The 225,121-nt window shown below is 54.6% G+C and carries 222 protein-coding genes, 5 tRNA genes and 12 pseudogenes (1 of these 239 cut by a window edge); 119 read left to right on the top strand and 120 right to left on the bottom strand.

Annotation, left to right across the window (positions count from 1 at the left end; translation table 11 throughout):
- Positions 1-38 precede the first annotated feature (38 nt).
- From ACZ1HF_RS04340 to ACZ1HF_RS04315, 6 genes are all read left to right on the top strand, one after another.
- Positions 39-473, top strand: coding sequence for a CBS domain-containing protein (locus tag ACZ1HF_RS04340; protein ID WP_472656348.1), 435 nt, complete (start codon positions 39-41; stop codon positions 471-473).
- A 27-nt stretch (positions 474-500) separates the two neighbouring features.
- A complete protein-coding gene (locus ACZ1HF_RS04335) occupies positions 501-926 on the top strand; it encodes a GFA family protein (RefSeq protein ID WP_472656347.1) in 426 nt (141 codons plus the stop codon).
- 142 nt (positions 927-1,068) lie between these two features.
- Positions 1,069-1,560: a pantetheine-phosphate adenylyltransferase gene (coaD, locus tag ACZ1HF_RS04330; RefSeq protein WP_472656346.1), complete on the top strand. Its 492-nt coding sequence runs from the start codon at positions 1,069-1,071 to the stop codon at positions 1,558-1,560.
- Positions 1,561-1,622: 62 nt separating this feature from the next.
- Complete coding sequence (locus ACZ1HF_RS04325) at positions 1,623-2,129, top strand: peptidylprolyl isomerase (protein ID WP_472656345.1); 507 nt, start codon at positions 1,623-1,625, stop codon at positions 2,127-2,129.
- Entirely contained in the window at positions 2,122-2,667 is a 546-nt protein-coding gene (locus ACZ1HF_RS04320) for a peptidylprolyl isomerase (RefSeq protein WP_472656344.1), read from the top strand. The genes ACZ1HF_RS04325 and ACZ1HF_RS04320 overlap by 8 nt, the downstream gene beginning before the upstream one ends.
- An 85-nt stretch (positions 2,668-2,752) precedes the next feature.
- Positions 2,753-3,730: a DUF3179 domain-containing protein gene (locus ACZ1HF_RS04315; RefSeq protein WP_472656343.1), complete on the top strand. Its 978-nt coding sequence runs from the start codon at positions 2,753-2,755 to the stop codon at positions 3,728-3,730.
- A 63-nt stretch (positions 3,731-3,793) separates the two neighbouring features.
- On the opposite strand, the gene tyrS is transcribed toward ACZ1HF_RS04315, so the two are convergent.
- Positions 3,794-5,044 carry a tyrosine--tRNA ligase gene (tyrS, locus tag ACZ1HF_RS04310; protein WP_472656342.1) on the bottom strand — a complete coding sequence of 417 codons (1,251 nt, stop codon included), beginning with the start codon at positions 5,042-5,044 and terminating at the stop codon, positions 3,794-3,796.
- 60 nt (positions 5,045-5,104) lie between these two features.
- Here tyrS and ACZ1HF_RS04305 point away from each other — a divergent pair, with 60 nt between their 5' ends.
- Positions 5,105-6,199 carry an anhydro-N-acetylmuramic acid kinase gene (locus ACZ1HF_RS04305; RefSeq protein WP_472656341.1) on the top strand — a complete coding sequence of 365 codons (1,095 nt, stop codon included), beginning with the start codon at positions 5,105-5,107 and terminating at the stop codon, positions 6,197-6,199.
- A 33-nt stretch (positions 6,200-6,232) separates the two neighbouring features.
- On the opposite strand, the gene ACZ1HF_RS04300 is transcribed toward ACZ1HF_RS04305, so the two are convergent.
- The 3 genes from ACZ1HF_RS04300 to ACZ1HF_RS04290 all read right to left on the bottom strand — a co-directional run bounded on the left by ACZ1HF_RS04300 (position 6,233) and on the right by ACZ1HF_RS04290 (position 9,173).
- Complete coding sequence (locus tag ACZ1HF_RS04300) at positions 6,233-6,958, bottom strand: tellurite resistance TerB family protein (protein ID WP_472656340.1); 726 nt, start codon at positions 6,956-6,958, stop codon at positions 6,233-6,235.
- A 140-nt stretch (positions 6,959-7,098) separates the two neighbouring features.
- Positions 7,099-7,743, bottom strand: coding sequence for a response regulator transcription factor (locus ACZ1HF_RS04295; RefSeq protein WP_472656339.1), 645 nt, complete (start codon positions 7,741-7,743; stop codon positions 7,099-7,101).
- The gene (locus tag ACZ1HF_RS04290) at positions 7,740-9,173 is read right to left on the bottom strand and encodes a cache domain-containing protein (RefSeq protein WP_472656338.1); all 1,434 of its coding nucleotides are present in this window, start codon (positions 9,171-9,173) and stop codon (positions 7,740-7,742) included. The genes ACZ1HF_RS04295 and ACZ1HF_RS04290 overlap by 4 nt, the downstream gene beginning before the upstream one ends.
- Before the next feature lie 235 nt (positions 9,174-9,408).
- On the opposite strand from ACZ1HF_RS04290, the gene ACZ1HF_RS04285 reads away from it, so the two are divergent.
- From ACZ1HF_RS04285 to ACZ1HF_RS04275, 3 genes and pseudogenes are all read left to right on the top strand, one after another.
- A complete protein-coding gene (locus ACZ1HF_RS04285) occupies positions 9,409-10,491 on the top strand; it encodes a TRAP transporter substrate-binding protein (protein ID WP_472656337.1) in 1,083 nt (360 codons plus the stop codon).
- A 112-nt stretch (positions 10,492-10,603) separates the two neighbouring features.
- The gene (locus ACZ1HF_RS04280; RefSeq protein WP_472656336.1) at positions 10,604-11,596 is read left to right on the top strand and encodes a TRAP transporter small permease subunit; all 993 of its coding nucleotides are present in this window, start codon (positions 10,604-10,606) and stop codon (positions 11,594-11,596) included.
- A gap of 12 nt (positions 11,597-11,608) precedes the next feature.
- Positions 11,609-13,964: pseudogene (locus tag ACZ1HF_RS04275) on the top strand (TRAP transporter large permease).
- 20 nt (positions 13,965-13,984) lie between these two features.
- On the opposite strand, the gene ACZ1HF_RS04270 reads toward ACZ1HF_RS04275, so the two are convergent.
- The 9 genes from ACZ1HF_RS04270 to ACZ1HF_RS04230 form a co-directional block, all read right to left on the bottom strand.
- A protein-coding gene (locus tag ACZ1HF_RS04270; RefSeq protein ID WP_472656335.1) for an IS630 family transposase occupies positions 13,985-14,945 on the bottom strand; the annotation gives its coding sequence in 2 pieces (ribosomal slippage) (positions 13,985-14,599 and positions 14,601-14,945; 960 coding nt in all).
- 80 nt (positions 14,946-15,025) lie between these two features.
- Complete coding sequence (locus tag ACZ1HF_RS04265; RefSeq protein WP_472656334.1) at positions 15,026-15,412, bottom strand: VOC family protein; 387 nt, start codon at positions 15,410-15,412, stop codon at positions 15,026-15,028.
- Positions 15,412-16,242 (bottom strand): arginyltransferase, encoded by an 831-nt coding sequence (locus tag ACZ1HF_RS04260; RefSeq protein ID WP_472656333.1) that lies wholly within the window; start codon positions 16,240-16,242, stop codon positions 15,412-15,414. Before ACZ1HF_RS04260 ends, ACZ1HF_RS04265 begins: the two co-directional genes overlap by 1 nt.
- 117 nt (positions 16,243-16,359) lie before the next feature.
- Complete coding sequence (locus ACZ1HF_RS04255) at positions 16,360-16,821, bottom strand: RDD family protein (protein WP_472656332.1); 462 nt, start codon at positions 16,819-16,821, stop codon at positions 16,360-16,362.
- Positions 16,822-16,881: 60 nt separating this feature from the next.
- Positions 16,882-17,280: a DUF2852 domain-containing protein gene (locus ACZ1HF_RS04250; protein ID WP_472656331.1), complete on the bottom strand. Its 399-nt coding sequence runs from the start codon at positions 17,278-17,280 to the stop codon at positions 16,882-16,884.
- Positions 17,281-17,452: 172 nt separating this feature from the next.
- The gene (locus ACZ1HF_RS04245; protein WP_472656330.1) at positions 17,453-18,634 is read right to left on the bottom strand and encodes an ammonium transporter; all 1,182 of its coding nucleotides are present in this window, start codon (positions 18,632-18,634) and stop codon (positions 17,453-17,455) included.
- Between the two features lie 158 nt (positions 18,635-18,792).
- Positions 18,793-19,269 carry a CinA family protein gene (locus ACZ1HF_RS04240; RefSeq protein WP_472656329.1) on the bottom strand — a complete coding sequence of 159 codons (477 nt, stop codon included), beginning with the start codon at positions 19,267-19,269 and terminating at the stop codon, positions 18,793-18,795.
- Positions 19,259-19,741 carry a phosphatidylglycerophosphatase A family protein gene (locus ACZ1HF_RS04235; RefSeq protein WP_472656328.1) on the bottom strand — a complete coding sequence of 161 codons (483 nt, stop codon included), beginning with the start codon at positions 19,739-19,741 and terminating at the stop codon, positions 19,259-19,261. Before ACZ1HF_RS04235 ends, ACZ1HF_RS04240 begins: the two co-directional genes overlap by 11 nt.
- Positions 19,738-20,898, bottom strand: coding sequence for a bifunctional 2-C-methyl-D-erythritol 4-phosphate cytidylyltransferase/2-C-methyl-D-erythritol 2,4-cyclodiphosphate synthase (locus ACZ1HF_RS04230; protein WP_472656327.1), 1,161 nt, complete (start codon positions 20,896-20,898; stop codon positions 19,738-19,740). Before ACZ1HF_RS04230 ends, ACZ1HF_RS04235 begins: the two co-directional genes overlap by 4 nt.
- Positions 20,899-21,057: 159 nt before the next feature.
- Between ACZ1HF_RS04230 and dusB the strand changes: the two genes are divergently transcribed.
- The 11 genes from dusB to ACZ1HF_RS04175 all read left to right on the top strand — a co-directional run bounded on the left by dusB (position 21,058) and on the right by ACZ1HF_RS04175 (position 34,757).
- A complete protein-coding gene (gene dusB, locus ACZ1HF_RS04225) occupies positions 21,058-22,041 on the top strand; it encodes a tRNA dihydrouridine synthase DusB (RefSeq protein WP_472656326.1) in 984 nt (327 codons plus the stop codon).
- Complete coding sequence (locus ACZ1HF_RS04220; RefSeq protein WP_472656325.1) at positions 22,038-23,114, top strand: two-component system sensor histidine kinase NtrB; 1,077 nt, start codon at positions 22,038-22,040, stop codon at positions 23,112-23,114. Before dusB ends, ACZ1HF_RS04220 begins: the two co-directional genes overlap by 4 nt.
- A 25-nt stretch (positions 23,115-23,139) precedes the next feature.
- Entirely contained in the window at positions 23,140-24,510 is a 1,371-nt protein-coding gene (locus tag ACZ1HF_RS04215; RefSeq protein WP_472656324.1) for a response regulator, read from the top strand.
- 81 nt (positions 24,511-24,591) lie between these two features.
- Positions 24,592-26,847 (top strand): sensor histidine kinase NtrY-like, encoded by a 2,256-nt coding sequence (locus ACZ1HF_RS04210; protein ID WP_472656323.1) that lies wholly within the window; start codon positions 24,592-24,594, stop codon positions 26,845-26,847.
- A gap of 26 nt (positions 26,848-26,873) precedes the next feature.
- Positions 26,874-28,292, top strand: coding sequence for a nitrogen assimilation response regulator NtrX (gene ntrX / locus ACZ1HF_RS04205; protein WP_472656322.1), 1,419 nt, complete (start codon positions 26,874-26,876; stop codon positions 28,290-28,292).
- Positions 28,293-28,433: 141 nt separating this feature from the next.
- Positions 28,434-29,825 (top strand): Trk system potassium transporter TrkA, encoded by a 1,392-nt coding sequence (gene trkA, locus ACZ1HF_RS04200; RefSeq protein WP_472656321.1) that lies wholly within the window; start codon positions 28,434-28,436, stop codon positions 29,823-29,825.
- Positions 29,822-31,330 (top strand): TrkH family potassium uptake protein, encoded by a 1,509-nt coding sequence (locus ACZ1HF_RS04195; protein WP_472656320.1) that lies wholly within the window; start codon positions 29,822-29,824, stop codon positions 31,328-31,330. Before trkA ends, ACZ1HF_RS04195 begins: the two co-directional genes overlap by 4 nt.
- A 135-nt stretch (positions 31,331-31,465) precedes the next feature.
- Positions 31,466-31,699: an RNA chaperone Hfq gene (hfq, locus tag ACZ1HF_RS04190; protein WP_472656319.1), complete on the top strand. Its 234-nt coding sequence runs from the start codon at positions 31,466-31,468 to the stop codon at positions 31,697-31,699.
- A gap of 2 nt (positions 31,700-31,701) precedes the next feature.
- Positions 31,702-32,967 (top strand): GTPase HflX, encoded by a 1,266-nt coding sequence (gene hflX / locus ACZ1HF_RS04185; protein WP_472658977.1) that lies wholly within the window; start codon positions 31,702-31,704, stop codon positions 32,965-32,967.
- A 48-nt stretch (positions 32,968-33,015) separates the two neighbouring features.
- Positions 33,016-33,429: a DUF2177 family protein gene (locus ACZ1HF_RS04180; RefSeq protein ID WP_472656318.1), complete on the top strand. Its 414-nt coding sequence runs from the start codon at positions 33,016-33,018 to the stop codon at positions 33,427-33,429.
- 134 nt (positions 33,430-33,563) lie between these two features.
- A complete protein-coding gene (locus tag ACZ1HF_RS04175; RefSeq protein ID WP_472656317.1) occupies positions 33,564-34,757 on the top strand; it encodes an SUMF1/EgtB/PvdO family nonheme iron enzyme in 1,194 nt (397 codons plus the stop codon).
- 115 nt (positions 34,758-34,872) lie between these two features.
- Here the strand turns inward: ACZ1HF_RS04175 and ACZ1HF_RS04170 are convergent, their stop codons facing one another.
- On the bottom strand, positions 34,873-37,335 hold the full coding sequence (locus ACZ1HF_RS04170; protein ID WP_472656316.1) for a penicillin acylase family protein: 2,463 nt from the start codon (positions 37,333-37,335) through the stop codon (positions 34,873-34,875).
- A gap of 85 nt (positions 37,336-37,420) precedes the next feature.
- Between ACZ1HF_RS04170 and ACZ1HF_RS04165 the strand changes: the two are divergent.
- Both ACZ1HF_RS04165 and ACZ1HF_RS04160 read left to right on the top strand, forming a co-directional pair.
- Positions 37,421-38,292, top strand: a pseudogene (locus ACZ1HF_RS04165) (NAD(P)-dependent oxidoreductase).
- A 197-nt stretch (positions 38,293-38,489) separates the two neighbouring features.
- Positions 38,490-39,317, top strand: a complete 828-nt coding sequence (locus ACZ1HF_RS04160) for a C40 family peptidase (RefSeq protein WP_472656315.1) — start codon at positions 38,490-38,492, stop codon at positions 39,315-39,317.
- A 132-nt stretch (positions 39,318-39,449) separates the two neighbouring features.
- Here ACZ1HF_RS04160 and ACZ1HF_RS04155 read toward each other — a convergent pair whose 3' ends face one another.
- From ACZ1HF_RS04155 to hemB, 3 genes are all read right to left on the bottom strand, one after another.
- A complete protein-coding gene (locus ACZ1HF_RS04155; protein ID WP_472656314.1) occupies positions 39,450-39,878 on the bottom strand; it encodes a VOC family protein in 429 nt (142 codons plus the stop codon).
- A gap of 458 nt (positions 39,879-40,336) precedes the next feature.
- On the bottom strand, positions 40,337-40,894 hold the full coding sequence (locus tag ACZ1HF_RS04150; RefSeq protein WP_472656313.1) for a lipid-binding SYLF domain-containing protein: 558 nt from the start codon (positions 40,892-40,894) through the stop codon (positions 40,337-40,339).
- A 147-nt stretch (positions 40,895-41,041) separates the two neighbouring features.
- Positions 41,042-42,040 (bottom strand): porphobilinogen synthase, encoded by a 999-nt coding sequence (gene hemB / locus ACZ1HF_RS04145; protein WP_472656312.1) that lies wholly within the window; start codon positions 42,038-42,040, stop codon positions 41,042-41,044.
- A gap of 117 nt (positions 42,041-42,157) precedes the next feature.
- Between hemB and ACZ1HF_RS04140 the strand changes: the two genes are divergently transcribed.
- Together ACZ1HF_RS04140 and mfd are read left to right on the top strand one after the other, a co-directional pair.
- Entirely contained in the window at positions 42,158-42,679 is a 522-nt protein-coding gene (locus ACZ1HF_RS04140; protein WP_472656311.1) for a component of SufBCD complex, read from the top strand.
- A 30-nt stretch (positions 42,680-42,709) separates the two neighbouring features.
- The gene (mfd, locus tag ACZ1HF_RS04135) at positions 42,710-46,168 is read left to right on the top strand and encodes a transcription-repair coupling factor (RefSeq protein WP_472656310.1); all 3,459 of its coding nucleotides are present in this window, start codon (positions 42,710-42,712) and stop codon (positions 46,166-46,168) included.
- Between the two features lie 222 nt (positions 46,169-46,390).
- On the opposite strand, the gene ACZ1HF_RS04130 is transcribed toward mfd, so the two are convergent.
- Positions 46,391-46,480: transfer RNA gene (locus ACZ1HF_RS04130), tRNA-Ser, on the bottom strand.
- Positions 46,481-46,663: 183 nt separating this feature from the next.
- Between ACZ1HF_RS04130 and ACZ1HF_RS04125 the strand changes: the two genes are divergently transcribed.
- Together ACZ1HF_RS04125 and ACZ1HF_RS04120 are read left to right on the top strand one after the other, a co-directional pair.
- Complete coding sequence (locus tag ACZ1HF_RS04125; protein ID WP_472656309.1) at positions 46,664-47,038, top strand: hypothetical protein; 375 nt, start codon at positions 46,664-46,666, stop codon at positions 47,036-47,038.
- Positions 47,039-47,229: 191 nt separating this feature from the next.
- Positions 47,230-47,481, top strand: coding sequence for a hypothetical protein (locus ACZ1HF_RS04120; RefSeq protein ID WP_472656308.1), 252 nt, complete (start codon positions 47,230-47,232; stop codon positions 47,479-47,481).
- A gap of 3 nt (positions 47,482-47,484) precedes the next feature.
- Here ACZ1HF_RS04120 and ACZ1HF_RS04115 read toward each other — a convergent pair whose 3' ends face one another.
- Complete coding sequence (locus ACZ1HF_RS04115; protein WP_472656307.1) at positions 47,485-47,922, bottom strand: hypothetical protein; 438 nt, start codon at positions 47,920-47,922, stop codon at positions 47,485-47,487.
- Between the two features lie 291 nt (positions 47,923-48,213).
- On the opposite strand from ACZ1HF_RS04115, the gene ACZ1HF_RS04110 reads away from it, so the two are divergent.
- From ACZ1HF_RS04110 to ACZ1HF_RS04080, 7 genes are all read left to right on the top strand, one after another.
- Positions 48,214-48,957, top strand: coding sequence for a 50S ribosomal protein L21 (locus ACZ1HF_RS04110; protein ID WP_472656306.1), 744 nt, complete (start codon positions 48,214-48,216; stop codon positions 48,955-48,957).
- An 11-nt stretch (positions 48,958-48,968) separates the two neighbouring features.
- Positions 48,969-49,238 carry a 50S ribosomal protein L27 gene (rpmA, locus tag ACZ1HF_RS04105; protein ID WP_472656305.1) on the top strand — a complete coding sequence of 90 codons (270 nt, stop codon included), beginning with the start codon at positions 48,969-48,971 and terminating at the stop codon, positions 49,236-49,238.
- A 146-nt stretch (positions 49,239-49,384) separates the two neighbouring features.
- Positions 49,385-50,803 carry an RtcB family protein gene (locus tag ACZ1HF_RS04100; RefSeq protein ID WP_472656304.1) on the top strand — a complete coding sequence of 473 codons (1,419 nt, stop codon included), beginning with the start codon at positions 49,385-49,387 and terminating at the stop codon, positions 50,801-50,803.
- A 55-nt stretch (positions 50,804-50,858) separates the two neighbouring features.
- Positions 50,859-51,365 (top strand): GNAT family N-acetyltransferase, encoded by a 507-nt coding sequence (locus ACZ1HF_RS04095; protein ID WP_472656303.1) that lies wholly within the window; start codon positions 50,859-50,861, stop codon positions 51,363-51,365.
- Positions 51,362-51,964: a LysE family translocator gene (locus tag ACZ1HF_RS04090; protein WP_472656302.1), complete on the top strand. Its 603-nt coding sequence runs from the start codon at positions 51,362-51,364 to the stop codon at positions 51,962-51,964. Before ACZ1HF_RS04095 ends, ACZ1HF_RS04090 begins: the two co-directional genes overlap by 4 nt.
- Positions 51,961-52,497: a GNAT family N-acetyltransferase gene (locus tag ACZ1HF_RS04085; protein WP_472656301.1), complete on the top strand. Its 537-nt coding sequence runs from the start codon at positions 51,961-51,963 to the stop codon at positions 52,495-52,497. The genes ACZ1HF_RS04090 and ACZ1HF_RS04085 overlap by 4 nt, the downstream gene beginning before the upstream one ends.
- 231 nt (positions 52,498-52,728) lie before the next feature.
- Positions 52,729-53,283, top strand: coding sequence for an anthrone oxygenase family protein (locus ACZ1HF_RS04080; RefSeq protein WP_472656300.1), 555 nt, complete (start codon positions 52,729-52,731; stop codon positions 53,281-53,283).
- 265 nt (positions 53,284-53,548) lie between these two features.
- Here the strand turns inward: ACZ1HF_RS04080 and ACZ1HF_RS04075 are convergent.
- From ACZ1HF_RS04075 to ACZ1HF_RS04065, 3 genes and pseudogenes are all read right to left on the bottom strand, one after another.
- A pseudogene (locus ACZ1HF_RS04075) lies at positions 53,549-53,677 on the bottom strand (ISNCY-like element ISTde1 family transposase); the annotation flags it as partial.
- A 39-nt stretch (positions 53,678-53,716) separates the two neighbouring features.
- Complete coding sequence (locus ACZ1HF_RS04070; protein WP_472656299.1) at positions 53,717-54,727, bottom strand: IS30 family transposase; 1,011 nt, start codon at positions 54,725-54,727, stop codon at positions 53,717-53,719.
- Between the two features lie 153 nt (positions 54,728-54,880).
- Entirely contained in the window at positions 54,881-55,783 is a 903-nt protein-coding gene (locus tag ACZ1HF_RS04065; RefSeq protein WP_472656298.1) for a LysR family transcriptional regulator, read from the bottom strand.
- A gap of 118 nt (positions 55,784-55,901) precedes the next feature.
- On the opposite strand from ACZ1HF_RS04065, the gene ACZ1HF_RS04060 reads away from it, so the two are divergent.
- Positions 55,902-56,579, top strand: a complete 678-nt coding sequence (locus ACZ1HF_RS04060) for an NAD(P)-dependent oxidoreductase (RefSeq protein WP_472656297.1) — start codon at positions 55,902-55,904, stop codon at positions 56,577-56,579.
- Between the two features lie 224 nt (positions 56,580-56,803).
- Here ACZ1HF_RS04060 and ACZ1HF_RS04055 read toward each other — a convergent pair whose 3' ends face one another.
- The 3 genes and pseudogenes from ACZ1HF_RS04055 to ACZ1HF_RS04045 form a co-directional block, all read right to left on the bottom strand.
- The gene (locus tag ACZ1HF_RS04055) at positions 56,804-57,010 is read right to left on the bottom strand and encodes an antitoxin VbhA family protein (protein WP_472656296.1); all 207 of its coding nucleotides are present in this window, start codon (positions 57,008-57,010) and stop codon (positions 56,804-56,806) included.
- Between the two features lie 24 nt (positions 57,011-57,034).
- On the bottom strand, positions 57,035-57,616 hold the full coding sequence (locus ACZ1HF_RS04050) for a recombinase family protein (protein WP_472656295.1): 582 nt from the start codon (positions 57,614-57,616) through the stop codon (positions 57,035-57,037).
- Positions 57,617-57,966: 350 nt separating this feature from the next.
- Positions 57,967-58,133, bottom strand: a pseudogene (locus ACZ1HF_RS04045) (IS5/IS1182 family transposase); the annotation flags it as partial.
- A gap of 182 nt (positions 58,134-58,315) precedes the next feature.
- On the opposite strand from ACZ1HF_RS04045, the gene ACZ1HF_RS04040 reads away from it, so the two are divergent.
- The 4 genes from ACZ1HF_RS04040 (at position 58,316) to ACZ1HF_RS04025 (ending at position 62,168) form a co-directional block, all read left to right on the top strand.
- Positions 58,316-59,179 (top strand): mechanosensitive ion channel family protein, encoded by an 864-nt coding sequence (locus ACZ1HF_RS04040; RefSeq protein ID WP_472656294.1) that lies wholly within the window; start codon positions 58,316-58,318, stop codon positions 59,177-59,179.
- Between the two features lie 132 nt (positions 59,180-59,311).
- The gene (locus ACZ1HF_RS04035) at positions 59,312-60,538 is read left to right on the top strand and encodes a DUF2254 domain-containing protein (RefSeq protein WP_472656293.1); all 1,227 of its coding nucleotides are present in this window, start codon (positions 59,312-59,314) and stop codon (positions 60,536-60,538) included.
- Between the two features lie 75 nt (positions 60,539-60,613).
- Positions 60,614-61,000 (top strand): YidH family protein, encoded by a 387-nt coding sequence (locus ACZ1HF_RS04030; protein WP_472656292.1) that lies wholly within the window; start codon positions 60,614-60,616, stop codon positions 60,998-61,000.
- 169 nt (positions 61,001-61,169) lie between these two features.
- Positions 61,170-62,168: an endonuclease/exonuclease/phosphatase family protein gene (locus ACZ1HF_RS04025; RefSeq protein ID WP_472656291.1), complete on the top strand. Its 999-nt coding sequence runs from the start codon at positions 61,170-61,172 to the stop codon at positions 62,166-62,168.
- Here ACZ1HF_RS04025 and ACZ1HF_RS04020 read toward each other — a convergent pair.
- Genes ACZ1HF_RS04020 through ACZ1HF_RS04005 form a run of 4 tightly spaced genes read right to left on the bottom strand, consistent with a single transcriptional unit; the run spans position 62,165 to position 64,402 of the window.
- Positions 62,165-62,902, bottom strand: a complete 738-nt coding sequence (locus ACZ1HF_RS04020) for a hypothetical protein (RefSeq protein ID WP_472656290.1) — start codon at positions 62,900-62,902, stop codon at positions 62,165-62,167. The genes ACZ1HF_RS04025 and ACZ1HF_RS04020 overlap by 4 nt on opposite strands.
- Entirely contained in the window at positions 62,892-63,290 is a 399-nt protein-coding gene (locus tag ACZ1HF_RS04015; RefSeq protein ID WP_472656289.1) for a phage holin family protein, read from the bottom strand. Before ACZ1HF_RS04015 ends, ACZ1HF_RS04020 begins: the two co-directional genes overlap by 11 nt.
- Positions 63,287-63,631, bottom strand: a complete 345-nt coding sequence (locus ACZ1HF_RS04010; RefSeq protein WP_472656288.1) for a hypothetical protein — start codon at positions 63,629-63,631, stop codon at positions 63,287-63,289. The genes ACZ1HF_RS04015 and ACZ1HF_RS04010 overlap by 4 nt, the downstream gene beginning before the upstream one ends.
- A gap of 42 nt (positions 63,632-63,673) precedes the next feature.
- Positions 63,674-64,402 carry a Crp/Fnr family transcriptional regulator gene (locus ACZ1HF_RS04005; protein WP_472656287.1) on the bottom strand — a complete coding sequence of 243 codons (729 nt, stop codon included), beginning with the start codon at positions 64,400-64,402 and terminating at the stop codon, positions 63,674-63,676.
- A 325-nt stretch (positions 64,403-64,727) separates the two neighbouring features.
- Between ACZ1HF_RS04005 and ACZ1HF_RS04000 the strand changes: the two genes are divergently transcribed.
- The 7 genes from ACZ1HF_RS04000 (at position 64,728) to ACZ1HF_RS03970 (ending at position 68,909) form a co-directional block, all read left to right on the top strand.
- Positions 64,728-65,513, top strand: coding sequence for a PRC-barrel domain-containing protein (locus tag ACZ1HF_RS04000; RefSeq protein WP_472656286.1), 786 nt, complete (start codon positions 64,728-64,730; stop codon positions 65,511-65,513).
- A gap of 154 nt (positions 65,514-65,667) precedes the next feature.
- On the top strand, positions 65,668-65,922 hold the full coding sequence (locus tag ACZ1HF_RS03995; RefSeq protein ID WP_472656285.1) for a GlsB/YeaQ/YmgE family stress response membrane protein: 255 nt from the start codon (positions 65,668-65,670) through the stop codon (positions 65,920-65,922).
- 111 nt (positions 65,923-66,033) lie between these two features.
- Positions 66,034-66,231: a CsbD family protein gene (locus tag ACZ1HF_RS03990; RefSeq protein ID WP_472656284.1), complete on the top strand. Its 198-nt coding sequence runs from the start codon at positions 66,034-66,036 to the stop codon at positions 66,229-66,231.
- 208 nt (positions 66,232-66,439) lie between these two features.
- Positions 66,440-66,871, top strand: coding sequence for a CreA family protein (locus ACZ1HF_RS03985; RefSeq protein ID WP_472658976.1), 432 nt, complete (start codon positions 66,440-66,442; stop codon positions 66,869-66,871).
- A 75-nt stretch (positions 66,872-66,946) separates the two neighbouring features.
- Positions 66,947-67,561 (top strand): AI-2E family transporter, encoded by a 615-nt coding sequence (locus ACZ1HF_RS03980; RefSeq protein WP_472656283.1) that lies wholly within the window; start codon positions 66,947-66,949, stop codon positions 67,559-67,561.
- Positions 67,558-68,022: an AI-2E family transporter gene (locus ACZ1HF_RS03975; protein WP_472656282.1), complete on the top strand. Its 465-nt coding sequence runs from the start codon at positions 67,558-67,560 to the stop codon at positions 68,020-68,022. The genes ACZ1HF_RS03980 and ACZ1HF_RS03975 overlap by 4 nt, the downstream gene beginning before the upstream one ends.
- 44 nt (positions 68,023-68,066) lie before the next feature.
- Positions 68,067-68,909 carry a formate/nitrite transporter family protein gene (locus ACZ1HF_RS03970; protein WP_472656281.1) on the top strand — a complete coding sequence of 281 codons (843 nt, stop codon included), beginning with the start codon at positions 68,067-68,069 and terminating at the stop codon, positions 68,907-68,909.
- Positions 68,910-69,013: 104 nt separating this feature from the next.
- Here ACZ1HF_RS03970 and ACZ1HF_RS03965 read toward each other — a convergent pair.
- Together ACZ1HF_RS03965 and ACZ1HF_RS03960 are read right to left on the bottom strand one after the other, a co-directional pair.
- Positions 69,014-69,234 (bottom strand): annotated as a pseudogene (locus ACZ1HF_RS03965) (transposase); the annotation flags it as partial.
- 152 nt (positions 69,235-69,386) lie between these two features.
- On the bottom strand, positions 69,387-70,088 hold the full coding sequence (locus tag ACZ1HF_RS03960; protein ID WP_472656280.1) for a hypothetical protein: 702 nt from the start codon (positions 70,086-70,088) through the stop codon (positions 69,387-69,389).
- A 296-nt stretch (positions 70,089-70,384) separates the two neighbouring features.
- Here ACZ1HF_RS03960 and ACZ1HF_RS03955 point away from each other — a divergent pair, with 296 nt between their 5' ends.
- The 6 genes from ACZ1HF_RS03955 to ACZ1HF_RS03930 all read left to right on the top strand — a co-directional run bounded on the left by ACZ1HF_RS03955 (position 70,385) and on the right by ACZ1HF_RS03930 (position 75,783).
- Positions 70,385-70,606: a helix-turn-helix domain-containing protein gene (locus ACZ1HF_RS03955; protein WP_472656279.1), complete on the top strand. Its 222-nt coding sequence runs from the start codon at positions 70,385-70,387 to the stop codon at positions 70,604-70,606.
- Positions 70,607-71,204: 598 nt separating this feature from the next.
- On the top strand, positions 71,205-72,359 hold the full coding sequence (locus ACZ1HF_RS03950; RefSeq protein WP_472656278.1) for a transposase: 1,155 nt from the start codon (positions 71,205-71,207) through the stop codon (positions 72,357-72,359).
- Complete coding sequence (locus ACZ1HF_RS03945; RefSeq protein WP_472656277.1) at positions 72,349-73,224, top strand: TniB family NTP-binding protein; 876 nt, start codon at positions 72,349-72,351, stop codon at positions 73,222-73,224. Before ACZ1HF_RS03950 ends, ACZ1HF_RS03945 begins: the two co-directional genes overlap by 11 nt.
- Positions 73,181-74,293 carry a TniQ family protein gene (locus ACZ1HF_RS03940; RefSeq protein ID WP_472656276.1) on the top strand — a complete coding sequence of 371 codons (1,113 nt, stop codon included), beginning with the start codon at positions 73,181-73,183 and terminating at the stop codon, positions 74,291-74,293. The genes ACZ1HF_RS03945 and ACZ1HF_RS03940 overlap by 44 nt, the downstream gene beginning before the upstream one ends.
- 297 nt (positions 74,294-74,590) lie before the next feature.
- Positions 74,591-75,034 carry a type II 3-dehydroquinate dehydratase gene (aroQ, locus tag ACZ1HF_RS03935; RefSeq protein WP_472656275.1) on the top strand — a complete coding sequence of 148 codons (444 nt, stop codon included), beginning with the start codon at positions 74,591-74,593 and terminating at the stop codon, positions 75,032-75,034.
- Positions 75,031-75,783 carry a LuxR family transcriptional regulator gene (locus ACZ1HF_RS03930; protein WP_472656274.1) on the top strand — a complete coding sequence of 251 codons (753 nt, stop codon included), beginning with the start codon at positions 75,031-75,033 and terminating at the stop codon, positions 75,781-75,783. The genes aroQ and ACZ1HF_RS03930 overlap by 4 nt, the downstream gene beginning before the upstream one ends.
- Positions 75,784-75,844: 61 nt before the next feature.
- Here ACZ1HF_RS03930 and phoB read toward each other — a convergent pair whose 3' ends face one another.
- The 13 genes and pseudogenes from phoB to obgE form a co-directional block, all read right to left on the bottom strand.
- The gene (gene phoB, locus ACZ1HF_RS03925; protein WP_472656273.1) at positions 75,845-76,531 is read right to left on the bottom strand and encodes a phosphate regulon transcriptional regulator PhoB; all 687 of its coding nucleotides are present in this window, start codon (positions 76,529-76,531) and stop codon (positions 75,845-75,847) included.
- 1 nt (position 76,532) lies between these two features.
- Positions 76,533-77,252 (bottom strand): phosphate signaling complex protein PhoU, encoded by a 720-nt coding sequence (phoU, locus tag ACZ1HF_RS03920; RefSeq protein ID WP_472656272.1) that lies wholly within the window; start codon positions 77,250-77,252, stop codon positions 76,533-76,535.
- A gap of 11 nt (positions 77,253-77,263) precedes the next feature.
- Positions 77,264-78,057 (bottom strand): annotated as a pseudogene (gene pstB / locus ACZ1HF_RS03915) (phosphate ABC transporter ATP-binding protein PstB).
- A gap of 12 nt (positions 78,058-78,069) precedes the next feature.
- Positions 78,070-79,779, bottom strand: coding sequence for a phosphate ABC transporter permease PstA (gene pstA, locus ACZ1HF_RS03910; RefSeq protein WP_472658975.1), 1,710 nt, complete (start codon positions 79,777-79,779; stop codon positions 78,070-78,072).
- A gap of 89 nt (positions 79,780-79,868) precedes the next feature.
- Positions 79,869-80,096 (bottom strand): hypothetical protein, encoded by a 228-nt coding sequence (locus tag ACZ1HF_RS03905; protein ID WP_472656271.1) that lies wholly within the window; start codon positions 80,094-80,096, stop codon positions 79,869-79,871.
- Positions 80,093-81,244: a phosphate ABC transporter permease subunit PstC gene (gene pstC, locus ACZ1HF_RS03900; protein ID WP_472656270.1), complete on the bottom strand. Its 1,152-nt coding sequence runs from the start codon at positions 81,242-81,244 to the stop codon at positions 80,093-80,095. Before pstC ends, ACZ1HF_RS03905 begins: the two co-directional genes overlap by 4 nt.
- Before the next feature lie 79 nt (positions 81,245-81,323).
- Positions 81,324-82,307: a PstS family phosphate ABC transporter substrate-binding protein gene (locus ACZ1HF_RS03895; protein WP_472656269.1), complete on the bottom strand. Its 984-nt coding sequence runs from the start codon at positions 82,305-82,307 to the stop codon at positions 81,324-81,326.
- 166 nt (positions 82,308-82,473) lie between these two features.
- A complete protein-coding gene (locus ACZ1HF_RS03890) occupies positions 82,474-83,517 on the bottom strand; it encodes a sensor histidine kinase (protein ID WP_472656268.1) in 1,044 nt (347 codons plus the stop codon).
- 24 nt (positions 83,518-83,541) lie between these two features.
- A complete protein-coding gene (locus tag ACZ1HF_RS03885; protein ID WP_472656267.1) occupies positions 83,542-84,720 on the bottom strand; it encodes a trans-sulfuration enzyme family protein in 1,179 nt (392 codons plus the stop codon).
- Positions 84,721-84,822: 102 nt separating this feature from the next.
- Positions 84,823-85,077, bottom strand: a complete 255-nt coding sequence (locus ACZ1HF_RS03880) for a hypothetical protein (RefSeq protein WP_472656266.1) — start codon at positions 85,075-85,077, stop codon at positions 84,823-84,825.
- 120 nt (positions 85,078-85,197) lie between these two features.
- Positions 85,198-86,463 (bottom strand): glutamate-5-semialdehyde dehydrogenase, encoded by a 1,266-nt coding sequence (locus ACZ1HF_RS03875; protein WP_472656265.1) that lies wholly within the window; start codon positions 86,461-86,463, stop codon positions 85,198-85,200.
- Positions 86,464-86,584: 121 nt separating this feature from the next.
- Positions 86,585-87,691: a glutamate 5-kinase gene (gene proB / locus ACZ1HF_RS03870; protein WP_472656264.1), complete on the bottom strand. Its 1,107-nt coding sequence runs from the start codon at positions 87,689-87,691 to the stop codon at positions 86,585-86,587.
- On the bottom strand, positions 87,679-88,710 hold the full coding sequence (obgE, locus tag ACZ1HF_RS03865; protein WP_472656263.1) for a GTPase ObgE: 1,032 nt from the start codon (positions 88,708-88,710) through the stop codon (positions 87,679-87,681). The genes proB and obgE overlap by 13 nt, the downstream gene beginning before the upstream one ends.
- Positions 88,711-89,133: 423 nt before the next feature.
- Here obgE and ACZ1HF_RS03860 point away from each other — a divergent pair, with 423 nt between their 5' ends.
- The 3 genes from ACZ1HF_RS03860 to gluQRS all read left to right on the top strand — a co-directional run bounded on the left by ACZ1HF_RS03860 (position 89,134) and on the right by gluQRS (position 92,151).
- Positions 89,134-89,841 carry a hypothetical protein gene (locus tag ACZ1HF_RS03860; RefSeq protein ID WP_472656262.1) on the top strand — a complete coding sequence of 236 codons (708 nt, stop codon included), beginning with the start codon at positions 89,134-89,136 and terminating at the stop codon, positions 89,839-89,841.
- A 111-nt stretch (positions 89,842-89,952) separates the two neighbouring features.
- A complete protein-coding gene (trmFO, locus tag ACZ1HF_RS03855; RefSeq protein WP_472656261.1) occupies positions 89,953-91,305 on the top strand; it encodes a methylenetetrahydrofolate--tRNA-(uracil(54)-C(5))-methyltransferase (FADH(2)-oxidizing) TrmFO in 1,353 nt (450 codons plus the stop codon).
- 3 nt (positions 91,306-91,308) lie between these two features.
- Positions 91,309-92,151 carry a tRNA glutamyl-Q(34) synthetase GluQRS gene (gene gluQRS / locus ACZ1HF_RS03850; RefSeq protein WP_472656260.1) on the top strand — a complete coding sequence of 281 codons (843 nt, stop codon included), beginning with the start codon at positions 91,309-91,311 and terminating at the stop codon, positions 92,149-92,151.
- Between the two features lie 36 nt (positions 92,152-92,187).
- Here the strand turns inward: gluQRS and hisI are convergent, their stop codons facing one another.
- Entirely contained in the window at positions 92,188-92,547 is a 360-nt protein-coding gene (gene hisI / locus ACZ1HF_RS03845; protein ID WP_472656259.1) for a phosphoribosyl-AMP cyclohydrolase, read from the bottom strand.
- A 64-nt stretch (positions 92,548-92,611) separates the two neighbouring features.
- Between hisI and ACZ1HF_RS03840 the strand changes: the two genes are divergently transcribed.
- A complete protein-coding gene (locus tag ACZ1HF_RS03840) occupies positions 92,612-93,070 on the top strand; it encodes an iron-sulfur cluster assembly scaffold protein (protein ID WP_472658974.1) in 459 nt (152 codons plus the stop codon).
- Positions 93,071-93,239: 169 nt separating this feature from the next.
- On the opposite strand, the gene ACZ1HF_RS03835 is transcribed toward ACZ1HF_RS03840, so the two are convergent.
- The 5 genes from ACZ1HF_RS03835 to sciP form a co-directional block, all read right to left on the bottom strand.
- Positions 93,240-93,362, bottom strand: coding sequence for a hypothetical protein (locus tag ACZ1HF_RS03835; protein WP_472656258.1), 123 nt, complete (start codon positions 93,360-93,362; stop codon positions 93,240-93,242).
- Positions 93,363-93,462: 100 nt separating this feature from the next.
- Positions 93,463-95,553, bottom strand: coding sequence for an ATP-dependent DNA helicase RecG (recG, locus tag ACZ1HF_RS03830; RefSeq protein ID WP_472656257.1), 2,091 nt, complete (start codon positions 95,551-95,553; stop codon positions 93,463-93,465).
- A gap of 6 nt (positions 95,554-95,559) precedes the next feature.
- On the bottom strand, positions 95,560-97,704 hold the full coding sequence (gene ligA / locus ACZ1HF_RS03825; RefSeq protein WP_472656256.1) for an NAD-dependent DNA ligase LigA: 2,145 nt from the start codon (positions 97,702-97,704) through the stop codon (positions 95,560-95,562).
- A 146-nt stretch (positions 97,705-97,850) separates the two neighbouring features.
- On the bottom strand, positions 97,851-98,570 hold the full coding sequence (gene ctrA, locus ACZ1HF_RS03820) for a response regulator transcription factor CtrA (RefSeq protein WP_472656255.1): 720 nt from the start codon (positions 98,568-98,570) through the stop codon (positions 97,851-97,853).
- An 85-nt stretch (positions 98,571-98,655) separates the two neighbouring features.
- Positions 98,656-98,940, bottom strand: a complete 285-nt coding sequence (gene sciP / locus ACZ1HF_RS03815) for a CtrA inhibitor SciP (protein ID WP_472656254.1) — start codon at positions 98,938-98,940, stop codon at positions 98,656-98,658.
- A gap of 123 nt (positions 98,941-99,063) precedes the next feature.
- Between sciP and mnmA the strand changes: the two genes are divergently transcribed.
- Entirely contained in the window at positions 99,064-100,212 is a 1,149-nt protein-coding gene (gene mnmA, locus ACZ1HF_RS03810) for a tRNA 2-thiouridine(34) synthase MnmA (protein ID WP_472656253.1), read from the top strand.
- A gap of 27 nt (positions 100,213-100,239) precedes the next feature.
- On the opposite strand, the gene ACZ1HF_RS03805 is transcribed toward mnmA, so the two are convergent.
- Positions 100,240-100,692, bottom strand: a complete 453-nt coding sequence (locus ACZ1HF_RS03805; protein WP_472656252.1) for a type II toxin-antitoxin system RatA family toxin — start codon at positions 100,690-100,692, stop codon at positions 100,240-100,242.
- 64 nt (positions 100,693-100,756) lie between these two features.
- Here ACZ1HF_RS03805 and hpt point away from each other — a divergent pair, with 64 nt between their 5' ends.
- Together hpt and ACZ1HF_RS03795 are read left to right on the top strand one after the other, a co-directional pair.
- Positions 100,757-101,293: a hypoxanthine phosphoribosyltransferase gene (hpt, locus tag ACZ1HF_RS03800; protein WP_472656251.1), complete on the top strand. Its 537-nt coding sequence runs from the start codon at positions 100,757-100,759 to the stop codon at positions 101,291-101,293.
- Positions 101,294-101,383: 90 nt separating this feature from the next.
- The gene (locus ACZ1HF_RS03795; protein WP_472656250.1) at positions 101,384-103,042 is read left to right on the top strand and encodes a phospholipase D-like domain-containing protein; all 1,659 of its coding nucleotides are present in this window, start codon (positions 101,384-101,386) and stop codon (positions 103,040-103,042) included.
- A 144-nt stretch (positions 103,043-103,186) separates the two neighbouring features.
- On the opposite strand, the gene ACZ1HF_RS03790 is transcribed toward ACZ1HF_RS03795, so the two are convergent.
- The 4 genes from ACZ1HF_RS03790 to pth are packed head-to-tail and all read right to left on the bottom strand — an operon-like array spanning position 103,187 to position 106,452.
- On the bottom strand, positions 103,187-103,567 hold the full coding sequence (locus ACZ1HF_RS03790; RefSeq protein WP_472658973.1) for a DUF2237 family protein: 381 nt from the start codon (positions 103,565-103,567) through the stop codon (positions 103,187-103,189).
- 49 nt (positions 103,568-103,616) lie between these two features.
- Complete coding sequence (locus ACZ1HF_RS03785) at positions 103,617-104,741, bottom strand: serine hydrolase domain-containing protein (protein ID WP_472656249.1); 1,125 nt, start codon at positions 104,739-104,741, stop codon at positions 103,617-103,619.
- Positions 104,738-105,772 (bottom strand): DUF2332 domain-containing protein, encoded by a 1,035-nt coding sequence (locus ACZ1HF_RS03780; RefSeq protein ID WP_472656248.1) that lies wholly within the window; start codon positions 105,770-105,772, stop codon positions 104,738-104,740. Before ACZ1HF_RS03780 ends, ACZ1HF_RS03785 begins: the two co-directional genes overlap by 4 nt.
- Positions 105,769-106,452, bottom strand: coding sequence for an aminoacyl-tRNA hydrolase (gene pth / locus ACZ1HF_RS03775; protein WP_472656247.1), 684 nt, complete (start codon positions 106,450-106,452; stop codon positions 105,769-105,771). The genes ACZ1HF_RS03780 and pth overlap by 4 nt, the downstream gene beginning before the upstream one ends.
- A gap of 111 nt (positions 106,453-106,563) precedes the next feature.
- Between pth and ACZ1HF_RS03770 the strand changes: the two genes are divergently transcribed.
- Positions 106,564-107,238, top strand: a complete 675-nt coding sequence (locus ACZ1HF_RS03770; RefSeq protein WP_472656246.1) for an FkbM family methyltransferase — start codon at positions 106,564-106,566, stop codon at positions 107,236-107,238.
- A 15-nt stretch (positions 107,239-107,253) separates the two neighbouring features.
- Here ACZ1HF_RS03770 and ACZ1HF_RS03765 read toward each other — a convergent pair whose 3' ends face one another.
- From ACZ1HF_RS03765 to trpB, 4 genes and pseudogenes are all read right to left on the bottom strand, one after another.
- Positions 107,254-107,784, bottom strand: a complete 531-nt coding sequence (locus ACZ1HF_RS03765; protein ID WP_472656245.1) for a site-2 protease family protein — start codon at positions 107,782-107,784, stop codon at positions 107,254-107,256.
- A gap of 271 nt (positions 107,785-108,055) precedes the next feature.
- Positions 108,056-109,186: a slipin family protein gene (locus ACZ1HF_RS03760; RefSeq protein WP_472656244.1), complete on the bottom strand. Its 1,131-nt coding sequence runs from the start codon at positions 109,184-109,186 to the stop codon at positions 108,056-108,058.
- Between the two features lie 391 nt (positions 109,187-109,577).
- Positions 109,578-109,650: transfer RNA gene (locus ACZ1HF_RS03755), tRNA-Arg, on the bottom strand.
- Positions 109,651-110,002: 352 nt separating this feature from the next.
- Positions 110,003-111,233: pseudogene (trpB, locus tag ACZ1HF_RS03750) on the bottom strand (tryptophan synthase subunit beta).
- Between the two features lie 520 nt (positions 111,234-111,753).
- On the opposite strand from trpB, the gene hemP reads away from it, so the two are divergent.
- Genes hemP through ACZ1HF_RS03710 form a run of 8 tightly spaced genes read left to right on the top strand, consistent with a single transcriptional unit; the run spans position 111,754 to position 118,048 of the window.
- Positions 111,754-111,921, top strand: a complete 168-nt coding sequence (gene hemP / locus ACZ1HF_RS03745) for a hemin uptake protein HemP (protein WP_472656243.1) — start codon at positions 111,754-111,756, stop codon at positions 111,919-111,921.
- Complete coding sequence (locus ACZ1HF_RS03740) at positions 111,918-112,409, top strand: hypothetical protein (protein WP_472656242.1); 492 nt, start codon at positions 111,918-111,920, stop codon at positions 112,407-112,409. Before hemP ends, ACZ1HF_RS03740 begins: the two co-directional genes overlap by 4 nt.
- 11 nt (positions 112,410-112,420) lie before the next feature.
- Positions 112,421-113,683 carry an imelysin family protein gene (locus ACZ1HF_RS03735; protein ID WP_472656241.1) on the top strand — a complete coding sequence of 421 codons (1,263 nt, stop codon included), beginning with the start codon at positions 112,421-112,423 and terminating at the stop codon, positions 113,681-113,683.
- A 22-nt stretch (positions 113,684-113,705) separates the two neighbouring features.
- A complete protein-coding gene (locus tag ACZ1HF_RS03730; protein ID WP_472656240.1) occupies positions 113,706-113,972 on the top strand; it encodes a (2Fe-2S)-binding protein in 267 nt (88 codons plus the stop codon).
- Positions 113,947-114,432 (top strand): bacterioferritin, encoded by a 486-nt coding sequence (gene bfr, locus ACZ1HF_RS03725; protein WP_472656239.1) that lies wholly within the window; start codon positions 113,947-113,949, stop codon positions 114,430-114,432. Before ACZ1HF_RS03730 ends, bfr begins: the two co-directional genes overlap by 26 nt.
- Entirely contained in the window at positions 114,404-115,951 is a 1,548-nt protein-coding gene (locus ACZ1HF_RS03720; RefSeq protein ID WP_472658972.1) for a di-heme oxidoreductase family protein, read from the top strand. The genes bfr and ACZ1HF_RS03720 overlap by 29 nt, the downstream gene beginning before the upstream one ends.
- Positions 115,948-116,964: an imelysin family protein gene (locus tag ACZ1HF_RS03715; RefSeq protein WP_472656238.1), complete on the top strand. Its 1,017-nt coding sequence runs from the start codon at positions 115,948-115,950 to the stop codon at positions 116,962-116,964. The genes ACZ1HF_RS03720 and ACZ1HF_RS03715 overlap by 4 nt, the downstream gene beginning before the upstream one ends.
- 1 nt (position 116,965) lies before the next feature.
- Positions 116,966-118,048, top strand: coding sequence for a DUF1513 domain-containing protein (locus tag ACZ1HF_RS03710; protein WP_472656237.1), 1,083 nt, complete (start codon positions 116,966-116,968; stop codon positions 118,046-118,048).
- 478 nt (positions 118,049-118,526) lie between these two features.
- On the opposite strand, the gene tsf is transcribed toward ACZ1HF_RS03710, so the two are convergent.
- Both tsf and rpsB read right to left on the bottom strand, forming a co-directional pair.
- Positions 118,527-119,402, bottom strand: a complete 876-nt coding sequence (gene tsf / locus ACZ1HF_RS03705) for a translation elongation factor Ts (protein WP_472656236.1) — start codon at positions 119,400-119,402, stop codon at positions 118,527-118,529.
- A 90-nt stretch (positions 119,403-119,492) separates the two neighbouring features.
- Complete coding sequence (gene rpsB, locus ACZ1HF_RS03700; protein WP_472656235.1) at positions 119,493-120,326, bottom strand: 30S ribosomal protein S2; 834 nt, start codon at positions 120,324-120,326, stop codon at positions 119,493-119,495.
- A gap of 172 nt (positions 120,327-120,498) precedes the next feature.
- Between rpsB and ACZ1HF_RS03695 the strand changes: the two genes are divergently transcribed.
- From ACZ1HF_RS03695 to ACZ1HF_RS03680, 4 genes are all read left to right on the top strand, one after another.
- Positions 120,499-121,380 carry a PfkB family carbohydrate kinase gene (locus ACZ1HF_RS03695; RefSeq protein WP_472656234.1) on the top strand — a complete coding sequence of 294 codons (882 nt, stop codon included), beginning with the start codon at positions 120,499-120,501 and terminating at the stop codon, positions 121,378-121,380.
- Entirely contained in the window at positions 121,377-122,288 is a 912-nt protein-coding gene (locus ACZ1HF_RS03690; RefSeq protein WP_472656233.1) for a pseudouridine-5'-phosphate glycosidase, read from the top strand. Before ACZ1HF_RS03695 ends, ACZ1HF_RS03690 begins: the two co-directional genes overlap by 4 nt.
- An 83-nt stretch (positions 122,289-122,371) precedes the next feature.
- Positions 122,372-123,109, top strand: a complete 738-nt coding sequence (locus ACZ1HF_RS03685) for a DUF502 domain-containing protein (RefSeq protein ID WP_472656232.1) — start codon at positions 122,372-122,374, stop codon at positions 123,107-123,109.
- Between the two features lie 65 nt (positions 123,110-123,174).
- Positions 123,175-123,855 (top strand): dimethylsulfonioproprionate lyase family protein, encoded by a 681-nt coding sequence (locus ACZ1HF_RS03680; protein ID WP_472656231.1) that lies wholly within the window; start codon positions 123,175-123,177, stop codon positions 123,853-123,855.
- 201 nt (positions 123,856-124,056) lie between these two features.
- On the opposite strand, the gene ACZ1HF_RS03675 is transcribed toward ACZ1HF_RS03680, so the two are convergent.
- Positions 124,057-124,419, bottom strand: a complete 363-nt coding sequence (locus tag ACZ1HF_RS03675; protein WP_472656230.1) for an NTF2 fold immunity protein — start codon at positions 124,417-124,419, stop codon at positions 124,057-124,059.
- Between the two features lie 311 nt (positions 124,420-124,730).
- Here ACZ1HF_RS03675 and ACZ1HF_RS03670 point away from each other — a divergent pair, with 311 nt between their 5' ends.
- A complete protein-coding gene (locus ACZ1HF_RS03670; protein ID WP_472656229.1) occupies positions 124,731-126,272 on the top strand; it encodes a trimethylamine methyltransferase family protein in 1,542 nt (513 codons plus the stop codon).
- A 135-nt stretch (positions 126,273-126,407) separates the two neighbouring features.
- Here ACZ1HF_RS03670 and ACZ1HF_RS03665 read toward each other — a convergent pair whose 3' ends face one another.
- The 8 genes and pseudogenes from ACZ1HF_RS03665 to ACZ1HF_RS03630 form a co-directional block, all read right to left on the bottom strand.
- A complete protein-coding gene (locus ACZ1HF_RS03665) occupies positions 126,408-127,007 on the bottom strand; it encodes an outer membrane protein (protein ID WP_472656228.1) in 600 nt (199 codons plus the stop codon).
- Between the two features lie 269 nt (positions 127,008-127,276).
- On the bottom strand, positions 127,277-127,918 hold the full coding sequence (gene eda / locus ACZ1HF_RS03660) for a bifunctional 4-hydroxy-2-oxoglutarate aldolase/2-dehydro-3-deoxy-phosphogluconate aldolase (RefSeq protein WP_472656227.1): 642 nt from the start codon (positions 127,916-127,918) through the stop codon (positions 127,277-127,279).
- A 26-nt stretch (positions 127,919-127,944) separates the two neighbouring features.
- Complete coding sequence (gene edd / locus ACZ1HF_RS03655; RefSeq protein ID WP_472656226.1) at positions 127,945-129,750, bottom strand: phosphogluconate dehydratase; 1,806 nt, start codon at positions 129,748-129,750, stop codon at positions 127,945-127,947.
- Positions 129,751-129,822: 72 nt separating this feature from the next.
- Positions 129,823-130,920: an ABC transporter ATP-binding protein gene (locus ACZ1HF_RS03650; RefSeq protein ID WP_472656225.1), complete on the bottom strand. Its 1,098-nt coding sequence runs from the start codon at positions 130,918-130,920 to the stop codon at positions 129,823-129,825.
- A gap of 11 nt (positions 130,921-130,931) precedes the next feature.
- Positions 130,932-132,580, bottom strand: a pseudogene (bglA, locus tag ACZ1HF_RS03645) (beta-galactosidase BglA).
- Entirely contained in the window at positions 132,581-133,714 is a 1,134-nt protein-coding gene (locus ACZ1HF_RS03640; protein ID WP_472656224.1) for a carbohydrate ABC transporter permease, read from the bottom strand.
- A gap of 1 nt (position 133,715) precedes the next feature.
- The gene (locus tag ACZ1HF_RS03635) at positions 133,716-134,711 is read right to left on the bottom strand and encodes a carbohydrate ABC transporter permease (protein ID WP_472656223.1); all 996 of its coding nucleotides are present in this window, start codon (positions 134,709-134,711) and stop codon (positions 133,716-133,718) included.
- Positions 134,712-134,811: 100 nt separating this feature from the next.
- A complete protein-coding gene (locus ACZ1HF_RS03630) occupies positions 134,812-136,164 on the bottom strand; it encodes an ABC transporter substrate-binding protein (RefSeq protein WP_472656222.1) in 1,353 nt (450 codons plus the stop codon).
- 248 nt (positions 136,165-136,412) lie between these two features.
- Between ACZ1HF_RS03630 and ACZ1HF_RS03625 the strand changes: the two genes are divergently transcribed.
- From ACZ1HF_RS03625 to ACZ1HF_RS03610, 4 genes are all read left to right on the top strand, one after another.
- The gene (locus ACZ1HF_RS03625) at positions 136,413-137,441 is read left to right on the top strand and encodes a substrate-binding domain-containing protein (RefSeq protein ID WP_472656221.1); all 1,029 of its coding nucleotides are present in this window, start codon (positions 136,413-136,415) and stop codon (positions 137,439-137,441) included.
- A gap of 10 nt (positions 137,442-137,451) precedes the next feature.
- A complete protein-coding gene (locus ACZ1HF_RS03620; RefSeq protein WP_472656220.1) occupies positions 137,452-138,765 on the top strand; it encodes a GH1 family beta-glucosidase in 1,314 nt (437 codons plus the stop codon).
- Positions 138,762-139,754 (top strand): glucokinase, encoded by a 993-nt coding sequence (locus ACZ1HF_RS03615; RefSeq protein WP_472656219.1) that lies wholly within the window; start codon positions 138,762-138,764, stop codon positions 139,752-139,754. Before ACZ1HF_RS03620 ends, ACZ1HF_RS03615 begins: the two co-directional genes overlap by 4 nt.
- A gap of 135 nt (positions 139,755-139,889) precedes the next feature.
- The gene (locus ACZ1HF_RS03610; RefSeq protein WP_472656218.1) at positions 139,890-140,246 is read left to right on the top strand and encodes a hypothetical protein; all 357 of its coding nucleotides are present in this window, start codon (positions 139,890-139,892) and stop codon (positions 140,244-140,246) included.
- A 157-nt stretch (positions 140,247-140,403) separates the two neighbouring features.
- On the opposite strand, the gene ACZ1HF_RS03605 is transcribed toward ACZ1HF_RS03610, so the two are convergent.
- Complete coding sequence (locus tag ACZ1HF_RS03605; protein ID WP_472656217.1) at positions 140,404-141,591, bottom strand: FAD-dependent oxidoreductase; 1,188 nt, start codon at positions 141,589-141,591, stop codon at positions 140,404-140,406.
- On the bottom strand, positions 141,588-142,349 hold the full coding sequence (locus ACZ1HF_RS03600) for an SDR family NAD(P)-dependent oxidoreductase (RefSeq protein WP_472656216.1): 762 nt from the start codon (positions 142,347-142,349) through the stop codon (positions 141,588-141,590). The genes ACZ1HF_RS03605 and ACZ1HF_RS03600 overlap by 4 nt, the downstream gene beginning before the upstream one ends.
- 107 nt (positions 142,350-142,456) lie before the next feature.
- Between ACZ1HF_RS03600 and ACZ1HF_RS03595 the strand changes: the two genes are divergently transcribed.
- Positions 142,457-143,662 (top strand): winged helix-turn-helix domain-containing protein, encoded by a 1,206-nt coding sequence (locus ACZ1HF_RS03595; RefSeq protein ID WP_472656215.1) that lies wholly within the window; start codon positions 142,457-142,459, stop codon positions 143,660-143,662.
- On the opposite strand, the gene ACZ1HF_RS03590 is transcribed toward ACZ1HF_RS03595, so the two are convergent.
- The 8 genes from ACZ1HF_RS03590 to speB all read right to left on the bottom strand — a co-directional run bounded on the left by ACZ1HF_RS03590 (position 143,659) and on the right by speB (position 149,965).
- Positions 143,659-144,441, bottom strand: coding sequence for an enoyl-CoA hydratase-related protein (locus ACZ1HF_RS03590; RefSeq protein WP_472656214.1), 783 nt, complete (start codon positions 144,439-144,441; stop codon positions 143,659-143,661). The two genes, ACZ1HF_RS03595 and ACZ1HF_RS03590, sit on opposite strands and share 4 nt — an antisense overlap.
- Before the next feature lie 86 nt (positions 144,442-144,527).
- Positions 144,528-145,043 carry a holin family protein gene (locus ACZ1HF_RS03585; RefSeq protein WP_472656213.1) on the bottom strand — a complete coding sequence of 172 codons (516 nt, stop codon included), beginning with the start codon at positions 145,041-145,043 and terminating at the stop codon, positions 144,528-144,530.
- Positions 145,034-145,645, bottom strand: coding sequence for a holin-associated N-acetylmuramidase (locus ACZ1HF_RS03580; protein WP_472656212.1), 612 nt, complete (start codon positions 145,643-145,645; stop codon positions 145,034-145,036). The genes ACZ1HF_RS03585 and ACZ1HF_RS03580 overlap by 10 nt, the downstream gene beginning before the upstream one ends.
- Before the next feature lie 57 nt (positions 145,646-145,702).
- The gene (gene ccmE / locus ACZ1HF_RS03575) at positions 145,703-146,149 is read right to left on the bottom strand and encodes a cytochrome c maturation protein CcmE (protein WP_472656211.1); all 447 of its coding nucleotides are present in this window, start codon (positions 146,147-146,149) and stop codon (positions 145,703-145,705) included.
- Between the two features lie 10 nt (positions 146,150-146,159).
- Entirely contained in the window at positions 146,160-147,188 is a 1,029-nt protein-coding gene (gene argC / locus ACZ1HF_RS03570) for an N-acetyl-gamma-glutamyl-phosphate reductase (protein WP_472656210.1), read from the bottom strand.
- 56 nt (positions 147,189-147,244) lie between these two features.
- Positions 147,245-148,057: a glutamate racemase gene (locus tag ACZ1HF_RS03565; protein ID WP_472656209.1), complete on the bottom strand. Its 813-nt coding sequence runs from the start codon at positions 148,055-148,057 to the stop codon at positions 147,245-147,247.
- A gap of 2 nt (positions 148,058-148,059) precedes the next feature.
- Positions 148,060-148,926: a lysophospholipid acyltransferase family protein gene (locus ACZ1HF_RS03560; protein WP_472656208.1), complete on the bottom strand. Its 867-nt coding sequence runs from the start codon at positions 148,924-148,926 to the stop codon at positions 148,060-148,062.
- A gap of 64 nt (positions 148,927-148,990) precedes the next feature.
- The gene (speB, locus tag ACZ1HF_RS03555; RefSeq protein ID WP_472656207.1) at positions 148,991-149,965 is read right to left on the bottom strand and encodes an agmatinase; all 975 of its coding nucleotides are present in this window, start codon (positions 149,963-149,965) and stop codon (positions 148,991-148,993) included.
- Positions 149,966-150,100: 135 nt separating this feature from the next.
- Between speB and ACZ1HF_RS03550 the strand changes: the two genes are divergently transcribed.
- Complete coding sequence (locus ACZ1HF_RS03550; protein ID WP_472656206.1) at positions 150,101-150,583, top strand: flavin reductase family protein; 483 nt, start codon at positions 150,101-150,103, stop codon at positions 150,581-150,583.
- Here ACZ1HF_RS03550 and ACZ1HF_RS03545 read toward each other — a convergent pair.
- The 6 genes from ACZ1HF_RS03545 to purC form a co-directional block, all read right to left on the bottom strand.
- Complete coding sequence (locus ACZ1HF_RS03545; protein WP_472656205.1) at positions 150,580-151,911, bottom strand: sigma-54-dependent transcriptional regulator; 1,332 nt, start codon at positions 151,909-151,911, stop codon at positions 150,580-150,582. The genes ACZ1HF_RS03550 and ACZ1HF_RS03545 overlap by 4 nt on opposite strands.
- A 37-nt stretch (positions 151,912-151,948) precedes the next feature.
- Complete coding sequence (locus ACZ1HF_RS03540) at positions 151,949-153,739, bottom strand: sensor histidine kinase (RefSeq protein WP_472656204.1); 1,791 nt, start codon at positions 153,737-153,739, stop codon at positions 151,949-151,951.
- 55 nt (positions 153,740-153,794) lie between these two features.
- A complete protein-coding gene (gene purQ, locus ACZ1HF_RS03535) occupies positions 153,795-154,463 on the bottom strand; it encodes a phosphoribosylformylglycinamidine synthase subunit PurQ (protein WP_472656203.1) in 669 nt (222 codons plus the stop codon).
- Positions 154,464-154,475: 12 nt separating this feature from the next.
- Complete coding sequence (locus tag ACZ1HF_RS03530) at positions 154,476-155,513, bottom strand: zinc-dependent alcohol dehydrogenase family protein (RefSeq protein WP_472656202.1); 1,038 nt, start codon at positions 155,511-155,513, stop codon at positions 154,476-154,478.
- Positions 155,513-155,752 (bottom strand): phosphoribosylformylglycinamidine synthase subunit PurS, encoded by a 240-nt coding sequence (gene purS / locus ACZ1HF_RS03525; RefSeq protein WP_472658971.1) that lies wholly within the window; start codon positions 155,750-155,752, stop codon positions 155,513-155,515. Before purS ends, ACZ1HF_RS03530 begins: the two co-directional genes overlap by 1 nt.
- A 68-nt stretch (positions 155,753-155,820) precedes the next feature.
- The gene (gene purC / locus ACZ1HF_RS03520; RefSeq protein WP_472656201.1) at positions 155,821-156,582 is read right to left on the bottom strand and encodes a phosphoribosylaminoimidazolesuccinocarboxamide synthase; all 762 of its coding nucleotides are present in this window, start codon (positions 156,580-156,582) and stop codon (positions 155,821-155,823) included.
- A gap of 244 nt (positions 156,583-156,826) precedes the next feature.
- Here purC and ACZ1HF_RS03515 point away from each other — a divergent pair, with 244 nt between their 5' ends.
- The 4 genes from ACZ1HF_RS03515 to bmt all read left to right on the top strand — a co-directional run bounded on the left by ACZ1HF_RS03515 (position 156,827) and on the right by bmt (position 160,213).
- Positions 156,827-157,141, top strand: a complete 315-nt coding sequence (locus tag ACZ1HF_RS03515; RefSeq protein WP_472656200.1) for a DUF1476 domain-containing protein — start codon at positions 156,827-156,829, stop codon at positions 157,139-157,141.
- Between the two features lie 75 nt (positions 157,142-157,216).
- Positions 157,217-157,732, top strand: coding sequence for a hypothetical protein (locus ACZ1HF_RS03510; RefSeq protein WP_472656199.1), 516 nt, complete (start codon positions 157,217-157,219; stop codon positions 157,730-157,732).
- On the top strand, positions 157,666-159,150 hold the full coding sequence (locus ACZ1HF_RS03505) for a phosphatidylglycerol lysyltransferase domain-containing protein (protein WP_472656198.1): 1,485 nt from the start codon (positions 157,666-157,668) through the stop codon (positions 159,148-159,150). The genes ACZ1HF_RS03510 and ACZ1HF_RS03505 overlap by 67 nt, the downstream gene beginning before the upstream one ends.
- Positions 159,151-159,187: 37 nt before the next feature.
- Positions 159,188-160,213 carry a betaine--homocysteine S-methyltransferase gene (gene bmt, locus ACZ1HF_RS03500; protein ID WP_472656197.1) on the top strand — a complete coding sequence of 342 codons (1,026 nt, stop codon included), beginning with the start codon at positions 159,188-159,190 and terminating at the stop codon, positions 160,211-160,213.
- Between the two features lie 26 nt (positions 160,214-160,239).
- On the opposite strand, the gene ACZ1HF_RS03495 is transcribed toward bmt, so the two are convergent.
- The gene (locus tag ACZ1HF_RS03495) at positions 160,240-161,322 is read right to left on the bottom strand and encodes a PA0069 family radical SAM protein (protein ID WP_472658970.1); all 1,083 of its coding nucleotides are present in this window, start codon (positions 161,320-161,322) and stop codon (positions 160,240-160,242) included.
- 148 nt (positions 161,323-161,470) lie between these two features.
- On the opposite strand from ACZ1HF_RS03495, the gene ACZ1HF_RS03490 reads away from it, so the two are divergent.
- From ACZ1HF_RS03490 to ACZ1HF_RS03480, 3 genes are all read left to right on the top strand, one after another.
- Complete coding sequence (locus tag ACZ1HF_RS03490) at positions 161,471-162,175, top strand: corrinoid protein (RefSeq protein ID WP_472656196.1); 705 nt, start codon at positions 161,471-161,473, stop codon at positions 162,173-162,175.
- 63 nt (positions 162,176-162,238) lie between these two features.
- A complete protein-coding gene (locus ACZ1HF_RS03485) occupies positions 162,239-162,454 on the top strand; it encodes a hypothetical protein (protein WP_472656195.1) in 216 nt (71 codons plus the stop codon).
- 72 nt (positions 162,455-162,526) lie between these two features.
- A complete protein-coding gene (locus ACZ1HF_RS03480) occupies positions 162,527-163,153 on the top strand; it encodes a DUF1638 domain-containing protein (protein WP_472656194.1) in 627 nt (208 codons plus the stop codon).
- Here the strand turns inward: ACZ1HF_RS03480 and ACZ1HF_RS03475 are convergent.
- Positions 163,150-163,575: a SufE family protein gene (locus ACZ1HF_RS03475; protein WP_472656193.1), complete on the bottom strand. Its 426-nt coding sequence runs from the start codon at positions 163,573-163,575 to the stop codon at positions 163,150-163,152. The two genes, ACZ1HF_RS03480 and ACZ1HF_RS03475, sit on opposite strands and share 4 nt — an antisense overlap.
- Before the next feature lie 130 nt (positions 163,576-163,705).
- Here ACZ1HF_RS03475 and ACZ1HF_RS03470 point away from each other — a divergent pair, with 130 nt between their 5' ends.
- Positions 163,706-164,161: a hypothetical protein gene (locus ACZ1HF_RS03470; protein ID WP_472656192.1), complete on the top strand. Its 456-nt coding sequence runs from the start codon at positions 163,706-163,708 to the stop codon at positions 164,159-164,161.
- A 15-nt stretch (positions 164,162-164,176) separates the two neighbouring features.
- On the opposite strand, the gene rnd is transcribed toward ACZ1HF_RS03470, so the two are convergent.
- The 4 genes from rnd to ACZ1HF_RS03450 form a co-directional block, all read right to left on the bottom strand.
- The gene (gene rnd / locus ACZ1HF_RS03465) at positions 164,177-165,343 is read right to left on the bottom strand and encodes a ribonuclease D (protein WP_472656191.1); all 1,167 of its coding nucleotides are present in this window, start codon (positions 165,341-165,343) and stop codon (positions 164,177-164,179) included.
- 83 nt (positions 165,344-165,426) lie between these two features.
- Entirely contained in the window at positions 165,427-166,017 is a 591-nt protein-coding gene (gene purN, locus ACZ1HF_RS03460) for a phosphoribosylglycinamide formyltransferase (RefSeq protein ID WP_472656190.1), read from the bottom strand.
- Positions 166,014-167,063 carry a phosphoribosylformylglycinamidine cyclo-ligase gene (purM, locus tag ACZ1HF_RS03455; protein ID WP_472656189.1) on the bottom strand — a complete coding sequence of 350 codons (1,050 nt, stop codon included), beginning with the start codon at positions 167,061-167,063 and terminating at the stop codon, positions 166,014-166,016. Before purM ends, purN begins: the two co-directional genes overlap by 4 nt.
- 57 nt (positions 167,064-167,120) lie before the next feature.
- On the bottom strand, positions 167,121-167,564 hold the full coding sequence (locus ACZ1HF_RS03450; protein WP_472656188.1) for an ABZJ_00895 family protein: 444 nt from the start codon (positions 167,562-167,564) through the stop codon (positions 167,121-167,123).
- A gap of 118 nt (positions 167,565-167,682) precedes the next feature.
- Between ACZ1HF_RS03450 and ACZ1HF_RS03445 the strand changes: the two genes are divergently transcribed.
- Positions 167,683-167,759, top strand: a tRNA-Ile gene (locus ACZ1HF_RS03445).
- Between the two features lie 8 nt (positions 167,760-167,767).
- On the opposite strand, the gene ACZ1HF_RS03440 is transcribed toward ACZ1HF_RS03445, so the two are convergent.
- Positions 167,768-169,087 carry an ATP-binding protein gene (locus ACZ1HF_RS03440; protein ID WP_472656187.1) on the bottom strand — a complete coding sequence of 440 codons (1,320 nt, stop codon included), beginning with the start codon at positions 169,085-169,087 and terminating at the stop codon, positions 167,768-167,770.
- A gap of 41 nt (positions 169,088-169,128) precedes the next feature.
- Between ACZ1HF_RS03440 and ACZ1HF_RS03435 the strand changes: the two genes are divergently transcribed.
- The 4 genes from ACZ1HF_RS03435 (at position 169,129) to ppk2 (ending at position 172,285) form a co-directional block, all read left to right on the top strand.
- On the top strand, positions 169,129-170,040 hold the full coding sequence (locus ACZ1HF_RS03435; protein ID WP_472656186.1) for an MBL fold metallo-hydrolase: 912 nt from the start codon (positions 169,129-169,131) through the stop codon (positions 170,038-170,040).
- A gap of 59 nt (positions 170,041-170,099) precedes the next feature.
- Positions 170,100-170,174: transfer RNA gene (locus ACZ1HF_RS03430), tRNA-Asn, on the top strand.
- Positions 170,175-170,416: 242 nt separating this feature from the next.
- Complete coding sequence (locus ACZ1HF_RS03425) at positions 170,417-171,061, top strand: hypothetical protein (protein WP_472656185.1); 645 nt, start codon at positions 170,417-170,419, stop codon at positions 171,059-171,061.
- Positions 171,062-171,394: 333 nt separating this feature from the next.
- Positions 171,395-172,285, top strand: a complete 891-nt coding sequence (gene ppk2, locus ACZ1HF_RS03420; protein WP_472656184.1) for a polyphosphate kinase 2 — start codon at positions 171,395-171,397, stop codon at positions 172,283-172,285.
- Here ppk2 and aroB read toward each other — a convergent pair.
- A complete protein-coding gene (aroB, locus tag ACZ1HF_RS03415) occupies positions 172,282-173,409 on the bottom strand; it encodes a 3-dehydroquinate synthase (RefSeq protein ID WP_472656183.1) in 1,128 nt (375 codons plus the stop codon). The genes ppk2 and aroB overlap by 4 nt on opposite strands.
- Positions 173,406-173,963, bottom strand: a complete 558-nt coding sequence (locus ACZ1HF_RS03410; protein WP_472656182.1) for a shikimate kinase — start codon at positions 173,961-173,963, stop codon at positions 173,406-173,408. The genes aroB and ACZ1HF_RS03410 overlap by 4 nt, the downstream gene beginning before the upstream one ends.
- Before the next feature lie 114 nt (positions 173,964-174,077).
- On the opposite strand from ACZ1HF_RS03410, the gene ACZ1HF_RS03405 reads away from it, so the two are divergent.
- The 4 genes from ACZ1HF_RS03405 to ACZ1HF_RS03390 all read left to right on the top strand — a co-directional run bounded on the left by ACZ1HF_RS03405 (position 174,078) and on the right by ACZ1HF_RS03390 (position 176,689).
- The gene (locus ACZ1HF_RS03405) at positions 174,078-174,212 is read left to right on the top strand and encodes a hypothetical protein (RefSeq protein ID WP_472656181.1); all 135 of its coding nucleotides are present in this window, start codon (positions 174,078-174,080) and stop codon (positions 174,210-174,212) included.
- On the top strand, positions 174,202-175,524 hold the full coding sequence (locus tag ACZ1HF_RS03400) for a hypothetical protein (RefSeq protein ID WP_472656180.1): 1,323 nt from the start codon (positions 174,202-174,204) through the stop codon (positions 175,522-175,524). Before ACZ1HF_RS03405 ends, ACZ1HF_RS03400 begins: the two co-directional genes overlap by 11 nt.
- 62 nt (positions 175,525-175,586) lie before the next feature.
- Positions 175,587-175,748 carry a hypothetical protein gene (locus ACZ1HF_RS03395; RefSeq protein WP_472656179.1) on the top strand — a complete coding sequence of 54 codons (162 nt, stop codon included), beginning with the start codon at positions 175,587-175,589 and terminating at the stop codon, positions 175,746-175,748.
- Complete coding sequence (locus ACZ1HF_RS03390; protein WP_472656178.1) at positions 175,745-176,689, top strand: site-specific tyrosine recombinase XerD; 945 nt, start codon at positions 175,745-175,747, stop codon at positions 176,687-176,689. Before ACZ1HF_RS03395 ends, ACZ1HF_RS03390 begins: the two co-directional genes overlap by 4 nt.
- Here ACZ1HF_RS03390 and ACZ1HF_RS03385 read toward each other — a convergent pair.
- Both ACZ1HF_RS03385 and ACZ1HF_RS03380 read right to left on the bottom strand, forming a co-directional pair.
- A complete protein-coding gene (locus ACZ1HF_RS03385) occupies positions 176,686-177,420 on the bottom strand; it encodes a class I SAM-dependent methyltransferase (protein WP_472656177.1) in 735 nt (244 codons plus the stop codon). The genes ACZ1HF_RS03390 and ACZ1HF_RS03385 overlap by 4 nt on opposite strands.
- A gap of 74 nt (positions 177,421-177,494) precedes the next feature.
- On the bottom strand, positions 177,495-178,313 hold the full coding sequence (locus ACZ1HF_RS03380; RefSeq protein WP_472656176.1) for a metallophosphoesterase family protein: 819 nt from the start codon (positions 178,311-178,313) through the stop codon (positions 177,495-177,497).
- Positions 178,314-178,391: 78 nt separating this feature from the next.
- Here ACZ1HF_RS03380 and ACZ1HF_RS03375 point away from each other — a divergent pair, with 78 nt between their 5' ends.
- Both ACZ1HF_RS03375 and ACZ1HF_RS03370 read left to right on the top strand, forming a co-directional pair.
- Complete coding sequence (locus tag ACZ1HF_RS03375) at positions 178,392-179,699, top strand: HlyC/CorC family transporter (RefSeq protein ID WP_472656175.1); 1,308 nt, start codon at positions 178,392-178,394, stop codon at positions 179,697-179,699.
- On the top strand, positions 179,696-180,634 hold the full coding sequence (locus ACZ1HF_RS03370; RefSeq protein ID WP_472656174.1) for a nucleoside hydrolase: 939 nt from the start codon (positions 179,696-179,698) through the stop codon (positions 180,632-180,634). The genes ACZ1HF_RS03375 and ACZ1HF_RS03370 overlap by 4 nt, the downstream gene beginning before the upstream one ends.
- Positions 180,635-180,692: 58 nt before the next feature.
- Here the strand turns inward: ACZ1HF_RS03370 and ACZ1HF_RS03365 are convergent, their stop codons facing one another.
- Complete coding sequence (locus tag ACZ1HF_RS03365) at positions 180,693-180,977, bottom strand: hypothetical protein (RefSeq protein ID WP_472655955.1); 285 nt, start codon at positions 180,975-180,977, stop codon at positions 180,693-180,695.
- Positions 180,978-181,286: 309 nt separating this feature from the next.
- Here ACZ1HF_RS03365 and ACZ1HF_RS03360 point away from each other — a divergent pair, with 309 nt between their 5' ends.
- Positions 181,287-182,714, top strand: a complete 1,428-nt coding sequence (locus ACZ1HF_RS03360) for a protein adenylyltransferase SelO (RefSeq protein WP_472656173.1) — start codon at positions 181,287-181,289, stop codon at positions 182,712-182,714.
- Here the strand turns inward: ACZ1HF_RS03360 and ACZ1HF_RS03355 are convergent.
- Positions 182,711-183,601: a DMT family transporter gene (locus tag ACZ1HF_RS03355; RefSeq protein WP_472656172.1), complete on the bottom strand. Its 891-nt coding sequence runs from the start codon at positions 183,599-183,601 to the stop codon at positions 182,711-182,713. The two genes, ACZ1HF_RS03360 and ACZ1HF_RS03355, sit on opposite strands and share 4 nt — an antisense overlap.
- Positions 183,602-183,751: 150 nt before the next feature.
- Between ACZ1HF_RS03355 and ACZ1HF_RS03350 the strand changes: the two genes are divergently transcribed.
- Entirely contained in the window at positions 183,752-184,999 is a 1,248-nt protein-coding gene (locus tag ACZ1HF_RS03350) for a cation:proton antiporter (protein ID WP_472656171.1), read from the top strand.
- Positions 185,000-185,021: 22 nt separating this feature from the next.
- On the opposite strand, the gene ACZ1HF_RS03345 is transcribed toward ACZ1HF_RS03350, so the two are convergent.
- Complete coding sequence (locus tag ACZ1HF_RS03345; RefSeq protein ID WP_472656170.1) at positions 185,022-185,384, bottom strand: Lin0512 family protein; 363 nt, start codon at positions 185,382-185,384, stop codon at positions 185,022-185,024.
- Entirely contained in the window at positions 185,381-185,731 is a 351-nt protein-coding gene (locus ACZ1HF_RS03340; RefSeq protein ID WP_472656169.1) for a Lin0512 family protein, read from the bottom strand. Before ACZ1HF_RS03340 ends, ACZ1HF_RS03345 begins: the two co-directional genes overlap by 4 nt.
- A gap of 298 nt (positions 185,732-186,029) precedes the next feature.
- On the opposite strand from ACZ1HF_RS03340, the gene ACZ1HF_RS03335 reads away from it, so the two are divergent.
- The 3 genes from ACZ1HF_RS03335 (at position 186,030) to ilvN (ending at position 188,662) form a co-directional block, all read left to right on the top strand.
- On the top strand, positions 186,030-187,787 hold the full coding sequence (locus ACZ1HF_RS03335; protein WP_472656168.1) for an acetolactate synthase 3 large subunit: 1,758 nt from the start codon (positions 186,030-186,032) through the stop codon (positions 187,785-187,787).
- A 98-nt stretch (positions 187,788-187,885) separates the two neighbouring features.
- Complete coding sequence (locus ACZ1HF_RS03330; protein ID WP_472656167.1) at positions 187,886-188,089, top strand: hypothetical protein; 204 nt, start codon at positions 187,886-187,888, stop codon at positions 188,087-188,089.
- Between the two features lie 9 nt (positions 188,090-188,098).
- Positions 188,099-188,662, top strand: coding sequence for an acetolactate synthase small subunit (ilvN, locus tag ACZ1HF_RS03325; RefSeq protein WP_472656166.1), 564 nt, complete (start codon positions 188,099-188,101; stop codon positions 188,660-188,662).
- A gap of 94 nt (positions 188,663-188,756) precedes the next feature.
- Here ilvN and ACZ1HF_RS03320 read toward each other — a convergent pair whose 3' ends face one another.
- The 7 genes and pseudogenes from ACZ1HF_RS03320 to pdxH all read right to left on the bottom strand — a co-directional run bounded on the left by ACZ1HF_RS03320 (position 188,757) and on the right by pdxH (position 196,039).
- Entirely contained in the window at positions 188,757-189,002 is a 246-nt protein-coding gene (locus tag ACZ1HF_RS03320; protein ID WP_472656165.1) for an EF-hand domain-containing protein, read from the bottom strand.
- Positions 189,003-189,427: 425 nt separating this feature from the next.
- Positions 189,428-189,976: an ImmA/IrrE family metallo-endopeptidase gene (locus ACZ1HF_RS03315; protein ID WP_472656164.1), complete on the bottom strand. Its 549-nt coding sequence runs from the start codon at positions 189,974-189,976 to the stop codon at positions 189,428-189,430.
- Entirely contained in the window at positions 189,976-193,665 is a 3,690-nt protein-coding gene (locus tag ACZ1HF_RS03310; RefSeq protein ID WP_472656163.1) for a vitamin B12-dependent ribonucleotide reductase, read from the bottom strand. The genes ACZ1HF_RS03315 and ACZ1HF_RS03310 overlap by 1 nt, the downstream gene beginning before the upstream one ends.
- A 514-nt stretch (positions 193,666-194,179) precedes the next feature.
- Positions 194,180-194,256 (bottom strand) — tRNA-Pro (locus ACZ1HF_RS03305).
- Between the two features lie 47 nt (positions 194,257-194,303).
- Positions 194,304-194,768, bottom strand: coding sequence for a DUF192 domain-containing protein (locus tag ACZ1HF_RS03300; RefSeq protein WP_472658969.1), 465 nt, complete (start codon positions 194,766-194,768; stop codon positions 194,304-194,306).
- A gap of 7 nt (positions 194,769-194,775) precedes the next feature.
- Complete coding sequence (locus ACZ1HF_RS03295; RefSeq protein WP_472656162.1) at positions 194,776-195,297, bottom strand: cold-shock protein; 522 nt, start codon at positions 195,295-195,297, stop codon at positions 194,776-194,778.
- Between the two features lie 137 nt (positions 195,298-195,434).
- Positions 195,435-196,039, bottom strand: a pseudogene (gene pdxH / locus ACZ1HF_RS03290) (pyridoxamine 5'-phosphate oxidase).
- Positions 196,040-196,182: 143 nt separating this feature from the next.
- On the opposite strand from pdxH, the gene fabI reads away from it, so the two are divergent.
- The 6 genes from fabI (at position 196,183) to trpE (ending at position 202,854) form a co-directional block, all read left to right on the top strand.
- Entirely contained in the window at positions 196,183-196,989 is an 807-nt protein-coding gene (gene fabI, locus ACZ1HF_RS03285; protein WP_472656161.1) for an enoyl-ACP reductase FabI, read from the top strand.
- On the top strand, positions 196,986-197,600 hold the full coding sequence (locus ACZ1HF_RS03280; RefSeq protein WP_472656160.1) for a LysE family translocator: 615 nt from the start codon (positions 196,986-196,988) through the stop codon (positions 197,598-197,600). The genes fabI and ACZ1HF_RS03280 overlap by 4 nt, the downstream gene beginning before the upstream one ends.
- Positions 197,601-197,611: 11 nt before the next feature.
- Positions 197,612-198,115 carry a xanthine phosphoribosyltransferase gene (gene gpt / locus ACZ1HF_RS03275; protein ID WP_472656159.1) on the top strand — a complete coding sequence of 168 codons (504 nt, stop codon included), beginning with the start codon at positions 197,612-197,614 and terminating at the stop codon, positions 198,113-198,115.
- 96 nt (positions 198,116-198,211) lie between these two features.
- Positions 198,212-199,390: an aminotransferase gene (locus tag ACZ1HF_RS03270; protein WP_472656158.1), complete on the top strand. Its 1,179-nt coding sequence runs from the start codon at positions 198,212-198,214 to the stop codon at positions 199,388-199,390.
- A gap of 67 nt (positions 199,391-199,457) precedes the next feature.
- Positions 199,458-201,329, top strand: a complete 1,872-nt coding sequence (locus ACZ1HF_RS03265) for a peptidylprolyl isomerase (RefSeq protein ID WP_472656157.1) — start codon at positions 199,458-199,460, stop codon at positions 201,327-201,329.
- 16 nt (positions 201,330-201,345) lie between these two features.
- Entirely contained in the window at positions 201,346-202,854 is a 1,509-nt protein-coding gene (gene trpE / locus ACZ1HF_RS03260; RefSeq protein ID WP_472656156.1) for an anthranilate synthase component I, read from the top strand.
- A 40-nt stretch (positions 202,855-202,894) separates the two neighbouring features.
- On the opposite strand, the gene ACZ1HF_RS03255 is transcribed toward trpE, so the two are convergent.
- Positions 202,895-204,490 (bottom strand): divergent polysaccharide deacetylase family protein, encoded by a 1,596-nt coding sequence (locus ACZ1HF_RS03255; protein ID WP_472656155.1) that lies wholly within the window; start codon positions 204,488-204,490, stop codon positions 202,895-202,897.
- Between the two features lie 149 nt (positions 204,491-204,639).
- On the opposite strand from ACZ1HF_RS03255, the gene ACZ1HF_RS03250 reads away from it, so the two are divergent.
- The 7 genes and pseudogenes from ACZ1HF_RS03250 to lexA all read left to right on the top strand — a co-directional run bounded on the left by ACZ1HF_RS03250 (position 204,640) and on the right by lexA (position 210,136).
- Positions 204,640-205,221, top strand: a complete 582-nt coding sequence (locus ACZ1HF_RS03250) for an anthranilate synthase component II (RefSeq protein ID WP_472656154.1) — start codon at positions 204,640-204,642, stop codon at positions 205,219-205,221.
- Positions 205,218-206,233 (top strand): annotated as a pseudogene (trpD, locus tag ACZ1HF_RS03245) (anthranilate phosphoribosyltransferase). The gene ACZ1HF_RS03250 and the pseudogene trpD overlap by 4 nt, the downstream one beginning before the upstream one ends.
- On the top strand, positions 206,233-206,895 hold the full coding sequence (locus tag ACZ1HF_RS03240) for a uracil-DNA glycosylase (RefSeq protein ID WP_472656153.1): 663 nt from the start codon (positions 206,233-206,235) through the stop codon (positions 206,893-206,895). Before trpD ends, ACZ1HF_RS03240 begins: the two are co-directional and overlap by 1 nt.
- Positions 206,892-207,708, top strand: a pseudogene (trpC, locus tag ACZ1HF_RS03235) (indole-3-glycerol phosphate synthase TrpC). Before ACZ1HF_RS03240 ends, trpC begins: the two are co-directional and overlap by 4 nt.
- Positions 207,708-208,187 carry a cyclic pyranopterin monophosphate synthase MoaC gene (gene moaC / locus ACZ1HF_RS03230; RefSeq protein WP_472656152.1) on the top strand — a complete coding sequence of 160 codons (480 nt, stop codon included), beginning with the start codon at positions 207,708-207,710 and terminating at the stop codon, positions 208,185-208,187. The pseudogene trpC and the gene moaC overlap by 1 nt, the downstream one beginning before the upstream one ends.
- On the top strand, positions 208,184-209,362 hold the full coding sequence (locus tag ACZ1HF_RS03225) for a molybdopterin molybdotransferase MoeA (RefSeq protein ID WP_472656151.1): 1,179 nt from the start codon (positions 208,184-208,186) through the stop codon (positions 209,360-209,362). Before moaC ends, ACZ1HF_RS03225 begins: the two co-directional genes overlap by 4 nt.
- A gap of 87 nt (positions 209,363-209,449) precedes the next feature.
- Positions 209,450-210,136: a transcriptional repressor LexA gene (lexA, locus tag ACZ1HF_RS03220; protein WP_472656150.1), complete on the top strand. Its 687-nt coding sequence runs from the start codon at positions 209,450-209,452 to the stop codon at positions 210,134-210,136.
- Between the two features lie 17 nt (positions 210,137-210,153).
- Here the strand turns inward: lexA and ACZ1HF_RS03215 are convergent, their stop codons facing one another.
- Complete coding sequence (locus tag ACZ1HF_RS03215; protein WP_472656149.1) at positions 210,154-211,062, bottom strand: LysR family transcriptional regulator; 909 nt, start codon at positions 211,060-211,062, stop codon at positions 210,154-210,156.
- Between the two features lie 120 nt (positions 211,063-211,182).
- On the opposite strand from ACZ1HF_RS03215, the gene ACZ1HF_RS03210 reads away from it, so the two are divergent.
- Positions 211,183-211,749 (top strand): class I SAM-dependent methyltransferase, encoded by a 567-nt coding sequence (locus ACZ1HF_RS03210; RefSeq protein ID WP_472656148.1) that lies wholly within the window; start codon positions 211,183-211,185, stop codon positions 211,747-211,749.
- A 31-nt stretch (positions 211,750-211,780) separates the two neighbouring features.
- Here ACZ1HF_RS03210 and ACZ1HF_RS03205 read toward each other — a convergent pair whose 3' ends face one another.
- A complete protein-coding gene (locus ACZ1HF_RS03205; protein WP_472656147.1) occupies positions 211,781-213,850 on the bottom strand; it encodes a ComEC/Rec2 family competence protein in 2,070 nt (689 codons plus the stop codon).
- A gap of 64 nt (positions 213,851-213,914) precedes the next feature.
- On the opposite strand from ACZ1HF_RS03205, the gene gltX reads away from it, so the two are divergent.
- On the top strand, positions 213,915-215,336 hold the full coding sequence (gene gltX, locus ACZ1HF_RS03200) for a glutamate--tRNA ligase (protein WP_472656146.1): 1,422 nt from the start codon (positions 213,915-213,917) through the stop codon (positions 215,334-215,336).
- A gap of 105 nt (positions 215,337-215,441) precedes the next feature.
- A complete protein-coding gene (locus ACZ1HF_RS03195; protein WP_472656145.1) occupies positions 215,442-216,731 on the top strand; it encodes a citrate synthase in 1,290 nt (429 codons plus the stop codon).
- Between the two features lie 84 nt (positions 216,732-216,815).
- Here ACZ1HF_RS03195 and hemN read toward each other — a convergent pair whose 3' ends face one another.
- The 9 genes and pseudogenes from hemN to ccoN all read right to left on the bottom strand — a co-directional run.
- Positions 216,816-218,171, bottom strand: coding sequence for an oxygen-independent coproporphyrinogen III oxidase (gene hemN, locus ACZ1HF_RS03190; protein ID WP_472656144.1), 1,356 nt, complete (start codon positions 218,169-218,171; stop codon positions 216,816-216,818).
- A gap of 45 nt (positions 218,172-218,216) precedes the next feature.
- Complete coding sequence (ccoS, locus tag ACZ1HF_RS03185; RefSeq protein ID WP_472656143.1) at positions 218,217-218,384, bottom strand: cbb3-type cytochrome oxidase assembly protein CcoS; 168 nt, start codon at positions 218,382-218,384, stop codon at positions 218,217-218,219.
- 3 nt (positions 218,385-218,387) lie between these two features.
- Positions 218,388-220,570 (bottom strand): annotated as a pseudogene (locus ACZ1HF_RS03180) (heavy metal translocating P-type ATPase).
- Positions 220,567-221,046, bottom strand: coding sequence for a FixH family protein (locus ACZ1HF_RS03175; RefSeq protein ID WP_472656142.1), 480 nt, complete (start codon positions 221,044-221,046; stop codon positions 220,567-220,569). The pseudogene ACZ1HF_RS03180 and the gene ACZ1HF_RS03175 overlap by 4 nt, the downstream one beginning before the upstream one ends.
- The gene (gene ccoG, locus ACZ1HF_RS03170) at positions 221,043-222,461 is read right to left on the bottom strand and encodes a cytochrome c oxidase accessory protein CcoG (RefSeq protein WP_472656141.1); all 1,419 of its coding nucleotides are present in this window, start codon (positions 222,459-222,461) and stop codon (positions 221,043-221,045) included. Before ccoG ends, ACZ1HF_RS03175 begins: the two co-directional genes overlap by 4 nt.
- A gap of 170 nt (positions 222,462-222,631) precedes the next feature.
- Complete coding sequence (ccoP, locus tag ACZ1HF_RS03165) at positions 222,632-223,516, bottom strand: cytochrome-c oxidase, cbb3-type subunit III (protein WP_472656140.1); 885 nt, start codon at positions 223,514-223,516, stop codon at positions 222,632-222,634.
- Positions 223,513-223,746 carry a cbb3-type cytochrome c oxidase subunit 3 gene (locus tag ACZ1HF_RS03160; RefSeq protein ID WP_472656139.1) on the bottom strand — a complete coding sequence of 78 codons (234 nt, stop codon included), beginning with the start codon at positions 223,744-223,746 and terminating at the stop codon, positions 223,513-223,515. Before ACZ1HF_RS03160 ends, ccoP begins: the two co-directional genes overlap by 4 nt.
- A gap of 12 nt (positions 223,747-223,758) precedes the next feature.
- Positions 223,759-224,520: a cytochrome-c oxidase, cbb3-type subunit II gene (gene ccoO / locus ACZ1HF_RS03155; RefSeq protein ID WP_472658968.1), complete on the bottom strand. Its 762-nt coding sequence runs from the start codon at positions 224,518-224,520 to the stop codon at positions 223,759-223,761.
- Positions 224,521-224,538: 18 nt separating this feature from the next.
- On the bottom strand, positions 224,539-225,121 hold the end of the coding sequence (ccoN, locus tag ACZ1HF_RS03150; RefSeq protein WP_472656138.1) for a cytochrome-c oxidase, cbb3-type subunit I. 1,019 nt of this gene lie beyond the right edge of the window; the window shows 583 of its 1,602 coding nt (coding positions 1,020-1,602); its start codon lies beyond the right edge, outside the window — the gene reads right to left on this strand; its stop codon occupies positions 224,539-224,541.

Here is a 225,121-nt window from a genome sequence, read left to right as displayed (position 1 = left end):
TTATGATACAGTGAATAAAATTCTGAAGGGAGGATCAGATGCTTGTAAGTCAAATTCTGAAACTGAAGGCGGATGATGGGGTTGTCACAATAGCCCCCGAAGCCAACGTCGCAGAGGCTGCGAACCTGTTGTCAGCACGCCGGATTGGCTCGGTCGTGGTGTCCAGTGATGGCAAGACAGCACAGGGTATTCTGTCAGAGCGCGACATCGTGCGCGAGATCGGCAAGCGTGGACCGGGCTGTCTGGAGGACAAGGTGTCTGATATGATGACCCGCAATCTTGTGACCTGCAGTTGCAATGACCGCGCCGACGAAGTGCTGAGCCTGATGACCAACGGGCGATTCCGCCACATGCCGGTTCTGGAATCCGGTCAGATGGTGGGTCTGATTACCATCGGTGACGTGGTCAAGGCGCGCCTGAGCGAACTGGCAATGGAAAAGGATGCCCTTGAAGGTATGATTATGGGGTACTAACGCCTTAATCTTAAAAGGAGAAAGTGTATGGCCTTGAGCGGTAAATGCGTTTGTGGCGCAGTCAGCTATGCGATTTCAGCGGATAAACATGATTTCGGCGCCTGCCACTGTTCCATGTGCAGACGGTGGAGCGGTGGTGTCTTTTTCGGCATGGCGGTCAAACCGGAAGAGATCAGCTTCAAAGGGGCCGATAATTTGACGACGTACAAGTCTTCTGAGTGGGCTGAGCGGGCGTTTTGCTCAAAATGCGGAGCGAATATGTATTACCGTGTCACAGCGCCGGGGCCATATAACGGCACCTATCATATGGGGGCGGGCACGCTGGATGAATATGGCGATCTGGAGATGACAGGGCAGCTTTATATCGACATTAAGCCCAAAGGATATAGCTTTGCGAATAAAACAAAAAACATGACTCAGGCTGAAGTGGAAGCAATGTTTAGCGGAAGCTGATTTCAGGGTAAAGTTTTCATTCCAAGGACTACTATTATTGCGTCAGAGAAGAGATATTTCGCGCAAATAACGCCGGGCGCTTGATTTCCGGTGCGCAATATTGTTGCGTGCGCCCCATGATATCTGACAAAAGGGGCACCTGATGCGCATTGGTCTGTATCCCGGCACGTTTGATCCAATCACATTGGGTCATATCGATATTATCCGCCGGGCGTGTTCCTTAGTGGACCGTTTGGTAATCGGTGTCGCGATCAACCGTGACAAGGGGCCGCTCTTTTCTCTTGAGGAACGCGTGGCGATGATCGAGGCTGAAGCGGCATCGCTCTCGGCGCATCTGAGTTGCGAGGTGGTTGTGCATCCGTTTGATAACTTGTTGATCCATTGCGCCCATGATGTTGGTGCAACTGTTATTATCCGGGGCCTGCGTGCTGTTGCGGATTTTGAGTATGAATATCAGATGGTCGGTATGAATCGCGCCATGGATGATAGTATCGAAACCGTGTTTTTGATGGCAGAGGCGCAGCATCAGGCTATTGCCTCCAAACTGGTCAAGGAAATCGCGCGACTGAATGGGGATGTATCTAATTTTGTTTCCCCGGCGGTGCATGGCGCGTTGACAGACCGCTTCAGTTGAAGGGGTTTACACCCGCTGCCACTGGTTTAGGTTGGCGCAAATTTTTATGAAGGAGCGTCGGCATGGCCGAAATCAAAGATCCCGAGAACACTATTCTGATCGAGCTTAAAGATGGCACGGTCACGCTTGAACTGCTGGCCGATGTAGCCCCCAAACACACCGCACGCATGAAGGAACTGGCGCGGGCCGGGGCCTATGACAACGTGGTGTTTCATCGGGTGATTGACGGGTTCATGGCGCAAACGGGTGATGTAGAGAACGGCAATTTCGAGAAAGATTTCAATATTCGTCTGGCAGGCACCGGTGGCTCAGACCTGCCTGATGTGCCCGCTGAGTTCTCTAAACTGCCCCATGCACGTGGAACGCTGGCCGCTGCGCGTTCCTCTAACCCGGATTCTGCGAACAGCCAGTTTTTCATTAACTTCAAGGATAATGATTTCCTGAACGGCCAATACACGGTCTATGGTCGTGTGATTTCTGGGATGGAGCATGTGGATGCCATCGCGCGGGGGGAGCCACCGATGAATCCGGACCGGATGCTGTCTGTCAAGGTGGCCGCCGATGCGTAGGCTGGCTGTTGTGCTTTGCCTGATGGCAGGTCCCGCCACTGCCTCTGGCCTAGAGATTGATGTGGCAGGTGCTGCCAACGGGACGATCAAGATCGATCTGTTTGAAGACATCGCGCCAAAACATGTCGAGCAGATTACCGCTTTGGCGGCAGACGGCGTTTATAATGATGTGGTGTTCCACCGGGTCATCGAGGGTTTCATGGCGCAAACAGGTGACGTGCAGAACGGCAAGCTTGGCGCTGACATGCGGCTGGCGGGCACGGGCGGGTCGGACAGGCCTGATCTGGAAGCCGAGTTCTCGGACACACCTTTTGAACGGGGTGTCGTGGGCATGGCACGCGCGCAGGATCCGAATTCGGCCAATAGCCAGTTCTTTATCATGTTCGACGAAGGTGCATTTCTGAACGGGGAATATACCGTTGTCGGCAAAGTGACCGAAGGTATGGATGTGGTGGATGCAATCAAGCTGGGCGAGGGGCCAAACGGGGCCGTGATCGGCGAGCCGGATGTGATGAAAGCGGTGCGCGTCACAGACTGACATAAGTTCAAGTCTGCGTGAAGCAGGCTAGGCGATACAAGATTTTTCGGGCCATGATGAGCTACCTTGTTTGGGGAAGATCATCATGGCCCGTTTTCTATTGGCAGCACTTATCGCCAGCTTAGTAGTTGGCACCGCAGTGGCGCAGGATGCTGCGTCCTACTGGAAAAATGGCGAATGGCCGAAGACTGATTTTGGCAACACAACGGTCGAGCTGTCCTCGATCCGCTCGGGTGGGCCGGGCAAAGACGGCATTCCGGCCGTCATGGAGCCCACATTTATCAAAGTTTCCAATGAAACCCGCCTGTCGGATCGGGAGCCGGTGATCGCGTTAGAGATCAAAGATCAAGTGCCGCGCGCCTATCCGATCCGCTATTTTATGGTGCATGAGATCGTTAATGACCGGATCGGCGGGCTGCCGGTGGCGGTGACGTTCTGCCCGCTCTGCAACTCGGCCATGGTGTTTGACCGGCGGGTGAACGGCAAGCTGCGGACCTTTGGTGTTACGGGGAAATTGCGCCATTCTGATATGGTGATGTATGATCACCAAACGGAAAGCTGGTGGCAGCAGGCGATTGGGCAAGGGATTGTCGGACGACACGCAGGGGATCGTTTGAAACAGCTGCCAAGTTGGATGGAAAGCTGGGCCGACTTCAAGGCGCGTAATCCCGAAGCGCTGGTGCTGAATGCGCCGCGTCGGGGCGGCAATTACGGCTTCAACCCTTACGTGAACTATGACAGCTCGGACCGCCCGTTCCTGTATGATGGCCAGCTGCCCCCCAACGGAATTGACCCGATGGAGCGTGTGATCCGGGTTGGGGCCAATGCGTGGCCGATGACGCGCTTGTCCGCAGAGCGGGAGGTTGTTGAAGCGGGTGTGCGGCTGAGCTGGGCCGGAGAGCAGGCCTCGGCACTGGATGCGGGGAACATCGCTAAGGGCCGCTCAGTTGGGACAATTCGCGTGCGAGATACGGCAACGGGCAAGGATATGCCCCATGACGTGATGTTCGCTTTTGCGTTTCAGGCGTTCTTCCCGAATGGGACCTGGCAGGTTTCAAAATGAGCGGCTGGTGCCGCGCAGCATTATATCAGCCTCCGGCGCAGGTGTTTTTGAACAATGGCGGTGTCAGCCCAGCGTCACCAATGCGTGGCGCTTCTTTCCAGCGCTAAGTTTTAGCGGCTGTTCCAGCTGGTCCCGTGTGATGATAAGCCCCGCATTTGTCAGAGGTTCATCGTTCAATCGGGCACCGTTTTCGGCGATCAGGCGTTTGGCTTCTTTGCCGGATCCCACAAGGCCCGAGCGGACCAGAAGTTGGGTGACAGAGATACCATCCCCCATATCCTGCAGGCTTAGCGTCAGGGTCGGCAGATCGTCCCCGGTGCCGCCCTTTTCGAACACCTCGCGGGCGGTGGCCTCGGCGGTTTTGGCAGCCTCGCCCCCGTGCAGTAGGGCTGTGACCTCATTTGCGAGGATGATCTTCGCCTCGTTGATCTCGGACCCTTCCAAAGCCCCAAGGCGGTCACATTCTGACACGGGAAGTTCTGTGTATAGCTTGAGAAACCGGCCCACATCGGCGTCAGTCGTGTTGCGCCAGAATTGCCAGAACTCGTAAGGCGAGAGCATCGTGCCATCCAGCCAGATCGCGCCGCCCTGACTTTTGCCCATCTTGCGCCCGTCCGATGTTGTCAGCAGCGGCGTCGTCAAGCCATAGATTTCCTGATCAAGCACCCGGCGGGTCAGATCAATCCCGTTGACGATATTGCCCCATTGATCAGAGCCGCCCATCTGAACCAGACAGCCATACCGGCGGTTTAATTCAAGAAAATCATATGCTTGCAGGATCATGTAGTTGAATTCCAGAAAGCTGAGCGATTGTTCGCGATCAAGGCGGGACTTGACAGATTCAAAGCTCAGCATCCTGTTGACGCTGAAGTGCCGCCCGATATCGCGCAGAAAGTCGAGGTAGTTGAGATCGTCCAGCCATTCGGCGTTGTTGCGCATAATTGCATCTGCAGGCGCATCGCCATAGCTCAGGTAACGCTCAAACACCTTTTGCATCCCGGCGATATTTGCATCGATCTGCTCGGGGCTAAGAAGCGGGCGTTCATCGGCGCGGAAACTGGGATCGCCCACCTTTGTGGTTCCGCCACCCATCAGGGTGATCGGTTTATGTCCGGTTTTCTGGAACCAGCGTAGCAGCATGATATTCATCAGATGCCCCACATGCAGCGAGGCGGCGGTGGCGTCATAACCGATATAACCCGGCACCACGCCTGCGATCAAAGCATCGTCCAGCTCTTGATAATCGGTGCAGTCTGCCAGAAAGCCGCGTTCGATCATAATGCTCAGAAATTCTGATTTGGGGTGGTAGGTCATGGCAAATCCGTCCAGTATTTTCGCGTCTCTATACCGGGGCTGAACAGTAAGGGGAAGGCTTTGAAAACAGGCGATGCAGTTTGGGCCTTGGGGGCGATGTCCGGCACATCCCTTGACGGGGTGGATGCGGCGATGATCCGAACGGATGGCGTGCAAATACTTGAGTTTGGGCAGACCGCCTACCGGCCCTATAGCGAGGGTGAGCGCGGCGTGCTGCGCAAAGCTTTAGGCCAGTGGCCGGGCGATCCGGATGTCGCAGCCGCGGCGCAGGTCGTCGAAGACGCCCATGCAGAGCTGTTGCAAGGCTTTGAGTGGGCTCAGCTGATTGGCTTTCATGGCCAGACCTTGGCCCATGACCCTGCGGGGCGGGGCACGCATCAGGCGGGTGATGGTGCAGCCTTGGCGCGGCGTTTGGGGGCCCAAGTGGTCTGGGATTTTCGCAGCGAAGACGTCGCAAAAGGCGGGCAGGGCGCACCGCTGGCACCGTTTTATCATTTTGCCTGTGCGAAATGGATGGCGGCAGACGGGCCGCTGGCGTTTCTCAACCTTGGCGGGGTGGGCAATCTAACTTACGTGGACCCGCGCAAAGACACACCCGAAGCAGATGGTGCGCTTTTGGCATTTGACACCGGGCCCGCCAATGCGCCTGTTAACGATCTGATGCAGGCGCGGCTGGGGCTTGCCTATGACGAAAGCGGCGCTTGCGCTGCAAAAGGGCAGGTGGATCAATCCGTCATGCGCGACTTTCTGAAACACCCGTATTTCCACGTGGCCCCGCCGAAATCTTTGGACAGGGACGACTTCCCGGATCTTGGGCCTGCGGTTGAAAGTTTAAGCGTCGAGGATGCAGCCGCAACACTGACAGCCTGCGCCGTCGAGGCTGTGGTGCAAGGTCTGACCCATCTTCCGGCTTTGCCAGAACAGGTTCTTGTCACGGGTGGCGGTCGAAAAAATTTATTCTTTATGAATGATTTGCAATCCAAAGCTAAGGTAGTAATCCGCGATATAGACGACACTGGACTTGATGGCGACATGCTAGAGGCACAGGCCTTTGCCTATCTTGCCGTCCGCGTTGCGCGCGGATTGCCAACATCCTGCCCGACCACCACAGGGGTCAGGCAACCGGTCGGGGGTGGTGTGATCTCGCAGCCTTGAGACATGCGCGGACGCGTCAAGGCTGCGAATGTGTTAGCTGTAAAGCCGTGGGGCGTTGAAATTATCGTGGATTTCATTGACCGTGGCTTGGCCGATGCCCAGCGCTGTGGCAAGTTCGTGCAGATAGCTTGCTTCGGCCTGATTATCCGGGTTTATTGACATCACAGACATGGAATAAACCTGTGTTTCCATGCCTTTGGGTGTATCAGCGGCCAAAGTCTGAGCACTGACGGGTTGTTGCATCGCGCTCTCGACGACGGCCATTTCTGATGGGTCAGCATCGCCAATCAGCTCCATCAGTTGTGCTTTTTCTCCTGCATCAATGTCACCGTCCGCGCGGGCAGCTTGCAGCATTGCGCGCAGCATGAGGCCTGCGGTTTCTTCCTCGGGCGGCTCTTCTGCCGGGTTGTCTTGACCAAGCAGGGACTCAAGCCCTTGCGATTGACCACCTTTGGCTGCTGCCAGACCACCCAGAAGGCCGCCGAGACCACCAAGTCCGCCGGCTGTTGCGGCACCACCGGCCCCGCCGCCGGTCAACTGACCCAGCATATCGCCCAGCCCGCCGCCAGCGCCGCCACCACCGGTGAGTTGACCCAGCATACCACCAAGACCGCCACCCGCGCCGGCTTGCTGAGCACCACCACCGCCGGTCAAACCTTCCATCATCTTGCCCAATCCGCCAGAATCTTGAACCTTATCCATACCTTTGGCCAGCGCGAAACCGATCGCGACTTTCGTGACCATATTCATCAATGACATTGTGTCCTCCCACCAGAAAAATTGCTTAGTTTCTGGGTTATAGCACGCAAATGTAATGATGGGTATGGGGGATGTCAGGGGTGGGATTTCTTCCAATCAGAAAGCGCAAGACGCGCTTGAATGCACAATCAACCGTTCCGTTAAAACCCGCTGCCGGTGCCCTGTAGAACGCCGTGCTCCATGGCGTAGCGGGTCAGGCCAGCGGTCGAGGTGATGCCGAGTTTGCGTTTAATATTCTTGCGGTGGGTTTCGACCGTGTGAACCGAGATGTCCAATTCGGCGGCGACCTCCCGGTTTGATTTGCCTTGGGCCAGTTGCAGCAGGATTGTTTGTTCGCGCGCGGTCAGGGGTTCGCGCCCGTCGCCTGTGCCCGGCGACAGGGAGGCTGATGCGCCGGTGCACAGATAGGTCTCGCCCCGCATGACGGTTTGAATGGCGGTGTAGATTTTCTCGGTCGGAACATCCTTGAGCACGTAGCCCCGGGCACCGTGGCGCATGGCGGTCGAGACATATTCTGGCGCGTCATGCATGCTGAGGATTAGGATACGGGTGGCCGGATCGCGTTCCAGAAGAATTTCCGTGGCGCTTAACCCGCTTAGCTGTGGCATATTCAGGTCCATCAGGATCACATCCGGGCGCAAGTGCCGCACCTGATCGATCACCTCTTGCCCGTTGCACAGCGTGCCGACCACCTCAAGGTCGTCATAGGTTTCCAGAATGGCGCGGATGCCGTCTGCGACCATCGGATGGTCATCGACAATCAGAACGCGGGTCGGGGCGGTCATGCAGTTTTCCTTTTGGTCGTCTGTTTGCCTGTTTGAGCATCTGCTTCGGGGGGTAGTAAGTGGCTGAGCGGCACAGAAGCCTCGATCATGGTGCCTTCCTCAGAGCCCAGAACGCGCAAGGTGCCATCAAGCTGGTCAATGCGTTCCTGCATATTGCGCAGACCCAGGCCCGGTTGCTGATCCCGCGTTGCCAAAAGCCCTCTGCCATCGTCCTGAATGCGCATTGTAGCCCCCTTGCGGTGTCCGAAGATTTCGACCGAAACGCTGGAGGCTTCGGCGTGGCGCTCGATATTGGTCAGGGCTTCCTGCGCGATACGATAAAGCGCGATCTTAGCATCTTTGTCGAGCCGGTTGCGGAACACAACGGTTTTGAATGTGGTTTTGACCCCAGTGCGTTCGCCGAAATCCTTTATAAGCGATTGCAAGGCAGGGCCAAGGCCCAGATCGTCAAGCACGCCGGGCCGCAAATCGGCTGAGATACGGCGGACCTCGTGGATTGCTTCAGACAGGCCAGTGATGCCCCGGTTCAGATCGTCCGCTGCGCGCGCATCACCTTTGCTGACACGTCGCCGGGCCAGTTCCAGCGCATAACGAATACCAACCAGAAGCTGGCTGATGGAATCGTGCAGTTCGCGCGCGACACGGCCGCGTTCCTCTTCTTGCGTGTCGAAAATCCGCTCGGTCAAGGCTTTCAGCTTTGCATCCGCCAGCCGCCGTTCGCGCAGGTTCAATAGCAGTCCAGTCACAAAAACGCCCATAAGGGCAATCATGGTAATCAGGATGATATACACGAATGTCTGACGTACCCGTGTCTGCGTATCGGCCCGCGCTGTTGCAACAGTTTCCAGAACGTCATCGATGAAAATGCCTGTCCCCAAAGCCCATTTCCAATCCTGCATCCCAATGACATATGTGACCATACGAGCGGTTTCATTGCTGGAAGGTTTCGGCCAGTCATAAGTGTGATAGCCGCCACCAGAGCGCGCGGTTTCAATGATCTGATCCACAACAGGGACGCTGTTCGCATCCGCCAAACCGCGCCAGTTCTTGTTGATAAGGTAGGTTTGACGGGGGCTGACGAGATTGGTGCCGTCATATTTATAAACAAAGAAAAACCCGTCCTGCCCATAAAGCATAGCCGACAGAATTTGCGTCACTTGCAGTTTTGCGGTTTCGTCATCTGGGGCTGCGTTACCGTAGATCGGGCCAATGGCGGTACGGGCGAGGTTGATATAGTTTTTCAGCTCGGCCCGTTTCGCTTCAATGAGTTGGGTTTCAAGCTCTTGAATTTCAGTTTCAGCCAACTGTCTGCTTTGATTGGTCACAACAAACGAAATTGCCGCCACAGCCAGCACCAATGGAAGCGTCGCCAGAAGAAAAATCTTCTGGCCGTAGGTCAGTTTGAAACCTGTGCGTATGCGGTTCAGCATGTAGCGGCTTTTTCCTTACGAATCGTAAGATGCGATAGGCTAACAGATCGGTCAATCCGGCGGTTAGCGCTATCATATGTTCAAAATTGGTCAAACTTTTTGACAATTCGCGCAAAACTACCCGTCTATGGGTATTCACGCCCCTGTTACATATGGATAAGGTCGCGCCATCGTAACGATCCGTCGGCATAGACCATATGGGGGATGCCAACGATAACTTTGGGAGGAGACACCTATGGATCGTCGTTCTTTTCTAAGAACTTCTGCACTTGGCGGCAGCGCCGCTGCGGCAACAACACTGGCCGCGCCAGCCTATGCGCAGGGCAAGCGGACTTTGACAATGGTCACAAGCTGGGGCCGGGGCCTTGCGGGCGTGTTTGACGCGGCTCAGCGTGTTGCTGACTCGATAAATGCAATGACTGATGGCAGCTTGACCGTGGATGTTAAAGCTTCAGGCGAACTCGTGGGCGCTTTTGAAGTGTTTGATGCGGTGACGTCTGGTCAGGCTGACATGTATCACGCGGCTGACTACTATTTTGGCAATCAGCACCCTGGGTATTTCTATTTTACCTCAGTGCCCTTTGGTATGACAGCGCAAGAGCTTGCGAACTGGTATTACCACGGTGAAGGACAAGGGTTCCATGATGAGCTGGGCGAAATCTTCGGTCTGAAGTCATTCCTTGCAGGCAATACTGGCGCTCAGGCGGGTGGCTGGTTCCGCAAGGAAATCAACGGCCCAGAGGATTTCAACGGCTTGAAGTTCCGCATGCCCGGCATGGGTGGCGAAGTGATCGGCAAAATGGGGGCTTCGGTACAGAATCTTCCCGGTGCGGAAGTGTATCAGGCACTGGCATCCGGTGCGATTGACGGCACCGAATGGATCGGTCCATGGGCTGACGAAAAAGCCGGTTTCCAGGAAATTACCAAATTCTACTACACAGCCGGTATGCATGAGCCGGGCGCTGGCTTGACACTGGCGACCAACCTTGACGTGTTCAACGAATTGACCCCAACCCAGCAAAAGATCATCGAGATCGCCTCTGGCGAATGTCACCAGTGGAATCTGGCACAATTCCTTAACAATAACGGTTCCGCCCTGCAGCGTCTGCAATCGGGCGGCGTGAAAGTGCTCGAATTCCCGGATACGGTCTGGGATGCAATGGGCGTTGCTGCAAAAGAAACCAAAGATCAGTATAATGGGGACGAGATCTATGATCGTCTGCGGGCAAGCTATGAAAGCTCCATGGCTGCATCCTCGGGCTGGATTGTGAGATCGGAATCTGCCTATCGCGATCAGCGCGACCGCGTTGCGGGCTAACACGTCCCTAAAATATCTTTGAACACAGTTCCGGGCCTTTTTGTAAGGGCCCGGTTCTCGGACAACCACCATAAGAAGTGGTGTCTGAACCTATGTCAGCGGGAGATGACCTATGGAACAAGAGATTGAATGCTCGGGCTTTTTCAGTGCTCAAGCAGAAGAGACAATAAGCTGTCTCGACAAGTTTCAGGCGTCTGGCTGGCTGCAGTTTTTCTCGGGCAACATGCTCGAAGCGTTCTATAATTTCGGGTATGCGCTGACCCATCCGATGCAATGGCTTGATTGGCTAAGCTGGGCCAACACACCGGAAGATAAAACCGCGTTGATGCAGTTTATCTATTACGGTGGGTCCGTCGAATTTTTCTTTGTGGTTTTCACGTTGTTCCTGCTGATTACAGGCATCGGTCTGTACCGCAACACCTTCATGTGGGGGTGCGTGCGGGTGCTTGAAGGGTTTGCCAACACGGTCGGTCGTTTCTTTGCCTGGGCCGGGTTGTTGATGGTGTTGCAGCAGATCATCATCATCTTCATGCAGCGGATATTTACCCGCGCCGAGCTGTCTTTCGGGTTCGGGATGCCCGTCAGTTTTGACATAAGCTGGTGGGCGGAAGAGCTAAAATTCTACAACGCTTTGGTTGTTTGCCTGTGCTGTACCTACACCTTCGTACAAGGGGGGCATGTGCGGGTCGACCTTGTCTATTCCGCAGTGAAATTCCGCACCAAGCGCGTGATCGATATGCTTGGCTCGATCCTGTTTATGATGCCTGCCGCCGTGCTGGTCTGGATGTATGGCTGGTATTTCCTGTGGCGCAACATGATAAACCCGCCGGTATCGGCCTCTGATACGCTGGAACGCTTCATTGCGAAATCCCGCGGCGTGCGGTGGAATATTGAAACCATTGGCTTCTCGCCCAACGGGTTTAACGCGTATTTCTTGTTCAAGGTTTTGCTTTGCACCTTTGCGGCCATGGTGTTCCTGCAAGCAATCGCCTTCTTCTACCGCTCTTATCTGGAGTGGAAAGAGGGGCCAGAGAGCGAAGGAAAATATCTCGATAAAGACAAGTTAGGCGATGCTGAAGCCGAGCTTGTTGCAGAAATCCATTAAGGGGCAGAGCAGATGTTATTTGGACTTGATGGCGTAGAGATTGGCCTGATCATCGTTTTCCTCTGCCTGTTTGGCGGTATTTTGTCAGGCTTCCCGGTGGCCTTTGCCATTGGCGGGTCTGCCGTTATTTCGTTCGCCATCATCGCGGCGCTCGACAGTTCGGGTTTGTTGATCCATCAGGCGATTGACAAAAGCTCTGCGGAATATGCAGCTTTGATCCAAGAAGGATTAAAACCGGATAGTATATCCATCTTCCGAAATCCGGATTTACCCCGAATAGGGGAGCCCGTCTTCCCGTCGGGCTGGGAAACTGCGCTGGACCGTAACGTGTCCTTCATCGTCAACCGTATCAATGAGCGTGTGCTGGCAGGTCAATCGATCGAGACGCTTCTGGCCGTCCTGATGTTCGTGCTGATGGGCATCACGCTGGAACGCTCGAAAATCGCCAATGATTTGCTGACCACCATGGCCCGCGTCTTTGGGCCTTTGCCCGGTGGTCTGGCTGTATCCGTTGTTGTTGTGGGCGCGTTTTTGGCGGCCTCGACCGGGATTGTCGGCGCGACTGTTGTGACCATGGGGCTTTTGTCCCTCCCGACCATGCTGAAAAACAATTATTCGCCAGAGCTTGCAACGGGCGTTATTGCAGCGTCAGGCACGCTGGGGCAGATCATTCCGCCCTCTATCGTGATTGTTTTGCTGGGCACGCTGGCGGGCGACCTGTATGCTGCCGCGCAGGAAGAACGGGCGCAGTCCGTGGGGTGTGGCGATGCGTTGACCTATCTGGGCGAACCTGCGGTGGTCTCGGTCGGGACGTTGTTTCAGGCGGCTTTGCTGCCGGGGATTTTGCTGGCGGTGCTCTATGCGCTTTATGCGTTTGTCTATGCGGTTCTGAACCCGACCAAAGCCCCAGCGGTAGAGCTGGGATCGACAAATTCCGAGCCGATTACCAGTGGTGATGCGCTGACATGGTTTCTGGCAGCCCCTGTTGGTGTGATCGGTCTGTTCATTGTGCTGATGCAGGTTAACGTCATCGGTAGCCAGAATATCGTGGTCGATAGCTTCTCGGACGCTGGCGAGATCCGCCAGCCTGCGCACCAATGTCCCCCCTTCTTGTCAGGAGGCTATGATTGACCTGCACGGGCAAGTGGCCTGGGACGCGGCCGTAGCCGAACAGACAGCGATTGATGAAGCTGGCGGTGTTCAGCAGGCGCAGGCACTCAGCATTGAAGAACGTGTCGCCGCGCGGGATGCCAAAGTGGCTGCCGCTGCCCCGATTGGGACAGGGGTTGCTGTAGCATTGACACTGTTCGCGCTGGTTTTGACAACTGCGCGCGGGGTATCCCCAAGCAGTGCACCGCTTCCGTTGATTGTCGGCGCTGTAGGCATATTGCTGGGCTTGCTTGTCGACACGGTCCTGATCTCGCCATTGACATCGCCTGGGGCGACAACGCTGCTTCTGGCAATTCCAGTGGCGCTCGCGCTTTATGGTTGCGCTAAGGCGGCAGGGCGCCTGGCAAAGAATGACATGCTGCGGGTGGTGTTCCCGCCGCTTGTACTGATCATCGCGGTTCTGGGCTCAATCCTTGGGGGGATCACCAACCCGACACCGGCTGCGGCCCTTGGGGCAGGCGGGGCTATCATGCTGGCCGCTTACCGCAAGCTTCAGGACGAGGGCAATTCTGGCCGGGTCATTCTGATGACCACATTTGCAGTCATTGTGATGATCCTTTTGGGTGTGAATTTCGACCTGCGTGTCAATCTTGAAGGCGTTAGCGCCGAAAACTGGTTGGCCTTCATTGCTGCAAAAGCTGCCTATCTTTATGCGATGTTCGGCTTGATCTTTGGATGCTGGGTCTTGTTCCGCTCTGGCGTGCTAAGCCCTGTGGTGCGCGAGACCGCGAAAGTCACTTCGATGGTATTTACGATCCTGATCGGGTCGCAATTGCTGAACCTCGTGGTGATCTCATTCGGAGGTGAGCACTATATTCAGGATTTCCTGAAAAGTTTCGACAGTGAGTTCAAGGTCTTCATCATTGTGATGTTGGTGCTGTTCGTGTTGGGCTTCGTACTGGATTTCCTGGAGATCATCTACATCGTGATCCCAATCGTGGGCCCCGTGATCTATGGCGGCACGATGGATCCGAAATGGGTGACAATCATGATCGCGGTGAATTTGCAGACCTCTTTCCTGACGCCACCCTTCGGCTTTGCACTGTTCTATCTACGCGGCGTCGCCCCAAAAGAGGTGACAACGGGCCACATTTACCGCGGCATCATCCCGTTCGTGCTGATCCAGATTTTGGGACTGATACTACTGGCACTGTTCCCGGGCGTCGTGACAATTGTGCCGAATTTGATAGGGAATTGATGGGCTAAAGCGTTTTGCATTTAATCTGAGGCGTATCCGGCGGCTTTGAGGAAGTTCCAGCATTCGTTTGGATTGAACATGTTGCAGATATCGCCAAGAGCCTCGAACAAGGCATCGAAAGTTCTTGCTCCGATGCGGCGAAGGTGCGCTTTGAGTTTGGAGAAGGCCATTTCGATCGGATTTAGGTCGGGGCTGTAGGCGGGCAGGAACAGGAACCAGCAGCCTCGCTTGCGCATGGCTTCGGCGGCGCGCGGGCTTTTGTGGGTGGACAGGTTGTCGAGGATGACGACTGTTCCGGGATCAAGCACTGGAGCCAGCTGTGTGTCGACGTAAGTGTCGAAGGTAGGTCCGTTCATCGGACCATTGATCACCCAAGGAGCGATCAGCCCGTCTTGCGTCAGACCGGCAATGAATGTCTGCGTCCCCCATCTGCCAAAGGGAGCGGTGCCGTAGAGCCTCTCCCCGACTGGAGCTCGCCCGCGCAGGCGTGTGAGGTTGGTCTTCACCGCCGTCTCGTCAATGAAGACCAGTCTGTGCGGCTCCTGGCGCATGCGGGGCTGACGGCGCGTGATCCAGTCACGGCGGGCTTGACGCACCACGGGCCGATCACGCTCTGCCGCGATCAGTCCTTTTTTTATATGAAAGCCCGGCGCGATGGAGGGCGCGGTGCAACGACGATAGCTGAACGTCTACGCCATGTGTTTGCAGGAGGGCAGCAGCCAGTTCCTTGAGCGTGATATCCGGTTCGGCCTTCACGATCTCCAGCAGAAAATCCCGGTGCGGCGCAAGCTTGCCAAATTGACCAGACGGGCGGCCTTGAGGCTTGGGCGCTATCGCGCCGCGTTCACGATGCTCTGCCGCAAAACGGACCGCCGTCGCAGCGCTAACTCCAAAAAGCCGCCCAGCCGAACGCGCTGAGTTTCCCTTGGCAATGTAAGCGCAAATCCGTTCCCGAAGGTCCAAAGAGTAGGGTTTGCCCATGATCCACCTCCCAGAGGAAGTGAAGCACACAAACAGCTCCGTGTGAATCCCCCTTCGATTCAGATCAAACGCAAACCGCTTTAATAGAGCTCCAGTAAATCCCAGCGATTGCCCCAGGGGTCGCGCCAGACTGCGACTTTGCCGTAAGATTCGATCCTTGGGTTTTCCTCAAAGGAAACGCCTGCCGCTGTCATTGCCGCACAATCCCGGTCGAAATCATCCGTGTGCAGGAAAAACCCAACGCGTCCACCGGTCTGGTTGCCGATGGCTGCCACCTGATCCGGGCCATCCGCCTTGGCCAGCAGGATACGTGTTTCTTGCGCGCCCTTGGGGGCGATCAGGATCCAGCGTTTTGTATCGGAAAGAGGGGTGTCGCTGATCAGTTCGAATCCGACCTTGCCGACATAAAACGCAATCGCTGCATCATAATCCGGCACGACAAGTGCTAATGCCCCGATATGGGTCACTAGTCTTTTGGTGCGCGCGTGTCGGGCAGGCTGATCCGGGCGACTTGCTCGGCAATCGGGTCCACAGACAGTGGGTGCGTATCGGCAGAATAATCCTGCACCTCACCCAAAGCTTGCCATTCACCGCCACGGAATATCTCAAGCGCCGAGAAATTCGCCTTGTAGCCCATCTTGTTTGATCCCGGCACCCAATAGCCAAGATAGACATAAGGCAGGCCCGCTTCTTTGGCGATGCGGATGTGGTCCAGAATGATGTAGGTACCAAGGCTGTGGCGGGTTCGGTCCGGGTCATAGAAGGAATAAACCATGCTCAACCCGTCATCGAGCACATCTGTCAGGCAGGTGGCAATCAGTTCATGCCCTTCAGGGTTGGTCCGGTCCCAGTATTCTATGATGCGGCTTTTGACCGGCGTTTCCTCGATCATCGCGGCGAATTCAAACACATCCATATCCGCCATGCCCCCATCTGCGTGGCGGCTGTCCAGATAGCGGCGGAACAGCTCATACTGTTCTTCTGTCGCCCATGGCGACGTGGCTTCCCGTGTCAGGGCCGCGTTTCGCTTGAGTGTGCGCTTCTGACTTTTGGATGGTGCGAAACCCTTGACCGCAATCCGGGCGGACAGGCAGGCCGAGCAGTCCGCGCAAGACGGGCGATACAGCACATTTTGCGACCGTCTGAAGCCCTGTTTGGACAGGGTATTGTTCAATGTATTCGCGTGTTCACCTTGCAAAGCGGTAAATAATTTACGTTCCCGCCGGCCATCAAGGTAAGGACAGGTTTGAGGCGCAGTCACATAGAACTGCGGGGCAAGAGGAAGCGTATGGCGCATCAGGTCTTTCGTATATCCGTTGTCAAAACCCTAGCAATGCAGCCATCAAGCCACAAACGCTTTTTATGGCTTGATTTCAGTATGTTGGGAAAGACTTACCGTAAGGTTAACTGCATATTAGAATCGTGAGGGGCGGTTGATAGCCACAACACCCGTTACGAGGTCATGCAAACCCTGACCGCGTGCGCCCACCAGCATCATGATGGCGGAGGCCAGTTGCGGCAGAAAAAACGCGCTGGCGATCATGAAGCCGATCGTATGCAAGGCGGCCTCAGTCCCATCAAGGGGCATGCCGTCATTGTTGCGTAGCTCAATGTTGAACAGACGCATACCGGGCGTGGCTGAGCCATTGGCGATTGTGCCGATCCTGTATAGCAAGCTGATGGCCAGAAAGATCAGTGGGAAGAAGAACCACCCGATAAACAGAGGCAGCGTCGCCGCCAAAGCGCTGGCGATAAAAATCAGGACCGTATCGACGACCCAAGCCATAAACCGTTTGATAGCGACGCCTTCATAGAACGCAGCTTGAGTTATTGGATCGGGCAGGGCGGATCTGTTATCATTCATGGTCTGATACATGGGAATTCCTGTGCTGTGATGGAAGGGGCGCCCCGCCATTTCAGGGCGCCTTTTCTGAGATCAGGCGTCAGAGCCTTTTGCCGTTGCTTCAGCGCGTTCTTCCATGAAAGCGTCGAATTCCGACTTGTCCTTGGCGTCGCGCAGACGTTGCAGGAAAGCTTTGAATGCAACCTGCTCATCTTCCAGACGCCGCAGCATATCGGCTTTATAGGCGTCAAAGGCTGTGTTGCCGGAACTTTTCACCCCGAAAGAGGGCAGAGGATTGCGACGTGTCGCGCAAGATTTATTGAACATGCGTTTGCTCCAGATCATGTAGGCCAGAAGGGCAAGGCCGACCGGCCAGAAAAAGATGAAACCGAGAACCATAGCGGCGATCCACGCGCCTTTGCCTCGTTCATCAAGCCACATCTCGGCACGGGTAAACCAATTGCCCGAGGTATGATGTGTGACGGTGTTCATTTGGTGCTCCTTATATATGGGTGCGATAGGGTCTTATTGCATGTGAATGTTATTCACATTTACATAATTGGGGGTCATCATCGGGATTTTCAAGGCAGAATATTGGAAAAAGTTAAAATGAAAAAGCGCCCGGTTTTAGTCGGGCGTTTTTCGTTGTCAGGTCTGGTGCGTATCAGGACATGAGATCGTAAGCCCGCTCCCCATGGGCGGACAGATCAAGGCCGGTTGTCTCATCCTCGGGGCTGACGCGTAGCGGGGTGATCAGGCTGACCAGTTTGACCAGAATGAATGTGACAACGATTGTGAATACACCGACAATCACAAGAGAACCTAACTGCGCAACCCAAGCGCCCGCGCCGAAGAGGGCAATCATGATCGTGCCAAAAATACCGCCGACGCCATGCACGGCAAAGACGTCCAGCGTATCATCGATGTTCAGCATGTTGCGGACAACGCCGACAGCTTCCTGACACAATATACCTGCAACTGCACCGATAATCAGCGCCTCAATCGGGCCAACAAAGCCCGAAGCGGGGGTGATCGAGGCAAGCCCTGCAATCGTCCCCGTCACCAGACCAACCATTGATGCCTTGCCGTATTTGATCTTTTCCCACAGCGCCCATGTCAGCGAAGCCGCAGCAGCCGAGATATGTGTGACAGTCAGCGCCATGGCAGCACCCCCATCCGCTGCCAGTTGCGAGCCGCCATTAAAGCCGAACCAGCCGACCCACAGCATGGCTGCGCCGATCATCACCAGACCGGGGGAATGCGGCGGTTTGGATTTGTCCTTGCGCGGCCCCAACAGCACTGCAATCACCAGCGCCGCCAGCCCGGCGGTTTCGTGCACAACGATGCCCCCTGCGAAATCCTTTACACCGGTTTCGCCGAAGATGCCGCCATCCGCCAGCATTCCTCCGCCCCAGATCCAATGCACGACCGGCGCATAGCAGAGCAGCATCCACAGCCCCGAGAAGACAAGCACGAACCCAAAGCCAATCCGTTCCACATAAGCCCCGGCAATCAAGGCAGGGGTGATGATCGCAAACGTCATCTGGAACGCAAAGAACAACACTTCGGGCAATGTACCGCTTAGGCTGTCTGCGGTTATGCCAAGCAGAAACATTTTGTCCAATCCACCCCAATAGCCCGATGTCCCGCTGCCAAAGGCAATCGAATACCCAAAGGCCAGCCAAAGGATGCTCATCAGACAGGCAATCGCATAGCAGTGCATGAAAACGCTCAGCACGTTGCGCGCGCGTACAAGCCCACTATAAAACAATGACAACCCCGGCAATGTCATAAACAGCACCAGTGCTGTCGCCACAATGATCCAGGCGGTATCCGCTCCGTTCATAATTCTATCCCCTCATTTTTCCGTTTGATCCAGAAACAGGCATGAAGGTGCGAGGAAAAGAGGCAGGCTTATTCTAAAGCGGTTAAAAAGAAAGCAATAGGCAAAGTGATTAATAGTTGGTCGCAAATGGATGTGTTCGCCTACTTTTAAGGCGTTTTTTACTCCAGTCTGTGCAAAAGTAATTTCAGGGCGTGCTCCACGGTGATACGACGCACTTCTGACCGACCAAGGGCTCCGAAATCCTGTGTCTCGCTTGTCGTATGCATAACGACACAGGCCAGACCGAAACAGACACGGCCTTCGGGCTTATGCTGCGATCCTCCGGGGCCAGCGATGCCTGTGACCGAGATCGCAATCCCCGCGTCAGAGCGCGCGAGCGCGCCATCGGCCATTTCTTCTGCGACCTGTTCTGAGACAGCGCCAAACCTATCCAATGTTTGGGGCGAGACATTCAACATCTGCATTTTCGCCGCGTTAGAGTAGGTGACAAAGCCTCTGTCTACTACGTCCGAGCTGCCGGGAATTTCGGTCAAAGCGCCTGCAATCAACCCGCCGGTGCAGCTTTCGGCGGTGGCGATCATCATATGTTTCGCGCGGGCGGCTTCCAGAACCTGTGTTGTCAGATCAAAACCCATGTGACAGCCCTGCACCGATCATAACAGTTATCGCAGCGAAGACGCCTGCGATCACGTCGTCCAGCATCACCCCAAGCGGATCGTTGCGCCGATCTGCCCAGCCGATGGGGCCGGGCTTCCAGATGTCAAACAGCCGGAAGGCGATGAAAGCGGTCAGGATGCCGGGCCAGAGCGCCCAGAAAGAGACCCCTGCATGGGTCGCCCCAACGGCAATAGGCAAAAGGGCAATCCATTGACCTGCGACCTCATCAACCACCACTTCGGACGGGTCGTGATTATCGGTCCCTGCGGTGTATTCCGCTGTGGCCCACCATCCTTTCAGAAAAGCCGCCACACAGGCCAACGCCAGCAAAGGCCAGCCGCCCACAAGAAAAATGACCCAAGCAACAGGGATCGCAGCCGCAGACCCCCATGTGCCAGGCGCGGGTTTTAATAGGCCGACATAGAGGAATGTTGCGATGAGTTTGCTCATAGTTTTACTAATGTGGCGGTCGCCATGCAGGCAATACCCTCACCACGTCCTGTGAAGCCCAAACGCTCAGATGTTGTTGCTTTGACGCTGACATGGTCAAAAGAAATTTCCAGCAATTCCGAGAGTTTCTGGCGCATTTCTAAAGCATGTGGGCCGATCTTTGGGGTTTCGCAGATCAGCGTACAATCCACATGGGTGATGGTAAAGCCCATCTCCGTGGCCATGGCGCGGGCATGGTCCAGAAAGATATGACTGGCCGCGCCTTTCCATTGCGGGTCCGAGGGCGGAAAGTGCTGACCGATATCGCCTTGTGCCAGAGCGCCATAGATCGCGTCGGTGATCGTATGCAGGGCCACATCAGCGTCGGAATGGCCTTGCAGCCCGCGATCATGGGCAAAGTCAACACCGCAGAGCGTTACATGATCGCCATCGCCGAAACGATGGACATCAAAACCATTGCCGACACGTATATCGGGGATCTGCATCTGGGCCTCCAAAATTGCGGCTGCGCGGGCGAAGTCGCTGGGGGTGGTGATTTTTATATTAGCCGGATCACCGGGCACAATGGCAACCTCAAGACCTGCGGCGCAGGCAACTGCGACATCATCGGCCACCAGCCCCGTATGAACGCGATGCGCTTCAAGGATTGCCTCCAGATGAAAGCCCTGCGGCGTTTGCGCGCGAAACAGCCCTGCGCGGTCTTGCGTGCCGCTGACCAAACCATCCGTTCCGTGCCATAGCGCGTCAGTGACGGCAACGCCGGGGGCGGCACCGGGATATGTCTCAAGCGCGTCCAGCACCCGGTCTATCACCTCAGGGCGGATGCAGGGGCGGGCGACGTCATGGATCAGCACCAGATCGTGATCGCCGCCGACGGCTTCTAGGCCCGCCAAAACCGAGTCTTGTCGGCTTGCACCGCCCTCTACCACGCGAAGTGCCTGCATATTAGGCTGTTCATGAAGCGTCGTCTGACCTAGCGGTAACACGAGGATGATGCTGGATATGCGCGGATGGCCCAAGAAAGCCTCAACAGTCCAGTCCACAACAGGCTTACCCGCAACAACCTGCCATTGTTTGGCCTGTTTGCCACCAGCACGGACACCACGTCCAGCGGCAACAATTACGGCAGCAACAAGGGGGGCGGGTGGCTGTGTCATGGGGGTCTGTGTAGGATGTCGCGCAAAATGGTACAATGGCCCAAGCATGAATGTCTAAAAAATAGGCAAAGTTCGTTTTCCATTATAAATATCTACCAATTTGTTGTCTTTAGACCCTTTCCGTTCTAGCTGAGTGATGTGTGCACAAGGATTGAGCGTTTGTCGATTCAACTGGCAAATCATGTTTTAACACTACCCGTGATATTGGCTCCTTTGGCCGGGATCACTGACTTGCCGTTTCGCAAGTTGGTCTCGCGGTTTGGGGCGGGGCTGGTGGTTAGCGAAATGGTCGCCTCGCAGGAAATGGTGCAGGCAAAACCGGGCGTGCGTGAACGCGCTGAGCTGGGCACGCAATTCGCCAATACCTCTGTGCAGCTTGCCGGACGGGAGGCCTATTGGATGGCCGAGGCTGCGCGCCGGGTTGCGGCCAATGGCGCGCGGGTGATCGACATCAATATGGGCTGTCCCGCCAAGAAGGTTGTGAACGGATATTCCGGCTCGGCCCTACTAAAAGATCTCGACCACGCGTTGGGGTTGATTGACGCCGTGGTGGGGGCTGTGGATGTGCCGGTGACTTTGAAGACCCGGTTGGGCTGGGATGACGACCTATTGAACGCGCCAGAGCTTGCGGCGCGGGCCGAGGCCGCGGGGATCGCGATGATCACGATCCATGGCCGCACACGCTGCCAGTTTTATAAAGGCCGCGCCGACTGGCCTGCGATCCGTGCCGTGAAAGAAGCGGTGCAAATCCCGGTGATTGCCAATGGCGATATTGTTGATGCGAGCACAGCCCGTCAGGCGTTGAAACTATCTGGTGCTGATGGCGTGATGATCGGACGGGGCGCGCAGGGCAAGCCGTGGTTGCTTGCGCAGGTTGCGGCCGAGTTGTTTGGTGGTAACGCGCCGGATATTCCGCTGGGCACAGCGCTGAGCGATATGGTGATTACCCACTACGAGGACATGCTGACGTTTTATGGGCGTGATCTGGGCTTGCGCGTCGCACGAAAGCATTTGGGCTGGTATCTGGATGGGGCTGGCGCGGGGCCGGCGCTGCGACGGCAGGTTTTGACATCGCGTGTGCCCGAAGATGTAATTCGCTGGCTGCCAGATGCGTTGCAGGACACGCAAGAGGCCGTTGCATGACGGCTGCATTTTTCGACACACTCTGGACCTCGTTGCCGGTTCCGGCGCTGGTTATTGATCAGGGCAATCTGATTGCCGAGGTTAACCCGGCGGGCGAACTGTTCTTTAACACCTCTGCCAAGCATTTACGCGGTGCGCCGGTCTGGGACAAGCTGCATGTGGATGCGCCATTGGAAGACGCTGTGACGCGGGTGCGTCGCAGTGACAGCGCGTTGTTTGTCAACACGGTCGATGTTGGCTCGGGCGACAGGCCGCCGGTGCAATGCAATGTGCAGCTGTCTTCTATGGTGGATCGGCCAGGTTATATCCTAATCCTGATGGAGCCGCGCGAGATTGCCGACAAGATGGGTCGTGCGATGCAGACCAAAACCGCTGCCAAATCCGCCATTGGCATGGCGGAAATGCTGGCTCATGAGATCAAGAACCCCCTTGCGGGTATCACTGGGGCGGCACAGTTGCTGAGCATGAACTTGTCTGGTGATGATATTGAACTGACAGACTTAATCGTGGAAGAGACACGCCGGGTTGTAAAGTTGCTGGAACAGGTGGAACAATTCGGCAACCTGCGCCCGCCTTTGCGCAAATCCGTGAACATCCATGATATACTGGACCGGGCGCAGAAATCTGCGGCAGTGGGCTTTGCCGCGCATATGCGTATCGTTGAGGATTATGACCCATCGCTGCCACCCACATTTGCCGATGGCGATCAGTTGTTGCAGGTCTTCCTCAACCTTCTCAAAAATGCGGCGGAAGCGGCAGAGCCGTCTGGTGGCACGATCCGTATCCGCACCTTTTACGAGATGTCCCTGCGGGTAAAACGCCCCGATGGCAGTCGCAGCGCCGTACCTTTGCAGGTGGAAATCATTGATGATGGCCCCGGACTGCCCGCTGATCTGGCGGGCGAGGTGTTTGAGCCATTTGTATCAGGTCGTGAAAACGGCACGGGGTTGGGGTTGGCCTTGGTGTCAAAGATCATCTCGGAACATGACGGCTGGATTGCGATGGACAGCGTGCCGGGGCGCACGGTGTTTCGAATTTCACTGCCGGTCGCCCCGAAAGACGAGACTGAGTAAGATTTAGATTGAGGAGTAGTCAGGTATGGACGGCACGGTACTGGTCGCAGATGATGATCGCACAATACGCACGGTTCTGACGCAGGCGCTGACACGGGCAGGATGTAAAGTGCATGCCACGAGCTCTCTGACCACATTGATGCGATGGGTCGGGGAAGGAAAGGGCGATCTGGTTATTTCGGATGTGATCATGCCCGATGGAAACGGGCTGGATGCCTTGCCGACAATTGCAGATCAGCGCCCGTCATTGCCGGTGATTGTGATCTCGGCGCAAAACACAATCATGACCGCCATTCAGGCGACAGAGGCGGATGCCTATGATTATCTGCCGAAACCGTTCGATCTGCCTGATCTGATGAAACGGGCGGCGCGAGCGTTGGAAAAGAAACGTGTGACACCTGCAAGACGCGCGGGCGAGGTGGCAAACGAGCCGGGTGATGATTTGCCGCTGGTAGGGCGTACTGCGCAAATGCAGGCGCTGTATCGTCTGGTGGCACGGGTTATGAACACCGATCTGGCTGCAATGATCACAGGCGAAAGCGGCACGGGCAAAAGCCTGATTGCCCGCGCGATCCATGATTTCTCGGATCGACGCAATCTGCCGTTTGTCATAGCGACACCGACCGACCTGGAAGCAATGGACGGACCCGCCACGATCCTTAGCCGGGCGCGGGGGGGCTCCATCCTGTTTGATGAGGTCAGCGATCTGGATATGGCGGCGCAGGCCCGAATTGTCAGGATGCTGGACAGCCTGACAGGAGATGCCCCACGTATTATGGCCACCAGCCAGCAGGATCTGATGGAAAAGCTGGAAAACGGTGCGTTTCGGCAGGATTTGTTTTACCGCCTCGGCGGCGTGACAATTACCGTGCCATCTTTGCGTGAACGGGTGGATGATATCCCGCTTTTGACAGAGCATTTCCTGACCCGGTCTGAACGTGACGGCGCGCCGCAACGACATTTCGCCCGTGATGCGCTGGAAATGATCCGTGCCTATAGTTGGCCGGGCAATGTTCGCCAACTTGAAAATACGATCCGCCGCCTGATCGTAACCAGCCCGGAAGAAGAAATTACACGTGTCGAGGTGGAAACCGTTCTGGGCAACCAGCCCGAAATCGAGCCTCTTATTGGCGGCGGGGATAGCGAAAAACTGTCGGCCTCTGTTAACAAACATCTACGTCGGTATTTCGATCTGCATGGGGGTGTCTTGCCGCCGCCGGGGCTATACCAGCGTATTTTACGCGAAGTTGAAAGGCCTTTGTTGGAGATTTCGCTGGAAGCCACAGGTGGAAATCAGGCGAAATGCGCTGATCTTTTGGGCATTAACCGCAATACCCTCAGAAAAAAGGTCACAGATCTCGATATTCGCGTGACAAGGCGCCGTAAATTGATGTAAAACCGCAACAGTCACCGTGGCGAATGGGCAGCATAAGCTCTGGGATCACATAAACAAGACGTGGCAAGGCGGTAAAAGCAGATGAAAACCCACACGCGGACTGCGTCCTGGGACAGGTTGAACGCACTGCGAAAGCAGCGACGGATTCAGAATTTCACAACTCTTGGGCTTGTGGTTTTAGGGCCATTTCTGGCTGTGATGACCTATCTTGGGCTTGGGCCGTTTGAGCTGGACCCCAGCTCCAGCGGTATTCGGCTGATTTTATTGGCCGATCTCGTCTATGTGCTGGTCATCGCAACGCTGGTGATGCAGCGGATTGCGCGCATGGTTGCAGCACGGCGCAAGAAGTCTGCGGGATCACAACTGCATATGCGCCTTACGGGTGTTTTTGCGATTGTAGCCCTTGTGCCAACCGTTCTGGTCGCCGTTTTTGCTGTTGTGACGCTTAATTTTGGGCTGGAAGGGTGGTTTTCTGACCGTGTGCGCAATGTGGTGGGCACATCGCTGGCGGCGGCAGAGGCCTATGAGGCAGAGCAGTATAACAACTTGACTGAAGACGTGGTGCGGCTGGCCGACTATATCAATGTTGCAGAGCAATCGACGTTTCTTCTGGCCGAAGCCGATCTTCGCGAAATCCTCAGCCAAGCCCAGCAACAGATTCAGCGCGGTGTGAAAGAAGCCTTTCTTGTTGATGGAAGCGGCGCGCTGAAAGCGCGGGGCGAGCGTAGCTATCTGTTTGATTATGAAAAGCCATTGGACTGGCAGCTGGCCCGCGCAGCAGCAGATGAAGTTGTGATCATAGAAGATTGGGACAACAACGAATTCCGCGCTTTGGTCAAGCTTGCGACTGTAACGGATCGGTATCTCTATATCTCGCGCACTGTGGATGGGGAAATCCTGAGCCTGCTGGATGACACTCAGCAAACCGTGCGGGTTTACCAACAGTTGGAAAACGAACGCGGTCGTTTGTTGTTTGATTTCGGTGTGATGTATCTGGGCTTCGCAGTGATCCTTATCCTTGCGACCATTTGGTTCGGGCTATGGTTTGCCGAGCGTTTGGCGCGGCCTGTGGGACGGCTGGCAAGTGCTGCGGAACGGGTCGGGGCCGGAGATCTGGACGTTCAGGTAATCGAATCCAAAGGCGACGATGAATTTTCCATGTTAGGGCGCCTTTTCAATCAGATGACACGGGAACTTAAAGTGCAGCGCGATACGCTGCTGCTGAATACCGAGCAGATTGAGCGTCGCAGGCGCTTGTTTGACTCCGTCCTGTCATCCGTTACCGCCGGGGTCATTGGCTTGGACAGCAATGGTCACGTGGCGTTTATGAACCGCTCGGCCCTACAATTGCTGGATATGGATGGCGAAGACCCGGTCGATGTGCCCCTTGAGGTATTGGTGCCGGAATTCAAAGCCCTGTTTCAACGGCTTAAGCAAAGCAATGCGGATGCGGATCAGGGGGAAATTAAACTGACCCGCCGGGGCCAGTTGGAAAGTCTTCTGGTGCGGGTCGCGACGCGGACTTCGGAAGATGGAACGCTGGAAGGTTATGTCGTGGCGTTCGATGATGTGACTGAGCTGGTAGGTGCGCAGAAAATGGCCGCATGGGGCGATGTGGCGCGCCGCATTGCCCATGAAATCAAGAACCCTCTTACACCTATTGCGCTATCGGCGGAGCGGTTGAAACGGAAATTCGCGCCGCTGGCTGAAGGCGATGAGGCCGAAGCGCTGGAACAATATACAAGCGTAATTATCCGTCAAACCAATGATTTGCGACGCATTGTTGATGAATTTTCAAAATTCGCACGCATGCCAGAGCCTGACCGACGCGAAACTGATCTGATCAAACTGGTGCGCGATGCGGTCTTACTGCAACGATCAGGCGCACCGGATGTGAAGATTTCGCTGGACGTGGAGACGCCAGAGGTCATCACGGAAATTGACCAGACGATGATTTCGCAAGCTTTGATAAATCTTATCAAAAATGCGGGCGAGGCTATTGAATCCTATCAGGAAAAAGGTGCGCATAAGGATCATGTGCCGCAGGTGAAAGTATCGGTTCAGGATACTGACAAGAGTGTGGAAATCCACATTGCGGATAATGGCATCGGTCTGCCGGAAGATCGCGCCCGTCTGTTTGAACCTTACGTAACAACACGGGCGAAGGGCACGGGGTTGGGACTGCCGATCGTCAAGAAGATCATTGAAGAACATGGGGGCACTTTGGCGCTGCGCACAGCCGCGCCATTCGACCAGAGCGGCCACGCGGGAGCAGAGGCGGTCATTACCTTACCGCGCCTCGTGGTTATGAAAACGAAGCAAAAGGAAGTGGCGTGAAGCCACCAGTATATGGAGCAGAGAAAATGAGTGACATTCTGATTGTAGACGATGAACGCGATATCCGGGAGCTGATCTCGGATATTCTGAAAGATGAGGGCTATACGACCCGGCTTGCCGGCACCTCAGAGCAGTGTATGGCCGAGCTGAATTCAGAAGCGCCGGCGCTGATGATTTTGGATATTTGGCTGAAAGACAGCCAGATGGACGGCATTGATATTCTAAAACACGTCAAGCGCGACAACCCGGATGTGCCGGTCGTGATCATCTCGGGGCATGGCAATGTGGAAATCGCTGTCGCGGCCATCAAGCAGGGCGCATATGATTTCATTGAGAAACCTTTCAATATTGACCAGCTGACCGTCGTCATTTCACGGGCTATGGAAACAGCACGCCTGCGCCGCGAAAACAATGTGCTACGCCGGGGTGAGGGTGTCGTGTCGGACATGATCGGCGAAAGCTCCTCCTTCCGTGCGCTCCAATCGCAACTGGACAAGGTCACTGGGTCCAATGGGCGTGTCATGCTTACGGGGCCAGCCGGGTCGGGCAAGGATGTATGCGCGCATTATATACATGCGCATTCGAACCGGGCCAATGCGCCATTTGTGACTGTCAATTGCGCAACGGTTGAACCGGACCGCATGGAAGAGGTGCTATTTGGCCGCGAAGGTGCGGATCGCGGGGTAGAGCCGGGCCTGCTGGAGCAGGCGCATGGCGGTATCATCTTCTTTGATGAGGTCGCCGATATGCCTCTTGGGACACAATCCAAAATTCTGCGCGTGCTGGTCGAACAGCAATTCCAGCGGGTTGGCGGCAATGACAAGGTTCGGGTGGATCTCAGGGTAATTTCCAGCACGAACCGCAATCTCCAGACCGAAATTGCCAACGGCACCTTTCGTGAAGAGCTGTATCATCGCCTGAATGTTGTGCCGATTGACGTGCCTTCGCTGGAAGACCGGCGTGAAGATATCCCGATGTTAACCCGGTATTTCATCGAAAACCTGAACAAGTCGCAAGGTCTTCCCCTGCGGGAACTGGCCGAAGATGCCTCAACCTTGCTGCAGACGATGCAGTGGCCTGGCAATATTCGCCAGTTGAAGAACGTCATTGAGCGGGTTCTGATCCTTGGCCCCGACAAAGGGTCAATCACAGCGAAGGAACTGCCACAATCCGATGCAGGCGAGACAGGCGAAAACGGTCTGGCGATTACCGGTAGCCTTGCAACATTGCCTTTGCGCGAAGCGCGGGAGCTGTTTGAGCGGGAATATCTGATGACCCAGATCAATCGCTTTGGCGGAAATATCTCGCGCACGGCTGCTTTTGTGGGCATGGAACGCTCGGCTTTGCACCGCAAGCTGAAATCGCTTGGGGTTATGACATCCAACAAAGCCGGGGCGCGTGTTGCGCAAATCCAGCCAGATGAGATGCATCAGGCGGCCGAGTGAAGACTTGTTAACACAGGATGAAGGATGGGGGCCGCTTTGGCCCTCATCCGCTATGCTGCGCATCTGCACAGATCAGGGTTTGACCCCTTGCGGCCTGCATGTCATGCAAGGCGTAAGCATTGAAGCAACAAGGCCGCTTACATGAAGGTTATCATCTGCGGAGCAGGGCAGGTCGGATGGCAGATTGCCCGCCATTTGTCTGGTGAAAAGAACGATGTTACCGTTGTTGACAACAACCCTGAACTGGTGCGCCGGGCGACAGACAGCCTTGATGTGCAAGGTATCACTGGCTTTGCAAGCTATCCGGATATTCTGGAACGTGCCGGTGCGCGGGATGCAGATATGGTCATCGCAGCCACATTTTCGGACGAGGTTAATATGGTCACCTGTCAGGTGGCCCATTCGGTCTTTGCCATCCCGCGCAAGATCGCGCGACTGCGCAGCCAATCCTATTTGACAGCGATTTATTCAGACCTGTACCGGCGCGACCACCTGCCGATTGATGTGGTGATCAGCCCCGAACGCGAGGTGGCCGAGGCCGCATTGCAACGCCTTTCAGCGCCTGCCGCCTTTGATACGGAAAATTTTCTGGGCGGCAAGGCCCAGCTGTTGGGCATTCAGCTGGATGAGGATTGCCCGGTTCTCAATACGCCCTTGCGCCAGTTGACCGACCTGTTTTCCACCCTGCGCGCAATCGTTGTTGGTGTGCGGCGCGAAGCGACCTTGTTCGCGCCAGAACCGGGGGACCAGTTATTTGCCGGGGACCAGATTTATATCTGCACTCACCGTGACGATATTGCCCGCACCATGGAGATATTTGGCAAGTCCCAGACCAAACAGGAACGCGTCGTTATCATCGGCGGCGGCAATGTGGGCTTAGGCGTCGCCGAAGCGCTGGAGACGCGGGTTGACCGTATTCGCGCGAAGATGATCGAAAAGAACCGCAGTTGTGCCGAGCGGGCCGCCAACGCGCTGGAACGCACGATTGTTCTGCATGGGGATGGGCTGAATTCGGAGCTGCTGGCAGAGGCGAATATCAAGCGCGCGGACGCGGTGCTGGCCGTAACGGATGACGACAAGACGAACCTTCTGGCGGCTGTGCGTGCCAAGGCCGAAGGGTGTCCTATGGCGATTTGTCTGGTGAATGACCCGACCTTGGTGCCACTGATGAAGCCCCTTGGCATTGACGCCTATATCAACCCACGCGCCACTACGGTCAGTTCGATCCTGCGCCATATTCGCCATGGTCGGGTGCGTCAGATTTACTCTATCGGGGATGCCGAGGCCGAGGTGATCGAGGCGCAGGTTCTGTCGACCTCGCCCATTGCAGGGCAGACGATCCGCGATATTGATTTCCCCGAAGGTGTTCTAGTGGGGATGTTGCTGAAGGACGACAAGGTCGTGAAGCCATCAGGCGGCACCAAAGTAAATGAGGGCGATGTGGTCGTCATATTTGCCATGGCCGCTGACGTCCCCGAGGTCGAGAGGCTTTTGCAGGTCTCTATCGACTTTTCTGACGGCGCCCCGTCATGAGCTTGCTGCTGCGCTTGCCGTTATTCGTGGTCCTCATGGGTATCACATCGCTTGCGATGCTTGTGCCGGCCATGCATGCATTGGTGCTTGATCTGCACAGGGTCGCACAGCCTTTCTTTTACAGCTCGGTCCTGTTTCTGGTGCTGACAGCGTTGATCGGCTTGGCTACAATAGACCGCCCCAAGGGCAATGAAGCCCGCAGGCAACTGGCGACGCTGCTGGCAGCCTTTTCCGTATTACCGATGATGCTGTCTGTCCCGATGAGCGAGGCGGTGCCGGATGCAAGCTTCCTCAACGTCTACTTTGAGATGGTGTCTAGTTTTACAACCACCGGGGCCACAGTCTTCGACAACCCCGGCAGGCTAAGCGACCCACTGCATTTGTGGCGCGCTCTTGTGGCATGGATGGGCGGATTTCTAATGCTGTTGACGGCTATCGCCGTGCTGGCCCCAATGAACCTTGGCGGATTCGAAGTGCTGCGCCCAGTGCGCGAGTCCGAGACAGCCGAGAAAACAATTCAGGCCGGTGATGGCGCCGAGCGGTTGTTGCGATATACACTGCGGCTGTTTCCGATCTATGCGGCCGCAACTGCCATTTTATGGCTCTGTCTTATCTTGAACGGCGCGACGCCATTTTTGTCGCTATGCCTTGCCATGTCGACGCTATCGACAAGTGGCATCACACCCCATGGCGGTTTTCCCGAGGTTGATCTGGGCATTGCAGGTGAGGCGCTTTTGTTTCTGTTTATGATCGCGGCCATTTCGCGGCAGACTTTTATCAACGATTTCAACCGCTCTTTTCTGGGACGCCTGCGCGATGATCGTGAAATGCGCATTGCCTTTTTCTTTGTCACCACAATCCCGGTGATCCTGTTTGCACGCCACTGGCTGGGCTCTTTCGACTTTGATGACGAGACGAACTTCCTGTCCGCAGCCAAAGCGTTCTGGGGCGCGCTATTTACGGTGCTGTCTTTTCTGACGACAACCGGCTTCGAATCTGCGGATTGGGATGCGGCGCGATCCTGGTCAGGTTTGCCAACACCGGGTCTGGTTTTGGCGGGTCTTGCGATTATCGGCGGCGGTGTGGCGACCACAGCAGGGGGGGTCAAGCTACTTCGAGTCTATGCGCTTTACAAGCATGGCACGCGGGAAATGGAGCGGTTGGTTCATCCGAATTCAATCGGAAGTGCCGGTCGTCTGGGCCGCGAGGTGAGGCGGGAAGGGGCCTTTATTGCATGGATATTTTTCATGCTCTTTGCGATCACCATTGCGGTGATCATGGTCGCACTTGCAGCGACGGGCCTGCGGTTTGAAGCTTCCATGGTCTATACTGTCGCAACCTTGTCTACCACTGGTCCTTTGGCCGAGGTGGTGCTGGATGGCGCGCTCTCTTACAATTCTTTGTCTGAGGCTGCGAAGATCATTTTGATGGTCGCCATGGTTCTGGGGCGGCTCGAAACGCTTGCCATTATTGCGCTGTTCAACCCGGATTTCTGGCGTTCTTGAGCAACGATCAGCGGCGCTCTGCTTAAATCTCTGAATTCAGGGCTGGAATCTTTCCAAATCCCGCTACATAATCTGTTCGAACAAAAGATTGTGCGTTGTTGGGCAACGCCAAAAAACAAAAAAGGCAAAGAAAAAATGGCCTCTGATAAGCAAAATTTGCAAGATGCATTTCTCAATCATGTTCGTAAAACCAAAATTCCCGTTACGATTTTCTTGATCAATGGCGTAAAATTGCAGGGCGTAATCACGTGGTTTGACAATTTCTGTGTGCTATTGCGCCGCGACGGACAGTCGCAGCTTGTCTACAAGCATGCGATTTCGACAATCATGCCGTCGCAGCCCATCAGCCTCTATGATGGTGAAGAGTAATTCTGGAAGTCGAAGAGGCTGGCACCACCCGCGCTTGGGTGTTGCACCCTGATCTGAAAGACAGCCGACCGGCCGCTTTCGCTTTGGACGAAGCGGTTGCTTTGGCCGAGGCTTTGCCGGGCCTTGAGGTCTGCGGCGCTACGATTGTTCCGCTGCCAAAGGCACGTGCGGGTACATTGTTCGGCACAGGCAAGCTGGCAGAGCTGCGTCAGATTTTCAAAGCAGAAGAGATTGAGTTGGTGTTGATTGATGGCCCGGTGACGCCCGTGCAACAGCGCAACCTTGAGAAAGAATGGAAGGTCAAGATACTCGACCGGACGGGGCTGATCCTTGAAATATTCTCGGACCGTGCCGCCACCCGCGAGGGTGTTTTGCAGGTGGAACTGGCCGCGCTGAGCTATCAACGCACGCGCCTTGTTCGCGCCTGGACCCACCTTGAACGGCAACGTGGCGGTTTAGGATTTGTCGGTGGTCCCGGTGAAACCCAGATCGAGGCGGACCGCCGTGCGATTGACGAAGCAATCACCCGCATTCGCCGCCAGCTTGATAAAACAGTCAAAACCCGTGAGCTACACCGCGCCGCCCGTGCCAAGGTACCATACCCTGTTGTTGCGCTTGTGGGATACACAAATGCCGGGAAATCTACGCTGTTCAATCGCCTGACAGGGGCCGAGGTCATGGCAAAAGATATGCTGTTTGCCACGCTGGACCCCACCATGCGATCTGTCACATTGCCCGACGGGTTCGACATCATCTTGTCGGACACTGTGGGTTTCATCTCAAACCTGCCGACACAATTGGTGGCCGCATTCCGCGCCACTTTGGAGGAAGTGCTGAGCGCTGATCTGATCTTGCATGTGCGCGACATCTCGCACCCGGAAACAGAGAACCAGTCTAAGGATGTTATGACGATCCTGACTGATCTGGGTATCTCGGAAGAAACACCACTGCTAGAGGTCTGGAACAAGATCGACCTTCTGCCTACGGATCAGGCCGAGGCATTGCGCAACACAGCGGATCGTGATCCGTCTTTATTCGTGGCCTCCGCCCTGACGGGCGAGGGGATCGATCCGCTGCTGGACGTGATCTCCGGCAGGTTGGAAGAGGCGAAGACCAGCGAAACGCTGACGCTGGCATTCAAGGACGGTAAACGCCGTGCGTGGCTCTTTGCGCAAGAAGTTGTCACCAGTGAGCGTCAGACCGAGACCGGGTTCGATCTGGATGTGACATGGACCGCCACGCAGAAAGCCCGATTTGCGAAATTGTGAACCAGAAGGGCGGGCCAGGCGTTACCCTCAAAAGGAGTTAAATCGCCCATGACCATCGCAATTCTCTATGTCACCACGTTTGTATTGTTCTTGGGCTTTGATTACTTCGGGCTAACCTATCTGATCCGCCCGATTTTTGAGCGCGATATCGGCCATCTGTTGCTTGACGATCTGCGTTTGGGGGCAGCGCTTGTTTTCTACGGATTCTATATTGTTGGTGTTTTGTATTTTGTCTCATGGCCCGCGTTTACCACGGACAGATCCTTGGTGTGGGTGTTCCTGTCTGCCTCTCTTCTGGGGGCGATGGCCTATGGGACATATGAATTCACCAACCTTGCCACGCTGAAAGGCTGGACATGGTCCATGGTTCTGACGGACCTGACATGGGGCACGATATTGACTGGGGTGGCCGCGACAGGCGGCGTGGCAGTGGCGCGGCTGTTTGAGGGGGCTGTGTCGTAAACAACGCTTTTAGCTCTTCTTTCCAAAACGCCGTGAAGGCTTGATAATTTGAAACACACATTGATTTGTAATGTTAGAGGCAAGCGAATATGACGCGACAGTCGCTGGAAGAAATTGAGGAAAGTGTTCTGACTTTGAGCGCAGAACAATTCGGCGTTGAACGAGTAATGATTTCTCTCGACACCAGACCTGTTCAAGATTTGGGAATTGATAGCCTAGACCTCACCGAATGGATGATGGCCATCGAGGAGGCTTTTGACGTTTCGCTTCCCGATCCAGCTGAAATTGGCGATCCGGCATACAAAGAGGTCTTCACGCGCGCTGACTTGAACCTCCGAGACATGGCTGAGCTGGTTTATCTCCGTTGGGGGGCTGAGCGCGTGGAACGGTTAGCCTCTGGCGGGCGCGACTATAAGTTGAGCGAAAAGGCAGGGTTCTCACAGCTTGGCGGTCTGCTGCATTCCCTACCATCCCAGCTTTATCGCCCACTCGGAAAGTCGGAACTAGGTGTAGAGCAGTTTCGGCGGATGACAGATGGTATGGTCAGCCTACGGCTCGAAGGCGGTCGCGTCGAGATTGGAAGCAGGTGCCCAGATGCGCTACCCAATGAAAAACCTCTACATATCGTAGATATTTCACCATTTCTCATAGACAGAGAAACGGTATCAACAACAGCTTACTGTCGATTTTTGAACAGTATAGGCGAGACTGACAATGATGTCTTATGTAGCTGGTTTCTGATCAAGCCGAACCAACGGCGCTTTGATCACCAGCTTATTGAATGCAGCAATGCGGGCTGGTCGCCAAAGCCTGGTACTGAGGAGTGGCCGATGATTTTGGTCACATGGCATGGTGCCATTGCGTACTCTCTTTGGGCGAACGGTCAAGATTGGCGCGATGAGAACTGCGCATATATTCCGTCGGAGGCGCAATGGGAATACGCTGCGCGTGGAGCAACATCGAAGAGGTGGCCGTGGGGCCAGAGTGATCCAGAAAATGGCTCTATCAACGCAGGCAGGCATAAGCGGCACGCTATATATAAAACTGTAACAGATATTCCCCTTGCACCCGTGAATGCCGTGGCTGGTGTGTCACCTTTTGGTGGGCTGCAGATGGCAGGCAATGTTTGGCAATGGTGCGCTGATTGGTTCGATCCATTGGCATACACCAACACCAATACAACTCCGCTCACCGGAGTGCGCAGCGAACGCGGTGGTAGCTGGGTGAGCCCAACTAACCTTTCTAGAACATCCTACAGAAGGGGACGCGTGCCGGAGGCGAGGGGCAGGTGTCTGGGTTTTCGGTGCGTCGGTGTTGTTCCGTATTAGGGGGCTTCCGGGTATCCCTAAGCAGTCGCGTAGTCCTTCGAAGCCCGTTTTGCGATGTAGGTTTATGTCCTGACGCAAAATCAAAATACCTGACGTTTCAAAAGGTGTGTAACGACTATTCCGGTACCAGCACTGTGGTGCCGATAGCGCCTGCGCGGGCAAGTTCGGGGTCTAGTGACATCGGGATATATTCACCGCGCCGCCAGAGCACGCCCAGATCGTCGTAATGGATCGAGATCGGATGGCCGGATTGGCCTGTTGAGATCACAAAGACCGAGCTGTCCGGATCAGCAAAATCGTAGACGCCACGATAGCCCGCGCCATGGATATTCTGAAACGGGTCAGGCCCTTTGCCGCTGGTACGACCGCGCAGCAAGGTGTTGTCACCACCGCTGGTTGATTGCCGGATATTTACGAACCAGCTGAGAACCGGAATCGTGCCCAACACCTGATGATCATGGGTTGCCTCATGGGCGTCGCCCCAGCGCCAGCTTTCGATGTTGCGACCATAGCGGCCTTCCAGCCATAGGATTGCCTCATCCAGAGCGATGCGCGAAATATCGGTACAGGTCTCCTTCGGCGCGGATTGCAGCACGTCACACCATGCAGCGGCCCCATCGCGGTCGCGGAACACACGTTCAATGAACAATGGTTCCACATGGAAAAATTCGGCGCTGAGCGGGCCAAGCTCATCGCGGATCAGGCGGTTTTGTAGCGCGCGGACCCAGGCCGCATAGATCAACGGCTCAGGCAGATGTTCGGACATCTCCCCGTTCCAGTCCGCCATCAATTCTAACGCGCGCTGGCGTTGACGCTCGGGCGTGCCTTCTTGTGCTGCTTCGCCGGTAAACCATAGGTCCGCTGCAATCAGCGGCAACAGAGCGCGGGCAGAGAAACTAACTGTGTCCAGCTGTGCCTCGATAAAACTATCGCGGGTATGGACCTGCCGGTTCAGCATCAGACGCCGCCAGCGATGCACCCGCTGCGTATCGCCGTAGGTGAAACTGACATGATTTGGAAATGGGCGGTCCACCAGTTTGTTATTCGTGTTGCCGACAATCCCGCTTGTCGGCTTACGGAACTCGGGGTTTGCCGCATAGGGCATGATGCCCAGCCAGCGGTTCTGCTTTTGCCAGCCGGGCGAGGGGATGCGACCGCGGCTTTGATGGGCCGGGTCGCGGCGCGGGATTACCCCGACCGTTTTCAGCGCAACCTCGTTCTGATCGGCCAGCGTCAGGTTCTGAGCGGGCGCGATGTAGTCTTCCATCGCCTCAAGTGCCGCCTTTACAGTGTCTGATTTCATCAGCGTCAGACCTGCCTGTATGGAGGTGTCTTGTCCGCTCAGCGCAGTCCAGTTCAATGCAGTCACATGTCCTTTGGGCGTAATGCTGGTCAGATTGTAATGTATGCCGGGAAGGACGGGGCCGTTCTCGGACCATTGCAAATCTATAGTGATTGCAGGCTTATCTTTGATCCTGATGATCGACTGTCTTGTGCGGAAAGATTTGTAGCCATCAGGTGTGAGGTATTCGCCGTCATTGTCCGGGTTCAGCTTTTCAAGCGAGACATCCTGATCATCCACATAAGCCGTTGTCAGCCCCCAGCCTAGCATGTCGCTGCGCCCGGTCAGAACAAGGGGCATGCCCGGAATGGTGCCACCGATGACGCCGCCGGTTTGCAGTTCGAGCCGGGCAAGATACCAGATTGATGGTGCGGTGAAACCCAGATGCGGATCATTGGCCAGCAACGTGCCACCCGCAGCCGAGCTGTCAGGCGCGGCGGCAAAGGCATTCGACGCCCCGGCCAAACCGCGTTCGGGGAAGGGCGACAACGGATCTTTTGCAGGCGTCGGGGCTTTTGCGAATTGTGGAAACTCTGCGCCCGGAAACAGGCTTGCATATTCCAGCGCTGCGATCCCTGATCCGGGATCGTCAGGCAGAATGTCGCGCACGCGCTCTTCCGGTAGCAACAGTGAGGTCCGCGCGCGGATCACTTCTTCGCCCAGATGGGATGACAATTGCAGCGCCATGAGTTTGACAACCGCGATCGAATCCGCAGGACGCCACGGAGCAATCTCGTTCGAAAACAGGAAAAATTCTGGCGCGCCCCGACCCAATGCGTCTTTGTTGATTGTGCGCAGCCATGCATTCACCCCATTTGCATAAGCCTCAAGGGCGGCTTTGGTGTCTGCGCCCTGCGCTGCGACGGATTGCTGACTCAGGCCGTAAAGGTCCAGACGGCGCATCAACTTGTCAATTTCAAGCGTGCGTTCGCCAAACAGTTCACTCAGCCGGCCCTGCGCCGTGCGGCGCAGCATGGTCATCTGCCACAGCCTATCTTGCGCATGGGCGAAGCCCAAACCGTAGAAGACATCCTCATCGTTTTGACCAAAAATATGCGGGATATTGGAGTTATTGCGGACGATTTCGACCTCACCCTCAAGGCCGCTGAGGGTGTAGTTGGCATTATAGTCGGGCAGGGATCGGGAGGCGAGGTAATAGACACCCGCAAAGCCCAACAGGATCAGGAAGGCCAGAACCATGAAAATCCGGACTGACCATCGGAATATCCTTGCCATTTACACCTCTTGCTATTGACCGGCTCTTTTCTGGGTCGTTACATTCATTGGTCAACATAATCAAACAGATCGGAAGGTGCAGGCCATGGCAAAAGTAAGTTTTCTGGGATTGGGCGTGATGGGATATCCCATGGCAGGGCACCTGGTGAAGGCCGGACATGATGTCACCGTCTACAACCGCACATCTGCCAAGGCGCAGAAATGGGCTGATGAGCACAGTGGCCAGATGGCCCGCACCCCACGCGAGGCTGCGAAGGGATGCGACTTTGTTATGGCCTGCGTCGGCAATGACGACGATTTGCGCGCGGTGTGTCTTGGCGAAGATGGCGCGCTTGCGGGGATGTCACCCGGTAGCGTGTTTGTGGATCACACGACGGTTTCGGCCAAGGTCACGCGAGAGCTATACGCCGCCGCTGATGAAAAACAGATCAGCTTTGTCGATGCGCCAGTTTCGGGCGGTCAGGCCGGGGCCGAGAACGGTCAGCTTGGTGTCATGTGCGGCGGCGACGAAGGTGCTTATGCACGTGCCGAACCGGTGATCGACGCTTATGCCAAGGCCTATAAGCGGCTTGGCGAAAGCGGGCAGGGCAGTTGACCAAGATGGTCAACCAAATCTGTATCGCAGGCCTTGTCCAGGGCTTGTCCGAGGCGCTGCATTTCGCCGACAAGGCCGGGCTTGACGGCAAAGCTGTGGTGGAGGTGATTTCCCAGGGGGCCGCGGGTTCCTGGCAGATGTCGAACCGATATGAGACGATGATTGATGACAAGTTCGATCACGGGTTTGCGGTCGACTGGATGCGCAAGGATCTTGGGATTTGCCTTGATACTGCTGATGAAAATGGTGCGTCTCTGCCTGTCACGGCGCTGGTCGATCAATTTTACAAAGACGTTCAGAAACTGGGCGGCGGGCGTTGGGATACGTCAAGCTTGATTAAACGGCTGCGCGTGATGGGATAGACGGCGCGCATCACCGGCCCTATTGCCCTTTTTAGACACTGTTTTGCTTTCTTGCGGCAAACTGGAAACAAGTGTTGAATATGCAAATCTTTCCCGGCAGTAACCTTCATAAGGGTTTTAAAGGGCAGGATAGTTTTGGTGATTTATAGAACCGACACGCGTAACGGATATACATTGATTTTCGCCGGGGTATCGTGATGAGCGATCCACGCCTGACCCCGTTTAATGGCCGTGTGGCGGCAAGCTATCTGAAGGGCCATGTGGACGCCGCGGAATTCTCGGACGGTCGCCCGATGATGTGTACTGGCAGCCGGGCGTTTCTGTATGACACGCCGGGGGGCAAGCGTCTGTCGCAGCTGCTCTATGGTGATCTGTTTACTGTGTATGAACGTGGGGAAACCCACGCCTTTGTGCAGATGGATCGAGACGGCTATTGCGGCTATGTCAGTGAAGATTTTCTGTCGGCCCCGTTGGATGCCACCCATTGGGTGATTGCGCCGACGACCCATTTGTATCCCGCTCCGGATATCGAGGAAGACACGGATGATGAGCTGTTCTTCGGGGCTGAGGTCACAGTAATCGAGGCATCTGGCAGCTGGTCTTTGCTGGGGACCGGGCAATATGTGCCCTCGATGCACCTTCTGCCTTTGAAGAACCGTCTGTTTGATACTGTTGGTGTGGCTGATCTGTTTCTTGGCGTGCCGTTTATCAAGGGCGGCCTGACCCGCTACGGGATTGATGCGGCGGGGTTGGTCCAGATTTGCTGGCGCGCTTGCGGCAAAGCTTGCCCGCGTGATTGCGACATGCAGGAGGCCGAGTTGGGCGAGGCGCTGTTTGGCAGTGTGGCCTTGAACCGGGGCGATCTGATCTTCTGGCAGGATCATGTGGGGCTGATGTCGAACGATACGACCCTGCTTCATGCCAGCGCGCACCATATGGCTGTCGCCTATGAGCCATTACAAGACGTCATGACCCGGATCGAGGCCGAGGGCGGCGGAGATATCACTAGCATCAAGCGGCCATGATGGTGCCATGATGGGGACCGTCAGATAACCTTGAGCTTCAGGTCACGACATTGATCCAGATTTGAGAAAAGCGGCAAAGGTGTTGTTCGCGCGGATTGATCTGCCCATGAGCCATGCAGCATTGGCTTAACCTTAGAAATCAATCACCACTGATGGCGCGCTGCGCCGTGCCTCCCCATGATATACAGCCTCGATGTTGTTTCCGTCGGGGTCGAGCACGAAAGCTGCGTAATACCCTGGGTGATAGGCTCGCTCGCCGGGCGCACCATTATCGCGACCTCCATGAGCCATTGCCGCACGGTAGAAGGCATCCACCGTTGCCCGATCCTGTGCTTGGAAGGCTAGGTGGTGGCGCCCGGTCAGCGCGCCCAGCGCCGCCGGGCTTTCTGCCGAGGACACCACGAGTTCGTCTGCCCAGAAAAAGTTTTCTGTCGTGCCGACGACGGGAATCTCCAACACGGCCAGAACGGCTGTGTAGAAGCCTTGGCTGGCCTTGAAGTCGCGCACCACAAGCTGGACGTGGTCGATAAGCCGACCACGATGCAATTGATTGGTTTCCATGGTCGTCCTCCATATGAAATGGGCTTCCGAAGCTTTTCCATTAGGGAATTGATCTGAGTTATAACGGTTGATGCTTCCTAACAGTGCCATACCTTGGCGGCCAACTCCTGAGATAGATCAATGTCACTCGACTAGCAGCCATTAGCGAAATTGCAGCGAATTCACCCTTCGTCCTAACGTTGCTGAGCTACTCACAGATCGCAACGAAGGTTTAGTTTGGGTCAGGAAGGTTTGAGATTTGGGGCAATACTGCCTGACAGATACAGGCGGGTGGATTCAGAAAGCCCGTGGCATGGCGACAATGTTGCACGACATTCCACACGTGACACAAGGGGCGGTCTATGGGGGTGCTTCTTATCTGATGGGTTTCGACGCAGCAAAGTTCAGATACCGTTCATGACGTTTAAGCCATGAACGGTGCTTTGATGGTAGAAACTCGAATGCCGTCACGTTGGCGTTTACGGAATAATCCGCGTGTATTTATTGCCTTCGACCGTTGCGCCGGCAATCAAGCCGGCTTGGCCGAAGACCACTGCAATTACCGGGCTCAGCGCCGACGTTGAGTCGACCCCAAGATTTGCTGCATTGGTATTGACCGCGTATTGCGCATCAGCACCTACAGTCCAACCGGGGGAGCGGCGGAATTCGCTGAGCGCTTCTTGCGTCATAAAGAAAAGCGCGTGGGCATATTGTTGCGCACCGATCTGGAAGCCGAAGCTTGCTGCGGTGGCCGAATAATAGTCCAGCGTGGCCCCATTCACCCGAAGCGCACCGCGACCATAGCTGCCACCAACGCCAAAGCCTGCCTGCGTTACCAAAGGCATGATCAAGACACCAGCGGCCTTACTGGCCAGATTTTGAGTGCCAGGGACATTCTGGTACATAAATTGCTGCGCGCTGTCGACGCGGGCATCAAGCCGCTGCGCCCCACGGCTGTTGACGCCATTGCCACAAGCTGCCAGCAGGCCAGTCGCGCCTGCGGATAGGATAAGAGTACGACGAGAGAGACTGCTCATTGTATTTGCCTTTATATTTTACCTGCCTTGGCCGCTTTTAGGGCCATTGCCACAATATATAGGCCAGTTCCGCGCGGTTGTCACGAGGAATTGGGCAGGGGTCTTGTAACAACAAGATGAAGCGTTACGACCATATGTTTCGTCATCCTATTCGTTCAGAATCTTCGCAACCCGTGGGGCAAAGTAGCTCAGCACTCCGTCGCAACCAGCGCGTTTGAAGGCCATGAGGCTTTCCATCATCACGGCGTCCTCGTTGATCCAGCCTTGTTGGCCGGCCGCACGGATCATAGCGTATTCGCCGGACACCTGATAGGCATAGGTCGGGGCGCCAAATTCATCTTTGACACGGCGGCAAATATCCAAATAGGGCAGGCCGGGTTTTACCATGACCATATCTGCCCCCTCGGACAGATCGCGGGCGACAAGGCGTAGGGCTTCGTCCGAATTGGCAGGGTTCATCTGATAGGTTTTCTTATCCCCTGTCAGCGCACCGGAGGCCCCGACCGCATCCCGAAACGGGCCGTAGAAGCTGGAGGCATATTTGGCGGCATAGCTGAGGATCGCCGTGTCCTGATACCCGTTTTCCTCCAGCGCGGTGCGTATGGCGCCGATACGCCCGTCCATCATGTCGGACGGGCCCAGAATATCTGCCCCGGCTTCAGCTTGCGCCAATGCCATGCGTGTCAGCGCTTCGACAGTTTCATCATTGACGATGACGCCATCGCGCACGATCCCGTCATGGCCGTTGGCATTATACGGGTCCAGCGCAACATCGGTCATCACTGCGATGCCTGGCACAGCATCCTTGATGGCGCGTGTGGCCCGGTTGGACAGGTTATCGGGGTTCCAGGCTTCCTCACAAAACTCGGCTTTTACTGAACTGTCCGTGTAGGGAAACAAACAGATCACCGGGATCGAAAGGCTTGCGGCCTCTTTCGCGGCGACAACGGCACGGTCAATGCTCAACCGTTGGACGCCGGGCATCGACGGAATTGGCTCTGCGTGGTCGTCGCCATCCATCACGAAGACAGGCCAAATCATATCTGCTGGCGATAATGTGTTTTCCTGTGCTAAGGCACGCAGTTGCGGCGTCCGGCGCAAACGGCGTAGACGTGACAGCGGGGTAGGGGCAACGATAGGGGTCATCTTCATCCTCAAGGCGAAATTTTAACTAAACTCGTGGCATGTCTTGCCATGCTTCTCAAGTCTGGCGTTCTTGGTCTTGCATAGCTAGGGTGCCAAAAGGGATGAATGAGGTGAGTTTTGGACGTTTTTACAACGGCATTTGAGATCATTGATTTCCGGTCGTTTTCAAATTTGTGGTTCTGGATCGCTTTAGCCATTATCTGGTCCACCACCAGCCATTACGTGTTGGGTGTACCCTATGATATGATGCAACGTGCAATCCGTCACGGCGGGGAGGCTGAAGAAGATTTCCATACACTGATCCGGATCAACATCAAACGGATGCTCTATATCGTAGATACGGCCGGATTTTGGCTGGTCTTTCTGACCTTTTTCAACATTGTTTGTCTTGGGTTGCTTGGCTTCGTCTACGGGATCGAATTTTTTCAGGCCATTTTCCTGCTGTTTGCGCCTATGTCGATTGTGATCTGGTTGACTTTGCGAACGGCTAAGACCCTCAAGAATAAAACCGGGGATGAGCTCTACAAGGGCATCAGGCGGCATAGGTTTTTTGTCCAGCTTATCGGTATGTTTTCGATTTTCGTAACCTCCATGTGGGGGATCACATTTAACCTGCATTTCAACGTATTGGGCACTTGACACAGCGGCCCAACCCCGTAGGTCAGCGCCATGACGAATTCCACTATTCTGACCGTAAGCGGTGCGCCCGAAGGGTTTGACGCCCGATTGATCGTGCAAGAGCTTGCGGCACGCGCGTCTCCGGTGATCCATGTGGCACGGGATGACAAGCGACTTGCGGCGATGCAGGCGGCTTTAAATATGTTCGCGCCAGACATTCCGGTGCTCGGCTTTCCAGCCTGGGATTGTTTGCCATATGACCGCGTGTCGCCAAACCCGGATGTGGCCGCAGCAAGGGTTGCAACACTGGCAGCTCTGACCCATGGGGTGCCGGGCAATTTCATCTTGCTGACAACGCTGGCCGCGGCAACCCAAAGGGTGCCTGAACGCGCGATACTGCAAGAGGCCACTTTTACCGCCCGCGTTGGCCATCAAATCAATGAGGCCGAGCTGCGCACATTCCTTGTGCGCATGGGGTTTTCGCAAAGCCCGACTGTTATGGAGCCCGGCGATTACGCGATACGTGGCGGGATCATCGATATCTACCCACCGGGCGAAACAGGACCCGTGCGGTTTGATCTCTTTGGTGATGTTCTAGACGCGGCCCGCAGGTTTGACCCGGCCACCCAACGGACCACGCAGAAACTTGATGTGGTGGACCTTGCCCCGGTATCGGAAATCATTCTGGATGAGGCCGCGATTACGCGATTTCGTCAGAATTACCGTATTGAATTTGGCGCGGCGGGAACGGACGATCCGCTTTATGAGGCGGTCAGTGCCGGGCGCAAGCATCAGGGGATGGAACATTGGCTGCCTTTTTTCCAAGAGCGGCTGGAAACTCTGTTTGATTATCTACCAGATGCGCCTGTTTTTCTTGATGACCAGACGACACCTGCACGTCTTTCGCGGTGGGACGGGATCGTTGATCAATATGATAACCGCCGCGAGGCTATGGGCGCGAAGAACCGGCTTGATACGGTTTATAAGCCTGTCCCGCCGCAGCTACTGTATTTGGATGAGGCCGCGTTTGATGACGCCCTAAGCGGGCGGCGTGTGTTGCACCTGAGCCCGCTGCCGCAAGCGACTGGGCCGGGGGTGATTGATGCAGGCGGGCGTATCGGGCGCGATTTCGCGCCTGAGCGACAATCAGAGCAGCTCAATCTGTTTGGCGCTCTGGCGGATCATATCAAGACTCTGCGCAAAGATCGTCAGGTCGTGGTGGCCAGTTTTTCGGACGGCGCGCGGGAACGGTTGAAGGGTTTGTTGGAAGACCAAGACCTGCACGATACGAAAACTGCCAAGGATATGCGCGATGTGCCGGACGGGGCGGGCGGTGTGTATCAGATGGTCTGGGGGTTGGATCAAGGCTTTACCGCGCCGGGGCTGGCCGTAATCTCGGAACAGGACGTTCTGGGCGACCGGTTGATCCGTGCACCCCGCAAAAAGCGCCGGGCCAAGAATTTTCTGACCGAAGCACAAAGCCTGTCCGCTGGCGATCTGGTGGTCCATGTGGATCACGGTATCGGGCGCTATATCGGTATCGAAACGGTGACAGCTGCGGGCGCGCCGCATGCCTGCTTGCTGCTGGAATATGCAGGCGGTGATCGGCTGTATATCCCGGTTGAAAATATCGAACTCCTCAGCCGCTACGGGCATGAGGAAGGGCTGCTTGACAAGCTGGGCGGTGGGGCGTGGCAGGCCAAGAAGGCACGGCTGAAGCAGCGTATCCGCGATATGGCAGATCGTTTGATCCGCATCGCCGCCGAGCGGGAATTGCGCCGTGCCCCCGTGCTGGAGGCCCCGGCAGATATGTGGGATGCCTTCTGCGCGCGCTTTCCCTATGAAGAAACCGATGACCAGCTTACCGCGATCGAGGCCGTGCTGGAAGATCTGGCCGCAGGGCGTCCAATGGACCGGTTGGTCGTGGGTGATGTGGGGTTTGGCAAAACCGAGGTTGCAATGCGTGCGGCTTTTGTCGCTGCGGCCAGCGGATTGCAGGTGGCCGTTGTTGCCCCGACGACGCTATTGTCGCGCCAGCACAGCAAAAGCTTTCAGGACCGTTTTCGTGGCTTTCCGATCCGGGTGCGGCAATTGTCGCGCTTTGTCTCAGCCAAGGATGCCGCGCTGACGCGGGCAGGGGCATCCGACGGCACAGTGGATATTATCATCGGCACGCACGCGCTTTTGTCAAAGCAGGTGAAATTCAAAAACCTTGGCCTGCTGGTTGTGGATGAGGAACAGCATTTTGGCGTGCAGCATAAGGAACGGCTCAAGCAGATGCGCTCGGACATTCACGTGTTGACCCTGTCTGCCACGCCGATCCCGCGGACCTTGCAGCTTAGCCTGTCCGGTGTGCGCGAGTTAAGTATCATCGGCACGCCCCCTGTGGACCGGCTTGCGATCCGCACCTATGTCTCGGAATTCGACGCCGTGACCCTGCGCGAGGCGCTGCTGCGCGAACACTACCGCGGCGGACAAAGCTTCTATGTGGTCCCGCGCGTCAGTGATTTGCCGGAAATCGAGGAGTTTTTAAAAACCCAAGTGCCGGAGGTCAGCTACATCGTGGCCCATGGTCAGATGGCACCCGGCACGCTGGATGACCGGATGAACGGCTTTTATGACGGGAAATACGACGTGCTGCTGGCAACAACCATCGTGGAATCCGGTATCGACATTCCGACGGCCAATACGATGATTATCCACCGCGCCGATATGTTCGGGCTGTCGCAGCTATACCAGATCCGGGGCAGGGTGGGCCGTTCCAAGACACGCGCCTATGCCTATTTAACCACCAAGCCACGGGCCAAGCTTACCCCCACGGCCGAGAAACGCTTGCGGGTTCTGGGCAGCATCGACAGTCTTGGGGCGGGCTTTAACATCGCCTCGCAAGATCTTGATATCAGGGGCGCTGGCAATGTTTTGGGCGAAGAGCAATCGGGCAATGTGCGTGAAGTCGGCTATGAACTGTACCAATCCATGCTGGAAGAAGCGATTGCCAAAATCCGTTCGGGCGAGATCGAGGGCGTGCCTGAGGCAGATGACCAATGGTCGCCGGTGATCAATCTGGGCGTGCCCGTGCTGATCCCCGAGGATTACGTGCCTGATCTGGATGTGCGACTGGGGCTCTACCGCCGTCTGTCAGACCTGACGACGAAGGTAGAGCTGGAAGGCTTCGCTGCCGAGCTGATCGACCGCTTTGGCACGCTGCCGAAAGAGGTCAACACGCTGCTATTGGTTATCCGTATCAAGGCTATGTGCAAACGCGCTGGCATCGCCAAACTGAACGGCGGCGACAAAGGTGCTACGGTGGAATTCCACAACAACAAGTTCGCGCGCCCCGAAGGTCTGGTCGAATACCTGCAAGACAGCCGCAACATGGCCAAAATGAAAGACAACAAAATCGTCGTGCGCCGCGACTGGGCAAAAGAGTCCGACAAAATCAAGGGCGCCTTCGCGATTGCAAAAGACCTGGCCGAAAAAGCAGGGAATTTTAAGCCGAAAGGGGCGTGAGGGGGCGGTGTCCGAATGGTACGGATCTCTCGCGGTTCACTGCCGCTGTGAACGTCTCCAGAAGTTGCAATTCGGGCATCGCTTAAGTGACGAGCACCTCGCGAATGCAATTAAAGTCTGCTCTCCGTCCGAGGTGATAGGTGACGCAAGTAAATTAGGAAAATCGTTGAGTGCATTTAAGGGTGCGTAAAAACACCACCATCATCCCAAAACTGTTTAAAATGGTGGAGAGACAGGGATTCGAACCCTGGGAACCCTTGCAGGCTCAACGGTTTTCGAGACCGCCCCGTTCGACCACTCCGGCACCTCTCCGTAAGGCTGAATTGTGATCAGGTGGGCGGGGTTTAGCGACCATGATCACAGCGTGCAAGCCTAAAGACGTAAGGTTTTTCGGCGGAAAACGCTCTTGTGAGGGGAAAAGGCGTCTTGTCCCATTGTCGCGTTCGCTCTGACGTCATATCTTATAGAAAATAAATCGAGATACAGGCTATATCCATGCGTTTGATCACAGCGACCCTTACCAGTTTCACTTTCTTGTCAACGGCCGCGCTGGCCAGTGGCTCGGCCCTGGTGGATCGATATTACGAAGCGCTCAATATGCCTGAGGTGTTTGAAGTGCTTCGCGATGAAGGGATCGCATCTGGTGAAAAGCTGACCGATGGAGCGTTCAGTGCGTCACCTGCCTGGACCAAGCGTCTGGAGGTAATTTACGATATGGACAAGATGGACAATGCCTTCCGGGAAGGGCTGCAATCCATGGGCGATTTGTCCGGATCGGAAGAGGCTCTGGCATTTTTGAATCCGATCTTGGCCGTAAGATTATCCGGATCGAACTGGATGCCCGCAAGGCGCTGGATGATGAGACCATAGAAGATCAGGTCCGCGAGAAAGTCGAAGCGCTGGCCGATGATCAACCGGAACGCCTGGCGCTTTATGAAGAATTCATCCGGGTTAATGACCTGATCGAAAGCAATGTTGCGGGGGCGCTGAATTCAAATCTGGCGTTCTATAAAGGCATGGCGACATCTCCGAACTTCAGCGATACGATGACGGAAAGCTTCATGCTTGACTCTGTCTGGCAACAAGAGCCCGAAATCCGCGAGGAAATGCAGGATTGGTCGATGAATTTCTCGGCCTTGGCCTATAGCGTGCTGGAACCGGAGGAAATTCAGGACTACATCGACATCTCGGCCACTGAATCCGGTCAGAAGTTGAATGCGGCGCTGTTTGCCGGATTTCACAAGATGTTTGCAGGTCAGAGCTATGATCTGGGCAAAGCCATGGCGGAGTTCATGGTTGGCGACGATACCTGACGTTTAGTTTCTGTCGATCAATATCGTTCCATAGTTCAGACGCAGGCTTTCCTTACCATCCTCAAACAGCACTGTTCCGGTCAATGTATACTTTCCGCGCGCCTCACTCAGGCTGGTCAGCGCATCATAGGCGATAACCTTTGATTTGACGGTATAGACGGAATTGATCCCGTTCGGGCGGGTTACAGAGATCGTCACCGGACCTTCAATGACATGGCCTTCTGTGTAATCGGTTGTGGAGGTGACAAAGGCTGCGGTCATGGCCTTTTTATAGCGGGGTTTCGTTTCCAGTAGATTTTTACGAATTCGGCCCATGTCTGACAAAGTGCCACCCATGATCATGCTGCCATCAGGTTGACGCTCTACCTCCACACTGCCTGCATGGGCGGGGGATATGGCAACAGCAAGACATAAGGCAAAAAGGGATGTGCGAAAGCGCATTTAGACTACTCCACAGGTTTGGATGCGGCCCGGTTCTTTGCCGAGCAGCTTATTATCCACAATTTTAGGACTATTCAGACGAGGTGCAAAGCAAAAGCGGTGCCGGTCTTTGGCTAATGTGGGTTTTTATCTTGACGGCTGGTGCTTTCTGCCTGATAAGCCGCCATCTTACCGTATGGGTGAGATATATGAAACACACGCTCCGATCCGGGGGCGCGCTGTCCGAGGTGGCGATACGCCAAGAACACCGGAAACGGGACCACAGGGCGCGGCAGACAAAGGAATAGAGATATGTTCGCGGTTCTTAAAACCGGCGGCAAGCAATACAAAGTCGCATCAGGCGATATTTTGCGTGTCGAAAAGCTGGACGCCGCTGCCGGCGAAAAAGTTCAATTCAATGACATTCTGATGGTCGGTGGCACAATTGGCAGCCCTATGGTTGCCGATGCCGGTGTTCAAGCCGAGGTGATCGACCAGATCAAAGGCGAGAAAACGATCCATTTCGTCAAACGGCGCCGCAAGCACGGGTCCAAGCGCACAAAGGGTCATCGTCAGCAACTGACCTTGCTACGTGTGACTGACATCCTTGAGAAGGGTGCAGATAAATCAGGCGTGAAAGCAGCTGTTGGTGGCGCCGGTGTTTCCGTTGCAGCCCTTGAGGCCGCAGCCCCCAAGAAAGCCGAGCCCAAAAAGCCTGCTGCAAAGAAAGCCGAGCCCAAGCCTGCGAAGAAGGCAGAAGCTAAACCTGCCAAGAAAGCAGAAGCAAAGACGTCAGAGGCTAAGCCTGTAGCTGAGAAGAAAGCTGCCCCAAAGAAGGCGGCGGCCGCCAAAACAGAGGCTGACGATCTGAAGAAATTGTCCGGTGTAGGTCCGGCGCTTGAGAAGAAGTTGCACGAAAATGGCGTGACAACCTTCGCGCAAATCGCTAAGTGGACCAAAGCCGATGTGGCCGAAATGGATGAAAAGTTATCGTTCAAAGGCCGTATCGAACGTGAAGATTGGATCGCACAAGCCAAAGAACTGGCTAAAGGTTAAGGAGACGCAGAATGGCACATAAAAAAGCAGGTGGTTCATCCCGCAACGGCCGCGACTCCGCTGGCCGTCGCTTGGGTGTTAAGAAATATGGCGGCGAGGCTGTCATTCCCGGCAATATCATTGTCCGCCAACGCGGCACGGTCAAATGGCCAGGCGAAGGCGTTGGTATGGGCCGGGACCACACGATATTTGCAACCGTCGAAGGCAATGTGAAGTTTCACAAAGGCCTCAAGGGACGCACATTCGTCTCCGTCCTACCACAGGCGGAGGCCGCAGAATAAGCCCATCCCATAGAGGCTAACAATTTCAGGGATCGGCTTTCACGGCCGGTCCCTTTTCTTTTGTCGTCATCAGAATTTCAGGGTCCGGTCATATAAATGCCGCTGCAAGGCGGCGCCATCATGACGAGGAAAAATGGACTAGAAAAATGACTGTTACTGGTAAGGATCTTATTGATCTGGGGTTTGAGCAAGGGCGTGAATTTGGCGCCGCTTTGGCATATGTGAACGAGGCAGGGCTGGAAGGTCAGGCCTTGCGCGACTGGGTTGAGGCCAACAGGCCAGCGCCGCGGATCAAGCTACAGGAAAATCCGGGCTATCTGCTGAACATTGACGCCGAAAGCGAGGATGAAGTTGAAAACGTGGCCAGCGTGAAGGCCACAATGGATATTCTTATGCGCACGCCCACGATCCGCGCCGGTGCTGTTATGCCCGATGCCTGTCCTGCGGGGCCTGCGGGCACGATCCCTGTCGGCGGCGTTGTTGCCGCCGAAAATGCGATCCATCCCGGTATGCATTCAGCTGATATCTGTTGTTCGGTCATGGTGACGGAATTCGCCGATAGCGATCCGAAAACGGTGCTTGATGCGGTGCATAAGGCCACGCATTTTGGTCCCGGTGGACGCCCGAATGGGCAGCGCTATACGATGTCACCCGGTCTGTATGATGCGTTTCGCGAAAACCAATTCCTGAACGACAAAAAGATTTTGCAAGCGGCTCAGGAACATATGGGCACGCAGGGGGACGGCAACCACTTTGCCTATGTTGGTGTCTCTAAAGCCAAAGGGACGACCTGTCTTGTGACCCACCACGGCTCTCGCGGGCCGGGGGCGGGGCTGTATAAGCTTGGAATGCGCGTGGCCGAGACATGGCGTAAGAGGCTGTCCGAAGGTGTCTTGAAGCAAAATGCATGGATCCCGGCGGATACGGAAGATGGCGTGGCCTATTGGGATGCCCTGCAATTGATCCGCAAGTGGACGAAGGCTAACCACAATTGCCTACACCAAGCGGCCACAGTTTTTGCAGGCGCAGACGTGGTGGAGCGATTCTGGAACGAACATAACTTTGTCTTCCGCAAGGGGGATATGTTCTACCACGCCAAAGGTGCAACGCCGGTAAATGCAGAGTTTATGCCAGATACAAATGGCACACAGATTGTCCCACTGAACATGGGCCAGCCTGTGCTGTTGATCCGTGGGCAGACCAATAAGCGCAACCTTGGCTTTGCACCGCATGGGGCAGGGCGCAACTTCTCGCGCTCGGCGCATAAACGCGCAATGGCAGGTCGGTCAGAGGCGGAAATCTTCGCAGAGGAAACTGCCCATATCGACGCGCGCTTCTTCATGGGCAATATCGACATCTCGGAGCTGCCATCAGCCTATAAACCAGCTGACACCGTGCGAGCGCAAATGGCGCATTACGGGCTTGCAGATGTGGTTGACGAGATTATGCCCTACGGCTCGATCATGGCCGGTGACTGGGAACGTGACGCGCCGTGGAAGCTGAAAGCCAAAGCAAAATACGAGGCCAAAGCGCGCCGTGCTGCGAAGGAAGCAGCACGTAGATAAGATACAAGAGGGCAGGGGATGTTCTGCTCTCTTTTCGAAAAACCGGAGTGTCACAATGACACAAGAAATTGTAACAGAACGGCTTGTCTTGGCGCCTCTGGGGGTGGCCGATGCAGATGTATTGGTAAAAGAGTTGGGTGATCTTAATGTCGCCCGCTGGCTGACCCATGTGCCGTACCCCTATGGCTTTGCTGATGCGGCTGAGTTCATCGGGCGCGTTAAGGGGTTATTCCCACAGATTGTTAAAGTGGTTCATCACGGCGCATTTATCGGCGTCATCGATATCCGCAATCACTTGGGATACTGGCTGACCCCGCGGGCTTGGGGCAGGGGCTTTGCGACTGAGGGCTGTCAGGCGATGGTGGCACAGCATTTTGCAGACACAACAAATAACACGCTGACATCGGGATATCTTGAAGGCAACACCGGATCGCGACGCGTGTTAGAAAAGCTTGGCTTTACCCCGACGGAAAGAGTGAAAGTGATGCCGCTCTCAACGGGGCGGGAGGTAACACTCCAACGGGTCGGTCTGACCCGCATAACGTGGGAGGAACGGGTATGAGCGTTGCCATAGGATCATTCGCCATTTTCGCGGCGTCTCAGGTTAGCACACCGGGACCTGCCAATATGGCGTTGCTGGTGACCGGGGCAAGATACGGCCTGCGCGCGGCATTGCCATTTGTCGCGGGGGTCGCGTTGGGCAAACAGTTGATCATCTGGCCCATCGGCTTTGGTCTGATGCAACTGGCAGACAGCACGCCATGGTTATTTGCAACTCTGAAATGGGTCTCGGCTGGCTATATCCTGTGGCTGGCCTGGCGCGTGGCAAACATGCGGTTGAACACGGATAGCGAAGCCAAAGCCCCCGGCTTTTGGGCGGGTTTGATTGTGCATCCGCTTAACCCCAAGGCCTGGGCAATGGTCATAACAGGTTTCACCGCGTTTACCGCCCCTGCGACACCAACATTTCAAGCCACTGCCACAATCGCGGCAATTTTACTGGCTAGTCAGGTCTTATTACATCCAATCTGGACCTATGGCGGTGAACAAATTGCCCGCACCGTCGCTGGGACCGGGTTTGAAAGATATCTTATGTGGACGCTTGCCGGCCTGACGGTTGCAAGTGTGTTGTTTGTGTTGTTCGGAGGAGGAACATCATGAGTTTTGAAGACAAAATCACTCAACCGCTGGTTGACGCAGACGGGTTTGTGCTGCGCCCTCTGACACCTGCCGATGCAGGACCGATCAGCTTGTATGCCTCTGACGAACGCGTGGCGCGTGCGACTGCATCGATCCCGCATCCTTTGCCGCCCGGCAGTACGGAAGCCTTTATCGACCGGGCGCTGGCATCCGAACGGGTTGAGGATGTGTGGGCGATTGACAGTTCTGACAATGGGTCCGAAGTGCTTGGCCTGATCAGTCTGGAACGGATGGACCGCGACCAATCCGAGATCGGGTATTGGGTGGCACCGCAATTGTGGAATAACGGCTTTGCCTCCAACGCTGTTGAAGCACTGGTCGCCGCCAATCCGCAAGCGTGTCGGACAATCTTCGGATCGGTCTTCCAGGACAACCCGGCCAGTGCAAGGGTGCTAACCAATGCAGGCTTCGAATATATCGGCGATGCGGAGACATTCTCGGTCGCCCGGAACTCCAATGTGGCAACTTGGACCTATATCCGAAAGTTGGATTGAAGCGCTAACTGCGGGAGACGGCGATCCCGCAGAGAACGCGACGGCTAAATCATTAAAATACGATCGGACACAGATCACAGGTCCTATTTGTTCGACCGTCAGTTTGGCAATGCACCAGAACACTCAGCCATCAGATTGGCATTATACCTCGTAGCGTTCGATCCGATCCGCTGAGAGAGCGTAGGCGATATTCCCAAGCTGCGTTGACAGTGATGAGACGCAATTTCCGGTATGTATTTTATTCCAGATGGTTATGGGTTTCCGTTAGTTTGCTTTCGAAGACTTCCGCTGGCGTGTGATAGCCACGGCCCTCGGTCTTATGCCGTTGTCTCGGACGTGTTCCTTGCTTTCTCCGACTTCATCATGCGGTCGCTGGCCATCACAAATGGTAGTGGCGTCGTCGAAGCCATGCAGGCCATTAACCGCGAAGTCTTTCACTGGATATTCATGACGCTTTTCCTCGGCATGGCCGCCGTTTCTATTGCGATAGCGATATTTGCCTGGGTCAGTTTCCAGGGCGCGGCCGGGACAATGATTTTGATGGCCGCACTTCTTTATCTGATCGACTGTTTCGGGGTGGCTGTCTTCTTCAACGTGCCAATGAACGAAGCGCTGGCGGGCATGGAAGTATCGTCGGATGCGACGCGCGACTTCTGGTTTCAGTCGTATGTCCCGAGCTGGACCTTCTGGAGCTCCATCCGCACAGCAGCGTCCGCGACTTCCGCCGCGTTGCTGCTCGTCGGGCTTACGCTGCTAATGCAGTCCGACGCGACACAGGTTTCGTGACTTTGGAGACGGGCAGAGCCGGGGTGCTGGTTTGCTCGTCTGAGCTTACCACATTCTGGGAAGCTGACCCATGAACACGTATTAAAAGATCAATATCGCAATTCTATTACTGACGGTCAGTTATATCATCGCTGTCACCAGTTTGCTTTCCCAAGTTGACCACATCGCGCCCGCCACGAGATGGGTGATCACATTCCTCACAAGCGTCGGCCTCTTTCGACTACTGTTCGTTCTTGTCTTCTGGGTCGTCAAACAGTCCGACACCCTGCTTGCGAGACAGCCATATGCCATCTTCCTGCATCCACTTGCGCAGCGTCTCACGCGATACATTGAAGCTGTGATGTTCGGCCAGCATCTCTGCGGCCAAGGTCGGGCCGAAATCCCGGTAGTTCTCTGTGAATTCACGCTGAAGTGCAGTTCCTGATATGTCGTTCTATTCCAATCGGTTCTGAATTTCCATCAGCTTGGTCTCGAAGACTTCCGCCGGTGTCCGGTAATTCAAACACTTGCGCGGCGTTGAATTGAGGCGATGGCAAATCGACCTCAAATATCGATTTGTCAGCGCCGTCGGTTCGGTCGATCTGGGGAGATACTTCCGCAACCTGTTGTTCGTGTTCTCGACAGTGCCTTTCTGGTAGGGCGCTTGCGGGTCACAGAACCAAGCATCTGCACCGATCCCAGCTTTGAGGTGCTTCCAGGCCGAAAACTCGGTGCCTCGGTCGAAGGTGATTGATTGATGCGCATCGGCGGGCAGGGGAGCCAAGCCTTGGATCAGGGCTTCCATGATCGGTTTGGACTGGCGATCTTCATTGCGCATCACGACCGCGTATCGGCTGACGCGCTCGACCAGAGAGGTCACGTTCACCTTTCCATGCTCTTTGCGGAACATCATTAAATCGCACTCCCAGTGGCCGAACTCAGCGCGCGCTGCGATGCTCTTGGGCCTGTGTGAAAGGCTTTGCACATCGAAGATATGCGTTCGGTTGTGCCTGCGGTAACCCCGTGGCCTGCGGCGACGGCGATGTTCAGGCAGGTGGCGATAGAACTGCTCATCGCGACCGTCTTTGGAATAGGCGAACCGATAGATCGTCTCGTGGCTAACGCGGATCGGGTGGCGTTCAAGACGCATCCGTCCCGCGATCTGTTCTGGCGACCAGCCGGCCTTGAGCCGATCCTCAATGGCTGCCTTCAGTTCTGGATGGACGATCATTTTACGATGAACTGCACGACGGCGCTCATACATGTCCTGAGCGCTCAAAGCGTAGTAACCGTTTAGCTGTGGCAGTTCCCGGTCATCATAGTGGTTGCGTCGAACGTCTCGGTAGATCGTTGAGACATCGCGGCCCAGACGATCCGCAATCTCAGACATGGACATTTTGGCTTCACGCCACTTTGCGATCTTACGTCGTTCTTCTAAGCTCAGGTGAGAGTAGTGGGTTCCCATTCAATATCCTCCATGCAACATTCTGTTTTGATACAGAATTTGCACTTCGTTTGTGAATCCTGTGATTTTCCCTAGTTTTTGAGACTCGACATTCAATGAAATCAATGGTGTCGATATTTGATTGTTGAGACTAGGGCAGGGCTGCTCAACCTTCTATCTCATTGAATGTGCTTCGGTCAGAACGTCGCTTACAAGAGCGCGAAGCCACATGTTTTGCGGATCGTTTCGCGTTTTCTGGTTCCAGCAGATCTTTTGAATGGCGGGCGGGAACGGGAGCGGCAGCGGGGACGTTGACAGGCCGTATGTCTCGGCGAACCGCATGGCTATGGCGCGTGGCAAGGCGACAACAGAGTCCAACTCCGCCACCATCGGAGGCAAAGCGTCGAAACGCGCGGTCCGCGCGACAACATGTCGTTGCTCTCCGGCAGCCTCCAATGCCTCATCTGCATAGGCAGGCTGTTCTTCGTCGAATACCAAGGCAAGCTGGCGACAATCGGCATATGCTTTTGCCGTCTCAGGGGCTTTGCGGTCTTTGCGATGCAGCAACACAAAGTCGTCTTGGCTGAAAATCCGAGCGCCCATCCCAGCGGGCGGTTGACCTGCAACGGTCAACGCTACGTCGAAAATGCCGTTGCGCAATTGGTTCCAGACAGACGTATGGTTGGTTCCAAGCATTCTAAGCGTTGCATGAGGCGCCTGAGCTACAATCGCCTGCGCTACGCGTGGCCAATGTAGAATGCGATTATCATCGGAGAGGCCAAATACTATCTCGCCGGTGATATTTGCTGGATCGAATTTTGACGTACTCAGTGTCTGTTGCAGTTGCGCAAGCGGGTCACGAACCTCCGCCCATAACACTTCGGCCCGGGGCGTTGGTGAAATTCCGGTCGGAATCCGATCGAACAACCGATCCCCTGTCAGATCTCGAAGACGTGCCACTGCCTGACTGACGGCGGGTTGGGACTTGTTCAGCTTTTCACCTGCTTCGCGCAAGTTGCGCTCTGTCATGACGGCATCAAAGACGACAAGCAGGTTCAGATCGATTTGATTGCTCATACGAATTCCTTATGGCGTACCATGATCTCATTATTGGATCGTCTCGGATATGTCATCCATATTCATTCTCAGAAGACGGGCAATCAGCCCGAACAAACAAACCTTAGGAGAAGAAAACATGCGTATCGTAGTAATCGGAGCAAATGGAACAACTGGCCAAGAGGTCGTCACACAAGCACTTTCTGCAGGGCACGAAGTTGTCGGGGCCGTGCGTCGCCCAGAAACACTGTCCCACATCAAGGGCGTTGAAGTTGCCAAAATCGATTTGTCAGATGCGGACACACTCGCCGCAGCCATGCGGGGCGCTGACGTTGTTATATCGACCCTCGGACATGGCGGCGTAGGGGCCGCAATGAAGTTCACAACACTTTACAGTGATGCCACACGCACCATCCGGACCGCCATGCGGGCCACTGGTGTGAAGCGGATCATGGTGTTGTCTTCTGGCGGAACCGTCGACAATGACAAAGCGCCTGGCTTCTACACCAAGCTGCTGCGCCGACTGTTGATCAACACCTACACGGATATGGCGCGGATGGAGACGATCTTGGAGGAAAGCCAAGACCTTGAATGGACTAGTGTGCGTCTGACGTATCTTCGCAAAGGCCCATCCAAGCCGTTCCTCGCTCAAGAAGGCAAGCTGGATCGAGGTAACTTCCAGATCCACTTTACCGATGCGGCGCGATTTATTGTTGACGAACTGATTGCACGTGAATGGATCAATGCGCACCCGGTGCTGGGGTATAACAAAGGGGCAAAGGCAATCTCAAATTCTACAACTGCTGCATTGGCCTAACATCTCTCAAAACAGTTGATGAAACGTCGGGCGCGTCCAACACTTGGGCGCGCCCTCGTGGACAAACCGGCCATCGTTTCGTTTGTAGCGAAAGGTAGCTTAGTCCCGCCCAGCAGACCTTCGAGTGGCGGTTTTTAACGTCGGCTTGTCCCGTACGCTGACAATTTGGGTCCATCATGACGAAGGGGAGATTTAGTGCAAACGGGGCCGACCCGATGTCAGTATCAATCAACTCCATGATGTTTTTTAAGCATGGTAGTTACGTCCTCTGCCGAAATCAGCCCCTCAACCCAGCAATCTGTCAATGCCTGTGCGTACTCACCGATTTGACCGCCTGCGAGGCGGGTGGAATGATGTGCATTACGTGCTGCGGCCGCGCGAAGGTTGCGCGCCTCATCTACTATAACATCACTGTCTTTTGCCATTTTCATCTTATATCTTTGATCCCAATGCGACTATTGGCAGGGCCGATGCCTATTCAAGGTTCGATAGACCGTCGGCCGAGACACAGAAAACAACTCTGCCAAATCGCTTATCGAATAGTCGCTGGTCCCGTGCATACGGCAAAGTTCTTTTTGTTGCCTATCAGAAAGTTTGGGCTGTTTACCGCGCAACTTCCCCTTGGCACGGGCGATGGCCATACCTTCGCGAGTGCGCATTCGGATTAGGTCGGACTCGAATTCGGCAAAGGTAGCTAGGATGTTGAAAAACATTTTACCCATCGGATCACTGGGGTCGTACACCGACGCTCCAAGTGCAAGTTTCACGCGTTTCGCTTCAAGTTGGTCTGCGATCTTGCGAGCGTCGGGAACCGAACGTGCAAGGCGGTCGAGCTTTGGCACAACAAGCGTGTCGCCTTCTCGGACGGCCGCGATAGCTTGATCCAATCCGGGACGATCACGATTGGTGCCGGTTAACCCGTGGTCGGTGTAGATCAGGTCTTCGGCGACCCCGAGATTGGTGAGCGCCAGCTTCTGCGCCGATAAATCCTGCTTGTCGGTAGAACAACGCGCATATCCAATGAGGGTGTTTTTCATAGTCGAAGTGTACGAATAAGGCCCCTCAATTGCAAATTTTATCGTACCACCTATGTGAGACAGCATTTATAGTTGTTTTCGGGCAGTCCTCATCGCCTGCAAGCCGTCCGTTGGTCGAACCCCTTATGGACACTGAAGAGGTATCGCTCAACCAATACGAATCGGCCCGAAGCCGCCGTTGAACTCACTGTTGGAATGCTGCAGTCGCAGCCCACATTGCTGACGTTCGTTCAACGCGCGGCATTTCTTTGCCAGGTTACGGCGGGAGCGCGGACAAAAGCGCCGATCAAGGCATCCAACCAAATGGCAGTTTTCTGATACTCGACGATTATTCCAATGGGGGCCAGATTTTATAACAAATGGATTACGAGAACAGCGAGGGCGATGGCCGAGAGGAACACTTTGGGGCATCGGTCATCGCGGGCCGCTACGCGCCGCCAATCCTTGAGCCCGCCGAACATGATTTCAATCAGTTGCGCTTTTAATGGCGCTTGTCATTTTTGACTGGCGTCTTGCGTTGCCTTTGGCAGGACGCCATTTAACTCTGGCTATGTCATAGATTAACCCCAACCTTTGCAGAGTCTGTTAGCAAACCTAAGTTTTTGTGTGCGTTCTTGGTTTCAGGCCTGCTGCATTGGGGGGATAAAATTAAAGCGATGCCAGCATGGCAGACCGATCAATCCGGCGAAAGGTATAAGTTTGGAACCCTTGAAAATACTGTTTGAGCAGCTCAACAGCATAGCGCGCGCTTCAATCGAGTTGCTCCCTCAGCTGCTAGTGGCTGTGGTCGTCATCGTTCTTACTTCGCTTTTGAATAAGTTCGCCGACATGATTGTGCACCGCGTATTGAAAAGAACGAACCTGCGCAGGAGCCTCAAAGAACTTTTTTCCTTGCTCATCTCCATATTGGTTTGGGTCGTTGGCATTATGATTGCTGCGGTCATCTTGTTTCCGGGGCTTACGCCGTCGAGCATGTTGGCGGGCCTTGGCATTGGCTCTGTCGCCATCGGCTTTGCGTTCAAGGACGTTTTCGAGAATTTCTTGGCCGGCATCATTATCTTGTTTCGCCGCGAGATGCGGATCGGCGACCATATCGAATGCGAAGGTATTGAGGGCGAAGTTACTCATATTGCCATTCGCGAGAGCCATATCAGTCAGACGGACGGCCAGTTGGTCATCGTCCCCAATTCTATCCTGTTCAAGAACCCGGTGACCATCCGCACGGACAAAGATTTGCGTCGTGTTACCGTGATCTGCGGGGTGGCATATGATGTTGACGTTGACGCGGCGAGAACTGTTATATCGAACGCCGTTGAACGTTGTGAAACGGTGTCCGGCGGCGAAAAGCCAGTCCAAGTATTCGCCCAAGAGTTCGCGTCGTCGTCTATTAATTTCGAAGTGACATGGTGGACTGGATCGAGCCCGTTAGAGGTGCGCAAGTCGCGGGACGAAGTCGTCTCCAAAGTGAAGCGAGCGTTGGATGACGCCGGTATAGAGATCCCATTCCCCTACAGGACCTTGACCTTCAAAGGGCCCGTGCCAGTCTCTGCCGGAGCGGACTGAGGAGGTGCAGAGGTGTTGGACTTTAGCTCAGAAAAGCGACATGCAATGCATGAGGCCGTCAATTATGACCACTGAGCAGCCCTACTTTGTCGGCTAAATGTAGGGTTTGCCAAATTTTATGCAGGTACGAAATTGGGCAAACGCGCACTTCTGATGAAATGGCTGCAGGACATCCGGGCAAGTTACTGGTTCCTACCCACAATTTTAGCCATTCTAGCCGTCGTTCTGGCTCAGGTCGTACAGTACCTGGACCACAACGAATTTCTGCTAACCGACGCCTGGCGCACGACCCAAGTCGAAGGTGCAAGATCAACGCTCGCGCTGATTTCACAATCAGTCATAGGCGTGACAGGCGTCATGTTCTCGATGACCATCGTCGCAGTATCCTTTGCATCAGGGAACTTTGGCCCGAGATTGATTGGGAACTTCATGCGTGACCGCGGTAATCAATGGAGCCTCGGCATTTTGATCGCCACCTTTGTCTACACGCTGTTAATACTCCGCGCGGTCCAGAGTCCGTATGGACCAGAAGGCGCGAACGACGCGTTTGTTCCACATTTATCGATGCTGGTCGCACTCGGACTAACGGGTGTGTCGGTTTTAACGATGATCTTCTACGTCCATCACATTCCAGAGATTATCAACGTATCGAACATTTCGGCGAAGTTGGGAGGGCGATTGAGGAGCGCTATTGAGTGCCTCATTGAGACGGAGAAGCAGGAGGTTGATCAAGAGGTCGACAGTCTCCCTGAACGACCAGCAGAGCATCAAATCTTCCTCAAAGCCGATGGCTTCTTGCAAACTTGGGATCGCAAAAGGCTCGTCGAATTGGCGACTGAAAGTAACCTTTACTTTGAACTTTTGCTCGCCTCGGGAAGCTTTGTGACCACATACTCGCCGATTTTGAATGTGTGGACAGAAAGCGACCTTTCTGAAGACGTCGAAAATGACATCCGCAATTGCTTTGCACTTGGGCATATTCCAACAGAGCAACAAAATCTGCTTTTCATTGTAGAACAGTTGGTAGAGATGATTGCCCGTGCGCTCTCACCTGGGGTGAATGATCCGTACACGGCGGTCAACTGTCTCAACTGGCTATATGTCGGCCTCATAACGGCGGCAAACCATAAGGGAGGGCTCGCGCCTCGCCATCAGAGCAGAGTGACATACCCCAGTCTTGAATTCGAAGCACTGCTCAATGCTAGCATCACTGCAGCCTTACCATACATTAAGTCAGATCCGATGGTCTGCAAACACCTGGATGGACTGTTGAACAGGTTGATTTTGGAGACGGACAATCAAGACGTACATCGCATGACTAAAAAGCTCAGAAATGAGGTTGCTGCGCTTCAAGCATAGGCGCGAAGTTTCAGTGTTATTCGCGTCGCGGTTGCTCCAGACCCAAAGCCACTTCACCTCTGATCGAGAGAGAAAATGCCAAATACCGACATGCCCGATGATCCTTCTTCCAACGATATGGCCGCAACAAGGACTGCTTGGGCGGAAGACAGAACTCTTTTGGCGAACGAGCGAACCTTTGCGGGTTGGATGCGAACGGGGATGGCTTGCATTGGCTTGGCGCTTGGGATGAAAGCCGTTTTCAAAGACACTGAATACCCTCTTCTTGCGAAAGGAGTGGCAGAAGTATTCATAATTGTCGCCATTTCGATTTTCTGGTCCGCTGCGGTTAAGAGCCGCCAAGCGCAACGTCGGATGAACGATCACGATGTCGAAGCCCAATCTCACCAAAAGATGACGGCGCTGGCTGCCGTGTTGACGATTGCAGCAATTGCAACCGGCCTGACGCTATGGCTGCTATAAACTTCGGCAAGGGTCATCTGTGGACAATGGAGGTGCAGCTGCTCGCCTAGCCAAACTTGTCTTGGCGAGTGGTTCATGATTGGGCCTTTGGGAGCATGAGGTCCGCGGATGTGCAAAGCCCGTAAGGGTGGGCTACTAAACACGAAACAAGGTAAGGATATACCAGATCATGATTGTCTTCCTTACCTTATTGGCTTGGGTCTCAGCTATTACTGTCTTTGTTGGGACTTTGCTGCCGCTCACACATAGCGTCCGCTGGTGGGTGCGCGCATGGGAATTCCCTCGACTTCATATAGCTGTCTTAGCGGTTGCCTGTTTGCTTTTGGTTGTTTTCATCCCAATTGGGTTCAAAGCCGTTCTTATAGCTGGGCTGGTCGCATGTGCGGTCTATCAAGCGACCCGGATTTTCCCATATACGCGCTTTGCGAACACGGAAGTCGAAATAGCTGATGATGTGCCCGACGATAGTAAGATAAAGCTTTTTTCCGCCAATGTGTTGATGGAAAATACCCGTAAAGCCGACTTGGTCCAGATCATTGATCGTGAAGATCCCGACGTTCTGTTTCTTATGGAAACAGATCAGGAGTGGTTGGAGGCGATCCAAAGGTGTCTTGACCGTTACCCCACAGTATTGACCTACCCGTTGGACAATTATTATGGCTTGATTTTTGCAACGCGCCTGACCGCACCAAGCGCCGAAGTTGTTTTTCTGTCCGAAGACAACACACCGACCGTGCGTGCCGAATTGCTTGGCCCTGATGGTACAGGTTTTAATTTTATTGGGCTTCACCCGAGACCACCTGTCCCAGGCAACGATACGATCTTGCGAGATCAGCAAATCAAGGAGGCGGCCAAGCTAACAGGTAATGCCGACTGGCCAACAGTTAGTATGGGTGACTTCAACGACGTGGCGTGGTCCTGGACCAGCCAGCGCTTCAAGCGCTACGGCGGTTTTCTGGAACCTCGCGTGGGACGTGGCATGTTCTCAACATTCCACGCGCAATACCCACTTCTTGGCGTACCAATTGATCAGCTTTATCTAACGTCCGGCATTGGATTAGTATCATTTGGAAGGTTAGAAGAATTTGGTTCTGATCACTATCCAATCAGCGCAGTGATTACCTTCCATGGGACTGCCAAAACCGAGCCTGATCAAGCAGCGTCTTAGCGTTCGCCTAGTTTCACATCCTTGGCTGCAGTGACGGCGGCGGACATCATCCGATCTGTTGCACCCTTTGCCAATGTACCAATTGCATCGGCCGCCGTTTGGTCTTTTGGCGCACCACTATCCAAGTCCGCCTTCGTTTCAGCAATGATTGCAGCCGCTTCGTCCTTCAGCCGCTGAGCAACACTCGCAAGTTTCTCTTTTTCTGCCTGCATCAGATCCTGAGCTGACATTACAAGTTCATCTTCGGTCTTTGAACGGGGTATTGTGCTTGCAAGCGCTGCACCTGCCGCCAGTGCGAGCGCTCCTACGACAAAGGGATGGTGCTCAAAGAATTCGTTCAAGGCGCCATTCTCTGACCCATCGGTTTTGTCTGTCGATTGAACATCTTCTGTCGAAGTTTGGCTGACAAAGGAACGGTCACTTTCCGGGGCAGGGGCAGGATCAGACTCAGATCCAGCTGGTGTTTCTAAATCAGCGTGTGTCTTTGAGTTTGAAAATATTAACCATGCGATGCCTGCCCCAATGGTCGCTACTGGGAGTGGGTTTTTTTGAGCTTGTTTGAGGGTCGATGCGCCAATGCTACCAGCATATTGCAGGCCAACTTTCCCAGCGAGTTGGGCGAAAGCACCTAAGCTCAGCGATGCTTTGAGTTGCTTGATGTTGTCAGCTACTACAGCGCGCTTGTCGTCGATGTCGCGCTCAATATCTTCTGAAGAGCGTGTATTAATGCTCATTATAGGCGGCCTTTATAGCTTGAGCATCGCGCCCAAGGTTTTGTGCGGGTTTTACTGCGCTACGGTAGGCACGTCTGAGCAAATACAAACTGAGTTTGACCAATATCAGAGCCAGCACTAATAGGCCTAGACCGACAGCCATTCCGGCCGAAACCGGCTGCAAACCCATAGCCGTGAGTGCGGCTACAGCTACTGTGGCCAACACGTTGAGAGCCACGAGTACGATAATGGCCGCACATATAATGATGCCTATCGCCAGAAAAATACGGTTCAGGCTGACCGAGAGTGCTGATTGCAGCAACGCGAGCTCAGCGCGGATCAACACAGCGAGGCTTTGAGTGGTTTCGCTAAAGAGTTGCTCAGCAGAAGCGTCTTCTTCTTTACTCATACGATGTCCTTTTCCGATGGCGCGTCGGTGAGAGGCTGCCGATCTTCTTCAACTGATGCTACTTTCACCAATCGCGTTGCGGCGAACCCAACAAGTGCCGCAGCACCTAGGAAAATCAACGGGTTGCGACGTGCAAAAGTATCAGCACCCTGAATAGCATCGCTCATATCTTTGTCTCGTAATGCGTCGGACGCATCAGCAAGGCTGTCAACGACTTTCCCCAAAACTTGTTCTTGCGAAGAACCGTTGCGCAAGTCCTCGGCCACGGAACGCAATGTAGCACCAACACCCGATATGGGTTCCGCCTCGTCTTTCTGTTCGGTTGCGGTGTTCTCAGTCACGTTTAGACTTCCTATCGTCGTGGGTGAGCATCTCCCGAAGGGTCACATAATCGGTCTGGTTTTGGGTTTACCCAACGTAGTTAAACCAATCTTCGCCAGCGCCGATAGATCATGGATTTGAATTTCATCCCCGCTCCAGCCAAGCAGTTGCCGCGACTTCAGGATGCTGATCGTCTTGTTTGTATGGACCAATGATAGCCCCAGAGCGTCAGCTATGTCCTTCTGCTTAAAAGGAAAGCGCATGGCGTTATTCTCACTGATACCAGTCGCTTCTGAGCGCAGGTAAATCCGCACGAACATCCATGCGATAGCTTGTATGGCGGTGCGTTGACCAACTGTGGTCAAGCTTTCCCCCATAAAGTGTTCTTCGACTGCCGAAAGCCACGCAAGCTCAAACCCACGCTCTGGATCAGCTTTGATGAATGACCACAACTCGCTTCTATCAAAAACGCAAAGAGTCATTTTTGTTGTGGCTTCAACAGAGTGGCCCATTTCCCCCATCAACCCCGCCTGCAATCCCAAAAAGTCGCCCGGGAAGACGAAGTTGATCACTTGCCGTTCACCATTTTCCAAATGGCGATACCGTAGTCCCATACCATGTAGCGTGGTGAACAATTGCGGACTGTTAGACCCTTCCATCAGGATCGGGGTGCCTGAATCAACAACTAACTCACCAACTTTGAAGCGCTGCATGCCAGCGACATCTTCCGGGGTCATAGGGGCGAAGAGCGATTTGCGGCGCAGCGGGCAATGTTTGCATTGAGTGGCCAAGGTAATGCTCTTTCTTTTGGTTATACGTAATCCATAGTAGGTTTGACGCTGCGATCATCTTAGACCGAATTAACCCTAATCCCTACCTGAAATGACGTAGAAGCAAACAGCCGGATAGGTGGCCTTTGCTATGTCATATCATGGTTCGATGTTTTTCGAATCTGATAGATCAGCCGTGGCTCTGTCCCTCAACCGACTTGTCCCGGTCAGCATCAAAAAGTCAATTCACAGGTCCCATTGTGAATCGATGCGAGGTGCAGAGCCAAACATCAGGCGTACAAAGTCGGCATCATGCCGTAGCGCCACCAAAAGAGAGCACTAAAATATGAAGACCCTTATGATGACGACCGCTGTTTGCCTGAACATGGCAACATCGGTATTTGCAGATGGCCATGCGACTGGTTTTTTGGACTACACTGTCACCGACGATGACCTGCTTGCGTCCGAATTCATCGGAATGCGTGTCTACAAAGCAGAAGGCGATGTCGATTTCGCATCCAACATGGTTGCGGATGCGCAAACAGAATGGGACGATATTGGCGAAATCAACGAGTTAGTGATTTCGCGCGACGGAGAAGTGCTCGCCGTTATTGTTGGCGTTGGCGGTTTTCTTGGCATTGCCGAAAAAGATGTCGCCCTGGAGATGTCCCAGATCGGCATCCTGCGTGAAGCAGATGACGCTGATGATTTTTTCCTTGTGATCAAATCATCCACCGAAGCCATTGAAGCTGCGCCTAGTTTTGCCCGCGTCATGGAGAAGGCTGAAATGGCCGCGGACCGCGCAATGCTGACAGCTCCAACCGTTGCACGAGACGGCTACGTGACAACAGAGCGGTCCGACCTAACCGCAGACATGCTCACCGGTGCCCGTGTTTATGGTGTCAGTGACGAAGATGTTGGCGAAATCGGCTCGCTCCTGTTGGATGATGATGGCACAATCGGACGAGCAGTTATCGATGTTGGCGGCTTTCTCGGCTTTGGGGAAAAGCAAATAGCGGTCACGTTCGATGAACTAACAGTCCTGCGCGAAGACGGCGGCGACGATGTGCAAGTGTACATAGACGCCTCACAAGAGGGACTCGAAGCGCAACCGGCCTATGTTAACCCATAAACGGTTGGTAGTTGGGGAGCGCGTATGCTTCCCACCGCAATCTACACGAGACACTACAAGGATAACGATGCTCCGCCGAGTGCGGTGAGCTTCCGTTGCTATCGCCCAATTTTTAGTCATACGTGATAGCATGGGCTAATAAGGAGAATGAAAGATGACTGGACTGGGTTGGATCGGCACGTTGATCATCGGCGCGCTGGCAGGGTGGATCGCCGAAAAGATCATGAAAACAGATAGCGGACTGTTGATGAACATCGTGCTGGGTGTTTTGGGTGCTGTTGTTCTGAATGCTGTGCTGTTTGCAGTTATTGGTACAACGCTGGGCGGTGTGATCGGACAGCTTATCGTCGCAGCCGCTGGGGCGTGTCTGCTGATTGCTGCCGTACGCATGATAAGCAAAAAGGCCTAAATATCTCCAATGAAGTTAGGCCAACGTGCCATAATCAGTTGCCATTTTGAAACGACCAACCGACAGCTAAGGCCGACGCCGGATGCTGTCATCACCTTGAAAGGGAATCCAATGAACTGGGACCAAATCGAAGGCAAATGGAAAGAAATGACTGGCAACGTCAAAGCCAAATGGGCTGATCTGACAGACGATGAGCTGGCTGAGGTCGATGGAAACCGTGAAGTTCTTGAAGGCAAAATTCAGACAAAATACGGAAAGACCAAAGAGGAAGCCAAGAAAGAAGTCGATGACTTTTTGAACGACCACTAACGACTTTGGGATCGCCCCGCGGGCGATCCCAAACTGCATACTTGCCAATGACGGCAAGTACGGCCCAAAAGGAGATTCAGATGAATCGCATTATCTACATCGTCGGACTTGTCGTTATTGTTCTGTTTGTGTTGGGCTTCTTGGGACTGAGATGATTACGATCATTGGATTTTTCAGGTTAAGTCGTGGTAATTTCCTCTCGTCGCTCATGGCCTTGTTGACGACCTGCTCCCTCGCACAGGCAGACCAAGTCGGGAACGTAGACGTTGACTGGCTTGGCAATGACATCGTCATCGAGGCGTTCGCCGATCCAAAGGTTGAGGGAGTAACGTGTCATGTCGCCTACTTTGAACGTGGATTGATTGACCGTTTTCAGAACGGGAACTGGTTCGAAGATCCATCGAATTCGTCTATCGCGTGCCGACAGACAAGTGCGATTACGATCGGCGATATTGATCGATCTGATGAAGGCGAAAGTGTCTTCTCAGAACGTCGCTCTATCATATGGAAGTCACTGAGCGTGAAACGGATTTTTGATGCCGAAAATGAAACGCTGATCTACATCTCTCATGCCCGGGAGGTAAAAGACGGTTCTGCGAAAATGTCTATATCGACCGTACCCTTGTTCCAAGGACCTTAAGGAGGTTGGTCGATGTTGAGAACTGCACCTGCCAGACACATGTCGTTCATTAGTCCCACGATGCTGGGATCATAAATGCGTGATGATATTAAGGCGCTGAGAAGAGGCGTCACAACACTTTCAATCATCTCCATGTTTGTCGTCGCCTATTTTGCACGCGACTTAATATTGCCTGTTTTGCTTGGGTTCCTGATCGCTTTGACACTGAGCCCAGTCAACAGATCTTTGCAAAAGGTTGGCTTGCCGGCGGGGTTGTCGGCAACATTCCTCATTCTCACCGCAGCGGTTGGTATCGCAGCGATCCTGTATTTTGCCGGCGAAACAGCCCGATCTTGGTCTGACGATGCGCCCCGCATCGCTCGCGAGTTGCAACAAAAGCTCGCTGGTATGACCGATGCACTTGATGCCGTCCAGAACGCATCGGCGCAGGTTGAAGAAATGACGACGACCTCAGAGACCGGCCCTCAAACAGTAGTTATACAGCAGCCGGGCCTGTTGAATGCAGCGGTGACTGTCGCGGTGAGCACCGCAACATCCATCGGTGTCGCTCTCATTTTGGCTCTTTTTGTCTTAGCCTCCGGCGATCTGTTCTATGTAAAGTTGGTTCAGGCTTTCCCAACAATGCGGGAGAAAAAAGAGCCTTGTCTACCGTGTATGGCATTGAACGACGTGTTTCCGGATATCTTTTGACCATAACACTCATCAATGCAGGCCTCGGACTGCTAGTCGCGTTAGCGCTTTGGCTGCTAGGTCTCGAGTATGCCTATATCTGGGGCATTGCGGCATTTCTACTCAATTACCTGCCCATACTGGGCGGTCTGGTTGGCACGGTTCTTGTTGGGGTTCATGCTATCATCTTCTTTGACAGCCTATCATATGCACTCCTCGCACCGGTGGCTTATCAATTACTGACCTCCATCGAAGCTCAATTCGTGACACCTTTTCTGATCGGCAAAAAGATGGAATTGAACATCGTCGCGGTGTTTCTCACTGTAGTGCTTTGGGCTTGGCTTTGGGGAATTGCGGGCGCGCTTGTTGCGGTACCGTTCTTGCTGGTCTTCAAGGTTCTTTGCGAAAATGTTCCGAGCCTTGAGACTATTGGCAACTTTTTAGGCGCGGCAGACCAAGCTGACGCATCAGAATCCGAGTAACCCCAAGCAGTTGCTTTCAAAACTGCCAAAGAAAGATCCAAAAGGTGACGGAAGAACAAAGCCACACGCAATCTGCGTCGGAAGAAGAAGCTGATGAGCAGTCGATACAAGACGCAGCGAAACTTTCGCCCCGCCTTATCTACGAGGTCATTCGGCGGGATGGCGAAGAAGAACTGGAACGGCCAACACGGTCTTTGATCTGGTCCGGAATTGCAGCAGGGATCATGATCAGTTTTTCAGTTTTGGGTGAAGCGATTTTTCGTACCTATCTCCCAGATGCGCCAAGCAGTTATCTGATCGAAAACCTCGGCTACAGTCTTGGGTTCTTGCTCGTCATATTGGGACGGATGCAGTTGTTTACCGAGAATACCATCACAACGGTACTGCCATTAATGGCTGCCCCTACTCGAGTGATGTTCGGCAGAGTCTGCAGGCTCTGGGGAATCGTCTTGATTGCGAATGTCATCGGAGCCTTCATGATCGCCGCAGTGTTTGCTCACACGTCAGCCATTTCGCCAGACCTGATGCCTGCTCTGATGTCACTGTCGGAACATGCTGTTGGCATGCCCGCAGGAGAGAGCTTCATGCGCGCAATTCCAGCCGGTATCTTAGTCGCCGCGATTGTCTGGATGCTACCACAAGTGGAAAACGCTGCATTTTTTGTCATTCTTGTCTTTACCTGGTTAATCGCAGCAGGGGATTTCACCCATATCGTCGCGGGCTCTGTTGAAATGGGCCTGTTAGCAGTAACCGGCAATCTTGGGTTTATCGATGCCATCTTCGGGTTCTTCCTGCCAGTTCTGTTTGGAAACGTTGTGGGTGGTACTGCAATCTTCACGCTTATGGCTTGGGGCCAGGTCAGAGACGAGATGGTCGAACAAATCTGAATTAATCACGCTAAGATAAATCGCACTCGCGTTATCAGGACATCCTTGCGGGGCACCTATTTTGCCCCGATCGGACACATCAGATGTGATCCGACCTTGGTCGCTTGATATGCCAGCTTCAGATGCACCTCTGAACCGCACCGGGTTTGCCGGAGGCTCCAACTCATGAGTAGGATGGAACATCCGGATCAGTAACTCAGGATCGACAGATGGCCGGCCAGTGTGTGCGGCGGTAGAAATCTGCAAGATGCGCGCGGATGGTGCTCAGGTCGACAAGCCGATCAATCGACCGCAGCAGATGCTCTTGCGGGACATGATATTCCAGTGAAAACTCTTAGAACAGCGCCGCCTGTGCTTTCCGCTTCGGTCCTACCATCGCCATTCCCTTTCGTTCATTGCGAGGATTGAATCAGCAGTTCATGCACCAATCAAGCAGGAGCTTTTCAACAAGATACGCCGTTTGTTCAAAAAAATAGTTCAAGAGAAGTGACGGGTGATCAAATTGGAAAACCCGTGGGCATGCATCACGTAATCCCGAGACGAAATTTGCCGAAGTGGGTTGCTGCAGTTGGTAGCAATCTCCAACCCATATTCTTCGGCGATCCGATGGATGGACCGGATGTGACTGTACCCAGAGGCGGTAAAGACCGCTTTGGGATGTAAGCCCCATAATAATTGACGTGCGATACCGGCCCGTCTTAACCCGGCAAAGCCGCCCCGTTTCAGGCGGGTGTCGCCCAAGTAATGCTCAAATATGGCTGAAGCGGTGGTTCGTCCTAACTGTCTGTTGAATGCACTTTGGCCATTGGAATGCAATGCGGGGAAAATTTTGGCGTCAGCTCGCAACACATACCCGCTAGCCTTCAACTTTTTCATCCAAACAAATAGACGCTTAGAAGACGCATCAAAAAGGATATGCGGCCTGCCTTCCAAATTCACTGTATTGCGACCTGTTACTCGACTACCGGTACCACTTACTTTAGCGGCTATGACGGCACCATTGTCCCGAACGGAAGCCGTTAGCAATTTCTCAATGGGACAGGCGGCCTCATAACAAACAGACAGCAATGCCTTGTCTCGAAACTCCATCAAGCGGGCAGGGCGGGAACGTCGCAGCGCGTTTTGGATTATGTGTTCTTCCTGCCGGATTCGGTGGTTCTTACTGTGCGCCACCGTCATGGCTCGCATGCCTCACTGAACGGATTTTCACACTTTTTGATAGCTACATCGACAGCTCTGAGATTAGAAGAATTCATACAGAAACTCCTACATTCAGAATTAGACCAAAAATATACGCCATTTCATGCACTTAAGCGGCCTAGTGACGTCGATAGTTTCCAATTTTGCAAAAATGGCCAGCGCTTCAACATTTGCACAAATATACGTTTTGCATGCCGTGCTGCCAGAATTTAAAATATTGCGTTATCAGTGTGTTAGCTGCAACATTTAATTAGTCTAATCTGCGAGGTGTCACGGTGCTGAAACAGGAAATCAAAGCTGAACTGGTCAAAAGAGGGATCACGTTCAAGCAAATAGCAGCGGAACAAAAAGTGAAGCCTCCAACGGTATCGATCGTGCTGAAGGGTGACCGCAGATCCAGGCGCATTGAACAGGCGATCGCTGCAAAGATTGGAAAAACGGCCGAAGAGGTCTTTCCTGATAGATATTTGGGTAGGGAGGACTGCGAAATGCCTTAGCACCAAAAGAAAAAAGCCTATGCGCTAACATAGGCTCTCCATCTGATGATCAGATAACGGTTGGTCGCCGTTGAAGATGATCATCCCTTAATTTCACCAAAAGTCAACTGTCGCTTGATCAAGCGGGCAGGAGACGTTTGCCCAAGAGGGATTTAGGTACTATGCAGCAAGACGTTTTAGAAAGTGAGCATAAGCGCGCAACGGAAATCTCTGTAGAATTATGGAAATACGTCCACGGCGAACGCTTGACAGGTCCGGCGTGCGTCGATCTCTGTCAAAAATTCAACTGTTCGCGGGCGACACTTTTTCGACGACTGAAAACACTGAAAAGCAAACAATCCGCAACGGCTCTCATCCCCAAAAGGCGCGGAAGAATACCTCTCAGCCGGTTTCTTAGTGACAGTCATGAACAAGTCATAGCGTCTTGCTTTAAAAACCATTTCCTGACGCGAGACCGGAAAAGTTTCGACGAACTTGTCAGCCGGGTGCATGTTGAGTTCCAAAAAGAGGGCTTTCTCCCGTCGTTCGAAAGGCATTAGTTGCGCGGTTGAACACGATCTCGCCCCGAGAGGTCGTGAGAAAGCGGGAGGGGGCTCGCGTGGCCCGAGAGAAGTTCGAGATCATTCACGATCACTATACGATCGAGCGCCCACTTGCGGTCATGCAGATTGATCACACAAAACTCGATGCGATGGTCGTTGATCCGAATACCGGCACAGTCATTGGGCGGCCAAACCTAACATTCTGCATTGATGTATACAGTCGCGTCATTTGCGGTTTTCTGATTGGCTTTGAACCGCCAAGTGCAAAAACGTTGATGAGGGCATTCTCTCTGGCGGTGCGTCCCAAAACAGACCTGCTAGAGGCCTTACAAGTGACCACGCGATGGCCGGTTTTTGGCATCCCTGAAGCAGTGCATACTGATAACGGCAGTGATCTCACATCGCATGCATTCAGTAGTGGTTTAGCCAATTTTGGGATCACGCACATTAAGCGCCCTATCGGACACCCCAATTGGGGTGGGCATGTGGAGCGCCTCTTTCGCACTCATAATTCTTTGATCCACAATCTTCCTGGGACAACGCGGTCAAACATCTCAGAGCGGGGCTCACGGGATCCGAAAAAACAGGCTTGCCTGTCACTTGATGATATGCGCCGACTTGTGGCGAGCTATATTTGCGATGTTTACCATAAAGCTGATCATAGCAGTTTGGGCGAACCGCCGCTGCGACGCTGGCAAAGATATTGGGATCAACTTGGCGAACAGCCCCGTCTTCCCAACGATCTTGAGGCCTTTGATCGTCATTTTTTGCCATTCGAAACGCGAAAGATTGCAGAGTATGGCCTACGTTTCAAGTACTTGTACTACAGATCTAAGGCACTGCAAAAGATGCGCGATTGCGGCGTTAAGTCGGTTCGGTTCAAGTTTGATCCAGACGACGTTCGTCAAATCTATGTCGAAGGCAACTACGGCGCGTTCGAGGTTGTTCCATGTGAGAAACGCTTTCACGGCCCGATTTCGTTTGCTGAACACGAAATCCTGCGTGACCGGGCAGACACCAATACCAACCGATGGTCTGACGCGGATTTGCTCCAGCATTACCAGCTCCGCGACGAAATCGTCGAAAAAGCGCAACTTCGCAAACGCACCCACAAGAAGACCGGTCACGGAATGCGGAAGTCATCAACCGGAGCACTGAGACCTAGTGCCCTGAACATAATGGGATCAGGGGTGAAGCGTCATGACGTATGATCATTTGTCACCACGATCTCGGGTGGTTGCGGGGCAGGGGGTTGCTGAGCGGATCGCTTATTTGAACGATTTGCCCTATTTTCCGGTCAAGCCACTGGATCAAGTCGAGACGTGGCTGAAAGATGCGATTTCGGTGCATGTTGGACGCCCATTGAAACCTATCACCTTTTTGCTGACGCCAAGTGGCATGGGCACGGGTGCAATGATCAATCGCGTACAGGCGGCGTTTCCGGCCAGTCCGCTGGGCGATCAACGCATTCATAGCTATCCGGCAATCGTGGCACATATTCCGGTCACGGCAAGCCTGGCCGATATCGGAGCTGAGGTTTGTGATTTTATTGGAGCACCAAAACATTACATCGGGGGAACAAATCCAAATTCGACCGGGTGGTTGAATCTTTTAGATCAAATCGGCACGCGGATGCTGATTTTAAAAGATATGCATGCACTGAACTGTCTTTCAAAAACGGCTCGGGGCCCACTACTAAATTTTATTAGAAACGCTACGTCGCGTTACGAGCTTCAAGTGGCACTGGTTGGCCCACCTGATTTGCATCCTCTCGTAATGGATGATCCGCAATTAGCAGATCGTGCTCAGCTGATTGAAATCCAGCCGTTTAAGGCATCGGATCCGGCGCTCACGAGCTTTCTAGAGGCATTTCTAAAGTGGTGCCCACTGCGCCACACGTCTGATTTGTGTGACGATCATAGTCTCCGCAAGGTGCTGGTGCGTCGTACCAACGGAACAACGCGCAATATGTTGGATGTACTGACCCGATTAGGAGCTTTTGCGATTTACACCGCTGAGGAACGGATCACCTATGATCTATGGCGGGATTATTTCTCACGAGCCGAATATGATTGAGAAATCATTGCCAATCGCGGTGGTAGCAATTGAAGGCGAATGTTTGAAGTCCTTTTTGATGCGGTCAGCATATGTTTACGGTGTCGGTACAGATCGACTTCTTCAGCATTGCTTAAGTGGGCAGGGGCAGGGGCGAAATGCGCCTTCTTACGGATCGGTAGATGCGCTGACTGTCAGTCTGGATACCGATGTTATCGCGAAGCTCTCGGAGGCCCTGTGCATTCCTACGGACGACTTACTTAGGCTGACTCTGACAACGCAGTATCAATCCATTGGCTCGCGTTCCACCGCATGCACTGGCGCGGCCAAAGAACTTGAAACGAGTGAGGAAATACCAAACCAGCAGTTGCGATTTGGCTGGTGTCCGCTGTGCCTTATGGAAGACAGAGTTGAGGGTGGGCATCACTATTTGCGACCCGAATGGACGTTGGTCTTTACTACTATGTGCACGGCCCACGAGCGGCCGCTGATCGGACGCTGCCAAACATGTTATCATTTTGTGGCCAGCCCCGAATATGCCCTATATCGAGATCAGATGGCGCTGATCTGCCCACATTGCTTCACACCGCTCGACGGTCGGTTGGGATACGATTTTGTCGCCAATAAGGATGCGCATGCATGGAACACGGATGAGACCGTCCACACAGTCTGGAACAAGATTACGACTTATGAAAAGCTCTTCCTGAAGGCGTTAAGTCGGCGGGCAGGGCGTTCAAAGGCGCAGCGCATTGTGTCCGAAGTTGGCGAATTACTTGACCTTCTGCTGCACGCCGAGAAGCCAAATGACTTTCGTCCAGTTGACGTGTTTGACAGTGCGTACTTTCCATCACCGGCAAAGCTGGGATTGGCAACACGTCATCTGATGCATCCGTTCCACGTCTGTCACCTTGTCGAACGCCGCAAGGCCATCGCGATCTTGATTTGCATACTTGACGACAGCTCTGAAGAGTTCGGCTTTGAACAAGGTGTTCAACCGATGCACCGAATTCGAGAGCTCATGTTCCGAGATACGTACAACCGGTTCGAACGACACGTCCTCAATATTGCAAAAATTGCGCTGCCGATCTGAAGAGGCCGTGGTCTCACAAAACATTGCCAATCGAGTCTCAAAATAGGAGTCTCATTTTTAAGGGACATTTACAAATCCACCTGCTACAATTGTATCATCCAATAATAAGTATTATGTTAATATATATCTTATCGCATTATTAAAACAGAAAATAATGAGACTATGTGCCATCTGAACCAGACAGAAAGACACGGCTCTATTGGTATTCTGAATTACTATACCTAATCTATGCGCAAGATACTCGACACTTATTTTTTCGCATACTAAACTGTGAGTTCAGTTTTTGTAGGTAGCAAAATGTCGTCAGTGCTGATCCTGAATGGACCGAACCTCAACTTATTGGGTACTCGCCAACCAGAGGTTTATGGCGCAGTCACTATGGCGGACATAGAATCGCTATGCTCCGCTCATGGACAATCATTGGGCCTGACGGTCAGTTTTCAGCAAAGTAACCATGAAGGTGCTTTGATTGATGCTGTTCACGCTGCAAAATCTGTCCATAGTGCAATCATTCTGAATGCCGGCGCCTATACCCATAGCTCTGTTGCGCTCATGGATGCGATCAGTTCTGTCGAACTTCCTGTGGTTGAAGTTCATCTGTCAAATATCCATGCTCGCGAAGCGTTCCGCCACAAATCCTACATTGCACCTGTCGCCATTGGACAAATCTGTGGATTCGGCGCGCGTAGCTATACGCTGGCGCTGGACGCTGTCGCTGGTCATCTCGGGCTTGCTCAATGATCGACACCTATCTGAACCAGATCATCGCCAGTACGACTATGGAGGACCTCTGGTCCATTCATACGGAAAAAATGGCTGAATATGGCTTTGATAGACTGATTTATGCCTACACGCAGTTTAGCACTCGCACGACATTGGGTGATTTGCAGGATGCCTTGGTGTTGACCAACCATGACCCTGCTTATATCGAGACTTTCGTCGGAAAAGGTATGTATTTCAAAGGCCCAATGGTTGCCTGGGCTGCTGAAAATGTGGGCGCATGTAGCTGGCGTATGCTGCATGAGCAGATGGCTGCGGGCAAGCTGACCAAGGATGAAATGGAAATGTTGGCCTGGAACGCAAGAATGGAGGTCGTGGCGGGCTATACGATTAGTTTTCATAATGTTTCACAGCGGGTTAAAGGTGCGATTGGCATGACCGCAAAGCGCGGGTTGACCCAGGATCAGGTTGATGAAATCTGGGCAGAACATGGTAATGAGATCGAGACCATCAACAACATTATGCATCTTAAGGTTACGCAATTGCCTCATATGGGCCAGCGCCGCAATCTGACCTCAAGACAGCGTGAAGTGCTGGAATGGGTTGCGGATGGTAAGACGATTCAAGATATTGCGACGATCATGCAGCTTAATCCGGCAACGGTTGAAAAGCATCTGCGTCTTGCGCGCGAGGCATTGGATGTCGAAACGACAGCACAAGCTGTTCTAAAGGCTTCCTCGCAAAATCAATTCTTCTGGATAGAGCGTTGATTTTGCTTCGAAATACAAAATATGGCCGCATTAAATTGTGAAAAAGTTCGACACGCGCGCCCTACCCCAGCGCGTACCCTGCACCGCGCACGGTGCGCAACGGATCGTCCCCACCAGCACTGCACAATACCTTACGCAACCGGCCAACATGAACGTCGACGGTCCGCGTATCCACATAAATATCCCGCCCCCAGACGCGATCCAATAACTGCTCACGGCTCCAGACACGGCCGGGGCGCTCCAGAAACGTGGCCAATAGGCGAAATTCGGTGGGACCAAGTTTCAGTGGATGCTCATCGCGGAACACGCGATGCTCTTCGACATCCATGACAATGTCTTCATATTCCAGCTTTTGCCCGACCGCCGCAGGTCTGGTGCGGCGCAATTGCGTGCGGATACGTGCCAACAACTCGGCAACTGAATACGGCTTGACGATGTAGTCATCCGCGCCAATCTCCAAGCCCCTGACGCGGTCGCCCTCCTCTGCCCGCGCAGAAAGCATGATGACCGGGACGCGCTGCGTATTTGCGCCCATTTTCATCTGACGACACACCTCAATGCCCGACACATTTGGTAACATCCAGTCCAGCACGATCAGATCAGGCACATCTTCACGGACCATCAGCAAAGCTTCATCGCCGCTTTCTGCTGTCTCAACACGGTAGCCTTCCGCACGAATATTATATGCAAGAACTTCGCGTTGAGCAGCATCATCTTCTACAACTAAAACAGTGGGTTCCGAGACCATTTTAATCCTCGTTCGGTGCCATGCTATAGGGCGTTTTATCCTGCTTTTCCCGATCTTCGTCAGGGAATTCGCCCGTTACAAGATAGATTACCTGTTCCGCAATCGACGTCACGTGATCCCCCATCCGTTCAATGTTCTTTGCAATGAAATGCAGATGCATACAGGCAGTGATATTGCGCGGATCTTCCATCATGTGGGTCAGGAATTCGCGAAACAGCGCGTTATACATCTGATCCACTTCAGCGTCGCGCTGCCGAACATCTTCGGCCAGAACCGCATCGCGCTGGATATAGGCATCCAGAGCATCCTTTAGCATCACGCTTACCGAGCTGGACATACGCCGGATCGACCCGCCGGAACCAGCCACAACGGGCATTTCTGACAGCACAGATGTACGCTTGGCGAGGTTCTTGGCATAGTCCCCGACCCGCTCCAGATTAGCGCTGATTTTCATAACACTGAGCACTGTGCGCAAATCGCCCGCTGTAGGTGCACGCATAGCGATGACGCGTGCCACCTCTGCGCTAACCTGTTCTTCCAACTCATCAATCAGCTTGTCGTTCTTGCGAACTATTTCGGCCAGTTCTGTATCGCGCATATCCAGCGCTTTGGACGCGTCAGAGATTGCTGTTTCAACCAGCCCGCCCATCTTCATGATCAACGCCTGAATAGAATGCAGGTCGCGGTCAAATGCGGACGCAATGTGGGATGTATCTTGCATCTATGTGTCTCCTACCCGATGCGACCGGTGATGTAACTTTCCGTGCGGCTGTCCACGGGATTGGTGAAGATGTCAGGGGTATCGCCATATTCGACGAGTTCGCCCAAGTGAAAAAATGCGGTTTTCTGGCTGACCCGTGCTGCCTGCTGCATGGAATGGGTCACGATAACCACTGTGTAGCTTGCACGCAGCTCATCAATCAGCTCCTCAACCTGTGCTGTGGCAATCGGGTCCAAGGCCGAGCATGGCTCATCCATCAGCAAAACCTCTGGGGCTGTGGCGATGGCACGACCGATGCACAAGCGTTGCTGTTGACCCCCGAAAGACCGGTGCCGGGTTGATCAAGGCGGTCTTTCACCTCGTCCCAAATCGCAGCCCGACGCAGTGATTTCTCAACAATTTCATCAAGTTCCACCTTGTTCTTGGCAAGCCCATGAATCTTTGGCCCATAAGCCACATTATCATATATACTTTTGGGAAACGGGTTAGGCTTTTGAAACACCATCCCGACACGGGCACGAAGCTGTACGGGATCAACGGATTTGGCATAAATATCATTGCCTTCCAGCAAGATATCCCCCATGACACGGCAAATATCAATTGAGTCGTTCATCCTGTTGATGCACCGCAGAAAAGTTGATTTCCCGCAGCCCGATGGGCCAATAAATGCCGTGACGGCTTTATTCTCGATCTCGACATCTACATTCTTGATTGCGTGGGTATCGCCGTAGAATACATCTACGCCCTTTGCGGAAATCTTGATTTCATTGGACATCGTTTGCTCCATCGCGCGCATATCGTTCATCACACTACCTCCTTACCAGCGCCGCTCAAAGCGTTTGCGCAGGAACACTGCTATTGCATTCATTACGACCAGAAAGCCCAGTAGCACACAGATTGCAGCGGCTGTACGGGCCTCAAAAGCGCGTTCGGGAAAATCCGACCAGCGGAAGACCTGTACCGGCAGAACGCTTGCGCTGTCGGTTATGCCGCTTGGGATGTCGACGATGAAGGCTACCATGCCGATCATGATCAGCGGCGCGGTTTCACCCAAAGCTTGCGCCATACCAATGATTGTTCCGGTCAGAATGCCGGGCATGGCCAGCGGCAATACATGGTGGAATGTGGCTTGTAAGGGCGATGCGCCAAGCCCCACCGCCGCATCCCGGATCGATGGCGGCACGGCGCGGATTGCCGCACGTGAAGCGATGATGATCGTTGGCAACGTCATCAGGGCCAGCACGATACCGCCCGCTAAAGGCGCAGATCGCGGCACGCCAAAGACGCCAAGGAACACAGATAACCCAAGCAGGCCGAAGACGATGGACGGCACGGCTGCAAGATTGTTGATGTTCACTTCGATGAAATCGGTAATCTTGTTCTTGGGGGCAAATTCCTCAAGGTAGATTGCAGCCAGAACGCCGATTGGAAAGGCAAGTGCGAATGTGACAATCATTGTCCAGAATGATCCCACGGCGGCGCCCCAGATACCAGCCAATTCAGGCTCACGGCTATCACCAGCGGTAAAGAAGCGCGTATTTAAGACAGTATCGATCTGCCCCTGCGCTTTCAGGGTTTCGATCCAGACGATCTGATTGTCCGTCACCTTACGCGCATTTTGTGGCAGGTCAGTCGTGAACAGTTTCCACGAATTGGTTGCTGTGACCTCGCGCTCTAGGGGAATGATCGGTTCGGCATATCCCCCTGTGGGGGTGATACGGGTCATCTTCAGCCAGCCGCCCGCCGTGCTGATCAGCACTGTGCGGTTCATATCTGTCAGTTCCTCATCGCCGCCTTCAGCAATGGCGCGGGCATCCAGATCGTCGGCTTGCGCAATCAGCGTATCGCGTTGTGCTGCGCGCTGTTCGGCCAGTTCCAGGTTGCGCGTGCGTGTCGCGTCATCTTCCGCCGCCTCTGCGCGGCGTTGAAATTCGACCACGCCATTGTCCTGAAGGTTGGCTTTGCGGCGCAAAGCATCCGCCTCAACAACCAGCCCTTCCTTAACGCGATCAAGCGCTGCCAGAAAATCCCCTGCGGTTGAACTGACAATATACCCGTCCTCATCGCCATCGGCGGTCAGGGTTAAATTGCCTTCGATCTCTTTCGAAACCAGCTTGCCGAAATCGCTCTTAAGGTACAAATCCGTCACATCCGAAGCGAGAAACCTGTAGTTTATGTCCTGCCCGACAAGACCTGGGTTCGCTGAAACGTAATCGGCCAATTCATATGCCGCCCCCGCAGAGGTCAAATCATAAAGCTGACGCCGCATCGTCCGTCCGGACGCGCTTGGGAACATTTCTTTCAGCACATCTTTGGTCAGGCCACTGAAATCGCCCCGGCGGATCTTGCGCGGGTCGGTCACCTCTTCCACCTCCAGCCCCAGCGCATCCGCACTGATGGTGACAGGCATGGTCAAATACGTTTCGGTTAACGCGCCAGCAGCTTTCGTGACGACCGAGAAAAGCAACGCCACCAGCGCCGCACCCGCCAGAAAGATTGCCAGAATGCCATAGGCTTTCAGGCGCATTTCGGCCAAGCGGCGCTTTCTATACGCGCCGTCGCACCATCGCCGGAATGCATATCGGTCAGGGCTGTCATATCAACCATTGCGCGGCCTCAATCATATAATTCGCGGTATTTGCGCACGATACGTTGCGCAATCACGTTCATCAAAAGAGTCACACAGAATAACGTGAACCCAAGGGTGAAAGCGGGGCCGGCAGCCGTCGAGGCTTCGGTGTCCCCCGTGATCAGCATGACGATCTGTACGGTTACGGTCGTCACGGCCTCAAGCGGGTTTGCCGTAAGGTTTGCCCCCTGCCCGGCTGCCATCACAACGATCATCGTCTCGCCAACGGCACGGAAATCCCGAGCAATACGGCAGACACAATGCCCGGTAAAGCGGCGGGCAGAACCACCTGACGGATGGTTTCGGCCTTGGTTGCCCCCACTGCATAAGACCCATCGCGCAAGGATTGCGGGACAGAGTTGATCACATCATCCGACAGTGATGAGATAAACGGGATGATCATGATCCCCATAACGATCCCTGCTGCCAAAGCGGATTCCGAGGCGATGGTCAGCCCCACGGCTTCACCTGAATTGCGCAGGAAAGGGGCCAATGTGATGGCGGCAAAGAAGCCATACACCACAGTTGGAATACCAGCGAGAATTTCAAGCATGGGCTTTGCCAAGGCGCGGACTTTCGGTCCGGCAAAATCTGACAGATAGATCGCCGCAAACAACCCGATTGGAACAGCCACCAACATGGCAATCACAGTGATCAAAAGGGTTCCGGCAAATAATGGGATCGCGCCGACTTTGTTTGGATCAAGCTTCCCGGCCTGAACCCCGGAAAGCGGCGACCAGTTTGTGCCAAACAGGAACTTGTCGACCCGCCATTCGATATTGTTGAAGAAGTTTATCGTCTCAAAGATCAGTGACAACACAATGCCGAGGGTGGTCAGGATCGCAATCGCCGCTGTGACCATGAGAATACGGTTCACGATAGTCTCGGAACGATTTCTGGCGCGCCAGTCCGCACTTACAGACCGAAAGGCCCAGAGCCCCGCAAGCCCCGCAACAAGGACTGACAGTGCGAAACTGCCCCAGTGATAGAGCGCCGATTGCGTTTTCAGTTTGACCGCAATCTCTTCGCGCAAGGCATCCGTGCGGGACGCAATGCCACCCTCTGCAATCGCATGGGCATCGTTCAAAACCAACTCTGCTTGAATCGGGCTTAACTCTGGGGCGGCGGTCAGGATATCTGCCAGAAGCCCGCGCTCAATCGCAATACCCCAACCCGTTCCGATGACGACCAGAACGCCCCACCCCGCAAGGGCCGCGACAAGAAACGCCAGAAATCCATGATAATTTGGGCGGGAATGAAGCTGGCTCAAATTGCCATCAACTACGGATACTGCGCGGCCACGCGCTGCAAAGTAAAATGCGACGGCAAGTCCAAGCACAGTCAGGAAGGCTAAGGTCAGCATCCGTCCCCCAAAAGGAATTTAGTGATATTCGCTGTGTCAGGCAGGGCGATACGGGGCCGCCCTGCCTTGCGTGACTTACTTACTTCCACTCAGAACCGGTCATCGGTGTCAGAGAGGTGACATTGCCGGAAATCGTGCTGAACATGTCTTCTGGCAGTGGGATCAGGCCTTTATCGACCAGATAGCCCTCTTCGCCAGCAGCACCTTCGGACATGAATTCATTCGCGAATTCCTGAATACCCGGCACAACACCGACATGGGCTTTCTTGATGTAGAAATACAGGCTGCGCGATACAGGGTAATCACCTGCAGCAATGTTTTCGAAGGTCGGCTCAACACCGTCCACAACAGAGCCCTGCAACTTGTCTGCGTTCTGGTCCAGGAACGAGAAGCCGAAAACGCCAAGGGCGTTCGGGTTGGCTTCCAGCTTGGACACGATCAGGTTGTCGTTTTCGCCGGCTTCGATGTAAGCGCCATCTTCGCGGATCGTAATGCCTTCGCATTCGATGCCCGCACCTTCGCAGCCTTCATGCATAACCAGTTCTTCAAATGCATCACGGGTGCCGGAGGATGGGGGTGGTCCAAGCACTTCGATCTTGATGGCAGGCAGCGATGGATCAACTTCGTCCCATGTGGATGGTTTTGGGCCTTGTTCGGCCAAAGCCGTTACCAGCTGTTCGCGTGAGATTGAGAACTCTGGCCCGCCTTTGGCATTGGCAACAACGATCCCGTCATAACCGATTACAGCTTCGGTTACTTCTGTAACGCCGTTTTCCTGGCAAAGCTGAAATTCGGTTTCTTTCATACGGCGCGATGCGTTTGTAATGTCTGGGTGATCCGTACCAACACCGGCGCAAAATAACTTCATGCCACCGCCGGAGCCCGTTGATTCAACGACCGGCGTTTGGAAATCAGTGCTACGGCCAAACTGCTCGGCAACAGCGGTTGAGAATGGAAATACTGTGGAAGAGCCTACGATGCGGATCTGATCACGTGCTTGCGCTGCAGTTGCAGCAAGCGCGGTCATGAGGGCAGCAGAGGCGGCGGTTTTGGCGAACGACATGCGTCACTCCTTGAACTTCAAAAACACGAGACCCCACCACGAGGCCCCTTATGAAACCCCACCTAAGAGAGTCGCATCTGAAATTTGTGACAGATTTGTAAGAGTTTTGTGACACTGCTGGTTTTGCTTATATATAATCGCAATGCTTGATTGTCTGGTCGTCACGTTACCTAGGGCATATTACTGAAAACGTGCTGCCAACCCCTTGTTCAGACGTGATTTTCAGTCTCCCTCTGTGGCGGTTGATGATATGTTTTACAATCGCCAGGCCAAGTCCGGTCCCGCCCATCTCACGCGACCGGTGGTCATCTATGCGGTAAAATCGCTCAGTCAGGCGGGGTAAGTGTAACGGATCAATACCTTCGCCCTCGTCAATCACATCTGCCCGGATCGCAGGGCAGCGCAATGTCGGGTCATGGTCAATCTCGCTCAGCGCAATGCGGATCATCTTACCTGACCCGCCATATTTGATCGCATTCTCAATAAGGTTCAGATAGAGCTGGATCAGCTGGTCCCGGTCCCCCTGAATGATCATATCATCGCTTGCGCCGCGAATATCCAGCGTAACATCTGCATCCTTCAGCTTGCCTTCCAAAGTGGCCCCTACAGACCGGATCACACCGTTGAGGTTCACCAATTCCCGTGGACGGACGCGCTCATCAGACTCGACGCGGCTAAGCGACAACAAATCGCTGACCATACGGCTCATCCTCTGGGCTTCCTGCTCCATAATCGCAAGAAAACGATCGCGCGCGGCCGGATCGTCCTTCGCACTGGTGCGCAAAGTTTCGATGAAGCCTAAGATACCAGTCAGCGGCGTGCGCACCTCATGACTGATATTGGCCACGAAATCCCGCCGGATCGTTTCCGCCTCTTCCAGCTGGCCGCTATCTTCAAAGCTGAGCACGGCACCGGTGTGCGGCGCGACATCAAGCTGCAAAGGTGCTGCGCGGAATGTATATGTGACCTCGCCCGAAAGGCCGGGCAGCACAAACCGCGCCTGCCCGCTCTGCCCATCCCGAATGGCGTTATCCATGACGGCCAGAACCGGTGCCTGTCGTAGCAAAGCCACGGCATTCATCCCCTCGGGGTTGCAGCCCAACACGTCCCGCATCGCAGGGTTGGCCTGAAAAACCTGATAATCCCGGTCAATCAGCATCACCGGCAACGATATCCCCGCCAGAATAGCCTTGATTGCCATCATATCCATGAAAGTCAGCCCCGGTCTCTGGGTTTACGAAATCTGCGCCAGTGCATTGGCAAACTCATCCTTAAGTAGCGCAATATCCTCAACCCCGACGGAGACCCGGAAAAACCCTTCGGTAATCCCCAAGGCTGCCCGCCCGTCCGGCGTCAGCCCCCTATGGGACGAGGATGCCGCATGGCTGACGGTCGTCCCAATGTCGCCCAATGTCGGCGCAAAGGCCATATCGGGCATGGCGCGGGTCAGGGCATTGGCCATGGCGCGACCGCCTGACAGCTCAAAACTGACCATGTTGCCAAAGCGCGGCCCCAGCAACGCCCCAGCCCGATTATGGTCAGGGTGATCTGCCCGCCCCGGATAAAGCACATGTTTGATGCCAGCCAAGCCTGCCAGATGATCAGCCAGCGCTGCGGCGTTTTCTTCGGCGCGGTCATATCGCAGATGAAACGACATCAGGCCCCGTTCCGCCATCCAGCAATCATAAGGGCTGGGCGTCAAACCAAGGGTGACAATCGTGCTTTCCAGCGCTGCGCGGTGATCGGGGTCGCGCGCACAGACATAACCCAGCATCGCATCGGAATGTCCCGACAGCAATTTGGTTACGGAATGGATCACCACATCTGCCCCATATGCGAATGGCTGATAGGCGCGCGGGGTGGTGAAGGTATTATCCACAACAAGGATAAGGTTGTGACGTTTGGCAATATCCGCGATGCCGTCCATGTCAGCCACACGCAACGTCGGGTTCGAGACGACCTCAACAAGGATCAGTTTGGTCTCGGGGCGGATCGCCTGTTCAATCGCCTGTGCATCGGTGGGATCAGCCAGCGTTGCCGTAATCCCGTAACGCGGCAGATCTTGCGTCAGCATACGCAAGCTGCGCCCATAAAGCTGATCCCCACCAATGATATGATCGCCCTGCCCTAACAATCCCAACATGGTAGCTGTCACTGCGGCCATACCAGAGGCCGTGATCAAGCCACCCTCGCCGCATTCCAGAGCATCGATTTTTGACGCCAAAACGGAGGCATTGGGGTGCCCTTCGCGCGAATAAGTGTAGCCAAATTGGCCACCTTCATACTGCGCGTCCAACGTATCTGGGTCAGGCGACGCATAGACAACCGAGGGTTGCAAAGGTGTGACCACAGCGCGGCTGACACTTTCGGGAAAGCCTGTACGGCGAACAAGGTTTTTTGGGATATCGGTCATAAAGCGCTCGCTGATTGAGATGCGTTACAGGTAGCGAGACCGCGCAAGCTGCGCAATGGGAAGCGTGTAGGTGATCAGCAAGGATTTGGTTCTGTCCAGATTTTACGCGTCTTCATCGTCGTCATCACCACCACCTGGCAATATAATGAGAATTGCGGCAATGATGCCAATCGCCATAAACGCGATACCCACCCCGGTCGTGCCAATCTTATCGACCGCCCAGTTTTGTGCATCAATGAAGACACGCGTCTTGCGGCCACCACCTTCAAACAGCTTGCCCGTGAAAATGCGCCAACCGATATAGCCAAGTCCGCCCACACTGATGAGAGCCCAGAATATATCACTTAACCGACGCATAATCGTTCCTCTCGTCAATATTGGCTGTAATGTTTAGCCTATCGAGAAGGTTTCAGGTGATATAAATTGCGTAGACTGCCCAGCGTCAAAATCAGTGACTTTTGAACAACGGGTTACGTCTTAATGCCGCACCGTGCCGTCACCTGTTACGATATATTTAAACGAGGTCAGCTGCTCTGCCCCCACTGGGCCCCTTGCGTGCATCTTGCCGGTGGCGATACCGATTTCGGCACCCATGCCGAACTCGCCCCCATCGGCGAATTGGGTCGAAGCGTTATGCATCAGGATTGCGCTGTCCAGACGGTTCAGGAACAGATCAGCGGTTGCCTGATCCTCGGTCATAATACAGTCGGTGTGATTGGAGCCATAGGTGCGGATATGCGCCATCGCGTCCTCGACCGACGCGACGGTTTTGGCGGCGATCTCCATATCAAGGAATTCCTGTCCCCAAGCGGCCTCGGTGGCGGGCGTGGTGCCATCAACCTTTTGCAACGCCATATCTGCATCAACCGTGACGCCTTTGTCCAGAAGCGCACGGATCACGCCCTGCCCGATTGTGTCAGCCACGTCTTCATGGATCAAAAGACACTCTGCCGCGCCGCAAATCCCTGTCCGCCGCGTCTTTGCGTTCAAAACGACGTTCAGCGTTTTTACCGGGTCAGCGGCCTTATCGATGTAGATATGCACGATGCCCTCAAGATGGGCGAAGACCGGCACGCGGGCTTCTCGCTGTACAAGCCCAACAAGTCCTTTGCCACCCCGTGGGACAATGACATCAATGTAGTCTGTCGCTGTGAGCATTTCGGACACCGCTTCCCGATCTCGGGTTGGAACCAGCTGGATCGCCGCCTCGGGCAAGCCTGCGGCTTTCAGCCCCCCGACAAGACAGGCATGAATGGCTTGGGAAGAGTGGAAACTTTCCGACCCGCCACGCAGTATCACCGCATTACCCGCTTTCAGGCACAGCGCACCGGCATCGGCAGTGACATTCGGACGACTTTCGTAAATCACGCCAACCACCCCAAGCGGCGTGCGGACGCGCTTGATATGCAGGCCCGATGGCATATCCCATTCCGCGATAGTCTCGCCGACAGGGTCGCTCTGCTGTGCAACCGCGCGTAATCCGTCCTGCATGGCGCGAATGCGGTCCTCATTCAACATCAGACGGTCCATCATCGCGTTCGACAACCCCTTGCCACGGCCAAACTCCATGTCTTTTAGGTTGGCCTCGATGATCTCAGCGCGGTTTTCCCAAATCACGTCCGCCGCGGCCATAAGTGCCGCTTCTTTGTGGTCGGCTGTAGCATAAGACAGCTCTGCCGCGGCCTCTTTGGCGGCCTGACCAATAGCGCGCATCATTGCGGGGATGTTGTCCATGTCTTTCATCACTCTCAAGCCTTTTGCAGAGGATATGGGATTGATGGACATTTACGGGAAGATAGTAAGCGGGTCCAGTGGGCGGCACGCGACGCAGCAGAAATATCTGCACCGCGTCGAAACCCAGCGTCTACATCACCATATCGTCACGGTGAACAAGCGCGGCGCGACCGGGGTAGCCAAGGATATCTTCGATCTGGCTGGATTTGCATCCTTTAAGCAGCGTAGCCTCTTCCGAAGAATAGCGTGTCAGGCCGTTGGCAATGGTTGCCCCATCCGGGGTTTGCAGGGCCACAGGGTCGCCACGCCCAAAGCTGCCCTGTACCGTAACAACCCCCGCCGGAAGCAGGGATTTGCCCTGCCTCAGCGCGTCTGCGGCCCCGGCGTCAAGGATCAGTGTGCCTTGCGGCTTCATCGCGGCAATCCAGCGCTTGCGGGCGTGATGCGGTGTCTCTTGCGGCAAAAACCATGTCGCAGCGGTCTCGTCTTCAAGGTGTTTCAATGCGTGATCCGGCGCACCTTGCGTGATAACCAGAGCCGCCCCGCCCGCCATTGCGGTTTTGGCAGCCATGATTTTGGTTTTCATCCCACCTTTCGACAGACCCGTGCCCGCATCGCCTGCCATTGCCTCGATCCGGGGCGAGATTTCAGTGACCGTATCAATGCGCGTGGCCGCTGCATCCTCGACGGGGTTTGCGGTATAAAGCCCATCGACATCAGACAGCAATACGACAAGATCCGCACCCACCGTCACCGCGACCTGCGCGGCAAGGCGATCATTATCGCCATACCTGATTTCATCCGTGGCGATGGTATCGTTTTCATTCACAATCGGGACGGCACCAAGGCTAAGAAGCTGTTCCAAAGTTGCGCGGGAATTGAGGTAGCGCCTGCGGTCACGACTGTCTTCCAATGTCACAAGCACCTGTGCAGTGGTGATTTGATGCGGTGCCAGCGCATCCTCATAAGCGCGGGCCAGCCGGATTTGCCCAACCGCCGCTGCCGCCTGTAACTGCTCCAACGCAAGCGCCCCATTCGCCAGACCAAGCGCCCCGCGTCCCAAGGCGATCGAGCCCGAAGACACGATGATCACATCCTGCCCCCTGCCCTTCAACCGCGCCACATCCTCGGCCAAAGCTTTCAACCAAGCCTCGCGCAAAGCGCCCGTATTACGATCTACCAAAAGAGCAGAACCGATCTTTATGACAACGCGTTTGGCCCGGCTCAGGGATGCCATTGTTCTGGCTCTTCTTCCGCCGCACTCTGGCGGTCTTTCTTGATCTCGGACCTGAGCGCGCGCAGCACCTGATCCACCCCTTCGCGCGACACACCTGACATGGCATAGACATGGTCCCCGGTCGCCGCTTCAAGCGCACGTAAACGGTCTGCTTGTTCTTCATCCGACAGCGCATCGATCTTGTTAAGCGCCGTTACCCGTGGCTTATCAGCCAGATGTCCGCCATAGGCTTCCAGCTCTCCAATGATTGTCTCGTAATCAGAAACAATGCTTTCCGATGTCCCATCAACCAAATGCAACAGGACAGAGCACCGCTCTACATGGCCAAGAAAGCGGTCGCCGATACCGCGTCCCTCATGTGCGCCGGCGATCAGGCCCGGAATATCCGCAATCACGAATTCAGCATTGTCGATACCAACTACCCCCAAATTCGGATGCAAGGTGGTAAACGGATAATCCGCAATCTTGGGTCGTGCATTTGAGGTCGCTGCCAGAAAAGTTGATTTGCCTGCATTAGGCAGCCCCAGAAGCCCCGCATCAGCAATCAGTTTCAGCCGTAGCCAAATGGTCCTTTCGACCCCCGGTTGACCGGGATTGGCGCGGCGTGGGGCCTGATTGGTAGAAGACTTGAAATGCAGATTACCGAAGCCGCCATTGCCCCCCTTGGCCACGACAAATTGCTGCCCAACCTCGGTCATATCGGCCAGAACTGTTTCCTCACCTTCATCAAGCACTTCTGTCCCAACGGGAACACGTAGGACAATATCCTCACCATCTTTGCCGGTCCGCTGCTTGCCCATACCGGGCTGGCCGTTCTTGGCAAAGAAATGTTGCTGGTAGCGGAAATCGATCAGCGTATTGAGCCCGTCCACGACCTCGATCACAACGTCGCCGCCTGCCCCACCATCACCGCCATCGGGACCGCCATATTCGATATATTTCTCACGCCGAAAAGACACGGCTCCACCCCCGCCCGCGCCAGAGCGGATATAGACTTTGCACAGGTCGAGGAATTTCATAGGGGCACCGCGCGATTAACCGTTGCTGCGATAACGCGTATTGGCATGCGGCTCAAGCCCCTCGGCAAGATGGGTGGGGTTGGATTTGCGTCCGCCTGTTTTGGTTTTGCTCAAAGATAGATTTGAGATGACCCACGCTTCTGTACAATATTAGCGCGGCTTGTCAGCTTTGCGATTTTCGTTACATCACAAGTGGCTCACTTTTGGTTAATGTTCAAACAAAATCTAATCAGCATGCAGGTCTCTTTCCTTAGTCTGCGGTTCGAATAACTGCTATGCGCCGTTAGAAGTGTTAGAAAATATAAGAAACAAAGTTGTATTAACTTAATTATTGTGTCGAAATTATAATCCAATTCACTTGCCGAAACTGCTCAAAACCATTACAATCTCAACAATAATAAAAATATAAAAATTGAGGATATCATGCAAATAACCACAAAACTTTCTATTGTCTTTCTGTTGATGAGCACTGGCTTGGCAACGGCTCAGGGCTTCACTGGCGGCGATATTGAGCTGTCGTATTCTCAGCTGACAGATGAGTCCGATCTCAACAAAACGTCTTTCGAAGGTTCGTTTGAATATGGCTTCGGCGACAGCTTCGCCATCCAGGGTGATCTGGCGACACATTCTTTTGATACATCAGGCGTTGATGTGCTTACTGGCACAGTTCACGGTATCTATCACGCGTCTGAGCAACTGGCGTTTGGTGCATTCTACGGCATCGAAGATGTTGACGACGCTGGTGATGCAGAGTTCTACGGTCTCGAAGCGGCTTATGCATTCGACCGGTTCGATCTCGAAGGATATGTCGGGGATGTAGAAAGCGGCGACGGTACAATATTCGGCCTGCGCTCTGCCTACAGTTTCAATGATCGGATAGGTATTGATCTGGATTTTGACAGTCTGGACATAGATGTTGGTGCTGATGTGTCTACCCTGACACTCAGAGGCAACTATACGTTTGTTGATAATGCCATAATTTACGCAGAACTAGGTACAACAAATTTCGATATTGGCACAGCTGATACGGATGAAGCTTTCGTTGGCGTTGGCTTCAAGATCAACTTTGGCGACAAAGGTGGTGCAACCTTTGGTCGTCGAGGCATTCTTGATGTCTTTCCTGGGTCCTAAGTTTCTTTGGCCTACTGACCAGACAATCTGAAGCATGAATTGCCCGCCTGATTTTAAAATGCATAGGCGGGCAACCTTTCATATCTTTATAGCATGCACTAAACCGCAGCTATGACACAGGTTCTCAATATCATTGGCGGCGGAATGGCCGGATCCGAAGCGGCTTGGCAGGCGGCACATATGGGTGTGCAGGTGGTCATCCATGAAATGCGCCCCAAGGTCGTAACATTCGCACACAGAACTGGCAATCTGGGCGAAATGGTCTGCTCTAACTCCTTCAGATCCGATGATGATGAGCAGAACGCCGTGGGATTGCTGCATTGGGAAATGCGGCAGGCAGGCGGGCTGATCATGGCCTGCGCAGACAAACACGCCCTGCCCGCCGGTGGTGCCTTGGCCGTAGACCGCGATCCGTTTGCAGAAAGCGTCACTGCCGCGCTGACAGCGCATCCGAATATTCGCGTTAGCTATGACGAAATCACAGTGCTTCCGACCGAAGGCCATTGGATCATTGCCACGGGGCCCCTGACGTCCGGTGCACTGGCAGAGGCCATCGCGGCGGAAACAGGCCAAGACGCGCTTGCCTTTTTCGACGCCATCGCGCCGATCCTGTATTTCGACACGATCAACATGGAAAAAGCGTGGTTCCAGTCGCGCTATGACAAGGGCGACACCGAGGAAGAACGCACCGCCTATCTCAACTGCCCCATGGACCGCGACACCTACGAGCACTTCATCGACGCATTGCTCGCCGCAGAAAAGACTGAGTTTAAACCCGGCGAGACTGCGGGCTATTTCGACGGCTGCCTGCCCATCGAGGTCATGGCCGAGCGCGGTCGTGAAACCTTGCGCTTTGGTCCGATGAAGCCCGTGGGCCTGACCAACCCGCACCAACCTGACATCAAAGCCCATGCCATTGTGCAGCTGCGCCGTGATAACGCGCTTGGTACGCTTTACAATATCGTAGGCTTCCAGACAAAGATGAAATACGGCGCACAGAAAGAAGTGCTGCGGATGATCCCCGGCCTTGAAGATGCTGAATTTGCGCGCCTCGGCGGCATCCACCGAAACACATTTATCAACTCACCCACACTGCTTGACGATCAGATGCGCCTGAGATCAAAACCGCATCTGCGGTTTGCAGGCCAGCTTACGGGTGTTGAGGGCTATGTCGAAAGCGCTGCTATGGGTTTGCTTGCTGGTCGCTTTGCTGCGGCAGAAATTCTTGGGCACCCTACGCAGACCCCACCCCGCGAAACAGCTATGGGCGCGCTTGTCACGCATATCACCGGCGGGGCCGAGGCGAAGACCTTCCAGCCGATGAATGTCAATTTCGGCCTCTTCCCACCGGTCGATGCGAAAGGCGGGCGCCGCAATCGCAAGACCCGCTACAAGCTTTATACCGACCGCGCCAAAGCGGCATGGGCAAATTGGTTGGAAGGGATCACGGAAGGCGCGGCATAAAACATGCGCACGCGCTTTGCCCCTTCCCCGACCGGGCCGCTACATCTGGGCCACGCCTATTCGGCAATGCTGGCCTATGACATGGCGATGGCGCAAGGTGGGAAGTTCCTGTTGCGCATTGAGGATATCGACCAATCCCGCGCACGCCCTGAATGGGAAGCGCAGATTTACGATGATCTGAAATGGCTGGGACTGCATTGGCCCAAGCCGGTGATGCGACAATCCGAGCGCTTCGCATCCTATGACCAAGCGCTTGCCCATCTGTCAAAGCGCGGTCTGCTTTATCCCTGTTCCTGCACCCGGTCCGACATCACCGCAGCCCTATCCGCCCCGCAGGAAGGGGCAATGCCATTAGACCCGGATGGCCTGATCTACCCCGGCACCTGCCGCAATAGAAAAATGACAACGCGGCAGCCCGGTGATGCAGTAAGGCTCAACATGCGCGCGGCACTTGGTGTAATGGATAGCCTGCATTTTTATGAAACGGGGTCATCCAATGCGGGCCTGAGACAGATCAGCCCTGACGGTTTGATCGACGGCGTCGGCGACATTGTTCTTGGGCGCAAAGAAACGGAAACAGCCGCTTACCATTTGGCCGTTGTGATAGATGATGCGGCGCAAGGCATCACCCATGTCATCCGCGGGCAGGATTTGTTCGAGGCCACAAATATTCATGTTGTGTTGCAAAAGCTGCTTGGCTTGCCCACGCCGATCTACCACCATCACAAGCTGATCCGTGACGCGGCTGGCAAACGCTTGGCGAAACGCGATGATGCACGTGCTATCGCGAAATATCGCGCAGACGGGCTGTCGCCTGACGACATTCGCAAGCATGTCGGGCTCTGAAACCGTTCACTTTTGGGTGTGGCCCGTCCGGGGGCGCTACTTTTCGGGTGCGAAAAGTTCTACCTCTTCGCCGGTTTTGACGGATGTATAGAAACAGTTCCGCCGGTTGGTGTGGCAGGCAGGTCCTGTTTGACGCACGATGGCCAGCAGACAATCACGGTCACAATCCACACGCAAATCAATCAATTCCTGTGTATGGCCACTGGTGGCACCCTTAACCCAAAGCTCAGAACGTGAACGAGACCAATAGGTTACGCGTCGTGTTTCAAGTGTTTTTACGACAGCCTCAGCATTCATCCAGGCCAGCATCAGCACATCACCGCTATGCTCATCCTGAGCCACAACTGGCAGCAACCCTTGATCATTATACCTCAAAGTCTCAGGATCGAAGCTCATGGTTGTTTCCCTTTTGCATTCTGCGCCAACAGGTTTATCTATGGGAATAACAAGAATTGGAACCCTGATGAGCGACACGGACCTTATAAAACTCTATTCCGGTCAGATCCTTGCATTGGCAGCGGATATCCCCCTGACCACGCGGTTGGCAGAACCGGACGTTACGGTCAAACGCCGCTCGCCACTGTGCGGCTCTACAGTTACGGTGGACATTGAGTTGGACGATACAGGGCGCATTGCCGCCTTTGGTCAGGACGTGAAGGCCTGCGCCTTGGGTCAGGCAGCCGCATCTGTGGTGGGAAGCGCAATTATTGGTTGCACACTCAGCGAAGTCGAAACAGCGCGTGACCAACTTAAAGCGATGTTGAAATCGGACGGCCCTGCCCCGGATGCCCCGTTTGATGGATTAAAAGTTCTGTTACCCGCAAAAGATTATAAGAACCGCCATGCATCTATCATGCTGGCGCTTGACGCGACTTTAGAGGCGATGTGTCAGGTTCAGGCCTCTGCGTCCTGCCAATAAAAAAGCCGCCGTGTCGGCATAACACGGCGGCCAGTTAGCTAGTCTGGGAAGTCAACGCAGCCGGGGTTCTGAGGCAACCGGCACCAGGCGGGGAACCTGAGCGTTATCATCAGGTCGAAACGGGAAAAACGACCTATCACTTCAACGGGATCAGACAGCAGGCAGTAACTTAAACAAAACTCGGCAAATGAAGAGCAACAGCCATGATGATGGCGATGGCAGCAATACCAACAGCATCCTGAAACAAAATCCTTGGCGACCGGGTCATGATAGTTCTGAGATCATCGATCATGTTAAGTTCCTCATCTCTTTGTTGTCACTTTGTTCTCATAATGGTTAACGGATGTAAAGAACTTTTTGAGAACATTTGTGAACTTTTTAGGATTTTGAGACTAACCGATTGAAATCAAACGGATCGCTTTATCCTGTTCCATTAACCATAACAGAATACGCGCCGCCTGCCCGCGGGGGGTCTCAAGGCTCGCATCATCGGCCATCAGCTTGCGCGCATCACTTTGCGCGACCGCCATCAGCGATGTCTGGCGTTCCAGATCGGCAATGCGGAACCGCGGCAAACCACTTTGCGCTGTCCCAATCAGATCCCCGGCCCCCCGTATGGCAAGATCTTCTTCTGAAATACGAAACCCATCCTCGGTTTCGCGCAGAATATTAAGCCTGCGCCGCGCAGTCTCGGACAGGGGTGCCTGATAGAGCAGCAAACAGGTCGATGCCCCCTCGCCCCGCCCGACGCGCCCCCGAAGCTGGTGCAGTTGTGCTAGACCGAAACCCTCGGCCCGTTCAATCACCATAATCGTGGCATTCGGGACATTCACGCCCACCTCGATCACCGTCGTCGCAACCAAAACCTTTGTCTCGCCCGCGACAAACCCCGCCATGGCCGCATCTTTTTCTGCGGGCGGCATCTGACCATGCACCAGCCCCACAACCCCCTCCCCCAAAGCGGCGCGCAGGCGTTTGAAGCGATCTTCGGCGGCGGTTTTGTCACTGACCTCGCTTTCTTCGACCAGCGGACAGACCCAATAGGCCTGCCGCCCCTCGGCAATCACACCACGCAGCTTTTCAACTACCTCGTCCATACGCGATGTGGGAACAACAGCGGTGGTCACAGGTTTGCGCCCCGGCGGTTTCTCATCCAGGACCGAGACATCCATATCGCCATATTGCGCCAAGGCCAGACTGCGTGGAATAGGCGTCGCAGTCATCACCAGAACATCCACAGCTTCGCCCTTGGCCCCCAGTTCAAACCGTTGGCGCACGCCGAACCGATGCTGCTCATCCACCACTGCAAGGCGCAGATCGGCAAAGACCACGTCCTTCTGAAACACCGCATGGGTCCCTACCAGAACGTGGATATCGCCCTTTGCCAAAGCCTCCAGCTTTGCAGCGCGTTCGCCCCCTTTATCGCGACCCGTCAGCAGCGTAAGGACAATGCCCGCATCCTCGGCCAGTGGTTGCAGGCTTTCCAGATGTTGGCGCGCCAGAATTTCCGTCGGGGCCATCATGACCCCCTGCCCGCCCGCCTCAACCGCTGTCAGCAGCGCCATGAACGCCACCAGTGTCTTGCCTGCGCCCACATCCCCCTGCAACAGGCGGTTCATGCGGATCGGAGCCGCCATATCCGCCGCTATTTCGCCAATCGCGCGTTCCTGTGCGTGGGTCGGCCTGTACGGCAAAGCAGACAAAACTTTCGACTGATACTTACCCGTGGCAACACTTGCCACGCCGCGTTTGACACGCACGGATTGGCGCGCCAACGCAAGGGTCAACTGATGGGCAAACATCTCGTCATAGGCAAGCCTTGCACGGGCCGGATGTAACGGCGCCAAATCAGCTTGGACGACCGGCTCATGGGCTTGTCGGATCGCCATATGCCAATCCGGCCAGCTTTCCTTGGCCTTTTGCGCAGGGTCTATCCATTCGTCCAAAGGCTTGACCCGATCCAATGCCGACTGTGCCGCTTTGAAGATCACCTTCTGGGTCAGCCCATGGGTTAACGGGTAGACCGGCTCAAACGCGGGGATTTCATCCGCGCGTACAACAGGCTGCATATAATCGGGGTGGACCATCTGAGCCATGTTATCGAACATCTCGACCTTGCCCGAGATGACCCGGCGCTGACCCGTCGGCAGCTGTTTTTTCAGATAATCTTGATGGGCATGGAAAAATACCAGCCGAAATTCGGTTTGTGCGTCGCGGACATGCACGTGATAGGGCTTGCCCTTACTGCGAGGCGGGACATGCATGCCAATCTCGACCTCAACGGTGACGGTCGCAGGCAAGACCACATCCCGGATCGAGCTGCGCGGTTGCCGGTCAATACCGGAATGCGGCAGGGTGAACAGCAGGTCACGCGGTTTTTCGATATCCATATGCGCGAATAATTTCGCGGTTTTGTCGCCCACACCCTCCAGTACGGTCAGGTCCGTAAAAAGCGGAAACAGAATTTCTGGACGGCCTGCCATAGCGATCTATGCGTCGCCAATCAAAGCCAGCCAGGCGTCTTCATCAATCAAGTCTACCCCCAATTCTTCAGCCTTTTTCGCTTTTGACCCCGCGCCGGGCCCTGCGACCACCAGATCGGTGCGCGCTGAAACAGAGCCTGAGACCTTAGCCCCCATCGCTTCGGCACGCGCTTTCGCCTCGGACCGGGTCATCTTTTCCAATGTGCCGGTGAACACAACTGTTTTGCCCGCAACTGGGCTGTCTTTTGCCGCTAGTGCCGCCACATCGCTAATCTGAAGCTGCGCAACCAGCCGGTTGATTGACGCGCGCTCCGCCTCTTGCGCAAAAGCTCCGACAAGGGACGCCGCCATGACAGCGCCGACACCGTCAATGCTGATCAGATCGTCCCATGCCACGCCTTCCAGCGGGGCCGCATTGTCCACCGCAGCCACAAATGCCGACCAACTGCCATAATGGGTCGCAAGCAACGTCGACGCACTTTCGCCCACATGGCGGATACCCAGGGCGAAAATCACCCGGTTCAGGGGGATTTTACGCTTCTCGTCAATCGCATCAAACAGGTTTGCCGCGGATTTCTCGCCCCAACCTTCGCGGTTTTTCAATTGTTGCAAACCTTCGCTGAACCTGTCGCGCAGGGTAAAGATATCCGCTGGCTCCTTGAACCAACAGTCCGTATAGAACTGCTCGACCTGTTTGGCGCCCAGCCCTTCGATGTCAAACGCAGCGCGGCTTACAAAATGTTTCAACTTCTCAACGGCTTGCGCCGGACAGATCAAGCCGCCCGTGCAGCGACGCACGGCATCGCCTGGCTCCCGCACAGCGTCAGAGCCGCATTCTGGGCATGTGGTAGGGAATTCGTAAGCTTGCGCGTTATCGGGGCGTTTGCTCAGATCGACATCCGCCACTTTCGGGATCACATCGCCTGCGCGGTAAACCTGCACCCAATCACCCGCACGAATGTCCTTGCCATCCCGGATGATATTTCCCTTCGAGTCCCGCCCCGCGATGTAATCCTCGTTATGCAACGTCGCGTTTGACACGACGACACCACCAACGGTCACAGGCTGTAACCGCGCAACGGGGGACAAGGCACCTGTGCGCCCGACCTGAATTTCGATAGCATCCAGCCGGGTCCAGGCCAGTTCGGCGGCGAATTTATGCGCAATCGCCCAACGCGGTGTGCTGGAGCGAAACCCAAGCCTGCGCTGCAAACCCAAGTCATTTACTTTGTAAACCACCCCGTCAATGTCATAGCCAAGCGTCGCGCGCTGCTGCTCTATCCGTTCGTAATGAGCGATCATTTCATTTGTACCACTGCAAAGCTGTGTCAGCGGATTGATCGTGAATCCAAGGAAGCCCAAGCGTTCAATTGCGCCTATCTGCGTGTCCGACAGTGGCTCGGATAGCGCCCCCCAAGCATAAGCGAAAAAGCTGAGCGGGCGGGATTTAGTAATTGTCGCGTCCAACTGGCGCAATGATCCTGCCGCAGCGTTGCGCGGATTGGCGAAAGTTTTGCCGCCAGCTTCAGCCTGACGTGCATTCAGGTCTGCGAAATCCTGATGAGACATATAAACCTCGCCCCGGACTTCCAGCACTTTGGGGGCGGCAGACAGATGTTGTTGAATTGTCGGGATCATCCGGGCATTAGCGGTGACGTTTTCACCAACCTCACCATCACCGCGGGTGACCGCATGGATCAACTGCCCGTCCTCATATCGCAAAGATAGGGACAGACCATCGATCTTAGGCTCCGCTGTGTATGACAGAGGGTCCTCAGCGGTCAGGCCCAGATATTTGCGAATACGCGCGTCAAATTCGACAACGTCATCTGCACTGAATGCGTTGCCAAGCGACAGCATGCGGATTTCGTGACGAATTTTCGAGAACCCTTCCGCAAGCGGCCCGCCAACTTGATCAGATGGGCTATCGGCCCGTTTCAGTTCAGGAAACCGGGCCTCGATAGCAGTATTGCGCCGCTTGAACGCATCATACTCCGCATCGCTGATCTCGGGCTGGTCTTTGGTGTGATAGGCCTCATTCGCCTGCGCCAAGATTTGCGCCAGGCGCGCAAGCTCGGCTGTGGCTTGTGTGCGGGTAAGTGCATCTACATCCACATCATCCGTGTGGTTTTGTGTATCATTGTCTGACATGGCGCACCCCTGACGATCCCGACCTATGTGATATGGCCCCTTGTATGGATCGTCCAGATGCGGCTGGTGAAATAATGCGCAGCGGCAGGGATCGAAACGGATACGAAAGACCCCGTATCAAACCCTTCAAGGCGCCGCGCTAAATATCAGCCATTGACAGCCATCGCCGGCGCGCGACCGCGCAAACCCGGTTGTGGATCACGCAGAACGTAGCCACGACCCCAGACAGTCTCGATATGATTTTCGCCACCAGTTGCTGTTGCCAGCTTCTTGCGAAGCTTGCAGATGAAGACGTCAATGATTTTCAACTCAGGCTCATCCATGCCGCCATAAAGGTGGTTGAGAAACATTTCCTTGGTCAGCGTTGTGCCTTTGCGCAAGCTGAGCAGTTCCAGCATCTGATATTCCTTGCCGGTCAGATGTACGGGCTTGCCGTCAACATCTACTGTCTTGGCATCAAGGTTCACAGCAATGCTGCCGGTATTGATGATGGATTGCGAATGTCCCTTTGAGCGACGAATGATCGCGTGGATCTGCGCGACAAGCTCTTCGCGATGGAACGGCTTGGTCATGTAATCATCGGCACCAAACCCAAAGCCTTTCAGCTTGTTTTCAGTGTCGTCCGAACCGCTCAGGATCAGGATTGGTGTTTCGACCCGTGCCATCCGCAACTGGCGCAGAACCTCATGCCCGGTCATATCCGGCAGGTTCAGGTCCAGCAGGATCAGGTCGTAATCATAGAGCTTGGCAAGGTCGACACCTTCTTCGCCCAGATCGGTTGCATAAACATTTAAATTAGCGTGTGTAAGCATCATCGAGATCGATTTTGCTGTGGTAGGATCATCCTCAACCAGTAGTACGCGCATGTTATTTTCTCCAGTAAGGCCCCGCGATATGTTTACCGTGGGTTTAAAAGGTTAATTTGAAATTACCTTCTGGATAAAAGTTAATTCAGGCTTCATTCTGACGATAATGTTGCAATGCTGTGGTTTTCAAACCTTGCACCCCATGCTGTGAAACCGCGTCTCGCCAGCTTTCGAATTCTTCTTCGGACAGGCCATAGATTTCGCAGGCTTCCTTCATGCTAAGCAGCTGTGCATCAACACCGCGAACGACCGCAGCCTTGCGGCTTGCGACCCAGCGCCGGGTGTTTGGATCAGGCAGATCAGCGCGGCTTAGCGCGGTTCCGTCAGAAAGAGTAACGACACGCGGGCCATCAGGACGTTTGAGATACATATTGCTATTCCATGGTTGCCTTTTGACACTATATGCCTGCAATAGCCTTAAAGAGGCGTGAACCTGCGTCTTGAGAATAGCTAAGATTTTCCTATATTTCGATCGATCAGGATCGAGGACATTATGGCGCTGGACTGGACAGATGGAAAACTGAATTCGCTGGGCTTTGCCAAAGCCCCGGCTGACACGCGTGTTGTCGTCGCCATGTCGGGCGGCGTGGATAGCTCTGTTGTTGCAGCTGAACTTGCGCAGGAAGGCTATGATGTTGTCGGTGTCACCTTACAACTTTATGACCACGGCGCGGCACTTGCCAAGAAAGGCGCATGCTGCGCGGGCCGCGACATACATGACGCACGCCGGGTCGCGGAAACGATGGGGTTCCCCCATTACGTGCTCGACTATGAAAACATCTTCAAGGATGCGGTGATCGATGAATTCGCAGATAGCTACCTTGCAGGGGCAACGCCTGTGCCCTGTATCCGTTGCAATGAGCGTGTGAAATTCAAAGATCTTCTGGAAACCGCGAAAGACCTTGACGCGGATTGCATGGCCACGGGGCACTACATTCAGCGTAAATCGGGTGCGCAGGGGCCAGAGTTGCATTCCGCCGCTGATGCCAATCGCGACCAAAGCTATTTTCTGTTCTCAACCACGCCCGAGCAACTGTCTTACCTGCGTTTCCCGTTAGGGCATCTTGCCTCCAAGGCCGAGACGCGGGCATTGGCTGCAAAACACGGGCTGCCGGTTGCCGACAAACCTGACAGTCAGGACATCTGTTTTGTGCCAAACGGCAATTACGCCTCCGTCATTGAAAAACTGCGCCCCGGCGCGGGGGAGCCGGGGGATATCGTCGATATGGATGGCACCGTTCTGGGCCAGCATGAAGGGGTGATCCACTACACGGTCGGGCAGCGACGTGGCCTTGGTATCGGCGGGTTGGTCGAGCCGCTTTATGTCGTCAAATTGGACGTGGACACCAAGCGTGTGATCGTTGGCACCAAAGACGCGCTGGCAACACGCGTCATTCCGGTGCGCGAAATCAACTGGCTGGGCGATGCGCCGTTTGAAAGTCAAAGCGAATGGCATATGGGCGTCAAAGTCCGCTCGACCCGGCCACCAGCGCCTGCGATCATCCGGCCTTTAACGCCAACCACAGCCGAGATCGAATTGCTTACCCCAGAGGAAGGCGTGTCGCCAGGTCAGGCCTGTGTGTTCTATGACGATGCAAGCACGCGGATTTTTGGCGGCGGCTGGATTTGGCGCGGGTATTGAAGAACTTTGCGATAAAACCCGGTCCCATTATTGCGCGCCATATAGCGCCTTTGCCCGCGCTTCGAAAGCTCTGACGACCCGTTGCATGGCCTCGTTAAACACAACGCCAATGACGCCTTGCAGAATGCGGGACTTGAATTCGAAGTCGACAAAGAAGTCGACCTCTGAGCCACCGTCTGGGTTATCCACGAAAGACCAGGTGCTTTTGAGATATTTGAACGGCCCATCCAGATAGTGGGTGTCGATCTTGCGCTCGTCAGGATGCAGGATCACGCGACTGCCAAAGCGTTCCCGGAAGACCTTGAAGCTGATCACCAGATCAGCCTCCATCACCTCACTTGCCCCTTCAGCGCGGCGCGATCTTATACGCGCAGCAGAGCACCAAGGCAGGAATTCAGGATACTTGTCCACATCAGCGACCAAATCATACATCTGATCAGCCGTATAAGGCAGCTTTCGATTTTCAGTATGGGTGGGCATCAGTTTCCTATCGTGATTTGGCGCGTCATTAGTTAGAAAAGCAAAGAAAGTTCAAGAGGGTTTCATGTCTCATCCCCCATATGTCATTGACGAAATGATTTCGGCCAAAGCAATTGCCGCCCGGATCGAAAGTCTGGCCCGAGAAATCGGCACCCATTTCGCAGGCACGGACAAGCTGGTGGTAGTCGGACTTTTACGCGGATCCTTCGTGTTCATTGCGGATCTTGTCCGGGAATTGGACTTACCGGTTGAAGTCGATTTCCTTGAGGCATCAAGTTACGGTGACGGGATGGAAAGCTCGCGCGAAGTGCGCATCCTGAAAGACCTGCGCGGCGAGATCGGCAACCGCGATGTACTGGTCGTTGAAGATATTGTGGACACGGGTTTTACGCTTAGCCACGTGATCCGCCTTCTTGAAAGCCGAGGCCCCGCGCGGATGGAAACGATTGCCCTGCTTGACAAGCCATCGCGGCGGGAAGTTGACGTCAAAGCCACATGGACCGGCTTTGAAATCCCAGATGAATTCGTCGTGGGCTACGGTATCGACTACGCCCAACGAAACCGCAATCTGCCCTATATCGGAAAAGTCAGGTTTACGTAAGCCACCGAACAGCGCTGTTACGAGCGTCACAAAGCCTGCATCAAATCTGTGCTATAGTCCAACCAGAACAGCTTGGACAGGATAGTAGCAATGCGCGTTTCCCAAAGCTCTGGCCCGCTGAAGGTTCATATCGTGGCAGGCACTTATGTTGTGATGATGGGCTGGCACCTACCGAAATCTGCTTGTAACGACCTGCTGGGGTTTGCTCTGCACCGCACTGACCATACCGAGGATGAGGCCGCCTATCTGCGCGCCCAGAAAACCTTTGCCGAAACTGATCCGGGGTTGCGTCCAGGCAGCCAGAATTCCACCCGTGATCACCCGATTCAGTCCTTCCAATGGTCCGATTACAGCACTAAACCCGGCCATCGCTATACCTACCGCATTATCGCCCTGAAAGGGACGCCAAACGACCTTGAGGTGTTTGAACAGGTCAGCCTCGACGTTCTGACCGAAGACCCGGAAACCGGCGATCATGACATCTATTTCAACCGGGGCATCGCGGCATCACAAGCCTATGCGCGTCGCTTCGGCAATTGCCCACCCGAGGACGTGCCGAACAACAAAGCGTTTGAATGGTTGTCGCGTGGTTTGTTTGAGGCAATGACGGATTTTGTCGAAAATTGCGAGGCCGGACGGCACGCCCTGCGCATCGCAGCATATGAGCTGCATTACGCCCCGTTTCTGGAGGTGGTCAAAGCAGCGGCAGATCGGGGCGTTGACATAGAAATCGTTTATGACGGCCGCCGCGACTTCCCGCGCGACGACAATAGGCTGGCGTTACAAGCCGCAGGCCTTGGCGGTTTAGCCCATGAGCGGACACAGCCCAAAAGCTACATTCAGCACAACAAATTCATGGTCAAACTTGAGAATGATCAACCCGTGGCGGTCTGGACCGGCGGGACGAATTTCTCGGAAGGGGGAATATTCGGTCAATCCAATGTGGCCCATGTGGTTGAAGATACAGACATTGCGCAAGCTTTTCTCGACTACTGGCAACTCTTGAAAGATGACGTGCCAAGCGGGCCAACCAAGGATCAGGTCGAGGCGTTAACACCCTTGCCTACTGGCCCCCCAACGCCAGGGACAAGCATAATTTTCAGCCCTCGTCGCAACGCAGATGCACTTGCATGGTACGCAGAACAAGCCAAAGCAGCGCAGGACGGGTTGATGATGACCTTTGCATTCGGCATGAACGACGTCTTCAAGGATGTCTACCGATCCGCAGACGCCCCCTTCCGACTGGCGCTTCTGGAACGCAAGACCCGGCCCATGCGCAAGGGCCCTGCGCGCGATGCCGAGGAAGCTGCGATACAGGCCCTGCGCAACCAGCCCGAGAACACATTTGCCATCGGCAACTTCATCCGCACCAACAAGATTGACGGCTGGGTAAAGGAACGTCTGACTGGGCTGAACAGCCATGTCCGGTTTGTTCATAACAAGTTCATGCTGATCGACCCGCTTGGGGATGATCCGGTCGTGATTGCGGGTTCTGCCAATTTTTCGGATGCCTCTGTCCGGCGTAATGATGAGAACATGGTGATCACGCGCGGCAACCTACGCGTGGCCGACATTTATCTGGGCGAATTCATGCGGCTCTACACGCACCACGCTTTCCGTGAGTCCCTGACCTTCCAGCGGCGTGGGCCGCCAAAGCACTTGCGGACTGATAATTGGTGGCAGGATTACTTTGGCACAACCCCAAGGTCCACCAGACGCCGCTTTTTCGCGCGTGTCACAGAGGATTGAGACGAGATCGCCTAACTAAGACCTTAGAGCGTCATCCATTTAATCTGCCTTTTGTTCGACAGTTCTTGTTTTGCTTCCGTCATTGCCCTTGCGCAAGCACAGGACTGGAAAGAAACGCAAATGTTAACAGACAGACAAATCGTTTCATGACTTTCCCTCGATGTCATACAGTTTCAAAACCTCTAGCGGCACAATATCAAGCGCACGCTGGTGGGTGGCAGCCAGATTGACGTTTGGGGCCGCGCCTTCCTCATGGGCTTGCAGGAACCGCGCGGCGCACAGGCACCAGTGGTCGCCGGGTTTAAGCCCTGCAAAGCGATATTGCGGCATCGGTGTGGACAGATCATTGCCCAGATATTTGGACAGGGCCAGAAATTCAGCCGTCATGACTGCGCAGACGGTATGACTGCCCTGATCCTGCGCGCAGGTATCACAGGACCCATTACGAAAGAACCCTGTCATGGGCTCCAGAGAACAGGGTTGCAACGCTTGTCCCAGCACATTGATAGAGGGGGCTTTGTCTATCGGTCTACTCCTTCAAATCCTGCGCAATCAGGCGAAAGATTTCCACATCCTAGTCCGCGACACCGGGCGCGCGGAAATTTCGGTCTGCGGCATTTACGGTGATCACGACGCCAGCTTGCTTATCTATATAGATATATTGCCCGTAAATACCACGCGCCATCACCTCGCCGCCGGGCGAGCCTTTTGGGATCCACCATTGATACCCATAACCAATTGCGCCGGGTTGCGTCGGCGCAGTTGCAGCGGTTGATGCCAGCACCCAATCCGATGGGACAATCTGCTGGCCATTCCAGTATCCGTCCTGTGCGATCATCTGGCCAAACCGTGCATAATCACGGCTGGTCACGTTCAAACCACCCAACACGAATGCCACACCTTCGCCATCGGTCAGGTAATAGGGCGATTGTTCCAGCCCCATTGGGACGATGATCTTTTCGGACAGAAGATCGGGGATGGTGCGCCCGGTCGCTCCACGGATCACCATGCTGATCACATGGGTATCGATCGAGACATAACGCCATGCTGCGCCCGGCTCTGCCCATGTTCTGTTCTGCCCGGCGGCGAACCCGTCCATCGAGGCCCCAAGCGCCAGAACGCGCCCCATGCGATTTATGTCTGAATGGAAATCCAGATAATCCTCGTTGAATTCCACACCGCTAGCCATATTCAGCACATTGCGGATGGTGGCTTTGTCATAGGCCGACCCTGCCAATGCAGGGACATATTTCGTCACGGGGTCATCAAGCGATGTGATTGCGCCTTCCGCCATCACAATCCCAAACAGGGCGGATAAATAGCTTTTCGCCATAGACCAAGAGATGCGCCGGTCTTCAGGCTCGGTGCCAAGGAAGTAATCTTCGAAGACGATGTTGCCGTCTTTCAGAAGGATCAGCCCTGTTACATCGCGGTCCTTGATCCATTGCGCAACCTCTGGGGGCAAGGTGTAGGGCGGGCCTTCGGGCAGCGGGCTGACGGGGCCCGCACCTCGCGGAACGTCCCGGGCCAGAAAAGCGCTATCCATGTGAGAGAAGTTCGCAACGATCCGGTCCTCGGCGAACAGGCTGTTAACGGCCAGTAAGCGCGTGATTTCTTCCCGTTTCCAGATACCTGCGGCAAGGACGATCACCGCCAGCACAGCAAAGATGCGCAGAAACCATTTGAAAAATCTTCTCATTCCGATGCTTCCCAGCTGACCCAACGACCGTGGAAATCAATCCGGCCAAAGGTGATGTGATGATCCCCCGGCCACAGACGCATGGTCAGGGCCGCACCGCAGGGAATATCGTCAGCCTCCATCCCCAGCCATGCTATTGGAGCGTCAGGTGTGGCGACGTCCCCCGCAGCCTCAATCAGGGTCCGGCACCTGTTCTGCACAGCTTGCGGAAAATACTGCCACGCGACCGTGTGATAAATCAGATGTATGGCACCGGGGCGCGGGGTGGACAGGCGCTGTTGCAGCCAGTCGGCAGCGTCACTGCGATCCACCGGAGCAGCGGCAACCGCAATTGCAGCATCGGTCAGCGCCTTACGGTCAGGTTGGTCGGGCCAAAGATAGGCACGCAGGCGTAACTGGTCCTCGGGGTTTTGTGGGTTGAGCGGGTTCAGATCAACGCCTCGCCTGTCTCGAATGCTTATCGGCGCGTCAACAGGGGCGGCCCCTGTCCAGTCTGGCGCGAGTGTCAGCGCAGGGGTATCGGGGCCGAACCGCATATCGCCCAGGCTTAAAGCGAATTGGTCAAACATCAGGTTTAGCCCCGCGCTTGCGCCTAATTCCGACAGATCAAAAGGCAGGCCCAATCGCGCAGACAACCACATGGCTGCGGGTATCAGACCAGCGGACCGGCGCACCTCATTTGTCTGCGGCGGGCTGTCGAGCCAGTGCATCAGATGCGCCTCGTGGGTAACAAAAGCATCACTGACGGCCTGCCAAAGCGCGTCATCGGAAACTTCATGCGGTGGGTAGGCCTGCAGCAGCGCGGGCGCGGCCCCGGTCAGCACCAACGCATGGAGCGCGCCCGCAAGACGTAACGGTACGCTATGCCCTTTCGCGGAAACATCGCCGTCCCATGCAAACAGACGATCCGTCACGGCAGTGCCTGATATCATCCGGTCCGCGCAAAGCGCCATTAGCCGCCCCATAAAAGGAGAACCCAAACTGGCGCAGACCTGCGCTTGATGTGTGAAGGCCTGCTGCAAACGGCTCATTTGAACCGGTCCATCAGTTTTTGCAAAGGCGTTCGGGTATCCTCTTCCGCCGCCGAGGTCATTTCTTGCGCGGGCTCGGGTTTTGGTTTCGCGGGTGAGATGGATGACCGGGCCGGCGCTACCCGCCGTGCGACCGCGTTCAGGAACCTGCCCGTGTCACCGCCCACAAGATCTTTTACACCGTCACTGACCCCACGCAGTACATCCTCCAACCAGTCCGCATCTGCCTTGGGGAAATCCTGCAACACATAGTGCGGCACGGCATCCTTGTGACCCGGATGACCAACCCCCATGCGAACGCGGTGGTAGTCCGGTCCGATATGGTTATGGATCGAGCGCAAGCCGTTATGCCCTGCATGTCCGCCACCGGTCTTGCAGCGCAACTTTGCCGGGGCAAGGTCGATTTCGTCATGAAACACTGTGACCTGCGCCGGCGTCAGCTTGTAATAGCGCATCGCTTCGCCAACAGATTGACCAGACAGGTTCATGAATGTCTCGGGCTTGAGCAAGATCACCTTGTCGGGCCCCAGAGGTGCCTCGGTCATACTGCCCTGAAACTTGCCGTGCCACGGGGGAAACCCGTGATCTGCCGCAATCCGGTCCAAGGCCATAAACCCAATATTGTGCCGATTATGCGCGTATTTCGCGCCGGGATTGCCCAGACCTACAAAAAGTTTCAATGCTTGCCTTTCTGTCGAATTGGTGGCGATGTGGGCAGTGTAAAGCGCAAGCCGAAAAGTGGGAACCGGTTTTCGGGTGAGCTTGCACATAAGATCAGTCTGGACGTCACGATGCAGTATGAACTCAACGGTGTTACACTCGACGTGCCCGATCATCTGGCGTTGCAGCCCTTGAAAGACAGCCTGACTGCGGGCCGTTACGAAAGGTCCGAAGCCTTTGCCGTGCAAAAGCACGTTCGTCCCGGTCATAAGGTCATGGAGCTTGGGGCTGGCATGGGGTATCTCAGCGTGATCAGCGCGCGTATTGCCGGACCTGAAAATGTCGTGGCGGTCGAGGCGAACCCGGATGTCATCCCCGTGTTGCGGAACAATCTTGATCGCAATGGTTGCAATGCTGTAACCGTCTTACACGGTGCCGTCGTGAATGATGAAAACGCAGGTCAGCCTATGCTGTTTCACAAGGCACGATCCTTTTGGGCGTCAGCACTGGCAGAAGAGACGTCACATCCATCCAGAGTGGTAGAAGTCCCTACCCTCGGGATCGGGCAACTTCTGACAGACCACCGTGCCGACATCGTGACCATGGACATCGAAGGAGCCGAGCAGTTTCTGTTCGATACGCCCTGGCCTGACCATGTCAAACACCTGCTGATCGAATTACACCCAAAACGCTATCCATACACAACGATCCAAAACATCTTCGACAATCTGTCCGGCGCGGGCCTGATCTACGATTGCGCGGTATCGCAAAAAAACGTGGTCGGCTTTAGGCGGGTACGGAAATGAGCCTTTGGCAAAGGTTCAAGCTGTTGCTTTGAGCATTTGCCAATGAAGCCGGATGGGCGGGAAAAACAGCAGCAGAAAGCCGAATGTTGCATAGCTGAGCAGCATCGCCGGAATCCACAGCAGCGCGAGGATTAACCCTACAGCACCTGCAATACGGGTTGCGGTGATAGATGGCAGAATGCGCATCAACCCCAGTTGAAATAGCTTGCCCCCATCCAGAGGTTGCACCGGGATCAGGTTGAACACCGCCAGAAACAGATTGATCATCGCCAACATTCTCAGCGCCCAACCTAGCATCTCGCCTTCCATGTAGGGTGCCACCAGCGACGCCACAGCCCAGATCACAAGGTTCACAATCGGGCCCATCGCTACGATCAGTTCGTCCTGATAGCGCGTAGCCGAGCGTGAGCGTTCGCAAAACCCGCCGCCTCCATGGATCATGATACGGCGCACCGGCACGCCCTGTATCAAGGAGCCCCATGCATGGCCCATTTCGTGCAGGAAGATCGAACCGATCAACAGGGCGACGAAAATCAGATCATACATGATTACTTGCGAACCACCTGAAAATGAGACGAAAATCAGGAATAGAAATAGAATGCTTGACCCAATTTGCACCGGCACACCAAAAGGACCGCGAAACTCGAAAATTGGATTATCATTGGAAAACATAGCGCGCGAACTCATGAACTTTTGAAAGCTGTTTCGCGCTGTTAGCACAGAATTATGAGCTTAGTTCGACAAAATTTTGATTTCAGGATTTTACAGGAAAGCCGTGCAAAAAGGCCACCCGAGGCTTCCCCCGGATGGCCCTGTCCTAGTCGCGCAGTTTGATGAGGTCATTCATCAAACCCTCCGTCCCGTTATGCACGGTCAGGCGTTCGACTTTGCCCGCGATAGCCTCCAATGCTTCAAGCTCTTTAAGCCGCAGCATCACAGGGTTCTCGGCCATGACCTTCGCCGTGTTCAGAAGCGAACGCGTCGCGTTCGTTTCTTCCCGACGCCGGATCACGTTGGCCTCGGCCGCCTTTTCTGCCGCCACAACGGAGGTCAGAATATCGCGCATCTCGCCAGGCAGGATCACGTCTTTCAACGCAATCGCACCCACCTCAACACCGATAGCAGCCATCTCGCCCCGCACCGCCTCGGCTGCTTCCGCGTCCACGGACACTTTATCAGCCAAAAGCGCATCAAGCGTCAGCGCGCCAAGCGTCTTGCGGAACGCCAGACCCAAGGCCCGGTGCAACGCTTCCTCGAAATCCTTGAGCGCAGTCACTGCTTTCACAGGGTCCGTGACCCGGAAATCAGCTGCGAGATTGACCCGCAAAGTCACCCGGTCTTTGGTCAGGATCTCGTGACCCGTCACATCATGGTTTCGCCAGCGCATGTCGACCATCTTGACGTGGATCTTGCGGCCCAGCGTCCAGAAGCGATGTGTCCCGGCTTTCAACGTCTCTGTCAGAACACCGTCAACGAACATCAGCCCGACATCTGCCTCGGCCACTTCAACAACGGTCATCTTCGTCGTCATCCGCGCCCGCGCCAGACGATCGCCCAAAACCTTAGGAACTGCCCGGTCCGCGCTGACATCCAAACGCTCAAGCGTCCAGGGGCCAGCCGCCGTCCAGACAAGCGCACGTGTCTCGGGCGACATCACCTCGTGCAATTTGCCATCGCGCGAGATAACTGCGACCTCGTCAACATCGGTGCGCAGCTCGGTCAAATGCGCTGCAACCAGATCAGGCCGTTCGCGTCGCATAGCGTCCTCGAAGGCAGAGACGAATTCAGGCCGGGTCAGGTTGTGGGTCTCAAGCACATCTTTTGCTTTGAGCATATGTTCCCCGGCACCGATCACATCGACCAGTTTGCCTTTGCGAAACACAAGCGCACGTTCACCTTCGGTCAGCGTCACACGACGCAGGCCCATTACTTTATCTATTATTTTCATCGTCTTCTTCCTTCTTTTATCGTCGCTACAACACGCACGATCTCCTTTTGTTTCTGTTTGGGTTAGGGGGCTTTTGAGGCCCGGTTGATAAACTTGTGGTGGATGCCCGGCCCCTGCCCTGTCCCAACCCACGCGGATCAGTGAGGAGCGGGGCGCGGGCCGATGCGGTGGGGATCAGGCGCTCGAAAGCTCCGTCACCTGACCGCAAAGGCCCTTGCCCGTCACCCGCCGACCGGCGCAAACCGGGGCGTTCGCTGGCGTCTTTGCCATTGGCCCGAAGGCTGTCTGGCGCGAACCCCTGCAAGCGCAGACAAGGCCCGGACATCCGTTAGATTTTCGATCGCGTTTCATGCGATTGGGAGTCGAACCCAAGGCGTCACCGCCTTACCGGTTTTGAAGGCGGGAATTGAACCCGCTACAAGAGGATTAGGAACCCGCTGCTCTACCAAATGAGCTACATCAAAAAAATGACATCAAAAGTCATCCCCTTCCATCATTGCGGCCTTGGCATACGCGGCGGGAAGCCCGTGCGCACCGGGGCAGTGATCACCTGCGCCCGTTAAGGTCCGAACCATTTGGTCGGGAGATGTGGAATAGGCGCGGGTCGGGATTCTGGCCACCTGCCTTATGACCCTACGTCAAACCCTGTTGCCGTCGCGCAACAAAATTACCCGTTCAGGTAATAAATGAAAAGGACAGCCATAACAGGTACCCCATTGCTGACCCTTAAAAGCGCTTTGGCCTTTCGCGAAGTTTCAAAGATTTTCTGACAGCATTTTCTTAAGACAGAATTGGCCGCGCCCATGGTCAAAAAAGTTATGCGCCGGTGTTCATCTCAAAATTCAGCGCTTTGGCGACAGTGAAAATGTCTTTGTCCCCGCGCCCACACATATTCATGCAGATCAGATGATCAGCTGGAAGATCAGGCGCGATTTTCATCACATGGGCCAATGCGTGGGATGGCTCCAAGGCGGGGATGATGCCTTCAAGTTCGCAACATAGCTGGAACGCTTCCAGCGCCTCAACATCGGTGATCGAGACATATTTCGCGCGCCCGATTTCATGCAGCCAGGAATGCTCCGGGCCGATACCGGGATAATCCAGACCGGCGGAAATACTGAAACCTTCAAGGATTTGCCCGTCATCATCTTGCAATAGATAAGTCCGGTTGCCATGCAGCACACCCGGACGCCCCCCGTCAAAGACGCGCAATGTTCCATCTTTTCGTTAACACCTTTGCCCCCGGCCTCGACACCGATGATGCTGACTTCCTTGTCATCAAGGAATGGGAAGAAAAGGCCCATCGCATTGGACCCACCGCCAATGGCAGCGATCAGCGTATCTGGCAGGCGGCCTTCGGCCTCTTGCATCTGCGCTTTGGCTTCTTTGCCGATAATCGCCTGAAAATCGCGCACCATGGCCGGGTAAGGGTGCGGGCCTGCAACCGTGCCGATGCAATAGAACGTGTCGCGCACATTCGTCACCCAATCGCGCAAGGCATCGTTCATTGCGTCCTTCAAAGTGCCGCGGCCAGAGGTAACAGGGACGACTTCGGCCCCAAGCAGGCGCATCCGAAACACGTTTGGTGCCTGCCGTTCGACATCATGGGCACCCATATAGACGATGCATTTCAGCCCGAATTTCGCGCAAACGGTTGCGGTTGCCACACCATGCTGCCCCGCGCCAGTCTCGGCAATGATCCGGGTTTTCCCCATACGACGCGCAAGGATGATCTGGCCCAGTACATTATTGATCTTATGCGCGCCTGTGTGGTTCAGCTCATCACGTTTGAGATAAACCTTTGCACCCCCAAATGCTCTGTCAGCCGCTCGGCATAATATAGCGGCGATGGGCGACCGACGTAATGCTTCCATAAGAAATCCATCTCGTCCCAGAAAGATTGATCGGTTTTGGCATGCTCATACTGCTCTTCCAGCTCAAGGATAAGCGGCATCAAAGTTTCCGAGACGAACCGTCCGCCGAAATCACCGAAGCGGCCGTTTTCATCGGGACCGGTCATAAAGCTGTTCAGCAGATCATCGTGCATATGTGCGTCTCCCTGTTGGCTTAAGATGATTACCCGTCTCAGCCCACGACGACAAGCGAAAGACGTTTGCAGCCTTTGTTGCTGGGTCATATCGCAAACCGACCAGCCGTATTTCTACTACGGACATCATAAAAGCGCCCCTATGAGGGGGCGGTGGCTGACACACGGATAAACTGGCCACATAGATATTGCGCTTCAGCTTGAGTTTATTTGTGATTTTTAATTCTGACTAAAAAAGTAGGATTGACTTATCTGATAAAATTACTCAGATTTAATTTAGTTTCTAGCCATCCCTTCAAAATATTGGGGAAGCCCGACAATCAACAGATGAAAGGACTTCCAAGATGCAAGACCTCGTAGACCATTTGAAAGAGCACAGTTTTGAACGCAGCACCCCACGCCCAGACCGATCCGAACTCGCAGATGTGTTAAATCAATCCGGTACATCTGATGGCCTTAGTATGGAATGGATTTTCGACCATTATATTCACAACAAAACTCCCGATGGGGGGCGAAAGTGATGTCGTTTCATTCGGCCAAGGAAACACTAAAACCTGCCCCGAACATGTTGCCAACATATTCAGCGGAAGACCTGACAAAGGGTGCGGACCAAGCGCAGATTGTTCTGGGCGATCAGACATATACGCTGCGCATCACGCGAGCTGGCAAATTGATTCTGACCAAATGACCAGCACACAGGAAAAACGTGGTGCTGCGCCTGTCGGCTTCATCACTGAACTGGATGGTATCGAGGCAGCGTCGGTTATATACTTTCGTCTTTGGTGCGACGGCCCCGACGCGCAAGCAATTGTTTGGAACGACTTTGCACACAGCCTTGGTGCTATCCAAGGTCGCAAGGCACTCAAGTCGTTTGAAAGCCTTTGCAAACTTTGCTCCCAACATGGGCGCAGACCATTGATGCGCCATTCCGTAAATTGCAAATGCCTTGGGTCTGACGAATCATGTTTTGCCAATTTCATAGCAACAGCAGCAACCGGGGATCGCGACGACGCAATGCTTATTGCGACTTTGCTTGTTCGTGCTGATGTCGCGCCGTTGATCACATCCTTGGCTGCAGATTTTGGCCTTGCCCTGAAACGTATGAACCTTTGTGCGCCCCGCGCCCATGGTGACAACGTGCGACCCATCCAATCCCAACCAACAACTCTTCACTGACAGGACTTTCCATGAAACACGTTTTCCTTTCCTCCACGGCGCTGTTTGTAGCCTTCGTCGCGCCAGCCCTTGCTGTTGAAAAGTCGGAGGTGTTGCAGACCTACGCCGATATTGCTGCCGCCAAATATGAGGACAGCCTTGTTACAGCACAAAACTTGCAGGCGGCAGTGAACGCTTTAACGCAAAACCCATCAGCCGAGGCATTGCAGGCCGCGAAAGACGCGTGGCTTGCGGCCCGTGTCCCCTATCAACAGACCGAGGTGTATCGCTTCGGCAACGCGATCGTGGATGATTGGGAAGGTAAGGTGAATGCATGGCCTCTGGACGAAGGGCTGATTGACTATGTAGACGCCTCTTACGGCGGTTCGTCAGATGAGAACGCTTTCGCTGCGTTGAACGTGGTGGCCAACCCCAGCTTTATTCTGTCGGGCCAAGAGATCGACGCAGGCAGCATCACCCCTGCCCTGCTTGAAGAAACCCTGCATGAAGCGGATGGCGTCGAGGCAAATGTGGCCACGGGCTACCATGCGATCGAATTCCTGCTGTGGGGGCAAGATCTGAATGGTCACGGCGACGGGGCTGGCAATCGTCCTTGGACCGATTATGCCACGGGTGATGCGTGCACGAATGGCAATTGCGACCGTCGCGGGGACTATTTGACCGCCGCGACGGACCTGCTGGTCTCTGATCTGGAATGGATGGCAGTGCAATGGGCCGATAATGGCGATGCACGGACAACTCTGATGTCGAATGAAGATACGGGGCTGGTCTCAATGCTAACAGGCATGGGGTCCCTGTCCTACGGCGAACAGGCGGGGGAACGGATGCGACTGGGCTTGATGCTCAATGATCCGGAAGAAGAACATTCCTGTTTTGCCGACAACACGCATAACGATCATTACTATGACGGTCTGGGCGTTCAGAATGTGTACTTAGGTGAATATGTCCGCATCGATGGTACATTGGTCTCGGGGCCGTCATTGTCCGACCTGGTCTCGGCGACTGACGCTGCGCTAGACGATGAAATGCGCAGCAAGCTTAGCACGACAATGATGGCATTGGGCCGTATCAAGACAGCATCCGAGGCAGGCTTTGCCTATGACCAGATGCTGGAACGTGGCAATGCGGCGGGTGAAGCGTTGATCATGGGCGGCGTGAACGGCCTGATCGACCAGACCCGCTCGATTGAGCGCGTTGTCACTGCCCTTGGTGTCGACCAGATCGCATTTGAGGGATCAGACAGCCTCGACGATCCTGACGCTGTGTTCCAATAAATTCACATAAGGTCTTGTCATCATGATTATCTGCCATTGTCAGCATATCACCGCCGAAGACATCCATGCTGCTATTGACTGGATGCGGGCTGCCGATGACAAGACCATTATCACCCCAGGCAAAGTTTATCGTGCATTGGGTAAGGCTGCGGATTGCGGTGGATGTATGCCGCTGTTCCTGTCAACCATGCGCAGCAACAACAATCTAGAAGTCCCCATGCACCTGCGGAATTTGAAATCCGCAGCAACACAGGAAACTCAAAATGAACGGCGACAAGAAAGTTATTGAATATCTCAACGATGCGCTTCGCAGTGAATTGACAGCAGTCAGCCAATATTGGCTACACTACCGGATGCAGGAAGATTGGGGGCTTGGTCACATGGCCAAGAAATCCCGCGAGGAAAGCATCGAAGAGATGAACCATGCGGACAAGCTCATCGCCCGCATCCTGTTTCTGGGAGGTCATCCCAACTTGCAAAAGCTGGACCCGCTAAGGATTGGGCAAACCCCAAAAGAAACGCTGGAATGCGATTTAGCCGCTGAACATGGCGCGCGGGATTTGTACATGGAAGCGCGTAAACACTGCGAAGCCGTGGGTGATTTCGTGACCAAGAATATCTTCGAAGAATTGCTAAGCGATGAAGAAGGTCACATCGACTTTCTGGAAACACAACTTGATCTCGTGGCGAAACTTGGTGAAGAAAAATATGCCCAGCTTAATGCGTCAAAAATGGATGAAGCCGAGTAGCTTTGCGCTTGTCGCTTTGGTGGCGGGCACTGTTGCATTGGCAGGCGGGCCTGCTGATGGTCCGATTTGGGAACTTGGAGACCCGCATCTAAACGTGATCCCGCGCACCCCCAAGGAAGCCGCACGCATAGCGGCGGCTACGGCTGTTGCGACCGACTTTTCTGCGCCTCAACGGTTTGAAGAAAAGCCCGCGGGGGCTGCGACTGTACGGGTCTTGCCCGACACAAATGCTTTCTCGCAGCCTTCGGGCAACATCACCTTCGAGGACGAGCTGAATTTTAAAGTCGGCAACGGGCTTTTCCGCAAGCTCTGGGTGTCTTCCCCGTCCTCCACCTTGGCATCTGACGGTCTGGGGCCGCTTTATAATGCGCGATCCTGCCAGCGGTGTCATATCAAAGACGGGCGCGGACACCCGCCGGAAAATGCCGAAGATAACGCGATTTCCATGTTTTTGCGGGTGTCTATTCCCGGAGGTGACCCAATCGCCGAGATCAAAGACTACATCGCCACCCTGCCCGATCCGACCTATGGCACGCAGTTGCAGGATTTTGCTGTGCAGGGTCATCCTTCAGAATACCGTCTCGATATCACCTATAAGGAAGAGATCGTCACTCTGGCAGATGGCCTACAGGTCTCTCTACGACATCCCACTTATAAAGCGGCTGATCTAGGCTACGGACCGCTGCACCCCGACGCGATGCTCAGCCCGCGCATAGCTCCGCAGATGATTGGTCTGGGATTGCTGGAGGCGATCCCTGCCGCCGATATTCTCGCGGGTGCAGACCCTGATGATCTGGATGGCGACGGTATTTCCGGTCGCCCAAATGTTGTGTGGTCGGCAGAGTTTGATCAACCGATGCTGGGCCGTTTTGGGCTTAAAGCAGGCGCACCAACGGTGAAGCATCAATCTGCGGGTGCCTTTGCTGGCGACATTGGCATATCAAACCCGCTTTTCCCTGCGGGGGCCGGGGAATGTACGCCAGCCCAGACCACCTGCCAGAACGCGATCCACGGTGATGGCGACGACCGGGGCACAGAGGTTGACGCAGAAGGTCTTGATTTGGTTACGTTCTACAGCCGAAACCTTGGTGTGCCTGCCCGGCGCGATGTGGATGATCCACAAGTGTTGCGCGGTAAAGAGCTGTTCTATTCCACGGGCTGCACTGCTTGTCACACCCCCAGCTTTGTGACCCACAGGCTTGAAGATCAACCAGAGCAGAGCTTCCAACTGATCTGGCCCTACACCGACATGTTGCTGCATGACATGGGGCCAGACTTGGCGGACAATCGCCCGGAGGCACGGGCCACAGGTCAGGAATGGCGGACGCCGCCACTCTGGGGTATTGGGCTGACAGAGCAGGTCAGCGGCCACACCTATTTTCTGCATGACGGGCGCGCGCGGTCTTTGCTGGAGGCTGTATTGTGGCACGGTGGTGAGGCGCAGGCCCAAAGGGACGCGGTGGTCGATATGATAACCGACGACCGGGATGCCCTGATCGCATTTCTGGAGAGCTTATGAAACAGATCGCCCTGACAGCCGTTTTACTGACCGCGCCCGTGGTAACGCAGGCTGAGACTGTTAACCCAGTGATCGACAGTATCGTTCAAACGCATATCCTGCCAAGGTTTGAGACCCTGACCGAACAGGCTCAGATATTGGCCGTTGTGGCCGCGCTAGACTGTGACCCTGCCACCAAAGCCTTACGCACCGCCTATGGCGATGCTTTCGATGCATGGATTTCTGCCAGCCATTTGCGGTTCGGCCCGACAGAGGTGGATGATCGCGCCTTTGCCCTCGCATTTTGGCCTGATAGCCGAGGGGCCACGCCCCGCGCCCTTGGTGGCCTGATTGCCGATGAGGACCCGATCGTCAATTCCATGGACGCTTACAGCGAAGTCTCTATCGCTGCCCGTGGGTTCTACGCGATGGAGTTTCTGCTGTATGATGACGCTTTGATGGCAGCGGGTAATCAGACCTACCATTGCACACTTATCCAAACGATCAGCGCTGATATTGCCGCGATCTCGCAACACATCCTGGACGATTGGCAACCCGACTACGCCAATGCAATGCTGCAACCGGGTGTCGATAGCCCTTACCGCAGCGATGAAGAAGTCCTGCAAGAGCTGTTCAAAGCCCTGACAACGGGTCTTCAGTTCACAGCCGAGACACGTCTTGGACGACCATTGGGCACGTTTGAACGCCCTCGCCCAATACGGGCCGAGGTGCGTCGCTCAGGCCGTTCCGCGCACCATGTGATGCTCAGCCTGCGGGCACTTCAGAACCTCGCCACCCTTTTGGCGGGTGATGATACTGAATTGGCAACGGCCCTTGATGACAGCTTTAATGACGCCCTGTCGCAATTGGCCGATTTGAATGATCCCGTCTTTGCCGGTGTCGCTGACCCCCAGACCCGCCTTAAGGTCGAGATCGTTCAACAATCTGTGGATGCCATTAGAACCAAGGTCCGCGACGCGCTAGGCCCAACCCTTGGTGTGGCGGCGGGTTTTAACTCTTTGGATGGGGACTGACATGGTTTTGCCAAAGACAGGACGCCGCCAATTCCTGAGCGGCCTACTCGCCGCAGGTCTGATGCCAAGGCCCACATGGGCCGACGCAGGGTCGCCTGCGTTTCTGTCTGCCGCGGCGCGGCCAGATGGCAATTTTGTGCTTTGCGGGATCGGGGAAGATCTTCAAATCCGTTTTGAATTGCCTTTGCCTGCGCGTGGCCACGCCGCAGCCGCCCATCCAACCCACCCCGAGGCCGTGGCTTTCGCCCGCCGCCCAGGCACATTCGCCATAGTGATCGATTGCGTGTCGGGGGTGCAAAAGGCCGTGCTCGAATCCCCAGAGGGGCGGCATTTCTATGGGCATGGGGCGTTTTCATCCGATGGAAGCCTGTTGTTCACGACCGAAAATGATTTTGAGGCCGGAGAAGGCCGTATCGGTGTCTGGGATACCCAGCATGGTTATGCCCGCGTCGATGAATGGAGTAGTGGCGGCATCGGCCCGCACGACATCAAACGCCTTCCCGGCACCGAGACTCTGGTCGTGGCCAATGGCGGGATCGATACGCACCCTGACACGGGCCGCACGAAACTCAACATTCCAACGATGGCGCCAAACCTGACTTATATAGATCAGGGCGCACCTGTTGAGACCGCCATGCTGCCCCGAAAAATGCATAAGAACTCTATCCGGCATCTTGCAATCAGCTCTGAAGGCCATGTCGCGTTTGGAATGCAATGGCAGGGTGACGGCCCGGTCGAAACCCTTGTTGGCACGCATCAGCGTGGCGCGCCAATCGTGCTAATGCAGGCCCCCAAAGAGCAGGTGCGCAGGATGAACGGCTACATAGGCAGCATTGCGATTTCTTCTGACAGCAGCACAGTCGTCGTGACCTCGCCCCGCGGCGGTTGGGTGCAGTTTTACCATCTGGAAACGACGTCTCTTGCTGACACATTGGCGCTGGAAGATGTCTGCGGCGTGGCGGCGCTTGGCCCATCCTTTACCGTGACCTCTGGGACAGGCGTTGTGCGTCGTATATTGCCATCCGGCCCTAACAACATGACCCGAGCGGGTTTGTTATGGGATAATCATTTGATCACTGTTTAAGCAGCAGTGGGATTAGAATCGTTAGGCGTTTTCAAAGCTGTAAGGCTCTACCACCGCGCAATGGTCTAAAACACGAAACATGGCAGTTCAGAACCTACCAGAAATGGGAGCCTGATTATCAAAAGGCTTTGGTTATTAACAAAAAGTAGGGAAACACGTACTTTGCCAGATGCATCAGTCAGGTAATGATCAACATGTTCCGTGAGTGGTGGCTTTATGCCATGGAACTCTTCATCGAGGGTGCGTTTTTAGGATTATAAAAGCAATCTCTTGGTCCGGACTACCGGATTTGCCGTCTTTACAGTTGTATAGTTCTTCTGGAAAGACGGCACCCTCTTCTCCCCGGTCCATGACCCCACATGGACCACATATGAAAAACGGTACGAAGGAAAACCTTCGTACCGTTTTTTGTTGCGACTATGAATTTCACAGATCAGGTGTCGGAAACCGTCTTGTGCGATGGTTTCCGAGCTTTGGCTCAACCCTTGAGTTGCGCTGCAACTTCTTCGGCAAAGTTTTCTTCTTTTTTCTCGATCCCCTCGCCAACTTCGAGACGAATGAAGCCAGTGATTTCGACGCCGGCTTCTTTTGCGGCGGCACCGACCGTCAGATCAGGGTTAACCACGAAAGACTGATTCAGCAGCGTGACCTCAGCCATGTATTTCTTCATCCGGCCCATGATCATCTTCTCGATAACAGCTTCTGGTTTACCGCTTTCGCGAGCAATATCCATTTGAACCTGTTTCTCTTTTTCGATCACAGACGGGTCCAGATCCGCTTCTGACAATGATGCAGGGTTTACAGCGGCAACATGCATTGCAACCTGCTTGCCAAAGGCTTCGTTTTCCGCGGACAAAGCCACTAGAACGCCGATTTTACCCATACCGTCTGCGACTGCATTATGCACATAGGACGTGACGGAAGCCCCGGATAGTTTGGCCATCCGGCGCACCGACATATTCTCGCCAATCGTCGCGATTTTGTCGGTGATCGTATCCTCGACGGATTTGCCACCAAGATCAGCCGCCTTCAGTGCATCGACATCGTCCACGCCAAGTGCTGCCTCGGCAATGGCAGCCACCATCGTCTGGAATTCAGCGTTTTTGCCAACAAAATCTGTTTCCGAGTTAACTTCAACAGCAACCCCAGTGCCGCCTTGGGTTTTCACCGCAACAAGACCTTCGGCCGCAGTACGGCCTGATTTCTTGGCGGCCTTCGCCAGACCTTTGGTGCGCAGCCAGTCAACAGCGGCTTCCATATCGCCATCTGTTTCGGTCAATGCCTTCTTGGCGTCCATCATGCCCGCGCCTGTGCTGTCGCGCAGCTCTTTCACCATTGCAGCGGTAATCGCCATCTTATGGTTCTCCTGTTATCAGTGTTTGGGTTTCGGAAGGCAGGTTCACGCGCCCTGCGCTTCCGGAGTTAAATCAAAACGAGGTAACGATTAGGCTTCGGCCTTGGTCTCGGTTGCCTCTTCGGTGGCGGTCGCTTCTGCAGTAGGTTCTTCCGCTGCTGCGGGTTCTGGGGCTTCAACAGCTTCTTCAGCCGGAGCTTCAGACATTGCCCCAATATCAACGCCAGCAGCGCCCATCTGGGCTTGCATACCATCAAGTGCTGCACGTGCGACCAGATCGCAATACAGCGCAATCGCACGGGCCGCGTCGTCATTGCCGGGGATCAGATAATCCACGCCATCGGGCGAGCAGTTCGTGTCAACAACTGCAATGACCGGAATGCCAAGTTTCTTAGCTTCGGCAATTGCCAGATCTTCCTTGTTGACGTCGATGACAAACAACAAATCCGGCACGCCACCCATTTCGCGGATACCACCAAGGGACGCTTGCAGCTTGCCCTGATCACGTTCCATGCCAAGACGTTCTTTCTTGGTCAGACCCTCGGCCCCGCCATCCATGGCTTCGTCGATCTGCTTGAGACGGCTGATCGAATTTGACACGGTTTTCCAGTTGGTCAGCGTACCGCCAAGCCAGCGGTGGTTCATGTAATACTGCGCGCATTTCTCGGCTGCTTCAGCAATCGGGCGCTGCGCCTGACGCTTTGTGCCAACAAACAAAACGCGGCCACCTTTAGCTGTTGTATCCCGCACGATCTGCAATGCCTGATCCAGCATCGGAACCGTCTGCGTAAGATCCATAATGTGAATACCATTCTTGGCACCGTAGATATACGGGGCCATACGTGGGTTCCAACGTTGGGTCTGGTGACCAAAGTGAACGCCAGCTTCCAAAAGCTGACGGAGCGAAAATTCTGGCAAAGCCATGTCCGTTTTCCTTTCCGGTTTAATCCTCAGCGGGGTGTCAGAGCTTTTGCTCAACCGGTGGACCATGCCGGGATGTCTCCCCGGATCGCCCGACCCCGCCTGTGAAGTACGCAGCCTTTAGACCATCAAAAACACTCTTGCAACTCTTATATACGCCAGACATTAAAGCGCCATGATCCGTCAACCTGACATTCTGTGCATCGGCTCGGTCCTGTGGGACATTATTGGTCGTGCAACGGCCCATATGCATGTGGGCAGCGATGTCCCAGGCCGTATCACTCGCCTGCCCGGCGGGGTTGCGATGAATATTGCCATGGCGCTGAAAGCTTATGGGATGTCCCCTGCCCTGCTCAGCACAATCGGGCGTGATGAAGAGGGCAAAGACCTGCTGCACGCCTGTACCCGGTTAGGGATTTTGACGGACCATATCTATCTATCCGAAGACCTGCCGACGGATCGCTATATGGCCATCGAAGGCGGTAATGGGCTGATCGCTGCCATCGCAGATGCCCATTCTCTGGAAGCTGCTGGGGACAAGATATTGCGCCCGCTGCTTAGCGGAGCATTGCAAGGCTGGAGCGGCCTTATTGCAGTCGACGGAAACCTGACGCTGAGCTTACTGGAAGACATAGCACGCAACCCTGTCTTTGCGCAGGCAGACCTGCGCATCGCGCCAGCGTCGCCCGGCAAAGCGGAGCGGCTATCGCCGTTTCTGGATCATGCGACTGCGACGCTCTACCTCAACCTAGAGGAAGCAGGCCTTTTGCTACATTCCCGCCCTGATACAACGGCCGAGGCCGCGCACGCCTTGTTGCAACGCGGGCTTTACCGTGTGCTGGTTACGGATGGTCCTCGCCAGACGACTGTGGCAACGCAAGACGACACTATTACCTTGATGCCGCCCGAGGTGCTTGTTACCCGCGTTACGGGGGCTGGCGACACGTTTATGGCGGCCCATATCGCGGCGGAGGCCAAAGGGCTGCAGGGTGCAGCCTCTTTGCAATCTGCGCTGGATGCCGCTGCGACTTACATTTCCGGAGAGAATTACGAATGACCCCGATCTTATCTGAAAGCGTGGCACATGCGATGGCCAAAGGCCAACCTGTCGTAGCCCTCGAAAGCACGATCATCACCCATGGCATGCCCTACCCACAAAATGTGCAGACAGCGCGTCAGGTTGAAGACGTGATCACGCAGTCCGGTGCGGTGCCTGCTACGATTGCCGTGCTAGACGGTCAGTTGCATGTGGGGTTGGAGGCAGACCAGCTTGAGGCGCTTGCCCAAGCCAAAAACGTCGCCAAACTGTCCCGCGCTGATATGGCGGTGGCAATGGCGGCTGGCAAAACCGGTGCGACGACCGTTGCGGCCACGATGATCGCGGCACGACTGGCAGGGATCAAGGTCTTCGCAACGGGTGGCATTGGTGGCGTGCATCGTGGGGCAGAAACCAGTTTCGACATTTCCGCCGACCTGCAGGAACTGGCGCAAACGCCCGTGACAGTCGTGGCTGCGGGGGCCAAGGCCATTCTGGATCTGCCCAAAACACTGGAAGTGTTGGAGACGCTGGGCGCGCCGGTGATTGCCTATGGCCAAGACACATTGCCCGCGTTCTGGTCTCGCCAATCTGACCTACCTGCCCCGTTGCGACTGGATAGTGCAAAAGACATTGCAAACGCCCACCTGATGCGCGCCCATCTTGGCCTGCCCGGTGGCCAGCTTATTGCCAATCCGATCCCCGAAGTTGACGAAATCCCGCAAGACATTCTTGCGCCCCTGATTGCCCAGGCCCTGTCCGAAGCCGAGGCGCAGGGCATCACGGCCAAAGCCGTCACACCCTTCCTGTTGGCCCGGATTTTTGAATTGACGGACGGGCGCTCCTTGACGGCTAACATCGCTTTAGTGCTCAATAATGCGCGTTTGGCAGCTGAGATCGCTTCAGAACTAACGAAATTGCAAGAATAAATGTATTATGCGGCCCTGTAACGCTTGTGCGACAGAGCAACAGGTCATAGATAAAAGTTTGCAGTTCTACGGCGTAATAAACAATGTCCACTGACGACCCTTTTGACGATCACAAACCTGTGCGCAAGCCAGGCGTTTTGGCGCGATTGCGCGGCAACTTTCTGGCGGGGTTAATCATCATCGCCCCTATCGGCCTGACACTGTGGCTGATTTGGACCGTTGTGGGTTGGATCGACAGTTGGGTTTGGCCGTTCATTCCCTACGCCTATCAACCCGAACAACTGGTCAATCGCTGGTTCGGCGATCCAGAGGCGGTTGAGCCGATCAAAGTCAATGTTCGTGGGATCGGCGTGGTTGTCTTCTTGATTTTTACTGTGATTGTCGGTTGGATGGGCAAGGGCATCATGGGCCGGTCCTTCCTACGCTGGGGGGAACAGCTTGTTGACCGCATGCCCGTGGTTCGATCAATCTACAACGGCGTGAAGCAGATTGCCGAGACAGTATTTTCTCAACGCGAAACATCGTTCGAGCGGGCTTGTCTCGTCGAATATCCCCGCCGGGGTATCTGGGCGATTGCCTTCATCTCGACCGGCGCCAAAGGTGAAATCGCAAGCGGCATCCCGGTGGATGATGACAAAGTATCGGTGTTTTTGCCAACGACCCCTAACCCAACGTCAGGCTTTTTGCTTTTTGTCCCCCGCAAGGATGTGATCGAGCTGGATATGAGCGTCGAAGACGCCGCCAAACTGGTGATCTCAGCCGGTCTGGTCTACCCGAACGACAAAGACCCAAGCACACCGCCCGCATTGGCTGCGCAGTAAATATCGCTTGCACATAATCCATTCTGCGTCTCAAACTTCACTGGCATACAGCTTGCGAGGTTTTTATGACAGAACCAGCCTACACATCTGAGACGTCAGCAGGTCAAAGCCTGAAGAATGTCCCAAACCTTCGCTACTTGCTGCATGAGTATTACGAGCTGTACCGCTACATGCCGTCCGGCGGAAGCGACAAGATCCGCAGCCACCAGCGTGCTGTGCGCGAAACGATCAGCCGGGTGATCAAGTCTGACCCGAAAGTGGTCCGCCGCCCGGCCCATGATTTGCCTGTCACAGACCATCTCACACGTGCCTTAAATGAAGGACGCATGGACAGGATGGCTTCCGTCATTCAGGCCCATGAGGCGGTCTCGGACTACCTGAGCTGGGAATATGGCTATGACAAAGTCCCGCCAGGGCTGTCGCAGAAATACGGGTATGCCGAGATCGTTGGCCCCAACGGGCCAGTCATAACAACCGAAATGACCTTGGGGATCGTCCTGTTTGCCCCCGGATGCACCTACCCGGCCCATGCACATAAGGGGATTACGGAAAGCTATATTTGCCTGTCCGGTGCGGTGAGCGAAAACCATCAGGGCGTTTATGCACCGGGTTCGATGATCTTTAATCCACCCGGACAAATGCACCGCATAACCGTTTCAAAAGATGAACCCGCGCTTTTGGCTTATGCCTGGGTTGGTGCGCCGGACATTCTTGTCTCAAATACCATGAGGTTTGGTAAACCCTGAGGCAGATCGCAGTATCCAGTAAAGAAGGCTCTTACGACACCTTCGCTACAATGTTCACCAATGTCCGGTTCAAGAAGCACCTCAGTTCGCCACGTCATGCACGAACTGGTAAGACGTGGGACAAAACTGCCGTTCCTCTTGCCTCAAAAGACTTGAGGAAGCCATTTCCCTTTCTGGGGCTGTATCTCTTGCGCGTGTCGATCAAAAGCCTGCCTTTTTGACTAGATGCAACTGATAACGTGAGCATTCGTTTCTACCCCACTCAGCGATGATCTTATTCTTCTTTCTTGTGACCGAAATTTCGCTCTGGTGAACAGGTTCGTACTCGAAGAAACCTTCGACGCCATAACTGATCTCGTTTAGCAAACCGTTAGATCTTTTCTTGTCAGTGCAGTACCTGCCGATAATCTTCTTGGCAGCCCTCTTCATCAGCCTTTCTTCCTGCACGTCGTTCACTTCGGGATCTGCCTCAAGAGCGTTGCAGTATATCTCCCACTCATTCATGTCCTTTAGAAAAGCACATACCACTTTCTTTGCATCAGCGAGTTCCACATCGTCAGACAAATTGATTATCCCATGTTGTCAACTTTATGAAAAAACATACTGCCAATCAGCTTTGAAATAAATTCCTAGGAATTGTTTGCTTTGGCTTTCTCAACCTCAATCTGAAAACGACGTATTTGCCGCAAACAGGACAGACCAGCGGTATTTATTCAGCGATTATGCATAGCAGGAGAGCACTATGCAGCACCGCACATGCAAACTGCTTTTGATTGAGCGAACAATCGGCGCGTGCCGTGGGCGCGCTGCACGCGGGCGCCCTGCAGAAAATCTACTGCGCCGCCTGCTCCTTTCCTGATATTCCCGGATTTCCCATGACACAACATATCCATTCCCCACGTCGCGCCGGTGGCCGGGCGGCAAGGCATGCTTTGCGTGCAGCCCCTTTGCCTGATGACAAACGACCTGTTTTTGTAGGTCTTAAAGGCGGCGCTTACAAGCCGCTTAGTTCAGCTGATATAGAACGCATTCATGACGCAGCGCTCACAGCATTGGAACAGATCGGCCTTGCGGATGCTCCGCCAAGCGGGATCACCTATATGTGCAATGCCGGCGCCACGCTTGGGGATGATGGCCGGTTGCGGTTTTCGCGCGCTTTGGTCGAGGATATGCTGGCGCTGGCCGCCCGTGATCTGACGCTGCACGGTCGGAATCCCGTCCATGATCTGCATTTGACGGGTACCAGAGTGCATTACGGTACGGCAGGTGCTGCGGTGCATATGGTGGATGTGGCCGGGCGCACATATCGCGATAGCAGTCTTCAAGATCTGTTTGATGCTGCAAAAATCGTCAATCAGCTCGACAATATCCATTTTCTGCAAAGACCGATGGTCGCGCGGGACATAACTGACAATTACGAAATGGATATCAATACGATCTACGCCTGTTGCCGTGGCACCTCGAAACATATCGGGACATCATTTTGTGAGGTTGAGCATGTGGCTGGCGCGCTGCACTTGCTGCATATGATTGCTGGCAGCGATAATATATGGCGCAGCAGACCGTTTGTTTCCAACACCAATTGCTTCGTTGTACCCCCAATGAAATTCGCCACTGATGCCTGCCGGGTGATGGAGGCGTGTATTGAAGGCGATATGCCTGTCCTTTTGCTCTCGGCCGGTCAGGCGGGCGCAACTGCACCTGCCTCTATTGCCGGGGCAATTGTACAGTCGGTCGCCGAATGCCTAGCAGGTGTTGTTTATGTTAACGCGATCAAGCCGGGTCATCCAGCCGTTTTCGGCACCTGGCCTTTCGTGTCTGATCTGCGCACTGGAGCTATGTCGGGCGGATCAGGGGAACAGGCCCTTCTAAGCGCAGGTTGCGCGCAGATGCACCAGTTTTATAGGTTGCCCGGTGGGGCCGCTGCGGGGATTGCCGATGCAAAGCTGCCCGATATGCAGGCGGGATGGGAACAGGGCATTTCCAATGTCATGGCGGGATTGTCCGGCCTGAATATGGTCTATGAGGCAGCAGGCATGCACGCGTCCCTGCTTGGGTTTTGTCATGAAAGCCTGATCCTGGGCAATGATCTGATTGGGCATGCATTGCGCTGTGTCCGTGGGATTGACGTCACCGACGACACATTGAATCTGGAGGTGATGCGTGAGGTCTGTTTGGGCGGGCCGGGTCATTATCTGGGCAGCAATCAGACCTTAAGCCTCATGGAGACGGAATATATCTATCCCCAACTAGCCGACCGTACTTCTCCAAAGGAATGGATGGAGAATGGCAAACCGGATTTGCTTGAGAAAGCCACAATGCAGAAAAATTCAATTCTGAAATCACCATCAGATGCAGAGTTCGCCCCTGCCCTGGATGCGGCCCTTCGAGGTGCTTTTGAGATACATCTTGATTAGGGCCAATTCCGCCCCAGAGATCTAAAGAGCCTTGGATATGAATAACCCCGCGCCATAAGGGTGACGCGGGGCATCCATCCGGGAATATCTGCCTTTGAGGGAAGGGAGGAAGGGGTGGACAGATATCCCCCGGTGTCAGAATTTGAATGAGGCGCGTGCCTGCAAAGTCGTGGCATCGATATCAACACCGGACCCATCAAAATCGTTGAAGTCATGATACAAAAGCTGACCGCCCAAAACGAACGACTCGCTCAGCATATAGTCAGCACCAACACCGACAACATAGCCTGTATCGGACAGCTCGGCCGTACCAACACTTGCATCTGCCTGCGCCGCACCAAGCACGCCGTAATACAGAAGACTTCCTGCATCATAACCGGCCTTCAACTTCAGACGGGCAACTGAGTCCAGCTCGCCCGCATCCGCACCAAGATCAATGCTGGCGACGTCATAATCCAGTTCACCACCAAGGACATAATTGCCAAAATCATACTGATACCCTGCGTGCAGACCGCCAATCGCACCATCGCCGTCCAATGTGCCGGTTGAGCTGTCAACATCACCATATCCAACCTGACCACCGACATAAGCGCCAGTCCAGTCATTGCCAAATGTCAGCGGCTCGGGTTCCGTCAGGACCTGCGGCGCAGGTTCAAGAGGCGGCTCCGTAATATTACCCGCAATGGCTGGAACAGCCAACACTGCCGCTATAGCTGCCATAGATAGAGTCTTCATTTGTTTGCTCCTTACATAGTCATTTATCGAAGCACCACTGCATTATGCGTTCGATTGAAGGTGACATATGATGGAATTTTACGGTTGCATCCCCCTTCTCGCGTCTGCAGCAAAACCCGGCTAAAACATGCTCAATTCGCCCCCTCGCCATCGGCGGGGAATAGCGGACCAAGCCGTATTGACTGATTTCCGATCACAATCGCGAGCGCTGAGCCTTGAAATCAGAAATCGTTATTTAAAGGGGTGGAATTGGTTCCGGCCTATCGTGCCTATCGTGATAAGGCTGCGGCATCTTTTGCAAGGGCGGCAATGCCATCCCAATCACCCGATTGCACTTTTTCACTTGGCGCAACCCAGCTGCCGCCAGCGCATATGACGTTCTTTAACGCCAGATAGTCTGCTGCATTTGACGGGCTGACCCCGCCGGTGGGGCAGAAACTGACTTGCGGGATTGGCGCACCAATAGCTTTGAGCGCCGCCGCACCGCCTGATGCCTCTGCCGGGAAAAACTTCAGCATCGTATAACCACGCTCTAGCAGGCGCATTGCCTCAGTCGCCGTCGCAGCACCGGGCAACAGGGGCAGGTCCGCGTCCTCACAAGCGTCCAACAGAAGATCGGTCGCGCCGGGCGAGACGCCGAATTGAGCGCCGGCCTTCTTTGCCGCAATAACATCATCCGGGGTCAGAAGCGTCCCTGCCCCGACCACACCGCCTTCGATCTTTGCCATCTCGGCAATCACCTCAAGGGCTGCGGGCGTGCGCAAAGTGACCTCCAATGCGAGCAGACCACCGGCCACAAGCGCTGTCGCCAACGGGGCCGCATGAGCGGCATCCTCGACAACCAATACGGGAACAATCGGGGCCAGCAGACAGATGTCGCGAGCTTTTGCGCTGGCGGTTTGTGGGGTCATCTCAGGGGCTCCATGAATTTCAGAAATCATACAACAACCCCTGCCCCGGTATCAGCCGCCCCGGCAGAGCGGCGGAACACCTCGAACAGCTCTCGACCGATGCCGTGGCCATTGTCGCTCAGGTCCGGGTTGGCAGGGGCGCGGGTTTCAATATCATCTGCCAGCACATCCAGCGTGCCTTTGACAGCGTCAAGCCGGATCACGTCGCCATCCTTGATTTTCGCAATCAGCCCACCATCAATAGCCTCAGGCGCAACATGAATAGCGGATGGCACCTTGCCTGATGCACCGGACATACGGCCATCGGTGACAAGGGCAACCTTATGCCCTCTGTCCTGCAAAACCGCCAAGGTCGGGGTCAGGCCGTGAAGTTCCGGCATACCGTTGGCCCGTGGTCCCTGAAACCGCACGACAATTACTGCGTCCTGATTCAAATCGCCGTCCTTGAATGCGGCCTTTACCGCATCCTGAGAGGTAAAGACGCGGGCTGGCGCTTCGATAATATGACGCTCTGGAGCCACAGCCGAGGTTTTGATCACCCCGCGTCCCAGATTGCCGGTCAATTGCCGCAAGCCACCCGATGTCTGGAACGGGTCAGACGCAGGGCGCAGGATACGGTCATTTTGCGTTTCGCGTGCGCCAGGGGCCCAGTGCAGTTCTCCGTTTTTCATTTTTGGCTCGGCCACATAGTCTTTCAGACCTTCGCCAATCACCGTCTTGGTGTCCGGGTGCAGAAGGCCAGCCTCCAGCAATTCACCAATCATATAGCCCAATCCGCCAGCTGCATGGAAATGGTTCACATCAGCCAGCCCGTTGGGATAAACACGCGCCATTAACGGTGTGACCTCCGAAATCTCGGATAGATCCTGCAAATCAAGCAGCACCCCTGCCGCCCGCGCCATTGCAATAATGTGGATCACCAAGTTGGTTGACCCGCCCGTGGCCATCAAGCCAACCAAACCGTTCACAAAGGCTTTTTCGTCCAGAATGTCGCTAACTGGCCGGTAGTCATTCCCAAGTGCGGTAATCTCAAGGGCGCGTTTTGCCCCCGCCTCGGTCAGCTTATCTCGCAGATCGTTGCCGGGATTGACAAAAGACGCGCCGGGAAGATGCAGCCCCATGAACTCCATCAGCATCTGGTTGGAATTCGCTGTGCCATAGAAGGTGCAGGTGCCCGGTGAATGGTAGGACGCCATCTCAGCCTTCATCAAAGCATCGCGGTCCACCTCGCCCGTGGCAAATTGCTGGCGGACCTTGGCTTTTTCATCATTGGGCAGACCGCTTGGCATCGGACCTGCTGGCAGGAAAATACCGGGGATATATCCAAATGTGGCCGCTGCGATTATCAGCCCCGGCACGATCTTGTCACAGACACCAAGATAGACCGCCGCATCAAAAGTGTTATGGCTCAGACCAATACCCGCCGACAAGGCAATGACATCACGGGAAAACAGCGACAGCTCCATCCCAACTTGGCCTTGCGTAACCCCATCGCACATCGCAGGCACGCCACCGGCCACCTGTGCAGTGCCACCGTTGGCCCGTGCCGTGGCCTTGATCAGTGCCGGAAACCGCTCAAACGGCTGATGCGCCGACAACATATCATTATAAGCCGTAACGATCCCAAGATTGGGACTTGGGGTGGTTGCCAACCGATCTTGATCCTGTTCCATCGCGGCATAGGCATGGGCCTGATTGCCACAGGTCAAATGCCCGCGGCGCGGACCTTCTTCAGCAGCACGGCGCATACGGTCCAGATAAGTCGCGCGAGCCTGCGTTGAGCGGGCGATGATGCGATCGGTAACTTTCGCAAGTGTCGGGTTGAGAGGCATAGCCGTTCTCCGTAGTAGAGCTGGCTCTACCTTAACATGTTAGCGCTAACAGTGCCATATGCATTTACACCGTCAGCGGTAGAGAAGCGATTGTCCGTCGGCAAACAGATGTACCTTTGAGGGATTGGCCGTCATGTGCAGGTTCTTCCCGCGCACATCATTATGAATGCCCGGTAGCTTTGCAATGACTTGATCAGCGCCGGGTCTCGCGCGCTTGAAATAGATCTGGGTCACTTCGCCCAAAGCTTCCTTGATTTCAACCGTTCCAGAGAACGCATAATCCGGCTCGACCGTCATGTGCATATCTTCGGGGCGGATACCAACATTGATCCTGCGGCCACGGTCCGAATCGAGCGTTGACACGTTTGACTGAATCCAACCCGAGCCATCATCCAGCTCTACCTCAGTCACATCACCCGTCAGCTTGATTTCCCCCGGTAGCAGGTTCATGGCAGGCGATCCGATAAATTGCGCGACAAATTCATTCTGTGGCATCTCGTATAGCTGCAAGGGTGTGCCAACCTGCGCGATGCCTTTGTTCGCCAACACCACAATACGTGAGGCCAGCGTCATCGCCTCGACCTGATCATGGGTCACATAGATCATCGTACTATTCGGCATCGCCTCTTTCAGCTGTGCGATCTCGATCCGCGTAGCCACCCGCAAAGCTGCGTCGAGGTTGGAAAGCGGCTCATCAAAAAGATAGACCTTCGGGTCCCGCACAATTGCGCGGCCAATGGCAACACGCTGGCGCTGCCCACCGGACAAAGCCTTGGGCAGCCGGTCAAGATAATCGGTCAGTTGCAAAACCTTGGCGGCGTTTTCGACGGCGGCATTGATCTCTTCCTTCGACTTCTTGGCAATCTGCAAGGCAAAGGCCATGTTGTCGCGTACAGTCATATGCGGGTAAAGCGCATAGCTCTGAAAAACCATCGCAATGCCGCGCTGCGCGGGCGGGACATCGTTCATCGGCTCATCATCGATCGTCAGGGCCCCGGCCGTGATCTTTTCCAGCCCGGCAATCATTCTCAGAAGCGTAGATTTACCGCAGCCGGATGGGCCAACGAATACGATCAACTCACCCGTTTTTATTTCGAGGTTGATGTCTTTCAGAACCTCGACACTGCCCCCGTAAGTTTTCCCCACATTTGTTAGCTTCAGATCTGCCATTCCCCCGCCCCTTATCCTGTCTTCAACGCAAAACACGGCTGCCACGGACCAAGATGCAGTTGACCATCCGCCGTTGGTTTCACTGATCCAAGCTCGCCTCCAATGACCTGCCACACACCCGCTGGCATAGCCAGTATCGAGGGCGTTTCGCTCAGATTAAATGCGCAGAAGATTACCTGATCATCCATATCGCGGATGAAATGTAAAACATCACCCTGTGCCGCCATATCCCGGTGCGCGCCTTTGATCAACGCCGGGTGTTTGCGCCGAAACACCAAAGCACGGCGATAATGGTGCAGCAGCGCCTCCGGGTCGTCTTCTTGTGCGGCGACAGAATGATTGAGGTGGTCATGGCTGACCGGCAACCATGGGGTGCCCGATGTAAATCCGCCATTCTGGTTCGATGGCTCCCACACCATGGGCGTGCGGCATCCGTCGCGGCCTTTGAATTCTGGCCAGAACTCAATGCCGTAAGGGTCTTGCAGGTCTTCGAAGGCGACATCAGCTTCGGACAGGCCAAGCTCTTCGCCTTGATACAAGCAGAGCGAGCCGCGCAGCGCGATCATCATCGTGATATAAAGCCGCTGCGCCTCAGGGGTCAGCTTCCAACGGGTCGCATGGCGCATCACATCATGGTTCGAGAATGCCCAACACGCCCACCCATCCGGGGCGTAGGCGTCCAGACGCGCCATCACTTCTGCTATACGCCCGGCAGTCAGCGGGTCTTTTGCCAGAAATTCAAAAGCGTAACACATATGCACGCCGGTTTTGCCTGAAGTGTATTCCCCCAAAATCTCTAGCCCGCGCTGCGCATCACCAACCTCGCCCACGGCGGCGGTGCCGGGGTATTCATCCAGAAGCGCGCGATAGCGTTTCAGGAACTCAAGGTTTTCGGGCTGGTTTTTGGAATAGAGATGTTCCTGATGGTTATAGGGATTCACCGATGGCGCAATGGTTGCGTTACGCTTTTCAGGTGGCAATGCCGGGTTATCGCGCAGGTCTTTATCCGCGAAGTAGAAGTTGATCGTATCGCCGAAACCCATCCACGCCCCTGTCCAGCCAGAACCGCGTGACATCCAGCAACGCGTCCTGCACCTGCGGGTTGTGAAAATTCAGGTCCGGTTGCGAGGCAAGGAAATTGTGCAGGTAATAGTTGCTCGCGCCGCGCATCCCAGTGCCATGCGGGGCCACCAAAGATCGACAGCCAATTGTTCGGTGGCGTCCCATCTGGCTTAGGATCAGCCCAGACATACCAATCCGCCTTGGGGTTTTCCCGGTCCATGCGGCTTTCAGCAAACCAAGGATGCTGGTCCGAGCTGTGGCTGATCACCAGATCGATCATTACCCGTAAGCCCAATTGATGGGCCTTTTCGATCAAAGCATCAAAATCCGCCAGCGCACCGAACATCGGATCGACATCGCAATAATCGCTGACATCGTAGCCGAAATCCTTCATCGGCGATGTAAAGAACGGCGAAATCCAGATCGCATCCACACCCAGCGATGCGATATAGGGAAGCCGCTCTACGATACCCAGAAGATCCCCGATCCCGTCGCCATTGCTGTCTTGATAGCTGCGAGGATAGATCTGATAGATCACCGCACCGCGCCACCAATCCGCGTCAGCAGACACAGCGCTTATCGTTTCATGTTTCGTCATCTACCCACCCTTGACCGAGCCGGCCAGCAGGCCGCGCACCAGATATTTCTGCATTGCGAAGAAGACGATCAGCGGCACCGCCATCGACACGAAGGCCGCCGCCGTCAGAATTTCCCAATTGCCGCCGCGCGATCCCAGAAGCTCGACAATCTGACCGGTCATGACTTTCTCATCATCGCCTGTGCCTAAAAACACCTTGGCCACCAGAAGGTCATTCCAGGTCCACAGGAACTGAAATATCGCGAAAGAAGCCAGCGCAGGGAAAGACAATGGCAAGATGATCTTGCGGAAAATCTCAAAATCCGTGGCACCATCAACCTTGGCGGATTCAATAATTTCGCGTGGCAGGCCAACCATGTAATTTCGCAAGAGATATATCGCCAAAGGCAGACCGAAACCCGTATGGGCGAGCCAGATGCCCAGATACCCTTTCCCGATCCCAAGCGTGTTGTGCAGCTTCAGAAGCGGAATAAGTGACAGCTGTAGCGGAACCACCAGCAGCCCGACAATGGCTGCAATCAGCAATGCGCGCCCCGGAAATTCCATCCATGCCAAGGCATAAGCCGCAAAGGCTGCGATCAGGATTGGAATGATCGTGGCCGGAATAGTCACAGTAAATGTATTGAGGAACGCCCGCCCTATCCCTTCGGAATTGACCACTGTGTCGTAATTATCTGCCGTGAATTTCGGGGCTTCGACCGTCGTGACAAAGAACCGCGGACCGCGCGATCCCTCATAGGCTTGCGGAGCGGTGATCAGATAATCCCCGGTCTCGGACACGGTCAATGTCGCGCCTTTGGGCATTTCACCGGTTTCGCCGGGGCTGTAGGCTGTGGGCGCGCGCGATGTTGTGCCAAAGGCAATCACCATACCCTCTGCGCCATCAAACACGTTACCGGACAAAACGAAATTGCCGTCCTGCTCGGCCTGAGTGGCAAGGCCCGCGCGAATAACGATATTCTGTTCCGATGAGGATAGCGAGGACCACCAGCCGGAATTGACCAACTGATCGGCATCCCGGAAAGAGGACACCAAAAGCCCGAATGTGGGAATGGTCCACAACACCACAAGCAAGAATACCGAAATATTAACAGCCCAGGTCAGGCGGGATTTGACACCGACGATGTTATCCATATCAGCGCATCTCCCGTCTGGCGTTGATGATGTTCCACACCATGATTGGCGTGACCAGCAACATGATCACCATTGCAATTGCAGAGCCACGTCCAAAATCGGGGGAGCCACGGAACATCCAGTCATACATCAGATTGGCCAGCACCTGCGTGCCCCATTGCCCGTTGGTCATTGCAAAGACGATGTCGAACACTTTGAGCACAAGAATGGTGATCGTCGTCCAAACTACCGCAATGGTTCCCCAAATCTGCGGCACTTTTATCCTCCAGAAAATCTGCAATGGGCTGGCGCCATCCAGAATGGCGGCCTCGATTGTTTCTTCAGGGATACCACGCAGGGCGGCGGACAGGATCACCATGGCAAAACCCGTTTGAATCCAGACCAAGATGATCATCAGAAAGAAGTTGTTCCAGAAGGGCACTGTGATCCACGCCTGCGGATCGCCCCCGAAAAACATCACCAGCGCGTTCAGAAGCCCGATCTGTTCCTGCCCTTCGCCGCGGTATTCATAGATGAATTTCCAGATCACGGCCGCGCCGACAAAGGAAATTGCCATCGGCATGAAGATCATCGATTTCGCCAGATTGCCCCATTTGATCTTGTCAGTCAGGGCCGCGGCCAGCAGGCCGAAAAAGGTCGCAAGCGTTGGCACGACAACCAACCACAACATATTGTTACCCATGGATTCCGCAAATTTCGCGTCTTTGATCAGCCAGACATAGTTGTCCACGCCCACCCATTCTGCCCCGCTTGCGTTGGAGAGCGAGAAGATCAGCGAGCGGATAACCGGGTAGACCAGATACGTTCCCAAAAGCAGGATAGCCGGCCCCAGAAACAGCCAAGGGCGGATCAGATTGGCACGATTGATATTATGCGCCGCATTCACCCCGCGCGCCGGAAAGATACGATCCAGAATAATGTTGGAAAAATAAAAATACGCGACACACCCGAAGACACCGACAATAATAGTGACCGAGGCGAACAGAACCTGCTGCATCCTTGACCCTCCCTGTTTTGTCAGCACCCTACACGCTGCCCAAAACCTCTATCCGGCAACCATACCATTGCCGGATAGCTTTTCCAATCAAACCGAAGGTTTACTTGATCGAGTCCCAGGTTTCCTGGATCGACTTCGCGACCTCACCGGCGTCCTTACCACCAGCGTAGTCCACCATGCCGGTCCAGAAGACACCTGCCCCAACAGCACCAGGCATCAGGTCAGAGCCATCAAAACGGAACGTATCCGCGTTCAGCAGAATATCATTCATCTTGGCAACAGTCGGATCAGTGAAGACCTCAACATTGACGCCCTTATGCGGGGTCAGGAAGCCTTTTTGCGCCATCCAGACCTCATGGGCGATCGGGGTCTTCAGAAACTCCATAAAGGCGCGGGTGGCAGGGCTGTCTTTCGTGATCGAGAACAACGTCCCGGCACCCAGCACGGGCTTGCCTAGGTCTTTCTCTGCATAGCTTGGGAAGTAGAAGAAATCCACGTCCTCGCCAACGCTGGTTCCTTCAGGAAAGAAGGACGGAATGAACGACGCCTGACGGTGCATGTAGCATTGCGGAGGAGAGCTGAACAAACCTTTAGGGCTGTCGCGGAAATCGGTTGAAGCCACAGCCCCTGCCCCGCCAGCCACATAATCGTCGTTGCGGGCAAAGCTGCCGAATTCCTCAATCGCAGCGATGACTTTCGGATCATCAAACGGCATCTCATTGGACACCCACGCGTCATAGTCTTCAGGGCTTGCCGTGCGCAGCATCATATCTTCGACCCAATCGGTCGCAGGCCATCCTGTCGCGCCACCTGATCCCAGACCAATGCACCATGGCGTGCCAGCATCCGCAACGATCTGATCAGTCAGAGCCTTGAGATCTTCCATGCTTTCGGGAACTTCATAACCGAAATCTTCAAAGTTTTCGGGGGAATACCAGACCAGTGATTTCACATCGACCTTATAAAAGAAGCCATACAGCTCATCCGCGCCTTCTTTGCCAGCATATGTGCCAAGATCGACCCAGCTTTGACCGGCAGCATAATTGTCGCGCACCCATGTTGCCGTTTCTTCCCCAAGAGGTGACAGGAACCCTTTGGCAGCCAGATCAGCAGCCAGACCCGGCTGTGGGAAAATAGCGATATTCGGAGGTGAGCCTGCTTCCGTATCGATCACGATCTGCTGCTCAAAGCTGTCAGAACCGTTATATTCGACATTCGCGCCGGTTGCCTCTTCAAAATAAGCGATGACACTTTCTACAAGGTCGCGGTCCTCTGCGGTCCATGGGCCCGCAATTGTTATCGTCTCTCCGCTGAAATCCTGCCCCTTGAAACTTTCGAAGCTGTCCCACGTAAAAGCCCCATCACCGGGCGCGAATTTCATGTGGCCATCCGCATAAGCGGTTCCCGCCACAAGCGCTAACGCGGCAGCGCCAGCGTAAAAACGTATTTTCATAATAACCTCCCAATGCGGGCAGTTTATCTGCCCTCTGTCCTGTCCGAGCGCACTTTGAAGAATCACGCCCAAAGCGCTTTGGATATCAAGACCGTGACGCAACCCGACAAAGGTGTCAATCAGGCTTTGGCGACAGAACCATTCACGCGAAGTTTGGCTTGTTATCCATAAGAAGACCTTGACGGAAGCGTGTTTGCGCCGTAATGATCAGGCGAGATCTCAAAGCGCTTTGGGCCACATATTTTATTATGAACCTTCGACAACTCTCTGATAAGCTTGGGCTTTCTCAAACAACCGTTAGCCGCGCGCTGAACGGATACCCGGAGGTCAGCGAAACCACACGCAAACGGGTCGTCGCGGCGGCTGCGCAATATCAATACCGTCCCAACACCCGGGCACAAGGATTAGCGACGGGTCGTTCCATGGCAATTGGTCATGTTATTCCGTTCTCGACCCAGCATGAGATGGTAAATGTCGTTTTTGCCGATTTCATTGCTGGCGCAGGCGAAGTTTATGCCCGCATGGGATATGATATTCTGATGTCAGTCGTGCCCGATGAAAACGAAGACAAGGCTTACGCAGAATTGGCACGCAAAGGTGCTGTGGACGGGGTAATCGTGCACGGACCCACATTAAATGACCCGCGAATTGCGCTGCTGAGCGATTTGGGCATCCCCTTTGTGGTACATGGCAGATCAACGGATACGTCACTGCCCTATGCCTGGCTGGATGTGAATAATCGCAACGCCTTTCGGCAGGCAGCAGAGCATCTGCTGGATTTTGGCCATCACCGTATTGGTCTGATCAACGGGTTGGAGCGGATGGATTTCGCTCATCGCAGGCGTCTGGGCTATCTATCCGCTTTAGAATCATGTGACATACCCGCGGACCCTGCCCTCATGCGATCTGGCGAAATGACGGAACCTAATGGATACCACGCCGCCTGCGATATGCTGGACATGCCGAACCCTGCGACGGCATTGATTGCGTCCTCCATTGTGCCTGCCCTTGGGGCCCGGCGCGCGATTGAGGAACGCGGGCTGGTGATGGGACGCGATGTGTCCCTGATCTGTTTTGATGATGAAATCTCGTACCTGCCGAACGGCGCTGGCACGCCGATTTTCACCGCAACACGGTCATCTGTCAGGGCGGCCGGGCGACGCTGCGCAGAAATGCTGATTGAGCAAATCAGTGAGCCGGCCAACACGCCACAACAGGAATTGTGGGACGCAGAGCTTGTGATCGGCCCGTCAACCGGCCCTGCAACAGCACAATGAAGGTGTAAAAATGAACTTTAAACGCTCTGATTTTCCTGAAGATTTTCTGTTTTCAGCTGCAACATCCAGCTATCAGATCGAAGGCCATTCGTTTGGGGGGGCTGGCCTGACCCACTGGGATACATTTGCAGCCACGCCGGGCAATGTTGTGCGCGCCGAGAATGGCGATATCGCCTGTGATCACTATCATCGATATGAGGAAGATCTGGACCTTGCCGCCGCAATGGGCCTGGATGCCTACCGTTTCTCGACTTCATGGGCTCGGGTGCTGCCCGAGGGGCGCGGCACGCCCAACCCTGAAGGTCTGGATTTCTATGACCGGCTTGTCGATGCAATGCTGGCGCGAAACCTGAAACCCATGGCCACGCTCTATCATTGGGAATTACCCGTGCCGCTGGCCGATCTCGGCGGCTGGCGCAACCCTGATATCGCCCATTGGTTTGCCGAGTTCACAACTGCGATTATGGACCGTATCGGCGACCGGATGTTCAGCGTTGCCCCGATAAATGAGCCATGGTGCGTTGGCTGGCTATCGCATTTTCTGGGCCATCATGCGCCAGGGCTGCGCGACATTCGCGCCGCAGCCCATGCGATGCATCATGTCATGACCGCCCATGGCAGGTCCATTCAGGCGATGCGAGCGCTTGGGATGGATAACCTTGGGGCCGTTTGCAATTTTGAATATGCCCATCCGGCCAATGACACACCAGAAGCCGCGCAAGCGGCGCGGCTTTACGATGGCGTTTACAACCGATTTTTCCTTGGCGGATTGTTCAAGGGTGAATATCCGGCGGATGTGATTGAAGGCTTTACCCCTCATATGCCGAAAGGCTGGGAAAAGGATTTCGGCCTGATAGGACAGCCATTGGATTGGCTGGGACTGAATTATTACACCTGCAAACGTATCTTGCCGGATGATGGCCCATGGCCCGGCTACAAAGAAGCCGATGGTCCACTGCCCAAAACGCAGATGGGTTGGGAGATTTACCCAGACGGCCTGCACCATTTCCTGACATGGACGCACGAAGAATATACAAAGGGTTTGCCGCTTTATGTAACGGAGTCCGGCATGGCAAATGCGGACACGCCCGACCATCCTGATCAGGAACGCATCGATTACCTCAACACCCATGTCGCTGCTGCAAAACAGGCCATGGACGACGGTGTTCCGCTGAAAGGGTACACGTTTTGGTCGCTACTTGATAACTATGAATGGGCTCTGGGGTATGAAAAGCGCTTTGGCCTGATCCATGTGGATTTCGAGACATTGGAAAGAACACCGAAAGCGTCTTATCATGCACTGGTAAAGGCTTTAGCGCGATGACCTTGGCAGCAGATGTCTATACGCTTGTTGCTGATATCGGCGGCACCAATACTCGCGTTGCGCTGGCGGATCGCTGTGCATTGCTGCCCCAGACGGTCAAGCGGTTTCGCAATGCTGACTTTCCGGGGTTGGAAACGGTATTGAACAAGTTTCTGGCTGATCATGACAATGTGGATTGCGCCGGGGCCTGTGTTGCGGTTGCAGGCCCTGTCAAAGACGGGCGCGGGACCCTGACCAATTTGGATTGGGAAATTGACGAATCCACGCTGGCCCGCGCGACACAAGCCGAGCGGGTAGTGATCCTAAATGATCTGCAAGCGCAAGGCCACGCGATTGGCGCATTAAGCGCAGGTTCCGTCCGGAAATTGGTGGCCGGGGCTGAGGCCGAAGATACGGCAACGAAATTGGTGATTGGCGTCGGCACAGGTTTTAACGCCGCCCCGGTCTATGAGACAGGTATTGGTCGCTTCATCCCCCCCGCCGAGGCAGGTCACGCCAACCTGCCCGTGCGCAACGAAGATGAGCTGCACCTGATCCGTCATTTTGAAACTGCCCACGGCTTCCCGGCGGTCGAGGATATGCTGTCAGGTCGCGGGTTAGAACGTGTCTATGCCTGGCTTTGCCGGGAAGCGGGCAGCCCCAGCGAGGCAAGTGCGGCACAAATCATGGACCGTGTCGCCGCTGATGATGAACCGATCGCCGCACAGGCTGCGGCCATGTTCGTGCGCATGTTAGGCACCGTGGCAGGCAACCTGTCGCTGATCTATCTGCCCTTTGGTGGTGTCTATCTGGCAGGCGGCGTCGCCCGCGCCTTCGCGCCGCATTTCGAGGCTTTGCATTTCACCGACGCCTTCCGCGATAAGGGCCGCTTTGCCGGATTTATGCAGAATTTCGCTGTGCATGTGGTGGAGGATGACTACGCCGCCCTGACAGGCTGCGCGTCTTACCTGGAAGGGCTCAGCCTTTCTGAAACCAACAGCGCTGTTTAAGTCAGAAAATCTTGGCCCAAAGCTAAGTAATTCTGAGCAAATGGCGGATGTTTGGATGAAGAAGGCATTGGCTCTCATGTTTGATAGACAGAACTTGTCTGTATCCAAAAGAAGAGCCTAGGCAGATCATGCCATTTGAACTCGCTGCCGTTCCGTCGGCCCTTGTCTGCTGCTGAAACCGTCTATGACTACGCCTATCGTCTTGAAAAGATAGGCTATGATGAAATGCTTATCCGCAAGGAAATTCTCAGGCATGATTCACCGATTGACCTCGACAGCTATCGCATTTTCAACAGCTCAAGCGATGCACGGATACGATACGTGACAATGATCCATCAATTGACGCCCACAAAACCCCATAAGGGACTTGTCAAGAAACTGGCGGCATCAATTAGCATATCAGACAAAGAGGCTGAAGATGCAGTATGCCGCTACGAAGAAGTTGGCGCTATGCCGTTCATCCCGTGGAGACTTTCCAAAACAGAGCAATAGTAGTCGGTATATTTGAGCTGGTTCAGGATATCCGCTGCACTTACTTCTTTTCGCAACCAAGTTAATTCTCTAACGCAAACATCAGACTTATCTGACGTTCCACTGCGTAGCTACTTTCCATTCAAAGCATTTGAGTACAGCACCTTATAACACATTATTAAACCATCTCACCCGGATCAAATCCGTAAATCCAGTCCTGACGGGCGTGGATCAGGGTTGGGGACAGTTTTCCGGCCAACCATATCGGGCCGTAAGAAGCCAATTGCGCCAAACGGCTCAGGCGGTGGAACATGCGCAGATTGGCAAGGGACCGGGCCTGAATGGCCGTGGCACGGGGTTTGCGCAGTGTTTCATAGCGCCTCAAACCCGCCGCGATATCCGTGTCAGGCCTGACGGTTTGCGCAAGAACCATCGCATCTTCCAGCGCCTGTACCGCCCCTTGGGCCATTGACGGCACCATGGGATGCGCCGCATCCCCCAAAAGCGCTACGGCTCCGTCGGTCCATGTGCGCAGCTCTGGTCGGTCGTGCAATGCCCAGCGGTAAGGTTGGTCCGCGGCCTCGATAATCCGGCGCAACGCCGGGTTCCAATCGCCGAACTCAGCCAGCGCATCGGCCTTGTCGCCGGGGATTTTCCAACCCTCTTCTGTCCAGCCGTCTTGCTCGACAATACCGACGAAATTAACCAGCGATCCGCCCCGAATGCGGGTTGTCACCGCATGCTTGCCAGCGCCTGCCCAGATACACCCATTTGGCGGGGGAACATCATCGCCAAGTGCGTCTACAGGCACCACAATGCGCCAGGCGACATTGCCCGTGAAGCGCGGCTTATCAGGCCCCAGCATATGCGTGCGAATTTCCGAATGAATACCATCTGCACCGACAACAAGATCAGCAAACAGACGCTCGCCACCATCCAGATAGACCGTAGCGCCATCATTTTCGCGCATATAGCCCGTGACCCTGCTACGGGTCCGCACCACATTACCCATCTGCTGGTAAAGCGCGTGGTGCAAAGCGCTTTGCAAATCGGCCCGATGTATCTGAATGAACCGCGCGCCCCAGCGGGATTGGGCATAGCCCTTCATCGGGATATTGAATATCTGCTGCCCGGTCAGGCCGTGACGCATTTCGATAGCTTCGGGCTCAAACAGGCTCTCTTCTATCCCCGGCGTAACGCCAAGTGCATCAAGCACACGCAAGCCATTCGGACTGATCTGGATGCCAGCGCCGACCTCGGCCACATCGGGGGCCTGTTCCAGAACGGTAACGTCCCAGCCCTTTTGGCCAAGGGCCAACGCTGTGGCCAGCCCGCCAATCCCTGCGCCGACAACAACTGCCTTCATGGCAGACGTATACCCGCATCAAGACGGATGACAGAGCCGTTGAGATAAGGGGACGCGATGATTGTGCGGACCATATCGCCAAATTCTTCAGGCCGCCCAAGACGTTTGGGAAATAAAGGCTGGCTTGCCAGAGCTTCCTGCGCTGCTTCCGGCAGGCCTTCCAGCATTGGCGTTAGAAACAGACCGGGGGCGATGGCCATTACACGGATGCCCTGGCCCGCCAAATCGCGTGCCATCGGTAATGTCATCGCCGCGACACCGCCTTTTGAGGCTGCATAGGCTGGTTGGCCTTTCTGCCCCTCAAATGCAGCAACAGAGGCGGTATTGATGATCACCCCGCGCTGTCCATCTGCATCCACGTCATTGGCTTGCATTGCTTCTGCGGCTAGCCGGGCGACGTTGAAGCTGCCGACAAGATTGATGTCGATGGTTTTCTGAAACATCTCCAGCGGGTGTGGTCCGTCCTTACCGACGGTCTTTGCGGCCAACGCGATGCCTGCACAGCTGACCGCAGCGGTGATCCTGCCAAAAGCGGATAGGGCCTGAGCGACGGCTTCTTTGACAGAATCCTCGTCCGTGACGTCGGTTTGTACGAACCTGGCCGCATTGCCCAAATCATCTGCCAATGCCACGCCCCGATCCGCATCGCGGTCAAGAATGACCGCCTTACCGCCCGCCGCGACAATGGCTTTTACACTTGCCGCCCCAAGGCCGGAGGCGCCGCCGCTGACAAGTGCAATTGTTTGTTCCAAATTCATATCGGTTCTCCCAAGCCATATCTCTTGCCGATCTATCATATTCCGGGTGGCGGAAAAGAGCGGCTCGGCGCATTATCGCCAAAGTCGATTTTGAAGGACTTTATCTGATGCCCCCCGCCCGCGCCCATTTGTCGAATGCAGAGGCCAGACGCCTGTTTTTGGCCTGTCACGGATTGGGCGATACACCATCGGGGCCGGGCAAAGGTGCGGACCTGCAAGCTGTGATTGAGGCATTGGGGTTTGTGCAGGTGGACAGCATCAACACGGTGGCCCGCGCGCATCATATGATCCTGCATGCGCGCCGGCCAAGCTATCGTGCGCGCCATCTGACACATTTGCTGGAACGGGACCGCAGCCTGTTTGAGCACTGGACCCATGATGCCAGTATCATCCCCGCGCAGTTCTTTCCCCATTGGCGCTTGCGGTTTGCCCGCGATGCCGACCGTCTGCGCGCACGTTGGAAAAACTGGCGCCGCGACGGGTTTGAGCAGAAATTCAAAACCGTCTTACAGCAAATATCCGACCACGGTCCGGTCTCATCGGCTGAGGTCGGCGCGGATGAGCCGCGCAGTAGCGGCGGATGGTGGGATTGGCACCCGTCCAAAACGGCGTTGGAATATCTCTGGCGCACGGGGGCTTTGTCCGTGACCCGCCGCGATGCCTTTCGCAAAGTGTATGATCTGACCGAGCGGGTAATTTTGCCAGAACATCACAGCCCACGCCTGTCGGTGGAAGACACGATTGACTGGGCGTGCTCTGAAGCGCTGGACCGGCTGGGCTTCGCAACCTCTGGCGAACTGGCCGCGTTTTGGGATCTGATCACCCCGGCCGAGGCGAAGAAATGGTGCGATGAAGCCCTGCGTAAAGGCGACATCATCGAGGTCGAGGTGGATTGCCACGGCAGCAAGCCCCGCCAATGTTTTGCACGGCCAGATGTGTTGGATGCAGCACGCAACACACCGGCCCCGCCCGGCCGGGTGCGAATATTATCACCATTTGATCCTGCCTTGCGGGACCGTAAGCGGGCGGAACGGCTATTTGGCTTTCACTACCGGATTGAAATTTTCGTGCCAGAAGCCAAGCGGCGCTATGGGTATTATGTTTTCCCGGTTCTGGAGCGGGATCGCCTGATTGGTCGGATTGATATGAAGGCGTCCGGTGGCGAGGGATGTATGACGGTCCGCGCCTTCTGGCCGGAACAGGGTGTGCGATTAGGGAAGGAACGGCTTGCCAGATTGCATACGGCTATCGAACGCAGCGCCCGATTGGCAGGCGCAACACGGATCGATTACGCAGAAGGTTGGCGACGTTAACGCCCTTCGTAATTGGCTGCGCGTTTTTCAAGAAAAGCCAGCACACCTTCACGGAAATCGAAGGTTTTGCCACATTCACCTTGCAATTTTGCCTCCAGCAACAACTGTCTTTCCAGATCATTGTCATAACTGGCCCGCAGGGATTGTTTGACGCGTGCATAAGCCTCGGTCGGGCCATTGGCCAGATATGCCGCCCGGTCACGCCAATGCGCGTCAAACTTATCATCGGGGACCGCTTCCCAGATCATGCCCCAATCGCTGGCCTGTTTGGCCGTCACGGGTTCGGCAAAAAGTGCTGTCCCCATAGCTTTTGCAAGACCGATTTGGCGGGGTAAATAGTAGGTGCCACCCGCATCCGGGATCAGACCAATACGCGTGAACGCTTGCAAAAACACCGCAGATTCAGTGGCTATGACCACATCCGCTGCAAGCGCCAGATTGGCCCCCGCCCCGGCAGCAGCCCCGTTTACCGCAGAGATCGTTGGAATTTTGCAATCATAGATAGCCATCAGCATAGGGACATATTCGTCGCGCAATGTCCGTTCGAGATCCGTGTTTGCAACGGTCGCCTTATCCCCCAGATCCTGCCCCGAGCAAAACGCCTTGCCTTTTCCGGTCATCACCAAAACACGGGCGTCGGTATCCGCCTCGGCGGTCTTGACCGCGTGCAACAACTCGGCCCGCATTTGCGTGTTCAACGCATTCATCACCTCGGGGCGGGAAAATTCGACCACAGCAATGCGGTTGCGGATGGTCAGTCGAAGGGTCTCGTATTGCATCTTCGGGCGCTCCGTTCAAAAACCGTTCCGCCGCACAATAACGAACAGAACGGTTTAGAAAAGAGATACCCTAGGTTATCTGGCAATTATTCTTGACGGTTTTTACGCCAGTCATCCAATGCAGGGTTGGATGGTGGCTCAACCAATGCGGGGTTCGTATATCCGCTGTGATATGGCTCATGCGCCGGTATACGCGGGGCAGCAGGCACCCGCCCCCGGCGGTAATGCAGCTCTCGTGCGCCGAAATAAAAGCTGACGATAGCACCAAGCAGCCACCACAGCGGATCTGGAACATAAGCAAGCCCTTGCATACGCACGGAAAATTGGCTTGGGTCAACCATTGAATAGATGAACAAACCCAATGTGCCAAGCGCCAGCATGGGCCGGGGCAGCCGGTTCAGACCGTTCATCAGCCGATCAAACCATCCAAGTCGCCCATAGGTGAACTCGGTCCCATGCTGCGCAAGTGCTGCAACATAGGCATCATGCCCAAGTTCCAACTGACGTGTCGCGTTGGGGCGAAAAACCTCGGCCACACCGGTCACAGTCTGCCCAAGGGACGACACGGTCTCGCCAGTTAACAAACGTCCGATCACCCCCATGACGCAACCCTTTGGCGATGCTCATGGGCGCTTAGATGATAGGCAGGCGAGATAAACTCTTCAGCCCGCGCGATCCATCCCCCTTTGCCACCATCACGCCTGCGGGCATATTTGCGCGAACTGGGCCTGCGATCCGCCAGATCGTAGTAATAATTGCGCCGCGCAATGCCATAGGCATCCACCAGATGATCCGGCGCGTCACTCAGCGCCAGATAGGCCACACGGGCCGTTTGTGGACCAATCGCACCATCAACAGACAGATCAAACCCCATGTCACGCAACAGGCGTTGCAGCAGCTTGATGGCGTTTGAACCTGCATTCACATACATATCGAACACGCTGGCTTGTAATGGCTGTGGCAAACTATCAATACGCGGGGCGTGATAGTAATGGTCAACAAAAATCTGAACGGCTTGAGCACGGCTAAGTGCTTTGACGTCTGCTGTATCAATGCGACCGTCCCGGTTCAGATCAAGACCCAAGCGGCGCATGGTGTGAATGGTCACACCATAATTCGTAGCCCCACCGGGATCGTCGGCATCATTCACATACCCGCCTTCACGACGGACGATCTCTTCGGCTATTTCCTGAACAGTCTGCATCTGCGTCCCTCCTGACAAAACTGCCTGATAGAGCGCAGAAAGTGGTTAATATCAGCCTTAACTACCGTTCGGTGCCTGATAGACGCCCTGTTCTTTCAAGGCGTCGATGACCTCTACCGGCATATATGTTTCATCATGTTTTGCTAGTATTTCAGTAGCTTGAAAGACACCGTTAATGTATTTTCCAGTCCCAACCATACCTTCACCTTCCTTAAATAGATCAGGCAGAATGCCCGTATAAGCCACCGGCACTGAGGCTCCGCCATCTGTCACAGAAAAGGTGAATTCGTTATTGGAATTTGTCGTTAACGTGCCTTCTTCCACCAGACCACCGATGCGAAATGTCTCGCTCTCGCTGGGGGGCGTTTCAACAACCTGGGTCGGTGAGCGGAAAAAATTTATACCGTCGCGCAAGGCATAGCCAATCAACGCCGTGCTCAGCGTCAGGGCAACGGTAGCCACAGCAATAATCTGGATGCGTCGCTTTTTCTTTAGACCTTTCATATCACGCCTCTTACGGGAAGACCGGGGCCAACATCAGGCCTGCCGTTTCGTCTATACCTAACATCAGATTGGCGTTTTGCAACGCCTGCCCAGATGAGCCTTTCGTAAGGTTATCAAGTGCGACCACTACAATTGCACGTCCGTCGATACGATCAGCACTAACACCTACATGCGCAAAGTTTGACCCCCTGACATGACGGGTCGACGGGGCTTCTCCGAATGGCAGCGTGACAACAAATGGCTCACCTACATAAGCTTTTTCTAAAGCGTTATGAATGGCTTGGGGATCACCTTTTACATATACCGTTGCAACGATCCCCCGATTGGCCGGTAATAGGTGCGGGGTGAACTGCACTTTTACCGGACGGCCTGCAACGCGTGAAAACTCCTGATCAAACTCGGCCAGATGCCGGTGCGTGCCACCGACGGCATAAGGATGCGCCCCTTCCGATAGCTCCGCATGCAGCAGGTTTTCTTTGAGCGACCGCCCTGCCCCGGATACCCCGGTTTTCAGATCAATTATGATATCGTCCAGATCAATCAGCCCCGCTTCAATCAGGGGCCGCAACCCATATTGCCCCGTGGCGGCATTACAGCCCGTGCCCGCCACAAGACGGGCCTGTTTGATGTCATCACGGTAAAATTCCGTCAGACCGTAAACAGCCTCGGCCTGTTGATCCAAAGCACTATGGGGCTTGCCGTACCATTTCTCGTACTCAGCCGGGTCACGCAGTCGGAAATCGGCGCTGAGATCAACGATCTTCAATGTCTCGGGCAACCCCTTGATCACCGCCTGTGACGTCGCATGAGGCAAGGCGCAAAAACACAGATCGATGCCGGTAAAATCAATTTCTTCGATCTTCACCAGCTTGGGTAAATCCAGATGGCGCAGATGCGGGAACACCTGCCCCATAGCCATGCCCGCCTTGCGCTCAGCACTCAGCGCAGCGATCTCAAGATGCGGATGGGTTGCGATCAGGCGGACAAGCTCTGCGCCTGTATAGCCAGATGCGCCTAGGATGGCGATTTTATGGGTCATGAGAGACTCCGATCAAAATTTCAGAAGGTGTTATGACAAACAACGCAGGGCCGCAATCATGCGGCTTGAAAGTTGATCTCTCGTCGCAGGAACTTGACCGCTTTGCTGGACACGTGTTTTGGGTTGCCAGTCGTCAGAAACACCTGATCCTGACCCGCACCAATCATCTTAGGATGACGGTCCAAATAATCAGCCAGACTGTCTGCTACCAGTTCGGCCTGTCCGTAAACTTTTACATCTGGTCCCAAAGCATCCTGAAAGATTGGCTGCATCAAAGGATAATGCGTGCTGCCCAGAACCGCCGCTTGCGGATGAGGCATACGGCGCTTCAGCGCCTCGACATGGGACCGCACCAAGGCTTCGGCCAGAATATCATCGCCGTCTTCGATGGCATCCACAACGCCACCACAAGGCTGTGCCTCGACATCGACGCCAATCGCACGAAAGGCTAATTCACGCTGAAACGCGCGGGACGCCACAGTGGCAGGGGTCGCAAACAGAGCCACGTTCTTAATGGCCACTTCCCGCGGAGGAGAGTTATCCCCCCATTCCCGTTCCGTCATTGCCTCGATCAGCGGGACGAACACGCCCAAAACGCGTTTGTCCCGTGGCACCCAACTTTCCTGCATCCGGCGCAACGCCACGGCAGAGGCTGTGTTGCAGGCCAGAATGACCAAATCACATCCGGCATCCCACAGACGTTCCACCGCTCTGCAGGTCAGATCGTAAATATCATCAGCATCACGCACACCATAAGGCGCATGGGCGTTATCGCCAAAATAACAAAGCGGCACGTCCGGCAAACGCTCTGCCACTTTGCTATAGACGGTCAAACCGCCCAGCCCGCTGTCAAAAATGCCAACTGCCATGGTTAACGATGCTTTTCCTCGAACTCATACCCATAGGCCAGGGTCCGCCCGGGCCTTGGGGAAAGCTCATACGTTGCCACGCGCAGAAAATCCATCATTGCTTTGGGATCACCGGCGAATTTTTTCAGGTGGTCCCGTGGGATTGGCTTACCAATCACAACCCGCACGGGATCATCGACCTTTCGTTTAAACTCATTGATCAATAGCCCCATGCGCAACGTCGTATGGGCATGGCTGGCCAATTGGAATAACCGAGAGTTCGCGCCGTCAAAGAAGATCGGCACAACGCAAGCATTGGATTTGGAGACAAGCTTTGCCGTGAATGTGCGCCAGGTTGGGTCCATCGCTGCGCCAAAGGGATGTGACGCAGTCGAAACCGTGCCACCGGGAAAAATGCCGATTGCGCCGCCTTCGGACATATAGCGCAAAGCCTCTTTACGCGTAGCAAGGTTTTGCGCCATAGCGTCCTTCGTTTCATCAAAACTTATCGGCAGGATGACCTTGTTGATATCTTCTGCCTTGCGAAACACCTTATGAGCCAAAATGCGGAAATCCGCACGGGTCCGGCTAAGAATATGGCCCAGCATCAACCCGTCAAGAATACCATATGGATGGTTCGAGATGGTTAGAAGCGGGCCTGATTCAGGAATATTATTCAGCGATCCACCGACGACATCCAGGCTAAGCCCATACCGGTTAGCCATCACATCCCAGAAATTGCCTCCGGCTGCGACCTCATGTTCATAGCCTTTGGCACGCCTGATCAATTGAATGCGGCCCGTGGCATTTTCCAGAACGCGGATCATCGCGCGACCACCTTTGGACTTGGCGGAATGGGCATAACTGATCTCTTGGGTGGTGTGCTTCATCGGCGTATCTTATGATAAAAACGAGTTTAAAATATCGGATATATATGACCGAACTGTGACGGGCTCAGCCTTTGGATTTTTGCCTTTTATTCCAGCAATAGAGACACATAATTTCGGTCGCTACATGGGCCCCGGCCACCGCTGTTGTACCGGTTGTGTCATAAGGAGGCGAGACTTCGACGACATCACCACCAACCAGATCGATCCCGACCAGATCACGCAGAATATGTGCTGCCTGTGCGCTGCTAAGCCCACCCCAAACAGGCGTACCAGTGCCGGGGGCAAAAGCCGGATCAAGGCAGTCAATATCAAAACTCAGGTAGGTTTTATTGTCGCCGAGGATAGCTTTGATCTTTGCAACGGTTTTTGCGGGCCCGATCTCATGCACCTCGCGCGCGTCAATGATGTTTACGCCCATCGTGTCCGCGTTCGTCGTTCTGATCCCAACCTGAACCGAGCGTTCCGGGACAATCAATCCCTCTTTCACAGCTTTATAAAACATGGTGCCATGATCAATCCGTGTCATATCATCATCGGCCCATGTGTCGGAATGTGCATCGAATTGCAACAAACTGAGCGGGCCGAATTTTGCAGCATAAGCGCGCAGGATCGGGAACGAGATATAATGGTCCCCACCCAGAACCAGTGCTCCGGCGCCCATATCCAGTATGCCTGCGATATGATCCGTCACAGCCTGTGGAAAGCTTGATGTATTCGCGTAATCAAACGCAAGATCGCCGTAATCGCAGATATTGAATTCCGTCAACGGATCGATGTCCCACCCATATGGTGGATCGCAAGGTTGCAACGTGCTGGCCTCCCGGATCGCGCGCGGACCAAGCCTTGTGCCGGGACGGTTTGTGACGGCCTGATCAAACGGAATGCCTGTAACAGCCAAATCAACATCCGTAAGATCCTTGCTATAGGTTCGACGCAGAAAAGACAGTGCCCCGGAAAAGGCATTCTCAAAGGAATGCCCGCGATACCCGTCGCGGGTCAGTGCATTATCTACATCGTTCTTTGCGTCACTCAGGGCCATGGCTGTGCTCTTTTGCTATTTGATGTAAAGCATATAACCAGTTTTGCCTCCGTCTATTCGAAATCTGAGCCTATGACGCTTGCGTAGCAGCACGGCAACGGGCAGGAAGGGCAAAACTGAGGATGTATCAAGGTCATGACCCTGCGTGCCGAGTTTCTAAATGCGATGAGCAGCCTAGTCTCATCGGTCAATATTGTCACCACGGATGGCACCGCCGGCCGGGCTGGTGCGACCGTGTCCGCGATGACATCCGTGTCCGCAGATGGCGACGCACCGACGATGCTGGTATGTCTGCATCATGAAACCTCAGCCGCCCCGGCCATTTTGCAAAATGGCTGTTTTTGTATCAACCTGCTGGGCGATGATCAGGCCGAGATTGCAAATGTCTTCGCTGGCAGAACGCAATGCGCCGACAAGTTCTTGGTTGCCGATTTTGCAACCCTGAAAACCGGTGCACCGGCTTTGACCACTGCGCTTGCATCTTTCGATTGCAGCCTGCAATCGGACGAACGCATCGGCACCCACCATGTCATGATAGGTGCCGTTCGTCAGATCAAACAGGCCGAGGGACAGCCACTGCTATACGGTGCGCGGAAATATCTGAAGGTCAGCCCTTAAAGATAATCCGACCGCTGCAAGCCATATTTGGCCATCTTCTCGTTCAACGTCCGGCGTGGCAGGCAAAGCTCATCCATCACGCTGGCGATCGAGCCCTTGTGACGGCGCATGGTGTTATCAATCAACATCCGCTCGAACGCTTCCACGTATTCTTTCAGCGGTTTGCCTTCTGTCGTGATAACCGGCCCCATTTCAGCGTTATCAGCCATCAACAACGACGCAATAGAGCCTGAACCACGCCGGTTCTGCAACACGGCCCGTTCCGCAACATTGATAAGCTGCCGTACATTGCCCGGCCACGGGGCCTGCAAAAGTTGTGCAGCCTCTTGTGCCGAAACCTCTGGTGCATTTGATCCGTATTCTTCGCCAAATTGCTCACCAAAACGATTGAACAGGGTGAGGATATCCTCGCCTCGCTGGCGCAATGGTGGGATTGTGATTTTCATAGCCGCCAGACGGTAATACAGGTCCGAACGCAGCAAATCTTCGCAGGTTTTGTCCTGTTCCTGATTATTGCAGATAGCGATGATCCGGGTTTCTGCTGGCGTGCCCTGGTCGTTGATGAATTGTAGCAAACGGGCCTGCAAGGTGCCCGGCAGCGCCTCTACATCTTCCAGAACCAACGTACCGCTCCGCGCCTCTTCCACCAAGGGCAGCACATCGCCTTCTTCGATGGGATCAAACAGTTTGGCCGCCAATGAAGGCTCATCAAAGGCCGCACAGCTGAGCGTGACAAACTTCTTACCTGCCCGCGGCCCGACCGCATGCAAGGCATGGGCGGTCAGGGTCTTGCCAGTGCCGGTTTCACCGTCAATCAGGACGTGACCATCGGCTTGGCCCAGATCAAGAATATCCTCGCGCAAACGTTCCATAACAGGGCTTGACCCGATGAGCTTTTTCATCAGTGCCGCGCCATCTGACAATTCTTTGCGCAGCGCACGGTTATCAAGGGTCAGTCGCCTGTTTTGCGTTGCACGCTTGGCAAGCTCGGTCATACGGTCCGGATTGAACGGTTTTTCAAGGAAGTCAAACGCACCGACACGCATGGCTTCCACGGCCATTGGAACATCACCGTGACCCGTGATCATGATCACGGGAAGCGCGCTGTCCACGCTCATCAGTCGTTTGAGAAACTGCATACCGTCCATACCGGGCATCTTGATATCGCTGACGACAATGCCTGGGTAATCGTTACCAATGCCTTTTAGCGCATCCTCTGCGCTGGCGAAGGTTTCCGTATCATATCCGGACAAAGCCAGCCATTGACTGATTGACTGGCGCATGTCCTGCTCATCATCAACGATTGCGATTTTCAATGCGGTGGCCATATTTTTGGTCCTTCCACTGTTATGTTTTGATTTGCTGCTACTCAGCAGCTTCGACTTGTGGTTCCTGATCTGGTAAGCGCGGCAGCTGTACTTCAAATACTGCGCCCCCATCCGGTGCGTTACGCGCGGTCAGCCGACCGCCCAGATCGGCGACGATTCCTGAACTGATGGCAAGCCCCAGCCCCACACCTTCACCGGGTTGTTTGGTTGTATAAAACGGCTCAAACAGCTCTTCGAGATTGTTGATCCCCTCACCGTTGTCACGCATGGTCAAGGTTGCCGTTTCACCCGAGCTCAGCAGCAACTCAACCTGCGGTTGTTTTGCAGCCTTGGTCGCATCCAAAGCATTACGGAACAGATTAATGATCACTTGCTCTAGTCGGACACGATCCGCCAGCACCATAACTGGTTCTTTCGGCAGGCTGGTGATCACCTGCACATGACCATCTTTCAGTTGCGGCTCCATCATTGACAAGGCGCCTGAAACCGCGTCACGCAAATCGATTGGCTCAAAAGCGTCGCCGCCTTTGCGGGCATAGGATTTAAGCTGTTTGGTGATTGCACCCATCCGTTCGATCAGATCGTCAATACGCTGGAAAGAAGATTGCGCTTCCTCAGGACGCTTGCGTTGCATCAACAATTTCGCCCCTGCCAAATAGGTTTTCATGGCAGCCAAAGGCTGGTTCAATTCATGGCTCACGGCAGCAGACATTTCCCCCAAAGCGGCAAGCTTTTGTGATTGAGCAAGGCTCTGTTCTGCCACCTCAAGGTTTTTCTGCATTTTCTTACGTTCAGAAATCTCGCGGCTCAGGCGAGCGTTGAGGTCGCGCAGTTGCTCGGATTCGCGCCGGAAGAAACCCGCCTGCATCTGCGCGCGCCGTGACAGAACATAGAAAGCCAGCGCCAACAAAATTGCGAACGCCATAATTTCAATCGCAAGCACACCGTTGACCCGTTCGCGCACCGATGCATAGGTCGAGAACGACGTCAGCCGCCACCCGCGGAATGGAATTTTGCCATCCAGACGCATCATCGCCTCGCCGCCAAGATAGGCGTCAGGCAGTGTATTGCGTTGGAAGTAATCGCCTGTCACTTCCAATGCCTTGGCAATGGCCGAAGGGGATGAATGGCGTGTCAACGCGTCCGCAACAGTACGGCCACGCCAACGTGGATCGGTGGAAATAATGATTTCCCCCTCACTGTCTGCCACCAGCACCGCCTCTGACGCCCCGCGCCAACGTGCCTCGAACTGGCGCAGGTCAACCTCGACCACGATCACACCGATGCCTTGCTTTTCTGACTCGATCCGGCGTGAATAGGTGAAAAGATACGCCCCCGTCTCAAGCGGAGTCGTATGGAATACGGTGCCATTTGCCCGCAGAGAGTCGACAAAATACCGCTGTGTCCGGTGAGATGTTCCCAGTTTTGACCGATCTGACGCGGCCACAGCACGACCGTCTTCGTCCAGCAACATAAGAGAGGCCGCACCGATTTCCTCGGTGAATGAAATCAGGCGTTGTGACGTGGCTGTATAATCATTTGAGTTTAGCGCGGAAATCATCACCGGGTCGCGCGACAACAAAAGCGGTACGACCTGATTGCGTTGCAGCTCACTGCTGATTGCGCTGGAGTATAATGCAATGCGCAATTGCGCCCGGTTCCGGGTGGACTCAGTAAAGCGTTCCGTCAAAAACAGGTTCGTGACCCAGATGATGCCCACTGCCAGCGCAACAAGGCTCAGCACAATAGCCCGAACCACCCAAGTTGACTTGGGGTCTTTGCGCTGAGACTCTTGAAGAGCATCAGAAGTATCTGGTTTCAACACCATGCTGAAAATAGTACGCCGGAAGACTTGTCAGGCTCAAGCGCCGCTGTCGGCGGAATCACGCCATTGCCAGAACCCCGGACAGAGACTTGAACAAAATCGTGCCATCAGTGCCCCCCTGAGACGCATCAACCGCTCGCTCCGGATGGGGCATCATCCCTAAAATCCGACGGTTTTCCGATAAAATTCCGGCGATATTCCCTGCAGAGCCATTGGGGTTGTCTGTGTAGGTAAAAGCGATGCGATCACTGTCGCGCAATCGTGCAAGCAAATCTGCATCAGCGGAATAATTCCCATCGTGATGTGCTATCGGAACTGTGATTTCCGCCCCAAGCGAATAGCCTTGCGTAAAGGCGCTGTCCGTGGTGGCGATTTTCAACTTTTGCTGGCGGCAGACGAATTTCAGTCCGGCATTTCGCATCAACACGCCCGGCAGCAAACCGGTTTCACACAGGACCTGAAACCCGTTGCATATACCAATCACATACCCACCCTTTTGGGAGAATTCGACCACGGCGCGCGAAATAGGCGACTGCGCAGCAATGGCCCCGCATCGCAGGTAATCGCCGAAGGAAAAGCCGCCGGGGATGCCGATCACATCCATACCATCTGGCAGGTTTGTGTCTTTGTGCCACACCATCTTTACATCGGCCCCGGCTTTGCGAAAACCCTCGGCCAAATCACGGTCGCAGTTGGAGCCGGGGAAGACAATGACAGCAGCTTTCATAATGACGGTTCCTTAGGTCAGAAAATCGGTGATGACAGCCACACCCGGCGGGGTGGGTCCGTTAAAGGCCGCCAGTTCGCGGCTTGTCTCGCTTAATGCTATTTCGCGCGCAATAAGCGGGGACATATCAATGCGCCCCTGCTCGATCAGGGCCAGCAGGCTGGGGTATTTCCAAGGGGGCATGCCACGGGTACCATAGAGCGCGAGATTGCCCAGGTAGACGGCGGACATATTAATCTCCATGCGGGCCGTATGGCCAACCGGCATACCAACCTGCACGTGGCGCCCCAAGGGCCGCAAGCATTCTATGGAGCCATTGGTGGTCTCGGCAATGCCAAGTGCTTCTACCGAAACATGCGCGCCGCCACCCGTGATCTCTTTGATCCATTGTGCCGTTTCACCCTCGCGGGCATTTATCGCAACTTCCGCACCCAAAGCTTTGGCGTGGCTAAGTTTTTCTTCAACCACATCCACCACGACAACCCGTGCGCCCATGGCACGCCCTAACAGAAGCGCTGACAAGCCGATGCCACCTGTGCCATGAACAGCAAGCCATTCCCCCGGTTGCAATGCAGCACGACCCGTTAGCGCATGCCACGCCGTTGTCACCCGACACCCCAACCCCGCAGCCACAGTAGGCGACAGGCTTTCGGGCAGGTATGCAAGGTTATGATCAAAAGGCACCGCCACATATTCAGCAAACGCGCCAGGCTCAATAAAGCCCGGCAAACGCTGGTTCGGGCAGGTATTCTGATCGCCAGCCTGACACGAGGGACAGTTGCCGCACGCCAGAATGAACGGCGCAATCAGCCTATCGCCCAGCTTATGTGTCGCACGCGGTCCAGCTTCGACCACCTCGCCGCAATATTCATGACCACCGATCTGGCCGGGCTTTACCCTCGGATGCTCACCCGTCCAGCCGTGCCAATCCGAACGGCAAACCCCGCATGCCAGCACTTTCAGAACAACGCCATCATCGGGGCAATCGGGATGCGGGACATCTTCGATCGACAGGTCCTTGTTGTAGTCACGCAGGACCGCGGCACGCATCAGGCGATCTCGACCTGATAGCTTTCGATCACCGTATTGGCGAGCAGCTTTTCGCACATATCCTTCACCAGGATCTCGGCTTTTGCCTTATCCGTCTCTGTCAAATCAAGTTCAATCACCTTGCCTTGCCGGACGCCTTCAACACCATCAAATCCAAGCGTGCCAAGTGCATGGCGCACAGCTTCGCCCTGCGGATCAAGCACCCCGTTTTTCAGCATCACATGCACTCGTGCTTTCATCATGTGCTCTCCCCTACTCATCTTCCAAAAACACCCAAAGCTTGGCCCCACCGGTCAGATCAAAAGTTTTAGTTTATCAATGTCGGTTTAACCATCTGGGTGGCATTCTGCGGCATAACCCCAAGCCTGCGTGCGACCTCAGTATAGGCATCCGTCAAATTACCCAGATCCCGGCGGAACACATCCTTGTCCAGTTTCTCGCCCGTTTCCATATCCCATAGACGGCAGCTATCCGGGCTAATTTCATCTGCGATAACCAAGCGTTGGAAATCACCCTCATAAAGCCTGCCTATCTCAATCTTGAAATCGATAAGCTTTATTCCGACGCCATACATTACGCCTGACATAAAGTCGTTCACCCGAAGTGCTAGGGCAATCATATCATCTAGATCCTGCTGAGACGCCCACCCAAACGCTATGATATATTCTTCCGGCACCAGCGGATCGCCCAAAGCATCGTCCTTGTAGGAAAACTCCACAATTGGGCGGGGCAATTCCAGGCCCTCATCCAGCCCAAGCCGTTTGGCCATGGACCCGGCTGCATAGTTGCGCACAATGACTTCCAGCGGGATAATCTCGACGGCCCGGATCAACTGCTCACGCATATTCAGACGTTTGATAAAATGAGTCGGCACGCCGATCCCAGAAAGGCCAGTCATGAAAAACTCACTCAACCGGTTGTTCAGCACGCCCTTACCTTCGATCACGTCGCGCTTTTCTGCGTTGAAGGCCGTTGCGTCGTCCTTGAAATATTGCACCAAAGTTCCCGGTTCCGGGCCTTCATACAAAACTTTCGCTTTGCCTTCGTAAATCTTTTTGCGGCGTGCCATTCATGTCCCCTAGACTGGCTGCCCCGGACAGCCCCATGTGATGATTGGCGTATAGGCCAATGCTCTCAGTGCCGCAAGAAGACCATGCGTGAATGGCAAAAGATCAGTTAACTGAAACCAGCACAATTTACGCTTGCACCTGGAAAACAATGCGACCATCTGCCCGAAACGCATACCCGAACCCTTGCAACGCGGTATTTGCGAGGGCATATCAATTCCAAACAACCTATTTGAGGAATAATCTATGTCCACCTTTGATGATCGTGAGCACGCGTTTGAATCCAAATTCGCCCATGACGCCGAGATGCAATTCAAGGCCGAAGCGCGCCGCAACAAGCTGCTGGGCCTCTGGGCAGCAGACTTGATGGGCAAAACCGGCGATGACGCGCAAGCTTATGCGAAAGAGGTTATAAAAGCCGATTTCGAAGAGGCCGGTGATGAAGACGTCTACCGTAAGGTCGCGGGTGATCTGGATGACAAAGCTGATGAGGCCACGATCCGCGCCAAAATGAAAGAGCTTATGGCAGAAGCTAAAACACAACTTATGACAGAACTTTAAGTAGGTTGCATTTTATCTGTTAAGGGCCTGACAACCCTCAAGCTTTAAGCCTCCTCCTATATTCCGAGGGGGCTTATGCATATAAAACGTTCAGATTTTCCAGACAAGCCCGGCAGGCTTCGATCAGGTATCCCGATTGTCATATCCTTACTGGCCTTGTGGATGCTCCGCGACAGGATTGTTCAGGTAGAGCTTGGGAATGTCTGGTTGCTTGCCCGCGAAATCGCGGCCTGGCAATGGGGTATCGCTGGGGTATTGAGTGCAATCAGCCTATCAGCGGTTGCCAGATATGATCGTCTTGTCGCCCAATACATGGGCTTGAAATTGCCAGATCATGCATGCAGTGCTGCCGGCTGGCGGGCGACTGCATTGGCGCAAACCTTGGGGTTTGGGCTTATCTCAGGCGCATTGGTGCGCTGGCGCATCTTGGGCGAACCAGGCGGCATCACGCTATGGCAAGCGACCCGAATGACGTTTCTGGTCACAGCAACTTTTTTGCGGGGTGGGCCGTTCTGGCAAGTCTGGTGTCCCTTGCAAACCCAATGTTGCCAGATGCTTTGCGTCTTTTGGCAGCCTGCGGCGTTGGCCTAAGCCTCATCTTGATTGGGGCGTCGATATACCCGCCGAAGCTGTTGGCGGGGTATGTGCCAAACCTTACATATTTAGCGCGCACGATTGTGCTTAATCTTCTGGACACCATCGCGGCGGCAGCGATAATTTATATATTTTTACCAGATGGATACACAGCGTTCTTTATTTTATATGCCGCGTTCCTTATAGCTCTTGCTGTTGGGATGGTTTCGGGCTTGCCCGGCGGTGTTGGCCCATTTGAGCTGTGTATGCTGACACTTGTGCCCCATGAAAATGCAACGCCCTTATTGGCCGCCTTGTTGGCATTTCGGGTGATCTACTACATGGTGCCAGCGCTTCTGGCTGGCATGTCGCTGATCCGACCACCGAAGCTGCCTTTAAGGCAGACAACATCGTTGCTACAGGAAACACTACAACCGCCTGCCGCGCTTGCAGGCCACATCCCGGCTGAGGCGGCCCTGACATGTCAGGGCAATCTGACGATACAAGCGAATGCAGCACAAAACAATGCAGTCTTGCTTCACCACGCACAAAACACTGATGTCGTTCTGGGCAATAGTTTTGGAGCCGCGAAACTGGCTGCGCCCTTCTTGCGCGCGCTTGTTCAACAATCACGGAACGCCGGTCGATCGCTTTGTTTTTACAAATGCAGCCCGCAAACGGCCTCTTTCGTTGAAAAACATGGATTCTTTACTGCAAAGATCGGACAAGAAGCGGTTTTGGACCCGCAAAGCTTTTCCTGTGATACGCCCGCCCGGCGCCAATTACGTCGCAAACTTCGCAAGGCTGAGAAGGCAGGTGTGACTGTGTTGCAAGGGGCTGCACCTCTATCCGATATGGCGAGACTGGATCAGGATTGGCAGCGCCGCAATGGCCCTGCGCGCGGATTTTCCATGGGGCGCTATTGCCCTCGACTGATCCAAGGTCAGAGGGTTTTCGTCGCCTGGCTGGACAATACACCCGTAGCTTTTATCAGTTTTAATGAAGGTGCTGGATCATGGTCCCTTGACCTGATCCGCAGCGCAGATAATTGCCCGGACGGTACAATTCATACCCTTATGGTCGCCGCCTTAAAAGCTGCGTCTGAAGCGGGTATTGCGCGACTTTCCCTTGCCGCAGCCCCTTTTTCCGGGCTGTCATCTGCCAACAGCCGGGTTGAGACGCTTTGCAACTGGCATTACGAAAAATCACCTCAGCTACAAGGGCTTTTCCAATTCAAACAAAGTTTTGCCCCCATGTGGGAGCCATATTTCATCGCTGCACAAAACCCAATTTCGCTTGGTTTGGCAGTGGTTGATATCTGGCGAGCCGTTCATACCGGCAATAGACCGCATAAAAAAGATGAGCGGATTGCTCATGAAGATTATGCCTTTTATGAAATTGCCTCACATAAGAAATTATGTCATGCGCGAGCGTGAAATACTCCGCGTCTCAAATCACGAAAGCAGCTAAATCATGACATCATCCGTTCAAGGCAATGCTTTTAGTCGCCTTCTTGCGCAGCGCGAATGGCTTTTGGCTGACGGGGCAACGGGAACGACTTTGTTCAACATGGGGTTAAGCTCGGGTGATGCGCCGGAATTGTGGAATGAAGATCATCCGGACCGTATCCGGACCCTTTATCAAGGCGCAGTAGATGCTGGCAGCGATCTGTTTTTAACGAACTCCTTTGGGTCCAACGCGTCACGGTTGAAACTGCATAACGCCGAAGACCGGGCTTTTGATTTGTCCCGCATGGCCGCCGAAATCGGTCGGGAGGTCGCGGACGCCGCCGGACACACCGTAATTGTCGCAGGATCAATGGGCCCCACAGGCGACATTATGGAACCTATTGGCACACTGAGCCACGCCATGGCCGTTGAGATGTTTCATGAACAGGCAGAGGGTCTGAAAGCCGGGGGTGCGGATGTTTTGTGGGTCGAAACAATATCAGCCCCTGAAGAGCTGAAAGCTGCGGCCGAAGGGACCAAGCTTGCCGGGATGCCCTGGTGCGGCACGATGAGTTTCGATACCGCCGGGCGCACCATGATGGGCCTGACAGCACCCGCGCTGACCGCCTTGGTAGAACGCCTGCCCCATAGCCCCATTGCCTATGGGGCCAATTGCGGTGTTGGGGCGTCTGATCTTCTGCGCACAGTGCTTGGCTTTGGGGACAGCCCTCGCCCTATCATTGCCAAAGGCAATGCAGGTATTCCAAAATATCACGATGGGCATATCCACTATGACGGCACACCAGAACTGATGGCGGAGTACGCCTGCCTTGCACGGGATTCCGGCGCGCGGATCATAGGCGGGTGTTGCGGGACTACACCTGACCACTTGCGCGCCATGCGTGCGGCTTTGGAAACACATCCGAAAGGCGCAAGACCCGAGCTGTACACAATTGCTGCAGCCCTTGGTGGCTTTTCCTCGGATCAGGACGGAACTGATAGTACCGCAGTCACGGCCCCAAGACGCAATCGCCGCCGGGCAAGGGCCTGAACGACAAGACGCGCATAATGCAAGGACTAAAACAGGCTCAACTGTCCCCCAACTTTCGGCGGCATAAGGAACAAATCCAACCGCAATGGCGGCAATTCTTTCGCAAACCCCAAAGCGCGCGCTGCCCGATCCATGCGCTGCCGTATAAGCTTTGCAAAAATACCCGTGCCGGTCATACGTCGCCCCCAGGCCGGATCATAATCCTTGCCACCATGCATATCTCGCACCCGGGCCATGACCCGCGCAGCTCGGTTTGGATAATGCTCCACCAGCCAATCCTGAAACAAGGACGACACTTCGCGCGGCAAACGCAAAGGTATCGCACTGGCCGCAACTGCCCCGGCATCACGGGCAGCGCGCAAGATTGCCTCGATCTCGTGGTCCGTCAAACCCGGCACAATTGGCGAAACCATCACCCGCACTGGACAGCCCGCAGCCGACAATCGTTCGATCATGCGCAGACGCCGCGCGGGCGGGGGTACACGCGGTTCCATCCGGCGGGACAGGTCTGCATTCAGCGTTGTCACCGAAATACCAACACGGGTCAGCCCCGCCTGCCCCATTGGTCCCAGAATATCCAAATCACGCTCAATCAAAGTCCCTTTGGTCACAATTCCGACCGGGTGCCGGAACTGATCAAGCACCTCAAGAATACCACGCATGACGCGTCGCTCTTTTTCTATAGGCTGATAAGCATCGGTGTTCGTACCAATAGCAATCACCTTTGGCACATAGCGCTTATGACTCAACTCGCGTCGCAGCAGCCTTGGCGCGTCGGGGCGCGCGATCAGCTGTGTCTCAAAATCCAAGCCAGGCGACAGGCCCAGATAGGCATGGCTAGGACGTGCAAAACAATAAATGCAACCATGTTCACACCCGCGGTAAGGATTAATCGATTGGTCAAATCGTATATCGGGCGAACTGTTTCGCGTGATGATCCGACGCGGCTGTTCATCCTGCACATGGGTGCGCAAAACAGGCAGATCATCTTCCCGACCCCACCCATCATCGAAAGGCGTTTTTTCATATCTTTCAAAACGGTTGGTCCGGTTGCTGGCTGCCCCCCGCCCCTTTCGTCGATCCGGACTAATATGATCCTCAGACTCCATCACGTCGAGATAGAACAAAAAGAGAACGCATGCAAGGCCAAGTCGGTTGCGCACTGCGCTGTGTCGCAATTCGTCGCGCCGATTTCTCAACCTTTGATCAAAGGTTTCATAAGAACACCGCGCAACCGCGCTTCAGGAGATCGCCCCCATGTCAGATGAAGAAGAAGACATCATCCTGTCAGAACTGAACGATGAAGAGCTTGTCCAACAGATGTTTGATGATCTGTATGATGGCCTGAAGGAAGAGATCGAGGAAGCCGTAAATATTCTGTTGGACCGCGGCTGGCCCCCTTACCGTATTCTGACCGAAGCGCTGGTGGGTGGCATGACTATCGTTGGTCATGACTTCCGCGACGGTATCCTGTTTGTCCCCGAGGTGCTGCTGGCCGCTCAGGCGATGAAAGGCGGCATGGCGATCCTGAAACCGCTTCTGGCAGAGACAGGTGCTCCGCGTGTGGGCAAAATGGTGATCGGAACTGTTAAAGGCGACATTCACGATATTGGCAAAAACCTTGTCTCCATGATGATGGAAGGTGCAGGTTTCGAAGTTGTGGATCTGGGGATTAACAATGCGGTCGAGGCTTATCTGGACGCGCTAGAGGCCGAACAGCCGGATATTCTGGGCATGTCCGCCTTACTGACCACGACCATGCCTTATATGAAAGTTGTGATTGATACGATGGTCGAAAAAGGCATTCGGGAAGATTACACAGTGCTGGTCGGCGGCGCGCCTTTGAATGAAGAATTTGGCAAAGCGATCGGGGCCGATGCCTATTGCCGGGATGCGGCTGTTGCCGTGGAAACCGCCAAAGACTTTATGGCGCGCAAACATAATCAGCTGTCGGCAGGGTAATCGGCAACCGTTACACTTTTAATTTGCGCAGGCCTGCCCCACATATGATGCCGGAGGGCTGTTATGCCGGTAAAAAAAATCGTCCTGATGCTTGGCTTTGTGATTATCGCCGCGGGGATCACAGTCTGGGTGGCAACGGTCATTGCGCCATCGTTGCAGGCGTCAATAAGTTGGATGACGGTTATTCCCATAGCCCTTGTGGCCTATATGGTGTGGCGCGTGATCGCTGGTCGGATAAGTAATAAAGGGGATGCGCGTTATGATAACGCCAAGAAGTAACCTCCCGCTTGCAAAAATGGGTTACGTGCCAGTAGTAAGGCCAGTGCAAATCAGCACTGCTAAACATCTGAAATGATTGCTGACGATGTTCTGACCCAAGACGGGATAGAGGCTTCTGGCAAAGGCCGCATCCTTTTGATCGCCTGTGGTGCGCTTGCACGGGAAATTCTGGATCTGAGGGCAAGCAACCGTTGGAATCATATGGACCTGACCTGCCTGCCCGCGATCCTACATAACTATCCCGAAAGGATTACGACAGCTGTTGAGGCTGCAGTGGCCAAGTACCGCAGCGCATATCAAACGATCTTTGTGGTCTATGCCGATTGCGGGACGGGCGGGTTGCTGAAGGCTGCGTGTGACAGAATGGGTGTGGAAATGGTGGCGGGCCCGCATTGCTACAGCTTCTTCGAAGGCAATGAAGCATTCTCCAAACGTGACGAGATGACCGCGTTTTATTTAACGGATTTTCTGGTCCGACAGTTCGATGCGTTCGTGACCCGGCCACTTGGCCTCGACCGTCACCCACAGTTACGAGATATGTATTTTGCCAATTACACAAAACTTGTGTATCAGGCGCAAACAGATGATCCGGCACTGGATGCCAAGGCCAAAACCCATGCAGATTTTCTAGGGCTTGCATATGAGCGGCGATTTACCGGCTATGGCGATTTAAAGCATGCTTTGGAACGCGTGAGCTAACCGGCTTCGCGTGCCGCAATGGTTCTGATCCGCTCGACCATGGCACGTAATCCGTTGGAGCGTTGAGCTGAAAGATGGTCGTTCAAGCCCAATCTCGCAAGTTCATAGCCAGCATCGACTTTTACCACTTCACCCACAGACAACCCGGAATAAAGCGCGCGCAGAACAGCGATCAGCCCACGCACGATCATCGCGTCACTTTCACCGTCAAACCGAAAAATGGCCGCCGCCCCCTGCCCTTCAATCTGCGGGTGCAGCCAAACCTGCGAGGCGCAACCATCAACCTTGGTTGCAGGCACTTTCAACGCATCGTCCAACGGATCCATCGCTTTGCCCATGTCAATCACATGACGATAGCGATCTTCCCAATCCTCCAGGAATTCGAAAGTCTCAACAATGTCTTCAAAGACCTCTTGCGCCACGGTAAAATCTCCTGAAACGGTATGTCTTGCATCTATATCCCTCGCGGCACCGCGTCCAGCGCAGCTCGCACTTTTCAATGGCGGTTCAATGGAGTAATCGAGTGTCAGAGATGACGCAGGGAATGATGTAATGAGAAGATCGCTTCTGGCCGGTTTGGTTCTAACAATGACCTTAAGCGCCTGCGCCAGCATTCGTGATAGCCGTATCAACCCGTTCAACTGGTTTGGCCGAGACCGATCCGAAACTATTGAGGTTGCCGAGACCCGGAAGATTGTCGATGGGCGTCCCTTGGTGGCTCAGGTTGTCTCGCTCAACGTCGATCCGTATCCAGGTGGCGCGATTATTCGCGCTGTAGGCTTGCCACCAACCCAAGGTTACTGGGAGGCCGACCTGGTTGAGATACCAACCGCTGACGGCTCTCTGGCCTATGAATTCCGGATCATTCCGCCACTTGCTACGGCACCTCAAGGCACGCAACGCTCCCGCGAGGTGATTGTCGCAACATCTGTGTCAGACAGCAAACTGGCAAATGTGCGCGGCATTACAGTTATAGGCCAGCGCAACCGCCGTAGCGTTGGGCGTTAAGCGGTAAGAATATCTTTAAGTCAGATCGATAATTTTGACGCTGGTCCCGTCTGCGGACAGGGCGACTTCGCCGCGGCATAGACGCAACGCGTCACGCCCAAATACCTCTGAGCGCCAGCCTTTCATGGCCAACCCGTCAAAATCGCCCATTGCAATGTCGTCCAGGTCTGACGCCGTAGCGATCAGTTTCTGGGCCACCCCGACCTCTTCTGCCTTGGTTTTCAGAAGAACACGCAGCAAGTCTGCCAAAGCCGCATTGATCTGGCTTTTGTCACGCGCTGTCTTGGCAACGGGCATCTTATCAGGTGGACAGGCAAGGCCTGTTTTGACAGCCTCAATGATCCCGTTTGCGATATCACCTTTACGCGCCTCCCGTAAGAGAAGGCGGGACTTGCCCAGATCAGAAATCGTCTGAGGCTTAGTAGACGCCAATTCCAGCAAGGCATCGTCCTTGTACACCCGCGTGCGCGGGACGTTACGATCCTGTGCATAGATTTCACGGAATTTGGCCAATTCACGCACAAGGCTCAGAAACTTCGGGGCGACAGTGCGAACTTTGACCCGTTTCCAGGCATCTTCGGGCGACACCACATATGTCTCGGGCGCGCGCAAGATCGCCATTTCTTCTTCAACCCAAGGGGTGCGTTTTGTCCGCTCAAGACGTTTTGCAAGATATTCATAGATGTCACGTAGATGAGTAACATCCGCCAAAGCATAATTCTTCTGCGCATCGCTTAATGGGCGACGCGACCAATCCGTAAAACGTGATGTCTTATCGATTGAAGCTTTGGCAATCTTGCGCGCCAAAGTTTCATATCCCACCTGTTCGCCAAAGTCGCACACCATTGCAGCGACCTGCGTGTCAAACAAAGGCGCGGGAATAACACCGCCTTCAATATAAAAAATTTCAAGATCCTGCCGCGCTGCGTGGAAAACCTTTATAATTTTTTCATCCCGGAACAGATCATAAAGCGGATCAAGAGACATATCCTCGCCCGCAATCGGATCGACCAGAACGGCATCATCGTCAGATGATGTTCCGAGCACTGCCAACTGTATCAGGCACAGTTTGGCATAATACGTCCGTTCACGGAGGAATTCAGTATCGACTGTGACATAAGGGAAGCTACGGGCGTGATCACAATATGCGATGAGTTCTTGAGTGGTGGTGATAGTTTTCATGTGCGTCCGGTTCTTTTTGATCTTATTAGGCCGCCCCCAGGCCACAATCTTACGCCGTTGCAAATGAAAAGAAAAGCCTGCCGCTAGGGCAGGTAGACAGGTTGCGTTTCATTTTGTGCAAATTTTTTTAAGACCTTCGGATATAATTGATGCTCCATTCGCAACACCTTGGCAGCCAAACTATCGACTGTTTCGTTTTCGACGATTGGCACTTTTGCCTGCCCTAATATAGGCCCATCATCTAGAACCGGTGTCACAAGATGCACGGTGCATCCGGCCTCTGAGTCTTCAGAAGCCAAAGCACGGGCATGGGTATTGAGCCCTTTATATTTTGGCAGAAGCGAGGGGTGGATATTCAAGATCCGGCCATTGAACTGCGCAACGAACTCGGCGGATAAAATGCGCATGAACCCTGCCAGACAGATGATATCAGGCTGTGCTGCCTGCAACGGCTTGATCAGCTCAGCTTCAAATGCAGCCCGGTCCTTGCCAAAAGGGCGGTGATCCACGACGGCAACCTGCACTCCATGCTGCTGTGCTTTGATCAACCCGCCCGCTTTCGGATTATTAGACAGGACCAGCACAGGTCGCGCAGAATGGTCTCCTGTCATGCTTTCCACAAGGCGCAGCATATTCGATCCGCCACCTGAAATCAGAATGGCGACGCGTTTCACAACAGTTTGCCGGTGTAATGAATGCCCGGTGTCTCGGTCACGGCTCCGATCCGGAAAACCGTTTCACCTTCATCCTGCAATACAGAGCTTATCGCTTCGGCCTGATGCGGATCAACGACAAGAACCATTCCAATCCCTGCATTGAATGTCTTAAGCATCTCGGCTTCTGCTATCCCTGCCGTTTCGGACAGCCAGCGAAAAACACCCGGAAGCTCCCACGTGCCAAGATCTATCTCGGCGCCCAGATTGTCCGGTAGCACCCGCGGCAGGTTCTCGGTCAGACCACCACCAGTAATATGGGCTAAGGCATGAACGCCCCCTGCCCGCATCGCATTCAGCGCTGGTTTTACGTAAAGCCGGGTCGGCGTCAAAAGCGCAGCCCCCAAAGGTATATCAGCAAATGGCGCAGTATCGTCCCAGTCATGGCTTGAGACTTCAACCACCTTACGAACCAGCGAATAGCCGTTGGAATGCACCCCGTCTGATGCCAACCCCAGCAGAACATCACCAGAGCCAACGCCTTGCGGTAAGAACGCGCCTCTGTTCATCGCACCGACAGCGAAGCCCGCAAGATCGAAATCATCGCCATGATACATGCCCGGCATCTCGGCGGTTTCGCCCCCGATCAAGGCGCAGCCTGACTGCGTGCAGCCTTCCGCAATCCCTTCGATAATTGTCGTCGCAGCCTCCAGCTCCAACTTGCCTGTCGCAAAATAATCAAGGAAAAACAAGGGCTCTGCACCCTGACAGACCAGATCATTGACGCACATCGCCACAAGATCGATCCCGATTGTATCGTATCGTCCGGTATCAATTGCAATCCGCAGCTTGGTGCCGACACCATCGGTCGCAGCGACCAGAACCGGATCATCATACCCGGCGGCTTTGAGATCAAACAATGCGCCAAACCCGCCAAGCCCAGACATAACCCCTAATCGCGCGGTACGTTGTGAAGCCGGTTTGATTCGGTCAATCAGCGTGTTGCCCGCATCAATATCCACGCCTGCATCCGCATAGGTCAGGCCATTCTTTTTCGCATCGCTCATCGCCAAGCCCCGTTGGTCTTGTTTCAGCGTTCGAGTATCAAGCGCACAATCCGGAGTCTATGCCTGCTTTTCAAGACGCTTGAATTCTGCCTTGGCCCCCGACCCGATGCATAAACGCGTTACAAGAAAGCTAAATGCGGCAACAACAATCAGAATGACGCCAAAGGCCATTACATTGATGCCGTCCAGAAGATATGTCAGTTCCTGCAATCCGCCAAATACTGCTAAGATGATGCCCATCAATGTTGATCCGACCATAATATTCAAAGCCGTAAAAATCGCTGACAGTCGCCATGCTTCACCGTTCAAAGGCCGACGGTTCATCTTGCGAACAAAAGCGGCGCCTGCATCAAACGCAGGTGCAATGGTTGCTACGACATTGGCCCCGGATGGCAATCCGCGCCCCATTAAATAGACAGAGATCATGTCCAAAACGATCAAAACTGCTATGACCAGAAAAAATACGATCAAAAACCGCATAGTTAAGTATTTTAAAGGCATGTGGGGCATCTCCGACACTGTGTTTAAATGAGTTGTCTAAATCAGGTAAGTCTGAGAGGCTATATTTATCTTCCACTCTTGACGCGGACTGTATGTCTGGTAGCCACAGAGTTTAGGCGGGCCTGTAGCTCAATTGGTTAGAGCAGAGCGCTCATAACGCTTTGGTTGGGGGTTCGAGTCCCTCCGGGCCTACCATTTTCAAATTATCGTGGCAGAACAATTTCTGCGCTGAGACCGCCAAGATCAGCGCTGTCGCCCAGGCGCAGAAGACCACCATGTGATCGTGCGACATCTGCGGCAATTGCCAGACCCAGACCAACCCCACTGCCTTCGTTCTGGTTGCGTGCGGCATCAAGGCGGGCAAAAGGTTTCAATGCTTCTTCACGCTGTGAAGGCGGTATTCCTGGGCCATCATCCTCAATACTGATCCGGATGGCTGTGTCCAAAACATGCACCGAGACCCGCGCCCGTGTTCCGTGGCGTATCGCATTGTTGATCAGGTTTTCCAAAGCACGCTGAATGGCAAGACTGCGCAGCTTTGCGGCTACTTTTCTATCAGGCATGTCACCAACCTCAACCGCTTTTCCGCTCCGTTGGGCGTTTGCAATTGCATCACGTATGATGATCATCAGATCACACTTATCCAGTTCCTCAATTGCATCCGCACGCGCGAAATCAAGAAACGCTGTGATCAAACGCTCCATCTCATCAACGTCATCCATCAGCGCCTGTGTCTCAGGCGTGTCTTGCTGCATGGACAGCCCCAACTTGAGCCGGGTCAAAGGCGTGCGTAAATCATGACTGACGCCTGACAGCATCAAGGTGCGCTGTTCGATTTGTCGTTCAATCCGGGCGCGCATATGCAAAAACGCATTTCCGGCCGAGCGCACCTCGACCGCCCCAGACGGGTCATAAGGTTCCACCTGACCTTTGCCAAAAGCCTCAGCTGCATGAGCCAGACGCCGGATCGGGCGCAATTGGTTGCGCAGAAAAAGATAGGCAATCATGGTCATCAAGATACCTGTCGCCACCATCAGAACCAGCAATTGATGTGGATTTGTAGCCGCCACGCGCCGCCGTGGAAAAGCAACTTCCAAAATACCATGACGTGTTTCCAACGCTAACCTGACAGATTTGCGATTTTCAACCAGATCGACCCCAAGCAGCACGTCCAGGCGGGACCGCAACGTGCTCTGGATGACCCGTCCGGACAAATCCAGAAATTGGCTGCGGTCACTGGCAATGCGTCCTTCCAGCACCGCCTGCATATCAAGCGCCGTTGCCAGCCGTTGCAAATCTTCAGCCGCCACCTGTTTGTTTGGGGAATCATCAACCGTCATCAGCAATAGTTCAATCTCGGACACAATATTTTGCGTCATTTGCTCTGTCACATCTTCATAGAGCCGCTGAATAAAGCCAAAAGACACCACAAGCTGGATTGTCACGATCGGCACCAGCAAAATCAGCGCGGCCCGCCCATAGAGGCTGCGCGGCAGGTAGCGTTTGATCGAAAACCGTGTCATGGAGGAAACCGTATGCGTTGGATGTGCAAAGGAAAAGGGTGATGGAGGAGAACACTACATTCGCTCCACTTGCCGGCAAAGCAGTATCACTTGCCTCCGGTTTGCGCCGCATAGTGGCACCGAATCCATCGCCCATGACATTTCGCGGCACGAACACCTATCTTCTGGGCACGCGCGATATCGCAGTGATTGACCCCGGACCGCCGGATGAGACGCATCTGACTGCAATCCTTGACGCGCTGACACAGGAACAACGGATCAGCCATATATTCGTCACTCACAGCCATATCGATCACTCGCCTTTGGCGATGGTCTTGGCACAGTTCACAAACACGCGTGTGTATGGGTTTGGGTCGTCAAAGTCCGGCCGGTCACACATCATGGCAAGTCTGGAAGGTTTAGGCGGCGGCGAAGGTATTGATGAAAGCTTTCTGCCAGATATCGCTTTGAAAGACGGCGACGTGATTGAGGGAAACGACTGGAGCCTTCAGGCCCATCATACGCCGGGTCATATGGGCAATCACCTGTGTTTCGGCTGGGCAGAGGGACACGCGCTGTTTTCTGGGGACCACGTGATGGATTGGGCCACGTCAATGGTCTCGCCACCCGATGGAGATCTGACTGATTTCATGGCCTCTTTGGAAAAATTGATCCCATTAGATGCCTATGAGACCTACTTTCCTGGTCACGGTGGCCCCGTGATGGACCCTGCCCGACGTGTTCAGAACCTTCTGACCCACCGTCGCAGCCGCGAAACGCAGATTATCGAGGCACTGAGCAAAGCCGCCGCAACCCCAGCGGATCTGACTGCGCAGATTTACACAGATGTTAACCCAAAACTTCTGCCCGCCGCAGAGCGTAATGTGCTGGCCCATCTGATTGATCTGACACAAAGAAACCTCGCCGAACCAGAAGGCCCATTGTCAGCCAACGCCGTTTTCAAATTGATCTGACATTCCCGCAGAAATCCTCTTTACGCCTGAATACGCGCTTGCTATATGCAGCAGACCGTTCCGGCGTAGCTCAGCGGTAGAGCAGTTGACTGTTAATCAATTGGTCGTAGGTTCGATCCCTACCGCCGGAGCCAATACTCTTTGATTTCATTGGAAAAATTGGCAAGCCATAAAATCTACTAACAACCTACTCTTGCTTTGGTGGTGGTTGTTCGGGGCTTTGCGGCCCGCCGAACGCTCACGAATACGTGACCGCGTGTCGCGCCCCTAACCGGCAAACGCGAAGTTGCGCAGGTGGAGTTCGTTCCGAAACCGCTTCCCAAATGCGCCCGCAAAATGCTTAAATCGCTTTGGCTGGCAATGTGAGAGACGTTCAATGTTTGGGTTCCTTAGAAAGAAGAAAGCAGAGAACCCGTTACGGGCAATACTGAACAGCGGAGACGCCGACTATGCGAACTTCGTCAAGGAACTATTCGACGGGCTTGACAACGCCACCAAAGCGCATGTGCTGGTGGCATACCAGAACCTTATTCCTATTGTCGGTGCGATGCACAACGTCGCAAAACAGCAAGGTTCGGCCTTTTCGATAGATGACTTCATTATTGAGTGCGCTGAAAATCAGGCTACCGCAAAAGACGAAGTAAACACACGTCGTTATGCGTGGTTCATGTGGGCAGCGTTAGTCTATCGACTAGTCACAATGTCTAGCAGAGACATTGGATTGGGAGACACGCTTGCAGAGATTTGGTGCGATGTTGCAAGATGCGCGCCGTTCCTAAAGGCGCTACTTCCCGATAACGTCGTCTGGAAAACTGAAGAAAAGGTTTGGTTTGAATATGTGATCCATGATCCGAAGCCGGAAATGGTCGCATGGGCGATCAACCACGGTGGCCCGAAAGCAATCTGGAAAGCGCCTGCCATCAAGAAGCTGGCGGAAGAATACGGGCTCCTATATTTTGATGGTGCCGAAACAATGGGGCCGGTTTCCTATATACCGCCCAGCCCTGCGCCCGAGCAATGAAGCTAGCCTTGTTTAGACCCGTCAAGTAAAAACGCCCCGGTTGCGTCGGTGCACGCAAACTGGGGCTAGTGGTCCCATGGCACGTAGGGATGCTTTTTCAGGGGTGCTTGCACAGGCGAGTGACTTCCGCCTGGTCAGGCGATGAGGTTGCTCAAAGCGGCGATGCCAATACTGCCACAGACTTCACCAACCATTCCAGAAATGCGGCAAAACATCTTTCACAAAACCCCCAAAACCTAATAACAATCTGAACCATTCTGCAGATTTGATCCATACCATGGAAGCCTCAGGTCAAACCGCCATATATGCGCGACCATCAGAAGGGGAGCTATCATGCCGGTCTTAGCGAAGAAGAAGAACCCATCCGCGCAGGACAAACCGACAGACACGATCGCAGGTTTTGAACAGGGGGACTACCCCTACCCGACCAAGCTTGCTCGATCCGTATATGAGGAAGAGAAGGCTGCCCTGCAGGCCGAATTGCTCAAGGTTCAGCTATGGGCGCAAGAGACCGGACAGAAATTTGTGATGCTGTTTGAAGGGCGGGACGCTGCAGATAAAGGCGGCACGATCAAGCGGTTTACCGAACATCTGAACCCGCGAACGGCGCGGGTCGTTGCGCTGAACAAACCAACCGAAGAAGAACGCGGTCAGTGGTTTTTTCAGCGTTACGTCAAACACTTGCCAACATCCGGCGAAATCGTTCTTTATGACCGATCCTGGTATAATCGCGCTGGTGTCGAACGGGTCATGGGGTTCTGTGAACCACACGAATATCTGGAATATATGCGACAAACACCAGAATTTGAGCGCATGCTCACCCGCAGCGGGATCCAGTTGTTCAAATACTGGTTCTCGGTGACGCAGGAAGAACAGAAAAGGCGTTTCAAATCGCGCGAAACAGACCCTTTGAAACGGTGGAAGCTGTCCCCGATTGACCGGGCAAGTCTGGACAAATGGGATGATTATACCGAAGCAAAAGAAGCAATGTTTTTCTATACGGACACCGCAGATGCACCGTGGACCGTCATCCGCTCAAACGACAAGAAACGCGCGCGGCTGAATTGTATGCGCCACTTCCTGTCATCGCTTGACTACCCGGATAAAGACGAAAGCGTCGTGCAAACCCCCGATCCCAAGATCGTGCGCCATGCCAGCCATGTGATCCACGAGGCGGATCACATCCTGGCAAGCTCGCTGCATCCCAAATCCCGGAGGTCTTAGACCGGATCAACACCGCGTCTGAGCAAGGCGTCCGTGAGCACATCTTTCACGACGGCCCCCTCCACCTTATCCGTCACGAAAGCTTCCCCGATGGCGCGGGCCATGATGAAGGTCAGACGACCATCAACCACCTTCTTGTCCTGCCCCATCAGATCGATCAACCCATCGGCATCGGGTAAATTGCCCTCGATATCCGCAAGGTCGGTTTTCATACCCATAGTCTTCAGATGCTCACGCACCCGGCTGGGGCTTTCCTGAGAACACAACCCCAAACGGGCCGAGACCTCAAAGGCCAGCGCACAGCCAATTGCAACGCCTTCCCCATGGAGAAGGCGGTCAGAATAACCGGTCGCAGCCTCTAGTGCGTGGCAGAATGTGTGTCCCAGATTAAGGAGCGCCCGATCGCCCTGTTCCGTTTCGTCCCGCGCAACGATATCGGCCTTCATCTGGCAGGACCGGCGCACCGCCTCGACCCGTTTGGGCACGTCGCCTGCAGCAAGCGCAGGGCCGTTGCGTTCCAGCCACTCGAAAAACTCTGCATCCCCCAGCAGGCCGTATTTAACGACTTCACCATAGCCCGCCAGAAAATCACGCGGGGTCAGCGTGCCAAGTACACCCACATCGGCCAGCACCAGAGATGGCTGGTGAAACGCCCCGATCAGGTTTTTGCCCTGAGGCGCGTTGATCCCGGTTTTGCCACCGACAGAGCTGTCCACTTGCGCCAAAAGCGAGGTCGGTATTTGCACAAACCTGACCCCGCGTCGTAGCACGGCAGCCGCAAAGCCTGCTAAATCGCCGATCACACCGCCGCCAAAGGCTACGACAATATCGCGTCGTTCGATCTTTTGATCCAATAGCCACTCAACGGCGCGGGTAAAATGCGGCCAGCTTTTAGTACCTTCCCCGGGCGGCAAAGCTAGCGACACCATATCGATCCCGGTATCCGCCAACCCTGCCCGCAAGCTATCAAGATGCAATTCTGCGACCGTTTCATCCGTCAGCACAGCCACTCGTGGCCGCGCCAGAAGTGGCGCAATCTCAGCCCCGGCGCGGGCCACAAGCCCTTCGCCAATGCGGATGTCATAGGCGCGATCGCCCAGCTCAACACGCAAAGTTTCAATCATGCCACCTGCTCCACAATACTGCCCTGATCCAAAAGCGCACGCAACACGACCTGCGCCATCTCTTTGATCGAATACTCAGGCCGGGCCTCTACCGCCAATGTGGCGTTTTTGTAAACGGGCTCACGTTCTGCGCAGAGTGTTTTGAGCGTCTCGAACGGGTTATCTGTTAATAGCAAAGGGCGCGTGGTTTTATGGCTGACCCTGCTCCAGAGAAGCTGTAAATCGGCTTTCAGCCAGACCGAAACGGCCTTCTCGGAAATCATAGCTCGGTTAGGCTCGGCCAGAAATGCGCCGCCGCCAGTGGACAGAACACATGGCTTGCCGTCCAAAAGGCGGGAAATGACCTCGGCCTCACGCCTGCGAAAAAAGGCCTCACCGTCCCGTTCGAAAATTTCGGCGATTGACATGCAGGCCGCTTTTTCAAGCGCCTCATCGGAATCCAGAAACTCCACGTCAAGAAGCCGCGCCAACGCACACCCCACGGCGGTTTTACCTGCCCCCATCATGCCAACCATGACTACGGGTTTGTTTAATTTGTAACGCTCGGTGGGCATTGTGTTGCTCAATCTGCTATTTCACTGTCTCAATGGCGTGCTCTTGTGTAGAATGCCATATAAGAATATTAAAAAAGGCGCAAAGCGCCAATGACAGAACGAGGCAGAGGCAGAATGTGGCGGCTTTTCAAAGCTTTGATTTTCCTTATCCTGGTGGGTATCATCGGGATTATTGGCTATGCCTATATCGGCGATCTGACGCCCAACAGGGTAGAAGTGAACCAACCGGTCGATCTGGATGCGAATTAATCTCTTAATCTGCACAGTTTGCCTGAGCTTGGGGGGCTTGCCAGTTATAGCGCAAGAGTCTGAGCCTGCAGGAAAACCACTTTCAGCCATTGATTGGTTGTCTGATGTGGTCAGCCAACCGGCGGTCATTACACCGACTCAACCCGATACAACGACGAAATCGGCCTTGCCCGAGACCGTGACAACCACCGCTTTGGGGGACATCAACACCAATGCTGTAGGACTTTTGCCGCGTAGGGTTACAGGGCTGCCAGCTGATTTCTGGGGCAACTCCAGCAGCGCCACATTGCAAAAACTGATTGCCCGCCAACGCACGGACCTGCCAGCACCTTTGGCGAATTTTCTAATAATGCTTCTTCTGGCAGAACTCGACTCTCCGGCTGGAAGCAAGAATGATGCCGGGCTATTTCTGGCGCGTGTAGACAAGTTTTTGGATATGGGGGCATTGGATCAGGCACGCGCCCTGATGGAACGTGCTGGCCCTAACAGACCACATCTGTTCCGTCGCTGGTTTGATGTAAGCCTTCTGACGGATCATGAAGAACAAGCTTGCCGCGTGATGCAAGCCAATCCGGACATTGCCCCAACCTATCCGGCCCGAATTTTCTGCCTGGCCCGTGGTGGGGATTGGCCCGCTGCCGCCCTGACACTCAACAGCGCCCGCATTCTGGGCGTGGTAAGCCAAGAGGAAGAGGCGCTGCTGGCCCGATTCCTTGATCCAGACCTGTTTGAGGGTGAACCGCCCCTGGCACCCCCGACCCGCCTGTCCCCCCTCGCCTTTCGTATGCATGAAGCCATTGGGGAGCCATTGGCCCTGTCCACCCTGCCCAACGCCTTTGCCTATGCGGCCCTTGGTAAGACAGAAGGATGGAAAGCGCGCATCGAGGCGGCTGAACGTCTGACCCGAACCGGGGCCATTCCTGCCAACCAGTTGATTGCCATCTATGAAGAACGAAGCCCTGCCGCCTCAGGCGGGGTCTGGGACAGGGTCGAGGCAGTGCAAGCCTTTGATGATGCTTTACTAACCCGCGCACCCGACGCGATTGCGCGACATATGCCGGTTGCCATAAACGCCATGCGCCGCGCGGGCTTAGAGGCAGCATTTGCGGACATATATGGCGAGAAGCTTGCTCTTGTCCCACTAACAGGACGCGCCGCAAAGGACGCTCTACGCCTCGCGCTGCTGTCTGACGCCTATGAAGCCGTCGCGAACTCTCGCACATTACCAGAAGGTATTCCCCCCTATGGATTGCGGTTGCAAAAGGCGACGTCGTCGGGCATCGCAGCAACAACTCGATCGAATCTGCAATAATTACCGCTTTCACAACGGATAAAACGCCGGACACATTCGCCCCTTTGCTGGCCGACAGGCGCTTGGGCGAAGCTGCTCTTGAAGCTCTGATACTTATGGAGGACGGCCCTCGGGCTGATCCAGCGGCACTTGAACAGGGCCTGACCCTGTTGCGAAAACTGGGACTTGAAAACGTCGCGCGCAGGACAGCGCTTCATATCCTTCTGACCCGTGCTGACGGATGACACTGCCCCGCGCCATGGCCCGCTGGATTGACACGTTCCTGGACGCGCAAGCCGCTGAGCTGGATGCAGCAGAAAACACAAGGCTTGCCTACGGGCGGGACCTTATCGATTTCGCCGAATTTCTGGCTGATACGGGCAAGACTTTCGAGACCGCACTGCCCAGCGATGTCGAAGCCTACCTGATCAAATGTGATGCAGCCGGTATGGCGCAATCCACCCGTGCCCGTCGCCTTTCTGCGATCAAACAGCTCTATCGTTTTGCTTATGAGGAAGGCCTGCGTGAAGACAACCCTGCTATTCAGATTAAAGGGCCAGGACGGCAAAAGACGCTTCCAAAAACGCTCAGCGTCGACGAAGTCGACTGCCTGCTTGGGGCAGCGCAGACTGGTGCGCGCAGCCGTGATGACAGGCTGCGCAATACCTGCCTGATGGAGCTGCTTTATGCCACTGGTATGCGCGTCAGTGAGCTTGTCTCGCTGCCGGTATCTGCAACCCGTGGCGATCCGCGTATGTTACTGGTCAAAGGTAAGGGCGGAAAGGAACGCATGGTGCCTTTGGCCCCATCGGCACGAAGTGCGTTGGCCACCTGGATCGTCACACGTGACAAGATCGACAAAGCTGCGCAGGATAAGGGGGCCGCACTTTCCAAATTTCTGTTTCCCTCTCGCGGAAAGCTGGGCCACCTGACCCGGCATCGCTTTTATATGTTGATTAAGGAACTGGCGGTCGCAGGCGGCGTCTCACCTGATAAGGTCACGCCCCACACTTTGCGCCACGCTTTTGCCACCCATCTACTGGCAAATGGTGCTGATCTACGGTCGATCCAGACACTTCTGGGGCACGCCGATATCTCGACCACAGAAATCTATACGCATGTCTTGGACGAACGCCTCAAAGAATTGGTGTTGGAACATCACCCGCTGGTAAAGAATGTAAATTAGCACCGTCGAAGTGTCACAATAATCTCTGGTGATACGTTCGTAAGTGGCGACAAGTCCCAGTCTCCATAGGTTTTTTCAATGCACAACCCCGCCCGCCCGGCGAGCCTGTCAATCTTGGCCAAAGTGCAGAATCGCAGCGTGCTTCTGGAGCGTAACGTCTTAGCCGCAAGCAGATAGCTTGTTTCGAATGTGACAAGATCCTCTTTGACCGCGATCAAAGTATGAAACATCTCAAATGCCTCACCAGTCACAGACGTAGCTGAGATGCGGGATGTGTCTGGCTGCCAGCGCATCCAGGGACGCGCCTGCGGGTTGCGGGTTTCAAACACAAACCGACCGTTTGGTTTCAAGACAGCTGCGACAGTACGAAATGCCCGAAGAATATCCGCGTCACTTAAAAGACACTGAAATGCATGGCCTGTCATATAGGCAAAATCGAATGACTTGTCACAGCGAAACTGTTCGACATCAATACAATGCCAATCTACTATCTGCCCATTCGGGCGGCGGCGCGCCATTGCAAGCATCGGTTCTGCCGGGTCGATCCCGACGACCCGATGGCCTTTTGTAGCAAACGCGACCGCTTGCAGACCCGTACCACATCCGACATCAAGAATGTCCGTAGCATCTGCAGATGCCTGCGCCAGGTAGAACTCATTCTCTGGCCCCCAAGGGTTCAGCACATCATAAAGCGGTACAAGCCAAGGTTCCGTGTAAGGCGCGTCAGCCATGATGCCGTTTGAACCTGCATTTAATGAAAGAAGAGTTACCCCTAAACCTTCCCTATCCCCTGACACGTACCAGCCTAAACCCGACGTCTTAGTTCCTGCGGCAGGATTTCTTCGCTGGGCCAGCGGCCAGAATTCAGGCTTGCGTCATAGCCCTGTGTCAGACCAGCCGCTTGCATGGACGAGGCTGCGCTATAGAACGCATAGGGCAGCCGCTCGAACTTCACGCCGCCGTCGAATAATATGGCAAAGCGCGTATCCGGGTGTCCGTCATTTGGCGGCATCCCGATAACACCTGCATTGATCCAGTGATGCGTTCCAATGCGCTTTTCAAATGGAAGCCCGCAATGCCCTGCAATGACCCCGTCTATCGGGCCTAGCTCGGCCTCTATAGCGGCGATTTCTTCCTCAAACGCACTATCGGGCGAAACAGGCCACAGATAGCGAGAGATATCGCTGAGCCCGCCGTGGATGACTGCATATCGTTTGCCGTTATGGGTAAAGACTGCCATATCTGACATCTCTTCCATAACGTCGCGCCAGTCTTCCATCCGCGCTGCAGCATAGGGAAACCACGTCTTTGACGCCATGTCGCAGACAGACCCGTCCTGAAAACCGCAGCCGCAATTATCTGCATCCGCCGCCAGCTGTTTTTCGCAATTCCCCGCAACGACGATGCCACAATCAAAAAGCACCCTGTCAAATGTTACCTGCGGATCCGCACAATAAGCTACAATATCGCCCGTACAGACACGGTTGGCCTGCGGGATGCCACGCTCCTCCGCGATTTCAAGCAGGGCCTGTAACGCCTCAAGGTTGGAATACGGTCCCCCAAATAACAAAACGTCCCCATGTAATTCACCGTGATCTTCAATTCTGTAATCAATACCGCTCAAATACTGTCTCCCCTTGAATGGCGGACCTGCACGCCCCATAACCCATGGATAATGCAAAAAATATGGATCGCAAGCGCTATGGACGACCCCACACCGATTTTGGATGCAGCGTTCTGGATTACCGCAGCCTCGATTATAGGGCTGTTGGTGCTTTCGGCGTTCTTCTCCGGCTCTGAGACGGCTTTGACCGCCGCATCACGCGGAAAACTGCGCGCGCAGGCGGATAAAGGCTCTCCGGGTGCGGCCCGCGCCCTGAGGATTACCGAGGATAATGAGCGATTGATCGGCTCGGTTTTGCTGGGCAATAACCTTGTGAATATTCTTGCGGCCTCTCTTGCGACTGCGCTTTTCACCCGTGCTTTCGGCGAAAGCGGGGTCGCCTTGGCAACACTTGTGATGACCATTTTGGTGCTGATCTTTGCCGAAGTGCTGCCAAAGACTTATGCCATCACCAATGCCGAAACCGCAGCCGCACGTGTATCGCGCATTATTGCTGGTGTTATTTTAGTCTTTGCCCCAATCGTGACAGCCGTGCGGGCGCTGGTGCGTCAGCTTCTCAAGGTCTTCGGCGTTGAGACTGATCCGGATACACATATCCTGTCCGTGCATGAAGAAATCGCGGGCGCGCTGGCGCTGGGCCATCAGGAAGGTGTGGTCGAAAAAGAACAACGCGACCGCCTTTTGGGCGCGCTGGATCTGGACACGCGGGATGTAGAAGAAATTATGCTGCACCGCTCGGAAATTCAGATGATTAACGCCGATGATCCGCCCGAGAAAATATTGTCCGAGTGCCTGGCCTCGCCGCATACGCGCCTGCCCGTATACAAGAGTGAGCCGGAAAATATCGTCGGCGTTGTCCATGCAAAGGATCTGTTGCGCGCGGTCGACAAGCTGGTACGTGGCCCCGATGGCGATGTGAATGATTTGGGTAAGTTCGACGTCATGGGCGTTGCGATGAAGCCTTACTTTGTGCCAGACACAACATCTCTGGATGAGCAAATGCGCCAGTTTCTGAAATTGCGCACTCACTTTGGGCTGGTGATTGATGAATACGGCGCCTTGCGCGGCCTGATCACCCTTGAGGATATTCTTGAAGAAATCGTTGGTGAGATTACCGACGAATTCGACGTTCATGATGAACAGCTGATTGAGCGGACAACCGACGGGCATTTCCTGATCGACGGCAGCGCCACGATCCGCGATGTCAATCGGCTGGCCGATTGGTCCTTACCTGATGAAGAAGCCAATACTCTTGCTGGTCTGGTGATCCATGAGGCACAGATGATCCCTGAGATCGGTCAAGTGTTTTCGTTCCACGGATTCCGGTTTGAAGTCATGGCAAAGGATCAAAACCGTCTGACCAAGCTGAAAGTCCGCCCTTTATGAGCGCGCGCAAGATTATTATCGACACCGATCCCGGCCAAGACGACGCTGTCGCGATCCTGCTGGCCCTGGCCTCACCCGAGTTAGAGGTTTTGGGTATCACAGCCGTGGCGGGCAATGTCCCCCTGCCCCTGACACAGAAAAATGCCCGTATCGTGTGCGAACTGGCAGGCAGACCGGATATGCGCGTTTTCGCGGGCTGCGACACACCGCTGAAACGCAAGCTGGTCACGGCGGAGCATGTGCATGGCAAAACCGGGCTTGATGGCTCGGTGCTGCCCGACCCTGTTATGGGCTTGCAGGATCAGCATGGTGTGGATTTTATCATTGAAACCCTGCGCGCTCAGGCGTCCGAAACCGTCACGCTCTGCCCGCTTGGTCCCTTGACCAACATCGCCACAGCTTTTGAGCGCGCCCCTGATATCATTGGCCGCGTGCAGGAAATCGTTCTGATGGGCGGTGCCTATTTCGAGGTGGGTAACATTACCCCGGCTGCGGAATTCAACATTTATGTGGACCCGGACGCGGCGAAAATCGTTTTTGGGTCAGGCATTCCCATTACGGTCATGCCTCTGGATGTCACCCATAAAGCCCTGACCACACAAGCACGGGTCGATGCGTTCCGTGCCATGGGTAGCGAAGTCGGGCGCATGGTCGCCGAGTGGACCGACTTCTTTGAGCGTTTCGATAAAGAGAAATACGGCTCTGCCGGCGCGCCGTTGCATGACCCCTGTGTTATCGCCCATTTGCTGGACCCAGGGCTGTTCTCAGGTCGGCACGTCAATGTAGAAATTGAGACTATGTCAGACCTGACCCTAGGTATGACCGTCGCGGATTGGTGGCGCGTTTCAGGTCGCGCACCAAATACCATGTTTATGGGGGATGTGAATGCAGATGGGTTCTTTAACCTTCTGACAGAAAGGCTTGCACGCCTTTGAACAGCAAAAAGGCCACCCTTTTCAGGATGGCCTTTTTTTCGCGCTTGGGGGAAGAGGATTAGCGCGCGATCCGCTCAGCTGCGGAGTCGTTGCTGAGGGCGAAGAACGCTTTGGCGGCGGATGTGTCGCCGCGTGTTGCCACGTTGTCCTGAACGATGCGCTCAGCGGCTGAATCGTTGCTCAAAGCAAATTCTGCTTTGGCAGCGGCTGTGTCACCGACACTGGTTTCCTGCACGACGCGCTCGGCGGCAGAGTCGTTTGTCAGGGCGAAGAAAGCCTGATCCGCGAAAGCAGGAGCTGAGAGAGACAGGGCGAGGACGGTTGTTGCGATAAGGGTTTTCATTTTGTGTACTCCGGTTTTGTGTGTCTAAGTGTGTTGGGCTGTTTGCCCGTTTGATGAGATGAATATGACGGGTGCGGGTCGTCATCTCAATGCACTAAAGCCATAAAATATACCAAAATAGGTGCGTATGCGCACACACAGAGTTCACCTCGGACCAGACCGTCACGGCCCCGTGAGAAACCGATCACATCGCGTGAGAACGGGTGAAATATGACCCAGACAGACTGAAAGCGTCAAAGAAAATCCTTCCCACGCTGGCCACTCACCTGCGCAATGCCTACATATCGCTCAAACAACCTCAAGGTTCTGATGTCCACGCCCGTCTTTGAAAACCACTACGCTACTCTGCCCGCGCAGTTTTACACCCGGCTAAACCCGATCCCGGTCGCCTCACCTGCTTTGATCAAGGTGAATGACGCACTGGCGCAACAAATGGGTTTGTCGTCAGACTGGTTACGATCCGACGATGGGGTGGCAATGCTCGCGGGCAATCACGTACCAGAAGGTGCGGCACCCCTGGCGCAAGTTTATGCAGGCCATCAATTTGGCGGCTGGTCGCCACGACTGGGCGACGGGCGCGCAAACCTTCTGGGCGAGGTACGCGGCCCGGATGGTCAGCTTTGGGATATCCAGCTCAAAGGCTCAGGCCCCACACCTTACAGCCGTATGGGCGATGGGCGCGCGTGGCTTGGCCCTGTTCTGCGCGAATATATTGTCAGTGAAGCGATGCATGCTTTGGGTGTGCCAACCACGCGGGCGCTGGCGGCCGTCGGCACAGGCGAAACCGTGCTGCGCGAAGCCCCTTTTCCCGGTGCAATCCTGACACGCGTGGCCCCAAGCCATATTCGGGTTGGAACATTCCAGTATTTTGCCGCGCAGCAAGACCATGATGCGCTTGAGGCGCTTCTGAATTTCGCGATTGCCCGCCACTATCCCGAACTTGACCAAAATGATGCGCTCGGGTTTCTAAGCGCCGTGACCGCCGCACAAGCCAAACTGGTCGCGCAGTGGATGGGGCTTGGCTTTATCCACGGCGTCATGAACACCGACAACACCCATATTGGCGGGATCACGATAGATTACGGTCCCTGCGCTTTCATGGACGCCTATCATTCGGCAATGGTGTTCTCGTCCATCGACCAGTTCGGACGCTATGCCTATCAGGCGCAGCCGGAAATTCTGGTCTGGAATCTTGCGCAACTGGCCTCAAGCCTATTGCCCCAGATCGATCCTGATACGCACACGGCTGTGAAAGCAGCGCAAGAGGTGCTGCAAGGCTTCGGCACAGCTTACACAGACGCTTGGAAACGTGTGTTCTTTGCCAAGATCGGCCTGCATGATGGCAGAACTGAGGATGTCGCTCTGGTCCAAGACTTGCTGTTGCGGATGGCGGAAAATCAGGCAGACTTCACACTAACCTTCCGCGCAATGGCGACCGGTGGGCCAGCGCGGGATCAATTCGTGGACCCAACGCGCTTTGATGATTGGGCCAAAGACTGGCATGCTCGTCTTGATGGTGATGTACAAACCCTCATGCAAACCGCTAACCCGGCCTTCATCCCGCGCAATCACCGCATTGAAGAAGCCATCCAAGCCGCTGTCCAAGGTGATTTCGCGCCATTTGAACGGTTGATCCATGTGTTGGAAACCCCTTACACAGACCAACCTGATCACAGTGACCTGCAAACTGCCCCGACCAAGCAGCAGATTGTCCGACAGACGTTTTGCGGCACTTAGCGTGCGGGGGCTCGGTTGATCAACACGATCCCAAGGGCCACTAGAAGCAGAGAGCCAAAGATAGACGGCACCAGTGCTTCATCCAACAATAACCACCCCAGAAACACGCCGAAGACTGGCGACAGAAAGGAAAAACTGGCAACGCTGGCTGCCGGATATATTGACAGCAGCCACAACCATAAAATGAAGCCAAAGGATACGATCACCACGATCTGGAAAATCAGGCCTGCGTAATGAATGGCCTGTGGATCGCGCAGGAACGGGCCAAAGAACAGCGCTGCCAATAGCAGGATCGGCGCAGAGATCAGCACCTGATAGAAGAGCTGCACCTCAGCCCGCACCGCTTTCAGCTTTGTCGCCTTGGCACAAAGCGCAATCCCGGCCCAGCCGAATGCCGCCGCCAGCGCATAGAGATCGCCCTGTAAAGAAGCTTCGCCTTCGGCACCAGTACGGTCCAGAATGGCCCAGCTGACACCCGCAAAGGCTAAAAGAAGTCCAACAGATTTTACAGCCGTCAGGCGTTCACCGGGGATCAGAAAATGCGCGGCCAGACCTAACCAAACTGGCATCGAATAGAAAATGACAGACGTGCGTGTGACCGTCGTGAGATCAAGCGCCATAAACAGGCATATGAACTCGACTGAAAACACAACACCAATCAGCAGCGCTGCCGGGATCGTGTCAATGGGAATACGCAAGGGCAGCCCCCGAATGCGCATCCAGATCAAAATACAAATAACAGCCCCTGCCGAGCGGATACCTGCGAAGAAGACCGGCTGGAAACCCTCATTTGTGACCTTGATCACCACTTGATTGAACGCCAGCAACAAAGAGAACGCGATCAGTGATGCAGCACCGAAAGCGTCAATAGTGTCTTTTTGCTGCATGCGTCTGCCCCCTTGTTACACGCAGACATCATGGAGCAGCACGACAGTGTCAAATGGAAACAGTCCCTATCCTTTCCAGGCCAGTTTCCACAAATGCTGTAAACCGGGGTTAAATCGGCTAAACTGCTGAAAAATATTTGAGGGACACATATGAATCTGCTGCAAATCGCGTCGCTGCTTCTCGTTATGGCAGCGGCGTTTGGAACGATAAATTATCTGTTTCTCAAACTACCCTCCTCAATCGGCATCCTGATCGTGGCATTGCTTGCCTCGCTTGGGGTGATGGCAACGGATTTGATCTGGCCCAGCCTTGAGATGGCAGATCAGGTGCGCAGCATTGTCACAGGCATCGATTTTTCAGAAGCCTTGCTTGAAGGTATGTTGGGGCTGCTTTTGTTTGCCGGTGCGCTTCATGTAAAGCTGAGCGATTTGCGCGACCAATGGCGATTAGTTGTGCTGATGGCTACGATCGGGGTCGGATTGTCCACAGCAATTGCAGGTGTCGGGTTCAGCTATATCACAGGTATGCCGCTGCTGGTGGCACTGGTCTTCGGCGCGCTCATTTCCCCCACGGACCCTGTGGCTGTGCTGGGCGTTCTGCGCGAGGCAAACCTGAAGAAAAGTATGGAAACCAAGATCGCCGGCGAAAGCCTGTTTAATGATGGCGTGGGATATGTGGTGTTCCTGGTGCTGGTCGGGCTCGCCTTTCCGGGGGATGATCACCATGCGTCAGGTGTCGCCGACGCCGCAAAGCTGTTTTTTCAAGAGGCCGTTGGCGGTGCCGCTTTAGGTGTTGGGCTTGGCTGGATGACCTTCCGCATTATGCGGCTGATCAATGACTATTCGCTTGAGGTTCTGATCACGCTGGCGCTGGCCTTTGGTGGCTATTCTCTGGCTGTCTGGTTGCATGTCTCAGCGCCTATCATGGCTGTCTGTGCCGGGCTTCTTATTGGTGACGTTGGTGCGAAATACGGGATGAGTTCCGTGACCCGTCAATATGTGGACGGCTTCTGGAAGCTGATTGACGAAATACTGAATGCTGTTCTGTTCCTAATGATTGGCTTTGAAGTCTTCGCCGTAGCCTTTTCGATGGAAGCTTTCACAGCAGGCCTTATGGCTATTGTTTTGGCCCTGACCGCCCGACTTGCTGCCGTGGCTATCCCAGTATTGCTGTTGAAACCCTTCCGCGAATTTTCGGATGGTGTGATCCCGATTATGACATGGGGTGGTCTGAAAGGCGGTATCTCTGTCGCCTTGGCACTCTCCCTGCCCGAAAATGAGTGGAAATCTGTGATCCTGACAGCGACTTATATGGTCGTGATCTTCTCAATCATCGTGCAAGGCTTAACCGTTGCCCCCTTGGCGAAGCGACTGGGAAGAGAACCGGAACTGATGTGAGATCGTCAGAATCCGGGTCAGCTTAAGGCCCTGAAAGTTTCCACTCATCAGCATTGATTGGCACGAATGCCTCGATGGCGGCTGTTGCGATGACATGTGTTGTGCCGTTGTCAGGGTCTACCACATTCAGCCCACCTATCACGCCCGTTACCTCTGCATTGCCCCTTGGCAGCTCTGCCGTCAATGCGGCTATGTCCAGTTTATCAGGCTCCTGCACTGCGATCGTGACCTGAACCTGCATGTCGGAATGCTCAATGCCAAGCGATTTGAAAAACACGAGCGAGGAATGATGCAAGGCATCCTGTATCGCCCGCTTGGCGGCTTTGGTGTAGTTCAGACCATAAAGATCATTGCCAGTCCCGATTTCCAGAATGATCCGTTTCATGTCGCAGGCTCCATATCGAAGGATACAATGACAGCGGCATTGGCAATGACAGTCAGCCCGTCACCACCGGGTTTCGGCACATCCAACCCGCCTTTGGTCACAGAAATCGAAGGTTTGCCGTAAGGAAAAACTTCCAGCAGGCGTGTAATTTCCACGGCTTCCGGCTCTTGAACACCAATCTCCACATCGATGATCATTGCTGACTTCGGGAACCCGAAGGCTTCCGCTATAGTCAGCGAATTATGCCATAAAGCATCCTTGATCGCACGTATTGCGGCTTCGGTATAATCACGCCGCCGCAGCGATGTTCCTATGCCAAATTCATGCACCATTCGTGTCTTGGCCATATCAACCCCTGCCCTAATTTTTCAATAAGTTGCGTGCTAATCGAATTTTCGAAATAAAAATACCAAAAAAACTACCTTTGAGACAGATTATTCAAGGTTTTGCCTGTTGACGCTTCCAATTCCCGCTCATAAAGTCAAAAAACTTATGAAGGAGCTTTGGGCATGTCTGTCCTAGTGGTGATTGTGGAGAATGGGTGCATGGGTTGGTAGACGACAACCATATTGGTAAACATGCGCCCCCGCTTAAAACCGGGGGCTTTTTTGTGAGCAAAGCGAAAGACGTAAACGGAGAGATACGATGACACGTCAGATGACCGGTGCAGAAATGGTGGTTCAGGCCTTGATAGATCAGGGCGTGGATACAGTCTTTGGCTATCCCGGTGGCGCTGTCCTACCGATTTACGACGAGATTTTTCAACAAACCAAGATCCGCCATATCCTTGTCCGCCACGAACAGGGCGCAACCCACGCAGCTGAAGGTTATGCACGCTCTACCGGTAAGCCGGGTGTTGTTCTGGTGACATCTGGCCCCGGTGCCACAAATGCTGTGACGGGCATGACAGATGCGTTGATGGACAGCATCCCGATGATCGTGCTGACCGGTCAGGTTCCGACATTCATGATCGGCAATGACGCCTTTCAGGAGGCCGACACCGTCGGCATCACCCGCCCCTGCACCAAGCATAACTGGCTGGTCAAGGACACCGATCAACTCGCGGATGTTATCCATCAAGGCTTTCACGTTGCAACCCACGGTCGCCCCGGCCCTGTTCTGATCGATATTCCAAAAGACGTGCAATTTGCCAAGGGCAGCTACACGGCCCCAAAAGATGCGGCGACCAAGCATTATGCGCCAAAGGTCAAAGGCGACATCGAGGCGATTACCGCGCTGGCAGAAATGATGGAAACGGCCAGCCGCCCGATCCTCTATACCGGCGGCGGCGTTATAAATTCCGGCGACAAGGCCACCGCCCTGCTGCGGGAACTTGCGACCGAGACAGGCTTTCCCGTCACCTCTACCCTGATGGGCTTGGGTGCCTACCCTGCCTCTGGTGAAAACTGGCTGGGTATGCTGGGCATGCACGGGCTTTATGAAGCCAACATGGCGATGCATGGGTGCGATCTGATGATAAATATCGGTGCGCGCTTTGATGACCGGATCACCGGCCGCGTTGATGCGTTCAGCCCCGGATCAAAAAAGGCCCATATCGATATTGATCCAAGCTCGATCAACAAAGTGATCCATGTGGATATCCCCATCATTGGCGACATTACCAATGTTCTGGAGGACTTGCTGCGCATATGGAAATCCCATGGTGGCAAAACCGCTAAAGAGGGTGTGTCTAAATGGTGGAAGCAGATTGAACAATGGCGCGAAACCCGTTGTTTAAATTATAAAAATTCCGAAAAGACTATTAAGCCGCAATATGCCCTGCAACGTCTTGAAGCACTGACCAAGCATCGCAAGGATCGATATATCACAACCGAGGTCGGCCAGCATCAAATGTGGGCTGCGCAGTATCTGGGCTTTGACGATCCGAACCGATGGATGACATCAGGCGGGCTTGGCACGATGGGCTACGGCTTGCCCGCCTCGATCGGCGTGCAGGTTGCCCACCCGGATGCTTTGGTAATCAATGTTGCCGGTGAAGCATCCTGGCTGATGAACATGCAGGAAATGGGCACGGCACGGCAGTATGATTTACCCGTGAAACAGTTCATCCTGAACAATGAACGGCTGGGCATGGTGCGCCAATGGCAGGAATTGCTGCATGGCAACCGGTATTCCCATTCATGGTCCGAAGCCCTGCCCGACTTTGTTGTGTTGGCGCAAGCCTTTGGTGCCAAAGGCATAATCTGCTCAGACCCGTCTGATCTGGATGATGCGATCATGGAAATGCTGAACCATGACGGCCCCGTGGTCTTCGACTGCCTCGTCGAGAAACACGAAAACTGCTACCCGATGATCCCGTCAGGTGCGCCGCATAACGAGATGCTGATGGGCGACGCCGGGGTGAAAGATGCGATTGGTGAAAAAGGCGGGGTTTTGGTGTGACCTCAGATGCTAAAGCAACGAGACTTGGTTGGGATCCACGCTATGGAACCCGACCAAAGGATCTATATGTTGCTGAACTATTTCAAGCGCGAAATGGTATGCCAACGCTTGTTAGCTTAGAAAACGGAGAGGTCTTCACGGTCTTCTCAGTCACATCTAGTTATGACATGGGTGCCGAACTCGGATGGTTTATGGACCGCTCACCAGATGCAGACGTGTCATCGGACGTTGCTACGTTCTATGGCAATGAAATTGTCGAATTGGCAGACCCAAAAACAGGAACACAACTTCTATCGATGTAGGAACCCACCATGTCCCCCCTAAAAATCAAAAAAGGCACGTCAAAACACTCGGCCTATGACCTCAAAGATCCAAATGCCGACCTCATCGAAACACACACGCTGGCGGTGCTTGTCACCAATGAAGCCGGGGTTCTGGCGCGGGTGATTGGGTTGTTCTCGGGCCGTGGGTACAATATCGACAGCCTGACAGTGGCCGAGGTCGATCACGAGGGCCACCGGTCCCGCATCACAATCGTTACAACCGGGACACCTGCCGTGATTACCCAGATCAAGGCGCAGCTTGGCCGCATGGTGCCTGTGCATGATGTGCATGATCTGACCGAAGAAGGCAGCTCGGTCGAACGGGAACTGGCGCTGTTCAAGGTCGCAGGCACTGGTGAGAAACGCGTCGAAGCCCTGCGGCTGGCGGATATTTTCCGCGCCAATGTGGTGGATTCGACGCTGGAAAGCTTCGTGTTTGAGATGACCGGCACGTCCGAGAAGATCGATGCATTTGCTGATCTGATGCACCCGCTGGGGCTGCTCGAACAGGCCCGCACAGGCGTTGCAGCCTTGGCGCGCGGTAGTAAGTAAGGCTTTAAACGCAGTGCGCCCCGCTCCGGCCTGAGGCAGTCAGACGTGATCGAAACGGGGCGCGCTCTTGCTTTGGGCTAATTACATGAGAGATTTAGCCGTCAGAAGCGCTTGGGATCAGCCCGCCTTCTTCAGCAGCCGTCATTTCTGTTTCATCAACTACACCATCACCGTTCGTGTCTACGGCAGCAAACCCATCTTCAGTCAGGGTTGGGAACACGGCAAGCATTTCAGTGAAGGATACAACTCCGTCACCATCTGTATCCATGTCAGCAACAGCAGCATTAGCTGCGATGCCCATGGCAAAAACTGCAGTAGTCGCGATAAGAACCGTTTTCATAATCGGTCTCCTCGATTAGGTTTCAATCAGAAACCACCCGTCTGGCGGCCTCGAAATCTAATATGGAGCGAAGCAGCCCGGTATGTGAGAGGCAGTTTCAAACTGCCCTAAAAGTGACCTCACGCCGCCTGTTTGCGCTAAAATCTCTGGCAGGGAATTGCTGAAAAAGCACGTTTGGGGCGGAAATTGCAGTTTCGGCAGATTCTGACCCACCATTTACAGTTGGATCGGCAATTTTGAACTTATACTGCCCGACTCTCTTGAATTACAGGAAAAAGGGGTCCCCGAAGGGACCCCAGTTTTGCTGATCAGGCTCATCGTTAGTACCGCCCGTTATTTTTCTGCCTGCGGCCTGATCCGCATCAGGGGCGAACGCATCCGCCCCGTGATCTTGTGCGGAAGTAAAGTACGTCCCGCTTTGTACTTTAATATCTTCGTTTAATAGCAATGCTAACAGCAGCTTGCGACACACCAAACTTCCTTGAAATTTCCCTAATATTGTCCCCATGCAGAGTAATAGCAGCTTTCAGAGCTTGCTGCTCAAAGACGACAGCTTCCACCCAATCGTTTGCTTCTTTCTCTTCCTGGATTTCGCTGGCTGTTGCGTAAAAGTGGTTACTGCCAGCTAAGTCCGCGCGATACGCCTCAGGCGCTAGCGGGTCTTTGAAACGAGGATGTAGGTAATAATGAGCAATCTCGTGCAAAGCGCTCCACCGCTGGCGCAGTACAGAGTGACGCTTATTCACGACAATCTTCCATCCATTTTCCGCAAAAGGTTCAGCCTCTAAGTAACCTGAAATATCTTTAGGAAGCTCTACAAATTCAACGTCAAATCCAAGTTGGGCCGCCAACTCACCAACAGATGGTGGTTGGCCTGAGTTCATAAAATTAAAATTTCGTAGAGCGTTACGATCTTTTCCAGATGGCACGTATTTCAAGGCATCTCTAAATGTTTTTACTACAAGTTTTTCCATCAACTACACCCGCTTGTCCCACCACAGGTGTTGCATTTCATACAGGTGCCGTTGCGCACCAAAGTGTAGTTACCGCATTCGCCGCACGCCTCGCCCTCATAGCCCTGCATTTTGGCTTTGGTACGTGCGTCCATGCTAACCGAGCCCGTAGCCATCCCCGTCCCCGTCTCAGGCACCAGCGCTTGTAATGTGGCAACCGGGTCAGTGGCGCTATCCAGCGCCGTCGCCCCAAAAGAGGTCGTGCTGACCGCATCGGCCACACCGCCTTGCAACACGCGCAATTCCTGCGGGACACGTTTGCGCAGATATCCTGTCGAGCTGATCTGTTTCAGCACTTCCAGCGATTTTGAGGCGGCGTTTTCGCCCAACTCTTCAAAATTACGCACGCCTTCCTGTTCGCCCCGGCCAATATCGTCAAACGTATCACCTGTAGGCTTCACATGGGCCAGATCCGTGCGGTCAAGGTAGCTGACCGCCAATTCGCGGAAGATATAGTCAAGGATCGAGGTCGCGTTCTTGATGCTGTCGTTGCCTTGAACCATGCCAGCAGGCTCAAACTTGGTGAAAGTGAAAGCGTCCACGAATTCTTCCAGGGGCACACCATATTGCAGCCCAACAGATACAGCGATGGCGAAATTGTTCATCATCGCCCGGAAGCCTGCGCCTTCTTTGTGCATGTCGATGAATATCTCGCCCAAGGCGCCATCTTGATATTCGCCGGTGCGCAAATAGACCTTGTGGCCCCCAACGATGGCTTTCTGAGTGTAGCCCTTGCGACGCTCGGGCAGCTTTTCACGGCCACGGGCGACTTCTTTCAGGATCACTTTCTCGATCACCTTCTCGGCCAGCACTTGCGCCTTTTCATGGGTCGTTCCGCTTTCCAGAACTTCCGCGGCTTCATCATCATCTTCGACAAGTGCTGCGGCCAGCGGCTGTGACAGTTTCGAGCCATCACGGTACAGTGCATTGGCCTTCACGCCCAGCGACCAGCTGAGTTCGTAAGCTTTCTGGCAATCCTCGATTGTCGCATCATTGGGCATATTGATCGTCTTGCTGATTGCGCCCGAGATGAAGCTTTGTGCCGCAGCCATCATATAAATGTGGCTGTCCACTGACAGGAACCGTTTACCGGTCTTGCCGCAAGGGTTGGCACAGTCGAAGACGCTGTAATGCTCTTCCTTCAGATGCGGCGCGCCCTCAAGGGTCATCGTGCCACAAACATGGTCATTGGCCGCGTCAATCTGAGCCTTACTGAACCCAAGATGGCGCAGCAGGTCAAAAGTTGGATCGTTCAGCTTATCCGCCGGAATACCCAATGTGCCAGTGCAGAACTCTTCGCCCAAGGTCCATTGGTTCATCACGAAACGGATGTCGAACGCGCTTGGAAGGGCTGCTTCGATCTTGGCCAGCTCTGCCTCGCCAAAACCATGACCGACAAGAGACGTGTGGTTGACCCCCGGCGCATTGCCAAGTGTCGCATGGCCAACCGCGTGACTGACGATTTCCTCAATTTGGGCTGATCCGTAGCCAAGCTTTTCCAAAGCAGCGGGCACAGATTGGTTGATGATCTTGAAATACCCACCACCAGCAAGTTTCTTGAACTTTACCAGCGCGAAATCAGGCTCGATCCCTGTTGTGTCGCAATCCATGACCAGCCCAATGGTGCCGGTTGGGGCAATTACAGTGGATTGCGCGTTACGGTAGCCATGCTTTTCGCCCAATTCCAGCGCATCATCCCAAGCCGTCATGGCAAGCTGCACCAACGCCTGATCCGGGCAAGATACGTGATCCAGTGCCAGGGGCTTGATGTTAAGCGCCTCGTAGCCGTCTTCATGCCCATGGGCTGCATTGCGGTGATTGCGGATCACGCGCAGCATATGATTGGCATTTTTCTCATATCCGGGGAATGGTCCAAGCTCTTTGGCGATCTCGGCGGATGTCGCATAACTGGTGCCAGTCATCACCGCCGTTAGCGCACCACACATGGCCCGGCCCTCGGCGCTGTCATAGCCGTAGCCCATATTCATCAAAAGTCCGCCGATATTGGCATATCCCAAGCCAAGCGTGCGGAAGTCATAACTGCGTTGTGCAATAGCTGGCGATGGGAACTGCGCCATCGTCACCGAGATTTCCAACGTCAGGGTCCAAAGGCGTGTCGCATGTGTATAGAGGTCTGCATCGAACACCCCGTCTTTGTAGAAAGTCAGCAGGTTCATCGATGCCAGATTGCACGCCGTGTCATCCAGGAACATGTATTCAGAACAAGGGTTTGAGCCGCGGATCGCACCATCTTCAGGGCATGTGTGCCACGCATTGACCGTATCATGGTACTGAATGCCCGGATCGGCACAAGCCCAAGCCGCATGGCCGACCTGTTCCCACAAATCCCGCGCTTTAACTGTCTTGGCGACCTTTCCATCCTTGCGATTGACCAGATCCCAATCGGCATCCTCTTCCACCGCCTTCAGGAACGCATCCGTCACCCGAATCGAGTTGTTAGAGTTCTGGCCCGAGACTGAACTATAGGCTTCAGAATCCCAATCCGTGTCATAGGTCGGGAATTCGATGCTGTCATAGCCCTGCTTGGCGTAATCCAGCACGCGTTTTACGTAAGTTTCCGGGATCGAGACCTTCTTTGCTTCGCGGATCGCGTCTTTGAGCTGTGGATTCACTTTTGGATTAGCAGCATCGTCCAGCTTGCCGTCCCAACCCTTGATAGCAGTAAAGATCAGATTCAGCTTCTGTTCGTGCATTTTTGAGCCCGCGACGATGCTGGCCACTTTCTGCTCTTCCAGAACCTTCCAGTTGATGAATTCCTCGATATCGGGGTGATCTGCATCGACGATCACCATTTTGGCCGCCCGGCGGGTTGTACCGCCCGACTTGATCGCACCAGCCGCCCGGTCCCCGATTTTCAGGAAGCCCATCAAGCCTGAAGATTTTCCACCGCCTGACAGGGCTTCTCCGTCTGCGCGAAGCGAACTGAAATTGGTGCCGGTGCCCGAGCCATATTTGAACAAGCGCGCTTCGCGCACCCACAGATCCATGATGCCGCCATCGTTAACAAGGTCATCGCTGACCGACTGAATAAAACACGCATGAGGCTGTGGATGCTCATAAGACGATGCTGACTTGGTCAGCTCGCCAGTTTTGAAATCTACGTAATAGTGACCCTGAGCCGGACCATCGATGCCATAAGCCCAATGCAGGCCAGTATTGAACCATTGCGGTGAATTGGGCGCGGCCATCTGTTTGGCAAGCATGACCCGCATTTCGTCATAATAAGCCTGCGCATCTTCCTCGGTCGAGAAATAGCCACCTTTCCAGCCCCAATAACACCAAGCACCTGCGAGGCGGTCAAAAACCTGCTTTGCCGAGGTTTCACCGCCAAATCGCTGATCTTCCGGCATTTTCTTTAGGGCCGCCTCGTCAGGAACCGAGCGGTGCAAAAATGATGGCACGCCCTTTTCTTTCAACTTCTTCAGCCGTGCAGGCACCCCTGCTTTACGGAAATATTTCTGCGCGATCACATCGCTTGCAACCTGGCTCCAGCCAGCGGGGATTTCGACTTCGTCCAGCTTGAACACAACCGTCCCGTCAGGGTTGCGAATTTCAGAGGATGTTGTGGTGAATTCGAGTGCCGCATAAGCATCTTTACCTGCCTCGGTGAGCTTGCGATCAATTTTCATATCTTCTCTTTCCCGCCTTTGCTGCGCCTAAGCGCCAGTTCCATTTTATTGGCCTGCCTCTGCGGGCCGTCGTGTCTTGAACGTAACGATGAAAGTCCCTAACCCATGTGCGAAACACACAGGCGATGCACCTTACCGATGCTTGCTTAAGTTGATTTTCATCTCGTCCCTACGCGCCACTATATATGGTGGCAATCTCGTTTGCCCCCACAACCTGACGTATAGGCACCTATCAGGTCAACGAATTTTTTAAAGATTTTTTCATCTTTTGCGGATTGACGAAATCTGGAAAATAGGCGTGGGCCCAAGGCCAATATGACGCCACAATATAGTTGCTCACAGGGCCGTCACAGAAAATTTACAAAGAATAAAGAGCTTAGCCAAAAGACCTCTGACACTGCCTGAACTTTTACACAGATTCGCCAACAGAGATTATTCTTACTTTGTAATCATATTACTTATTCATAGCTACGCAGGGCTGCGCTAATCGTAAAACAGAGAGGAAGAATTTAGATGGTCGGGGCGAGAGGATTCGAACCTCCGACCCCCTGTACCCAAAACAGGTGCGCTACCAGGCTGCGCCACGCCCCGACAATCTGATAGTGTCTCTAGCGCCCTGCGCAGGGTTTGAAAAGCCCTTATCCGTCGTTTGAACAGGCCCAAAGCGCAGTTTTCGGATCAAAAGCGGGATGCGCGACCTCAGTGCCGATATCTATGCCCAACTTACGAGACAATCCGCCATTTATTTCAAGGACTGCCAGCAGCCCGTCCCCGCCCCTTATCGGAGTTTCATCAAGGGGAATCGCATTTTCATGAATATGAGCCACCCGTCCCAGAGGATCTATAAAGATCATGTCCAGAGGAATCAGCGTGTTGCGCATCCAGAAGGCCAATGGACCAGGGCGTTCATAGATAAACAGCATGCCGGCACTTGCAGCCATAGTCTCGCGGTTCATCAGCCCTTGCGCACGTTCCGCATGAGTATCGGCAATCTCAACCTGAAATTGCGCCCGCCCCCAGTCACCGCGCAGATGTACAATACCGGGATCACAAAATGCAAAAGCGCCTACTGATGTAGACGCGTAAATGAAAACAGCAATCAGGTTATTTTTACTTGTGGCTAAGGGCGTAATCCCAGTAGTGAACTTCGGCCGCCATTTTACCACGTTCCCCATCTTCAATGCGCAAACAGACCGCCTCACCTGCTTGTAGATCCGCAAGGCCGCACCTTCGCAGAACCTCCACATGCAAGAAGACATCATCTGTTTTTCCATATGCATTGGCAAACCCAAAACCCTTGGCTTTGTCAAACCATTTCACACGTCCGGGGGTAAGTGGCGCGTCGGATACATGGTCTACGGCATCATCCTCATCAACAAGATCGATGGGTGGCGCAACAGAGAGAACCTCAACAGCCTGCATCCCGCGGTCAGTTTGCTGCACATTCATTTCAACAACGCTGCCATCTGCGATGGAACTCTGTCCGAAGTTTCGCAAGACGTTCGCATGCAAAAGTATATCAGGCCCGCCCGTGTCAGACACGACGAACCCAAACCCTTTTACTACATCAAACCATTTGACGCGTCCGACAACAAAACTTGTATCGTCGGCAATCTCTATATTTTTTGTCATCCAAGCTGTGCTGAATATTTCAGCATCCCCAAGGCTGCCCATGTTATATCCTCGGCATTTAGTATAATCCCAAAGTCTCACGGAACCAGCTCAAAAAAAAGTAAGTGTTTCCTGTCCTCTTAACAGTGAGTCTAACGCTACGGGTTAAGGCGTGTCACGTCCCATGATGTACGTTCTGCTTTTTTCTCCATTGGAAACGGTCGTGTAACCGGAATGCACCATCTGCCCAAAACTCAATCTCAACAGGGGTTAGTCTAAAACCGCCCCAAAACGGTGGTCTCTGCGGGTTAGGCCCTTGCTCTGCAGTCACTTTTGCCACTTTAGCCATAAGAGCTACCCGCGACGATAAAGGCTTGGACTGGTCCGATGCCCATGCCCCCAATCTGCTCTTGAGTGAGCGTGTTTCGTAATATTCGTCTGCTTTCGGACCATCTTCGCGGGTAATTGTACCACGAACACGTATTTGACGCCGCAAAGATTTCCAATGTATCACAAAGGCTGCCTTGCCAGACATATCCAGCTCAGTTGCTTTGACACTATTGTAATTCGTGTAAAACACAAAAGCATCGTCTTCGATATCCTTCAGCAAAACCATACGAATATTCGGCAAACCTTCGCCGTCGACCGTTGAAAGGGCAATTGCGTTGGGATCGTTCGGCTCGCTTTCAACGGCCTCGGCCATCCAATTACGTACGATCACAAAAGGATCATCGCCCGCAAATATGCCGGTTCTATCTGTCATCTGCCCCACCAAATTTAACAAGAATATTGCGATAACAAGCTCGTTACCCATTTTCAAGAATGACGCCACGTAGCGTCATCGCTTGAAGCGCACATAGCTTTCGCCTAAACCCGTCACATAACAAGACAAACAAGAGGAATGGCATGTCAAACGGATTGATGGCTGGTAAACGCGGCCTGATCATGGGCGTTGCAAATGACAAGTCAATTGCTTGGGGGATCGCGAAAGCCTGTGCCGATCAGGGAGCAGAAATTGCATTTTCCTATCAGGGTGAGGCACTGTTGAAACGAGTGCGACCACTGGCAGACTCAATTGGCGCGAAACATGTATTGCCATGCGATGTCGGTGATCCAGCTTCGATCGATGCGCTGTTTGAAACATTGAAGGCTGATTGGGGCAAGTTGGACTTTTTGGTTCATGCCATTGGTTTCTCTGATAAAAACGAGCTGCGCGGCCGTTATGTGGATACCAGTCCTGAAAATTTCCGCATGAGCATGGATATCTCGGTCTATTCTTTCACAGCAGTGGCGCAACGGGCCGAGAAGATGATGACTGATGGCGGCGCGATGCTGACACTCACCTATTATGGCGCTGAGAAAGTCATGCCGCATTATAATGTGATGGGTGTGGCAAAGGCTGCCCTGGAAGCCTCGGTGCGTTATATGGCCGAAGATCTTGGCAAACAGGGCATCCGCGTGAATGCGATTTCGGCGGGAACCATAAAAACGCTGGCAGCCTCGGGTATTGGGGATTTCCGGTATATCATGAAGTGGAACGAGTATAATTCCCCGCTACGCCGCACCGTGACGCAGGAAGAAGTGGGGAAATCAGCATTATACCTGTTGTCCGACCTGGGCTCGGCCGTAACGGGCGAAGTGCTGCATGTGGATGCCGGTTATCATGTTGTCGGTATGAAAGCCGTAGACGCCCCGGATATCGAAAAATCATGACTCTGACGGCCTTTCTGTCAGTTGTCCTAATTCACATAATGGCAGCTATCAGCCCCGGCCCATCCTTTGTGGTCTGTGTCCGCACGGCTGCAACTGAAGGGTTTGGCGTTGCTGTGGCTTTGGCCGTCGGTTTTGGGCTGGGCGCGGTTTTGTGGGCAGGCGCCGCTCTGGCGGGGCTTGCCTTGCTATTTGATCTGGTGCCGGGATTGTTCACAGGGCTCAAACTGTTCGGTGGGGCGTTTTTACTGTTTATTGCCTTTACGATGTGGCGCCACGCCGAAGCGCCGCTGCCGATGGTCGCAGAAAGCGCGCCGTCCCGCAGTATATTGTCAGCTGTGCGCTTTGGCTTTCTGACATTTGTAGCCAACCCCAAGACGGCAGTATTTTTCGGTGCGGTTTTCATCGGTCTTGTGCCCGCCGGAACACCGCTTCTGACACTTGTAGCCCTTCTGGCCATCATTTTCATAAACGAAACCTTGTGGTATATCATCGTTGCGCGGCTCTTTTCTTTATCAAGCGCCCGATCCATATACGCGAGATTGAAAACCACCGTTGACCGCACTTTTGGCGGGTTGATCGCCCTGTTCGGGATCAAGATTGCATTAAGCTGAGGAACGTAGCTATGACAGACCGCCTGCCCCACGAAAAAGGTTTTCATATCAGCTGGGATCAGATCCACCGCGATAGCCGCGCTCTGGCATGGCGATTGGACGGGCATGGACCGGATAACGGAGCCTGGCGGGCGGTCGTGGCGATTACCCGTGGTGGCATGGCCCCGGCGATGATTGTCGCGCGGGAGCTTGATATTCGCACTGTCGATACAATCTCGATCAAAAGCTATGATTACCAGACACAATCCGAAGCCGAAGTCCTCAAACACCCTGATGGGCAAATGATGGGGGACGGCACAGGCATTCTGATCGTGGATGATTTGGTTGATTCGGGTAAAACTCTCGAAGTCGTCCGTGCGCTTTATCCAAACGCCCATTTTGCGACTGTTTATGCAAAGCCCAAAGGGAGACCACAGGTTGATACATTTATCACTGAAGTGTCTCAGGACACTTGGATTTTCTTTCCGTGGGATATGGCAATGCAATATGTGAAACCATATCGCGGAACGGATTGACCCGATGGAAACAAGCTTTCCGCGCCCGGGTGACTTTGGTGCGCGATTTTTCATAGAAAAATCGTATTTTACATCGCTTAAAAGGACGTAAAGGTCATGCATTTGCTGAACCCGAATATGGCCAGAACGACACCTCCCCCTGTGATGGAAGCACGGCGCTGGCTGGAAGGCGTAACCTTTTCGTCCAAGCAGCCCTTAATCAATGTGTCTCAAGCCGCGCCGGTCGATCCGCCTCCGGTCGCTTTACGCGAGGCGATTGCTCAGGCTGCACTCGAAGATGACAGCGCACATATCTACGGCCCCGTATTGGGCCTGCCCGAGTTGCGCAGTGAAGTGGCGGCGCAATGGGCGCGAATTTATGACGGCAAGGTCACGGAAGAACAGGTGGCGATTACCTCTGGCTGCAATCAAGCATTTGCCGCAACAATTGCGACATTGGCAACGCCGGGTGATGAGATCATTCTGCCGACGCCGTGGTACTTCAACCACAAGATGTGGCTTGATATGAGCGGTATAGCCGCGGTCCCCCTTCTTACAGGCGAGGGCCTGCTACCCGATCCAGACGAAGCAGCACGTCTGATTACGCGTAAGACACGCGCCATCGTTCTGGTTACGCCCAACAATCCCGGCGGTGTGGAGTATCCTGCTCAAATTCTACGTGCTTTTTACGAACTTTGTGCTGCGAAAGGCATCGCGCTTATCGTCGATGAGACCTACCGTGATTTCGATAGTCGCACTGGGGCCCCGCACGATCTGTTCACTTCGGATTGGGACGACACCCTGATCCAGCTCTATTCATTCTCCAAGGCCTACCGGCTGACAGGGCACCGCATCGGCGCTATGATTGCAAGCCCTGCCCGGTTAGCTCAGGCAGAGAAGTTCCTCGATACAGTTGCAATCTGCCCAAATCAGCTGGGCCAGCGCGCAGCCCTTTGGGGAATGCGTAACCTTGGCGATTGGCTGGGCGAACAACGCACCGAAATTCTGGACCGTAAGGCAGCCATTGTCGAAGGGTTCCCCGCGCTGGCAGACAATGATTGGAAACTACGTGGCACAGGGGCTTATTTCGCCTATGTCAAGCATCCGTTCGACATACACTCAGAGGAACTTGCACAAAAAATGGTGCGCAAGATCGGCGTTCTGTGCTTGCCCGGCACAATGTTTGTCCCAGCCAATGACCGCTGGGGCAGAACCGAGCTCAGGATCGCTTTTGCCAACATTGACCGCTCTGGTATCGCAAAGTTGTTTGCTCGTCTCGAAAAGCTCAAATTCTGAGCCTTGCCCCCTTCCCCGCAACGGTTTACCTAACACTTCGAATGCGGGCGAAACAGGATAAGAACATATGGCAAAGAGTGCGGCTAAAAAAACGTCAAACTTCTTTATGTGGGTTTTGATGATCCTGTTGATTGTCGGGCTTGCCGGATTTGGCCTAAACGGGCTTGGCGGCACCATTACCGAGGTCGGTAGTGTCGGCAAAACATCCATTCCCGTGGTCGATTATCAACGCGCCTTGCAACAGGAAATGGCGTTTGAGCAGCGCCAAACGGGCGAACCCGTCAGCCTGCGCGACGCCCAGCAAAATGGCATCAGCCAGCGTATTCTGGAAAATTTGGCCGCAACAGCTGCCCTGACGGAAGAGGCGCGTGTTATGGGCTTGTCTGTTGGCGATGCGGAAGTTGCGCGCCAATTACGCGAAGTCCCGCAATTTCAGGGACCGGGCGGGCAATTTGACCGTGAAGCTTATGAATTTTCACTGCAGCAAAACGGCATTCGCCCGAACGAATTCGAGGACACATTGCGCAGCACTGCAGCGCGGCAGTTGCTACAACAGGCCGTTACCAGTGGGTTGACGCTGAATGATACTTATGCAGAAACACTTTATACCTTTCTGGCAGAACAACGCAGCTTTCGCTGGGCACCTTTGACGAAAGACATGCTGGTTGGCCCAAACAAAGTGCCAACAGAGGACGAATTGGCAGCATATTTCGATGAGAATGCCGACCAGTTCAAAACACCTGAGCTACGGCGGGTGACGTATACCTGGCTCACGCCAGAGATGTTGCTTTCAGAGATCGAAGTGGATGATCAGATTTTACGCGACGCTTATGAAGAACGCTCGGCCGAATTCAATCAACCCGAAAGACGTCTGGTTGAACGCTTGGCGTTCAGCACTGTCGAAGCTGCGCAAGACGCCAAAACACAGATCGAAAATGGCGATACGACCTTTGAAAAGCTGGTCGAAGACCGCGGGTTGACACTGGAAGACGTCAGCCAAGGCGAAGTCGCCCGCGCAGATCTGGACGGTGCCATTGCCGATGCCGTCTTTGCCCTAGAGGAACCGGGGCTCACCGATCCGGTCGAAACATCACTTGGGCCGGCGCTTTATCGAATCAACGCCGTTCTGGAGGCCACAAGCCGGCCCTTTGAGGAAGTCCGAGAAGAGCTATTGAGCCAAACAACCGCTGATCGCGCCAGACGCAATATTGTTGGCATGTTTGACGATATCGACGACCAGCTTGTCGGTGGTGCAACACTGGAAGAACTTGCCGAAAGCACCGCGATGGAAGTTGGAACGCTTGATCTAGGGCCAGAGACCTCGGACGGGATTGCAGGCTACGACGAATTTCGCGAAGAGGCTGCGCGGATCAGCACAGATGATTTTCCCGAACTGCGCGAGCTGAGCGATGGTGGCATCTTCTCGGTGCGACTTGATGAAATTATTGAACCAACCTTGCCTGATCTGGACAACATCCGCGATGATGTTTTGGCAGCTTATGATGCGGAACAGACCCGCATCCGCCTGACAGAAATGGGCAATACACTGCGCGATCAAATGACCAATGGCACAGCGATGGAAGCTCTGGGGCTTGATCCGCGCAGCGAAGAAAACCTGACACGTCGATCTTTTGTAGAAGGCGCGCCACAGACAATGATGCAGGCGGTTTTTGCTTTGGAAGACGCCAGCAGCGCTGTCTTGCTTAGCGGCAGCAGTGGCTTTGCGCTGGTTGAGCTAACAAATATCACACCACCCGACATGGAAACGGAGGAAGCCCAGGCGTTTCTACCAAACCTAAGCGCACAGGCCAGCCAAGGCATGGCCTCCGATGTGTTTGAGCAGTTTGGCCAGGCGGTGCAACGGCGTCACGGGTTGACGATCAATCAGGTCGCATTGGACGCACTGCACACCAATACACAGCATAACGCGCCTTACTGACAAAGGAACTTGCCCCGTGGCCCTGCATCCGGAATTTAACGCCTTTGAGGCAGGGTTTAGCGCCGACAAAAACCAGATCGTATACACACGTCTGGCTGCTGATCTGGACACGCCAGTCTCGCTAATGCTGAAATTGACGGATGCGCAAACCGATAGTTTCGTACTGGAATCTGTGACAGGCGGTGAGGTGCGCGGGCGCTATTCAATCATAGGTATGAAGCCCGATCTGATCTGGCGCTGCAACGGTACAACATCCGAGCTGAACAAAAGCGCGCGCTATGATCGTGAGGCGTTTGAGTCTTGCGCAGACGACCCGCTCAGCGCTTTGCGCGCTTTGATCGCTGAAAGCCGGATCGAGATGCCTGAAGGGCTGCCAGCGGCGTCGGCCGGGCTGTTTGGCTATCTTGGCTATGACATGATCCGGCTGGTTGAACATCTGCCTGATGTGAACCCTGATGTGCTGGGTGTGCCAGATGCGGTGATGATCCGCCCCTCGGTGATTGCGGTACTGGACGGCGTCAAGGGTGAGGTCATTGTGGTAAGCCCCGCCTGGGTGCGCGATGGTATCAGTGCCAAAGCCGCTTATGCGCAGGCCGCAGAACGGGTCATGGACGCCGTGCGTGATCTGGAACGCGCAGCGCCCGTAGCGAGTCGTGATCTGGGCGACGCGGTTGAAGCGGCAGAGCCTGTGTCGAACTTTACCCATGAAAGCTATCTGGCCGCAGTTGAAACTGCCAAAGAATATATCCGCGCGGGCGACATCTTTCAGGTCGTCCCGTCTCAGCGTTGGACGCAAGACTTTGCACTACCGCCGTTTTCGTTGTACCGGGCGCTCAGGCGGACCAATCCATCACCTTTCATGTTCTACTTCAACATGGGCGGATTTCAGATTGTCGGCGCATCACCAGAGATACTGGTCCGCGTCTTCGGCACCGAGGTGACTATCCGGCCCATCGCTGGCACCCGTCCCCGCGGAAAAACCCCTGAAGAAGACCGCGCTTTGGAAGCTGACCTGCTTGCCGACCCGAAAGAGATGGCGGAACACCTGATGCTGCTGGATCTGGGCCGTAATGATACAGGCAAAGTGTCAAAGATCGGGACTGTGAAGCCGACGGAACAATTCATCATCGAACGCTACAGCCACGTGATGCACATCGTCTCAAACGTGGTGGGTGAGTTAAGCGGTGATCACGACGCGCTCTCGGCGCTTCTGGCAGGTCTGCCTGCCGGCACGGTTTCAGGTGCCCCCAAAGTGCGGGCGATGGAAATTATCGACGAATTGGAGCCGGAAAAACGCGGAGTGTATGGCGGCGGCTGTGGGTATTTCGCAGCCAATGGCGATATGGATATGTGCATCGCCCTGCGCACAGCTGTTATCAAGGACGAAAAGCTCTATATTCAAGCGGGCGGCGGTGTCGTTTACGACAGCGACCCGGAAGCTGAATTTCAGGAAACCGTCAACAAAGCCAAGGCAATCCGCGCGGCTGCGAAAGAAGCCGGATTGTTCCAACGGCGTGGAAATTGATCAGCTGACAGCCTTCATATCCAGAACTTAGGCGGACAACCTAACCCTGTGTCTGTTCTTCTTCATCCAGCATGATTGTAGATACAGGCGCAATCGTCAGATCAGAGCCCTTGCCCTCAAGGCTCCACTCAACCAGCGCCTTTACGGTATCAGGGTAGTTGTGCCCAACCAGAACGACATTGCCATCATTACCTGCTGCAAAGGCAGCCCGTTCGAGATAGCGCTTGATATCTGCAGATGGTTCCTTATCGCTATCAAGTATACGGAAGACAGTGGCCGCAGGAACACCTTCCCGTTCTGCGGTTTGTTTGGCCGTATTCAGGCCGCGCTTATAGGTGATCAACCCATGGCCAGTGCTTACCAACGCGCCGATCATCGGTTTCAACACACGGCTGTTTCCCTGCACCTTAGCGTCAGGTGGGTTCATTACAGCAATGGCCTGATCCAACACGCCGAAATAACCCGTCATCGCCACCTCGACATCGGCGGGCGTGGCGGTGGCCGGTAGATCGCGTACAACCGCGATCACCTCTATCCCGGCATCCCGATAGGTTTTCATGGTCTCGCGTGCATTCGCCGCAGAAGGGTCAACGGCAACGCTCACGGGGATGGATATATCTTTCAGCTTGTCGCGCGCGACGCCTTCGTCCCCTGCGTCGATCAGGATGATCGACATCAAGGCAGAATCCGTCTGCCCGTCAAATACTGCCGCGTTGTCGCGCAGTGCATTGCCCGGCGTTGCCTCTGCAACCGCTGCGTCGTCTGGCGCTGCCGGTTGCGTGGCATTCGGCTCTACCGGGTTTGTAACTGTTGGCAAGCGGTTCGTCACGACGCCATCCACCGGGTTTGTGACCGGTTCGACAGGTATTGTTATCGCTTTCTCTGCGACCAGTGTTTTGCCAGCCGTATTTTGCGTTCGGTTGGTGATAGAGCGGTCAGTCAAACGAACTGCAGGTTTGAAAACAGCCCCAGGCTTAGCAGCGGCAACCAGCACAGCCGTTTTCGTATCAAGATCAGGTTGAGCATCCAAATCAGCACGAACAACCAGACCACGTGGCCTTGGCGTAAGCGGTGCCGCAGTCACATTGAAAACAATTGCAGGTTTATTGGCATCCTGAACCGCGGGTTGTTGCAGATCAACATCAAGAATGGACAATTGCGGGGTTTTGTCATCGACCACGGCAACTTCGACCTCTGGCGCGCGATCAGCGCTTTCTTGCTTAAGCTGAGATTGTGAGGGGCTGGCGACGGCTGGCTCTTCTATTTTCGCAGCTGGCGGAATCTGCGGAGCGGTAGTTATCGTCAACTCGGAATCGGCATTTGCAGAAGGAACAACACCAGCAACTGCAACTTCTGCATTCTGCGGTGTTGTAAGTGCAGGTTCAGAGACGGCGACTTTCGGGGCAACCGGTTCTGGCGCAACAGGTTTTGGGTCGATACCAGGGGCCGGTTCAACCTTCGCCACATCAACCGTATCCGCTGTATTCTCCGAAGACGGTGCGTCTGCGGGCACTTCCATAGCGATACGACGCATTTGTTCGGATTTGTTCATCGGGGTGTAGAGCGATACCATCGCCAATACCGCCACACCGGCAACGCCGCCCAGTATTGTTCCTGCTGCTAAACCTTTGCCCATTGGTATATCCTTGTTAACTGCTCGCTCTATATGCGTCTTGTTTTTATAAAGTCAGGCCCATTACTGGCCTTGACCCCGACGCCTTGCTCTGTCCAAGTATACCCGGACTGGCCGGGTGCGAAAAGCCCTTTCGAATTCAAGGGGAAACCATGTTACTTCTCATAGATAACTATGACAGTTTCACATATAATCTGGTGCATTATTTTGGCGAACTTGGGGCGGATGTAAGGGTTTTCCGCAACGATGCGCTGGATGTGCAGCAGGCAATGGCGCTAAATCCAGCAGGTATTGTGCTGAGCCCCGGACCGTGTGATCCGGCGCAGGCTGGTATCTGTCTGGCCCTGACTGAAGCCGCTGCCGAGATCAGCACGCCTCTATTTGGGGTCTGTCTTGGCCATCAAGCCATTGGCGAGGTGTTTGGCGGCAAGGTCATTCGTCATAGCGAGATTGTCCATGGCAAAATGGGTCGCGTTCTTCATAAAAGGAAAAGCGTTTTCAAAGACTTACCGTCACCCTTTGAAGCGACCCGCTATCATTCGCTTGTGGTGGATCGGAACAGCCTGCCCGATGTACTAGACGTCACCGCCGAGCTAGCGGATGGCACAATCATGGGACTACAGCACAAGACAAAGCCCATACATGGCGTGCAATTTCATCCCGAAAGCATTGCCTCGGAGCACGGGCATAAACTTATGCAAAATTTCCTTGATACCCTGAAAGTTCCAGCATGAGCGAAATATTAAAGCCGCTGATCGGCATTGCCGCAGATCGTCCGCTGACACGCCAAGAAGCAGAAGCCGCATTTGAAATTTTGTTCGAGGGCGATGCAACTCCGGCGCAAATGGGCGGCTTTCTAATGGCCTTGCGCACGCGTGGCGAAACCGTTGACGAATATGCGGCAGCGGCGGCTGTGATGCGCTCAAAATGCAAACCCGTCATAGCCCCTGAAGGCGCAATTGATATCGTCGGTACGGGTGGCGATGGTAAAGGCACGCTGAATATCTCGACCGCAACGGCGTTTGTCGTTGCCGGTGCGGGCGTAACAGTGGCTAAACACGGGAACCGTAATCTGAGTTCTCAGTCCGGGGCTGCGGATGCACTGGGGCAGATGGGAATAAACGTCATGGTCGGCCCAGACGTGGTTGACCGCGCCATTGCCGAGGTCGGTATAGGTTTCATGATGGCCCCAATGCACCACCCTGCCATTGCCCATGTCATGCCAACACGGGCTGAACTTGGCACGCGCACGATCTTTAATATTCTTGGGCCACTGACCAACCCCGCAGGGGTAAAACGGCAACTTACGGGCGCGTTTTCAAGGAGCTGATCCGCCCCATGGCGGAAACTCTGGGGCAACTCGGCTCTGACGTTGCATGGCTGGTTCACGGATCGGATGGAACTGACGAGCTGACCATCACCGGCAAAAGCTGGGTGGCTGTGCTTGAAAACGGTATGGTGCGCGATACAGAAATTCATCCGGAAGATGCAGGTCTGCCGGTTTACCCGTTCGAAGATATTCTGGGCGGTACGCCCGAAGAAAACGGGAAGGCCTTCGCGGCTTTGTTGGATGGTGTGCCATCAGCCTACCGAGACGCCGTTTTGCTGAATGCAGCAGCAGCACTGGTGGTTTCCGGAAAGGTCAAGCTTCTGGCAGAAGGTGCTGATCTTGCGCGTGAAAGTATCGATAGCGGTGCTGCAAAAGCAACAATGCAAGCGCTGGCTGCTATCACACAGACCGCCTGATGCGACTAGATACCTCGCGCCTTGGGGCATGGTCTGATCTGTCCTTCTTCACCAACGCCTTGCCCTTTATCGAAGCAGCACTTGGCGCGGAAACACGCAACATCCTGCCCCCGGCACCCAAGATGTTCACAGCGCTGGAAATGACTCAACCAGAGGACACCCGCGTCGTAATTCTGGGCCAGGACCCATATCCGACATCCGGCCATGCCCATGGGTTGGCTTTCTCGGCAGAGCCAGATGTACACCCCCTGCCCCGATCTTTGGCCAATATCTTCAAAGAGATGCAGGCCGACATTGGTATTGCACCTCCAAACGCTGACCTGCGGCCATGGGCACGGCAAGGCGTGCTGCTGCTCAACACTGCACTAACAGTCCCTGAAGGTGAGGCCGGAGGACATATGAAGCTAGGATGGCAAGATCTGACACTGGATATCCTGCGCCTTCTTGATACGCACCCACGTGCTTTTTTGCTATGGGGCAAGCCTGCACAAAAGCTGGGGGCGCATCTTAAAAACCCTGATCATCTAAGGATTGAGACCGCCCATCCGTCCCCACTATCTGCCCGGCGCGGGTTTTTCGGGTCGCGCCCATTTTCCAAAGTGAACCAATGGTTGGACAATCGGAACCAAACCCCCGTAAATTGGGTTGAGGAGATATCATGACCAACACCATTCTGGACAAAATCAAAGCCTACAAGCTGGAAGAGGTCGCCGCGCGCAAGGCTACATGCCCTTTGGAAGAGCTTGAGGCCAAAGCCCAAGACGCGCCAGAGCCGCGCGGTTTCAAACAGGCGCTGATTGATGCGTCCCATACGGGCGGTTACGGGCTGATTGCCGAGATCAAGAAGGCCAGCCCGTCCAAGGGGCTGATCCGCGCGGATTTCAATGTGCCCGCGCTTGCGCAAGCCTATGCCAATGGGGGGGCTACGTGTTTGTCTGTGCTGACCGACACGCCCTCGTTTCAAGGGGCGGATGAGTTTCTGGTTCAAGCGCGGGAAACCGTGAATTTACCGGTGCTTCGCAAGGATTTTCTTTATGACCCCTATCAAGTGCTCAGAATCCCGCGCCTTGGGGGCCGATTGCATTCTGATCATCATGGCTTCAGTCAGTGATGCCCAAGCGCGCGAGCTGGAACAAGCGGCCGAAGATCTGAACATGGATGTTCTGATCGAAGTTCACAACGCACAAGAGCTGGAACGCGGCGTGCAATTGAACTCGGAGCTTTTGGGGATAAATAACCGTGATCTCAACACGTTCGAGGTTTCTCTTGAGACAACGCGAACGCTGGCACGCAATGTGCCGGAGGGTAAGATTATTGTGTCCGAAAGCGGCTTGTTCGAACCCGGTGATTTGGCTGACATCGCTCGCTATGGCGCGCGCTGTTTCCTGATCGGAGAAAGCCTGATGCGCCAAGCCGATGTAGAAGCCGCGACACGTCACATTCTGAGCCAGAAGCCAGCCGTCGGGGGCATGTGATGGCGAAGCTGACCCATTTTGACGGCAAGGGCGACGCTCATATGGTGGATGTGTCCGACAAGCCGGTGACAACGCGGGTCGCTGTGGCGCAAGGCTGTGTGACCATGCGGGCCGAGACGCTTGCACATATCACCCAAGGCACCGCCAAGAAAGGTGACGTGCTGGGTGTGGCTCGGCTGGCAGGGATCATGGGGGCCAAGAAGACGTCTGACCTGATCCCGCTGTGTCACCCACTACCAATCACCAAAGTAGCTTTGGAGCTAACCCCTGACGAAACGCTACCGGGTGTCAGGATCGAAGCGACGGTTAGCACAAAGGGACAAACCGGCGTTGAGATGGAGGCGTTGACGGCAGTTTCTACTGCGGCGCTCACGCTCTATGACATGCTAAAGGCTGTCGAGAAAGCGATGGAAATCAGGGACATAAAACTCACCCTGAAAGACGGTGGAAAATCCGGGCGGTTCGAGGCCCCCCAGTGATTACCGTCGCTGAAGCGCTCGATAAGTTGCTGAAGTTGCCCCAACCAACCAAGATCGAGTATATTCCCTTAACACAAGCCGCTGGTCGTGTGCTGGCGGAAGACATCACAGCAATCCGTGCGCAGCCACCTTTTGCGGCCTCAGCCATGGATGGCTATGCCATTACTGATGAAATCCCTGTATCCGGCGCGACCTACCGGATAATCGGCGAAGCCGCGGCAGGTCATGGGTTTTCGGGCGTGATCGCTGAAGGTGAGGCAGTGCGGATATTTACAGGCGCACCGGTTCCCGAAGGTGGCAAACGCGTTATTATTCAGGAAGATGTCGCGGCCCACGAAGATCAAATCACCCTTGGTGATAAGCTGGATAAAGGCACACATATCCGTCCGGCTGGTGGTGATTTTAATATCGGAGACAAGCTACAGGCCCCTTGCCGCCTGACGCCATCACATCTTGCGCTTGCGGCCTCGATGAACCTTGCGGTGTTGCCGGTACGGCGCAAACCTGTGATTGCCTTGATTGCCACGGGTGACGAACTGGTGATGCCCGGCGAAATTCCGACACAGGATCAAATCATCGCCTCTAACACATTTAGCTTGCAGGCAATGTTTGCAGCCGCAGGCGCGGAGCCGCGCCTGTTGCCTATTGCCCGCGACACACCAAGCGCCTTGCAGCAGGTCTTGTCCCTTGCGAAAGATGCGGATCTTATTGTGACAATTGGTGGCGCCTCCGTTGGGGATCACGATCTGGTTGAACAAGTTGCCGCCGATATGGGGCTGGAACGGGCGTTCTACAAAGTTGCCATGCGTCCCGGAAAACCACTGATGGCAGGTCGCTTAGGTCAGTCCACAATGGTTGGGCTGCCTGGAAACCCTGTTTCTTCAATGGTTTGTGGCGAGATATTTATACAGCCGATGATCGACGCCTATTTGGGTCTACCCGCAGGCCCGCGGATACGACACATGGCGGCGCTCTCGGCCCCGTTGAGCCAGAACGGACCGCGTGAACATTATATGCGGGCGCAGTTTGATTTGTCTGATCGCACGGTTCGCGTCTTTGAAAAGCAGGATAGCTCACTTCTGAGCGTGCTAAGTGCCTCGAATGCCTTGGTTGTTCGCCCCCCTGACGACCCGCCACGTGAGACCGGCGATATGGTGGAGGTGATACTGCTTTGATACAACCCGTTGACACAAAACGGGAACACGGGTAGAACATCTGCGAACACTTATGATCAGAATGATCTATTGCAGGAGCCTGAGCAGATGCTGACGAAGAAACAGCTGGACCTACTGAAATTCATCCATGCCCGTGTGCAACGTGATGGTGTGCCACCGTCATTTGATGAAATGAAAGATGCACTGGATCTAAGGTCAAAATCAGGCATCCACCGCCTTATCACAGCGTTGGAGGAACGTGGTTTTATCCAGCGATTGGCCCATAAAGCGCGCGCTTTAGAGATTATCAAGCTACCCGAAAGCATGGAAAATGGTGGTTTCACACCGAAGGTGATTGAAGGCGACAAGATGCCCTCGCCGAAAGCCGCAATGCCGGTCGAAGCAATCCACGCGATGGAGTTGCCAGTGATGGGCCGTATCGCCGCTGGTACGCCGATTGAAGCGATTAGCGAAGTATCGCATCACGTTGCAGTGCCGGGGCAAATGTTATCAGGTGCCGGGCATCACTACGCACTTGAAGTCAAAGGCGACTCGATGATCGATGCCGGAATTAACGACGGTGATGTGGTCGTCATTCGCGAACAAAGCACCGCCAATAACGGTGATATTGTTGTGGCCCTTGTCGAAGGTCAGGAAGCCACGTTGAAACGCTTCCGCCGCAACGGGTCATCCATCGCTTTGGAAGCCGCCAACCCCGCCTATGAGACACGGGTGCTTCCCGATCATATGGTCAAGGTACAAGGTCGACTGGTGGGTCTGATCCGGTCTTATTAAGCTTTGATCTTTACGGTTCACCCACGAAGCTCAACAGATTTTGCCGGTATAGTATCGGCCAGCAGATCGTAGACAAGCCGGATACGACGGCTTGAATGCAGCTCTTGATGCGTGACAAGCCAGACAGGTATCGGAAATGGCTTAAAGCCCGGCAATGCCTGTTCAAGCTCTGGTGCCATAGCAGCCATTTCTTGCGATAACACTCCGACCCCAAGACCTTGCCGAACCAATTCAAGCAAGACCGACCCACTGGCAGACGTCAATTTGAAGTTCTGCCGGGTCACGGGGATACCGCGTTCTTTCAAAAATGGCACCATGCGCTCGACAGGATCCAAACCCACAAAATCTGCTGATGCAAGGTCCGATGATTTTGTTGGGCGACCAATCTGATCAAGATAGTCCGAAGCTGCGTAAAGATCAGCAGCGCTCTCATCCACAAGCTTGGCAATCAAATCCGGCTGCTCGGGGCGCGCATGGCGGATCGCGATATCAGCCTCGCGCCGCAGCAGGTTCTGCATTTCGTTCGATGCGATGATTTCCACCTCGATTGCTGGGGCAATGGTGCGCAGCTGCTTTAAAATGGGTGATAAAATATACGTGGCCATAAAATTTGTTGCGGTAATACTGACATGACCTGCAATCACTTGCGACCGCCCAGAAGCTGCCAGCGAAATATTCAAGGCCGCGTCTCTCATGGCTTGAAAGTGGTCCAGCAAATCAAACCCGGCTTGCGTCAAATTCAGAGAGCTTCCTGCCCGTTCAAACAGTATGACACCAAGGTCGGTTTCAAGCTGCGACACTTGCCGTCCTAAAGTCGGCTGCGTTTGGCCAAGTGCCCGTGCTGCCGCTGAAAGAGACCCTTCTTCCACCGTGGCAAGAAAGGCCCGCGCTTGGTTCCAATCAAAGGCAACTGACTTCCAGCTCATGGATTTATGTATACCCTCAAAACATTTTTTCGCAATTTCAATCGGATTTATGCATGGGTATTTTGGCCCGCAAAGCGAAAAACGTAATATAATCCACATATAGATTTTCAGGAGACGACAATGCCAACATCACCCAAGTTCTGGAACTGGATGGCAAAGCGCTATTCGCGCCAACCCATCGCAGACGAGGCGGCGTACCAGCGAAAGCTGAAAATTACGCAAGATCATTTGAACAGTGACATGAATATTCTGGAGTTCGGCTGCGGCACCGGATCGACCGCACTGATCCATGCGCCTTTTGTACGCAGCATTCATGCGATTGATTTCTCGGAAAAGATGATTGAAATTGCGATCCAAAAAGCCCAAACGCAGGGCGTTCAAAACGTCACCTTCGAAATCGCGACCATCGAAGGGCTTGTCGCCAAAGACGGCAGCTATGACGCTATTTTGGGGCTCAGCATTCTTCATCTGGTTGAGGATCCGGACTTAGTTTTACAGAAAGTGCACAAGCTGCTGAAACCAGGTGGCGTCTTTATCAGCAGCACTGTGTGTCTTGATGAACAAAATTGGATTATCAAGCGGTTGCTGCCCATCGGAACCGCTATCGGCCTGCTTCCGTTAATCCAGAACTTTATCAAAGACGGGCTTCTGGCCGCTTTAACCCGAGCCGGGTTTCAGGTGGACTAGGATTGGCAGCCTGCACCGGGAAAGGCAGTTTTTATCGTTGCCAGATCCGCAGCGCGTTCGGATCCCGGCTCGGAATAATTTCTAAGCCATCCTGATCCTGTCGGATCGCGTGCGATCCGCCGCGGCGTAGGGTGGTCTGGTTGATAACAGGGCAAGGCTGTGCGCCCCTGTAATGAGGTGCGATAACAAGATCGGCCTGCGCGCAATGGTCTGAGGCTTGTATCTCATCCAAATCTTTCGTGGCATCGAAGATGATCTGACGCGATCCAAGCTCAATCAATGCATATTTTGGCTGCATCCCGCCACGGGCGGCAGCTAAGTCTTGCGTGGCCGCGTCGCCGTCATTCTCCATCCAGCTTAGTGCTGTGAAACCATCGCCGCGAGACTTGTTCACGGCGCGCCCCTCAGGCCCAAGGACGCCGATCAAAAGCCCGCTTTCAGAGACCAGAACTGCTGGCCTGTCGGCCGCGCCCCATAAGATGCAGGCCAAGCCGATGACAGCCAGACCAGACAGACGCGCCCTGCCCTGCCATAAACACAAAATCAGCCCCCCAACAGCGATCAGGGGCAGCACAGCCGTATCCGGCGCAGGGATTAGGCTGACAGAGCCCTCAACCTGGGATGTGATACGGGCCACGGTCAAAATCCAGCTTAGACCAAGGCGCATCAACTCCAGCCCAATCCATTCCAAACCAAAGGGCGCACAGATTGCCGCGAAAACAGCAGCGGGCATAACAACAATCCCCATAACCGGGACGGACAGAAGGTTCGCAATTAAGCCGTAATGGGCCACCTGATTAAAATGCGCGGCCCCAAATGGCGCTGTAGCGGCACCTGCAATGGCCGATGAGATCAAAAGCGTCAGCACCGGACGCATCCATTTTGGTGCCATTTGCAACACTTGCGCATCACGCAACGCAGCGAAAACCGCAACCAGTGCTGTGGTTGCCGCAAAAGACATTTGAAAACCCGGCCCGGTCAAACTTTCGGGGGTGATTAGCAGAACGACCATCGCGGCAACTGCCACAACCCGCAATGTCAGTGCACGCCGTTCTAGGCAAATCGCTATGAGCATCACCATGACCATTACGAATGCCCGTTGCGTCGCCACGCTTGCCCCTGAAATCCCCAGATAGGCCAGCGCCATGCTCAACGCGGCAAGGGCTGCGATCTTTTTGCATGGCAAGCGCAAGGCAAGTGGCGGCGCAAGGGCAAAGCCAAACCGAACCATCCCGAAGATCACCCCGGTCAGAAGCCCCATATGTAAGCCGGAAATTGCCAGAAGATGGGCCAGGTTGGATCGCCGCAAAGCTTCTAGCGCTGTGGCATCAATGTCAGCACGATCCCCGGTCAAGATTGCGGCGGCGAAAGGCCCTTCCTTGCCCGGCATACCGGCTTTGATCCGATCAGAGAGGGTTTTGCGAAACGTGTAAAGCCACATGGAAAACCCGCCCTCGCCTGGTGGAAGCAGCAGCAATGCGGGGCTGCGCGTATACCCCACAGCGCCCAAACGCTGGAACCAGACCTTGCGCTGGAAATCAAAGCCCCCCGGTTCGACAGCCCCGGAAGGCGGCGATAAATGGCCCGACATCATCACCGTCGCGCCCGGCTCTGGTGTCAGAAAAGGTTGCTCACCATGGAGCGAGATACGTACAAAGCGGGGCGTTTTCGCGGGTGGCATGCGATCAAGAACAACCTGATCCAGCGTCAGACGGATTTTTTCCGACACGGATCGATCGATAGCGATGATCCGGCCTTGTACAGGCCCGTAATAACGATAGTCCAGCACCGGGGCTGCAACCATATGGCTGCGCAGACCTGCAATGCTGAAGCCAACGGCAACCAGCATCACCGCCCATATCAACGGGGATAGCGGCCTTGCATATCGAAAGGCCGCTCCGCACAATAAAACAACTGTTGCTGCAATGCTGTAGGTCCACAGTTCAGGCTCAAATAACAAAGCGAAATAGAGGCCGACCCCTGCGCCAAAGAAAACAGGCGCCCACGGCACCAGATGCCCGCGCTGACTGTCAATCAGCCTTATGAGACGCTCCTCGCATAAGCGAATAGCATGCGCGAACGGGGCAGCACTTGTTTCCATCAGATCGATTGCCTAAACACACGCGAGATTTAGCGCTATCACCCTTTCCAAAAGGTTAACCTTTATGCCCGTATCCAATATGCCCGTATCCAAGCCTGTCGTGACCCGTTTTGCCCCGTCGCCCACTGGTTTTTTGCATATCGGCGGCGCAAGGACGGCTTTGTTCAACTGGCTTTATGCCCGTGGCCGCGGCGGGAAATTTCTGTTGCGGATCGAGGATACGGACCGCGAACGCTCGACGCCCGAGGCAACAGAGGCGATCCTGAAAGGGCTGACATGGTTGGGGTTGGATTGGGATGGCAATGCTGTCAGCCAACATGGTGCATTGGCTCGCCACGCCGATGTCGCGCAACAGATGTTGTCTGCGGGCACCGCCTATAAATGCTTCGCCACGCAGGACGAGATCGCGGCATTCCGCGAACAGGCACGGGCCGCCGGGCAATCAACTCTGTTCCGATCCCCTTGGCGGGACGTGCCGGGCACGGATCATCCGGACGCGCCTTTCGTCGTGCGCATAAAAGCCCCGCAAACTGGCGAAACAGTAATTGAGGACGCAGTGCAAGGTAAAGTGACCTGGCAGAATGATCAGCTTGACGACATGGTGCTGTTACGCTCGGACGGGACGCCGACTTATATGCTGGCGGTGGTTGTTGATGATCACGATATGGGTGTGACCCATGTGATCCGGGGCGATGATCACCTTGCCAATGCAGCGCGACAATCGCTGATCTACCGCGCCATGGGCTGGGATTTACCCGTCTTTGCCCATATCCCGCTTATTCATGGACCTGATGGCAAGAAACTGTCCAAACGTCATGGCGCGTTGGGTGTCGAAGAATACCAGGCAATGGGGTACATACCTGCAGGCCTGCGCAACTATCTGGCCCGATTGGGGTGGAGCCATGGCGATGATGAAGTGTTCACAACAGACCAAGCGCTTGAATGGTTCGACCTCACGGGGATAGGCAAAGCCCCTGCGCGGCTGGATTTCAAGAAGATGGAAAGCATTAACAGTCAACATATCGCCATGAGTGATGATGCGCAGCTATTGCAAGATATTGACGGGTATATGACAGCGAATGACATCCCGCCGCTTTCTGCAACGCAGAAAGACGGACTTGCGCGGGCAATGTTTTGTTTGAAAGACCGCGCAAAAACTTTGGGCGACTTGCTAGCCAAAGCACAATTTGTGCTTTCAGCACGCCCGCTTACACTAGATGAAGCCGCATCAAAACAACTTGATGAAACGGCACGTGCTGTATTGCATGAATTGACGCCGCACCTGCAAACTGTTAGCTGGGACCGTGAACCGCTAGAGACAGCAGTTGCAGGTTTTGCCGAAGCACGTGGGCTTAAACTTGGAAAGCTCGCAGGACCGTTAAGGGCAGCACTTGCAGGGCGCGCTGTGTCCCCCAGCGTATTCGATATGATGACTATCCTTGGCCGCGAGGAAACCCTTGCCAGACTAGGTGACATTGGCAACTGATTGAAACATACGCCTGTTTCCTTCGGCCTATAAATTCGGCTTGAGCCGCAACTAGCAGAGGCTTGCGAACGCGCAGCCGCTGAAACCGTGAGAAAGAGAGCATAGATGTCTGATAAAACCGCAAAACTCACCTTCGGAGACACAGAGCTGGAGCTGCCAATCTACTCCCCCACAGCGGGGCCGGATGTAATTGATATCCGAAAGCTCTATGCGCAAGGGGATGTGTTCACCTACGATCCCGGTTTTACCTCTACGGCAGCCTGTGACAGCACCATCACCTATATTGACGGTGAAAAGGGTGAGCTTTTGCATCGCGGCTACCCGATTGATCAACTGGCAGAAAAATCCCATTACCTGGAAGTTTGCTATCTGCTTCTTTATGGCGAATTGCCATCGGCAGAACAGCTTGAAGACTTTGAATACCGTGTGACCAATCACACGATGCTGCATGAGCAAATGATGAATTTTTTCCGTGGGTTCCGCCGCGATGCTCATCCAATGGCTGTTATGACCGGCGTTGTCGGGGCCATGTCTGCCTTTTATCACGATTCCACCGATATTCACGATCCGTGGCAGCGCGAAGTCGCCTCGATCCGCCTGATTGCAAAAATGCCCACGATTGCTGCAATGGCTTATAAGTATACGATCGGTCAGCCTTTCGTGTATCCACGCAATGATCTGGACTACGCGTCCAACTTCCTGCGCATGTGCTTTGCCGTGCCTGCCGAAGATTACGAGGTCAACCCGATCCTTGCCCGCGCAATGGACCGGATATTCACGCTGCATGCGGATCATGAGCAAAACGCCTCGACCTCGACGGTGCGCCTAGCCTCGTCATCAGGCGCAAATCCGTTTGCCTGTATCGCAGCTGGTATTGCCTGTCTGTGGGGGCCTGCGCATGGCGGGGCCAATCAGGCTTGTTTGGAAATGCTTAATGAAATCGGCACGGTAGACCGTATCCCGGAATATATCGCGCGCGCCAAGGACAAAAACGATCCGTTCCGCCTGATGGGCTTTGGACATCGGGTTTACAAGAACTTTGACCCACGCGCGAAGGTTATGAAACAGTCCGCAGACGAAGTGCTGGATCTTCTTGGGGTAGATAACAAGCCAATCCTGCAAGTGGCGAAAGAGCTTGAGAAACAGGCTTTGAGCGATCCATATTTCGCCGATAAGAAGCTGTTCCCGAATGTAGATTTCTATTCCGGCATTATCCTAGAGGCGATGGGCTTCCCAACATCGATGTTCACCCCGATCTTCGCGCTTAGTCGCACGGTTGGGTGGGTGTCCCAGTGGAAAGAGATGATCGCCGATCCAACCATGAAAATCGGTCGCCCGCGGCAGTTGTATAAAGGTGAGACGCTGCGCAACTATGTGGATATCGAGAAGCGCTAAAGCACCTCATAGTTTAGATTCAAGCCACCCGCGTCAGAATCTGGCGCGGGTTTTTACGTGAAACCTCAAAAATAGCCCTTATTGCTATGAAGCCTTTGAATACCGCGCGCCCTCAACAGCGTAGGCATCAAACTGATTGGCAACCATGCGCGCCAGAAGGCGCATCTGCGCAGGAATAGTCAGCCGGTTCCCTTCCCGTGTGACATGGGGCGCGAACATATCGCTGCAAACGTCCAGAAGTGGCTCCAATACGTAAGCCTCTGGTCCAAAGCTTTCCGCAAGCTCGTCCAGATCAAGCGACAGGTCACACATCAGGCATTCGATTGCCCGCGCCTGCAGCTTGTCGTCTTGCGACAAAACATGCCCACGTGATCCCGCCAGTAAACCCTCCCGAATACGTCCGGTGTAGGCAGCCGTTGCTGGCGCATTCTGTGCATACCCCCCTTCGTAGCGCGAAATGGAAGATGCGCCGAGCCCAATCAATGTTGGACAACGATCATCAGTATAGCCCTGAAAATTTCGCCGTAACGCCCCTGTGGTCAGTGCCTTGGCAAGTTCATCATCAGGCTTTGCGAAGTGATCAATACCCAAGGCTGTGTAACCGTCAGTTACCAATGCAGCTGAGACGTCTTCGAACAGCATGTAGCGTTGCGCATCATCTGGAAGCGCGTCTTCCGAAATCAGACGCTGACGTTTCGCCATCCAAGGTACATGGGCGTAGCCAAACAGAGCAATTCTGTCAGGCTCAAGTGACAGAACCTTATCAAGGGACGCGCGAATACTGGTGCGGGTCTGATGTGGCAAACCATAGACAACATCCGTGTTGAGTGAGACGATCCCAACAGCGCGCAGCGCGTCTACACAGGTTTTCGTTTGCGCATAGCTCTGTTGCCGACCAATCGCGTCCTGCACCCTTGGATCGAAATCCTGAATACCAATGCTGGCGCGGGTCATCCCAGCCTCTTTCAGTGCCGCGATCTTGGGATCATCCACAAGGGTGGGATCGATCTCAACCGAGAACTCCCACTCCGCAGCCGGAGGCAAAACGTCTTTTATCGCCGCAGCAAGCTTTGCGATTAAAGACGGATTTAGGATTGTTGGCGTACCACCACCCCAATGCAGCCGACCCATTTTTATGCCGTCTGGCAAATGCTGGGCAAGAAGATCCAATTCAGCGCGAACCGTATCAATATAAGCTTCAACCGGGGCCAGTGTGCGCGTGCCCTGTGTTCGACAGGCGCAAAACCAGCAAAGACGTTCACAAAACGGGATGTGGATATAAACCGAGACGGGCACAGCCGGATCAAGCTTGCTCAGCTCTTTCACCTGAAAGGGTGCACCCGTCCCGGTCGAGAAGACCGGCGCAGTCGGGTAGCTGGTGTAGCGCGGAATGCGCGCATCAAAAAGGCCAAGCCTGCGAAGTTCGGTCAACGTTTCCATAAGGTCAGGATAGTTGCGCCCGTGGCAAAGGCGCCTTGATCCAGATCATGATTTCTCATCAGATGAAGGTGCATCGTCGTTTTCCATCAGAATGCGGTGGGCCTCGCCCTCCAAATCATCATACTGATTTGATTTCAGGCTCCATACAAAAGCTATAAGCCCAAGCCCGCCAAGGGTCAGGGATGCCGGGATCAGATAGACAAGCACATTCATGGCCTACCTCACCCGCAATGCGTTCACGAGCACGGTGATCGAAGATGTTGACATGGCAATCGCCGCGATCAGGGGGTGACAAACCCAAGCATCGCAATGGGAATTGCAATACAATTATATCCCGCAGCCACCACAAAGTTTTCGATCACCCGCTTGCGGGCGGATTTGGCCGTGCTCAGTAGGTCCAGCAATGGGTCCAGACGATCCTGCAACAACACAACATCAGACGCCGCGCGGGACGCGTCAATCGCAGACGCGGGTGAAACCGACGCATAGGCGACCGAAAGTGCGCCGGTATCATTCAACCCGTCGCCCACCATCAAGACGCGTCGCCCGGCTTCGCTGAGCGTTTTGATATAGTTGACCTTTTCATCAGGCTTAGCGCTGGCAAGAAAGTCGCGAATACCAAGCTTCGCCGCAATATTTTCGGCGGCTGAAACTGTGTCGCCAGACAACATATGCACGTCATAGCCTTTGGCCATCAAGGCGGCGATGGTTCGGGCCGCGCCGGGGCGCAACTGGCTTTCCATTGGCAGATGCACTGCTGGCGCATAACCAATCCGAACCCAACTACCGCTGATCTGGCGGGTGCCGTCCGCACCCACCCATTCCGCAGACCCAAACCGTACCCGGGCACCGCCAAGGCTGCCTTCGGTGCCACGCCCCGGAACCTCGCGAATACTGTCCAGTTCTGCGGGCCGTATATCCGCCGCCTGCAAGCTTTGGGCAATCGTCATTGCAACCGGATGGCGCGAGACCTGCGCAAGGGCTGCGATAACTGACAGCGTTTCAGCATCTATATGGTCTAACGATCCTAATGTCAGAACCCCTTCGGTCAGGGTGCCAGTCTTGTCGAACACAACCGTATCAACTTCGCTCAGGCGTTCAAGCGCAGTTCCATCCTTGACCAACATCCCTTTGCGAAACAGACGACCAGCCGCAGCGGTTGACACAGCTGGCACGGCCAGACCAAGCGCGCAAGGGCAGGTAATGATCAGCAAGGCAATCGCGACATTCATAGCATAGCGCATATCCGCGCCGACCATGAGCCACCCCACGAAGCCCGCAAGCGCCAAAAGATGCACCGCAGGCGCATAAATGGCGGCGGCCCGCTCGGCCAGGGCGGTATAGCGGTTGCGCGCACTTTCGGCGGCATCGATCATTGTGACCATTCGGCGTAACGTGCTGTCTTGACCGATGGCCTTAACCTCAACGGTCATGGGGCCTGTAAGGTTCAGCTCGCCCGCGCAAACCTGATCACCAGTCGCAACCGAAACCGGCAGGCTTTCCCCTGTCAGAAGGGATCGATCCAGATCGCTTTGACCATTCAGAATACGACCATCAACCGGGATACGCTCCCCGGCAACGACTAGCACATGATCCCCAACCTTAACCTCGGACAGAGCCACGATGCTGGGGCCATCTTCTGTGATACATTTGACGCGCGGAACTTCGAGCGCGGATAACATCGCTGCGGCAGAGCGCGCAGCAGCGCGGCTGCGGTGATCAAGATACCTGCCGATCAGAAGGAAGAAGGTCAGCGATAGCGCCGCATCAAAATACGCGTGATCGCCGCCTTGCGCGGTCTCATAAACCGACATTCCTGCAGCCAGAATGATGGCCAGCGAGATTGGGACATCCATGTTCAACCGCCCCACACGCAGCGCTTGCAGCGCGTGTTGGAAGAAGGGTTGCGCGGAAAATGCGATGGCTGGCAGCGCGATCATCGCAGAAATCCAATGGAACATATCCCGCGTGGCATCCCCTGCCCCGGACCAGACAGCAACGGATAACAGCATGACATTCATCATGGCAAACCCGGCAACAGCCAGGCGCATCAACAGATCACGCCCGGTCGTGTCCTTGCCCTGCCCCAGAAGATCGCTTTCCAGCGATTGTGCGGCTATACCAAGCTCGGCAAGATGTTCGATCACGGCTTCAGGTTGCGTATCGCCGCTAACTTGTATCTGCACGCGTTTCTGGCTCAGATTGACGCGGGCAAGGGCAACATCGGCGCGCGCCATGAGGCCACGTTCGACCGTTGCGATACAGGCGGCACAGTGGATGCCGGGTAAAGACAGATCGATGCGCCTTGTGCCGGTTGCGTCTTTTGCAACCTGTTCGGCCAAAGGAGCTGCAGCGCAGGCAGGGCACGCACCGGGATATGGGTATTCCGCAAAGCTCATAATGCGCCCTTTACCCGCAACTGGATACGTTGCCGAAAAGTCGTGCCATCGCGTGCAGTCGCCAACAGGCGCAGATTCCAATAGCCGGGGGCCAGCGCAACGGGTGCCTCATAGGCCGAACCAGTCCAGACAAAGGCGGGCGCACTGTCATCACCCGTATGCGTGGCGCGCCCTAAAACACCGCTGATCTGGGTCGTCTTGACCGGATCGCCATTCGCGTCAGTGATACTGACGCTCAGCCTGTCATCCGTGGCAGTGGCCGCAACTGTCCAGCCAAGTGCATTCTGGGCTTCACGATCTGCATCAAAGGTCTGACTGGCGACATAGGAGTTTTTGACCTCCAGTCCCGGAAACGTATGAACCGCTTGATAGGCCAGCAGCAAATTCACGGCAATGATGATGCTAAAACCACCACCAAAGATTGCAAAGACATGCCAACCCGTCAGAGTTTTACCATTTGATGTGTCAGTGGTCATTGGCGTGCCTTTCCATTGAAACTTGTGTCGTTGTAAGCGCGCTCACCGCTTTCAAGATCTTCGACCCAGAAACGCAGATCGGTGCGCGCGACAGAGGCCGCTGGATCTTGCGAGCGGGCGGTAACATAGACCCGCTGTAAAAAGCTGGTATCCGCGGGCACGGTAATGGTCAGGCGATTTGTGCCCTCTAAGCCGATGCGCAAAGCTTCCTCTGAGGTCAGTGAGAGATGAAATTCACGGTCCTCGCCATGCTTGTTGCGCAACCGAACATCGTAGATATTACGGATCGAGCCATCACTTAGCGTTACGAAGGTTGGATTGCGCACGGGCGAGACGGTCAGCTCAATATCCGCCCGGATGAACAGCGCAAAGACCAGCCCGAACCCGATAAGGGACCACAGCGCGGTATATATGATGGTGCGCGTCCGCAGGATGTGTTGCCAGATAGGCTTGGCGGATTTGCCCTCGCGTTCTGCGGTCTCGTCGCTGAGCGCGAGGTAGTCAATTAATCCGCGTGGTTTTCCAATGCGGTCCATCACCTCGTCACACGCATCGATACACAACGCGCAAGTGATGCATTCCATCTGCTGACCATCACGAATATCGATCCCCATCGGGCAGACATTCACGCAAGCCATACAATCGATACAATCGCCCGTGGTGTTTTCGTGCTTCTTGCCCCGCGGTTCACCCCGCCAGTCGCGATAGGCAACGGTCAGCGAGTCCGGATCCATCATCGCCGCCTGAATGCGCGGCCATGGGCACATATAAATGCAAACCTGTTCGCGCATAAAGCCGCCAAAAATGAACGTAGTCGCCGTCAGAACCGCAACCGAGCCATAAGCCACGGGATGCGCATCAAATGTGACCAACTGTTTGGCGAGCGTCGGCGCGTCGGCAAAATAAAAAACCCAGGCCCCGCCAGTCGCGACCGTGATCAGAAGCCAAACGATCCATTTGGTCATGCGCAGGCGCCATTTGCGAGCGTCCCATTTTGCATTCCACAGGCGGACGCGCGCATTGCGGTCGCCTTCGATCCAGCGCTCCACCAGAATGAACAGGTCAGTCCAGACCGTTTGCGGGCACGTATAGCCGCACCAGACGCGTCCAAGGGCCGAGGTGAATAAAAATAAACCAAGCCCCGCCATGATCAGAAGGCCTGCGACAAAGTAGAATTCATGCGGCCAAATCTCGATCCAGAAGAAATAGAACCGCCGCCATGCCAAATCGACCAGCACCGCCTGATCCGGCAGGTTCGGACCGCGATCCCAGCGAATCCAAGGGGTTAGATAGTAAATCCCCAAGGTGATCCCCATGATCCACCATTTGAGATTCCTAAATTTACCCGATACACGACGCGGGAAAATAGGTTCCTGCGCAGCATAAAGAGATTGAGGCTGATCGGGTCCGCTCATTGCAGAGCTCCATTATAGTCCTGTTCGCTTATTTCTTATGACGAGTCGGGCTCTATGTTTCCTTGATACAGATCAAGAAAAGGGGCGTCCCGAGAGACGCCCCCTCCCTCATGACCGGTTGCAAATGGTAGCGATGCGCGAACAGGAGCTGCCAGATGCGAGGTCATGAGCTATTCCGGTGCTGTATCTTCCCCTCCGCCAAGCTGATGCACATAAGCTGCAACCGCGTTAACCTCAGCTTCTGTCAGACGGGTGCCCCAATTGGGCATGACACCGAACCGGGAATAGGTGATAGTTTCGCGCAAAGCTTCTGTATCGCCACCATAAAGCCAGATGGCATCTGTCAAATTCGGCGCGCCCTGATCGCGCATGCCCTTACCATCTTCACCATGGCATGACGCGCATTGCTCCTCGAACAGAACGGCCCCCTCGCCTACCAATGCGCTGTCATGATCCTGACCGGACAATTGCAACACATAATTCACAGTCGCTTCAATTTCTGGTTTTTCCAGCAATTCCCCAAAGGCCGGCATTTGCGACCAATGCGCATCCGCATCTGTGTCGTTACGGATCCCATGGCGAACCGTGTAGGCGATCGTGTCGATATCACCGCCCCAAAGCCAGTCATCATCCAGAAGGTTCGGATATCCCTTGCTGCCCGCAGCGCCGGACCCGTGGCATTGTGAGCAGTTGTTGCGGAATACCGCAGCCCCGCCAGCAATAGCGTAGCGATTCAGAGGTTCATTCTCAGTCAATGATGCCAGTTCAATATTCGCCAGCTCTTCTGTCAGAGCAGCGTTTTTATCCACGAATGATTGTATCTCAGCCGCGACCTCGGCCCGTGTTGAATAGCCCAGAAGACCTGCCGTGGCCCCTTGGATCATAGGCCATGCGGGATAGGCAATCGTGTAGCCAATGCCCCAGATGATTGTCAGGTAGAACGTCCAGAGCCACCAACGCGGCAGCGGGTTGTTCAGCTCTTCTATGCCATCCCAACTGTGCCCGGTTGTGTCAGTGCCGGTGATCGGATCAATTTTGTTTTTATCTTCGCTCATTTCAGGGCCTCCAGATCGAGGGATGCTGCACAGGTGCAGGTCTTGCAGGCACCGCAACCGAGGCTTGTTGCGGGTGAGGTTTCATTGCGAAACGGAATATCAGCCGTGTCCTTATGGATGGGGCGGCTGCCGGGGCGAAACGCCCAGATAACCACGCCCAGAAAGAAGAGAAACATTGCCAGCAAAACCCAGCTATCGGCCAGCTCACGTAAGAAGGAATAGGTATCCATGTCTGTGCCTCCTTACCGGCTTGCTTCTGGAGTAAAGGTCGAAAAGTCGACCAATGTGCCAAGCATTTGCAGATACGCAATCAGGGCATCCATTTCGGAGATCCCCGGCTGGTCATCAAAATTACGAACCTGCGCGCCTGGATAGCGTTCCAGAAGTGCGTCAAAATCGCTGTCGGGATCAGCTTGCGCTGCAAAATCTGCCGCAGCCTGTTCGATCATCTCATCAGTGTAAGGGACACCGACCATACGATGCGTGCTGAGCAGATCTTCAATATAGCGCCCGTCAATGATGGTTTCTTCAAGAAACGCATATTTCGGCATAATTGATTCCGGAACCACTGCTTGCGGGTCACGCAGGTGATCCACATGCCAAGCATCGGAATACCGCCCACCGACCCGCGCCAGATCAGGCCCCGTCCGTTTGGAACCCCATTGGTGCGGGTGATCATACATCGACTCTGCCGCAAGCGAATAGTGACCGTAACGCTCTACCTCGTCGCGCATCGGGCGGATCATTTGGCTGTGGCAGACATAGCATCCCTCGCGGACGTAGATTTCGCGCCCTGTCAGCTCCAGCGGGGAATATGGGCGCACGCCGTCCACATCCTCGATGGTGTTTTCCAGATAGAACAGCGGTGCGATTTCCACGATGCCCCCAACGGATACGACCAGCAGCGAAAAGACCAGCAACAGCGTCGGGCTCTTTTCCAGAATGGCGTGATAGTCGAGAAACCGTTTCTTCTTCGATGTCTCAGGCTGTGCTTCGTTATTCATTGTCATTTTCACGCCTCCTTATTCAGCCGGTGCCAGATTGGTGACAGCGCCTTGCGGCTCTGCCCCGCGAATAGTCATGATCATGTTCCAGGCCATGATCAGCGCACCTGTGAGGTAAAGCACCCCGCCAAGCCCCCGCACGATATACATCGGGAATTTTGCACTAACGGTGTCGGCGAAACTGTTCACAAGGAAGCCTTGGGCGTCGACTTCACGCCACATCAGGCCTTCCATAATTCCTGTGACCCACATAGACGCCGCGTAGAGAACGATACCAATCGTGGCGAGCCAGAAATGCCAGTTGATCGCCGCCATGGAATACATTTGCGGACGGTTCCACAGCTTTGGTGTCAGGAAGTAGAGCGCCGAAAATGTGATCATCCCGTTCCAGCCAAGTGCGCCGGAATGAACGTGACCAATGGTCCAATCAGTATAGTGGCTCAGGCTGTTGACCGCGCGGATCGACATCATCGGGCCTTCGAAAGTGGACATCCCGTAGAAGGCAAGACTGATCACCATCATGCGAATGATTGGATCGGTGCGCAGCTTATCCCATGCCCCTTGCAGGGTCATCAGACCATTGATCATACCTCCCCAGCTT

The sequence above is a fragment of the Litoreibacter sp. GN1-5 genome (assembly GCF_055693805.1).
The sequence above is the reverse complement of the archived record's forward strand: the minus strand, read 5'-3'. Positions and strand labels throughout refer to the sequence as shown.

What these genes read in the sequence shown, in the direction of transcription:
- ACZ1HF_RS04340 (WP_472656348.1), top strand. Translation starts at nt 39, where the DNA reads ATGCTTGTAAGTCAAATTCTGAAACTGAAGGCGGATGATGGGGTTGTC.
- ACZ1HF_RS04335 (WP_472656347.1), top strand. Translation starts at nt 501, where the DNA reads ATGGCCTTGAGCGGTAAATGCGTTTGTGGCGCAGTCAGCTATGCGATT.
- coaD (WP_472656346.1), top strand. Translation starts at nt 1,069, where the DNA reads ATGCGCATTGGTCTGTATCCCGGCACGTTTGATCCAATCACATTGGGT.
- ACZ1HF_RS04325 (WP_472656345.1), top strand. Translation starts at nt 1,623, where the DNA reads ATGGCCGAAATCAAAGATCCCGAGAACACTATTCTGATCGAGCTTAAA.
- ACZ1HF_RS04320 (WP_472656344.1), top strand. Translation starts at nt 2,122, where the DNA reads ATGCGTAGGCTGGCTGTTGTGCTTTGCCTGATGGCAGGTCCCGCCACT.
- ACZ1HF_RS04315 (WP_472656343.1), top strand. Translation starts at nt 2,753, where the DNA reads ATGGCCCGTTTTCTATTGGCAGCACTTATCGCCAGCTTAGTAGTTGGC.
- tyrS (WP_472656342.1), bottom strand. Translation starts at nt 5,044, where the DNA reads ATGACCTACCACCCCAAATCAGAATTTCTGAGCATTATGATCGAACGC.
- ACZ1HF_RS04300 (WP_472656340.1), bottom strand. Translation starts at nt 6,958, where the DNA reads ATGTCATTGATGAATATGGTCACGAAAGTCGCGATCGGTTTCGCGCTG.
- ACZ1HF_RS04295 (WP_472656339.1), bottom strand. Translation starts at nt 7,743, where the DNA reads ATGACCGCCCCGACCCGCGTTCTGATTGTCGATGACCATCCGATGGTC.
- ACZ1HF_RS04290 (WP_472656338.1), bottom strand. Translation starts at nt 9,173, where the DNA reads ATGCTGAACCGCATACGCACAGGTTTCAAACTGACCTACGGCCAGAAG.
- ACZ1HF_RS04285 (WP_472656337.1), top strand. Translation starts at nt 9,409, where the DNA reads ATGGATCGTCGTTCTTTTCTAAGAACTTCTGCACTTGGCGGCAGCGCC.
- ACZ1HF_RS04280 (WP_472656336.1), top strand. Translation starts at nt 10,604, where the DNA reads ATGGAACAAGAGATTGAATGCTCGGGCTTTTTCAGTGCTCAAGCAGAA.
- ACZ1HF_RS04260 (WP_472656333.1), bottom strand. Translation starts at nt 16,242, where the DNA reads ATGCGCCATACGCTTCCTCTTGCCCCGCAGTTCTATGTGACTGCGCCT.
- ACZ1HF_RS04255 (WP_472656332.1), bottom strand. Translation starts at nt 16,821, where the DNA reads ATGTATCAGACCATGAATGATAACAGATCCGCCCTGCCCGATCCAATA.
- ACZ1HF_RS04250 (WP_472656331.1), bottom strand. Translation starts at nt 17,280, where the DNA reads ATGAACACCGTCACACATCATACCTCGGGCAATTGGTTTACCCGTGCC.
- ACZ1HF_RS04245 (WP_472656330.1), bottom strand. Translation starts at nt 18,634, where the DNA reads ATGAACGGAGCGGATACCGCCTGGATCATTGTGGCGACAGCACTGGTG.
- ACZ1HF_RS04240 (WP_472656329.1), bottom strand. Translation starts at nt 19,269, where the DNA reads ATGGGTTTTGATCTGACAACACAGGTTCTGGAAGCCGCCCGCGCGAAA.
- ACZ1HF_RS04235 (WP_472656328.1), bottom strand. Translation starts at nt 19,741, where the DNA reads ATGAGCAAACTCATCGCAACATTCCTCTATGTCGGCCTATTAAAACCC.
- ACZ1HF_RS04230 (WP_472656327.1), bottom strand. Translation starts at nt 20,898, where the DNA reads ATGACACAGCCACCCGCCCCCCTTGTTGCTGCCGTAATTGTTGCCGCT.
- ACZ1HF_RS04220 (WP_472656325.1), top strand. Translation starts at nt 22,038, where the DNA reads ATGACGGCTGCATTTTTCGACACACTCTGGACCTCGTTGCCGGTTCCG.
- ACZ1HF_RS04215 (WP_472656324.1), top strand. Translation starts at nt 23,140, where the DNA reads ATGGACGGCACGGTACTGGTCGCAGATGATGATCGCACAATACGCACG.
- ACZ1HF_RS04210 (WP_472656323.1), top strand. Translation starts at nt 24,592, where the DNA reads ATGAAAACCCACACGCGGACTGCGTCCTGGGACAGGTTGAACGCACTG.
- ntrX (WP_472656322.1), top strand. Translation starts at nt 26,874, where the DNA reads ATGAGTGACATTCTGATTGTAGACGATGAACGCGATATCCGGGAGCTG.
- trkA (WP_472656321.1), top strand. Translation starts at nt 28,434, where the DNA reads ATGAAGGTTATCATCTGCGGAGCAGGGCAGGTCGGATGGCAGATTGCC.
- ACZ1HF_RS04195 (WP_472656320.1), top strand. Translation starts at nt 29,822, where the DNA reads ATGAGCTTGCTGCTGCGCTTGCCGTTATTCGTGGTCCTCATGGGTATC.
- hfq (WP_472656319.1), top strand. Translation starts at nt 31,466, where the DNA reads ATGGCCTCTGATAAGCAAAATTTGCAAGATGCATTTCTCAATCATGTT.
- ACZ1HF_RS04180 (WP_472656318.1), top strand. Translation starts at nt 33,016, where the DNA reads ATGACCATCGCAATTCTCTATGTCACCACGTTTGTATTGTTCTTGGGC.
- ACZ1HF_RS04170 (WP_472656316.1), bottom strand. Translation starts at nt 37,335, where the DNA reads ATGGCAAGGATATTCCGATGGTCAGTCCGGATTTTCATGGTTCTGGCC.
- ACZ1HF_RS04160 (WP_472656315.1), top strand. Translation starts at nt 38,490, where the DNA reads ATGAGCGATCCACGCCTGACCCCGTTTAATGGCCGTGTGGCGGCAAGC.
- ACZ1HF_RS04155 (WP_472656314.1), bottom strand. Translation starts at nt 39,878, where the DNA reads ATGGAAACCAATCAATTGCATCGTGGTCGGCTTATCGACCACGTCCAG.
- ACZ1HF_RS04150 (WP_472656313.1), bottom strand. Translation starts at nt 40,894, where the DNA reads ATGAGCAGTCTCTCTCGTCGTACTCTTATCCTATCCGCAGGCGCGACT.
- hemB (WP_472656312.1), bottom strand. Translation starts at nt 42,040, where the DNA reads ATGACCCCTATCGTTGCCCCTACCCCGCTGTCACGTCTACGCCGTTTG.
- mfd (WP_472656310.1), top strand. Translation starts at nt 42,710, where the DNA reads ATGACGAATTCCACTATTCTGACCGTAAGCGGTGCGCCCGAAGGGTTT.
- ACZ1HF_RS04125 (WP_472656309.1), top strand. Translation starts at nt 46,664, where the DNA reads ATGCGTTTGATCACAGCGACCCTTACCAGTTTCACTTTCTTGTCAACG.
- ACZ1HF_RS04120 (WP_472656308.1), top strand. Translation starts at nt 47,230, where the DNA reads ATGCTTGACTCTGTCTGGCAACAAGAGCCCGAAATCCGCGAGGAAATG.
- ACZ1HF_RS04115 (WP_472656307.1), bottom strand. Translation starts at nt 47,922, where the DNA reads ATGCGCTTTCGCACATCCCTTTTTGCCTTATGTCTTGCTGTTGCCATA.
- ACZ1HF_RS04110 (WP_472656306.1), top strand. Translation starts at nt 48,214, where the DNA reads ATGTTCGCGGTTCTTAAAACCGGCGGCAAGCAATACAAAGTCGCATCA.
- rpmA (WP_472656305.1), top strand. Translation starts at nt 48,969, where the DNA reads ATGGCACATAAAAAAGCAGGTGGTTCATCCCGCAACGGCCGCGACTCC.
- ACZ1HF_RS04100 (WP_472656304.1), top strand. Translation starts at nt 49,385, where the DNA reads ATGACTGTTACTGGTAAGGATCTTATTGATCTGGGGTTTGAGCAAGGG.
- ACZ1HF_RS04095 (WP_472656303.1), top strand. Translation starts at nt 50,859, where the DNA reads ATGACACAAGAAATTGTAACAGAACGGCTTGTCTTGGCGCCTCTGGGG.
- ACZ1HF_RS04090 (WP_472656302.1), top strand. Translation starts at nt 51,362, where the DNA reads ATGAGCGTTGCCATAGGATCATTCGCCATTTTCGCGGCGTCTCAGGTT.
- ACZ1HF_RS04085 (WP_472656301.1), top strand. Translation starts at nt 51,961, where the DNA reads ATGAGTTTTGAAGACAAAATCACTCAACCGCTGGTTGACGCAGACGGG.
- ACZ1HF_RS04080 (WP_472656300.1), top strand. Translation starts at nt 52,729, where the DNA reads ATGTATTTTATTCCAGATGGTTATGGGTTTCCGTTAGTTTGCTTTCGA.
- ACZ1HF_RS04070 (WP_472656299.1), bottom strand. Translation starts at nt 54,727, where the DNA reads ATGGGAACCCACTACTCTCACCTGAGCTTAGAAGAACGACGTAAGATC.
- ACZ1HF_RS04065 (WP_472656298.1), bottom strand. Translation starts at nt 55,783, where the DNA reads ATGAGCAATCAAATCGATCTGAACCTGCTTGTCGTCTTTGATGCCGTC.
- ACZ1HF_RS04060 (WP_472656297.1), top strand. Translation starts at nt 55,902, where the DNA reads ATGCGTATCGTAGTAATCGGAGCAAATGGAACAACTGGCCAAGAGGTC.
- ACZ1HF_RS04055 (WP_472656296.1), bottom strand. Translation starts at nt 57,010, where the DNA reads ATGAAAATGGCAAAAGACAGTGATGTTATAGTAGATGAGGCGCGCAAC.
- ACZ1HF_RS04050 (WP_472656295.1), bottom strand. Translation starts at nt 57,616, where the DNA reads ATGAAAAACACCCTCATTGGATATGCGCGTTGTTCTACCGACAAGCAG.
- ACZ1HF_RS04030 (WP_472656292.1), top strand. Translation starts at nt 60,614, where the DNA reads ATGCCAAATACCGACATGCCCGATGATCCTTCTTCCAACGATATGGCC.
- ACZ1HF_RS04025 (WP_472656291.1), top strand. Translation starts at nt 61,170, where the DNA reads ATGATTGTCTTCCTTACCTTATTGGCTTGGGTCTCAGCTATTACTGTC.
- ACZ1HF_RS04020 (WP_472656290.1), bottom strand. Translation starts at nt 62,902, where the DNA reads ATGAGCATTAATACACGCTCTTCAGAAGATATTGAGCGCGACATCGAC.
- ACZ1HF_RS04015 (WP_472656289.1), bottom strand. Translation starts at nt 63,290, where the DNA reads ATGAGTAAAGAAGAAGACGCTTCTGCTGAGCAACTCTTTAGCGAAACC.
- ACZ1HF_RS04000 (WP_472656286.1), top strand. Translation starts at nt 64,728, where the DNA reads ATGAAGACCCTTATGATGACGACCGCTGTTTGCCTGAACATGGCAACA.
- ACZ1HF_RS03995 (WP_472656285.1), top strand. Translation starts at nt 65,668, where the DNA reads ATGACTGGACTGGGTTGGATCGGCACGTTGATCATCGGCGCGCTGGCA.
- ACZ1HF_RS03990 (WP_472656284.1), top strand. Translation starts at nt 66,034, where the DNA reads ATGAACTGGGACCAAATCGAAGGCAAATGGAAAGAAATGACTGGCAAC.
- ACZ1HF_RS03985 (WP_472658976.1), top strand. Translation starts at nt 66,440, where the DNA reads ATGGCCTTGTTGACGACCTGCTCCCTCGCACAGGCAGACCAAGTCGGG.
- ACZ1HF_RS03980 (WP_472656283.1), top strand. Translation starts at nt 66,947, where the DNA reads ATGCGTGATGATATTAAGGCGCTGAGAAGAGGCGTCACAACACTTTCA.
- ACZ1HF_RS03960 (WP_472656280.1), bottom strand. Translation starts at nt 70,088, where the DNA reads ATGACGGTGGCGCACAGTAAGAACCACCGAATCCGGCAGGAAGAACAC.
- ACZ1HF_RS03945 (WP_472656277.1), top strand. Translation starts at nt 72,349, where the DNA reads ATGACGTATGATCATTTGTCACCACGATCTCGGGTGGTTGCGGGGCAG.
- ACZ1HF_RS03940 (WP_472656276.1), top strand. Translation starts at nt 73,181, where the DNA reads ATGATCTATGGCGGGATTATTTCTCACGAGCCGAATATGATTGAGAAA.
- aroQ (WP_472656275.1), top strand. Translation starts at nt 74,591, where the DNA reads ATGTCGTCAGTGCTGATCCTGAATGGACCGAACCTCAACTTATTGGGT.
- ACZ1HF_RS03930 (WP_472656274.1), top strand. Translation starts at nt 75,031, where the DNA reads ATGATCGACACCTATCTGAACCAGATCATCGCCAGTACGACTATGGAG.
- phoB (WP_472656273.1), bottom strand. Translation starts at nt 76,531, where the DNA reads ATGGTCTCGGAACCCACTGTTTTAGTTGTAGAAGATGATGCTGCTCAA.
- phoU (WP_472656272.1), bottom strand. Translation starts at nt 77,252, where the DNA reads ATGCAAGATACATCCCACATTGCGTCCGCATTTGACCGCGACCTGCAT.
- pstA (WP_472658975.1), bottom strand. Translation starts at nt 79,779, where the DNA reads ATGCGCCTGAAAGCCTATGGCATTCTGGCAATCTTTCTGGCGGGTGCG.
- ACZ1HF_RS03905 (WP_472656271.1), bottom strand. Translation starts at nt 80,096, where the DNA reads ATGATCGTTGTGATGGCAGCCGGGCAGGGGGCAAACCTTACGGCAAAC.
- pstC (WP_472656270.1), bottom strand. Translation starts at nt 81,244, where the DNA reads ATGCTGACCTTAGCCTTCCTGACTGTGCTTGGACTTGCCGTCGCATTT.
- ACZ1HF_RS03895 (WP_472656269.1), bottom strand. Translation starts at nt 82,307, where the DNA reads ATGTCGTTCGCCAAAACCGCCGCCTCTGCTGCCCTCATGACCGCGCTT.
- ACZ1HF_RS03890 (WP_472656268.1), bottom strand. Translation starts at nt 83,517, where the DNA reads ATGGATATGATGGCAATCAAGGCTATTCTGGCGGGGATATCGTTGCCG.
- ACZ1HF_RS03885 (WP_472656267.1), bottom strand. Translation starts at nt 84,720, where the DNA reads ATGACCGATATCCCAAAAAACCTTGTTCGCCGTACAGGCTTTCCCGAA.
- ACZ1HF_RS03880 (WP_472656266.1), bottom strand. Translation starts at nt 85,077, where the DNA reads ATGCGTCGGTTAAGTGATATATTCTGGGCTCTCATCAGTGTGGGCGGA.
- ACZ1HF_RS03875 (WP_472656265.1), bottom strand. Translation starts at nt 86,463, where the DNA reads ATGAAAGACATGGACAACATCCCCGCAATGATGCGCGCTATTGGTCAG.
- proB (WP_472656264.1), bottom strand. Translation starts at nt 87,691, where the DNA reads ATGGCATCCCTGAGCCGGGCCAAACGCGTTGTCATAAAGATCGGTTCT.
- obgE (WP_472656263.1), bottom strand. Translation starts at nt 88,710, where the DNA reads ATGAAATTCCTCGACCTGTGCAAAGTCTATATCCGCTCTGGCGCGGGC.
- ACZ1HF_RS03860 (WP_472656262.1), top strand. Translation starts at nt 89,134, where the DNA reads ATGCAAATAACCACAAAACTTTCTATTGTCTTTCTGTTGATGAGCACT.
- trmFO (WP_472656261.1), top strand. Translation starts at nt 89,953, where the DNA reads ATGACACAGGTTCTCAATATCATTGGCGGCGGAATGGCCGGATCCGAA.
- gluQRS (WP_472656260.1), top strand. Translation starts at nt 91,309, where the DNA reads ATGCGCACGCGCTTTGCCCCTTCCCCGACCGGGCCGCTACATCTGGGC.
- hisI (WP_472656259.1), bottom strand. Translation starts at nt 92,547, where the DNA reads ATGAGCTTCGATCCTGAGACTTTGAGGTATAATGATCAAGGGTTGCTG.
- ACZ1HF_RS03835 (WP_472656258.1), bottom strand. Translation starts at nt 93,362, where the DNA reads ATGATCGATGATCTCAGAACTATCATGACCCGGTCGCCAAGGATTTTG.
- recG (WP_472656257.1), bottom strand. Translation starts at nt 95,553, where the DNA reads ATGGCAGGCCGTCCAGAAATTCTGTTTCCGCTTTTTACGGACCTGACC.
- ligA (WP_472656256.1), bottom strand. Translation starts at nt 97,704, where the DNA reads ATGTCAGACAATGATACACAAAACCACACGGATGATGTGGATGTAGAT.
- ctrA (WP_472656255.1), bottom strand. Translation starts at nt 98,570, where the DNA reads ATGCGCGTACTACTGGTTGAGGATGATCCTACCACAGCAAAATCGATC.
- sciP (WP_472656254.1), bottom strand. Translation starts at nt 98,940, where the DNA reads ATGTATCTCAAACGTCCTGATGGCCCGCGTGTCGTTACTCTTTCTGAC.
- mnmA (WP_472656253.1), top strand. Translation starts at nt 99,064, where the DNA reads ATGGCGCTGGACTGGACAGATGGAAAACTGAATTCGCTGGGCTTTGCC.
- ACZ1HF_RS03805 (WP_472656252.1), bottom strand. Translation starts at nt 100,692, where the DNA reads ATGCCCACCCATACTGAAAATCGAAAGCTGCCTTATACGGCTGATCAG.
- hpt (WP_472656251.1), top strand. Translation starts at nt 100,757, where the DNA reads ATGTCTCATCCCCCATATGTCATTGACGAAATGATTTCGGCCAAAGCA.
- ACZ1HF_RS03795 (WP_472656250.1), top strand. Translation starts at nt 101,384, where the DNA reads ATGCGCGTTTCCCAAAGCTCTGGCCCGCTGAAGGTTCATATCGTGGCA.
- ACZ1HF_RS03785 (WP_472656249.1), bottom strand. Translation starts at nt 104,741, where the DNA reads ATGAGAAGATTTTTCAAATGGTTTCTGCGCATCTTTGCTGTGCTGGCG.
- ACZ1HF_RS03780 (WP_472656248.1), bottom strand. Translation starts at nt 105,772, where the DNA reads ATGAGCCGTTTGCAGCAGGCCTTCACACATCAAGCGCAGGTCTGCGCC.
- ACZ1HF_RS03770 (WP_472656246.1), top strand. Translation starts at nt 106,564, where the DNA reads ATGCAGTATGAACTCAACGGTGTTACACTCGACGTGCCCGATCATCTG.
- ACZ1HF_RS03765 (WP_472656245.1), bottom strand. Translation starts at nt 107,784, where the DNA reads ATGTATGATCTGATTTTCGTCGCCCTGTTGATCGGTTCGATCTTCCTG.
- ACZ1HF_RS03760 (WP_472656244.1), bottom strand. Translation starts at nt 109,186, where the DNA reads ATGAAAATAATAGATAAAGTAATGGGCCTGCGTCGTGTGACGCTGACC.
- hemP (WP_472656243.1), top strand. Translation starts at nt 111,754, where the DNA reads ATGTCGTTTCATTCGGCCAAGGAAACACTAAAACCTGCCCCGAACATG.
- ACZ1HF_RS03740 (WP_472656242.1), top strand. Translation starts at nt 111,918, where the DNA reads ATGACCAGCACACAGGAAAAACGTGGTGCTGCGCCTGTCGGCTTCATC.
- ACZ1HF_RS03735 (WP_472656241.1), top strand. Translation starts at nt 112,421, where the DNA reads ATGAAACACGTTTTCCTTTCCTCCACGGCGCTGTTTGTAGCCTTCGTC.
- ACZ1HF_RS03730 (WP_472656240.1), top strand. Translation starts at nt 113,706, where the DNA reads ATGATTATCTGCCATTGTCAGCATATCACCGCCGAAGACATCCATGCT.
- bfr (WP_472656239.1), top strand. Translation starts at nt 113,947, where the DNA reads ATGAACGGCGACAAGAAAGTTATTGAATATCTCAACGATGCGCTTCGC.
- ACZ1HF_RS03720 (WP_472658972.1), top strand. Translation starts at nt 114,404, where the DNA reads ATGCGTCAAAAATGGATGAAGCCGAGTAGCTTTGCGCTTGTCGCTTTG.
- ACZ1HF_RS03715 (WP_472656238.1), top strand. Translation starts at nt 115,948, where the DNA reads ATGAAACAGATCGCCCTGACAGCCGTTTTACTGACCGCGCCCGTGGTA.
- ACZ1HF_RS03710 (WP_472656237.1), top strand. Translation starts at nt 116,966, where the DNA reads ATGGTTTTGCCAAAGACAGGACGCCGCCAATTCCTGAGCGGCCTACTC.
- tsf (WP_472656236.1), bottom strand. Translation starts at nt 119,402, where the DNA reads ATGGCGATTACCGCTGCAATGGTGAAAGAGCTGCGCGACAGCACAGGC.
- rpsB (WP_472656235.1), bottom strand. Translation starts at nt 120,326, where the DNA reads ATGGCTTTGCCAGAATTTTCGCTCCGTCAGCTTTTGGAAGCTGGCGTT.
- ACZ1HF_RS03695 (WP_472656234.1), top strand. Translation starts at nt 120,499, where the DNA reads ATGATCCGTCAACCTGACATTCTGTGCATCGGCTCGGTCCTGTGGGAC.
- ACZ1HF_RS03690 (WP_472656233.1), top strand. Translation starts at nt 121,377, where the DNA reads ATGACCCCGATCTTATCTGAAAGCGTGGCACATGCGATGGCCAAAGGC.
- ACZ1HF_RS03685 (WP_472656232.1), top strand. Translation starts at nt 122,372, where the DNA reads ATGTCCACTGACGACCCTTTTGACGATCACAAACCTGTGCGCAAGCCA.
- ACZ1HF_RS03680 (WP_472656231.1), top strand. Translation starts at nt 123,175, where the DNA reads ATGACAGAACCAGCCTACACATCTGAGACGTCAGCAGGTCAAAGCCTG.
- ACZ1HF_RS03670 (WP_472656229.1), top strand. Translation starts at nt 124,731, where the DNA reads ATGACACAACATATCCATTCCCCACGTCGCGCCGGTGGCCGGGCGGCA.
- ACZ1HF_RS03665 (WP_472656228.1), bottom strand. Translation starts at nt 127,007, where the DNA reads ATGAAGACTCTATCTATGGCAGCTATAGCGGCAGTGTTGGCTGTTCCA.
- eda (WP_472656227.1), bottom strand. Translation starts at nt 127,918, where the DNA reads ATGACCCCACAAACCGCCAGCGCAAAAGCTCGCGACATCTGTCTGCTG.
- edd (WP_472656226.1), bottom strand. Translation starts at nt 129,750, where the DNA reads ATGCCTCTCAACCCGACACTTGCGAAAGTTACCGATCGCATCATCGCC.
- ACZ1HF_RS03650 (WP_472656225.1), bottom strand. Translation starts at nt 130,920, where the DNA reads ATGGCAGATCTGAAGCTAACAAATGTGGGGAAAACTTACGGGGGCAGT.
- ACZ1HF_RS03640 (WP_472656224.1), bottom strand. Translation starts at nt 133,714, where the DNA reads ATGGATAACATCGTCGGTGTCAAATCCCGCCTGACCTGGGCTGTTAAT.
- ACZ1HF_RS03635 (WP_472656223.1), bottom strand. Translation starts at nt 134,711, where the DNA reads ATGCAGCAGGTTCTGTTCGCCTCGGTCACTATTATTGTCGGTGTCTTC.
- ACZ1HF_RS03630 (WP_472656222.1), bottom strand. Translation starts at nt 136,164, where the DNA reads ATGAAAATACGTTTTTACGCTGGCGCTGCCGCGTTAGCGCTTGTGGCG.
- ACZ1HF_RS03625 (WP_472656221.1), top strand. Translation starts at nt 136,413, where the DNA reads ATGAACCTTCGACAACTCTCTGATAAGCTTGGGCTTTCTCAAACAACC.
- ACZ1HF_RS03620 (WP_472656220.1), top strand. Translation starts at nt 137,452, where the DNA reads ATGAACTTTAAACGCTCTGATTTTCCTGAAGATTTTCTGTTTTCAGCT.
- ACZ1HF_RS03615 (WP_472656219.1), top strand. Translation starts at nt 138,762, where the DNA reads ATGACCTTGGCAGCAGATGTCTATACGCTTGTTGCTGATATCGGCGGC.
- ACZ1HF_RS03605 (WP_472656217.1), bottom strand. Translation starts at nt 141,591, where the DNA reads ATGAAGGCAGTTGTTGTCGGCGCAGGGATTGGCGGGCTGGCCACAGCG.
- ACZ1HF_RS03600 (WP_472656216.1), bottom strand. Translation starts at nt 142,349, where the DNA reads ATGAATTTGGAACAAACAATTGCACTTGTCAGCGGCGGCGCCTCCGGC.
- ACZ1HF_RS03595 (WP_472656215.1), top strand. Translation starts at nt 142,457, where the DNA reads ATGCCCCCCGCCCGCGCCCATTTGTCGAATGCAGAGGCCAGACGCCTG.
- ACZ1HF_RS03590 (WP_472656214.1), bottom strand. Translation starts at nt 144,441, where the DNA reads ATGCAATACGAGACCCTTCGACTGACCATCCGCAACCGCATTGCTGTG.
- ACZ1HF_RS03585 (WP_472656213.1), bottom strand. Translation starts at nt 145,043, where the DNA reads ATGGGGGTGATCGGACGTTTGTTAACTGGCGAGACCGTGTCGTCCCTT.
- ACZ1HF_RS03580 (WP_472656212.1), bottom strand. Translation starts at nt 145,645, where the DNA reads ATGCAGACTGTTCAGGAAATAGCCGAAGAGATCGTCCGTCGTGAAGGC.
- ccmE (WP_472656211.1), bottom strand. Translation starts at nt 146,149, where the DNA reads ATGAAAGGTCTAAAGAAAAAGCGACGCATCCAGATTATTGCTGTGGCT.
- argC (WP_472656210.1), bottom strand. Translation starts at nt 147,188, where the DNA reads ATGACCCATAAAATCGCCATCCTAGGCGCATCTGGCTATACAGGCGCA.
- ACZ1HF_RS03565 (WP_472656209.1), bottom strand. Translation starts at nt 148,057, where the DNA reads ATGGCAGTTGGCATTTTTGACAGCGGGCTGGGCGGTTTGACCGTCTAT.
- ACZ1HF_RS03560 (WP_472656208.1), bottom strand. Translation starts at nt 148,926, where the DNA reads ATGAAGCACACCACCCAAGAGATCAGTTATGCCCATTCCGCCAAGTCC.
- speB (WP_472656207.1), bottom strand. Translation starts at nt 149,965, where the DNA reads ATGGCCCTGAGTGACGCAAAGAACGATGTAGATAATGCACTGACCCGC.
- ACZ1HF_RS03550 (WP_472656206.1), top strand. Translation starts at nt 150,101, where the DNA reads ATGACCCTGCGTGCCGAGTTTCTAAATGCGATGAGCAGCCTAGTCTCA.
- ACZ1HF_RS03545 (WP_472656205.1), bottom strand. Translation starts at nt 151,911, where the DNA reads ATGGCCACCGCATTGAAAATCGCAATCGTTGATGATGAGCAGGACATG.
- ACZ1HF_RS03540 (WP_472656204.1), bottom strand. Translation starts at nt 153,739, where the DNA reads ATGGTGTTGAAACCAGATACTTCTGATGCTCTTCAAGAGTCTCAGCGC.
- purQ (WP_472656203.1), bottom strand. Translation starts at nt 154,463, where the DNA reads ATGAAAGCTGCTGTCATTGTCTTCCCCGGCTCCAACTGCGACCGTGAT.
- ACZ1HF_RS03530 (WP_472656202.1), bottom strand. Translation starts at nt 155,513, where the DNA reads ATGCGTGCCGCGGTCCTGCGTGACTACAACAAGGACCTGTCGATCGAA.
- purS (WP_472658971.1), bottom strand. Translation starts at nt 155,752, where the DNA reads ATGAAAGCACGAGTGCATGTGATGCTGAAAAACGGGGTGCTTGATCCG.
- purC (WP_472656201.1), bottom strand. Translation starts at nt 156,582, where the DNA reads ATGGCACGCCGCAAAAAGATTTACGAAGGCAAAGCGAAAGTTTTGTAT.
- ACZ1HF_RS03515 (WP_472656200.1), top strand. Translation starts at nt 156,827, where the DNA reads ATGTCCACCTTTGATGATCGTGAGCACGCGTTTGAATCCAAATTCGCC.
- ACZ1HF_RS03510 (WP_472656199.1), top strand. Translation starts at nt 157,217, where the DNA reads ATGCATATAAAACGTTCAGATTTTCCAGACAAGCCCGGCAGGCTTCGA.
- bmt (WP_472656197.1), top strand. Translation starts at nt 159,188, where the DNA reads ATGACATCATCCGTTCAAGGCAATGCTTTTAGTCGCCTTCTTGCGCAG.
- ACZ1HF_RS03495 (WP_472658970.1), bottom strand. Translation starts at nt 161,322, where the DNA reads ATGGAGTCTGAGGATCATATTAGTCCGGATCGACGAAAGGGGCGGGGG.
- ACZ1HF_RS03490 (WP_472656196.1), top strand. Translation starts at nt 161,471, where the DNA reads ATGTCAGATGAAGAAGAAGACATCATCCTGTCAGAACTGAACGATGAA.
- ACZ1HF_RS03485 (WP_472656195.1), top strand. Translation starts at nt 162,239, where the DNA reads ATGCCGGTAAAAAAAATCGTCCTGATGCTTGGCTTTGTGATTATCGCC.
- ACZ1HF_RS03480 (WP_472656194.1), top strand. Translation starts at nt 162,527, where the DNA reads ATGATTGCTGACGATGTTCTGACCCAAGACGGGATAGAGGCTTCTGGC.
- ACZ1HF_RS03470 (WP_472656192.1), top strand. Translation starts at nt 163,706, where the DNA reads ATGAGAAGATCGCTTCTGGCCGGTTTGGTTCTAACAATGACCTTAAGC.
- rnd (WP_472656191.1), bottom strand. Translation starts at nt 165,343, where the DNA reads ATGAAAACTATCACCACCACTCAAGAACTCATCGCATATTGTGATCAC.
- purM (WP_472656189.1), bottom strand. Translation starts at nt 167,063, where the DNA reads ATGAGCGATGCGAAAAAGAATGGCCTGACCTATGCGGATGCAGGCGTG.
- ACZ1HF_RS03450 (WP_472656188.1), bottom strand. Translation starts at nt 167,564, where the DNA reads ATGCCTTTAAAATACTTAACTATGCGGTTTTTGATCGTATTTTTTCTG.
- ACZ1HF_RS03440 (WP_472656187.1), bottom strand. Translation starts at nt 169,087, where the DNA reads ATGACACGGTTTTCGATCAAACGCTACCTGCCGCGCAGCCTCTATGGG.
- ACZ1HF_RS03435 (WP_472656186.1), top strand. Translation starts at nt 169,129, where the DNA reads ATGGAGGAGAACACTACATTCGCTCCACTTGCCGGCAAAGCAGTATCA.
- ACZ1HF_RS03425 (WP_472656185.1), top strand. Translation starts at nt 170,417, where the DNA reads ATGTTTGGGTTCCTTAGAAAGAAGAAAGCAGAGAACCCGTTACGGGCA.
- ppk2 (WP_472656184.1), top strand. Translation starts at nt 171,395, where the DNA reads ATGCCGGTCTTAGCGAAGAAGAAGAACCCATCCGCGCAGGACAAACCG.
- aroB (WP_472656183.1), bottom strand. Translation starts at nt 173,409, where the DNA reads ATGATTGAAACTTTGCGTGTTGAGCTGGGCGATCGCGCCTATGACATC.
- ACZ1HF_RS03410 (WP_472656182.1), bottom strand. Translation starts at nt 173,963, where the DNA reads ATGCCCACCGAGCGTTACAAATTAAACAAACCCGTAGTCATGGTTGGC.
- ACZ1HF_RS03405 (WP_472656181.1), top strand. Translation starts at nt 174,078, where the DNA reads ATGTGGCGGCTTTTCAAAGCTTTGATTTTCCTTATCCTGGTGGGTATC.
- ACZ1HF_RS03400 (WP_472656180.1), top strand. Translation starts at nt 174,202, where the DNA reads ATGCGAATTAATCTCTTAATCTGCACAGTTTGCCTGAGCTTGGGGGGC.
- ACZ1HF_RS03390 (WP_472656178.1), top strand. Translation starts at nt 175,745, where the DNA reads ATGACACTGCCCCGCGCCATGGCCCGCTGGATTGACACGTTCCTGGAC.
- ACZ1HF_RS03385 (WP_472656177.1), bottom strand. Translation starts at nt 177,420, where the DNA reads ATGGCTGACGCGCCTTACACGGAACCTTGGCTTGTACCGCTTTATGAT.
- ACZ1HF_RS03375 (WP_472656175.1), top strand. Translation starts at nt 178,392, where the DNA reads ATGGACGACCCCACACCGATTTTGGATGCAGCGTTCTGGATTACCGCA.
- ACZ1HF_RS03370 (WP_472656174.1), top strand. Translation starts at nt 179,696, where the DNA reads ATGAGCGCGCGCAAGATTATTATCGACACCGATCCCGGCCAAGACGAC.
- ACZ1HF_RS03365 (WP_472655955.1), bottom strand. Translation starts at nt 180,977, where the DNA reads ATGAAAACCCTTATCGCAACAACCGTCCTCGCCCTGTCTCTCTCAGCT.
- ACZ1HF_RS03360 (WP_472656173.1), top strand. Translation starts at nt 181,287, where the DNA reads ATGTCCACGCCCGTCTTTGAAAACCACTACGCTACTCTGCCCGCGCAG.
- ACZ1HF_RS03355 (WP_472656172.1), bottom strand. Translation starts at nt 183,601, where the DNA reads ATGCAGCAAAAAGACACTATTGACGCTTTCGGTGCTGCATCACTGATC.
- ACZ1HF_RS03350 (WP_472656171.1), top strand. Translation starts at nt 183,752, where the DNA reads ATGAATCTGCTGCAAATCGCGTCGCTGCTTCTCGTTATGGCAGCGGCG.
- ACZ1HF_RS03345 (WP_472656170.1), bottom strand. Translation starts at nt 185,384, where the DNA reads ATGAAACGGATCATTCTGGAAATCGGGACTGGCAATGATCTTTATGGT.
- ACZ1HF_RS03340 (WP_472656169.1), bottom strand. Translation starts at nt 185,731, where the DNA reads ATGGCCAAGACACGAATGGTGCATGAATTTGGCATAGGAACATCGCTG.
- ACZ1HF_RS03335 (WP_472656168.1), top strand. Translation starts at nt 186,030, where the DNA reads ATGACACGTCAGATGACCGGTGCAGAAATGGTGGTTCAGGCCTTGATA.
- ACZ1HF_RS03330 (WP_472656167.1), top strand. Translation starts at nt 187,886, where the DNA reads ATGCCAACGCTTGTTAGCTTAGAAAACGGAGAGGTCTTCACGGTCTTC.
- ilvN (WP_472656166.1), top strand. Translation starts at nt 188,099, where the DNA reads ATGTCCCCCCTAAAAATCAAAAAAGGCACGTCAAAACACTCGGCCTAT.
- ACZ1HF_RS03320 (WP_472656165.1), bottom strand. Translation starts at nt 189,002, where the DNA reads ATGAAAACGGTTCTTATCGCGACTACTGCAGTTTTTGCCATGGGCATC.
- ACZ1HF_RS03315 (WP_472656164.1), bottom strand. Translation starts at nt 189,976, where the DNA reads ATGGAAAAACTTGTAGTAAAAACATTTAGAGATGCCTTGAAATACGTG.
- ACZ1HF_RS03310 (WP_472656163.1), bottom strand. Translation starts at nt 193,665, where the DNA reads ATGAAAATTGATCGCAAGCTCACCGAGGCAGGTAAAGATGCTTATGCG.
- ACZ1HF_RS03295 (WP_472656162.1), bottom strand. Translation starts at nt 195,297, where the DNA reads ATGACAAAAAATATAGAGATTGCCGACGATACAAGTTTTGTTGTCGGA.
- fabI (WP_472656161.1), top strand. Translation starts at nt 196,183, where the DNA reads ATGTCAAACGGATTGATGGCTGGTAAACGCGGCCTGATCATGGGCGTT.
- ACZ1HF_RS03280 (WP_472656160.1), top strand. Translation starts at nt 196,986, where the DNA reads ATGACTCTGACGGCCTTTCTGTCAGTTGTCCTAATTCACATAATGGCA.
- gpt (WP_472656159.1), top strand. Translation starts at nt 197,612, where the DNA reads ATGACAGACCGCCTGCCCCACGAAAAAGGTTTTCATATCAGCTGGGAT.
- ACZ1HF_RS03270 (WP_472656158.1), top strand. Translation starts at nt 198,212, where the DNA reads ATGCATTTGCTGAACCCGAATATGGCCAGAACGACACCTCCCCCTGTG.
- ACZ1HF_RS03265 (WP_472656157.1), top strand. Translation starts at nt 199,458, where the DNA reads ATGGCAAAGAGTGCGGCTAAAAAAACGTCAAACTTCTTTATGTGGGTT.
- ACZ1HF_RS03255 (WP_472656155.1), bottom strand. Translation starts at nt 204,490, where the DNA reads ATGGGCAAAGGTTTAGCAGCAGGAACAATACTGGGCGGCGTTGCCGGT.
- ACZ1HF_RS03250 (WP_472656154.1), top strand. Translation starts at nt 204,640, where the DNA reads ATGTTACTTCTCATAGATAACTATGACAGTTTCACATATAATCTGGTG.
- ACZ1HF_RS03240 (WP_472656153.1), top strand. Translation starts at nt 206,233, where the DNA reads ATGCGACTAGATACCTCGCGCCTTGGGGCATGGTCTGATCTGTCCTTC.
- moaC (WP_472656152.1), top strand. Translation starts at nt 207,708, where the DNA reads ATGGCGAAGCTGACCCATTTTGACGGCAAGGGCGACGCTCATATGGTG.
- lexA (WP_472656150.1), top strand. Translation starts at nt 209,450, where the DNA reads ATGCTGACGAAGAAACAGCTGGACCTACTGAAATTCATCCATGCCCGT.
- ACZ1HF_RS03215 (WP_472656149.1), bottom strand. Translation starts at nt 211,062, where the DNA reads ATGAGCTGGAAGTCAGTTGCCTTTGATTGGAACCAAGCGCGGGCCTTT.
- ACZ1HF_RS03210 (WP_472656148.1), top strand. Translation starts at nt 211,183, where the DNA reads ATGCCAACATCACCCAAGTTCTGGAACTGGATGGCAAAGCGCTATTCG.
- ACZ1HF_RS03205 (WP_472656147.1), bottom strand. Translation starts at nt 213,850, where the DNA reads ATGGAAACAAGTGCTGCCCCGTTCGCGCATGCTATTCGCTTATGCGAG.
- gltX (WP_472656146.1), top strand. Translation starts at nt 213,915, where the DNA reads ATGCCCGTATCCAATATGCCCGTATCCAAGCCTGTCGTGACCCGTTTT.
- ACZ1HF_RS03195 (WP_472656145.1), top strand. Translation starts at nt 215,442, where the DNA reads ATGTCTGATAAAACCGCAAAACTCACCTTCGGAGACACAGAGCTGGAG.
- hemN (WP_472656144.1), bottom strand. Translation starts at nt 218,171, where the DNA reads ATGGAAACGTTGACCGAACTTCGCAGGCTTGGCCTTTTTGATGCGCGC.
- ccoS (WP_472656143.1), bottom strand. Translation starts at nt 218,384, where the DNA reads ATGAATGTGCTTGTCTATCTGATCCCGGCATCCCTGACCCTTGGCGGG.
- ACZ1HF_RS03175 (WP_472656142.1), bottom strand. Translation starts at nt 221,046, where the DNA reads ATGACCACTGACACATCAAATGGTAAAACTCTGACGGGTTGGCATGTC.
- ccoG (WP_472656141.1), bottom strand. Translation starts at nt 222,461, where the DNA reads ATGAGCGGACCCGATCAGCCTCAATCTCTTTATGCTGCGCAGGAACCT.
- ccoP (WP_472656140.1), bottom strand. Translation starts at nt 223,516, where the DNA reads ATGAGCGAAGATAAAAACAAAATTGATCCGATCACCGGCACTGACACA.
- ACZ1HF_RS03160 (WP_472656139.1), bottom strand. Translation starts at nt 223,746, where the DNA reads ATGGATACCTATTCCTTCTTACGTGAGCTGGCCGATAGCTGGGTTTTG.
- ccoO (WP_472658968.1), bottom strand. Translation starts at nt 224,520, where the DNA reads ATGAATAACGAAGCACAGCCTGAGACATCGAAGAAGAAACGGTTTCTC.